Source organism: Streptomyces sp. NPDC002640, from assembly GCF_053592575.1.
Genome location: NZ_JBSFVZ010000010.1, coordinates 112,971 through 278,845, shown reverse-complemented (window position 1 = coordinate 278,845; position 165,875 = coordinate 112,971). Strand labels below are relative to the sequence as shown.

Genomic DNA, 165,875 nt, shown 5'->3' with positions numbered 1-165,875 from the left:
TTGCCGCGCCCGCGGGGGGGGGGGGGGGGGGGGCCGCCCCCCCCCCCCCGACGGCGTCAGGCCAGCTTGGCCGACAGGGTGATGGTGGTGCCGGTGAGCGCCTGGCTGACCGGGCAGTTCTTCTTGGCGTCCTCGGCGGCGGCGACGAACGTGTCGTTGTCGATGCCGGGGACCGTGCCCTCCACCGTCAGGTGGATGCCGGTGATGCCCTCGCCGGGCTGGAAGCTCACGTCCGCGGAGGTGGTGAGCCGCTGCGGCGGCGTGCCGGCGCCGGCCAGGCCGTGCGACAGCGCCATCGAGAAGCACGACGAGTGGGCCGCGGCGATCAGCTCCTCCGGGCTGGTCTTTCCGTTCGCCTTCTCGGCGCGGGAGGGCCAGGAGACCGGCTGCTCGCCGATGCCGGACGAGTCGAAGGTGACGACGCCGTTGCCCTCGAGCAGGTTGCCCTCCCAGACGGTGTGGGCGGATCGCGTGGTGGCCACGATTGATTCCTTCCTGACGGAACGTCCAGTACGTCCAGTACGGATCGCTCCCGATGCTACCGACCTCCCCACCCCCCACCCCCCTGGGGCACGCACCCCCCCCACCAGGCCTCGTCCCGTTCACCACCCCGCCCGCGGCCGTCCTCGTGCCGCACCCCCGCGCACCACGCCGGGACGGGCGCGGGGCGGGTGCCGTCGCGGCTTTGTCCTGCGACGGGAGAAAGTTGGTACGGAATCGTGCGCGACTTCTTCCCACCCCGCACCGCCGCTGCTACGTTCTCCGCGAAAGCAAGCCAGGGCACGGGACGTCGAACCGGGGAGGGGACTGTGAGACGCATGACCGCACGGCCCGCCACCGGTCATCAGGCCCGCATCCTGCGGCTGTTGAGGGACGAGGGCCCCAACTCCCGGGCGCAGCTCGGGGACCGGGTCGACCTGTCGAGGTCGAGGCTGGCCGTCGAGGTGGACCGGCTCCTGGAGACGGGACTGGTCGTCGCCGACGGACTCGCCGCCTCCCGCGGCGGCCGCCGCTCCCACAACGTCCGTCTGGCCCCCGGCCTCCGCTTCCTCGGCGTGGACATCGGCGCGACCTCGGTCGACGTCGCCGTCACCAACGCGGAGCTGGAGGTCCTCGGCCACCTGACCCAGCCGATGGACGTGCGCGAGGGCCCCGTCGCGGTCTTCGAGCAGGTCCTCGACATGGCCGCCAAGCTGCGGGCCTCGGGTCTCGCGGAAGGCTTCGACGGCGCCGGCATCGGCGTCCCGGGCCCCGTCCGCTTCCCCGAGGGCGTGCCGGTCGCGCCGCCGATCATGCCCGGCTGGGACGGGTTCCCGGTGCGCGAGGCGCTCAGCCAGGAACTCGGCTGCCCGGTCATGGTCGACAACGACGTGAACCTGATGGCGCTCGGCCAGATGCACGCCGGCGTCGCCCGGTCCGTGGACGACTACCTGTGCGTCAAGATCGGCACGGGCATCGGCTGCGGCATCGTCGTCGGGGGCACGGTCCACCGCGGTGTCACCGGCAGCGCCGGGGACATCGGCCACATCCAGGCCGTGCCCGACGGCCGCCCCTGCGCCTGCGGCAACCGCGGCTGTCTGGAGGCCCACTTCAGCGGCGCCGCGCTCGCCCAGGACGCGGTGGAGGCCGCCCAGCAGGGCCGTTCACCGCAACTCGCCGCCAGGCTGGCCGAGAACGGCCGGCTCACCGCGGCGGACGTCGGCGCCGCCGCGGCGGCCGGCGACGCCACCTGCCTCGACCTGATCCGCGACGGCGGGACCCGCGCGGGACAGGTCATCGCGGGACTCGTCAGCTTCTTCAACCCCGGCCTGGTGGTGATCGGCGGAGGGGTGACCGGTCTCGGGCACAACCTGCTCGCCGCCATCCGCACCCAGGTCTACCGCCAGTCACTGCCCCTGGCGACCGGCAACCTGCCGATCGTCCTGGACGAACTGGGCAACGCCGCCGGAGTCATCGGCGCCGCCCGCCTGATCAGCGACCACGTGTTCTCGCCCGCCTGACGGGCGGACCACCCGGTCACCGGACCGGACCGGACTGAACCGAACTGCACCGGACCACCGCACCGAGCCCCACCGCAGAGCCGCACCACGAGCCGCATCACAGAGCCGCACCACAGAGCCGCACCACCCGAGCCGCACCACCGCGACCGCGCGCGATCCCGTCTGCCCTGCCTACCGCCGGGAGATCCCGTCATGCCGTCCGAAGCCCCCGTACCGCTGCTCACCATGACCGCGATCACCAAGTCCTTCCCGGGCGTCCGCGCCCTCGACGGGGTGGACCTGGAGGTCCGGGCAGGCGAGGTCCACTGCCTGCTCGGGCAGAACGGCGCGGGCAAGTCCACCCTGATCAAGGTGCTGGCCGGCGCCCACCAGCCCGACAGCGGCACCATCACCTGGCAAGGAGAAACGGTTTCCCTGCGCTCGCCGAACGCGGCCACCAAGCTGGGCATCGCCACCATCTACCAGGAGCTCGACCTGGTGGAGCACCTCTCCGTGGCCGAGAACATCCACCTGGGCCACGAGCCGACCAGGGCCGGCTTCGTGGTGCGCCCCCGCGTCGCCCGCCAGGCCTCCGCCGAGCTGCTGCGCCGCCTCGGCCACCCGGAGATCGACCCCGCCCGGCCGGTCGGCGCGCTCTCCGCCGCGCAGCAGCAGATCGTCTCCATGGCCCGGGCGCTCTCCCACGAGGTGCGGCTGATCGTGATGGACGAGCCCTCGGCGGCCCTGGACCCCGACGAGGTCGACAACCTCTTCCGGATCGTCGACTCCCTCACCGACGCGGGCGTCGCGGTCGTGTACATCTCCCACCGGCTGGAGGAGATCCGCCGCATCGGCGACCGGGTCACCGTGCTCAAGGACGGCCGGGCGGTGGCCGGCGGGCTGCCGGCGCGCACCACGCCGACACGGGAGATCGTCTCCCTGATGACCGGCCGCAGCGTCGAGCACGCCTTCCCGCCCCGCCCCGCCGGGACGCCCGCCGCCGCCCCCGTGCTCACCGTCCGGGGCCTCGCGCTGGAGGGGAGGTTCCAGCCGTTCGACCTCGAACTGCGGCCCGGCGAGATCGTCGGCCTGGCCGGGCTGGTCGGTTCCGGCCGCTCCGAGATCCTGGAGACCGTCTACGGCGCCCGCCGCCCGACGGCCGGCCAGGTCCTGGTCGACGGACGGCCGCTGCGGCCCGGCAGCGTGCCCGCCGCGGTCCGCGCCGGTATCGGCCTGGCCCCCGAGGAGCGCAAGGCACAGGCGCTGCTGATGCTGGAGAGCGTCACCCGCAACGTCTCGGTGTCCACGCTCGCCCGGTTCGCCAAGGGCGGCTGGCTGGACCGCGCGGCCGAGCGCGCCGCCGCCCGCGCCGCCACCCGGGAGCTGTCGCTGCGGCCGGACAACCCGGACACCGCCGTGCGCACCCTCTCCGGGGGCAACCAGCAGAAGGCCGTACTGGCCCGCTGGCTGCTGCGCGGCTGCCGCGTCCTGCTGCTCGACGAACCCACCCGCGGCGTGGACATCGGCGCCCGGGCCGAGCTCTACGCGGTGATCCGGCGCCTCGCCGACGAAGGACTCGCCGTCCTTCTGGTCTCCAGCGAACTGCCGGAGGTGCTGGGCCTCGCCGACCGGGTGCTGGTCCTGCGCGAGGGCCGGGTGGTGCACACCGCGCCGGCCGAGGAGCTCGACGAGCACCGGGTCCTCGATCTCGTACTGCACGCCACCGACGCGGCTGCCGAAGGGAGCCAGGCATGACGCAACCCATGTCGCCACCGGCCGACGGGGTCCCGCCCGCCACCGGGGCGCGGAAGTCGGCGCCGCCCACGGAGGGCGGCCCCACCACCCCCCGGCCCGTGTTCGCACGACTGGACGTGCGGACCCTGTCACTGCTGGGGGTGCTGGCCGCGCTGATCGTGGTCGGCGGCATCACCCGGCCCGACCAGTTCCTCGACCTCCGCAACCTCCAACTGGTCCTCACCCAGGCCTCGGTCATCGGCGTGGTCACCGTCGGCATGACGTTCGTGATCACCGCCGGCGGCATCGACCTGTCGGTGGGCGCCATCGTCGCCCTGGCATCCGTGTGGGCGACCACCGTGGCCACCCAGGAGTTCGGGTTCGCGGGGGTGCTGTTCACCGCCGTGATCGTGGGACTCGGCTGCGGCCTGGTGAACGGGATGCTGATCGCCTACGGGGCGATGGTGCCGTTCATCGCCACCCTCGCCATGCTCGCCTCGGCGCGCGGCCTCGCCCTGCTGATCACCGAGGGGCGCACCCAGATCGTCACCGTCGACGGGGTGCTGGAACTCGGCAGCCGCGACGCCCACGTGCTCGGCATCCCCCCGCTGGTGCTGGTCTTCGCCGCGGTGACGGTCGTCGGCTGGCTGGTGCTCAACCGCACCACCTTCGGCCGCCGCACCGTCGCCGTCGGCGGCAACGCGGAGGCCGCCCGGCTGGCCGGCATCGACGTCCGCCGCCAGCGCCTCTACCTCTACCTGCTGTCCGGACTGTGCTGCGGCATCGCCGCGTTCATGCTGATCGTGCTCTCCGGCTCGGGCCAGAACACCAACGGCAACCTCTACGAACTCGACGCCATCGCCGCCGCGATCATCGGCGGGACCCTGCTCACCGGAGGCCGCGGCACCATCGTCGGCTCCGTCCTCGGCGTCCTGATCTTCACCACGATCACCAACATCTTCGCGCTGAACAACCTGCAGAGCGACGTCCAGCAGATCGCCAAGGGGGCGATCATCGTCGCCGCCGTCCTCATCCAGGGCCGCACCGCCAAGAACGAGCTGACCTGATCCCGAGCCGACAGAAGGGTCCACCGCCATGCCAGACCTCACGAGCCGCCGGGGACTGCTCCTCGGGACCGCCGCCGTATCGGCCGGCGCCTTCCTCACGGGCTGCACCAGCAACGAGAAGGACGACAAGAACACGGGCTCCTCCCAGCAGCCCGCCGCCGCCGACGACAAGCCGGGCAAGCAGGTCACCATCGGCTTCGCCGGCCCGCAGGCCGACCACGGCTGGCTCAACGCCATCAACGAGCAGGCCCGCTCCCGTGCCGAGAAGTACTCGGACGTCACCCTGGACATCACCGAGGGGTCCAACGACACGGCCACCCAGATCGGCCAGATCGAGACGCTGATCAACAAGAAGGTCGACGTCCTGGTCATCCTGCCCGCCGACGGCGCCGCCCTCACCCAGACCGGCCTCAAGGCCATGCGGGCCGGCATCCCGGTGGTCAACCTCGACCGCATCTTCAGCTCGCCCCAGGCCTTCCGCTGCTGGGTCGGCGGCGACAACTACGGCATGGGCCTCAACGCCGGGCACTACATCGGCGAGAAGCTCAAGGACAAGGCCGACGCCAAGGTCGTCGAGCTCGCCGGACTCGACAACCTGGAACTGACCCGGCAGCGCACCAAGGGCTTCGACGACGCGCTGAAGAACTACCCCAACATCCGCAAGGTGGCCCGCCAGGCCGCCGACTTCACGGTCGAGAGCGGGCAGGCCAAGATGGCCCAACTGCTGCAGGCCCAGTCGAAGTTCGACGCGCTGTGGAACCACGACGACGACCAGGGCGTGGGCGCGCTGCGCGCCATCGACCAGGCCGGCCGCGACGACTTCCTGATGGTCGGCGGCGCCGGAGCGCTCTCGGCGTTCGAGGCGATCAAGGCCGACGACGGCGTCCTCAAGGCGACGGTGCTGTACCCGCCGACGATGGCCGCCTCGGCGATCGACCTCGCCCGCGCCCTGGGCCAGGGCAAGGGGGTCTCCGGGCTCGCCGAGTTCGAGATCCCCTCGCAGGTCACCGCCTACTCCGCGGTGGTCGACAAGTCCAACGTCGACCAGTACATGCCGATCGGCTTCGACTGACCGACGCCGCCGGTGTGCCGCACACCCGGCGGTGAGGAAGCGACGAGGTGCGCCGGCGGGGCCGGGCCCCCCCGAAGGAGGGCCCGCCCCGGACCGCGCGTGTCGATGAGGAGGAGAAACGCATGGCACAGCCCCGCCCCCTAGGGGTCGGCATGGTCGGCTACGCCTTCATGGGCGCCGCCCACTCCCAGGCCTGGCGCACCGTCGGCCGCGTCTTCGACCTGCCCCTGCAACCCCGGCTCGCCGCGATCTGCGGCCGCGACCCCGAGGCGGTCCGCGCCGCGGCGGACCGCCACGGCTGGGCGGCGACCGAGACCGACTGGCGTGCCCTGATCGCCCGCGACGACGTCGACCTCGTCGACATCTGCACCCCCGGCGACAGCCACGCCGAGATCGCGATCGCCGCCCTCGAGGCAGGCAAGCACGTCCTGTGCGAGAAGCCGCTCGCCAACAGCGTCGCCGAGGCGGAGGCCATGGTGGAGGCGGCCCGCGCCGCGGCCGGCCGCGGCCGGACGGCCATGGTCGGCTTCAACTACCGGCGGGTGCCCGCCGCCTCGCTGGCCCACGAGATGGTCGCCGCCGGCCGGCTGGGCACGCTCCGCCACGTGCGCGTCGCCTACCTCCAGGACTGGCTGGTGGACCCCGCCTTCCCGCTCACCTGGCGGCTGCGCAAGGAGGCCGCCGGGTCCGGGGCGCTGGGCGACCTCGGCGCCCACATCGTCGACCTGGCCCAGCACCTGGCGGGCGACACCCTCGCCGGGGTGTCGGCGCTCACCGAGACCTTCGTGCGGGAACGCCCGCTGCCCGCCACCGCCTCGAGCGGGCTCGCCTCGGCCGGCGCCTCCCACGGCACCGGAGCGGTCACCGTCGACGACGCCGCCCTGTTCACCGGCCGGTTCACCGGCGGCGCCCTCGCCTCCTTCGAGGCGACCCGCTTCGCGACCGGCCGCAAGAACGCCCTGCGCATCGAACTCAACGGCTCCGACGGCTCGCTGGCCTTCGACCTGGAACGCCTGAACGAGCTGGAGTACCACGACCACCGGGAGCCCGCCGCGCAAGCGGGGTTCCGCCGGATCCTGGTCACCGAGCCGGAGCACCCCTACCTGGAGGCCTGGTGGCCGCCCGGGCACGGCCTGGGCTACGAGCACTCCTTCGTCCACCAGGCCCGCGACCTGGTGCACGCCGTGCACGCCGGCGAACCGGTCGCGCCGACCTTCGAGGACGGGCTGCGCGTCCAGAAGGTCCTCGCGGCGGTCGAGGAGAGCGCCGCCAAGGGCTCCGCCTACACCACCGTGGGATGAGCGCGGGCCCCGCCCGGCCCCGACGTCCGCACGCGACGTCCGGAAACGACCCCCTCACGCGACCCGACCGAGGAGACCGACCGTGCCCCGCAACTTCACCCTCTTCACCGGACAGTGGGCCGACCTGCCGCTCGAGGAGGTCTGCCGGCTGGCCCGCGACTTTGGCTACGACGGCCTCGAACTCGCCTGCTGGGGAGACCACTTCGAGGTCGACAAGGCGCTCGCCGACCCGTCCTACCTGGACGGCCGCCGGCAACTCCTCGACAAGTACGGCCTGAAGTGCTGGGCCGTCTCCAACCACCTGGTGGGGCAGGCGGTCTGCGACGCCATCATCGACGAGCGCCACCAGGCGATCCTGCCCGCCCGGATCTGGGGCGACGGCGAGCCGGAGGGCGTCCGCCGCCGGGCCGCCGCCGAGATCGCCGACACCGCCCGGGCCGCCGCCGCCTTCGGCGTGGACACCGTCATCGGCTTCACCGGCTCGGCCGTCTGGCACCTGGTCGCCATGTTCCCGCCCGCCCCGGAGTCGATGATCGAGCGCGGCTACCAGGACTTCGCCGACCGCTGGAACCCGATCCTGGACGTGTTCGACGCCGAGGGCGTCCGGTTCGCCCACGAGGTCCACCCCAGCGAGATCGCCTACGACTACTGGACGACCCAGAAGGCCCTGGAGGCCGTCGGCCACCGGCCCGCCTTCGGACTCAACTTCGACCCCTCGCACTTCGTGTGGCAGGACCTCGACCCGGTCGGCTTCCTGTGGGACTTCCGCGACCGGATCTACCACGTGGACTGCAAGGAGGCCCGCAAGCGCCTCGACGGACGCAACGGCCGGCTCGGCTCCCACCTGCCCTGGGGCGACCCGCGTCGCGGCTGGGACTTCGTCTCGGCCGGACACGGCGACGTGCCGTGGGAGGACGTCTTCCGGATGCTGCGCTCCATCGGGTACGCGGGCCCGGTCTCGGTCGAGTGGGAGGACGCCGGCATGGACCGGCTCCAGGGCGCGCCCGAGGCGCTCACGCGGCTCAAGGCGTTCGACTTCGACCCTCCCACGGCGTCCTTCGACGCCGCGTTCGGCGGCAACTGACCGCCCGGCCGGCTTCCGCCGCGCCACACCGGACCCACCGGGCTGCCGGCGCATCCCGGCGTACACCCGCACGTTCACCAGCCGACGGAGGATTTTCCGTGCGCTCGAACAGAAGGAACCGGCAGAAACGATTCAACAAGGCCGTGGCGCTGCTCGGCGGCGCACTGCTGGCCTGCACCTCCCTGACCCTGGCGACCGGCCCGGCCGGGGCCGCGCCGGCCGCTCCCGCGGCCGAGGAGGCGCAGTTCCAGCAGGTCACCCTCGCCAAGGGCGTCGAGATGATCGGCGAACCGATGTCGCTGGCGGTGCTGCCCGACCGGTCGGTGCTCACCACCTCCCGCGACGGTTCGCTCTACCTGACCGACGACGCCGGCAACACCAGCCTCTCCGGCCGCCTCGACGTGTACTCGCACGACGAGGAGGGGCTCCAGGGCATCGCCGTCGACCCGGACTTCGAGCAGAACCGGTACGTGTACCTGTACTACGCGCCCCGGCTGGACACCCCCGAGGGCGACGCGCCCGAGACCGGCACCGCCGCGGACTTCGAGCCCTTCGAGGGCGTGAACCGGCTCTCGAGGTTCACGCTGAACGAGGACGGCACCCTGAACCTCGACAGCGAGGCCAACGTCCTCGAGGTGGAGACCACCCGCGGCATCTGCTGCCACGTCGGCGGCGACATCGACTTCGACGCCCAGGGCAACCTGTACCTCTCCACGGGCGACGACTCCAACCCGTTCCAGTCGGACGGCTACTCCCCGCTGGACGACCGGGAGAACCGCAACCCGTCCTTCGACGCCCGCCGCACCTCCGGCAACACCAACGACCTGCGGGGCAAGATCCTGCGGATCAAGGTGAACGAGGACGGCTCGTACTCGATCCCCGAGGGCAACCTGTTCGCCCCCGGCACCGAGGGCACCCGTCCCGAGATCTACGCCATGGGCTTCCGCAACCCCTACCGGTTCAACGTGGACCGGGAGACCGGCATCCTCTACGTCGGCGACTACGGCCCCGACGCCGGCGCCGCGGACCCGGAGCGCGGTCCGGCCGGGCAGGTCGAGTTCGCCCGGGTCACCGGCCCCGGCAACTTCGGCTGGCCGTTCTGCACCGGTGACAACGACGCCTACCGCGACTACGACTTCGCCACCGGCACCTCGGGTGAGGCCTTCGACTGCGCCGCCCCGGTCAACGACTCGCGGCACAACACCGGTCTGCGCGAGCTGCCCCCGGCCCAGCCCGCCTGGATCGCCTACGACGGCGGCAGCGTCCCGGAGTTCGGGAGCGGCTCCGAGTCCCCGATGAGCGCCCCCGTCTACCACTACGACCCCGACCTGGACTCCCCGGTGAAGTTCCCCGAGGAGTTCGACGGCGACGTGTTCGTCTCCGAGTTCGGCCGGCAATGGATCAAGCGGGTGACCGCGGACGCCGACGGCACCGTCCAGGCCATCAACGACCTCCCGTGGGACGGCACCCAGATCACCGACATGGAGTTCGGCCCGGACGGCGCGCTCTACGTCCTCGACTACGGCCTCCAGTGGTTCGCCGGCGACGAGAACTCCGCCCTCTACCGCATCGAGAACGCCACCGGCGGCCGCTCCCCGCTCGCCGAGGCCACCGCGTCGGTCACCTCCGGCAAGGCGCCGCTGAAGGTGTCCTTCTCCTCCGAGGGCACCGCCGACCCCGACGGCGACCAGCTCACCTACCGGTGGGAGTTCGGCGACGGCGGGACGTCCACCGCCCCGAACCCGCGGTACACCTACAAGAAGAACGGCACCTGGACCGCCAAGCTGACCGTCACCGACCCGACCGGCCGCACCGCCAAGGCCACCGTGCGCGTGGTCGTCGGCAACACCGCCCCGAAGGTCGAGCTCGTCACGCCGGGCGACGGCGAGCTGTTCTCCTTCGGCGACGCCATCCCCTTCCAGGTGAAGGTCACCGACCGCGAGGACGGCCGGCGGATCGACTGCTCCAAGGTCACCGTCACCTTCGTCCTCGGCCACGACAGCCACGGTCACCCGCTGACCTCGGCGAACGGCTGCACCGGCACCCTGCAGACCACCGCCGACGGCGGCCACGACGCCAGCGCCAACGTGTTCGGCGTGGTCGACGCGCAGTACACCGACGGCGGCGGAGGCGGCCAGGCCCCGCTCACCGTCCACGACCAGGTCGTGCTCCAGCCGGAGAACCGCCAGGCCGAGCACTACGGCGACTCCTCGGGCGTCGGCCGCATGGAGAAGGAGACGGCGCACGGCGGCCGGACGGTCGGCGACATCAACGCCGGCGACTGGATCTCGTTCACCCCGTACGACCTCTCCGAGGCCACCTCGGTGACCGCCCGGGTCTCCTCCGGCGGCGCCGGCGGCACCCTGGAGTTCCGCGCCGGCTCGCCCACCGGAACCCTGCTGGGCACCGCGACCGTACCGGTGACCGGAGGCTGGGACACGTTCACCGACGTCACCGCGGACCTCTCCGGGGCCCCGGACGGCGCCACCGAGCTCTACCTGGTCTTCCAGGGCGAGGGCACCGGCGCGCTGTACGACGTGGACGACTTCACCTTCACCACCGGCTGACCGGGAGACGTGACAGCCATGCGCACCTCCGCACGCATCTCCGCGCGGGTCTGGACGGCGGTCGCCTCGGCCGCCCTCCTGGCCGGCGGACTGGCGGCCGGACCGGCCGCCTCGCAGGACGACGGCGCCACCGACGACGGCAGGCGCGTCCTGGTCTTCTCCAAGACCGCCGGCTTCCGCCACGACTCCATCCCCGACGGCGTCGCCGCCGTGCGGGACCTGGGCGCGGCGGACGGCTACGCCGTCGACGCCACCGAGGACGCCGGCGCGTTCACCCGGGCCAACCTGGCCCGCTACGACGCGGTCGTCTTCCTCTCCACCACCGGCGACGTCCTCGACGACACCCAGCAGGCCGCCTTCGAGGAGTACATCCGCTCCGGCGGCAACTACGTGGGCGTGCACGCGGCCACCGACACCGAGTACGACTGGGAGTTCTACGGCGGCCTGGCCGGCGCCTACTTCCGCTCGCACCCGGCGATCCAGCGGGCGGCGATCGACGTCGAGGACCGCGCCCACCCGTCCACCGCGCACCTGGACCCGCGCTGGGTGCGCACCGACGAGCTCTACGACTACCGGGAGAACCCCCGCGAGCACGTCCACGTGCTCGCCTCCCTCGACGAGTCCTCGTACTCCGGCGGCAGCATGAACGGCGACCACCCGATCGCCTGGTGCCAGGAGTACGAGGGCGGGCGGGCCTTCTCCACGGGGCTCGGCCACACCAAGGAGTCGTACGCCGAGCCCGCCTTCCGCGAGCACCTGGCGGGCGGCATCCGGTGGGCGATCGGCGACGCCCGGGCGGACTGCCGCCCGGAGAACGGCTACCGGCCGCTCTTCGACGGCACCGCCGCCTCGCTCGCCGACTGGCGGCAGGCCGGGCCCGGCTCGTTCGCCTTCTCCGAGGACGGCACCCTCACCTCGGTCGGCGGCATGGGCATGCTCTGGTACGCGGGCAAGGAACTCGGGTCGTACTCCCTCAAGCTGGACTGGAGGACGGAGGGCGACGACAACTCGGGCGTCTTCGTGGGCTTCCCCGCCTCCGACGACCCGTGGTCGGCCGTGAACAACGGTTACGAGATCCAGATCGACGCCACCGACAGCCCGGACCGCACCACCGGGTCCGTGTACAGCTTCCGCTCCGCCGACCTCGCCAAGCGGGACCGGGCGCTCAACCCGCCGGGGGAGTGGAACACGTACGAGATCCGCGTCCAGGGGGAGCGGATGAAGATCTGGCTCAACGGCGTCAAGATCAACGATTTCACCAACACCGACCCGGCCCGCAGCCTGCGGGACGGCCACATCGGCCTGCAGAACCACGGGGCCGGTGACCAGGTGTCCTTCCGGGACATCCGGATCAAGGAACTGCCTTCGCGGCCCTCCGCGTAGGCCTCGCGCCGGCGGCGGGCGGAGGACGCCGGACCTCCGCCCGTCGCCTCCCGGCGCACCATCCGTCCCGCGGGTGCCTTCTTGTTTCTCCGGCGCGGTTGGACCACCTTGATTTCCCGCACGGTCGGCGGCCCGCCACGGGCCGCCCGATTCCCGCTCCGTCCCCGTTCACCGTGCGTACCGAGGAGGCAGCTTCATGTCCGCGTTCGACTCACCGCCCCGGGTGGGCGTCTGGATGATCGGGGCCCGGGGCTCCGTCGGCACCACCGTCGTCGCGGGGTGCGCGGCCCTGACCGCCGGTCTGCGTCCGGCCACCGGCATGCTCACCGAGACGCCCCCCTTCGCCCGCAGCGGGCTGACCCCGCTGCCGTTACTGGTCTTCGGCGGCCACGACACCGCGGAGTGCCCGCTGCCCAAGCGGGCCGAGGCCCTGGCCGGGGCGGGCGTGCTGCCGCACGGGCTGCCCGACGCGGTCCGGGCCGAACTCGGCGCGGCCGACCGGGAGATCAGGCCGGGCGTGCGCGACGGCGGGTGGGACCGGGTCGACGGACCGGCCGACGACATACGGGACTTCGCGCGGCGGCACCGGCTCACCCGGGTGGTGGTGGTCAACGTCGCCTCCACCGAACCGCTCACCGCCGACCCGGGGCTCCCGGTCAGCGCGGTGTACGCCGCGGCGGCGCTGCGGGCCGGCTGCCCGTACGTCAACTTCACGCCCTCGATCGGCGTCCAGCACCCGGAGCTCGCCGCCCTGGTGGCGGAGAGCGGACTGCCCTACGCGGGGCGGGACGGCAAGACCGGGCAGACCCTGCTGCGGGCCGTGCTGGCGCCGATGTTCGCGCAGCGCGCCCTCGAGGTGCGGGCCTGGTCCGGCACCAACCTGCTCGGCGGCGGGGACGGCGCGGCGCTGGCCGACCCGGCCGCCGCCGCGGCCAAGAACGCGGGCAAGGCACGCGTCCTCGCCGACGCCCTCGGCACCGAGCCGGAGGGCCGGACCCACATCGACGACGTCCCCTCGCTCGGGGACTGGAAGACCGCCTGGGACCACATCGCCTTCGAGGGCTTCCTCGGCACCCGGATGGTCCTGCAGACCACCTGGCAGGGCTGCGACTCCGCGCTGGCCGCGCCGCTGGTCCTCGACCTGGCACGGCTCGCCGCCCGCGCGGCCGAACGCGGCCTGTCCGGCCCGCTCGCCGAGCTCGGCTTCTACTTCAAGGACCCGGTGGGGGAGGGGCCGGTCGCCCTCGGGGAGCAGTACGGGCGCCTGCTGGAGTTCGCGCGGCGGCTCGGGGAGGACGCATGACGGCGACCGCCCGGGACTGGGCCGAACTGCTGCGCGTCTCCGCCCTGTTCACGGTGCCGGGGGACGCCCTCGCCGGAGCGGCCGCGGGCGGCGGACGGCCCGGGGCGCGGACCCTCGGCGCGGCCGGCGCCTCGCTGTGCCTGTACGCGGCGGGGATGGCGCTCAACGACTGGGCGGACCGGGAGGAGGACGCCCGGGAACGCCCCGCGCGCCCCCTGCCGTCCGGCCGGGTGTCGCCCCGCGCCGCGCTGGCCGCCGCGGGGGCGCTCACGGCCGCGGGCCTCGGGTGCGCCGCACTGGCGGGCCGCCGCGCCCTGAACGTCGCGGCACCACTGGCGGGCACGGTCTGGGCCTACGACCTGTGGCTCAAGCGGACCGGGTACGGGCCCGCGGCCATGGGCGCGGCGCGCGCCCTGGACCTCCTCCTCGGTGCCGCCGCCACCGGCCCGGTGCGCGGCGCGGTGCCGTCCGCCCTGGCCCTCGGCGCGCACACGTACGCGGTGACCACGGTCTCCCGCCACGAGACCCGCGGCGGCACGCCCCTCACCTCCGCGACGGCGCTCGGGGTGACCGCCGCGATCGCCTCCGGCGTGGCCCGCCGGGCGGCGACCGCGGCGGCGGTGCCCGGGGCGGGCCGGACGGCGACGGCGGCGGCGGCGGCGGTGCCCGGGGCGGGCGGCCGGGGGAGGTGGCTGCCCGGCCGGCCGCACCGTTCCGCGCTTCGTTCCGCGCGCCCTTCCCCGGGGCGCCCCCGCACCGCCGGTGACGCGGTGACCGCCGTGCTCGCCGCCGCCTACGCCGCGACCGCGGCGCGGCCGCTGCTGCACGCCGTGCTCAACCCCTCGCCCCAGCTGACGCAGCGCGCCGTCGGGGGCGGGATCCGTGCCCTGATACCCCTGCAGGCCGCCCTCGCGGCCCGGGCGAACGCCCCGGTGACCGCCCTGCTGACCGCCGCGCTCGCCCCCGCCGCCCGCCGCCTCGGCCAGAAAGTGAGCCTGACGTGACCCGACCCGCACCGAAGCTCGGCTACGGCACCAACGGGCTCGCCGACCTCCGGCTCGGCGACGCCCTCGCCCTCCTCGCCGACCTGGGCTACGACGGCGTCGGGCTCACCCTCGACCACATGCACCTCGACCCGCTCGCCCCCGGCCTCGCCGCCCGCACCGCCGCCGTGGGCGCGCTGCTGGCCGAGCTGGGCCTGACGGTCACCGTCGAGACCGGCGCCCGCTACGTCCTCGACCCCCGCCGCAAGCACGGCCCGTCCCTCCTCGACCCCGACCCGGAGGACCGGGGCCGCCGCGTCGACCTCCTGCTCCGTGCCGTCCGCGTCGCCGCCGACCTCGGGGCGCACGCCGTCCACTGCTTCAGCGGCGTCCTGCCCCACGGCGTCGACCAGGAGACCGCGTGGAAGCGGCTGGCCGAGGCGCTCACCCCCGTCCTGGACGCGGCCGCCGCCTCCGGCGTGCCGCTGGCGATCGAGCCGGAGCCCGGCCACCTCCTCGCCGACCTGGCCGGCTTCCACCGGCTGCGCCATCTGCTCGGCGACCCGGAACCGCTCGGGCTCACCCTGGACATCGGCCACTGCCAGTGCCTGGAGCCCCTCCCGCCCGCCGAGTGCGTGCGCCGGGCCGCGCCCTGGCTGCGGCACGTGCAGATCGAGGACATGCGCCGCGGCGTCCACGAGCACCTGCCGTTCGGGGAGGGCGAGATCGACTTCCCGCCCGTCCTGGCCGCGCTCGCCGAGGCGGACTACCGCGGCCTCACCGTCGTCGAACTGCCCCGCCACTCGCACGCCGGGCCCCGGTACGCCGAGCACTCCCTGGCCTTCCTCCGCCGCGCCGCGGGCACCGCAGCCGAAGGGAGCACCCCGTGACCGACCCCGCCGCCCCCCGCCCCACCGCCGGCGACCCCGCCGCGCGGACGCCCGCCCCGGACGCCCTGGTTGCCCCGGCCGCCGCCCCGGCCGTCCCGCCCGCCCCGGCCGCCCTGCGCGCACGGCTCGCCGCGAGCCTCCCGCCGGACGCCCGTGACTGGCTGGAGAAGGCCCTCGCCGAGGCCGCGGACTCCGCCTGGGAACTCCGGTTCGCCGAGGCCGGCCGCCGCACCGGCCCCGACCACGCCGACGACGCCCGCGTCCTGCTGCTGCACGCCGCCGCGGCCGGCCCGGACACCCTGGCCCGCCTCTACCACCGCGGCACCGCCGCCGAACGCCGCGCCGTGCTGCTGGCCCTGCCCCACCTGGTCCCCGGCGACGAGGCCCTGGCCCTGGTGGAGGACGCCCTGCGCACCAACGACACCCGCCTGGTGGCCGCCGCCGTCGGCCCCTACGGCGCCCGCCACCTCCCCGGCCACGACTGGCGGCACGCCGTCCTCAAGTGCCTCTTCACCGGCGTCCCCCTCGACGCGGTCGACCGGCTCGCGGAACGCGCCCACGGCGACACCGAACTCGTCCGCATGCTGGGCGACTTCGCCGCCGAACGGGAAGCCGCCGGCCGTGCCGTCCCGCCGGACCTGTACCGCGTCCTGGCCCTCGCCGACCCCCACACGGAGGAGACCTGATGCGCATCTTCGACCCGCACATCCACATGACCTCGCGCACCACCGACGACTACGAGGCGATGCGCGCCGCCGGCGTCCGCGCGGTCGTCGAGCCCGCCTTCTGGCTCGGCCAGCCCCGCACCTCCCCGGCCACCTTCTTCGACTACTTCGACGGCCTCCTCGGCTGGGAGCCGTTCCGCGCCTCCCAGTACGGCATCGCCCACCACTGCACCATCGCCCTCAACCCCAAGGAGGCCAACGACCCGCGCTGCCTGCCCGTCCTGGAGGAGCTGCCCCGGTACCTGGTCAAGGACGGCGTGGTCGCCGTCGGCGAGATCGGCTACGACTCCCTGACCCCGGCCGAGGACCACGCGCTGGCCGCCCAGCTCGAACTGGCCGCCGACCACGGGCTGCCCGCCCTGGTCCACACCCCGCACCGCGACAAGCTCACCGGGCTGCGGCGCACCCTGGACGTGGTCCGCGAGTCCGCCCTGCCGGTGGACCGGGTCCTGCTCGACCACCTCAACGAGACCACCGTCAAGGAGGCCAAGGACAGCGGCGCCTGGCTCGGGTTCTCCGTCTACCCCGACACCAAGATGGACGAGGACCGCATGGTCGCCGTGCTGCGTGCCTACGGCCCCGAACGCGTCCTGGTCAACTCCGCGGCGGACTGGGGCAAGAGCGACCCGCTGAAGACCCGCAAGGTCGGCGACGCCATGCTCGCGGCCGGCTTCTCCGAGGACGACGTCGACCTCGTGCTGTGGCGCAACCCGGTCGCCTTCTACGGGAGCAGCGGCCGCCTGGACCTGAGCCCCGTCGAGGCCGCGGCCACCCACGAGGGCAACTCCATCCTGCGCGGGGGCGAATGACCATGCGCTTCCGGCACCCGGACGGCTCGGTCGTCCACCTCGCCTACTGCACCAACGTCCACCCCGCCGAGACTCTGGACGGCGTCCTCGCCCAGCTCCGGGACCACTGCGAACCCGTCCGCAGGCGTCTGGGCCGCGACCGGCTCGGCATCGGCCTCTGGCTCGCCCACGACGCCGCCCGCGCCCTCGCCGCCGACCCGGCCGCCCTGCGGCACCTGCGCGGCGAACTCGACCGCCGCGGCCTGGAGGTGGTCACCCTCAACGGCTTCCCCTACCAGGGCTTCGGTGCCCAGGAGGTCAAGTACCGCGTCTACACCCCGGACTGGGCCGACCCCGAACGCCTGGAGCACACCACGGCGCTGGCCCGCATCCTCACCCAGCTCCTCCCCGACGACGCCGCCGAGGGCACCATCTCCACCCTGCCCCTGGCCTGGCGCACCGCATACGACGAGGAACGCGCCGGCCGGGCCCTGGCCGCCCTGCGCACCCTGGGCGAACGGCTGGACGCGCTCCAGGAGCTCACCGGACGCTCCATCCGCGTCGGGCTGGAGCCGGAACCCGGCTGCGTGATCGAGACGACCGGCGACGCCGTCGTCCCCGTCACCGAGATCGCCCACCCCCGCATCGGCGTCTGCGTGGACACCTGCCACCTGGCCACCTCCTTCGAGGACCCGGAGACCGCCCTGGACGCCCTCGGGACGGCGGGCGTCCCCGTGGTCAAGTCCCAGCTCTCCGCCGCCCTGCACGCGCAGGACCCCGGACAGGACGCCGAACGCGAGGCGCTGGCAGCCTTCGCCGAGCCCCGCTTCCTCCACCAGACCCGCGCCCGCACCCCGGACGGCGCCCTGCGCGCCGTCGACGACCTGCCCGAGGCACTCGCCCCCGGCGGCCTGCCGCGCCACGTGCCCTGGCGTGCCCACTTCCACGTCCCGCTGCACGCCGCGCCCGTGCCGCCGCTCACCTCCACCCTGCCGGTCCTGCGGGCGGCGCTGGCCCGGCTCGTCGGCGGGCCCCGCCCCCGCACCCGCCACCTCGAGGTCGAGACCTACACCTGGCAGGCCCTGCCGCCCGAACTGCGTCCTCGCGACCGGGCCCGCCTCGCCGACGGCATCGCCGCCGAACTCACCCTGGCCGGCGACCTGCTGACCGACCTCGGCCTCAAGGAGCTGCCGTGACCCACCCGGTGAACCCGCTGCTGGTCCTCGACGTCGTCGGCCTCACCCCGCGCCTCCTGGACCACATGCCGCGCCTCAGGTCCCTCGCCGCCGAGGGCTCCAGCGCGCCGCTCGGCACCGTGCTGCCCGCCGTCACCTGCGCCGCCCAGTCCACCTTCCTCACCGGCGCGCTCCCCTCCGAGCACGGCATCATCGGCAACGGCTGGTACTTCCGCGAACTCGGCGACGTCCTGCTGTGGCGGCAGCACAACGGCCTGGTCTCCGGCGACAAGCTCTGGGACGCCGCCCGCCGCGTCAAGCCCGACTACACCGTCGCCAACATCTGCTGGTGGTACGCGATGGGCGCCGACACCGACATCACCGTCACCCCCCGCCCCGTCTACTACGCCGACGGCCGCAAGGAACCCGACTGCTACACCCGGCCGCCCGCCCTGCACGACGAACTCACCGCGGAACTCGGCACGTTCCCGCTGTTCAACTTCTGGGGACCGGGCGCCGACCTCGTCTCCAGCCGGTGGATCGTGGACGCCACCCGGCACATCCTGCGCACCCGCCGGCCCGACCTCGCCCTGTGCTACCTGCCCCACCTCGACTACGACCTGCAGCGCTACGGCCCCGACGACCCCCGCTCCCTGCGGGCCGCCGCCGACCTCGACGCCGCCGTCGCCCCCCTGCTGGACGACGCCCGCGCCGAGGGCCGCACCGTCGTCGCGCTCTCCGAGTACGGCATCACCCCGGTCTCCCGGCCGGTGGACGTCAACCGGGTGCTGCGCCGCGCCGGGCTGCTGGAGGTGCACACCCAGGACGGCATGGAGTACCTGGACCCGATGGCCTCCCGCGCCTTCGCCGTCGCCGACCACCAGACCGCCCACGTCTACGTCCGCCGCGGCGAGGACCTGGAGAGGGTCCGGGACCTGCTGGCGAAGGAGCCGGGCGTCGCCGAGGTCCTCGGCGACGAGGGCAAGAAGGCCCACGGCCTCGACCACCCGCGCGCCGGCGAACTGGTCCTGGTCGCCGAGCCGGACAGCTGGTTCACCTACTACTACTGGCTCGACGACGCCCGCGCCCCCGACTTCGCGCAGCTCGTGGAGATCCACCGCAAGCCCGGCTACGACCCCGCCGAGCTCTTCATGGACCCCCTCGACCCGTACGTGAAGCTGAAGGCGGCCGGAGCGCTGGCCCGCAAGAAGCTCGGCCTGCGCTACCGCATGGCCGTCGTCCCGCTGGACCCGTCACCCGTCCGCGGCAGCCACGGCCGGCTGCCCGAGCGCGACGAGGACGGTCCGCTCCTCCTGTGCTCCACCCCCCACGACCTCGGCGACCGCGTCGCGGCCACCGAGGTGAAGAACCTCCTGCTCGGCCTGGCAGGCCTCGCCTGACCGGGACTCTCGCCCGCACAGCCCACGTGAACCGCACGAGAGAACACACGAGAGAAGAGGCACCCGTGCAGCACAACCCCGAACACCCCGCGAACCCCGCGAACCCCGAGCACACCGCCGGCCCCGGCGAGGGCCTGCGCCGCGCCCTCGGCATCGGCCGCCGCGGCTTCCTGTCCACCTGCACCGCCGTCGCCGCCGGCGCCATAGCCGCCCCGGTCCTCGGCGCCGCCCCGGTGCACGCCGCCGACGGCCCGGTGGCGGGCGGCCGGGGCAAGGGCAGAGGACCCGTCCTGGTCCCCGCCGAGCGGCGCGGCATCATCCTCTACACGGTGCGCGACGCCATCGGCCGCGACCCGCTGACCACCGACCTCCCCTCCGGCTTCCGGGCCGTCTTCGAACAACTCGCCCGGTTCGGCTACCGGCAGGTGGAGTTCGCCGGCTACGGACAGCACGCCAACGCCCCCGGCGGCGCCAACCTGGAGTCCGTCGAGGGCGCCCGGCTGCTGCGCTCCTGGCTGGACGCGTACGGCCTGCGCGCCCAGGGCAACCACGGCTTCATCCCCGGCTCCTGGCCGCTCACCACCGCCGACGTGGACCGGTTCAAGCAGCACCTGGAGATCGCCGCCACCCTCGGCATGGACCACATGGGCACCGGCGGCGACCCCACCAACAGCTCGGTGAAGGCCGACTGGGACGTCGCCGCCGACAAGTGGAACGCGCTCGGCGAAATCGCCCGCGGCTTCGGGATCAAGCTCTACACCCACAACCACGACGCCGCCTACGGCTTCCTCCTCGACGGCGGCCCCCTGGACGCCCAGGGCCGCCCCACCCGCAGCTCCGGCGTCCGCAAGCTGGAGTACTTCCTGAAGGTCACCGACCCGCGCCTGGTGTGGCTGGAGATGGACGTCTTCTGGGCGCACGTCGCCCAGTACAAGTTCCGGTCCTTCACCGCCCACGACGGCTCCGTCCAGCAGGACGTCTTCGACCCCGCCGCCCTGGTGGCCGCCCACGACCGCCGCTACCCGCTGTTCCACGCCAAGGACGGCGTCCTCAACCCGGCGAGCGGCAACGGCTACGACATGGTGCCGTTCGGCACCGGCGTCATCGACTACACGGCCTTCTTCTCCCGCGTCGGCCACCGCACCACCCACCACCCGATGGTCGAGCAGGACAACGCCCCCAGCTCCACCGACCCCGGCCAGTCCCTGGAGCACGCCCGCATCGGCTACCGCAACATCGCCGCCCTGCGGCGCCGGCGGTAACCCCCCGACGACGCCGGGCGCGTGGCGGCGGAGCCCGCCACGCGCCCGGCCGGCCGGACCGCCCCCTCAGCCGCCCGGGCACCGGGGCAGCCGCGCGCAGGCCACGAAGTGGTCCGGCTCCACCTCGCACAGGTCGCCGTCGGCGCCCGCGTCGTGGAAGGCGCAGCTCTCCACGGGCTCCGCGTCGACCCAGTCCACGCCCAGGCGCGGCACCGCGGCCAGCAGATGACGGGTGTAGGGGTGCAGCGGATTGCCGAACACCTTCTCGGTCGCCCCCCGTTCCTCCACCCGCCCGTGGCGCAGCACCACCGTGCGCTCCGCCAGGTACGTGCCCAGCGACAGGTCGTGCGTGATGTACAGGACGCCCAGGCCCCGTTCCCGCAGGTCGCCCAGCAGGTTGAGCACGTCGATCCGGGTCGAGGCGTCCAGCATGCTGGTGATCTCGTCGGCGACCAGGAACTCCAGGCCGTCCAGGAGCAGCGCGCGGGCGATCAGCAGGCGCTGCAACTGGCCGCCGCTGAGCTGGTGCGGGTACTTGCCGAGGACCTGGGCCGGGTCCAGGCGCACGTCGCGCACCGCCGACTCCACCCGCTCCCGCCAGTCGGCCGCCGGGACCCGTGGATGGTAGGCCTCCTTCACCAGGGCGAAGACCCGGTCCGCCTTGAACACCGGGTTGAAGCAGCTGAACGGGTCCTGGAAGATCCCCTGCACCCGGCGGTAGTACTCCTTGCCGCCCCGCACCGGCTCGCCGTTCAGCGTCAGCGATCCCCCGTTCACCGGGGTCAGGCCGAGGATCATGCGCCCCAGGGTGGACTTGCCGCTGCCGCTCTCGCCCAGCAGGGTGACGACCTCCCCCCGCCCGACGGTGAAGGAGACCCGGTCCACGGCGGTCAGCGTGCTGCCGGAGAAGGTCCCGGTCCGGAACGTCTTGGTGACGCGGTCGAGTGTCAGCATCAGGCCTTCCAGCACGCTACGTGGTGATCGGGGGCGACCTCGACGACCGGCGGCTGCTCCGCGCACCCGTCGTCGGCCAGCGGGCACCGGTCGCGGAACCGGCATCCGGCGGGCGGGGAGAGCAGCGACGGCGGGCTGCCCTCGATGCCGGACAGCCGGCCCTGCGAGCGGCGCACGCCCGGCTCGGGCAGCGCGGCGAGCAGCCGGCGGGTGTACGGGTGGCGCGGGGCCGTGGTCAGCACCCCCGCCGGAGCCTTCTCGGCGAGCAGGCCCGCGTACATCACCATGATGGTGTCGGCGATGTGCGAGGTCAGCGCCAGGTCGTGGGTGATGAACACCATGCTGGTGACCAGGCCCTGGTCGCGCAGCCCCACCAGGGCGTGCGCGACGGCCTTCTGGTTGGAGACGTCCAGCGCGCTGGTCACCTCGTCCGCCACCAGCAGCGACGGGTCGAGCAGCGTGGAGATCACCATCACCGTGCGCTGCTTCATGCCGCCCGACAGCTCGATCGGGTAGCGCTCGAGGACCTCCGGCCCCAGCCCGACCAGCGCCAGCCGCCGGTGCAGCTCCGCGGTGTCCACGCTCACCCCGCGGGAGGCGAGCAGCTCGCGGATCATCCGGCCGATGCGCCGCGTCGGGTTCAGCGCGCTCATCGAGTACTGCGGCACCAGGGAGATGCGGCGGAAGCGGAAGGCGTTCATGGCGCGGTCGTCGCCCACCGGCACGTCGTCCCCGTCGAGGGTGACGGTGCCGCCGACGTGGCGCATCCGGCCGTCCATGCGGATGAGCGACTTGCCGAGCGTGGTCTTCCCGCAGCCCGACTCCCCGACCAGGCCCAGGATCTCGCCGTCGTCGACGGAGAAGCTGACGCCGTCCAGGGCGCGGACGTCGCCGCGCAGCGTGCGGTAGTGGACCCTCAGGTCGTCGACGGTCAGGGCCATGTCGTCACGACTCCCTCAGCTTGGGGTTGAACACCTCGTCCAGACCCACGTTGGCGACGTACAGCGCGCCGACGACGGCCGTGATGCCCACACCCGGCGGCACGAACCACCACCACAGGCCGAGCTGGAGCGCGCTCCACTGCTGGGCGCTCTGCAGCATCAGCCCCAGCGACACGCCGTCGGTCGGGCCGAGGCCGATGAAGTCGAGGGAGGAGGCGATGAGGATGGAGCCGCCGAAGAGCAGGATGAACGTCATGAAGAGGTAGCTGCTCATGTTCGGCGCGATCTCCCGGAAGATGATCTTCCAGGTGCGGCTGCCGCTCAGCCGGGCCAGGTCGACGAAGTCGCGGGTGCGGAGACTGAACGTCTGCGCGCGGATCGCCCGCGCCGCCCACGGCCACGAGGTCAGCCCGATGAACAGGCCCTGCACCGGCACGCTGCGCACGCCGAGGTAGGCGTTGACGATGAGCAGCACCGCCAGGGAGGGGATGACCAGCACGATGTTGGTGAACATGGTCAGCACCTCGTCCACCCAGCCGCCCCGGTAGCCGGCGAAGAACCCGACCAGCATGGCGATCACCGCGGCGATGCCGCCGCCGATCACGCCCACCAGGAAGGTGGCGCGCAGGCCGTGGACGAACTGGGCGAAGACGTCCTGCCCGAAGGAGGTCGTGCCGAACCAGTGCTCGCCGTCCGGCGGCGCCGCCTGCGGCCCGGAGTAGGCGTTGGGGTCCGCGTTGTCCAGCAGCAGCGGACCGACCAGCCCGGTCAGCAGGAGCACGGCGACCACCGCCAGCCCGATGAGCAGCTTGGGGTTGCGGATCGCGTAGTGCAGGGTCTCCCTGGTGGGGGTGAGCGGCGGCGACTGCTGCGCCGCCTCGGTGACGGCGGCCGGCTCGGTCGCCGGGTCGCCCGGTGGGGGCATCGCGTTCATGACTGGCCTCCCGCCATGCCGGTGCGCGTCCGGGGGTCGACGACCACGTACACGAGGTCGATGATGAAGTTGGCGATCAGTACGCCGATCACGATGAACAGGAAGGTGCCCTGGAGCAGGAAGAAGTCGCGGTTCTGGATCGCCGCGAGGATCAGGCTGCCCAGGCCCGGGTAGTTGAAGACGATCTCCGTCACCAGCGCGCCGGCCACCAGGACGCCCAACTGCAGCGCCAGACCGGTGATCTGGGGGAGGACGGCGTTGCGGAACGCGTATCTGCGGATCAGCCGCTGCGGCGCGCCCAGGGCGGACAGGTACGAGGAGTGGTCCGCCTCCAGCTCGTAGATGATCATGTTGCGCATGCCGATGGCCCAGCCGCCCAGCGCCACCAGGAACAGGGACAGGAAGGGCAGCACCCAGTGGTGCAGCGCGTCGGTGAGGAAGGCCCAGCTCCAGGTCGGCTGCAGGTGTTCCAGGCTGTACGCGCCCGAGACCGGGAACCAGCCGGCCTTGGCGCCCAGCACCCAGGCCAGCAGGACGGCGATCCACATGTACGGCATGGCCGTCAGCAGGTACCCGACCGGCAGCACCGTGTTGTCCAGCACCTTGCGGCGGGCGGCCAGGGCGCCGAGCCAGTTGCCGACGAACCAGCTGAGCAGGATGGCCGGGACCATCAGGGCGAGGGTGTACGGCAGGGCGCCCATGATGATCTCGCCGACCGGCTGGGGGAAGACCCAGATCGACAGGCCGAAATCGCCCTGCAGCAGCGACGACCAGAAGCTCAGGTACTGCTCCCAGACGGGCCGGTCGAAGCCGAAGAGCTCGTTGTAGTAGGTCCTCATGTGCTCCACGGCCTCGGGCTGCGAGACACGGGCGCGGGAGATCATCGAGGAGACGGGGTCGCCCGGCATGAAGCGCGGGATCATCCAGTTCACCGTGACGGCGAAGACGAACGTGAGGACGTAGACGAGGAGCTTGCGGGCGAAGTAGCGGCGCAAGGAAAACTCCAGGATCGCAGGCGGCGGGGGAGGGCGGCGCGCGGGGAGGCCGCCGGAGGCGGGCCCGTCCACCGCCTCCGGTGGCGCACGGGTGCCTGCGGCGGCCTCCCCGGCCGCGCGGGGCTTACTGCTTCGCGGGCTTGAGGCCGGTCAGCGCCTCGAAGCCGCCCAGTTCCAGCCAGTTGCGCCACAGCGTCGGCGCGTGGTGGTTGTCGCCCTTCTCGGAGGGCCAGTTGGTCCACACCCCGGTGGTCGACTGCGACCAGAGGCCGTTGTACCAGAGCGGGATGACCGGCATCTCCTCCAGCTGGATCTCCTGGATCCGCGAGATCGCCTCCTTCATGCCCGCCTCGTCGTCGGTCCTGACCCCGCCGAGCTCCTGGACGAGCTTCCAGGCCTCCTCGTTCTCGTAGCGGCCGAAGTTCACCGTGTTCTGCTGGTCGCGGACCGGCAGCTGGAACATGTACTCGTAGTACGTCCACGGGGTGTTGGAGAGCTGCCGCTCGTTGTTGATCAGCAGGTCGAAGTCACCCTTGGCACGCAGGTCGTTGAGCGCGTTCTGGTCCGGGAACTCGGTCGTCACGTCGATGCCCGCGGCCTTGGCGCCCTCCGCGATGACCTTCGCCGCCTCCATCCAGTCGGTCCAGCCGGACGGCACGATCAGCTTCAGCGCGACCTTGTCGCCGCTCCTGTCCTCCACCATCCCGTCGCCGTCGGTGTCCTTGTACCCGGCGTCCTGCAGAAGGCTCTTGGCCTTGGCGGTGTCGAACGAGAAACCGCTGCTCGCGGTCAGCGACTTGTCGACGAAGGCGTCCCACTGCGGCAGCAGGCCGGTCGGGTCGGCCGGCCGCACCAGGTCTCCGTACACGCCCTTGACGATCTTGCCGGTGTCGACGGAGAACGCCAGCGCCTTGCGGAAGGCGGCGTCGTCCATCGGCTTGCGGGTCGTGTTGGGCACCAACCACGCGGTGTTGGCGGACAGCATGTACGGCGGCTTGTCGTAGTACGAGACGGCCTTGCCGCTCTTGATCAGCGAGGCCGCGCCGGGGAGGAAGTTGTTGCTGAGGTCCAGCTGCCCCTGCCCGATCTGGCCGATGACCACCTCGTTGCTGGGGTTGGAGATGTCGACGATGTACTTCGGCGCGGGCTTCATGTCGAGCGCCTCGACGCCCCACCAGTCGTCGCGCCGCTCCCACACCACCCGGTCCTGGGTGTGGCTCTTGAGGTTGTACGCCCCCGTCACCACCGGCTTGTCGTTGACGCCGTTGAGGACCTCCTCGTCGGACAGCTCGCCCCACGCGTGCTCCGGGACGATCGGCTGACCGTAGAGGGTGTAGTCCCACTCCTGGTAGCGGGCCTCCTCGAAGGTGAAGCGCACGGTCCGCTCGTCGACGGCCTCCGCCTTGCCCAGCCAGTCCCACAGCGTGTGGAACGAGGCCGCCTCCAGCTTGCCGATCTCGTAGGAGAAGACGACGTCCTGGGCCTTCAGCGGCTTGCCGTCCGACCACGTCACGCCGGAACGCAGCGTGACCTCGTAGGTCTTGTCGTCGGTCCACGAACCGCTCTCCGCCAGCCAGGGGACCAGCTCGCCCTTCTGCGGGTCGAAGTGGAACAGCGTCTCGTAGGCCAGGCCCTTGGTGCCGGTGGCGTGGTCCCAGTTGCGCAGCGGGTTGTAGTTCGCGGGCGGGCCCCACTGGGTGCCGCTCGTGTACAGGGTCTCGTTCCTCGGAAGCCCCTTCTCCCCGACGGGGCCTGACTTGCCGTCCGGGGTCGTGGAGGACCCCCCGCCCGTGCACGCCGTGACGAGCATGCCGCCGGCGGCCAACAGAGCGATGAACCGCGCCCGGATACGCATCGGTCAACTCCCTCCCCGCCCCTCGTCGGGCGGAGCAACTGAACCGGGTAAGTGGCGGAAGTCTGGGCCCGTCCCGCAGTCGTGTCAAGGGGTCGCGGGAGCGCTCCCGTGGCTTCGTTACAAGGGAGTTGTTATGGCGGCGGCACTGCTGGGCAGACCTGGACGTGCGGCGGTGCCGCTACGATGACGGCCCACTCATGAAGCGGTTAAGCGAGGTCACATGTCCAGGCGTCGCCCCACCATGGAGGACATCGCGCGCCGCGCGGGCGTCTCCAAGGTCGCGGTCTCGTACGCGCTCAACGACCGGCCCGGCGTGTCGCCGGGGACCCGCGCCGAGATCAAGCGCATCGCCCGGGAGATCGGCTGGCGGCCCAACAGCGCCGCCCGCGCGCTGACCCGCGCCCGCGCCGACGCCGTCGGACTCGTCTCCTCCAGGCCCGCCCAACTCCTCGGGGCGGAACCGTTCTTCATGGGACTGATCAGCGGCATGCAGGACGAACTGGCCGCCCACGGGCGGGCGCTGACCCTGCAGTTCGTCCCCGACGAGACGCAGGAGATGGAGGTCCACCGCCGCTGGTGGGGCGAGGGCCGGGTCGACGGCGTCCTCCTCACCGACCTGCGCGCCGGCGACCCGCGCATCGAGCTGACGCGGGAACTTGGCCTGCCCGCGGTGGCCGTCGGCCACCCCGGCGCGGCGGGCGGGCTGCCGGCGGTCTGGTCCGACGACGCGGTGGCCCTCGGCCACACCCTGCGCTACCTCCACGCGCTCGGCCACCGCTCGGTCGCCCGGGTCGCCGGGCTGCGCGCCCTCGACCACACGGCGCGGCGGGACCGGGCGCACCGGGAGGTCTGCGCGGAACTGGGGATGGCACCGCCCGCCATCGTCCACACCGACTACTCGGGGGAGGAGGGCGCGCGGGCCGCCCGGTCGCTGCTGATCGGCCCCGGACGGCCGACGGCCATCGTCTTCGACAACGACATCATGGCGGTCGCCGGGCTCTCGGTCGCCGACGAACTGGGGCTGCGGGTCCCGGAGGAACTCTCCCTGGTCGCCTGGGACGACTCACAGCTCACCCGCGTGGTGCGGCCGGCGATCACGGCGCTGAACCGGGACATCCCGGCGTACGGTCGGCACGCGGTCCGCACGCTGCTCGCCCTGGTGGGGGAGGGGTGGGCGGAGGACCAGGAGGACGAACCGGCCCGCCTCCTCCCCCGAGCCAGCACCGCCCCCGCCCCCCTCGACCGCACCCCCTCCACCAGCCAGGCCTGACCGGGCGGGCGTCGGGCCCCACCTCACCGCCACCGCCCGGCCTGCGGCAACTCCTCACCCCCACCCCGGAGGCCGGGTCGTCAGGTCCGCTCCACCGCTGCCCCGCTCCCGCGGAACGACCTCACCGAGGCGTACCCGCACAGGCCCGCCGCGGCGAGCGGAACGACCGGGACGAGCACCATCGTCGCCCATCGCACCGCGCCGGTGTCGACCACGGTGTACGTCCCCCACGGGGACCGGGCGACGGGCACGGTCTCCCCGGGCACGCCGTCGTGGCGGACCCCCGCCCGGCCGCCCGAGGCGAGCCGGCCCTCGCACACGACGTGACGGCCGCTCCGCCCGCCCCCTTCCTGCCGGCACGCGGAGATCCGCAGCCGGTCCTCGGTTCCCAGCAGTCCCACGCCCACGAGTCCACCGGCCACGGTCCACAAGGCCGCCCCCGCGCACAGCACGGCCACCAGTCCCCACGCCGCGGACGCCACCCGCCCCGCCCCTCTCGTCACGGCGTCAGCCTAGGTATCCCTCCGGGTCCGTGCCCGTGGAACAGGCGCGGCCCCGTGCCGGGTACGCGCGGAAGGGCCCTGCCAGGGGTGGCAGGGCCCTTCCGTGATCGGCGGGCGGGTGAGGGGCGGCCCGTGTGCGGGGCGCCCGGGGTCACCGGATGCTGATGAGGCGGTGGCGTTCCCGTCCCGGCGGGGAGAGGAAGAGCGCCACCAGGCAGGCGAAGAACGAGATGCAGCCCGCCAGGGTGAAGGCGCCGTCCAGGCCCCAGGCGTCGACGACCACGAAGCCCATGCCCGCGCCCAGTCCGGAGACCAGCTTGGAGCTGTAGACCATGCCGTAGTTGGTGGCGTTGTTGTTCTCGCCGAAGTAGTCCGCGGTCATCGCGGCGAACATCGGGAAGATGGCGCCACCGCCGAAGCCGGAGATGGCCGAGAACGTCAGGAACAGCGGCAGGTTCCGGATGTCCGCGGACCAGATGATGCCGAACTGCGCGAGACCCAGGATGACGCAGACCGCGATCAGGCACTGCTTGCGCCCGTAGCGGTCGGAGAGCCAGCCGATCACACCCCGCCCGGTGCCGTTGACGATCGCCTTCAGGGACATGGCGGTGGCCACGATCCCGGCGGCGAAGCCGGCCTCCTGCCCGATGTCGACCTGGAAGGCGATGCCGAAGATGTTCACGCCCGACGTGCAGGCGAGACAGAACCACATCAGCGCCACCCGGCCGGTCTTCCACGCCTCCAGCGGGCTGTACTGCTTGACGGCCGGCGGGTTCTTCTCCAGCGAGCGGCGGGCCCGCGGGTCCTCAGGCGGGGAGAGCGGGTCGACCTCGGCGGGCCACCAGTTCTTCGGCGGGTCCTTGAAGAAGTACCCCGCGACGCCCACCACCGCGGAGAGGAAGAGCCCCACCGTGACCAGGACCCACTGGAAGTTACCGATGTCCATGAAGCCCGTGAAGATGAACACGAAGGGCACCGAGCCGTAGGCGAAACCGCCGTTGACGAAGCCGGTCTTGCCGCCCTTGCGCTCCGGATACCACTTGCCCACCATGTTGACGCAGGTGGCGTACACCATGCCCGCGCCCATCCCGCTGAACATGCCGAAGCCGATGAACGCCAGCATCACGTGCGGCGCGTAGGCGAGGGACACGTAACCCAGCAGCGTGCCGAGCGCGCCGAGCATCATCGCGGAGCGCGCCGGCAGCTTCCCGCTCTCCCGGAGCCGGCCGGCCGGGAAGGCCACCGCGGCCTGGAAGAAGACCCACACGGTCATCATCCAGTAGATGGCCCCGCTGTCCCAGTGGTGCGCCGCGTGCAGGGTGTCCTCCGCGGACGCGAACGCGTACTCCGCCGAGGAGATGCCCATCATGCCCACCCAGGGCAGGACGACCATCCAGATCCGCTTGCGGCCCGTGATGTCGATGTCGGACTCGCCCAGCCGGTACACCCGGCCGTTGCCGTCCGTGACCTCCCGGTAGGGAAGTGGTGTTGCGAGATCGTCGGTTGCTGTCATTGTGGGAAAGCACCCCTCGCGTTCGAAAGACCTGGCCAGCGCCCCCTGTCCCATTCCTTTCGTGTGCGCACGGGTCCCGGTGGCGGCCGACCGCACCGTCGGCCGCCCCGTCGCCTCACGCCCTCATCGACCACCACCCGTCCCGTCGCCCTCGTCGTGGATGCCGGACGTCACCGTCGCCGAAGGCTCACAGCAGCCGCGCGGCCCGCGCCCACCGGTACTTGGCGCCCAGCACCGCCACCGGCTTCTCCGTGGTGTACGGGTAGGCCACCACCCCGTGCTCGAAGAGGTACTGGCACGCCTCCTCGACCTCCACGTCACCGGCCAGGGAGGCCACCACCGGCTTCTCGATCCCGCGTTCGCGGTACTCGGCCACCACCCGCGCGGTCAGCTCCGCGAAGACCATCGGCGGGGTGACGATGGTGTGCCAGTAGCCGAGGACCAGCGCGTGGATCCGCTCGTCCTCCAGACCCAGCCGGATCGTCGCCTCGTACGTCGAGGGCGGCTCGCCGCCGGTGATGTCCACCGGGTTGCCGGCCGCGCCGAACGGCGGGATGAAGCGGCGGAACGCCTCGTCCAGGTCCGGCGGTATCTCCATCAGCGACAGCCCGTTGTCCGTCACCGCGTCCGACAGCAGCACGCCGCTGCCCCCGGCCCCGGTGATGATCACCACGTTGTCGCCCCGGGGCGTCGGCAGCACCGGCAGCGCCCGCGCGTACTCCAGCATGTCGTTGAGCCCCGGGGCCCGGATCACGCCCGCCTGGCGGAGGATGTCGTCGTACACGGCGTCGTCACCGGCCAGCGCGCCGGTGTGCGAGCCCGCCGCCTTGGCGCCCGCCGCGGTCCGGCCCGCCTTGAGGACCACCACCGGCTTCTTCGGCACGGTCGCCCTGGCGGCCTCGACGAACGCCCGGCCGTCCTTCAGGTCCTCCAGGTGCATGGCGATGCACTCGGTGTGCGGGTCCTCCGCGAACCAGGTCAGCAGGTCGTCCTCGTCGATGTCCGACTTGTTGCCGAGGCCGACGATCGCCGACACCCCGGTCCTGGTGGTGCGCGCGAAGCCCAGGATGGCCATGCCGATGCCGCCGGACTGCGAGGTCAGCGCCACCCCGCCCTTGACGTCGTACGGCGTGCAGAAGGTGGCGCAGAGGTCCTGCCAGGTGGAGTAGTAGCCGTAGATGTTCGGCCCGAGCAGCCGCACGCCGTGGCGCTCGGCTACGGCGACGATCTCCTCCTGGAGCGCGTGCTCACCGGTCTCCGCGAAGCCGGACGGGATGAGCACGGCGTTGGGGATCTTCTTCCGGCCCACCTCCTCCAGCGCCGCCGCGACGAACTTCGCCGGGATGGCGAAGACCGCCACGTCCACCTCGCCGGGAACGTCCAGGACGCTCTTGTACGCCTTGCGGCCCAGGATGTCGTCGGCCTTGGGGTTCACCGGATGGATCTCGCCGGAGAAGCCGCCGTCGACGAGGTTGCGCATCACCGAATTGCCGATCTTCCCCTGCTCGTTGGAGGCGCCGACGACCGCCACCGAGGACGGCTGCATCAGCCGGCGCATCGAGGTGAGGATCTCCTCCCGGCCGTACCTCCGGCGCGGGCGCGGTGTCGACCCGGCGAGGATGACGCGGATGTCCGCGGCCGTCGCGCCCTCCGGCGTGGCGATCACCGGGTTGAGGTCCACCTCGGCGATCTCCGGGAAGTCGGTGACCAGTTGGGAGACCCGGCGGATCTGCTCCGCGACGGCCCACCGGTCCACGGCGGGCGCCCCGCGCACCCCGCGCAGCACCTCGGCGGCCCGGATGGAGTCCAGCATGCCGAGGGCGTCGTCGGCGTCCACCGGCGCCAGCCGGAAGGTGACGTCCTTCAGGACCTCCACCAGCACGCCGCCCAGCCCGAAGGCCACCACCTTGCCGAAGGTCGGGTCGGTCACCGCCCCGACGATCACCTCCTGGCCGGACGGCAGCAGCTCCTGCACCTGCACGCCCTCGATCCGGGCCTCGCGGTCGTAGGCCCTGGCGTTCTCCACGATCCTCAGGAACGCCGCCCGCGCCGCCGCCGCGCCCTCCACGCCCACGATCACCCCGCCGGCGTCGGTCTTGTGGAGGATGTCCGGCGAGACGATCTTCATCACCACGGGCCCGCCGAAGCGCGCGGCCGCGCAGACCGCCTCCTCCACGTCCCGGGCGAGCGCCTCGCGCGGCACGGCGATCCCGTACGCGTCGGCGACCACCTTGCCCTCCGGCGCGGTCAGCGCCGTGCGGCCCTCGGCGCGCACCGCTTCCAGCAGTTCGCGTACCCGCCGCTGCCTGTCGTCGGCCATCACGCTCAGATCACTCCGTTCGACTTGAGAAGGCGCAACTCCTCGTCACCGAGACCGAGTTCGCCGACGTAGACCTCTTCGTTGTGTTCGCCCAGCAGCGGGGAGCTGCGTACCTCGACGGGCGAGTCGGAGAGCTTGATGGGGCTGCCGACGGTGACGAACTCGCCCCGCTCCTTGTGCGGGACGCGCACCACCATCCCGTTGGCCACCAGCGACTCGTCCTCGATGATCTCCCTGGTGGAGAGCACCGGCCCGCAGGGGATGTTGTACCGGTTCAGCTCCTCCAGCACCTGCCACTTGGGCAGCGAGGCGGACCACTCCTCGATGAGCTGGAACATCTTGCCGATCTTCGGCAGCCGCGCCTCCGGCGTCGCCCAGCCCGGGTCGTCGGCCAGCTCCGGCCGGCCGATCAGCTCGGTGATCGGCTTCCAGCCGACCGGCTGCACGATCACGTAGACGTAGTCGTTCGGGCCGCCGGGCGCGCACCGGACCGCCCACCCCGGCTGCCCGCCGCCCGAGGCGTTCCCGGAGCGCGGCACCTCGTCGCCGAAGTCCTCGTTGGGGTACTCGGCGAGGGGACCGTGCGCCAGGCGCTGCTGGTCCCGCAGCTTCACCCGGCACAGGTTCAGCACGGCGTGCTGCATGGCCACGTTGACCCGCTGGCCGCGCCCGGTCCGCTCCCGCTGGTACAGCGCGGCGAGGATGCCGGCCACGGTGTGCACCCCGGTGCCCGAGTCGCCGATCTGGGCCCCGGTGGCGGTCGGCGGGCCCTCCTCGAACCCGGTCGTGGACATCGAGCCGCCCATCGCCTGGGCGACCACCTCGTAGGCCTTGAAGCCGGTGTACGGGCCGTCGCCGAAGCCCTTGATGGAGGCGTAGACGATCCGCGGGTTGATCTCCTGGATGCGCTCCCAGGTGAAGCCCATCCGGTCGACGGCGCCGGGGCCGAAGTTCTCCACCATCACGTCGGACCGGCGGATCAGTTCGGTCAGAAGCTCCTTGCCGCGCTCGCTCTTGGTGTTGAGGGTGATGCTGCGCTTGTTGCAGTTGAGCATCGTGAAGTAGAGGGAGTCGACGTCCGGGAGGTCACGCAGCTGCTTGCGCGTGATGTCGCCTGACGGCGCCTCCAGCTTGACGACGTCCGCACCCATCCAGGCGAGCAACTGGGTGGCGGACGGGCCGGACTGGACATGCGTCATGTCCAGCACCCGGATGCCGTCGAGGGCCTTGTCTGTCGCAACGGTGGTCACCGTCGGGTCACCTCACTTGTCCATCGACCTTGTCCATCGACCGGTTCGGAGTGCCGCTGTGCGCGCTACCGTCGTACATTGCATACAGTCGACGAATACTGTATGAAGCTTGTTATCCCGCATCCGGTCGGTGGTGTCCAGGGGGCGTGCGGCACTTTCATCAGGAGCCGGAATGGACCTTTTCGAGTACCAGGCAAGGGAACTCCTCGACGAGTACGGCGTGCCGACGCCACGGGCGGAGGTGACGGACCAGGCCGGCCGGGCACGCGAGATCGCCCGCCGCCTCGGCGGCCGGGCCGTGGTCAAGGCGCAGGTGAAGACCGGCGGGCGCGGCAAGGCGGGCGGGGTCCGGCTCGCCGCCGATCCCGCCGAGGCGGAACGCGTCACCCGCCGCATCCTCGGCACGGACATCAAGGGCCACACCGTCCGCAGCGTGATGCTGGCCCAACCCGTGGACATCGCGCGCGAGTTCTACGTCTCCTACGTCCTCGACCGGACGTCCGGGCGGTTCCTCGCCATCGCCTCCGCGGAGGGCGGCATGGACATCGAGGAGGTCGCCGCCACCCGCCCGGAGGCCGTCGTCCGCATGCCCGTCGACCCGGCCGAGGGCGTCACCGCCGCGGTGGCCGGGCGGATCGCCGAGGCGGCCGCGCTGCCCCCGCGGTCGGTGGACGTCCTGATGCGGCTCTGGCGCGTCCTCACCGCAGAGGACGCCCTCCTCGTCGAGGTCAACCCGCTGGTCGAGACCGCCCAGGGCAGATCGTGGCCCTGGACGGGAAGGTGACCCTGGACGACAACGCCCGCTTCCGCCACCCCCTGAGGGACGACCACGGCGACACGGCCCAGGACCGCCTGGAGGCCGCGGCGGCCGAACGCGGCCTGCACTACGTCAAGCTGGACGGCGAGGTCGGCGTCATCGGCAACGGAGCCGGCCTGGTGATGTCCACCCTCGACGTGGTGGCCGGCTGCGGCGCCCGCCCGGCCAACTTCCTCGACATCGGCGGCGGCGCCTCCGCCCACGTCATGGCCGACGGCCTCTCCGTGGTCCTCTCCGACCCCGGCGTCAGGTCCGTCCTCGTCAACGTCTTCGGCGGCATCACCGCCTGCGACACCGTAGCCGACGGCATCGTCCGCGCCCTGGAGAGCGTCGACCTCACCCGGCCGCTGGTGGTGCGGCTCGACGGCAACAACGCCGCCCGCGGCCGGGCGATCCTGGCCGAGCGCGGCCATCCGCTCGTCGAGCAGGCCACCACCATGGACGGCGCCGCCCGACGCGCCGCCGAACTCGCCCACGCCGCCCACGCCGCCCACGGGCCCCGGACCTGAGGAGTACCGACATGGCCGTTTTCCTCACCCAGGAGAGCAGGATCCTCGTCCAGGGGATGACCGGCGGTGAAGGCATGAAGCACACCCGCCGCATGCTGGCCGCCGGCACCGACGTCGTCGGCGGCGTCAACCCGCTCAAGGCGGGCCGCACCGTCGGCTTCGACGACCGCAAGGTCCCGGTCTTCGGCAGCGTCGCCGAGGGCATCGAGGCCACCGGCGCCGACGTCAGCGTGGTCTTCGTGCCGCCCGCCCACGTCCGCGCGGCCGTCACCGAGGCCGCCGACGCCGGCATCGGCCTCGCCGTCGTCATCACCGAGGGCGTCCCCGTCCACGACACGGTGGCCTTCACCGACCACGCCCGCCGCAGCGGCACCCGGGTCGTCGGCCCCAACTGCCCCGGCCTGATCAGCCCCGGCCGGTCCAACGCGGGGATCATCCCCGCCGACATCACCCGGCCCGGCCCCGTCGGCCTGGTCTCCAAGTCCGGCACCCTCACCTACCAGCTGATGTACGAGCTGCGGGACTTCGGGTTCTCCACCTGTGTCGGCATCGGCGGCGACCCGGTCGTCGGCACCACCCACATCGACTGCCTGCGGGCCTTCGAGGACGACCCGGACACCCGGTTGATCGTCCTCATCGGCGAGATCGGCGGCGACGCCGAGGAACGCGCCGCCGCCCACATCCGCGACCACGTCAGCAAACCGGTCGTCGGCTACGTCGCCGGATTCACCGCCCCGGAGGGGAGGACCATGGGCCACGCCGGCGCCATCGTCTCCGGCTCCTCGGGCACCGCCGCCGCCAAGAAGGCCGCGCTCGAGGCCGCCGGCGTCCGGGTGGGCTCCACCCCCACCGAGACCGCCCGCCTCGCCGCGGCCCTCCTCCGCGGCTGACCGCCCCGCCCCCGGACCTCCGCGGCTGACCGCCCGCCCCCGGACCTCCGCGGCTGACCGCCGGTCCGCTGGACCTCCGCGGCTGACCGCCCGCCCCGGTCCGGGGGCGCGGCTGCTGCCCAGTGGTCGCCCCGCGCGGCCGACGGTTCCGGTCACTGCCCGCCCCCGCTTCCCGCCCCCGCACCCGCCCCCCGCCCCCGCCCACCGGACCTCACCGAGAGCGGAGACCCATGCCTCCCCTGGTACTGAAATCCGGCACCTCCTGGACCGACGCCTGGCAGCGCGCGCTCGCCGCCGCCCCCGAGGCGTTCCGGGACGACCGCGTCCTCAACCTCTGGAACGGCGCCTGGCACCCCGACGGCCACCCCCTGCCCGCCACCAGCCCCGTCGACGGCACCCCCGTCGCCGGGCCGCCCCGGCTGGACGCCGCCACCGCGCACGCCGCCGTCCGCGCCGCACTCGACCAGCACCGCGCCTGGCGCCACGTCCCCCTCCCCGAGCGCCGCGCCCGCGTCGCCGCCACCCTCGACTCCCTCGCCCGCCACCGCGACCTGCTCTCCCTCCTGCTGGTCCGGGAGATCGGCAAACCCTGGAGGTCGGCCACCGCGGACGTCGACCGCTGCGTCGACGGCGTGCGCTGGTACGTCGAGGGCATCGACCGGATGCTGGACGGCCGCACCCCGCTGGACGGACCCGTCTCCAACATCGCGAGCTGGAACTACCCGATGAGCGTCCTGGTCCACGCCCTCCTCGTCCAGGCCCTGGCCGGCAACGCGGTGATCGCCAAGACCCCCACCGACGGCGGCGTCGCCTGCCTCACCCTGGCCTGCGCGCTCGCCGCCCGCGAGGGCGTCCCGGTCACCGCTGGTCAGCGGCGGCGGCAGCGAGCTCTCCCGCGCGCTGGTCCGGGCCCCCGAGATCGGCTGCGTCTCCTTCGTCGGCGGCCGCGACACCGGCGCCGCCGTCGCCACCGCCGTCGCCGACCTCGGCAAACGGCACATCCTCGAACAGGAGGGCCTCAACACCTGGGGCGTGTGGCGGTACAGCGACTGGGACGCCCTGACCGCCGTGATCCCCAAACTCTTCGACTACGGCAAACAGCGCTGCACCGCCTACCCCCGCTTCGTCGTCCAGCGCACCCTCTTCGACGCCTTCCTGGCCGCCTACCTGCCCGCCGTCCGCACCCTGCGCATCGGCCACCCGCTCGCCGTCGAGCATCCCGACGACCCGTACCCCACCCTGGACTTCGGCCCCGTGATCAACGCCGCCAAGGCCAAGGACCTCCACGACCAGGTGGCCGAGGCGATCGACCGCGGCGCCGTCCCCCTGCACCGCGGCAGCGACCGGGACGCCCGCTTCCTCCCCGGCCAGGACACCTCCGCCTACGTCCGGCCCGTCACCCTCCTCAACCCGCCCCCGTCCTCGCCGCTCCACCACGCCGAACCCTTCGGCCCGGTCGACACCATCGTCCTGGTGGACACCGAGGCCGAACTCCTGGCCGCCATGAACGCCTCCAACGGCGCCCTTGTCGCCACCCTCTCCACCGACGACCCGGCCGTCCACGAACGCCTCGCCCCGCAGATCCGCGCCTTCAAGACCGGCCACAACCGCCCCCGTTCACGCGGCGACCGCGAGGAACTGTTCGGCGGCTTCGGCCACTCCTGGCACGGCGCCTTCGTCGGCGGCGACCTCCTGGTCCGCGCCGTCACCCACGGCCCGCCGGGGGAGCGGCTGCCGGGCAACTTCCCGGACCACCACCTGATGCCGTAGCCCGACCGCCGGCCAGCGTCTCCCCGCGGGGAGACTGAGCAGGCGCTGGCCGGTCGCATTCCCTTCACCAGAACCGTCTGTCCCGTGACGCGCATCCTGTCCTACGGCGCCCAGGCAGGCAAGGACAGCACTCGCCGAGCGCGCCGAGGGCGACCCGCCGGGCTGAGGCCCGACCCCCACCCACCCGCGGTGATGCCGCTCCACGTTGAGACGGAGACAGGGAAGACGCACGGATGCGCAAGACCCGACAGCGGGACCGGGACGTGCCCGGGCCCGAGGAGCCCTGGAACGAGATCGTCCCGGACCTGTGGATGGGCGGCCACCAGTGGACCGACCCCACCGGCGAACTGCGGGCCGCGGTGGTGGGCACCCAGTTCGACCTGGTGGTCAGCCTCTTCACGCGGCCCGGCCACGGACCCGGCACCACGGTCGAGCACCTGATCGCGGAGATCCCCGACGGTCCGCTTGGCCCCGACCAGATCCACACCGTCCAGCAGCTCGCCGGCCTCACCGCCCAGGCCGTCCGCCGCGGCGACAGGGTGCTGGTCCGCTGCCACTCCGGCTACAACCGCTCCGGCCTGGTCGTCGCCCAGGCCCTCACCGAACTCGGCCACCCCGTGGACGCCGCCGTCGCCCTCGTCCGCCGGCGGCGTTCCCCTGGGCCCTCCACAACGCCACCTTCGAGCAGTACCTCACCACGGGCCTCGACACCGCCCGCCTGCTCACCGGCCTGAAGACCCCCACCTGAGCCGATCACGCTCCGTGTACCCCTCGATGCGGGCCGCCCACCAGCGGATATGCGGGTGAAACCCACCCCGGAGTCTTGGTATGGTTATCCATGTCGCCGCGGGGATCACCCCAGAGCGACAACACACCTGGTCCGGGTGGCGGAATGGCAGACGCGCTAGCTTGAGGTGCTAGTGCCCTTTATCGGGCGTGGGGGTTCAAGTCCCCCCTCGGACACGCACTCCAACGATACGCATGCGAGGGCCTCGACCTGACGGTCGCGGTCCTCGTCGCGTTTTCGTAGCGGACAGTGATGCCCAGGGCTTCGTGTAGCGCTGCTTTGGCCTTGGCTTCGGCACTCAGTAGCCGTTGTGCGGTATCTCCGCTGTTCTTCGCAATCTCGATGGTGTCCTTTTCCGTCAGCGGTTGCTCGACCTGCAGCTTCTTTTTGGCCACGCCGACTGCGCTCGCCTGCGGCTCTCCGGCTTCTTCAGTCTCGCGAGGGCGGTGCGTTTGTCGCTCTGGGCGTCGTTGATCCATCGGGTGACGAAGGTGGGGTCGGCTCCGGCGGCGAGTGCAGCACGGTAGCGGGCGAGGCGCTTGTCGCACTCCTGCGGGGTTCGCCGTGCCTGGTTCTCTTCGGGGGTGCCGGCGGCAGCGGCTTTGGCTGCCGTGGCGGTGGCGTGGGTCAGCTCGGTGAAGGTGATGGTGAGCCGGTCGGGAGTGAAGGCGCGGGCGATCCACCGGTCGAGGTGCGGGGTGATGATGTCTTCGCGCAGGTACACGGTGCGGGGGTGGTCGAGGCCGGGGCGGAGGGCCTGGTCCGTCTCGCGGAACTCGCACCGTTAGTAGACGTTGTCGCGGATGACGGCGGGCTGCATCCTCCTCCCGCTAGCGCGCACCGGATCCTGCCGCGCAGGGTGTAGGGGCGGTTGCCGGTAGGTGGTGTCGAGTTCGGGGCGGCCGCCGTGCCGGAGGGAGCGTTCGCGGCGGGCCTTTTGCGCTTCTTCGATGAGGCGGGTGGTGATGATCGGTTCGTGGGCGGGCTCGTTGGACCACACCCACTTTCCTCCGGCTTGTGAGCCATCCGGGTCCGGTGGCCGAGGGTGACCTCTTCGACGTCGATGAGGTGCTCTTCCTTGCGCTGCTTGTTCCAGACCTCGTGGCCGGTGTAGCGGGGATTGTGCAGGATCGCGCCGCTCTGCCGGGCAGTTTTGGCCCGGTGGGGGTTGCGGGCCGCGTCGTGCGCGGAGGGGCAGGGGACCCCTTCACGGTTGAGGACGGCGGCGAGGGCGTTGGGCGAGGCGCCGTCGACGTAGCTCTGGAAGATCCGCAGTACGACCGTGCGGTCTCGGGGTCGGGCTCAAGGTGATGCAGCCGTGCGCCGGTCGCCGCTTTCGCGGGGTGGGGGTGAGGGCCGGCATCGGCCGTCCTGTACCCGTAGGGTGGCCGTCCGCCGAGGTGGCGGCCTTGGAGCTGGACCTGGGAACTCATCGCGGTCCGGACCCGGATCTTGATCCGGTTCCGCTCGCCCTTGCTCATGCCGCCGAAGACGGACATGACGAGGTCGTGCGCCTCGTTGTCCGGGTCGATGGGCCCGCCGACCTCCGGCACCCACAGCGGAACGCAGAAATGGACGAAGATGGGGAATGTGTTCCCGAACTGGTTGCCGTAGAAGGTGCGCTGCGGCTCCCCGATGACCACGGCATCGAAGCCCCGCTGGGGATTGCGGAGTGCCTGCAGGAGTTGGTTGGCACGAGGGCGTCGCTGCCATGACAGGGAGCGGCTGTGGCCGATGTCGGAGTACCCGGCGACGATTTCACCGCCGGCCGGCTCCACCAGCGCCTTGGCGCGGGTGAGCTGCCAGTTCCGGGACGCTTCGGGATCTTGAAGGTCCTCGGTGGAGCAGCGTCCGGCGAACGCGAAACGAATCACGAACTGGTCGTCCCTTCGGATGGGGTGTGGTCGGGGAGGGCAGGGCTGGCGGCCAGGTGCCGCAGCAGGGGCAGCAGAGCGGTGGCGACCGGGACGGTCACTTCGGGTGGGTCGTCTGGCAGAGCCACGTGGACGACGTGGTTCGGGCGGGGCCCGGCGGACTGCGAGGGCGATGGTTCCGACACACCTGGGATGGAGACCTTTCGCCCCCGGATAGACACGAGAGGAGCGCTGCCGGACCGGATCCATTGGCGAACCTGCCCGGCAGCGCTCTCGCGGCTCCGGTTATGCGGCCTCGTCCGGCAGCACGGCGCGGTAGGTACGCGGCCGCTCGGTGACCTGTTCGGCCCGGCCCTGCTTCGTCAGTGTGACCAGAGCGTTGGCGATGGCCCCCGAGGATCGGTCGAGCACGCGGCTGATCCGGGTGGCCGTGAACGCTTCACCTGGATGAGCGGTGAGGTGCTCGATGACAAGCTGCCGCAGCCCGCCGTGCGCCAGCCGCCCGCTCCCTCCCCGCTCCCCAGCCACCGCGGTCTCCGGTCCCAGAGCGACAGAACCGGCCGGTACGGCCCGCGGGCCGGGCAAGCCCTGCGCCGGGAGCACCGAAGCGGGCTCCGACACGGCTTTCTTCTACCGCGGGGGCACCTGCGCCGCGGTCTCGGCACTGCTGCCCGACCCGGTTGGCGACTTCGCGCAGGCGGGATCAACCGGCTCGGTCACCACCACGGGCTCTCCCGGTACCGATGCGGATGCCGGAGCGTCGTCGTGGACGGCACTCCAGATGTCGGGGCATCGCTTGGGACCGCGACGCCGAAGCGGGCGCCCGCCGCATCCTCGCCCTCGACCTGGCGGACGCACTCACCGGTACCAGCCAGCGTTTCGACCCTGTCCGATGGCTTCGGCAGTGCCGCGTCAAGGTGACCCCCAGGGAAATTGCCGGCTGGACCAGCCGTCTGGCTCTTCGCGTCAAGCACCTTGACGGGCTTCGGCGCGCATACGAACTGCGGACCGGAATCCAGCTCGAGCCATACGTCGTACCGGAGCAGGACCCGTACAAGGCAGGGCAGTAGCTCGGTGCGGCTTCAGCCGGCCGGGCGAAGGCTACGCCCCGCTGGACACCCACCGCACCACGGCCGCCGCACCGAGCAGCGCAGCCGGCAGCGCCCACGGCCACCGCATCACCTTCCGCACCGCGGGCACCAGCCACAGCGCCCCCACCGCACTCGCCGAGACGAGTGTGAGGGCGCAGCCCAGCTCGATTCCGCCGTACGCGGCCTCGTCCGAGTCGCCGTCCGGGTGGGTGATGACGGCCAGCCAGAGGAAGAACGCCGCCGCCAGAGTCAGGAGCACCACCGGGACGGCGAAGACGACCCGGAGCAGAGGCCGGTCGTCGTCGGGATGCCAGGGACGATCGTCCAGCGGGTGGTGGGCATGCCCGGCGGCGTGCTGTGCGTCACCGGTATTCGAGGGGTTCGAGGAGTCCATCAGCGGATCGCGTTCCTTGCGTCGTCCAGGTGCTTGGCGAAGTCGCGGCCATACCCCTGTGCCTTGTCGTTCTCCCAGTAGGGCCCGCCGTTGTACCGGGCGGCGAGCTCCTGCTGCTGCTCCAGCGTCATCTCCTCCGGGGGGACGTCGGCGAAGTCGCTCTCCGCCTTCAGCTGGGCCAGGTACTCAGAGGCGATGAAGATGTTCTGGCCCGGGTCCTGGAGAGCGTCCTCGATGATGGACCGTTGCTGGTCGGTGAGGTTCTCCGGGTCGTACCCGAGCACCTCGGCACCACGCCGTACCTGGATGGCGATCGGTCCGAACGACGTCTCGTCGGGGTCACCGCCGAGGCGCGACGGCAGGTTCTCAGGGGTGATAGGACTCAGTGGGGAGTCGGCCTGCTCCCGGATGGTGTCCGTGATGTCGTCGAGAGGACCAGGCTGGCCGGCGATCTCCTTCCAAGCGATGCCGGCGACCATCGACGGCGGCAGTCCTGAGTTGTGGGCCGCGGCTTTGATGATCTCCTTGTTGGCGCGGATCCACTCGGTCTTGTCCTGGTCGCTGGATGGCGGTATCCAGTAGCTGTCCGTCGCGCCCGGAAGTGAGGCGAGCTGCATCCGGATGTTCTCGAGCGTCGGCGAGACCAGCTTGTCTCCGGCTGCCGGGTAGTAGTCCTGCTTGGGCCCGCTGCCCGGCAAGCGGGTCGCCGGGTTGCTGCTCGCCTCGGCCGCCTCGCGCCGCAGATCGGGCATGGCGGCGGCGATGTCCACCCGCTCGGTGAGGAACACCCGGAAGTCCGGCAGCAGGTCGTACGCCTGCTTGAGCTCGTGGACGCAGAGATCACGGGCCTCCTTCTCGGTGGTCCGCGCCAGGTCGAAGTCGCCGCCGGCCGCGTCGTGGAGCCGGTTGGCCTCGTCACGGATGTCGTCGACGTCCATGGTCAGCTCCGCGAAGAAGTCCATGACGCCGGTGGTGGCGCGCATGTCCTCCCACTGCCGCATCGGCTCGGCCTCCTGAGCCGTGCGGGTGATCGCGGTGCCCTTGGTGTGGATGAGGTCGGCGAGCGCCTGCTCGTTCACCAGCCCGTTGGAGTAGTACGCCTTCGCCAACGCCAGTGCCTCCGCGTAGCGACGCAACGCGTTCGCGGTATGACCGTAGCCCTCGGCGAGCTCGTCGACCAGACGACGCCCCTCGGTGAGCCGGGCCGTGTAGTGCGCGCTGCCCTCGCTGCGCCACTCGGTGTGCTTCTCCGCCCGCTCCGCCGCGGGAGCGACGGCCACCAGGAGAGCCTTGAGGCGCTGGTACTCGTCCGCGTTGCGCTCCACCAGCGGCGGATTGCAGTTCTCCAGGAACTCGACATCCTTGCGGTAGCTCAGCCCGTCACTCATCGCGTCCCCGGAGAGACGTAATCGCCGCCGAGGACCGCCTCCAGGAACCGGCGGGCTGCCTCGTCCTCGATCGTCGCGAAATCCCCACCGACCGTCCTCAGGCGGGTCGACAGCGCCGCGAACAAGGCCATGGTGTCCAGGAACTGATCCTCCGCGAACCTGGCGAAACGTTCCACCTGACTCGCGACATCCTCAGGCACCCTCGGTAACCGCGCCAACGTCGCCGACTCGGCGTCCGGACGGCCCTCGTGCAGCAGTCCGGCGATCTCCACCAACACGTTGGCGTTCCCGTTGATCGAGTCCGCCTTCGCCACAAGGTCCTCGCCCGACGCGGCCGGCGCATCTCCGCCGGAATCCGCCGGCAGCTGGTTGAGCCGCATCCCGCCCTCGGCCCGCCTCGCCAGCGCATCAGCCTTCAGCTGCGCCCACTCCTCCTCGAAGGACACCCCGCCCCCTCCTCGTTCGCCGACTCTCGTCATGTTCATTCACGTTCCGAGAGCCCGCAACGGTTCTGGTTGTCCTTTGACTCGGTGGGCACGCGGGGGGTCGCGGCCCGCGGCGCGCACCTGGGCCCGCAGGGGCACGGAGACCCTGTTGAGGGTCTGCCGAGACCCAGGGCGTGTTCAGAGTGTGCAGCACGCCATTGGGGGTTAGCGGCGAACCGGCCGTCACCGTGGACCACGAAGCCCGGCCGACGGGGGACATTGCCCGTGGCTCGATGGTGTCGGATCACCTTGAGTGCGACCGCCGTCCCGCCTGGTGACCGGGGAGGTAGGGACGACGCCCATGCCGCCGGCGCCCAGCCTCTGCTCCTAGCGATTCCCGCCGACCTCCACCAGGTCCTCTTCGCGCAACGGCGACGACACTTCAGGCCCCCAGACGCTCCAGAGCCACGACTCCGCTTCTCCGCGTCCGTTCACGGCCGAGGCGGTCTGCGGTTCCACCACCGCCCGGCGAGAGCCGATCCCGGGGAGAGCTGACCAGCGGGTGCCAACTCAGTTGCCACTCACGATCGTTGCTTACCAGAAACCCAACCCGAGTCTTGTGGGTTCGTGAGCGCTTCCCCCAGGTCATCGGCGAGCAGACCGCCTTCCCCTTCGGAACTTGCGTATACAACCGGTCGGCGACCGTTCTGCTCGGTGCAGAGGAAGTAGGCCCCACCGGCGATCACCTCCATCGGTGCATCCGATGCAAGCCTCAAGCCCTCGCCATAGTGCTTCCGATGGATGTCGAAGCCGAACGACGACCTCAGCAGCAGATCGATCTCTGGGGTGTTCTGGATCAGGTCGAGCAGGTGATCACTTGAGGTCATGGCGCGGACGATAGCGACTGTCACTGACGTGTCGGCACCACGGTGAACAGCGTGCTGCTGTCTGTCCGTGGCCTGCCGCCGTTCGTTCTGAAACCACCAGCAAGCCGTCTGGCTGCCTGGAAGGCAACGGCAGTCATCAGGAGAACCGTGGGCAGGGTGAGCGCGGAGATGACCACCACCAGCACCACACGGGTACTGCGACGACTGCGGGCCGCCAGTTCACGGATCTGGCGGGCGTCGTTCGCCCGGGCCCCGCACCGGTCGCAGACGTTCGTGTTGTCCACGGATCCGCTGTTCATCGACAAGGTCCGTGACGTCGTCGGCCTCCATCTCGACCCGCCGGAGAAGGCGCTTGTGCTCTACGTGGACGAGACATCGCAGATCCAGGCCCTGGACCGGTCCCAGCCCCGTCCTGGCGACGACGCCTGGAGTCCCGAGCGCCGCAGCCCCGACTACGTCCGTGTCGGGGCCGGGCCTTACGGGTGGAATTCGTGCACGACCACCCAGTAGTCGTCGTCCTCGACCGTGGAGGCACACAGGTGACGGCCGTCGACGGAGACGGCGATGAACTCGGGCACACCCGTCGCCGCGGCGACGCGTGAAGGAAGGTCTGCTCCGACCCGGTCCCTCACCCGCACCCAGCCGACCTTGCTGCCCCCGGATCCGGGTGGCATGAGGAGGAAGTCGCCGCTCGACGAGTACAACTGCGCTGCCCCGGACAGCCGGTGCCACTCCCCGCTCAGCTCCTCGAGAGCGTGAGGGGCCGAGTCGGAGACCTTGACCGCAGGCTGGACATCGACCCCGTTCACCGCGTAGAGCGCGGCGTTGACGGGAGGTCCCTCGTGCGTCTGGTCCTCCACGACGTCCAAGCCGCAGCGTTCGAAGATCTCCAGCCAGTGTGGCGTCAGCCGGTCGTTCATACTGCTTGTCCTCCGTCGGTTCGCCGGGATCAGCCGCCTGAATAGAAAAGGTGATGATCGCCGCCCGGCTTGTTTATCTTGGCATACCTCTCCATGGACTCCGGATAGCCGACGGTGCCGTCGGGCCGCTGGATTTGGGTGTTGTCCCAGCCGAAGTTGACCAGACTCCTGGTGTCGTCGTTCTTCGGTTTGCCGGCATGGAAATGCGGGCCTGCCGGATCGTGGGTGTGCTCGACCACCACACGTGAGCCGCTGTCCGTCTCGAACTGGCGGAAGTGACCCCAATGAGCCGGGTCGGACGAGTAGATGTACCCAGGTGCGTGCTTGAGGTGCCGGTCCCCGGTCACGGTCCACTCGGCGATCGGTTCCTCGCCGTAGCGCACGCCGGCGAGTTCGTGGGCGGCCCGCTCCGCGTCGGCACGGTTGTCGAAGGGGTTGCCTCGCTCACCGCGTGGATAAGGACTGAGTCCGAGCGGATCGGACCAGGTGTGGGGGTTGCGTACGTAGGTGACGGGGTTGGGCGCCGGCGCCAGACCGAGGGGGTCGGGCGTGAGGTAGCGGGCGGTCTCGGGGTCGTAGTGACGGAACAGGTTGTAGTGGAGACCGGTTTCGGGGTCGTAGTACTGGCCGGGAAAACGCAGGGGCGTGTACGCCGTGCTCGACCTGGCCCAGGCAGTGGCGCCCCAGAGGGTGGCGCGTTTGCGCCACGCGACGGTGCCGTCCTCGCCGATCAGCTCGGTGGGCGTGCCGACCAGGTCGGTGGCGATGGCGAAGAACCGCCGGTCGACCTCTTCCTGGCGGGTGCCCGCACCGAGGACTCGCTCCGTCTGGGACAGCGGAACACCGGAGCGGTGGTCCCAGGTGAGGGCGACCGTGTTCCCGAGGTCCGCCTGGAGGATCGTCTCCTCGCAGAGCGTCATCCCGTCCCACGAGAACCGGATCTCCTCCGCCACGGTCTCGCCGTCGTCGGCCAGCCGCTGCTTGGCGGTTCGGCGGCCCAACGGGTCGTGGCGATAGCGCCAGCGGGTTCCGTCCGGGGTGACGACCGAGGTGAGGCGGTTCTCGGCGTCCCAGGTGTAGTGCCAGGTGTCCGGGCGCCGGGACGGACGCCGCTTCTGGCGGAGGGTCATACGGCCGAGCGCGTCGTGCTCGAAGCGTACGGCTCCGGCACGGAGGATCGCCGAGCCGGCGTAGGTGCGCGGTCCGACGGCCTCGCTTCCGGGATGTGAGAGGGGCCAACTGGCTTCCGCCTGGTTTCCGCTCGCGTCGTAGGCGTACCGTTCGGCCCAGCCTTCCGCCCTGACGCCGACGACCTGCCCTACAGCGTCCAGGTCGAAGGAACGGTTCCCGGCCAACAGGTCGTCCACCGCGGTGAGATACCCGTCCGGGCGGTACGTGTAGGCGCGTCGGTTGAGTGTCCGGCCACCGGCGCTCATGTGCTCGGAGGCCAGACGACCGGCCTCGTCCCAGGCAGAGGTGATGGTGAGCGCGCTCTCGACGTCGCCGAACGCCCGGGCCGTTTCCCGGCCCGCGACGTCATGGGTGAAGACGACCGAACTCCGTCCGGTGGTCAGACGTTCCGGGCGGCCACCCGTGTCGTATCCGTAGGTGGTGACATGCCCGGTGGGCGTGACGCGGCGGGTCCTGCGTCCCAGGGCGTCGTACGCGTAACTCATGGTGCGGCCGTCGACGACCTCGGCCTTGACGCGGCCACGACGGTCGTACATGCAGAGCAGTTCGCTGTCCGGCCCCGTCGCGCGCAGGAGACGTCCGGCCGGGTCGTACGCATAGGTGGTGACCTGCCCCGCGGCGTCCTTCCGCAGCACCCGCCCCAGTTGGTCCCGTTCGAAGGCGATGGTCTGTCCGAGAGCGTCCGTACGGGAGATCAGCAGCCCGGTGGGGTCGAACCGGTAGCGGAGCGTCCTGCCGTCGAAGTCGGTCTCGGCGGCCACACGGCCCGCCGCGTCGTACTCGTAGGTCCACCGGGCGCCCTGAGGATCGGTGACTTCCACGAGTCGCAGGTCGGCGTCGTACGCGAACGCGTACCGGGCACCGTCGGGTCCGCTTCGGGCGGCCAGCAGGTCGAAGTGCGTGTACTCGCAACGGGAGACACCACCGACCGGGTCGGTGTGGGTGAGTTGATTGCCTTCTCCGTCGTAGGTCCACGACTCGACGCTGCCGTCCGGTGCGACGCGGCGGACCAGATTCCTGTCGCTGTCCCACTCGAGGCACGTGATGCCGCCGGCAGGGTCGGTGACCCGGACCACGCTGCCCAGGGCGTCGCGTTCCAGCAGGGTCGTGCCACCGGCCGGGTCGGTGATCCGGACGGGCAGCCCCGCGCTGTCGCACCGCACAGTCGTGACGGCACCGAGCGCGTCCGCGACCGAGGTCAGGCGTCCACGGGTGTCGTGGACGAAACGCGTCGTCCCACCCCCGGGGTCGGTCACGGAGGTCCGGTTGCCGCGTTCGTCGAACTCCTGGGTCCACCGCGCCCCGTCGGGCCCGACCAGTTCCGTGTACCTCCCGAAGGGGCCCGGCGTCATGGTGTGCCCGCTGCCGTCGGGGCGGACCGTCGACAGGAGACGGCCGTCCTCGTCGTGGACGAAGGCGGTCGTTCGGCCCAGGGGATCGGTACGGCTCAGTACGTTGCCGTGGGAGTCGTAGGTCCACCGAGTGGTAATGCCGGCAGGGTCGGTGGTGGCGACGATCCGGCTGTGGCGGTCGACGAGGTGGCGGGTGACGCGGCTGTCCGCGGTGGTGAGGGTGGTGGTGCGGTGACCGGTCCCGGGGGCGGGTTCGGTGTAGGCCAGTGTGATCTTGACGTGCCCGGCTTCGCCGCCTTCGGCCACGACGCGGTCGTGGTCGTCGTAGGTGTAGTCGTAGCGGCTGTTGTTGGAGTCGATCCAGGCGGTGACGCGGTGGCGGTCGTCGTAGAGGAAGGTGGTGGTGGCGCCGGAGGGCTTGGTGACGGTGGTGAGGTTGCCCTGCTCGTCGTAGCCGTAGGACATCAGCGGCAGGTCGGTGCCTGATTCGCCGGCGCCGGTGAGGGTGAGGGCGGTGATGCGGCCGTCGGCGAGGGCCAGTTTCAGGTGGTAGCCGCCGGAGTGGACCAGTGCCAACGGGAGGCCGTCGTCGGTGCGGTCGACGGTGACGGTGTGGCCGTTGCGGTCGGTGAGGGAGGCGAGCCAGGCGGTGCCGTCCTCGCCGGGCTCGCTGCCGTAGGGGGCGGTGAAGCGGCGGATGAGGCCGGTGTCCGGGTCGGTGAGGGTGTAGTCGCCGTCGCCCTCGCGTTCCAGTAGCGTGCGGGCTGTGCCCGACTCGGGGCGGGTGGGGGAGCCGGGGACCGGGTGCGGGTAGGTGATGAGCAGGCCGTCCGGGGTGGCGTGGACGACGCCCACCGGGTCGATCGCCAGGCGTTCGTCGACGGTGCAGGTCCAGGCGGGGCCGAGGAAGCGGCCTGACGGGTTGCCGGACTCGGTGCGGCGGGTGAATCGCAGGGGCAGAATGCCGGGCAGTTCGACGTCGGTCTGCGGGAGGAACATGCGGCCCGAGGCGAGGTCGACGGGGTCGGTGCCGTCGGTGGTTCGCGAGTGGTCGGGGCGGTTGTGGGTGCCGTCGGGGGCGTCGTCGACCAGGTTGCGCAGCCGGGCCGCGTCCGCGGCGTCGGCGGCGATCCTGACGCCCTTGACCGCGACGCCCCCGCCGCCGGTGGCGACGGCCAGCGCGGCGTCCGGGATCAGACGCCCGAACCCCTCGTAGGGGTCCTTCATGAAGTCGCTGACCATCTGCTTGCCGGTGCCGACGGGGTCGTTGGCGGCGAGGACCAGGCCTGCGGCGAGGTTGTTGAGGTTGGTGGTGTATTCGGCGGGGTGGGTGATGTTGTACGGATCCAGCGGGTTGATGCCGCGGATGAAGTTCACCAGCCCGGCGGTGCCCTTGATGATGCCGCCGCCGACGTGGTCGCCCATGATCTGCATCTCCTGCAGACCGGACAACGCCTGTGCGGTGTAGGACGGCTTCTCCGGGGCCGTGTCCCTGGCGGCGCGCACCGCCGAACGGGCGGTCTCGGCGGCGGTGTTCCGCTGCTTGCGGGCGTCGGCGAGGATGTCCTGCGCGTCCTGCATCAGCTTCTTGCCCGGGTCCTCGAACGTCGGCGAGGGGCGCGGGGGCAGGCCGCCGGCCGGGTACTTGTCGGGGTCGGCGTTGTGGCGGTCTACGGCCGCGTTGAAGTCGTCGATCTTCTTGCGGTGCGCGTCCGCGGCCTCCTCGGAGGCCTTGACGCCTTCCTTCCACTTGTGGATCGCGGTCTGTGCCTGCCCCTGCGCCCAGGTGACGGTGCCGGCGAACGCCTCCAGCGCGGCGGCGGCCTTCTCGCAGGCGTCCGCGCCGGTGAACCACTTCGGCGGCTGCGTGCTCACGGCCTTGCGCAGCGCCTCGGCCGCCTCACCCTTCAGCTTCGAGGAGTCCAGGCCGCGCAGTCCCTCGCCGGCGTTGTCGAACGCCGCCTGGAAGGCGCGGAGCTTCTCGGCCGTGGAGCGGATCTTCTCCGCGCTGCCGTAGATGAGCTTGGTCTTGTCCTCACTCTGCCCGAGGTCCATCTCGTCGACCTCGGCGCCCATCCGGTTCGCCACCGAACGCGACTGCTCACGCACCCAGTCCGCGCCCGAGTCCCAGCCGACGTCCTCGAGACGGTCCGCGGTCCAGTTCCCGGCGCCCTCGACCTTGTTGCCGACCCACTCGACGCCGTCCTCGACCGCGTCCTCCACGGAGTCCGGAGTGATGTCGCTGATGAAGTCGCCGATGCCCATGCTCAGTTCCCCCCGTGCTCACCGCTCTGCTGCTGCTGTTGCTGCTGGGCGCGTTCCTCGGGCGACGGCCCGAACGTGTCGTCCAGAGCCTGGTTCCACCGGTCGTCCGAGATCCCGAGGGCGTCGTTGAGCATGTCCGCCTGGCGGCCGCCCTGCCCCTCGGTCATCAGCGTGCGGCCGGTGTCCTTCCAGGTCTGCTCCATCTCCTGACCCGCCCGCTCCCAGGACTCCCCGCTCCAATCGGGGTCCAGGTAGTCGGGCTTGAAGACCTCGCCCCAGCCCTGCTGGGCGATCTCCTCCTCGGTGGCGTGCGGATTGCCGCCCGCCAGCGCGTTCACGCCCACCTTGAGCGTGCCCTCGACGTACTGGTCGTGCTCCCACTGGGTGCCCGCGGCCAGGCCGAGGCGGTTGGCGATCGCGCTCGCGTCGCCCACCAGGGCCCGCACGCCCCACTCCCACCGCTCGCAGAAGTCCTCGAAGTCCACCGACAGGCCGTGGTGGCCGGCCTCCATGCCGGTCATCGCCAGGGAGGAGAAGCCCTTGCCCATCACCGAGCCGGTGGCCCCGCCCAGGTCCCCGAGCTGGTCGATCGTCGCGCCCACGCCCTGCGTGAACTTGGCCACCGACGCCTTGTCGAAGTTGAGGTCCATCCCGTCACCGCCCACGGCCGTCCCCCTCCACCTCGACGTCCACGGCAGCGGTCCCGGGGACGATCCCGGTCACCGGCGGGAAGAACATCGACCCGTCCTGCGTCGCGATGTCGACCGCCAGCCCGGCCGGCACACCCAAGGACGGCACGATCTCGTCCACGATCCGCGCACCCAGCAACGCCGCGTACTCCATCGGCCGGTCACCCGCACCTCGTTGCCGCGCGAACCGGGCGAGCGCCTCCTCGTCGGTGAACGCGCAGATCCACCGCACGCCGCCGGAGTGGGCGGACCACAGCCCACCGCCACCGTCGGACGGCACCAGAAGAACCGACCGGCGCATCTCACCGACCAGCGCCCGCGGGTCCCCGGCTCCCGCTCTGCGTTCCGCGATGCGCTCGGCGAGCGCCGTCCTGGCCTGCTCCACGGTCCCTGCCCTCCCGCGTCCTGGGTCACTTCCTGCACCGTAGAACAGGACGCACGTGCGGAAGAGACGGTTCGTTCGCACGGCGGCCTGAGTCGTCTCGATCGAGTTCGGGGACGAAACCCCCAGGAGGTACGAGAGGCGCGGGAGCAGGTACCGGTTCAACTGTCGCCCTGTGAGAGTCGGGAGATCCGGGATATCCGCTCGCCCAGGTCGGAGGCTGATGCCAGGATGCCCCGGTGAGCACCAGGCCGTTCCCGACTCCCGACAGCTACGGACGACTGGTCGCCTGCCTGCGCGGGCGAACCGTCGTCTCGGTCGACTACTTCGTACTCACGAGCGGCGAGGACGGCACCGATCCTGACGAGTGGGACCATGGCGCCTGGCACGAGCCCACCATGGGCGTGGAGCTGACCGTGGACGACGGCGACACCTACTCGGCGGTGTGGGGCAGTACGTTCGACCACTACGGACTTGAGCTCTACCCGGCGCCCATGCGTGACTTCCTTCGCCGAGTCGATGAGCCGGGCGGCCCGGCACGCGTCACGGTTACGGAGCACCCTCGGTGGGCCGGCATCGTCACCGCTCCGATCGAGTACAGCCGTGTCCAGTGGTGCGGCCAGGAACAGCGGGCTCGGGGGCCGGTGCCGGAAGCCCTCCACCTACGGACTGCCGCCGGCCAGGTGTGGATCGCCGCCGGCCGCTCGGCCACGTATACATCTGACGGCCCGTTCCACCTGGGTACCGACGATGTGCTCGTCATCTTCGACACCGAAGTCGCTGAGCGTGCCGGTTTGGACGCCTGCTAGCAAGGCGCTGGAGCGGGAGCGGGCGCGTGGGCTCCAGGTCGGACTGATGATCCGTGTGGCAGGGGCACCTCGCTTGGGGCGCCGAGGGTCAGCCGTCGAACTCGGTCCAGGGGATGACGATCCGACCCAGTGGGTGGAGAGCGCTGCGGTGCACGGCGCCCGCCCAGGCAGGGCACGCCTCGTCGCCGGGGACCGGCTCGGCACCGTCTGCCTGCACGCTTCCCCCACGCGGGTCCCTGATGCCTTGGACGATCTCGCAACCACACGGGGCCACCGGAGCCACAGGTGCCGCCCACCAATACCCCAATACCCTAGCTCGCGGCGCGACTTGCTCGCATCACCTCGCGCCTCCCCTTCCTCCGTGCCGCAAGGCCTGGCGGAAGCGGGAGCGGAAGCGGGACAACGGCCCCTGCGGACAGGCCGCGCTCCTCCGGGGCGGTGAGCGGTGAGGGAGGGGACCTCCGGAAGCCACCGGGCAGCGGCGGCCGGGACGTTGACCACCCGATCGCTGAGGTCGCGGACGAAGAATCGCCGCACGCGGCCGGTGGGGGTGACCCGCCGTACCCGACGGCCGGCGGCGTCGAGCTCTTAGGCGATGGTGCGGCCGTCGAAGTCCGCCGCGCACCGGCGCACCGCTTCGGCCGGGGGCGGCCGACGCGGTGCAGTGGCCGGCGGGCGGGTCCCGCGAACGGTCAGGCGCGCGGGTTGGGAGGGCGGACCCGGTACGCCTCGGAGGACACGTAGACGGTCACCCGGGGGGAACTGCCCTGCTGGTGGGCGACGCCGAGGTAGGCGATGAGGCCGACGCCGTCGCGCAGCCGGCGGGAGGTGACGGCGGAGAGGGCGTGGCGGAGAGGTGACGGGTCCATGCCGTGACGGGTGAGGACGGTGACGGCCCTCTTGAGTGCCTCGCCGTCGTGCCGGACGTAGTCGCGGACAGGGACGTAGAGGGTGAAGCCGGTGGGACGGCCGGCGGCGGTGTCGGTGAAGGCGTGGCAGGTCTGCACGGGGCGCCGGCCGGGGAGGAGGCATTCCCCGTCGTCTTCGGCGGGGCCGGTTCCGGCGGCGGCGTGGAAGAACGCCTGGAGGTCGGCGGGCCGAGGACCGCCGTCCATTCGGGACAGGGCTCCCGCCCCCGTGGCGGACAACTCGTGGTGGGCGAGGTAGACCTTGGCCCGGGGCTCCTCCCAGTCTCCGAGGTCGAGGGCGAAGAACAGGTGCCGGTCGCCCGGCGGCAGGACGTCGAAGGCGTCTTCGTGGCCGAGCCGGCGCAGCGCCTCCCGCACGGTGGCCGCGGCCCGTTCCGGCCCGGACGCGGCAGGATTCAGATACACCTTGACCTTGGGCACGCCGCCGGCACGCAGCTCCAGCGCGATCCACAGGGCGAATTCCCCCTGCGGGTCGGCGGGCAGGAAGAGGTCCGCGAGGTCGTCGAGGCGTTCGGTGGAGAAGTTCCACCGGCGGGCCATGTCCCGGACGGCGCGCAGCCCTGCCTGGCCGTTGCGTGCGAGGTCGGCGCGGCCGAAGCCCGGTTCCAGGAGGACGCGCAGGGAGGGGGTGCCCCGGGAGGAGAAGGAGAGCGAGAACTCCACCGGTGTGTGGTCGTCGGAGAGGTGGGACGAGGTGGGCGGCCGCAGGTGCAGGGGCCGGCGGGCGACCGGACCGAGAGCGGACAGCAGCGTCCGGGCGGAGGACCGTGCGTCGTCCTCGTCCATGCCGATGGCCCGGGCCAGCCGCAGCAGCTGGCCCCCCGTGTGCTCGCCGAGGGTGAGGGACGAGGGCGGACCCGCTGGGGTCCGTCGGGGCATCGGCCGGAAGGTGTCGCCGGAGGCCGGGCGGGCAAAAAGATACCCGCCCCGGGAGGCGGGTATCCGCGGTCGCGGCACGGAGGCCGACGGTATGGGATCGGCGACGACCGATCTCTGCTTCACGACATCTCCTCAGCTACGCGCGTTGTCTTCGCGAGCTGCCTACCCGAAGGGCAACAGGAGCATGCAGGGAAGTGATCATTTTCGTGCGGGGTCGGTCAGGGGCCGTCATTTGGAGAGCCAGTTGAGGAACTGGCTCCACACGCCGCCCCGCCGCTCCGGAGCGCGCTCCGCCGCGGCCGAGGGCTGCTCGGGGTGGGTCGACCCGCCGAGGTCCTGCTCGTCGGCCGGACGGGCCGCCTTGAGCGGTGTGAACCGGGCCGGCAGTGAGGTCAGGCCGCGGTTGAACGGGCCCGGCCGCCACACCAGGCTGTCCTCGGGGACCGCGAGTTCGACATCGGGGAGCTGGTTGAGCAGGTTCTCGACGGCGGCCATCGCGATCTGCCGGGCGGGATCCTTGGACGGGCAGGCGTGCGGACCCGCGCTCCACGCCAGGTGGGCCCGGCTGCCGCTGCCCCGGCGCGCGGACTCCAGCGCCGGGCTGCCGTTGGCGGCGGCGAAGCTGACCAGGACGAGATCGCCCTCGCGCAGCTTCCGGCCGGCGAACTCGACGTCGTGGGCCGGGTAGTGGGCTGCCAGGTTCTGCATGGGAGGGTTCTCCCACAGGGTGTCCTCGAGCGCCTCGTCGATCAGGCCGCCCTTCTGCGCGTACCCCTCGTGGGTGAGGACCCGGTGCAGCGTGTTGCCTATCAGGTTGCGCAGCGGTTCGTTGCCCGCGACGAGGAGCAGGGCGAGCTGGTGGACCATCTCCTCGTCGGTGAGCGCCGCCTCGTGCCGCATCAGCCAGGAGGTGACGTCGTCCCCCGGCCGGGACCGCTTGAGCGCCACCAGTTCGCCCACCGCGCCGAACAGCACTTCGACCGCCCGCTCCGCGTTGACGCCGTCGAACATGCCGGTGGCGCCGAACAGGACCCGGTCGCCGATGTCGGCGGGGCAGCCGAACAGCTCGTTGAACACGAACAGGGGCAGCGCCTTGGCGTAGTCGGCGAGCAGGTCGGCCGAGCCGCGGGAGCCGAACTGGGCGATCAGGTAGTCGGACACCTTCTCCGTGGTCTGCCGCAGCCGGCGCGGCTTCACCTGGGCCAGGCTCTCGGTGATCGTCTGCCGCAGCCGCAGGTGCTCCGCGCCGTCGCTGAACATGCAGTTGGGACGGTACGCCAGCACCGGTACGACCGGGCTGTCCGGGGGGATGTGGCCCTCGTTGAACTCCCGCCAGCGGCGGGCGTCCTTCCGGAAGGTGACGGAGTCCTGGAGGAGCTGCCGGGCCGAGGTGTGGTCGGTGACCAGGGTGGCCTCCACCCCCGGGGCGAGCTCGACCGGCGCGGCGGCACCGAAGTGCCGCAGGTAGGCGTAGTACGCGCCCGGATCGGACGCGAACTCCGGGCCGTACAGCGGGACCGGCGCGCCCGAACCGTGGGCCGGGCAGCCCGGCGGGGGCGTCGGGACACCGGTGTCGTGGATGGTCATATCAGTTCCTGATCTTGCGGTCCAGCAGGTGCTGGACGAGGGTGATCAACGCATCGGCCGACGACTTCTCGTCGCGTGCGTCGCAGGTGACGACCGGGGTGTCGTCCAGCAGGTCCAGGGCTTGCCTCAGGGCCGCCACCTCGTGTCCCGGCGTGCCGTCGAAGCGGTTGACGGCGATGGCGTAGTCGAGGCCGTAGTGCTCGATCAGGTCGATCACCGGGAAGGAGTCCGCCAGCCGCTCCGGGTCGACCAGGACCAGGGCGCCCAACGCGCCCCGGGCCATGTCCTCCCACAGTTGCACGAAGCGCTGCTGCCCAGGCGTGCCGAACAGGTACAGCACCACCCGGTCGCTGAGGGTGAGGCGGCCGAAGTCCATGGCCACCGTGGTGGTGGATTTGCCCCGGACGCCCTTGAGGTCGTCGATCGAGGCGGAGACCTGGGTCATCGTCTCTTCGGTGGACAGCGGCTCGATCTCCGAGATGGTGCCGATGAACGTGGTCTTGCCGACCGCGAAGTGACCGACGACCAGGATCTTGACCGGGGTCCGGGTCGCCCCGTCCCGGATGTACGCCGCGTCATCCAAACTTGGCGCGAAGGCCACTGAGCACCTCCTCGATGAGTTGCCTGTCGGCGGCTTCGGCCTGCCGCACCGGCGGACGGATGATCACGTGGCCGCCTTCCTTGAGGGAGGCCAGCAGGATGCGCACCACGCCCAGCGGGAGCCGGGTGTGGCCGGCGAGTTCCGCGACGGACAGGTAGCCGGCCGAGCAGATCTCGAGGAGGGCGCGCTCCTCGGGGGACAGGCGTGCCGCCTGCTGCCCCTGGTCGGGGGCCGCCGTGACCAAGGTGACCAGCGCGAAACGGCCCTCCTGCGGTAAGGCCCGCCCCTTGGTGATGACGTAGGACCGCACCAGTTCCGGGGTGTCCGGCTCCTGCCGGTCGTGGCCGGTCACGAGCTGCCGCCGACGTCCTGGCGGGCCGGCGAGGTCAGTTCCTTGCCGAGCCGGCCGACCAGTTGCTGCATGCGGAAGGTGATGTCCTGCATGTCGACGTCCGGCAGCGCCGAGACACCCAGATACGCGCCCTCACCGGCGGAGATCAGGAACACCCATCCGCCGCTGAACTCCACCACCGTCTGCCGCCACAGCTGGTCCGGTTCGTCGCAGAAGAAGCCCAGGGAACGGCTCAGGGACTGCATGCCGCTCATGGCGGCGGCCACCCGGTCCGCGTCGTCCCGCTGGAACTCGTTCGTCCGGGCCATCAGCAGGCCGTCGGCGGAGATCAGGACGGCGTGCAGGGCCCCGGGGATCTCCAGGGCGCTGTCCAGCATCCATGACAAGTTGTCGTTCACGATTCCTCGTGCCCTTCACTGCTCGTCGTGCGTGTGCCGCTCGTGTTCCCCTCCGGGGAGGGCTGGGTCGCTCGGCCGGACCGGGTTCCGCGCTGGAAGGCGCCCATGATCGCCGCCTTCTCGGTGTCCGTGCGCTCCGGTGCCCGTGGTGTGGTGCCGCCGTCGTCCCGGACGATCGTCATCGGCCGCTTCCGGCGTCGCTGGGGCAGGCCGTGCGCACCCACGACGACGGGATCGGCCGCGGGCGCCGACGCGCCCAGCTCCGCGGCCGGGACGGACGTGGACGCCGTCCTGGGGCCGGCCGCGGGGACGGGCTCGGCCGCCGGGACGGGCTCGGCCGCCGCAGGGGAGACCGGCCGGGCCGGCGTCTTCCTCTCCGGCATGCTGGTGAGCAGGTCGTGCGGCAGCAGGATCACCGCGCGGACGCCTCCGTAGGGGGAGGACGAGTCGACCGCCACCTCGAAGCCGAACTTCTCGGCCAGCACTCCGATCACGGCGAAGCCGAACTGGGGCGGATTGCCGAGCCCGGCCACACCGGTGGCCCGCTCCGTGGCCAGCAGCTTCTCGGCACGGGCGCGTTCCTCGTCGCTCATGCCGACACCGGCGTCGTCGACGACGATGCAGACGCCCTTCGGAACGGTCCTGATGTTGATCTCGACGACGGTGTCCGGACTGGAGTAGCTGGTCGCGTTGGCGAGCAGCTCGGACAGGGCCAGGGCGACCGGCTCGACCGCACGGCCGACCACGCGGTAGTCGACCTGGGAAAGGATCTCCACCCGGCGGAAGTGCCGGATCCGTCCCTGCGCGCTGCGCACCACGTCGTACACCGAGGCAGGATCGCGCCGGCCGCCCAGCCAGCCGTCGCACAGGACCGCGATGGACAGGGCGCGTCGGCCGAACTGGGCGTTGGTGTGGTCGACCTCGAGGAGGTCCTCGAAGATCGGCGAGTCCCCGTGCTTGGCCTGCAGCCGGGACAGCACCAGCTGCTGCTCCGCGGCCAGGCCCTGCAGGGTGCGCATGGCGGACTTCAGGACGGTCCTGGTGTCCTCCTCGGCCTGCTCGCGGGCTTCCTGCAGCGACTTCGCGTGGTCGTCCTCGAGCTCTGCGTTCCGGTGCTCGAGCCTGCGCGTCTCCTCGTGCAGCACCGCCAGACGAGCGCGCTGCCCGCGGATCACGGCGACCGTGGCCAGGGCGAGGGCGAGCACGACGAGAAAGGCCCAGAACCAGAGGCTCTGTATGGATTCCGTCATAGGACTTTCTTCGGGGGAGGGGGGCTGATGACCTGCCTGCGGAGTCCTGTGGACGCGGACCGGAACCGCCCTGGCCCGCGTGAGGGCATGGCGGTGGACCGGCCGGGTGAGGAGCCGTGCCTGGGGTCGGAGAAGCCGTGTCGCGTGCCTGCATCTGCCCCGCAAACGCGGTGATCTTAACAGCACGGTTCTGCGAACAATCCGTCAAAATCTTTACGTGACGGATCAGTTGCGTACGTGACGTGATCGCATCCGGGGTGGGGGCCTGTCGGCAGGAACGTCGCGGCTGCTCCCACCTCTACGGCTCCCCACCACGGAGCCGTGCCGGCGGTCAGCGGGTGGCCGGAAGGTGTTCCCCTGCCTCCGACGAGGGGAGGAGGCCGTTCAGGTCGCGGAGGTAGGAGCCGACGTCCACCTGTACCGAGGACCCCTCCGACAGTCCGTAACGTCCGTCGATGCCGGTCAGGTAGGCGGCGATCTCCTCCCGCATGCCCTCCTCCGACGGCAGCGCGGCATTCCCCGACACCACCTCCGCCAGCCAGCGGGACTGGGCCTCCACCAGGCGGGTGATGGAGCCCACCGGCCGGATCAGCCCGACGAAGTGGAGGCCGGGCCGGTCCGGCGAGACCACCCGCCGGTAGAGCTCGACCGCTCCCCGCGGGCCTCGGGGGCACCCCTCGGGCAGGAACGGGAAGCGCATCCGGTACCCGGTGCAGTAGACCACCGCGTCCGCCTCCTCCGCGGTGCCGTCGGCGAACACCACCCGGTCTCCGTCGAAGGACGCGATCGCCGGCCGGGGGACGACCATCCCGTGCCGGATCCGGCTGAGTATCTCGTCCGAGATCGTCACCGCCGAGGAGAAGACCGGATGATCGGGTTCGGGGAGCCCGTAGTCCGACATCCGCCCTCGCGCCACCCGCAACGCCGTCTCCACGAACTGCCGCTGTTCGGCGAAGGGCATCGCCGAGAACCACGGCGCGTCGGCGATCTCGTCCACCGGCAGCCCGAAGAGCTGCTTGGGGATCACGTGCAGTCCCCTGCGCACCGAGAGCAGGGTCCGCGACGCGTGCCGGGAGAGGTCCGCCGCGATGTCCACCGCCGACGCGCCCAGCCCCACCACCACGACGTTCCGGCCGGCGAACTCGGCACCCGTGCGGTAGTCCATCGAGTGGAGGATCCTCCCCCGGAAGTCCTCCGCCCCCGGCGGCAGCGGATCCGGCAGCACCGGCTGCGAGTGGTGCCCGGAGGCGACGATCACATGGTCGAACCTCCGGGTGACCAGGACGCCGTCCGCGTCACGGCTCACCACCGTCCAGCCGAGATCGGGGTCCTGCTCCACGGAGACCACCTCGGTCCGCAGCTCCACGTCGTCCAGCACCCCGGCCCACTCCGCGAAGGACCTCAGGTAGGCGGCCATGTCGCTGTGGCGTGGGTACAGAGGGTAGGACGCCGGCATCGGGAAGCCGCTGAACTCGGTCAGCCGTCTGGTGCTGTTGAGGTGGAGCGCCAGATACCCCGGCCCGCGCTCACCGGCCTGGGGCTGACGCCAGATCCCGCCGACGTCGGGCGCCTTCTCCACGCACACGAACCCGACTCCCCGGGCCTTCAGGGCATGCGCCACAGCGAGCCCCGACAGCCCCGCGCCGATCACACAGACACTCAACGTTTCTCCCTCGTCGATCATGAACACGCAGTCACTGCCCATCCGCGTCCCGCTGCACACCCGGATCGCTCCTCGGTCCGGGAAGGCCCGCGACCGTGGAGCCGGCGACCGGGCACGTGATCGGCCTGGCGAGCGGCGGGCGGTGAGGGTGCTGCCGCACGCGTGACGGCACCGGCTCGCGCGGGACGCTCGTCCGCGGCCGGTGTTCGCGCGGGGACGCTCGTGCGCGGCCGGTGCGCACGGCGGGCGCCGGGTCGGGACCGCGGCAGCGCCGACGCCGCGCGGTGGGCGAGACCGCCGGCCCGGGCGGCCGTCACGATGGGCCCACCCGCTGCCGATCTGCCGCACCTCAGGCGTGGACGACAGCGCATGCCGGAGCAGGGGCCCCGCCCCGCCCCGAGGGGCCCCTGCTCAGGGCTACTCCGTGCGCAGCCCCTCCGGCCGCATCAGCCGCAGCAGCGGGGGCAGGCTGAGGAGGGTCACCGTCAGGACGACCGCGGCGCCGATGCCGGTCATGGCGAGGACACCGGTCCAGTCGACGCGGACCGCGGTGGCCGTCATCTTCAGGAGCACCGTGCCCAGCGTCAGGCCCACGGCCGAGGCCAGCAGCAGGCCCAGGGCGACGGGGATCGCGGTCTGCCACAGCACCGACAGGCCCAGCGTGCGGCGCCGGGTGCCGAACGCCACCAGGGCCGACAGCAGCTTCTTCCGCTCCCGCAGCTGCTCCAGCTGCGAGACCAGCAGGCTCGCGCCGATCAACGCCAGCACGCACGCCGCCCCGACGAACAGGCCGGTGCGAATGGCGTCGAACCGGCCGGAGCGTTCCGTCTCCGCCCACGTCGCGGTGGTCGCCAGCGGCTCGACGGCCGCCGCGGTGTTCCGCACCCGGTCGTGGACGTCCGGTACCGACTCGTCCAGCCTGAGGTAGGCGTGCCCCTCAAGGGCCGGCGTCAGCGTGTCCGGCGCGGCCCTCGGCGTGATCAGGATGCCGCCCCGGTCGGTCCCGGCCAGCAGACCCTGACGCGGCTTCGCCGCCTTCAGGCCCCGCGGCACCGTCCAGGGGATCTCCGCACTCCTCGGGCTGCCCTCGTACGACGGGTCGAGGTACAGCGTCCGTCCCGGCGCGGCCAGCTCCGCCACGTCCACCCCCGTGTCCCACTCGGCGCCGTGGACGGCGAACACGTCCCCGTCGACGCACGAGGGCAGATCGGCGATCTCCCGCAGCGCGGTACAGCCGCCCACCGTCACGGTCGTGCTGACCTCCGGGTCGCGGGCGCGGTCACCGAGGTGGCCCTCGGAGTAGTCGTACACCTCGCTCACGCCCCTGGTGTCCCGCAACTCCTCGGCCACCGGGGCCACCGGCACGGCGTTCGGCAGGGACACCTCCATCTGCGCCCACGTCACGTCCTGCCCGGTCGACCTCGTGTAGTCGCCCTCGGCGCCCGCGAACAGCATCTGCAGCGCGATCGCCCCGGCGACGGCCACCGCGATGCCGTTGACCGTGCGGGCCGCCGTACCGCTGCTCATCTGCAGCCGCCGCACGGCCAGCTGCCAGGCGACGCCGCCGGCACCGAGCCGGGCGACGACCGTCTCCACGATCCACGGCAGCAGCGCGGTCACGCCGACCAGGAGCAACACCACACCACCGGTCACCAGGTACTGGTTGAAGTCCCCGTTGTCCCGTCCGTCGCCGATCATCGGGTAGAGCATGGCCAGCCCCGCGAGCGGCAGCAGCAGCCGCCACCACAGCCGCCGCCGGGGCGGCCGGCCCGCGCGCACCACACCGAGCGGCTCGATGGCGACCCCGCGCAGCGCCAACAGCGTCACCAGCACCGCTGACGCCGGCACGGCCACCGCGACCAGCAGGGCGAGCAGCGGCGAGGGGTTGAGGTAGCTCGGGAACACGCTGACGTGGAACACCTCGGCGGTACCCGCGAGGCGGCGCCCGGCCATGAAGAACCCGGCGCCGAAGACCAGCCCCAGCATCGCGCCCGCCAGCGCCTCACCGGCGGCGATCCGCCGGGTCATGCCGCTGTCGGAGCCCACCAGCCGCAGTGCCGCCAGCCGCCGGTCCCGCCGCTCCCCGCCGAACCGCACCGCCGCCGCGATGAAGACCACGACCGGCATCAGCAGCACCACGAAGACGACCAGGATCAGCAGGAGCAGCACCGGGTCGGACCGCTCGGAGGCCGGATTCGGGTCGCCGTATCCGTCGATGCGGACGATCCGGCCGCCGTCGATGTGCGGCGCGAGCCCTTCGGCGCCCTGGTAGAAGGCGAGTTCTGCCGAGCCGATCAGCCCGCTCTCCCCGATGGTGCCGACGATCCGGTCCGGCAGCCGCTCGCGCAGCAGCGTGCCGGAGTCCGACTCCAGCAGCTCCTTCAGCGCGGGGGAGACCACCATCTCTCCCTTCGCCGGGAACCGCGCCACCCCCGGAGGCAGCGGTGCCCGCGGCCCTTCGGGTTCCAGGGCCCGGCCCCGGACGGTGTCGTCGCGGAAGTCCGAACCGACGTTGGCGACCACGAGGGTGTCGTCGGCCTTCGGCAGGCGCTTGTCGACGTAGGTGATGTCGGTGCGGGCGGCCTCCCTCTCCTGGCGGACCGCGAGCGCGTTGGGCAACGCCGTCGTCAGCAGGAGCAGCGCCACGCCGAGCCCGACGCCGACCGCCGTCAGCACCGTCCGCGTCCACCCCTCGCGCCCGCCGGTGAAGGCGAAGCGGACGCCCATGGCCAGGTCCGCGGCCGCGCGCCGCGTCCTGCTCCGTCCGTCCGGTGCCGGTGCCGGTGCCGGTGCCGGACCCGTCGGTCGGGTCCGCGGCGGTTCTCCCGTGGACAGGCTCCGGCTCATACGGCGCGCTCCATGTCCCTGGACCTGCCGTCCCGCACCACGATCTCGCGGTCGGACCAGGCGGCCACCCGTGCCTCGTGGGTGACCAGCACGACGGCGGCGTCGGTGGAGCGGGCGGCGTCCGTGAGCAGTTCCATCACGCGCTCACCGTTGAGGGAGTCCAGGGCGCCGGTCGGCTCGTCGGCGAAGAGCACGCGCGGGTTCGTGACCAGCGACCGTGCCACCGCGACCCGCTGCCCCTGGCCGCCGGAGACCTCACCGGGCCGCTTCTTCCTCAGGTCGTCGACCTCCAGACGCTCCATCCAGGTCAGCGCGGCACGCTCGGCCTCCTTGCGAGGCCGGCCGTTCAGCCGCAGCGGCAGGGCGACGTTCTCGACGCACGTCAGCTCCGGCACCAGCTGCCCGAACTGGAACACGAAGCCGAACTCGGAGCGCCGGAGCGCACTGCGTTCGGCGTCGCTCATGGCGGACAGCTCCCGTCCGCCGTACATGATCGTCCCCGAGTCGGGTGTGACGATCCCGGCGAGGCAGTGCAGCAGCGTCGACTTGCCCGACCCGGAAGGTCCCATCACGGCGACGACCTCGCCCGGGTGGATCGAGAACTCCGCGCCGTCCAGGGCGAGGGTCGGACCGTAGGCCTTGCGGAGCCCCTCGGCCGAGAGCAGCGAACCCGCGGGAGGATTCATCGGGCCACCGCCTCACGGAGCTTGTCGAGACGCGCCGCGGTGAGCTCCAGCCAGCGCAGGTCGGCCTCCAGGTGGAACAGCGCGTGGTCGCAGATCAGCTGGTCGGCGAGGTCGCCCTTGCGCTTGCGCTCGGTGAGGACGCGCATGCTGCGCAGGTGTTCCGAACGCTGGGTGTCGAGGACGTCGGCGGCGTCGCGACGGGTGAGCAGCGCGAGGACGACCTTCGTGTACAGCGTCGACTGGAGGTACGGCTCGGGCTTCTCCGGCGTGGCGAGCCACCGCCGCACGTCGGTGACCCCGGCGTCGGTGATCGCGTACCGCTTCCGCTCGGGACCGCTGCCGGCCTCGACGCCGTCGACGACGACGAGGCCGTTCTTGAGCAGGCGGGACATCGTCGAATAGACCTGGCCGTAGTGCAGCGGCCGGTCGTGACCGAACTTCTCGTCGAAGGCGCGCTTGAGGTCGTAACCGTGGCGCGGCCCGGACTCAAGGAGCCCCAGGAGTGTGTGACCGATGGACATGCCGAGGACTCTACACGCTGTGTATACATGTCATGTATACGCATGGCGCATAGAGGGAGGAGCTCGTGCGGAAGCCCTGGTCGGAGGCGACTGTCACGGTTCCGCCCGGACAGTGCGTACCGCGAGCCGGATCAGGTCGGGCACGGTGAGGCCGGGCCGAGTGACTGATGCAGCGGGGCGACGGTTACGCCCCGCTGGTCACCCACCGGACCACCGCCGCCGCTGCCGGCAGCGCCCACGGCCACCGCATCACCCTGCGCACCGACGGAGCCGGCCACACCCCCCATCGCGCTCGCCGAGACCAGGGTGAGGGCGCCGCCCAGCTCGATTCCGCCGTACGCGGCCTCGTCCAGGTCGCCGTCCGGGTGGGTGTTGACGGCCGGCCAGAGGAAGAACGCCGTCCCCGCTCCGGCAATCCGGTCTGCGTCTCGTGCTGCTTCTTCTTCCCTATGGGCCCCGCCCCGCCGACGGCAGTCTGCTGGAAAACACGGCTTGGAGGCTCACAGTGACAGCAGGACCGGCCCCCGAGAGGGCCCTGGACGGCGTCGAGACCCGCACCGCATCCTTCGCCCAGCGCCGACTGTGGTTCATGGACCAGCTCGCCGGTTCCTCCAGCGGGTCGATGCTCCCGCTGGTGCTGAGGCTGAGCGGGGCCCTGGACGTGGAGCGGCTGCACGCCTCGCTGGCGGCGGTCGTGGACCGGCACGAGGTGCTGCGCTCGCGGTTCACCGCGGTCGACGGCGAGCCCGTGCAGGTGGTCGACGCCCCGGCCGGCGTCGCGCTGGAGCGGGTCGACGTCGCCGGTCCGCAGGAGCTGTACGACCGGTTCCTCGGGCGGCCCGTCGACCTCGCCGCGCAGCACCCGGTCCGCGCCGTCCTCGCCCGCGTCGCCCCCGACGAGCACCTGCTGCTCGTCGAGGTGCACCACATCGCCGTGGACGGCTGGTCCTGGGGCGTCCTGCTGGAGGAGCTCGCCGCCGGGTACCGGGGGGAAGCCGTCGCCGCGCCCGCCGTCTCCTACGGCGACCTCGCGCGAGCCCAGGCGGAGCGCCTGAGCGGGCCGCGGCTGGAGCGGATGCTCGCGCACTGGCGTGAGCGGCTGTCCGGGATCGCACCGCTGGACCTGCCGACCGACCGGCCGCGACCGCGCACCTGGGACGGATCCGGTGACGTCGTCCGGTTCGACCTGCCGGCCGACGTGGTCGCCGCCGTCGACGCCTACGCCCGCTCCCGCCGCGCCACCCGCTACATGTTCCTGCTCACCGCCTACCAGCTGCTGCTCGGACACTGGGCGGGCCACGACGACGTCGCCGTGTGCAGCACCCTCGCCGAACGGTCCCGGCCCGGCGCCGCCGGCCTCATCGGCCCCCTGGTGAACACCGTCGTCCTGCGCACCGACCTCGCCGGAGCGCCCAGCTTCGCCGGACTGCTCGACCGGGTGCGCGGCCGGGTCCCCGTCGACCTCGCGCACGCCGAGGCGCCCTTCGACCTCGTCGTCGGCGCCGTCGGCGGATCCCGTGACCTGTCCCGGCACCCCCTGGCGCAGGCATCGTTCACCCTTCTCAACGCGCCGATCCAGCCGGTGCGGATGCCCGGCCTGGACGTCGCCCTGGTCGAACCGCCGCTGTCCGAGACGCCGTTGGACGTCTTCCTCGACCTCACCCTGCGCGCCGACGGCAGCATCGCCGCCCTCCTCCAGTACGCCACCGCCCTCTTCGACGCCGCCACCATGCGGGCCTTCACCCAGGCGTACGCCGCCCTGGTGCGGGCGGCACTGGCCGCCCCCGACACTCCCGTGCGGGAGCTGCTCCGCGCGCTCCCCGCGCGTCCGGGAGCCCTCGCCCGGCCCCGCCCCGACTGGCACCGCGCCCCCGACCGCCCCGCCGGACCGGCGCCCGACCTCGCCTTCTCCGGCGCCCCCGGGGCGATCGCGCTGAGCTGCGGCGACCGGAGCGTCACCTACGCCGAACTCCAGGCCATGACCGGGGGACTGGCCGCCGCCCTGCGGGACGCGGGAGTCGAACCGGGCGGCACCGTGGGCGTGCTGCTGCGCCGGGGGCCGTGGTCGGTCGCCGCGATCGAGGGTATCTGGCGGGCCGGCTGCGCCTACGTGCCCCTCGACCCCGAACTCCCCGCCGAGCGCCTGCGGTACATGGCACGCCAGGCCCGCCTCGCCTGCGTCCTCACCGACGCGGCGACCGCGGCCGACGCCGACGGTCTCGCCCCCGTCCTCCTCGACACCGGCTCCGTCGTCCCCGACGCCGACGGCCCCCGGCACCGGCCCCACCCGAGGGAGCTGGCCCACGTCATCTTCACCTCCGGCTCCACCGGCCGCCCCAAGGCCGTCGGCGTCGAGCACGCCGCCCTCGCCTCCCACGTGGCCGCCGCCCGCGAACGCCTCGGCATCACCGCCGCCGACCGCGTCCTGGCCTTCGCCTCGTTCTCCTTCGACGCCTCCCTCGACCAGGTCCTGCCCGCCCTCACCACGGGCGCGCGCGTCGTCATGCGCCCCGACGAGCCGTGGCTGCCCACCCAGGTCCCCGAGATCGTCCAGCGGCACGGCCTGACCGTCGTCAACGTGCCGCCCACCTACTGGGCGGAGCTGACCCTCTCCCTCGACCGCCGGCTCGCCGCCGCGCTGAGCGGCCTGCGGCTGCTGGTCCTCGGCGGCGAGAGCGTCCCGCCCGACACCCTCGCCGCGTGGCGTGCCGCCGTCCCCCACGTCCGCGTCTGCAACGCCTACGGCCCCACGGAGACCACCGTCACCGCCACGACCTACGACGCCGACGACCCGCCCGCCCACACCGTGCCCATCGGCCGGCCGCTGGGGGAGCGGCGCGTGTACGTCGTCGACGGCGACGGCGAACCCGTGCCGGTCGGCGTCGGAGGCGAACTCCTCATCGGCGGGACCGAGGTGGCGCGCGGCTACCTCGGGATGCCCGCCCTGACCGCCGACCGCTTCGTGCCCGACCCGTACGGCCCGCCCGGCGGACGTCTCTACCGGACCGGCGACATCGTGCGCTGGACGGCGAGCGGGGAGCTGGAGTTCCTCGGGCGCCGCGACGACCAGGTCAAGATCCGCGGCTTCCGCATCGAACTCGGCGAGGTGGAGGCGGTGCTGCGGGCCTGCCCGCAGGTCGCCCAGGCCGCCGCCCGCCCCGACCGCGCCACCGGCCGCAGCCTGATCGGCTACGTCGTGCCGGCCGAGGACGGCGAACCGGCCCCCGACCGCGTCGCGCTGCGCGCCTGGTGCGCCCGCCACCTCCCGCAGCACGCCGTCCCCTCGGACTTCGTCGTCCTGGACGCGCTGCCCGTCGGCGTCTCCGGCAAGCTCGACCGCTCCGCGCTGCCCGACCCCGCGCACACCCGCGGCGCCTCCGGGCCCGCCTACGCCGCGCCGCGCGACGAGACCGAGCGGATCGTCGCCGAGGTCTGGGCCGACGTCCTGGGCCTGGACCGGGTCGGACTCGACGACAGCTTCTTCGACCTCGGCGGCCACTCCCTGCTCGCCACCATGGCCGTCTCCCGCATCGCCCAGCGCCTGGGGCGCGAGGTCGAGCTGCGCACCGTCTTCGAACACCCCACCGTCCGCGGCTTCGCGCCCGTCGTGGCCGGCGCCCGGGTCTCGGGGGCCGCCGACGTGGTGCCCGTCGACCGCGACCGGCCCCTGCCGCTCTCCTTCGCCCAGGAGCGGCTGTGGTTCCTGGACCGCACCTCCGACACCGGCGAGTCCTATCTCCTCTGGTACTGCTGGCGCGTGCGCGGCGGCCTGGACCGCACCGCCTGGCAACAGGCCCTCGACGATCTGGTCGCCCGCCACGAGGTGCTGCGCACCGCCCTCATCGAGCACGAGGGACGCCCCGTCCAGGAGGTGTGCCCGCCGGTCGGCGTGCCGCTGCACTGGGAGCGGGCGCCCGAGGCCGCCGAAGGACACGACCGGGTGGCCGAACTGCGCCCGCGCGCCGCGGCCTTCGCCACCCGCCGCTTCGACCTCGCCCGGCCGCCCCTGCTGCGCTCGGGCGTGTGGGAGCTCGCCGACGACGACCACGTCGTCCTGATCAGCCTGCACCACGCGGTGACCGACGGCTGGTCCAAGAACGTCCTGCTCGACGAACTCGCCCGGCACTACCACGCCCGCCTGCGGGGCCGCAGCGCCGCGCTGCCGCCGCTGCCCGTGCAGTACGGCGACTTCGCCGTCTGGCAGCGCGACCGCGCCGACAGCGGCGCCATGGAGCCCCAGCTCGCCTACTGGGAGACCGCACTCGACGGTGCGCCGGTGCTCGACCTGCCCACCGACCGGCCCCGCCCCGCCGCGTTCACCGGCAGGGGAGGCGCCGTCGAGATCGACCTGCCCCACGACCTCGTCGGCCGGGTCGACGACCTGGCCCGGGAGCACGGGGCCAGCCGCTTCATGGTGCTGCTCGCGGCGGCGCAGGCCGTGCTCGCCCGCTGGACCGGACAGGACGACATCTGCGTCGGCACCCCCGTCGCCGGCCGCGACCGGCTCGAACTGGAGCCGCTGGTGGGCTTCTTCGTCAACACGGTCGTCCTGCGCACCGACCTGTCCGGACGGCCGACCCTGGCCGGCCTCGTCGACCGGGTGCGGGACGTCGTCCTCGGCGCCTTCGGCCACCAGGAAGTGCCGTTCGAGAAGGTCGTGGAACGGCTGCGGCCCGAACGCGACCTGTCCCGCAACCCGCTCTTCCAGGTCATGGTCGACGTCCAGGACTCCGCGGGCGGCGGCTCCGCGCTGCCCGGCCTGGACGCCGACGACCTCGCCCTGCCGTGGAGTTCGGCCAAGTTCGACCTGACCGCGACCTTCGTGGTCCGGGACGCCGGGTTCGCCCTCAACGTGGAGTACGCGGCCGACCTGTTCGAACCGGCCACCGCCGTCCGCTTCGCCGAACACGTGGGACGCCTCCTGCGGACCCTCGTCGACTCCCCGGACACCCGGGTCGACGAGGCGCCCCTGCTCTCGCCGGAGGAGCGCCGCGACCTGCTCGCCGCCGCGGGCCACGACGCCCCGCCGGCGCCGGCCTTCGCGGTGGCGGGACGACCGGAGGCCACGGCCCTCGCCTGCGAGGGCACCACCCTCACCTACGCCGCGCTCGACGCCCGCAGCGGGGGGATCGCGGCAGCGCTCGTGGCCGCGGGCGTCTCCCCGGCGGATCCGGTCGGCGTGTGCGTCGGCCGGGGTGCCGGAGCCGTCGCGGCCATGCTCGCCGTCTGGCAGGCGGGCGGCGTGTACGTCCCGCTCGACCCCCACCTGCCGGCCCGGCGGCTGGAGCACATGCTCCGGGAGGCAGGGGTGCGGCACGTCCTGTGCGACGCGGCCACCCGCGCCACCGTGGACGGCCTCGACGCCCGCCGCGTCGACCTCGACGACGTGCCGCCCCGCACCGACGGCCCGCGCCACACCCCCCGGCCCGACGACCTCGCCTACGTCATCTTCACCTCGGGCTCCACCGGCCGCCCCAAGGCCGTCGGCGTCGCACACCACGCCCTGGACGCCCACGTCGCCGCCGCCCGCGAGCTGTTCGCGCTGACCGACCGGGACCGCGTCCTCACCTTCGCCTCCACCTCCTTCGACGCCTCGCTCGAACAGACGCTGCCCGCGCTGAGCGCCGGCGCGAGCGTGCACGTGCGGCCCGACGAGATCTGGGCCCCGGAGGAGTTGGCCGAGCGGGTCGCCGAGGCCCGGATCACCGTCATGGAACTCACCCCGTCGTACTGGGCCGAGGTCGTCGCCCGCCTCGACACCCTGGCGCCCCGCCTGGGCTCCCTGCGGCTGCTGGTGACCGGAGGGGAGGCGCTGCCCGCCGACCCGCTCGAGCGCTGGTTCGCCCACCTGCCCGGCGTCGCGGTCGTCAACACCTACGGGCCCACCGAGGCCGTCATCTCCGCCACCGCGCACACGCTGCGGGCCCGGCCGGACGGCCGGGTGCCCATCGGGCGGGCGCTGGGCAGCCGGCGCACCTACGTCGTCGACACGCGCGGCGACCTGGCCCCGCACGGCGTCCCCGGCGAACTCCTCGTCGGCGGCCCGGAGCTGGCGCGCGGCTACCTCGGCAGGCCCGCCCTGACGGCCGAGCGGTTCGTTCCCGACCCGCACGGCGGACCCGGTGCCCGGGCCTACCGCACCGGCGACGTGGTGCGGCGACTGCCCTCCGGGGAGCTGGAGTTCATCGGCCGCAACGACGACCAGGTCAAGATCCGGGGCTTCCGGGTCGAGCCGGGCGAGGCCGAGGCCGTCCTGCGCGCCCACCCCGGCGTGCGCGGCGCGGCCGTCGTCGTCCGCACCCTGCACGGCGAGCCCGCGCTGGTCGGCTACGTCGCCGGGGACGGCCTCCTGGAGGAGTCCCTGGCCACCCACTGCCGGGCCCACCTGCCCCACTACCTCGTCCCCTCGGCGTTCGTCCTGCTCGACGCCCTGCCGCTGACCGTCCAGGGCAAGCTGGACACCAAGGCGCTGCCCGAGCCCGAGCTCCGCGAGGCGCCCACCCTGGTGCCGCCGCGGACACCGGCCGAGACGGTCGTCGCCCAGATCTGGTGCGAGGTCCTCGACCTGCCGCGGGTCGGCGTCCACGACGACTTCTTCGCGCTGGGCGGCCACTCCCTGCGCGCGGTGTCGGTCGCCTCCCGGCTCCGGACCGCCTTCGACTGCCCCTTCCAGGTCCGCGACCTGTTCGAGCACCCCACGGTGGAGCGGCTCGCCGCCGAGGTGGAACGCCGTCTGCTGGAGCTGATCTCGCAGATGAGCGACGACGAGATCGACCTGTCCCTGACCGCCGAGCTCTGACCGCCTAACTCCGGCCGCCGAGCTCTGACCGCCCTGCTCTGACTGCCGGACTCCGGCCGCCGAACCCCGCCGCCGATCCCGGACGGCCGAACCCCGCCGTCGATCCGGGACGGCTGGACCCCGCCGCCGATCCCGGACGGCCGAACCCCGCCGTCGACCCCGGACGGCCGTGCGCCGACGGCCGTCCGGTTCACCCTCAGCCCGCAGCTCTGCCCCAGACCCTGAGATTCGGAGTGCCCTCATGACCACGTCCGACGTGCGCCCCGGCCCCCAGCCCGCCGGCGGTGGCCTCTCCCCGGCCGCCCGGCGACTGCTGGAGCAGCGGCTGCGCGGCCGCTCGGCCGCCCGCGACGACGGCCCCGTCCGCGTCCGGCCCCGCCCGGAGCGGACCCCACTGTCCCCGGCCCAGCAGCGCCTGTACTTCCTGGACCGCCTGGACCCCGGCGCCGCGACCTACCTGCTGCCCGCCGCCTGGCGGCTGCGCGGCCCCCTGGACCTGCCGGCCCTGCGCGCCGCCCTCGCCGACCTCGTCGTACGGCACGAGCAGCTGCGCGTCGTCTTCCCCGAGCACGAGGGCGTCCCGTACCAGCGCGTCCTGCCGGCCGGCGACGCGGTGCTCGACGTCGTCGACGCCGCCGCCCGGCAATTGGACGCCGCCGTCCACGCCGCCGCCCTGCGCCCCTTCGACCTCGCCCGCGAACCCGCCTTCCGGGCCACCCTGGTGCGCGCCGCCGACGACGACCACGTCCTCGTCCTCGCCATGCACCACATCGTCTCCGACGGCTGGTCCCTCGACGTCCTCGTGCGGGACCTCGCCGAGCTGTACCGGGCCCGGCGCGAGGGCCGCGACGCCGAACTGCCCAAACTGCCCCTGGACTACGCCGACTACGCCCTCTGGCAGCGCTCCGCCGACCAGGGCGAGGCCCTGGACCACTGGACCTCCCGGCTCGCCGGACTGACCCCGCTCGACCTGCCCACCGACCACCCGCGCCCCGACACGCCCGCCGGCCACGGCGCCGTCCACACCGTCACCCTGCCGGCCGCCCTGACCGACGGCCTCGCCGCCCTGGGCCGCACCGCGGGGACCACGCCCTACATGACCGTGCTCGCCGCCTTCCAGGCGGCGCTCGCCTTCCACAGCGGACAGCACGACATCGCCGTCGGCACCGTCGTCGCCAACCGCGAGCGGGCCGAGACGGAACAGCTCGTCGGGTTCTTCGTCAACACCCTGGTGATGCGTGGTGACTTCGCCGACGACCCGTCCCCGGCCACGCTCCTCGACCGCACCCGCGACCGCGTCCTGGAGGCGTTCTCGCACCAGTCGCTGCCCTTCGAGAAGGTCGTCGAGGCCCTCAGCCCCGAACGGGACCTCGCCCGCAACCCGCTGGTGCAGGTGCTCTACACGCACACCGAGACCGGCGCGGGCACGCTCGCCCTCGGGGAGGCCGAGGGCACGCCGTACCGCATCGGGCTCACCACCGCGAAGTTCGACCTCACCCTCGACCTGCGCGAGGGCGACGGGCGCACCCAACTCGCCTTCGTCTACCGCCCCGACCTGTTCGAGGAGGAGACCGTTGCCGCGCTGGCCCAGCACACCGTGGCCTTCCTGGAGGCGTTCCGCAGCCGCCCCGACGCGCCCCTGAGCACCGTCGACCCGCTCACCGCCGCCGAACGCGCCCGCCTGCTCGGTCCGGACGGCCCCGCCCGCAGGATCGAGACGCCCGCGGCGCCGCCGCGCACCGCCGCCGAGCGGCTCGCCGGACACATCGTCCGCGCACCCCACGCGCGAGCCGTCACCGGCTCGGGCCGGAGCCTGACCTACGCCCAACTCGACGCACGGGCGAGCGCGTTGGCGCGGCGGCTGCGCGCTGCCGGCGTCACCCCGGGCGCCCTGGTCGGTGTCTGTCTGGACCGCACCCCCGACCTCGCCGTCGCCCTCCTGGCCGTCTGGCGGGCCGGAGCCGCCTACCTGCCGCTGGACCCGACGCACCCCAGGGCGCGCCGTGAGTACACCGTCACCGACTCCGGCATCGAGCTGATCGTCACCGACGCGACCACCCGCGACGCGGTGGAGGGCCTGCCCGTCCGGCTGCTGGAACTGGGCTCCGCCGAGGGGGACTTCGCCGAGCGGGACTCCGTGGCGCAGGGCACCGCCGGGGAGGGCGTCCCCGCAGAGGGCGTGCCGTCCGCCGACGTCCTCCCCGCCCACGACGACCTCGCCTACGTCATCTACACGTCCGGCTCGACCGGCCGCCCCAAGGGCGTGGAGATCACCCACGGCAACCTGGCCTGGCTGCTGGGCGCCGCCGACCACCACTTCGACTTCGGTCCCGCCGACGTGTGGACCCTGATGCACTCGCCCGCCTTCGACTTCTCCGTCTGGGAGCTGTGGGCCCCGCTCGCCACCGGCGGACGCGTCGTCGTCCTCACCGGGGACGAGGTGCGCGACCCGGCCGCCGTGCACCGGGTGCTGCGCGAGGAGGGCGTCACCGTCCTCAACCAGACCCCGGCCGCCTTCAAGGGCCTGCGTGCCCACCTCGCCCGCGACGGCGCCGACTTCACCGACCTCGCCCTGCGGACGGTCGTCTTCGGCGGCGACGCCTTCGACGTGCGCGACTACCGCGACTGGTTCACCGCCCCCGGGCCGCGGCCGGAGCTGGTCAACATGTACGGCATCACCGAGACCACCGTCCACGTCACGATCCGCACGATCACCGAGGACGACGTCCACGGCGACGTCCGCTCACCCGTCGGCCACCCGCTCACCGCCGCCCACGGCTACGTCCTGGACGCCTGGGGACGCCTCGTCCCGCACGGCACCGTCGGCGAACTCCACGTGGCCGGCGGGGGAGTGGCCCGCGGCTACCGCAACCGGCCCGAGCTGACCGCGGAACGCTTCCTCGACGACCCCTTCGGCACCCCCGGCTCCCGCATGTACCGCACCGGCGACCTCGTGCGCGTCCTGCCCGACGGACAGCTCGCCTACGTCGGCCGCGCCGACCACCAGGTCAAGATCCGCGGCTACCGCATCGAGCCCGGCGAGATCGAGACCGCCCTGCGCGCCCTGCCCGGCGTCGCGGACACCGCCGTGGTGGCCCGGCGCGACGGCGGCGCCGCCCGCCTCGTCGCCCACGTCGTCACCCCCGAGGGCCGCCCCCTGGACGCGCCCGCCCTGCGCGAGGGACTGCGGCTGACGCTGCCCGAGTACATGGTCCCCGCCCTGTTCGTCCGCCACGAGCGCCTGCCGCTGACCGCCAACGGCAAGGTGGACCGCGCCGCCCTGACCGCCGTGCGCCCCACCACCACCCAGGCCTCCGCCGCGCACGTCGCCCCCCAGGGACCGACCGAGCAGGCCCTGGCGGAGGTGTTCGGGCAGGTCCTGAGCGTGGAACGGGTCGGCCGCACCGACAACTTCTTCGACCTCGGCGGCGACTCCATCCTCGCCCTGCGCCTGGTCGGCGTCGGCCGGCTCGCCGGACTCGGCTTCTCCGTCGCCGACGTCTTCCGCGCCCGCACCCTCGCCGACCTCGCCGAGCTGGTCACCGACGCCACCGACACCCCCGAACCGGTCGCCCCGTTCTCCCTCGTCGACCCCGCCGACCGGGACCGGCTGCCCGACGGCCTCGCCGACGCCTACCCGCTCACCATGCTCCAGGCCGGCATGCTCCACGAGATGCTCGCCGACCACCGGCGCGGCGCCTACCACAACGTCACCGACCTGAAGATCACCGTCCCCGAGGGCTTCGACGCCGCCGCGTTCCAGTCCGCCGTCGACGCCGTCGTCGCCGCCCACCCGATCCTGCGGACCTCCGTCGACCTCGTCGGCCACCGCGAACCCCTCCAGCTCGTCCACCGCACGGCGCACCTGCCCGTCGGCTACACCGATCTGCGCGGGCTGCCCCGCGAGGAGCAGCGCGAGCGGCTGCGCCGGTTCGTCGACGCCGAGTTCGACCGCCGCTTCGACCTCGCCACCGCCCCCCTCGTCCGCATCCACCTGCACCACGTCACCGACCACGACCTGCGCCTGGTCCTCACCGACTGCCACGTCGTCCTCGACGGCTGGAGCCTGACCTCCCTCGTCGCCGACCTGCTGGCCCTGCACCGCGAGGCGGTCACCCGGCGCACCACGCCCCGCCCCCCGAGCGTCCCGGCCTTCGCCGAGTACGTCGCCCTGGAGCGGGCCGCGCTCGCCGACGAGGACTCCCTGGCCTACTGGCGCGACCGGCTCGCCCTGCTGCGCCCGGTCACCCTGCGCCGGCGCACCGACGCGGCCGCCGTGGACGGACCGCCGGTGCACGAGGTGCGCCGCTCCTACGCCCACCTCGCGACACGCATCGGACGCCTCGCCAAGGAGGCGGGCGTGCCCCGCCGCACCGTGCTGCTGGCCGCCTTCCACCACACCATGAGCCTGTTCGCCGACCGCGACGACAGCGTCCGGGGCCACAGCATCGGCCTGGTCACCAACGGCCGCCCCGAGGTGCCCGGCGCCGACCGGATGCGCGGACTGTTCCTGAACACCGTGCCCTTCGGGGTGGAGCGCCCGCGCGGCGACTGGCTGACCTACCTGAGGGACGTGTTCGGCGCCGAACAGGAGATGCTGCCGCACCGCCGGGTCCCGCTCGTCCGTATCGCCCAACTGCGGCCCACCGAACCGAACCTGACCGACACCGTCTTCAACTACGTCAACTTCCACCGCCTGGCGCACGACTCCTGGGACGACTCCCTGGAGATCGCCCGCACCATGTTCCCGCTGCTGGTCAACGCCAGTGTCAACGCCTTCACCCTCGACGCCGACCCCGCGTACGTGGCCCCGGCCACCGCCGAACAGGTCGCCGACGTCTTCGTGGCCCAGCTCGAGGCCATGACCGCCGACCCGCACGCCCGGATCCGCCGGCCCGCCGCCACCGGCGCCGGCCGTGAGACGGTCCTCGGGTGGGCCGCGGGCCCGGACCTGCCCTCCTCGCCGCTGCTGTTCCACGAGCACGTCGCCGGATGGGCCGCCCGCACCCCGGACGCGGTCGCCGTCGAGCACCGCGGCCAGGTCGTGACCTACGCCGAGCTCCACGAGCAGGCCGAACAGATCGCCCGCCGCCTGCGGTTGCTCGGCATCGGACCCGAGAGCGTCGTCGGCATCTGCGTCGACCGGGGGCCGGACTGGGTCCGCGCCGCGCTCGGCGTGCTGCGCTCCGGCGGCGCCTTCGTCCCGCTGGACCCCCAGCACCCCACCGAGCGCCTCGCGTTCATGGCCGAGGACAGCGGTATGCGGGTGCTGCTGACCCAGCGCGCGCTGGACGGCGCCGTCCCCTTCGACGGCCCCACCCTCCACCTGGACGTGCCCGCCGAGCCGGTCGGACCGGTGCCCGGCCGTGAGCCCGACGCCGACACGTTCGCCTACCTGATCTACACCTCCGGCTCCACCGGCGTCCCCAAGGGCGTCGCCATCGCGCACGGCGGACTGTCCAACATGCTCGAAGGCCAGCGCGACCTGGTCGACCCCACCCCCGAGGACCGCGTCCTGCAGTTCGCCTCCTTCGGCTTCGACGCCTCCATCCTGGAACTGACCTGGTCCCTCGCCAACGGCGGCCGCCTGGTCACCGCCCCCAAGGAGGACCTGCGCCCCGGCCCCGACCTGGCCCGCACCCTGCGCGAGGCCCGTGTCACCGGCGGCATGCTCCCGCCCAGCGCCCTGGCCGTCCTCGGCGAGGACACCTTCCCCGACCTGCGCGTCCTCCAGGTCGCGGGCGAGGCCTGCCCCGCCGAACTCGCCGACCGCTGGTCACGGGGCCGCCGCTTCCAGAACGTCTACGGCCTCACCGAGACCACCGTGTGGTCCGTCGCCGCCGACCTCGCCCCCGGCCGGGGCCGGCCGCCCGTCGGCACCCCGATCCGCAACACCCGCGTCCACGTCCTCGACGACGACCTCCAGCCCGTCCCGGTCGGCGTCCCCGGCGAGATCCACCTCGGCGGACGGGCCGTCGGCCGCGGCTACCTCGGCCGGCCCGGCCTCACCGCCGCCACCTACGTCCCCGACCCCTACGGAGCACCCGGCGAGCGGCTGTGCCGCACCGGCGACCTCGGCGCCTACCGGCCGGACGGCACCGTCGAATGGCTCGGCCGCCGCGACGCCCAGGTGAAGCTGCGCGGTTTCCGCATCGAACTCGGCGAGATCGAGCACGCGCTGCGGCAACTGCCCGGCGTCCGCCAGGCCGTCGTCCTGCACCGCACCGACCTGCCCGGTGGCGAACCCGCCCTCGTCGCCTACCTGGTCACCGACGACAGCGGCCGGCACACCCCGGAGGACCTGCGCGGCGCCCTGCGCACCGGACTGCCCGGCTACATGGTGCCCTCGCGCTTCGTCCTCCTCGACGAGATGCCCGTCAACCGCAGCGGCAAGATCGACCGGCGGGCGCTGCCCCTGCCGCCGGCCGAACTCGACCAGGACGAGACCGCGTACGTCGCCCCCTCCACTCCCGCCGAGCGGATCCTCGCCGAGATCTGGCGCGAGGTGCTGGGCCTGTCCCGCATCGGCGTCCACGACGACTTCTTCCGGATCGGCGGCAGCTCCCTGTCCACCGTCCGGGTGTCCCTGATGGCGGCGGGACGCGGACTGCCCGTCACCGTCGGCGACCTGATCGAACACCCCACCCTCGCCCGTCTCGCCGCGCACGCCACCCGCGCGGTCGGCGCCGGACTGCCCCGGACCGTCACCTCCGAGGTGCGGCTGCGCGAGGGCGACGGCGAACCCCTGTGGTGCGTGCACCCCACCGGCGGCAGCGCCGCCTGGTTCGTGCCGCTCGCCCGCGCCCTGCCGCCCGGCCGGCCCGTCCACGCCTTCCAGGCCCGCGGACTGCTCGGCGGCGTCGACCCCAGCACCGTGACCGGCATCGCCGCGAACTACGCCGCCGAGATCACCGACCGGGCGGCGCCCGGCCCGCACGCCCTGCTCGGCTGGTCCATGGGCGCCAACATCGCCCTGGAGATGGCCACCCAGCTGCACCAGTCCGGCCACCCGGTCGCCCCGCTCGTCCTCATCGAGCCCTACCTGCCCAACCCCGCCGCCCGCGCCCGCCTCGAAGGCGTCACCCGCGACCTGCGCGAGGCCCAGCGCCAGCGCGACCGGCTGCGCGAGATGCCCGACTCCCCGCAGCGCGACCGCGCCGTCGCCGAACTCACCGCCACCCTCCTCGGCGCCGGCATGAGCCCGGCCGAGGCCGCCCTCGTCGAAGGCGCCCCCATCGAGGTCTGGCACTCCCTGCTCGCCGCACTCGCCGCCTACGAGGTCCGCCCCTACCCCGGCCACCTCCACCTCGTGGTCGGCAGCGAGGCCGCCGACCTGCCCCGCGGCGTCCCGATGCCCGGCCTCGACGTCGACTTCGACACCTACGTCGAACGCTGGCGGGCCACCGCGCGCGGCGGGCTCACCCTGCACATCAGCGAGGGCGACCACATGTCGATGATGGCCGAGCCCCAGGTCACCGGCATCGCCGACCTGCTCGCCGCCCTGGAGACCGGAGAGGCCCGATGACCACCTTCGCCCCCGCCCCCACCGAGCGCTACCTCCTCGCCCCCGACCTGGTCGCCGCCCCCTACGGCCACCTCGACGCCCTGCGCGACAGCGACCCCGTGCAGTGGAGCCCGCTCCACCACGCCTGGCTCGTCACCGGCTACGACGAGGTCATGCGCTGCCTGCGCGACCGTGCCGTCTCCGCCGACCGGGTCCGCCCCCTGATGGACGCCGTGCCGCAGGGAGCCCGCGAGGACGCCGAGCGCGCCTTCTCCATCCTGTCCCGCTGGATGGTCTTCAACGACCCGCCCCAGCACCGCCGGCTGCGCCAGGTCTTCCAGGAGGCCTTCGCCGCCCGCGCCGTCACCCGCTACAGCGCCTTCACCGAGAAGGTCACCCGGGCCGTCCTCACCCGCAAGGCCCCGCCCGGCCACAGCGGCGACCTCATGGCCGACGTCGCCAAACCGCTGCCCGCCCTCGTCTTCGCCCGCTGGCTCGGCATCCCGCCCACCGACGGCCCCTCCTTCTGGTACTGGAACGCCCGCGTCGCCGACCTCGTGCTCGGCACCGCCCAGGAGGAGAGCGAGTACCGGGCCTCCCTCCAGGCGCTGGTGAGCCTTGAGGACTACCTCGGCGCGCTCGTCGAACGGCGGCGCGCCGAGCCCGGCGACGACCTCATCAGCCAGGTCCTCGCCGAGGGCCGCGTCGGCGACACCGTCAGCGAGCAGGAGTTCGTCGGCATGCTCACCCAGATGGCGTTCGCCGGCGGGGAGACCACCAGCAACCTCATCGCCAACACCGTCCTGGCCCTGCACACCCGCCCCGACCAGCTCGCCGCCGTCCGCGCCGAACCGGACCTGGCCCAGGGCGCCGTGGAGGAGACGTTGCGCCTGGACGGGCCGTCGAAGATGTCCATCCGCACCGCCGCCCAGGACCTCGAGCTCGGCGGGCACACCCTGCGCGCGGGCGACCGGATCTTCCTCGTCACCGCCGCCGCCAACCGCGACCCCGCCCGCTTCCCCGACCCGGGCCGCTTCGACGTCACCCGCAGCGGCGCGACCCACCTCGGCTTCGGCTTCGGCGCCCACTTCTGCATCGGCGCCGCGCTCGCCCGCCTCGTCGCCGTGTGCGCCGTGCGCACGCTCGTGTGCGAGCGGCCCGGCCTCGCCCTCGCCGACCCCGCACGGCTCTCCTGGCAGCCGTCCCTGCTCAACCGCAGCCTCACCGCCCTGCCCGTCCACTACTGACCGGACCGCACACGTCCCCGAAGAGAGGCACCCCCATGGCCACGACCCTCGCCGCGGACCGCCCGCGGCTGTGGGCGCCCGCCCGGCACCGCTCGTTCCGCCTGCTGTGGACGGGGCAGGCGCTCTCCCTGCTCGGCGACGGATTCAGCGTCGTCGCCTTCTCCTGGATCACCCTGAGCCTGACCGGCTCCACCCTCACCCTGGGCTACGTCCTGGCCTTCCAGGCCGTGCCCCGCGCCCTGCTCACCCTGGTCGGCGGCACCCTCGGCGACACCTGGTCCACCCGCACCCTCATGGTGGCCTCCAGCTGGACCCGCTCCGCCCTGATGGCCGCCGTCGGCGTCGCCGGACTCACCGGACACCTCACCGTGTGGATGCTGTGCGCGGCGGCCGCCGCCTTCGGCGCCGTCGACGCCTTCTTCCAGCCCGCCCGCGTCTCCATCCTGCCGTCGGTCGTCGACGAGGAACTGCTCGCCCCGGCCAACGCCCTGCTCGGTGCCGGCGCGCGCACCGCCGCCGTCCTCGGCCCCGCCGTCGGCGGTGTCGTCATCGCCCTCACCGAGGCGCCGGTCGCCTTCCTCGTCGACGCCGTCTGCTTCGCCCTGTGCGGACTGTGCGTCGCCCGCATCCGCACCCGCCCGCGGCCCGACACGCCCAAGGCCGCGCCGGAGGCCGCGCCGCGGGAGAAGGGCCCCTCCCTCGGCGCGCGCATCCGCGAAGGGGTCACCTTCACCCTGCGCGACCCGCGTCTGCGCACCATCGTCGCCCTCGACACCGCGGTCAACTTCTGTTACGCGGGCCCCTTCACGGTCGGCTTCGCCACCCTCGCCGACCAGGTGCTGCGCGGCGGCTCGGCCACCCTCGGCGTCCTCAACGGCGCCCTGGCCGGTGGCGCGGTCCTCGGCACCCTCGTCGGCGGGGCGGTCGGCGGACGGCCCCGCGTCGGGCTCCTGGTCGCCGGCCTCGCCGGCTGGCTGGGCGCCGGGATGGCCGTCCTCGGGTTCGCCGACAGCACGCCGGTCGTCGTCGCGACCGTCCTCGCCATGGGCTTCGCCATCGGCTACCAGGGCGTGTTCGGACTGAGCTGGATCCAGCGCAACATCCCGCAGGACGTCCTCACCCGTGTCGTCTCCGTCGACATGGTCCTCGGCTACGCCGCCGCCCCCCTGTCGCTGATCCTGTGCGGCGCCCTGGCCGGGACGGGACACCTCGCCCTGTTCGGGGTGGTGGCCGCGGTCCTCGCGGTCACCGGGCTCGCGGTGCTCGGATCACGGGCGGTGCGGGAGATGCGCTGAGACCCGCCCCGGGCGGCTCAGCCCGAGCGCAGGGCGGCCGACCGCGCGCACAGGTCCGCGCGGTTGGCCGCCCCCGTCTTGGTGATCAGGCTGGCGATGTGCTTCTCCGCCGTCCGGGGCGAGATGAACAGCCGGTCCGCGATGTCCTTGTTGCTGAGCCGCTCCGCCAGCAGCCGGAACACGTCGAACTCCCGGACCGTCACCCCTTGCGTGCGCAGCTGCTCGGGAATGCCGCTGGTGCCGCTGCGGTGCTGGTGCACCGGGGCGCCCAGACGGCGCAGCCCCGCCCGGCAGGCGCCGGTGACGGCCGCCACGTCCCGCTCGTGGAACCAGTGTTCGGCGCGCCGCAGCCAGCCCACCGGGTCCCCCCAGCCGTCCTGGTGCGCGGCGTCCGCGATCAGCCGCAGCCCCAGGTGCTGGGCCAGCGGATACGGCTCGGCCACCGCCAGCGCCCGCTCCACGGCGGCCGCCGCGTCCGCGCCGGCCCCCTCCCGGCCCAGCAGGACGGCCTCGGCGAGGTGGACGAACTGCCGGTTCCAGCGCATGCGGGCCTTCGCCGTCGCCGTGATCTCCGCGTGGTGGGCCCGGCCGGCGCCGCCTTCGAGCACGTCCAGCAGGAGCCCCAGTCCATGGGTGCCGCCGAGGTGGTACGTGGAGGGGTTGTCCGCCTCCATGGCCTTGACCGCCACCAACTCCTGGCGGGCCAGCTCCCGGTTCTCCTCGAGCAGCGCGCAGAACGCGCCCGCCAGACCCCTGGTGAGCGGCTCCTCCTGCGAACCGGCGCCGTCCCACTCGGTGAACGCCGCCAGCGTCGCCTCCATCGCCTGCCGGTCGCCGCGGTGGGCCTCCAGCGTGGCCTGCGCCATCAGCACGTACCGCACGGCCGGGGCCAGCCGCAGCCGGCGTACGACGGCCAGGCACTCCGCGGCGGCCTCGCGCGCCGCGCCGTCCTGACCGCGCAGCACGGCGTCCAGGACGAGGATGCCGTCGACGGTGTGCACGATGTTCACCGAGCCCAGCCGCAACGCCTCCTCGCGGGCCGACACCAGCCCGCCGGTGTCTCCCTCGGCGAGCCAGGCGTTGCCGCCCATGCGGGTCGCCGCGTACATGCGCTGCAACGGCAGCCGGTGCCGCTCGGCGGCGGACATCGCCTGTCCGAGCATGGCCTCCGACTCCTGCGGGTCCCGTTCGCGGGCGACCGTGGCGAGCAGTTCCCACGCCTGGCAGGCGACGACCGGCAGCCCGTGGCGCTCGGCCGTGTCGGCGGCGGAACGCGCCAGCTTCTCCGCGTGCTGGGTCCGGTCGGGGCCGGGGGTGTCCAGGGCGAGGTAGGCGGCGGTGACGTCCACGGCCGCCGCGGCGGCCTCGTCGGGGGTGCCCGCCAGCACCTCGCGGGCGCGGGCGACCTGCCGGTTGCCGTCGCTCCACCGGCCCGCCGTGTGCGCCACCTTGGCCAGCCGGGCGTGCAGCGTCGCCAGCCGGACGGGGCTCAGCCCCTCTCCGCCGAGCGCGTGCAGGTCGTCGACCAGGTCGAAGGCGCGGGCGAAGTCACCGGCCTCGGCGAGCGCGGGGAGCAGGTTCTCCAGGGCGGCGGCCCGCGCCTGCGGATCGCCCCCCTCGGCGAGCAGCGACTCGGCCCGGCTGAGCAGGGTCACCGCCGAGCTCAGGGCGCCCGCCGCCAGGGCACGGCCACCGGCGTCGGCGTAGAGCAGCCCTGCCTCGACCCGGTCGCCGGCCTCGCAGCGCAGACCGGCCGCCAGCGCACACCAGTCGCCCTCCAGCGCCGGGTGCAGCTCTTCCACGGCCTGGGCGCCCCGCCGGGCCAGCTCCGCGCGCTGGCCCGGCGTCATCTGCGTGAACAGGGCCTCCAGCGTGGGGGAGTGGCGGAAGGAGTACCAGTCGGGCGCGGGTTCGTCGGGGACCACCAGGCGGGCTGCGACGCCGGCGTGGAGATGGCCGAGCAGGGTCCGGTCGTCGACCCCGGTGACGCGCTGGAGCACCGAGAGGGGGAAGCGGCGGCCCAGGACCGCGGCGGCCGACAGCAGCGTCAGCCCTTGCGCGCCGAGCCGGTCGATCCGGCGCAGGATGCCGCGCGCCAGCGTCGAGGAAACGTCACGGCGCAGGTCGCCGACGGCATGCCAGCCACCGGGACCCTGCACCAGGGCGCCGGAGCCGATCATGGACTGGAGCAGTTCCTCGACGAGGTAGGGGCTGCCCGCGCTGTCCTCCCACAGCCGGTCCAGGACCTCGGCGGGGACGTCGTCGGGGCCGTCCACGCCGAGCTGGGCGGCGATCACCTCGTGCACCTGCGGACGGGTCAGCGGCGGCAGTTCCACCACGGTGGCCGCCCCGCGACGGCGGGCGGACTGAGCGAGGTCCAGCGCGTCGCTGATGTCGGTGCGCACGGTCGCCACCAGGAGCACGGGCGTGTAGGCCAGGTTGTCGACCAGGTACTCCAGGACACCGAGCGTCTCGGGGTCGGCGTCGTGCAGGTCCTCCAGGAGCAGCAGCTGCCCCCGGCCGCGTCCGGCCGCGATGAGCAGCCGCAGCACGGCCTCGCCGAGGATGACCATGGAACTGCTGTCGCGTTCCCCGGTGTCCCAGTCCGGGATCAGCCGCCCCAGCACCGGACGGTAGGGGCCGAGCGCGAGGTCGTCCAGGGGATCGCCGCCGCGGAACAGCGACATCAGCGCCTCGGTGAGCGGCCGGAACGGCACGGCGGGACCGGTGGTGCTGCTCCGGCCGCGCAGCACCCGCATTCCGGAGCCCACGGCCTGGCCCACCGCCTCCGCCGCGAGCCGGGACTTGCCGACCCCGGCCTCGCCGACCAGGAAGACGACGCTGCCCATGCCCTGCCTGGCGACGACCAGGGAGCGCTCGAGCTGCGTGAGTTGGGGGTCTCGCCCGACCAGGGAAGGCGTAGGGGGACGCATGAACGCTGATGATAATCGGCCGAGTCGGCCGGGGGCAGGTCGCGCCGGGACCGGGAGCAACCGCGCGTGTGCCGAGGGGAGTCGGGCGGGCCCGGACGACAGCCGGCCGGCGCCCGCACGGTTACCGGGCAGCGCCCGCACGGTTTACCGGTCGGTGAGCGCCGCCGGCCGTCCGGCGATCGCTCGCCGGCCGTCCGGCGACGCACCGGCGCGGGCCCGCACCAGCGGGCCCGCGCCGTCACGCCTCGCGGCCGGTCGTCGCCGGTCAGGCGGGGCCGGAGACCGAGGTGTCCAGGCTGCTCAGCGTGATGACGATGCCGCTGGTGAGGACCATGCCGGCCAGCACACGGGCGCGGGCGCAGGCGCGGTTGCGACCGGAGAGGGCGATGCCGCCCGCGGCGTCCCGCTCGGTGTGCGCGGACTCGGCGGACTCGACGGCGGTGAACTCGGTGGAGTCGGCGGCGAGGTGCTGGTCCATGACGGTGGTCCCTTCTGGTGTCCCGTGCGGGGCGCGCGGGTTCGGATGCGGGGAGGTGCCGTGGTGCTGACGAGCGGGTGCGGGTGGTGCGGGCGGTGCGGGTGGTGCGGGTGGCGCCGAAGGTCCGGTGCGGATGGGTCGGTGGCCGGGGCGGGTCAGTGGTCCGGGTGGTGCAGGAGCAGGACCGACGGGACGGTCCCGGGGTGGGCCAGGCGGAGCAGTCCGTAGCCGATGCCGGCGAGGCCGGTCATCAGCCCGGGGGAGGGGACGTGGTCGGGGGTGGCGCAGCGGTGGCCCTGTGCCTCGACGAGGGCGAGGACGTGACCGGTGTGCCGTCGCAGCGCCGAACGGGCCGTGCCGTCGCCCTGTTCTGCCAGGACGGTCAGGGCCTCCAGCCGGCCGAGGACGCCCTGGGCGAGGCTGAGGTCGGGGCCGACGGGAGCGCCCGCGAGCCGGACGGAGGCTTCGGACGGGCGGGTGTCGTCCGGCCGTCCGGCCGGGTCCGGCAGCCCGGTGGCGGCCCGTCCGGCCAGCCCGTGCGACCAGGTCAGGTCCGCCGGATCGCCGTGGTGCGCACCGGAGTCGAGCAGGGCGTCGGCCGTGCGCCGGGCGCGGGCGGCACGCTCGGGACGGTGGTCCGCGTAGCGCCGCAGCGCCCAGGCGATGCCGGCGGCGCCGTCGGCGAGCCCTGCGGACGACGGGGCGTCGGAACCGGTCACGGCGGACGTGACCGGGCCCTCCGGCCGTGCCCCCGGCAGCAGATCCGCGATCCGGTCGGCCAGCCGCAGCGCCGCCGGGTCACCGGTGGCCTCGTACGCGGCGACCGCGGCGGCCAGGGCTCCCGCCCGCCCCTGGGCCAGACCGGGGTCGGCGCAGGCCGCCACCGCGTGCCCGAGGGCGGTGAGCGCGTCCGGCAGACACGCCCGCAGTCCCTCGTCGAGGAGCCCCGCCAGCCGGACCAGGGCGTACACGATCCCGCCGAGTCCGTCGTAGGCGCCGGGGCCGGCGGCCGCGCTCAGCTCGGGGTCCTCGGCGAGCGCCTTGAGCAGGGCCGGCAGCGGACGCACCGCCTCGCGGGCCGCCGCGCCGTAGCGTCCCGAGCCGGTGAGGGCCTCGGTGTGGGCCAGGAACAGGGCGACTCCGCAGTAGCCCTGGGCCAGGCCCGCCCCCATCGGCAGGACGGCCCAGTGGTCGCCCGACACCCGCTCCAGACCGATCCAGTTGGTGCGGTCGCCGCCGCGGACCGAGCGGGCCACGATCTCGTCGGCGATCCCGCAGGCGGCGGCCAGCAGCCGGGACGGTTCCGGCTCCACCGGCGGCACGGGGGCCGGCGCGAGCTCCGACCGGGGGCGGTCCAGCGGTGCACCCGCCCCGCGCACCGCGAGAGTGGCCGAGATGATCCATTCCTGGTCGAGGCAGTCGACCTCTTCCATGCGGCCGATCTTCTCGCGCACCGCGGCCACGGCGGCCACCGGCAGGAGACCGGGCAGCAGGGCCCCGTCGTCGGCGATCACCGCCGTGCCGGTGGGCCGGTGGGTGAAGAAGGGGACGTCACCGCGCCACAGCGCCGCCGTCTCGTGCTCGGCGAGCCGCTCGCGCGCCGGGTCCTGCGCGGACTCCGACCACAGCACCGCGAACACCCCTTCCCGGGCCAGGGCGTCGCCCAGCAGCGCGGGGTGGGTGGACTCCTCCAGCAGGGTGGCGTACAGCCGGGTCGCACGGGTGATGAGCCGGGCCGGACGGTCACCCCAGCGGGACAACGGGCCGTCCTCGCCGAGCAGTTCGCCGCGGTGGGCGGCGATCGCCGCGTAGGCGGCGCGGAACCCCTCCAGCAGGGCCGCCGTGTGGTCGGCGCCGGAGAGCGAAGTGCCCTGCGGCAGCGGGTGGTTCTGGGCGGCGGGGCTGGCCAGCAGCCCGCGCACCGCCCGCATCGTGTCCAGTCCGGAGTCCTCCCAGCGCAGACCCTCGCTGGGGAAGGTGCCGTCGGTGTCCCGGCCGAGCGCGGAGATGTCCAGCGCGCCGTGCTCGCCGATGAGCAGGTGCGGGAGCAGGCAGGTGCGGTGGACGGAGGCGGCCAGCGCGTCAGCCGCCGGGTCGGCGCCCGCCGTGAGGGCCTGGCCGAGGCCGGTGTGCAGCAGCGTCTCGGCGTCCACCAGGACCGGCTGGTCACCGTGGGCGATGACGTTCTCGTAGTGCATGTCGGCGCCGTCCACCGCGTACAGCAGGGCCAGCAGGGCGCCTTGGCGGCGGTAGAAGGCGTCGGTCTCGGTGACCGAGGAGCACCAGCGGTGCTCGACGAACTCCAGCCAGCCGTGGGACTCCCGGCGCAGCGTGCGCGGGGTGCGCAGCCCCAGGCCGGGGACCTTCGCGTTGAGCCAGGACACCAGGTCGTCGAGGAGGGCGTGCTGGTCGAGCGGACGGGGCTTGTGGACGAGGCGGCGGCCGTCCGCGAAGCGCAGGATCGCCACCGACCGGTTGCCCTGGTGGGCGTCGCCGCGGCCGAGGTCGACGCGGACCAGCGGGCCCGGCGTCCGGCCGTCGAGGAGGTCGGCGACCAGGTCGGCGCGGTCGGACCGGAAGCGGGCGACGAGTTCGGCGGCGGCCTCCGTCGCGTCCAGCGCGGTCCGGCTCAGCATCCGCGCCAGGACCGGGTAGGCGGTGAACAGGTTCGACAGTCCCCGCCGGGTGCCGGCCGTCGCGGCGAAGAAGGCGAACCGCTCGCGCGGGCCGGCCCCCGCCAGGCGTCCGGAGCGCCGGGCCCGGTGCAGCTCCTGGGCCAGCGTGCGGGCGGCGAGCCGGACCAGCTGGTGGGTCAGACGGCGGGTGAACGCGTCCCGCCACACGGTGGCCTCGGCGTCCGGGACGCCGGCCATCCGGTCCGCCAGACGGGCGGAGGCCACGGCGACCAGCGGGCGCACGGCCGGCGCGAAAGCGTCGGGACCCTCGCCGTCGGCCTGGACCTCGGCCTCGACCTCCGGGAGTCCCTCGGGGGCCGCGGCCAGCACCTCCTCCGCGTAGGACACCCAGTCGGGCTCGACGGCCCGCTCAGCCAGACGCCCGGCGGGCTCGGCGGCCAGGGCCGCCGCCGTGGCGTCGTCCACACCCAGCCGGTCCAGCCGGAGGGCGAAGCCCTCGGCGTCGCCCACCGCCCAGGGCAGCGGCCCGGCGGCGCCGGTCGCGGCGGCCGGCCCGGGGAGCCCGGGGGCGGCGAGCCGCTCCGTGAGGGTCAGCGCCGGGGCCCACCAGGTGGCGGGGAGTCCGGTGATCCGGGGAGTCGGGAGGCTGGCTGTGTCGGTCACGAGAAGAAGGTCGCAGACCTCCCCCGCCCCCCACATGGGTAACCGTCCCCCATATTCTCCCCGGCCGTTCCCCAGGGGTGGGGGCATGGGGGACGGCGGGAGAAAACCGCAGGTGGGAGGGCATCCCCCCATGGGTACGTATGACGCGCGGACCGCTGGTGCGCCGGGCCGTGCGGGCAGGGGACGGGCGCCCGGGTGGGGGCGCCTCCCCATGCCCGCCCGCAGGGGGACGGTCGCCCACCCCCAGAGGGGTGGTCGTCCACCCCCGATGGTCGGTCGCCCACCCCCAGAGGGACGGTTGCCCACCCCCCGATGGTCGGGCCCCTACCCCCAGACGGTCGGTCGCCCACCCCCGGGAGGGCCTGTCGGCGCCGCCGGCCGGGTCCGCACCGGGCCGTCGCCCCGCCCGAGCGACCGCCCCACCCCCACGACCCGGGCGCCCGGACGCGCCCGGCGCGCAAATCTGGGGGTCCGTCTACCGATGCCCCGGCGGTCATGGGGAAGGCACGGTGTCCCCAGTCCCCACGCCAGACCCGCCCGCTCAGTCGAAGGGGCGCACGAACCTCCAAGGAGCAGCAGATGGGAGCACCCGTACCCGTGAGTGTGGTCGCACTCGACCCGGTGCTGGAGGCGGGCATCCGCGCGACCCTGCTCGTCCGGCCCGAACTGACCGTGTGCGAGCCCGCCGACGCGCGGGTCGCCGTCCTCACCGTCGACCGCCTCGGCCCCGCCGAGCTGGACATGGTGCGCGCCACCCGCACCCAGCCCCACCGCCCCGCCGTCGTCCTGGTCGCGGGCGCACTCGCCTCCGGAGACGTCCTGCACGCGCTCGCCGCCGGAGCCCGGGGCCTGCTGCTGCGCCGCGAGGCCGACGCCTCCCGCCTCGCCCACGCGGTGCTGGCCGCCGCGCGCGACGACTGCACCCTGCCACCCGGCCTGCTGGAGGAACTGCTGGACCAACCGGAGGCTCCCGTGCGCGGCTCCGGCGGCGGCTGGAGCGAGGGCATGCTCTCCGAGCGGGAACGGTCGGTGCTGCGCCTGGTGGCCGACGGCCACGAGACGGCGGAGATCGCCCGGCGGCTCGCCTACTCGCCGCGCACCGTGACCACCGTCGTGCACGACATCACCCGGCGCTTCCGGCTGCGCAACCGCGCCCACGCGGTCGCCTACGCGCTCCGGGCGGGTCTGCTGTGACCGCCACCCTGACGGCGCCGCCCGTCATCGCCGCGTCCTCCGGCGCCACGGCCACGGCCGCCCCCGCCGTCGTGGTGCGCATCGTGCCGGCGCCGGGCGCGGAGCGGGTCCGCGCGCTCGCCGAACGCGCCGGACTCCGGTCCGCCGCCGACGAGCCGGCCTCCTGCGTCACGGTCACCGTGATCGTCGCCGCCGACGCGGACCAGGCCTTGCGCGCGCCGCGCCCGCACGGACCCCTCCTGTTCGTCTGCGACAGCGTCGCCCCCGAGGGGCGGCGGCGGATCCTGCGCGCGGGAGCGGTCGTGATCGGCGCGGCCGAACTGGCCGAGGAGAGCCTGCTCAGGGCCGTCCACCGGGCCGCGCACCCCCATCCGAGCATCCCCTACCCGGAGTTGTCCGGGGTGCTGAGCACCGGCGGTCGTACGTCCGACGGTCCGACGCGCCGGGGGATGCCGGCCCTGACCGCACGGCAGACGTCCGTCCTGCGGCTGATGGCCGAGGGCCACGGCAACGCGGACATCGCGCTGCTCCTCCACTGTTCCGAACACACCGTCAAGAACGTCATCTACGAGCTGATGACCCGGCTCCAGGCCCGCAACCGCGCCCACGCGGTCGCCCACGCGGTACGCCAGGGCCTGGTCTGAGCCCGTCCTGAGGCCGGTCCCGGTCCCGGTCCCGGTCCGGTCCGGCACGGTCCCGGTCGGGGGCGGGTGCGAGGGTGCGCGGCTGCGCGGGAGCGCGGGTGCGGCGACGCGGGGCACGGGAAGACGCGGACCCGGTGCGGGGGTGCCGGGGCGGACCGCCCGTCGCCCCGCGCGGTCGTGCGCGCCCCGCCACCGCCGGCACGGGGCCGGGGTCACGCCGACCGGAGCAGGCGCGGCTCGATCCGCTCCTCCACGGCCCGGCCGTCCTCCCGCCGCACCACGTACGCCGCCTTGCGCGGCAACTCCGCCACGGCCTCGACCAGTTCGGTGCCGCGGTAGACCAGGCCCACCCCGTCGTCGGTGCAGTGCGCCTCGGGGAACGTGCCGTCGGCGACCAGCCGGTGGATCAGCGGGCGGCGGCCCTCGTCGGAGTCGTAGTGCACGCCGTTGCCGTAGGGGAGCAGCGCCAGTCCGTCGGTGACGGCGCGCAGTCCGGGGCCGAAGGAGTCGGTGGCGCCGCCTTGGTACCAGCAGATGGAGCCGGCGCTCACCCCGGCGAGCACCACCCCCGACCGCCAGGCGCGCCGCATGATCGCGTCCAGGCCGTGGACCCGCCACACCGCGAGCAGGTTGGCCACCGAACCGCCCCCCACCCACACCACGTCCTGGTCGAGCACCGTGGCCTCGACGTCCTCGACGTTGGGCATGGGGAACAGCTGCAGCGGTGTGAGGTCGTAGCCCGCCACCCGGGCCGCCTCGGAGACCCGTGCCGCGACCATCTCGGAGTCCCCCGCCGCCGTCCCCACGTGGAGGACGCGCGGCCGTCGGCCGTGCGCGCCGGAGAGGTCGACCGCGTGGTGCACCAGGGCGTCGAAGAGCAGCCGCGTACGGCTGCCGGGGCGGGAGCCGCCCGAGGTGGCGACGATGGTGGGTCCGGGAGCTGTCACGGGCGCGATCGTATTCCGGGCCCCACGGTGGAAAGTGTGCGCGGTCCGTGAAGGCGGCGCGCGGGTCGGACCTCTCGGGACGCAACGTCCGGGCGCTCGCGCACGACCGTGACGAAACGCCGGCAGCGCGGCGGGGAACGGTGGTCGACCGTTCCCCGCCGCGCTGCCGCGCGGTCAGCAGGTGCGCAGTCCCACCGCGGCCGCGTAGCCGGAGGGGACCAGGACGTCGCGCACCGCCCACCCCCGCGCCGGGTCCGCGGGTACCGGGCCCGTGCCCAGGTAGTCGAGCGCGGGGTTGCGCACCAGACCCGTGCCCAGGCCCTTGAGGTAGGCCTCCTTGCGCACCCAGGCACGGGTGAACGCGGCCGGCCTGCCGTACGCGGGCAGTCGCGCCAGCTCGTCCGCCTCCGCCCGGTGCAGCGCGGACTGCGCGCTGAGCATGACCTTGACGGTGGCCAGCTCCTCCACGTCCACCCCGACCGGCGCCGGCGCGAGCGCCACCAGCACCAGACCGCCGCTGTGCGACAGGGAGAAGTGCACCCCCGACGCGGACAGCACCGGCCGCCCGTGCGGCCCGCCGCAGCCCGCGCAGGGCTCACGGGTCAGCGCCAGGGCGTCGGCCCGCACCCCCGTCACGACGCTCAGCACGTTCCGCAGCGCCGCGTGGGCGACCACGTAGGCGTCACGGTCCCGGTCGTGCCGGAAGGCGCGGGCACGGGCCCGCTCCTCCGCGTCGAGGACCTCGCGGGCGCGCCGCAGGGTCTGCGGGTCCTGCTCCGCGACCCGGGCCAGGTACAGCTCCAGCGGGGCACGCAGGGCACGCGGACCCGGCGCGGCGGATCCGTCCCGCAGCCCCGACAGGTCCAGCACCGCCGGACACAGCCGTTGCTGCAGAACCGGCGGCGCTGCGGGAGCGGACAGCGGAGCTCCCGGCGTCGGGCCTCGTGGTGGCGGGGCTCCCGGCATCGCGGTGCCTGACGTCAGCGCCCCTGGTGGCGGGTCGTGGGCCGAGTGTCCCGGGAGCCTGCCCGGGAGTCCCTCAGGCATGTGCCCCGGCCAGCCGTCGGCGCACGCTCAGCGGACGCATGTCCGTCCAGATCACCTCGATGTGGTCCAGGCACGCCTGCCGGCCGCCGCGCACCCCCTCCGGGTACCAGCCCGCGGGCAGCTCACGGTCCGCCCGCCAGATCGAGTACTGCTCCTCGTCGTTGCGCACCACGAGGTACTCCTCGTCGGTGTCCGGGCGGACCTCCTCGGCGTCCGTGCCGTTCGCGATGTCGGGTTGCGTCACGGTGAACCTCCCGCTGGTGATGGGGCCGGCCGCAGGTCACGGCCGACGCCGACAGCGTGCACCGGCCCCGCACACCGCGGTCAGGGACGAACACGCCGACCCCGCGGCACGTGTTGCTGCCGGATCTTCTCTGTCGGCGCGACCCCGCCGCGCGGGACCGTGCTGCCAGGCCGGAGAACCCGGCGAACCCGGGGCGGGCCACCGTCCGCCCCGGGGCCGGTCGCCTCCCCGCACCCCCTTTCCGGAAGGAGCACGCGATGTCGGACGAGCACGCACCTGTCCTGCTGCCGGGCGGAGGCTGGCGGCTGTGGGAACAGTTCGCGCTGCGCGGTCCGGGCTTCCCGGCCGACGGCGTGCTGCGCCTCGCCCCGCCCGGACTGGCCGAGGCGGCCGACAAGTTCGGGCCCGGCGCCCCCCTCGCCGGCCCCGAGTGGGCCGGCTTCACCGAGGAGGTGGCCGCCGCCGCCGTCGACACCGCCCGCCACCTCCAGGAGGTCGCCGCCCGGCCCCGCTTCCAGGCGGCCCTGGCCTGGCAGAACCCGGCCGTGCTGCGCACCGGCATCGCGCCGTTCCTGCGCTGGAACCCCGACACCGACAAGCGCAGCAGCATGCCCCGCCAGCGCGAGGAGCTGGTCGCGCACTACTGGCAGCGGTTCTGCGTGAAGAACGACACCATCGGCTTCTTCGGGCCCGTCGGCTGGGGCCGCTGGGACCTCGCCGCCACGGACGCCGTCTCCACCCGCGCCGGAGACACCTTCCTCGCCGCGAGCGCCGTGTACTTCTCCGGCTGGGCGATCGACGCCCTGGCCAAGGTGCTCGCCGAGGACCCCGCGCTGATGCGCTGGATCCCGCCGCGCCGCGTCTCCATCGTCCGCACCGCCGGCACCACCGTGCGGGTGCCCGGTCGGCCCGCGCAGCAGGTGACGGAGGACCAGGCGGCCGTCCTGGAGCTGTGCGACGGCACCCGCCCGGTGCCGGAGATCGCCGCCGCCCTCGACCTCACCGAGGACGAAACCACCTCCTACGTCCGGGAGTTGGTCCGCCGGCGCTGGGTCCACTGGCGCCTGGACGTGCCCGCGGACACCCACCCCGACCGCGCCCTGCGCGCCATCGTGGAACGGGTCCCCGACGAGGAGGCCCGCGACCGCGCCCTCGCCAAGCTCGCCGTCCTGGAGCGCGGCCGCGACGCCGTCGCCGACGCGGGCGACGACGCCGAGGCGCTGACCAGCGCCATCGGAGCCCTGGAAGCCGACTTCGCCACCCTCACCGACGCCGAGGCCCAGCGCGCCAAGGGCGCCCGGACCGCCCCCTGCCGCGGACTCGTCTACTCCGACACCCGCCGCGCCGCCACCGCCACCGCCGGACCGGGCCTGCTCGCCCACCTGGAACCCCTGCAGCTGTGCCTGACCGCCGCCCGCTGGATGACCAACCGCTTCGCCGACGGCATCCGCGCCCGCCTGCGCGCCGTCCACGACCGGCTCGCCGCCGACGGCCCCGTCGACCTCGCCACCCTGTGGCTGCACACCCTGCCCTCCCCGCACCCCGAGGCCGGCGCCCTCATCGACGCCGTCCAGGGCGAACTGCGCGCCAAGTGGGCCAGGTTGCTGGACATCCCGTCCGGGGCCCGCCGCGTCCGGCTGACCACCGCCGAACTCGCCGCCCGCGTCCGCGAGGAGTTCGAGGAGCCCGGCGACGGCTGGTCGCTGGCCCGCTACTTCAGCCCCGACGTCCTCGTCGTCGCCGAGGACGAGGCGGCGCTGGCCCGCGGGGACGTGGAACTGGTGCTGGGCGAGATGCACAGCGCCCTCAACACCATGGGCGCCTCCCTCTTCGTCCACCAGCACCCCGACCGCGACGAGCTGATCGCCGAGACCGGCCGCGACTTCCCCGGCCCCCGGCTGCTGCCCATGCTCGCCAAGGAACTGCCGCTCAAGTGGTCCACCCGCAGCCGCCCCTCCCTCGACCGCGACGAGGACCACTACGTGGCGCTGGTCGACCAGACCGGTGACCCGTACCGCCCGCGCACCGCGCTCGGCGCCGACGTCCTGGTGGAGGACGTCGACGGCAGGCTGACCGTCCTGCTGCCCGACGGCACCCGCTACGACCTCCTCGACGCCTACGCCAACACCCTCACCCAGCGCGTGATGGACCGCTTCACCCTGCGCCCCGAGGGCGACCACACCCCGCGCATCACCGTCGACCGCATGATCCTGGCCCGCGAGACCTGGCAACTGCCCGTCGCGGAAGTCGACTTCGCCGACGAGAAGACCGAGGCCGCGCGCTTCGTCCGCGCCCGCCACTGGCAGCGCCGCCACGACCTGCCCCGCTTCGTGTTCGTCGTCTCCCCGACCGAACCCCGCCCGTTCTACGTCGACTTCGACAGCCCCGTCTACACCACCATCCTCGCCAAGGCCGCCCGCCGCCTCGCCCGCACCGACCCGGACGCCCGGCTGAAGGTCAGCGAGATGCTCCCCACCCCCGAACAGGCCTGGCTCACCGACACCGACGGCCGGCGCTACACCTCCGAACTCCGCTTCGTCGCCGTCGACCGGACCGTCACCGCCGAGGGGGACCGGTGATGCGCACCCTCGCCGCCGACCTCGCCGAACACGCCGCACGACACCCGGACCGGATCGCCCTGGACACCCCGGACGGTCCCGTCACCTACCGGCAGCTCGACCGGCGGGCACAGGAACTGGCCCGGCTGCTGCGCGCACACGGGGCACGCCCGGAGACCGTCTGCGCCGTCGCCGTGGAACACGGCCTGGACGCGGTCGCGGCCATGACGGCCGTCCTGCGCTGCGGCGCCGCCTTCCTCACGCTGGACGTCACCCAGCCGCGGGACCGGCTGGCCTCCTTCGTCCGCAGCGCCGGCGCCCGCCTCCTGCTGACCACGACGGCCCACGCGGCCGCACTCGAACTCGGGCTACCGTGCGTCGAGTTGGGCGCTCCGGCCGTCGACCTCTCGGACGCGACGGGCATCGCCCCCTCGGACGTGACGGGCGTCGACGTCCCGGGCGAGACGGTCGCCGGCCCCTCGGGCGCGACGGTCGCGGACGCCCGGGGCGCGACGGTCGCCGACGCCTGGGGCGCCACGGTCGCCGACGCCTCCGCGTTCCCGTCCGTCGACCCCCACGCCCTCGCCTACGTCAGCCACACCTCCGGCAGCACCGGCGAACCGAGTCCCGTGTTCGTCGAGCACCAGGCCCTCGACACCTACCTCCGCGACACCGCCCGTGCCTTCGGACTCGGCCCGGACACCGTCGCCCTGCAGACCGCCCCGCTCGGCTACGACGCCTCGATCCGCGACACCTTCGCGCCCCTGCTGGCCGGGGCCCGCGTCGTCCTCGTGGAGCGCGCGCGGCTGCTTCGCCCCGCCGACTTCGTCCGCACCGTACGCGATCACGGCGTCACCGCGCTGCTCAGCGTCACCCCCTCCTTCCTCACCCACCTCGCCGGACAGCGCGACCTGCCCGACCCGCTGGCCGGCGTCACCCTCGTCGCGTCGAGCGGCGAGTCCCTGCGGCCCTTCCTCACCGCGGGCGGCCGGTCCCTCGTCCCGGGCCGGCTGGTCAACCAGTACGGGCCGACCGAGTGCACCATGACGACCACCCGCCACGACGTCCCGGCGGACCCCGACCCCGCCCACGACGTCGTCGGCCTGCCCCGGACCGGCGCCACCGTCCGCGTCCTCGGCCCCGACCTGAGCCCCGTCCCCGACGGAACCGTGGGCGAGGTCTACATCGGCGGCACGGGCCTCGCCCGCGGCTACGGAGGGCTCCCGGCCCGCACGGCGGCCGCCTTCCTGCCCGACCCCTACGGTCCGCCCGGTTCCCGCATGTACCGCACCGGCGACCTGGGCCGGTGGACCCCGCAGGGGCTGCGCTACGAAGGCCGCCGCGACCGCCAGATCAAGATCCGCGGCTACCGGGTGGACCCCGCCGAGGTGGAGGGCGCGCTGCTCACCCACCCCGCCGTGAGCGGAGCCGTCGTCACCCCGCACACCGACGACCGGGGCCGCGTGTACCTGGCCGCCCATGTCACCGGCGACCCCACGACGCCGGACGCCGCCCTGCGCGGCCACCTGGCCCGCACCCTGCCCCCGCACCTGATGCCGCGCCGCTTCCTGCGCCACACGGCCCTGCCCACCACCCGCGGGGGCAAGGCGGACCGTGGCCGCCTGGTCGCAGGGAGCACCGCATGAGCACACCGACCACGACGGGCCGCCCGACGACCATGAGCCACCCGCCGACCCCGGGCCGCCCGACGGCCACGAGCCACCCGACGACCCCGGGCCGCACGACCACGCTCGCCGCCGCCCCGCACCCCGCGCTGCGCGTCCACGGGCCCGCCGACCTCGCCGTCGCCGCCGCCCGCATCGCCCCGCACACCGTGCGCACGCCCCTGCTGCCCGGCCCGGCCACCACCGTCCGCGGGCCACGCCTGCTCCTGAAGGCCGAACACCTCCAGACCGGCGGCTCCTTCAAGGCACGCGGCGCCGCCAACGCCGTCCTCGCCCTCGGCGCCGACCGCGTCGTCACCGGTTCCTCCGGCAACCACGGCATCGCCCTCGCCCGCATCGCCCGCACCCTCGGACTGGAACTGACCGTCGTCCTGGCCGCCGGCGCGGCCCCCGCCAAGGCCGCCGCCATCCGCGCCCTGGGCGCACGGATCGTCCAGGTCGGCGGGGGAGTGGCCGAACGTGAGGAACGCGCCCGGACGCTCGCCGAGACGACCGGCGCCGCCCTCGTCCCCTCCTCCGACCACCCCCTGGTGATCGCGGGCCAGGGCACGGTCGGCGCGGAACTGCTCACCGACGCCCCCGACACCGAGACGGTTTACGTCCCGGTCGGCGGCGGCGGCCTCCTGGCCGGCGTCTGCCTCGCCGCCGCCGGACATCCCGTCCGCGTCGTCGGCGTCGAACCCGCGCTCACCCCGCGCTATGCCCGCTCCCTGGCCGCCGGACACCCGGTCCAGCTGCCGCCCACCCGGACCGTCGCCGACGGCCTGCGCGGCCAGCGGCCCGGCCACTTCACCTACCCGATCATCCGTGACCGGGTCGACGACCTCGTCGCCGTCGGCGAGGCCGAGATCCTCGCCGCGGCCGCCCTGCTGCGTCGCCACGGCGTCGACGCCGAACCCAGCGGCGCCGTCGCCCTCGCCGGAGCCCTGCGCGACGGCCGCCGCGAAGCCGCGGTGGTCGTCGTCTCCGGCGGCAACACCACCGCCCGACTCCACACCCTCACCGCAACCGCAACCCTCCGGAAGGACATGCCATGACCGAGAACACCGCCATCGCCGTCAGCACCCTCGACCTGCTCGTCGACATCTTCCGCGACGTCCTCGACCACCCCGAGCTCACCCCGGACACCGACTTCTACGAGGCCGGCGGCGACTCCCTGACCGCCTTCCAGATCACCGGCCGTCTCCAGGAGGCGCTGGGCTCCGACGACATCCCGGTCTCCCTGGTCTTCGCGTACCCGACGCCGCACGACCTCGCCGAGGTCGTCGACGCGGACTTCGGCCGCGGCTGACGGGAGAGCCGACGCGGCGGGCCCCGCGGTGCCTGCGCCGACCCGACACAGCCCGACAGGCGCACGCACCCGGGCCGCCCGCCGCTCCCACCGACCGCAGGCACCGACCGACACCGCAGAACCTCCCATCCCGGTGAAGCCGCCGCGTCACGCCGCGGCGCGGCCACCCACGACCACACCTCCCTCACCCCCTCATCCCGTGCACGCGTCAAAGGAGTGCCGTCATGTCCGAAGACCTCGTGCCGTTCCTCGGCCGCTGGCGCCTGTGGAACCAGTTCGCGCTGCGCGGGCCCGGGTTCCCGGCCGACGGCGTGCTCCGCCTCGCCCCGCCCGGACTCGCCGAGGCCGCCGACAAGTTCACCCCGGACACGCCGTTGTCCGGCCCCGACTGGGAGGCCTTCACCGCCGAACTGGGCACCGCCGCCGTGGAGACCGCGCACGTCCTCCAGGAGGTCGCCGCCCTGCCCCGCTTCCAGGCGGCCCTGGCCTGGCAGAACCGCCCCCTGCTCGGTTCCGGCATCGCGCCGTTCCTGCGCTGGAACCCCGACACCGACAAGCGCAGCAGCATGCCCCGCCAGCGCGAGGAACTCGTCGCGCACTACTGGCAGCGGTTCTGCGTGAAGAACGACACCATCGGCTTCTTCGGCCCCGTCGGCTGGGGCCGCTGGGACCGCACGGCGTCCGGCGCACACGTCGACCCGGGTACCGGGCTGATCGCCGACTCGACCGTCTACTGGGCGAGTTGGGGCATCGACGCGGTGGCGAAAATGCTGGACGCGGACCCGGCGCTGCGGGAGTGGATCGCTCCGAGGCCGGTCCCGTTCGTCGTGCTGCACGGGAACGAGGTACGCGTGCCCGGCCGCCGCCCGACGACGGTGTCCGACTCCGAGGCAGCGGTCCTCGCCCGCTGCGACGGTGTGCGCCCGGCCCGCGACATCGCCGCCGACCTCCCCGGCGCCGACGTGACGCAGACCTTGCACGACCTGGTGGCCCGCCGCTGGGTGACCTGGCGGCTCGAGGTGCCGGCCGGCACCCACCCCGAACGCGCCCTGCGCGACTGGCTGTCGACCGTCGGCGACCCGGACCCGAGGCGACGCGGTCTCGACGCCCTCGACCTCCTGGAGAAGGGCAGGGCGAAGGTGGCGGCGGCCACCGACGAGACCGAACTCCTCACCGCGCTCCAGGAGGTGGAGCGCGACTTCACCGAACTCACCGACACCGCCGCGACCCGTGAGAAGTCGGCCTCCACCGCCCCCTGCCGCGCCCTCGTCTACAGCGACACCCGGCGCTCGGCCACCGCGCGGCTCGGCCCGGCCGTCGTGGAGGCACTGTCCCCGCTGCGGCTCCTGATGGACAGCGCGGGCTGGCTCACCGCCCGGCTGGCCGCCGTCGTGGAGACCGAGATCCGCACGGTGCACCACCGCCTCGCCGCCGCCGGCGACCCGGTCGACCTGGCCTCCTTCTGGTTCGCGTGCCTGCCCGTGCTGCACGGCACCGCCCGTACGGCGGCGGGGGAGTTGCAGCGGGAGTTCGCCGAGCGCTGGCAGCGGATCCTCGCGGTCCCGGACGACGCGCGCAGGGTCACCCGGCGGGTCGCCGACCTCGAGGAGCCCGTACGGCGGGAGTTCGAGGGCGGCGGGGGCTGGACGGCGGCCCGCTACCTCAGCCCGGACGTCATGATGGCCGCCGACGGCCCCGAGGCCGCCGCGCGCGGTGACTTCACCCTGGTCCTCGGCGAACTCCACCTGGCCGCCAACACCTTGGGCGCCTCGCTCTTCACCCATCAGCACCCGGACGCCGACGAGCTGTTCGCCCTGACCGACCAGGACCACCCCGGCCCCCGTCTCATGCCGCTCATCCCCAAGGAGCACCGGTCCCGGCTCTCCGCCCGCGTCCGGCACACGCTGGTACGCCAGGAGGACTACCAGGTCGCCCTCACCGACTTCACGGCCGACCCGGCCCGCCCCCGCGCCGTGCGCAGCGCAGACGCGCTGGTCGAGGAACGGGACGGCGCCCTCGTGGTCCGGCTGCCCGACGGCGCGGTCTTCCCCGCGATCGACGTCTTCTCCCACGTCCTGACCACGCTGTCGATGGACCTCTTCCAGCCGCTGCCGCCGGCCGCCCACACACCCCGGGTCACCGTCGACCGCATGGTCGTCGCCCGCGAGACCTGGCAACTTCCCGTCGCCGAGGCCAGGTTCGCCGACGACAAGGACGAGGCCCGGCGCTTCGTGCGGGCCCGCCACTGGCGCACCCGCCTCGGCCTGCCCCGCTTCGTGTTCGTCGTCTCCCCGACGGAGTCCCGCCCGTTCTACGTCGACTTCGACAGCCCGGTCTACGTCACCATCCTGGCCAAGGCCCTGCGCCGACTGGCCCGCAAGGACCCGTCCGCCACGGCGACGTTCACGGAGATGCTCCCGACCCCGGAACAGACCTGGCTCACGGACGACGAGGGCCACCGCTACACGTCGGAGCTGCGGTTCGTCGCGTTCGACACCCAGGGGGAGTGAGGCGGAACCCGGTCGTGATCACCCGGCCGGCCGCGTGCTCGCGCGCACCTCCAGGCGATGCGGCACCACGATGTCCTGCGGAGGCACCTCCGCACCGGGGCTGTAGATGCGGTCCGCCAGGCACTGCAGGGCCCGCTCGGCGATCTGCCGCTTGTCGGGGACCACGGTCGTCAGGGCCGGGTTGGCGTAGCGGGCGTCCTCGATGCCGTCGAAGCCCGCCACCGCCAGGTCCTCGGGGACGCGCAGCCCGCGGTTGCGGGCCGCGTGCAGCGCGCCCAGGGCCAGTTCGTCGCTGAACGCGAACACGGCGTCCGCCCGCACCCCGTCGTCGAGGAGGGCGGTCATGGCCTCGGCCCCGTCCTCGCGGTGCAGGGCGCGCACCGTCCTCTCCAGGTCGGGCTCGGGTGCCAGACCGGCCCGGCGCAACGCCCGGCGGTAACCCTGGAGCCGCTGGAGGGCGGTGCCGTTGTGCAGGTGCGGCTGGAGACCGATCGCGGCCACGCGGCGGCGCCCCGTCTCCAGCAGATGGGTGGTCGCCTCGTCGGCCGCGGCGACGTTGTCCACGGCCACCCGGTCGGCGCGGCCGTCGGGATCGCGCTCCCCGAGCAGGACGACGGGCACCTCCGGGGCGCGGGCGGTGAGCTGCTCGGGGCTCAGGGACCACGGGCTGATGATCAGGCCGTCGACCATGCGGTCCCCCGCGCCCTCCAGCAGACGCCGCTCGGCGTCGGGGTCCCCGAAGGTCTGGTCGATGACCACGGTCCACGAGCGCTGCCGGGCGGCGGCCACGAGGAGGCCGGCCAGTTCGCCGAAGTACGGCGAGTGCAGCTCCGGGATGGCCAGGCCGACGAGCCCGGTGCGCCCGGCGCGCAGGTTGCGGGCGGCGACGTTCGGCCGGTAGCCCAGCTCGTCCAGGGCGGCCTGCACCTTGGCCCGGGTGGCCTCCGCGACGGAGCCGGAGCCACTGACGACGTTGGACACGGTTCTGATCGACACGCCCGCGCGGGCGGCGACGTCCTTCAGGCGGCTGCTCACCTGCTCATCCTTTCACGCCTCTCCCCACGCTCGGCAAAGAAAGCGCGACGCCTATTGCCACGTTGCATTCAACGTTGCACCATGAGGGCGTACCAACGCGCGAGGAGGCGCACACATGAGCACGCACCTGTTCCCCGGGACGAACGTCGACGAGCTGCCGCACGACGTGTCACCGGACGTCGAGGCCCTCTACCGGGACGGCATCACCGCCCGTAAGGGCGCCTTCACCCCCGAGTGGGCCGACAGGCTCCGCGAGGACATCGAGGCGGCGTTCGACGAGGCCATGTCCCGTCCGGGCGGGGCGGTCGGGCGCGGACCGAACCGCTACTACGTCGAGATCCATCCCGAGCAGCTCCGCGGCTTCGTGGATTTGGTCGACCACCCGTGGGTGCGCTCGGTGTGCACCGCCGTGCTCGGTCCCGACTACCGCATCGTGGAGCTGGGCTTCGACGTGCCGATGGAGGGCGCGGTCAACCAGCCCTGGCACCGTGACTTCCCCATGCCCGAGGAGACCCGCCGGGAACGGCGTCTGACCTCGCTCGCCTTCAACGTCACGGCCGTGGACACCGCCGAGGACATGGGCCCCTTCGAGATCGCGCCGGGCACCCACTGGGACGACAGCCCCGAGTTCGACCACGGCATGTTCCCGCCCCGGTCCGACTACCCCCGGTACGAGGAGCGGGCCGTGCGCAAGTACCCCCGGCGCGGCGACATCTCCGCCCGGACCGCGCTGACCATCCACCGCGGCACCACCAACCTGTCCAGCAGGACGCGCCCGGTCCTGGTGCTCGGCGTGGACGGCCCCGAGGCCACCAACGGCGACCGGCACGACACGGCCGTCACCCGCCGCTACTGGGACACGCTCCCCGAGCGGGTGCGCCGGCACCTGGACTGCCCCGTCGTGGACGAACTCACGCCGGTGACGCAGAAGCACACCATCGAGGGTCTGGTCATGGGTGATGCCTGAGCCGGCCACGCTGTCCGCGGACCGCGCCCGCACCCCGGCACGCCAGCCGGCCCAGCTCTACGCGGTGGCGGCGGTCGCCGCCCTCGGCGGACTGCTCTTCGGCTACGACACGGGCATCATCTCCGGCGCCCTGCTCCACCTCCGGGACGACCTCGCGTTGTCGTCCCGGCAGCAGGAGATCGTCGTCGGCGTCATCCTCGTCGGGGCGATGGTCGGGGCGCTGTGGTCCGGCCGTCTCGCGGTGCGCCACGGGCGGCGGCGCGTGGTGCTGTGGGTGGCGGTCGTCTTCGCGGCGGGCGCCCTCGCCTCGGCGGTGGCGCCGGGGGTCGGCACACTGATCGCGGCGCGCTTCGTCCTCGGCCTCGCCGTGGGCGGCGCCTCCAACATGGTCCCCGTGTATCTGGCCGAGGTGGCGCCCGCCGCCGTGCGCGGACGGCTGATGGTGCTGTTCCAGCTGATGGTCGCCATCGGGCAGCTCGTGTCGTACCTGTGCGGCTGGCTGCTCGCCGACCTCGGTGGCTGGCGCGTCATGTTCGCGCTGGCCGTGGTGCCGGCCGCGATCCTCGCGGCCGGCATGCTGCGGCTGCCGGAGAGCCCCCGCTGGCTCGTCGAGCACGGCCGGGCCGAGGAGGCGCGTGCGGTGCTCCGGCGGCTGCGGCCGGCCGGGACCGACGTCGACGCGGAGGTCGCCGGCATCGAGGAGGTCTCGGCGTCCGCCCCGCGCGCGGACCGGCGGGCACTGCTCCGGCCGTGGCTCCGGCCCGCCCTCGTGGTGGCGCTGGGCGTGGCCGCGTTCTCCCAGCTGACCGGCATCAACGCCGTGGTGTACTACGCGCCGACGATCCTGTCGGACGCGGGCTTCGGCGATGACGTCGCCCTCGTCACGGGCGTCGGCATCGGGGTCATGCTCGTCGTGGCCGGTGTCACCGGCGCGTTCGCCGTCGACGCGATCGGCCGCCGGCGCACCATGCTCCTCTTCGTTCCCCTGTCGGGGCTGGCGATGGCCGTGCTGGGCACCGCCTTCCTCGCGGGCGACTCACCCACGCAGCGGTGGGTGGTCGTCCTCTCCCTGTTCGCCTACATCCTCTTCAACGGGATCGGCATCCAGTCCGTGGTGTGGCTGATCGCCCCGGAGATCCTGCCCCTCGCCGTGCGCGGGCCGGCGACCAGTCTGGCCACGCTGGCCGTGTGGGGATTCGACCTGCTCATCGCCGTCACGGCACTCAGCGCGATCAACGCCGTCGGCCGCTCCGGCACCTTCTTCGTGTACGCGGCGATGAACGTCCTGTGCGTGCTGTTCGTGGTGTTCAAGGTGCCCGAGACGCGGGGCAGAAGTCTGGAGGACATCGAGAAGGCCCTGCGCGCCCCGGGCTCCTTCCGGCGGAACCTGACCGTGGAACGCTGAGTCGGGACACCGGTGGACGGTGCGGCCCCGGGCGGTGTGCGCCCGGGGCCGCACCGTGCCCGGCCGCGCGGTCATTCCTCGGGAAGCCCGGCGTAGGCGCGCATCTCCTCGCGCCGCTGGGGCAGCCGCCACGCGCGGACGATCGCCCAGAAGTTCGCCCACCTCCAGGTGTCCGGGCCCAGTGAGGCCAGGGCGCGGATCAACCGCTGCTGCCGCCCGGTCAGTTCGCCGAACGGGGGGAGGCCGTCCGGCGCGGGCTCACCGAAGGCCAGCCTCAGGGCCGCCTCGGCGACCGGGAAGCTGCCCGGACCCGAGGTCGCGGACAGGCCGTCGGTCACGGCGTCCAGGGCTTCGTCCGGGTACCGGCCGGCCAGCGAGGTGAGCGAGCTCGCGGAGTAACCCCGCAGGTCACCCTCGTGGAACGGGACCGCGGGCTCGGGCGGCTCCGCCTGGGCCGCGGCCAGTTCGGCGAGCACGCCGGCGCTCGCGGCGCACTCGGCGCCCGTGGCGATCAGCCGGGCGAGGGCGATCGCCGCGGCCCACCGCACGACGGGCTCGCCGGCCGTGAGGAACGGGGCCAGCCGGTCCACCAGCGAGGCGTCCCCCAGGAGCCCCGCGGCCACCAGCGCGGTGGCCAGCACCGCCGGTTCCGGCTCGGCGCCGAGCACGTCCAGCAGCCGCGGCAGCGCCTGCGGGGCCTCCTCGGGAAACCACGCGACCAGGTGGGCGGTCGCGGCGCGCACGGCCGGGTCGTCGTCGGCCAGCAGAGGCAACAGGGTGGGGAGCCGGCCCCGGACCGCGTCGTAGGCCGCCAGTTCGGCCTCCGCGGCCGCCAGGTCCCGCTCGTGGTCGAACAGGTCGCGCCGCAACTCGCGCATGCGGCGGTCGCCCTCGTCCGAGGCGGCCTCCACCCAGGCGTCCTGCTCGGCACGTATCTCCTCCGGGTCCCGCGCCCGGAACTCCGCGAGCTCCCGCCGCCACCCCGTGATGTCCAGGCCGGCGGGCAGGTGGCTCTCGTCGTAGCCGACGGCCAGCGCCGCCAGCATCGAGAGGAACGCGTGGCGGTCGGGCAGCGAGACGTCCGCCGCCATGCGGGCGATGAAGGGGACCGCCGCGGCGGTGGCCCGGTAGCGGCTGCCCTGATGGAAGATGTTGCCGTACAGGGCGTGCAGTGCCTTGCCGCGTGCCTCGGCGTCCTCGGAACACAGGTCGCGCAACTGCGCGGGAACGTCGTCGGCGGGTCCGTACGCGTGCTCCAGTGCCGACCAGTCCACGGCGTCCAGGCCGGCCAGAGGTGTGCTGCTCTCCGTCATGTGACGCAAGATCCCACACGGCACCGACAACCGTGGTCGCCGGGCCCGGACCCCGCTCCGGCGGAAACGGTTCATCAACTGCGGGGAAACGCAGGCGCAACAGTCGCGCCACAGGCTGTGGACGCACGTCAGCGACCAGCCCGGAGGTCACCCCCGGAACGGCTGGGGAACCGCGCGTCGACGTCGCCGCACCTGGAACGCGTGCGATCCACCGCTTCCACTCCTTCCATCGCTTCCGCAGGGTCTTCCGCTCGCTTCGCACCGCCCTCGGGGGCGGGCAAGGAGGTACGCATGTCCGGGTTCGACATCAGCAGGCGATCTCTCCTGACGGGTATATCCGTCCTCGGCGCCTCCGCCGCGCTCGGCGCGTGCGGCGCCAAGACCGGCGGCGACGCGGCTCCGGCCGCCGGCGCCAAGGCCGACACCTCGGGCGACACCGTCAAGGTGGGGCTGCTGAACTCGCTCTCCGGCACCATGGCCATCAGCGAGGTGACCGTCCACAACGCCCTGCTGCTCGCCTTGGAGGAGATCAACGCGGCCGGCGGCGTGCTCGGCAAGAAGCTCGAGCCGGTCAGCCAGGACGGCGCCTCCGACTGGCCCACCTTCGCCGAGAAGGCGCAGACCCTGATCACCGCGGACAAGGTCGTCGCCACCTTCGGCTGCTGGACCTCGGCCAGCCGCAAGGCCGTCAAGCCGGTCTTCGAGAGGAACAGGTCGCTGCTGTTCTACCCCGTGCAGTACGAGGGCCTGGAACAGTCCCCGTACATCTTCTACACCGGGGCCACCACCAACCAGCAGATCGTCCCCGCCCTCGACTACCTCAAGAAGCAGGGCCTGACCCGGCTCTACCTGGTCGGCAGCGACTACGTCTTCCCGCGCACCGCCAACAAGGAGATCAGGGCGTACGCGAAGGCCAACGGCATGGAGGTGCTCGGCGAGGACTACGCGCCGCTGGGTTCGACGGAGTTCAGCACCATCGTCAACAAGGTCAAGGACGCCGGCGCGGACGCCGTGTTCAACACCCTCAACGGTGACAGCAACGTGGCCTTCTTCAAGGAGTACAAGTCCGCCGGCCTGACCGCGAAGAGCCTGCCGGTGCTGTCGGTCTCCATCGCCGAGGAAGAGGTCAAGAGCATCGGCACCCAGTACCTGGAGGGCCAGTTGACGGCCTGGAACTACTACCAGACCACCCCGGGAGCGGCGAACGAGAAGTTCGTCAAGGCGTACCAGGCGGCATACGGCGAGGACAAGCCGACCAGCGACCCGATGGAAGCCGCCTACGTCTCGGTCCACCTGTGGAAGGCGATGGTGGAGAAGGCCGGTTCCTTCGACCCGGACAAGGTGCGGAAGGCGTCCGACGGCATCACCTTCGACGCGCCCGAGGGCAAGGTCACCGTCGACGGCGCGACCCAGCACGTCCACAAGACGGCCCGCATCGGCAAGGTCGGCGCGGACGGCCTCATCGAAGAGGTCTGGAACTCCGGGAAGCCGATCAAGCCCGACCCGTACCTGAAGGGCTACGACTGGGCGGCCGGCCTCTCCTGACCCCGGCTCCGCCGCGGCAGGAACCCGCGCACGGTCCGCACCCCCGCCCCCGACCCGGAGCCGCTCCATGACGGTCATCCTCAACCAGTCCTTCACCGGCGTCAGCATCGGCGCCGTCCTGCTGCTCATCGCCCTCGGCCTGACACTGACCTTCGGCCAGATGGGGGTGATCAACATGGCGCACGGCGAGTTCATCATGACCGGCGCCTACACCACCTACGTGCTGCAGCAGTCCGTCAGCGGCGCCGGGGTCTCCCTGCTGGTCGCGCTGCCGCTGGCCTTCCTGGTCGCCGGCGCCATGGGGGCACTCCTGGAGTGGCTCCTCGTCCGGCGCCTCTACACGCGGCCGCTGGACACCCTGCTGGTCACCTGGGGCGTCTCGCTGATGCTCCAGCAGCTCGCCCGCGACGTCTTCGGCGCCCCCAACGTACAGACCACCGCCCCGGACCTGCTGACCGGCAACGTGTCCGTCGCGGGCGTCACCCTCGCCACCAACCGGCTGTTCATCCTCGGCCTCGCCCTGCTGTGCGTCCTCGGCCTCACGCTGGTCCTGCGGCTGACCTCCCTCGGACGCCGCATTCGGGCGGTCGTCCAGAACCGCGACCTGGCCGAGGTGTCCGGCATCGCGACCGGGCGGGTGGACCGTACGACGTTCTTCGTCGGCTCGGGCCTGGCGGGGGTGGCCGGGGTGGCGCTCACCCTGGTGGGCCCGATCGGGCCGACGATGGGCACCAACTACATCATCGACGCCTTCCTGGTGGTGGTCGTCGGTGGCATCGGCAGGCTCAAGGGCAGCGTCATCACGGCGTTCGTGCTGGGCGTGCTGCAGTCGGTGCTGGAGTACTCGACCACGGTGAGCGTCGCGAAGGTCGTCGTCCTCGTGGCGATCGTCGCCTTCCTGCAGTGGCGTCCCCAAGGCCTGTACACCCTGCGCACCAGGAGCCTGGCATGACGACAGAGACGACACCGACACCGCCCGACGCCACGACACCGCCGCACGCCACGACGCCGCCGGCGGCCACCACGCCGGCGGCCACCACGCCGGCGGACTCCCCGCCCCAGGCCTCCACGGCGGCGCGTCCCGAGTCACCGCTCCGGCGCCTGCGCGTGCCCGGTGCCTTCCTCCTGGGAGCGGTGCTGCTCATGGGCGTCGCCCCCGTGCTCCTCTCCGACTCGGGGCTCAACCTCCTGGCCAAATACCTGTGTTACGCGATCGTGGCCGTCGGCGTCAGCCTCGCCTGGGGCCGCGGCGGACTCCTCGTCCTCGGCCAGGGCGTCTTCTTCGGACTCGGCGGCTACGCGATGGCCATGCACCTCAAGCTCGCCGACGCCGCCACCACCGGCCAGACCCTGCCCGACTTCATGCAGTTGTACGGCACCTCCACCGCGCTGCCGTGGTGGTGGAAGCCGTTCGCCGACCCGGTGTTCGCCCTGGCGGCGACGGTGCTGCTGCCCATGGCGGTCGCCGCGCTGCTCGGCTTCCTCGTCTTCCGCCGCCGGGTCAAGGGCGCGTACTTCGCGATCCTCAGCCAGGCCCTGGCCGCCGCCCTGTCCATCTGGCTGATCGGCCAGCAGGCCACCACCGGCGGCACCAACGGCCTGACCGACATCCAGGGCTTCTTCGGCTACGACCTCAACGACCCCGTCAACCGGCGGACCGTGTACTTCCTGATCGCCGCCGCCCTGCTCCTGCTGATGGCCGCCACCCGCCAGCTGTTCGTCAGCCGGTACGGCGAACTCCTCGTCGCCGTACGGGACTCCGAGGAGCGCGTCCGATTCCTCGGCTACAACCCGGCCAACGTCAAACTCGTCGCGTACGTCGCCGCGGCCGGCATGGCGGGCCTGGCGGGCGCGCTCTTCGTCCCGGCCGTGGGCATCATCTCCCCGGCCCTGATCGGGATCGTGCCGTCCATCGGCTTCGTCATCGGCGCCGCGGTCGGCGGCCGGGCCTCGCTGGTGGGAGCGGTGCTCGGCGCCGTCGCCGTGGCCTGGACGCAGAGCACCCTCTCCGACGCCCTGCCCGCGGCCTGGACCTATCTCCAGGGCCTGCTGTTCGTCCTCGCGGTCGGGTTCCTGCCCGGCGGTCTGGCCTCGCTGCCGGCCGTCCTGCGCGGGCGCCGCGGCCCGGCGGCCCGTACCCCTGCCCCTCCTGCCCCCACGGCCCCTACTGCCCCTGCGAAAGGAGGCACCGCGTGAGCGGCGAGGGACTGACCGTCCGCGATCTGCGGGTGACGTTCGACGGGTTCACGGCCGTCGACGGGGTGGACCTGGACGTCGGCCCCGGCGACCTGCGCTTCCTCATCGGCCCGAACGGCGCCGGCAAGACCACCCTGGTCGACGCCGTCACCGGTCTGGTGAAGGCGAGCGGCTCCGTGCGCTTCGGCGGTGAGGAACTCCTCTCCCGGCCCGTGCACCGCATCGCCCGCCTCGGGATCGGCCGCACCTTCCAGACGGCCACCGTCTTCGAAGGGCTGACCGTCCTGCAGAACCTGGACATCGCGGCGGGCGCCGGCCGGAGTCCGCTCACCCTGCTGCGACGCCGCAAGGGCGTCCCCGAGCGGGTGACCAGGGCGCTGGAAACCACGGGTCTCACCGCACTGCGCGACCGTCCGGCCGGCACGCTGGCCCACGGCCAGAAGCAGTGGCTGGAGATCGGCATGCTGCTGGTGCAGGACGTGAGGCTGCTGCTGCTCGACGAGCCCGTCGCGGGCATGAGCCACGAGGAACGCGAGGCCACCGGTGAGCTCCTGCTGCGGGTCGCGGGGGAGCGCACCGTCGTCGTCATCGAGCACGACATGGACTTCATGCGTGCCTTCGCCCGCAGCGTCAGCGTCCTGCACGCCGGCCGGGTCCTCAGCGAGGGCACGGTCGCCGAGGTGCAGGCCGACGCCCGGGTCCAGGAGGTCTACCTCGGCCGGGCCTCCGAGCCGACCGCGGCAGCCGGGCCCGAGCCGGCGGCCGCAGCCGGGCCCGAGCCGGCTCCGGAAGCCGCGCACCGCACCGTGACCGTCACCGAGGAGGCGTGAGACCCATGCTGGAGATCCGCACCGTTCGGGCGGGCTACGACCGCACCACCGTGCTGCACGGCGTGAGCGTCGCGGTGCCCAGGGACGGCGTCGCGGCCGTCCTCGGCCACAACGGCGCTGGGAAGAGCACCCTTCTGCGGGTGGCCATGGGGCTGATCGGGCCGACCGACGGCACCGTCGTGCTGGACGGCGAGGACGTCACCCGCCTCGCCCCGCACCAGCGCGTCGCCCGCGGCATGGCGTACGTCCCCCAGGGCCAGCAGTGCTTCCCCCACCTCACCACCGCCGAGAACCTCCGGCTCGTCGCCGACGGCCGCCCGGACGGAAAGGAGGCCGTCGCCGAGGCCCTGGACCTGTTCCCCGTGCTGCGCGAGCTGTCCGGCCGCCGCGCCGGGCTCCTCTCCGGCGGCCAACGCCAGCAACTGGCCATCGCCCGCGCCCTGGTGACCCGGCCCCGGCTGCTCCTGCTCGACGAGCCGACCGAGGGTATCCAGCCCTCGGTCGTCGCCGAGATCGAGGAGACGATCCTGGCGCTCTCCCGGCGCGGCGGACTGTCCGTGCTGCTGGTCGAGCAGCACGTCGGCTTCGCCATGCGAGCGGCCCGCGAGTACCACGTCCTGGAGGCGGGCCGGGTGACCTCCTCCGGCGGAGGCGGAACGGACGCGGAGCAGACGGTCCGGGCGGCCCTCAGCGTGTGAGACGGCCCTCACCGCCGGGATTTCCGTCCGGGTGGTGAGGGTGTATCAACTCCCGCCGTCGGCCCTCCACATGGTGCAGTCGTGAAGTTGGCGTGAAGTGGCTGTGGTGGAGCGGGGATCGGATTCGTCCAACTCTCTTGCCATATGCGGTCTTCGTCGTGACGATTGCGTGAAGAAGGTCTTCACGTCGCGCTCGTCCGTCTGTGCGACGTTGCTGAACCGCCGTGGCCGACCACCCGGCGGTGCTCCGGCGCGGGGGGACTCCGCCGTGCCCTGAAGCGGAGGAACCATGGGGGATTCGGGGGTCGGCGGCAGCATGCCCGCACTGCCGTCGCTGGACGTCGAGAAGCTGCCGCTGGTGCTGGCCGGGCCGATGGTGCGGCGCGTGGACGAGGCGGGCGTGACCGTCTTCCTCGCGCTCAAGGCCGCCCGGAAGGTGACGCTGGAGGTGTCCACCGGGAGCAGCGGACCGCTGGCGGAGCCGGTGGCCCGCGGCACCGCCGTGACCGCGCGGATCGGTGAACACCTGCACGTCGTGGCGGTCACCGCCCGCCCCGCGTCGGCCGGCGCGCTCCGGCCGGGGACCGTGCACCGGTACACCGTGCGGTTCTCCCCGGACACCGCCGCCCCGGACACGCCCGTTCCGGCCGGTGCGCCCGATCTGTTCAGCGACGGCGTCGTCCACGCCAAGGGCGACCAGGCGCGCGCACGCCTGCTCTACGGCGACGGCGCGCCCGACCGGCCGAGCTTCGTCACCCCGCCCGACCACCCGTCGAAGCTGCGCCTCTTCCACGCCTCCTGCCGCAAGCCGCACGGTCCCGGACTGGACGCCCTGGCCATCCTCAACCAGGTCCTCGCGGCCGACATCGGCAAGCCCGCCCACCGCCCGCAGCAGCTCTTCCTCACCGGCGACCAGATCTACGCCGACGACGTGGCCGAGGTGATGCTGCACATGTGCACGCAGTACGGGCGCGTCCTGCTGGGCCGCGACGAGACCTTCCCCACCCTGCCCCGCGAGCACCGGCTGCTGCTGATGAAGCCCGGCAAGCGGCAGCAGCTCACCGTCGAGGACTTCCACCTCACCGGCGACGTCAGCCACTCGCACCTGCTCACCCTCGGTGAGTTCTATGTCATGTACCTGCTGTGCTGGTCGGACACGCTGTGGCCCGAGGGGTTCGACCTGCGTCGGCTCTTCCCGCAGTTCTACGAGGACGACTACCGGACCATCGGCAGTCCGGACCCGGACCAGGCCGAGAAGCTCCGGTTCGCGTACTCCCACCGCAGGAGGTCGCTGGGCGTCTACAAGGAGTTCCTCGACCGCTGCGGCCACATCAAGAACTTCGCGGAGACGGTCCCCGACGTGCGGCGGGCGCTCGCCAACACCGCGACGTACATGATGTTCGACGACCACGAGATCACCGACGACTGGTACATCGCCTCGTCCTGGGTCGACGACGTCTGCTCCACCGACCACGGCCGGCGCTTCCTCGGCAACGGCCTGGCCGCCTACGCGGTCTTCCAGCACTGGGGCAACGCCCCGGCGGCCTTCGGGCCGGGACCCGAGGGCGAGGCCGGACGCGACCTGCTGACCGCCCTGGCCCAGCCCGACCACTCCGCGCCCGGCCCGGCCGCCGTGATCGCCCGCCGCACCGGGGTGCCCAGCGGCACCGCCTCCGGCCGCATGGTGCGGGAGGACGGCTCCATGGACTGGCACTACAGCGTCGACTGGCCCGCCCACCAGCTCGTCGCCGTGGACACCCGCACCCAACGCGTCTTCCGCGGCGGCCCGAAGGACTCGCCGGCGCTCTTCTGGTCCGACGCCTCCTACCGGGCGATGCTTGAATCGGCGCCCGACCGGGGGACCGAGAAGGTCACCGTGCTGCTGTCGCCCTGCCCGGTGCTCGGCCACCCGCAGATCGAGGAGATCGCCCAGCCCGCGATCAGGAAGTACATGGAGACGGGCTACCTCTGGCAGGACTGCGAGGCCTGGTGCCACGACGAGGACGCCTTCCAGAAGTTCCTCGCCCGCCTCTTCGGCCAGGCCGCACCCGGCCCCGACGGTGTCCGGCGGCGGCGGGTGATCTCGCTGGGCGGCGACGTCCACTACGGATTCGCCGTCCGCATGCGCTACGGCGCCGTCAATCCGTACAAGGCGCCGGCGGGCAAGGTGCGCGGCGTCCTGGCCCAGCTCACCGCCAGCGCCCTGAAGAACGAGTCGGGCGGCACCAGGACCCTGCAGACCCTCGGCTACGCCCTCACCGCCCCCTGGGCCACCCACCTGGGCTGGAACGTGCCACCGGGCGGCAGGATCGCCGTCGACGTGGAGGGGCTGCCCGGCGACCCGCCGCAACGCACGCTGCTCACCAGGTCGCCCGGGCTCGTCAAACCGCCGCGTGGACGGAAGGTGCTGAGCCCCACGCCCGACTGGGAGTGCCTGTACGAGTACGTCGAGCACGACGACCCCATGGCGACACCCCGCCCCAACGCGACGATCCCCGTCGCCTTCCCGCCCGACGACCCGCGCCAGGCCGTCGCCGACTACGCCGCCGCCTCCGGCAACCACTTCTCCTACCTGGTGAAGGGCACCGGGCGGGCGATCGTCGGACACAACAACATCGGCGAGGTCACCTTCGCCTGGGGCGCCGGCGACGACAAGGCCGTGCGCCAGACCCTGTGGTGGCGCTTCGACGGGCAGAGGACGGCCGCCCCGCTCACCCGCTTCGTCCTCCCACTGCCCCTCGGTCCCGACGCCGGGACGCCCGCCCCGGACCCCCACGCCCCCGGCACCCACGGCACCGCCCCCGGCCTCGGCGGGGACGCCCGCGAGGCCGCACCGTCCACCGGCCCGGCGGACCTCCCCGCGAACGAAGGGACCCAGGCATGACCACCCCGCAGGAGACCCCTTCCGCCTCCGAGGAACAGCCCGCGGCGCCCGCCGGGACCGCCGACGGCCAGGCGGCCCTGGTGGAGGAGGTGCTGCGGCTGATCGAGCCGCTCACCCACTCCGCCGCCAACCCGATGGCGCTCGCCCGCTTCCTCGCCGCGACCGGCTGGCGGCCCGAGGCCGCCGGGGACGGGGCCGGGGAACAGGTCGCCGCCTGGCTCGAGGACGTCGCCGGGGTGGTCGGCTCCCTGCGGCAGGCGGTGGAGCACCCGCCGCAGGACCTCGACGGTCTGAAGGACCTGCTCGAGACCGTGGGCGCGGCCGTCCAGGTCGTGCGCACCGTCCCGCCCGCTCTCGCCGACCTCGACCCCGGCCGGTTCGCCGAGGACGTCGTCCAGCACCTGGTCACCGACTGGCTGCGGCTCCACCACCCCCTGCTGCGTTCCGTCCTGCTGCTGCTCGGCGTGCTCGTCGAGGAGGACCCCGCCTCCGGCGGAGCGGCGGGGGAGACCGTGATCGGTGCCGAGGGCGCCGCCGTCCGTGTCCCGACGGCCCGGGACCGGCTGCGCCCCGAGCGGCTGGTGGAACTGGTCCGCGACCCCGTCGGAGCGCTCCGGGCCCTCTACCTGCCGGACGGGCTCGTCGACGAGGAGGCCGCCGACGCCTTCGCCGCGCTCCTGCTGCCCCGGCTCGCCGACCTGCTGCGCGCGCTCGGCGTCGAGGACGTGCTGGCCGGCCTCGGCGACACCGGCGGCACCGACCTGACGCCCGCCTCGGTGGCCCTCGGCCGCCGGATGCTCACCTTCCAGCTGCCGGTGCTCCCCTCCGCCGCGGCCACCGGGACGGCCGTCACCCTCGGGGCCACCCTCGGCATCGGCTCGCCCGGCACCGGCGACCTCGGTGTGGTCCTGGTGCCCCGTGGATCCGCCGCGTTCCAGCGGCAGTTCGGGGAGTGGGTGCTGCGCGCGGACCTCGCGGGAGCGGGCCCGGCCGTCGCGCTCGGCCCGGGCGGCGTCACCTTCTCCGGCGGCGCTCCCACCGGCGGCCGCGCCGAACTCGGCCTGGAACTGCGCAAGGGGGACCCCTCGGGCGGCGGCCATGAGCCGCCCGCCCTGCTGCTGGGCAGCGCCGACGGCACCCGGCTGGAGATCGGCTCGTTCCGCGCCTGGGTACGCGCCGTCCTCGAACAGGGGCGACCCGGGGAGCCCGACCCCTCCGACGTCGAGATCGGCCTGGCCGCCGACAAGGCCGCCGTGGTCGTCTCGGGCGGCGACGGCGACGGCTTCCTCGCCTCCGTCCTGCCCGCCGACGGACTGCGCACCGAGTTCGCCCTCGGCCTGCGCTGGTCCCGCCGCAGGGGTCTGACCTTCGCCGGCTCCGGCGGCCTGGACGCCGTCCTGCCGGTCAACGCCCGCCTCGGGCCCATCGAACTCGTCTCCGTGCGCCTGGAGTTGCTGGCCGACGCGGAGAGCGAGGAACTGACCGCGCGGGTCGGCGCCACCGCCCGGCTCACCCTCGGCCCCGTCACCGCCACCGTGGAAGGGATCGGGCTGGAGGCCGGTCTGTCCGCCCAGGACGGCAACCTCGGCCCGGTCGGCCTCGGCGCCGGCTTCGCGCCGCCCAAGGGCGCCGCGCTCGAGGTCGCCGCGGGCCCCGTCACCGGGGGCGGCTACCTCTTCTTCGACGAGGCCAAGGAGGAGTACGCGGGAGTCCTCGCCCTCCAGTTGGAGAGCATCGCGCTGACCGCCGTCGGCCTGCTCACCACCCGGATGCCCGACGGGGCGGACGGATTCTCGCTGCTCATCCTGGTGTGCGCCGAGTTCACCCCGATGCAGCTCGGGTTCGGCTTCACGCTCAACGGCGTCGGCGGCCTGATCGGCATCAACCGCTCCGTGTCGGTGGACACCCTGCGGGCCGGTATCCGCACCAAGGCGCTCGACTCCGTCCTCTTCCCCCGCGACCCGCTGGCCCGCGCCCCCGAGATCGCCGCCACCCTCGGCGCCGTCTTCCCGCCCACCCCGGGCCGGCACGTCGTCGGCCCGATGGCCCGGATCGGCTGGGGCACGCCCACCCTGCTCACCCTCGACCTCGCCCTGCTGCTCGAACTGCCCACACCGGTACGGCTGGTGCTGCTCGGCAGGCTGCGGATGGCGCTCCCCACCGAGGAGCGGGCCGTGGTGGTCGTCAACATGGACGTCTTCGGGGTGATCGACTTCGAGCGGGGCGAGGCGTCCGTCGACGCCACCCTGTACGACTCGCGGATCGCCGCGTTCGCGCTCACCGGCGACATGGCGATGCGGGCCCGCTGGAAGGGCGGGAGCAGCTTCGCGCTGTCGGCCGGCGGGTTCCATCCGCGCTTCCAGCGCCCGGAGGGGTTCCCGGAACTGCGCCGGCTGGCGATCTCCCTGCTGAACGGCGACAACCCCCGTCTGCGGCTGGAGGCGTACTTCGCGCTCACGTCCAACACCGTGCAGTTCGGCGCCCGTCTGGAGCTCTACGCGGCCGCGCTCGGCTTCAGCATCGACGGGATGCTGTCCTTCGACGCCCTGGTGCAGCTCGAACCGTTCGGCTTCCAGGTCGACATCGGCGGACGCCTCACCCTCAAGCGGGGCAGCCGCACCCTGATGGGCGTCGGCGTGGAGGTCGCGCTCTCCGGCCCCACCCCGTGGCACGTGCGCGGCAAGGCCCGCTTCGAGATCCTCTTCTTCAGCGGCGAGATCAGCTTCGACCGCACCTTCGGCGCCCGGACCACCCCCGCGGCACTGCCCGCGGCGGTCGACGTGGCCGCCAAGGTCGAGGAGGCGATGGCCGACCCGCGCAACTGGACGGCCCAGCTCACCGGGCCCGGCCGCACCGTCGTCAGCCTCCGGCAACTGCCGGACACCGACGGGCAGTTGGTCGTGCACCCGCTCGGCGGGCTGTCGTTCACCCAGCGGGTGGCCCCGCTCGGGCTCACCCTGCAGCGGTTCGGCGGGGCGCCCGTCACGGGCGCCCGCAGGCTCGACCTCGACCCCGAGCTCACCGTCGAGGACGCCGACCCCGCCACCGCCACCGCGCCGGTCCCGCTGCGGCTCACCCCCACCCGGGACCACTTCGCGCCCGCCCAGTTCCTCGACCTGACCGACGAGGAGAAGCTCTCCGCGCCCTCCTTCGAACGACTGGTGGCCGGCGGCACCGCCGAGGGAGCGCTCGCCGCCGACCGGGAGCTCGACGGTGTGCACGGCTCCGCGCTCGGCCATGAGGAGGTCGTGGTGGACGGCCCGCACCGCACCGTCACCGCCGCCACCACCGCGGCCGCCTCCGCCGGAGGGCCGGCCGAACCCCTGACCGCGGCCGCCCTGCGCACCGCGGCCTCCCCGGCCGCCCGTGCCGCCACCCGCCGCACCGGACGGCAGGGCTTCGCCGCCCGCCCGCGCACCCTCGGCGTCCGCGACACCGGCTGGACGGTCCTCGGCGCGGACGCCGCCCACCCGGCCTCCCGCACGGCCCGCGCCACCGCGGCGCCCACCCCGGTCCGCGCCACCGGGGCGGGCGCCACCGCGGCGCCCACCCCGGTCCGCGCCACCGGGGCGCCCACCCCGGTCCGCGCCGCCACCTGGGCGGAGGCCGCGGAACTGCGCCGCACCCTCCGCCGGTCCGGCGGCCAGGACCTGCGCCTGGTTCCCGACACGCCGGACCTCGCCGCCACGGAGTTCGCCGCCGCGTTCGCCGCCGCGGACCCCACGGCCCCGGGCTTCACGGCGGCCGACGACCGCGGCACCCCGACCGCCGCCGGGCCCGGGCCCGGAACCCCGCCGGACGCGAAGACCGCGGAGCCCCACCACACGACCGACGAGAACACCGCCGGAGGCACCCGTTGAGCGGCCTGACCTTTCTCTCCTGGGTCCGCGAAGGACTCGCCGCCGCCGGCGGGGCACCCGACCCCGGGGCCGGTGCCATGGACGCGCGCAACCACGTCGTCCTGCGGCCCCGGCTCACCGGCCGGGCCCCGGTGGACGTGCCCGCCCGCCTGCTCGGCCCCGGGGACGTCATCGGCGTCGACGCGGCACAGGTCCTGCGGACCTTCCCCGCGCCCGGCACCTCCGACGCGGAACCGCACCTGTTCCCCGCCGTCGAGTTCGACCGCCCCGACCTGCCCTGGATGTTCACCCCGGCCGGAGCGGGAGAGCAGGACCGGCTGCGGCCCTGGCTGGTGCTGGTCGTGGTGGAGGCGGACCGGGCCGCCCTGCTGCCCGCGGCCGCCGCCCTGCCCGTGCTGCGCTGCCCGGTGGACCGGCTGCCCGACCTCGCCCAGTCCTGGGCCTGGGCCCACGCCCAGGTCACCACGGAGGACGGCGACGGCCCGGCCGAGGTGGACCGGCTGCTCGCCGAGGAACCGGACCGCACCCTCTCGCGGCTGATCTGCCCCCGCCGGCTGCGCCCGCACACCCGGTACCTGGCCGCCGTGGTCCCCGCCTTCGAGGCCGGACGCCTCGCGGGCCTCGGCCTGCCCGTCCCGGACGGCCCGCTACTCCCGGCCTGGCCGGCCCCCGACGCGGCGGCGGCGGGCGAGCCGGCCGAGATCGACCTGCCCGTCCACCACCACTGGAGCTTCGGCACCGGCCAGGACGGGGACTTCGAGTCCCTGGTCCGCGCCCTGACCCCGCGCGCCCTCCCCGGCGACGTCGGCACCCGCCCCCTGGACGTCGGCGCCGCCGGACACGGCCTGCCCGCCCTCCCCGACGGACATCCCGGCCGCGTCCTCGACCTGGAGGGGGCGCTGCGCGGCGCCGGCACCGACGCCCGGCCCTGGGACAAGGACACCGCCGCCGCCTTCCGCTCCGCCTACACCGACGTCCTCGACACCGGCTCCGGCGGGGCGGAACTCACCCCACCCGTCTACGGCGCCGCCCAGGCCGGCCGCGACGCGCTGCCCTCCCCGCAGGCCGGCCCCACCTGGCTGCGTGAACTCAACCTCGACCCCCGGCACCGCGCCGCCGCCGCGCTCGGCGCCGAGGTGGTGCGCCGCCACCAGGAGGACCTGGTCGCCGCGGCCTGGGACCAGGCGGCCGAACTGCGGCGCGCCAACGAAACCCTGAGACAGGGCCAGCTGGCCCGCACCGTCAGCGACCGGCTGCACCGCCGGCTCCCCGGCGCCACACCGCTCGGCACCCCGGCCGCCGACGACGCGGCCGACGCGCGGCTCCTGCAGATGACCGCCGCCGCCCGCGCCGCCGTCCACTTCGGCACCGGAACCGCCGCCGGCGAACTGGCCCGCAACAAGGAAGCCGCCGCCGCCCTCGATCCCGCCCTGCGGCGCCTGCTGCGCCCCGGTGGCCCGGTCGCCCGCCGCGCCGCCGCCACCGGGACCCGCCCCACCGGCGCCGACACCGCCGTCACCGGCCTGGCCGCCGCGCTGGCCCGCCGCACCGAGCGGGCGGTGCCGGAACTGGCCACCCCGCCGGGACTCAGCGGAGTGGAGGACCTGCCCGGCGAGGAGGACTTCGACTCCCTCACCGAGGACCGGCTCACCACCCGCTGGTGGGAGCTGAACCCCACCACCCCCAGGGAAGGCGTCGACCCCGTCACCCCGGTGATCCGCTGGGTCGGGGCCGGCCTGAGCAACCGGGTCTTCGTGGTCACCACCGACGGCCGGCTGATGTCCCGGGTGACCCAGGGCAACATCCCCGGCTGGGTCGACCACGGCACACCGCCCGGCACCACCGCCACGTCGGCCCCCGTCGCCTGCCAGGACCTGCACATCTTCGTCACCGGCGCCGACGGCACCCTGCGCCAGCTCTTCTGGGACGGCGACCGCTGGGTGTGGCTCGACCACGGCAGGCGCGGCACCGCCCCGCTGAACGGCGGCGACGGCGCGCTCGCGGCCGTCGTCCGCCGCAGCCCTGCCGGCGGCCCGGGCAACAACCAGTACCTCAACCAGACGGTCTACTGCACGGACACCGACGGCTTCCTGCACGCCCTCAAGGGCAAGGGACCGAACTGGAACTGGGAGGCCGGCCGCATGCCCGAGGAACGCAGCATCCGCGGCGTCCGGGTGGTGGGCCCCTGGGCGCTCAACCTGCTCGACACCGACGGCAAACTGCTGCGGTGGGCGGACGAGGGATCCGGCTGGGTCGCCACCCCCGTCAACGGCTTTCCGCTGTCCCCCGTCTTCGACGTCTGGCGGGGCGTGCCCGACGGCACCGGCGCCGACAGGAACATGGGCTCGGGCGTGGACGGAGTCCTCAAGATCTGCGCCAAACACCCCCTCTTCGGGCTCCTCCTCTGGCAGCCCGTCCAGGGCGCGCCGAGCGTCGCCGGGATGCCCGGCCGTACCCGGGACGACCGGACCCTGGTCTGCACCACCGACGCGCGCATCCTGGCCGTGGCCTTCTCCGACACCCTCGACGCCGTCACCGTCGGCGGCGGCCGCATACCGGGCGTGCCCGACCAGGGCCTGATCGCCACCGTCTCGGGGAACGTCGTCCACGCCGTCGCCGGCGGCGAGCTGTGGCACGCCGACCTCGGCGGCGACAACACCTGGCGCAACCTCGGCCGCCCCGTCCTCGGCGGCAAGGGCGCCCTGGAGGCCGCCCCGCCGCAGGACATCCGCTGGCGGCCCCAGCTCGGCTTCTTCTCCAACCTCCTGGTCGGGCACGTCGACGCCCCGGCCGGCGCCAACACGCCCTACCTGCGGGTGGGCCGCGCCACCGACTTCGACGCCACGGTCCGCGGCGGCTGGTCCCTGAAGACGGGACTCGGCGGATGGATGACCCACGAGGTCACCCAGGGCTTCGGCATCGCCGCCGCCGACATGGACAAGCCGAGGAACGGCCGCCCCGACGTGGTGCTCTTCTGGATCGAGGAGACCCGCAACGGGACCACCGACGGCAACTTCGGCCGCTACGCCATCGGCCGCGACCTCGACGCCAACGGCGACCCCACCCGATGGGTCGGCCCGGTCGCCATGCCCAGCCCGATGTCCACCCCCACCGGCTCGGGCGGCGCGCTCACCGAGTACGTGCACGTCGGCGGCGGAAGCTGCACCCTCGCCGACCTCGACGGCGACGGCAACCAGGAACTGATCGTCGTCTACCTCGGCGGGTTCACCGGCAACCGCCGCCTCTTCCTGCGCATCGGATGGAACATCGACCCCGACACCGGCCTCGCCCGGGGCGGCTGGGAGGACTCCGTCGAGATCCCCTGGCCCGGCCGGCCCTCGGAGACCGCGCCGCGGGTGCGCGCCGTGGACGTCGCGGTCGCCGACCTCGACCACGACCTGCGCCCCGAGCTGATCGTGATGCTGATGGAGGAGAACGGGAGCCAGGTCACCGGCTCCTACCGCGTCGGCTGGAAGATCAACGCCCGTGGCAGGGTCACCGGCGGCTGGAGCAACGTCCGTGCCGTACCCGGCAGTTGGCCGGCCGTCGCCGGAGCCGGCATCGCCGTCGCCGACTTCTCGGGCAGCGAGAAGCCCGACCTGGCCGTCCTGGTCGTGGAGGACGGCCCCACCGCCAACTCCGCCACCTACCGCGTCGGCTGGGACGTCGAGGGCGCCGCCGGCCCCCGGGCCTGGTCCGACGCCATGCCCGCCCACCAGGGCGCCTGGTACGGCTGGCTCAACGAGGGCGCCGGCCTGGCCGTCGTCGACCTGCCCGGCTCCACCGCCCAGCGGCGCACCACCATCACCGCCCACTTCCGCACCGCCGCCAGGGCCCACCAGCGCGCCCTGCTCGCCGCCCAGGCCCGCGCCGTCCGCGGCGACGAGCCCGCCGTGCCGCTCAGCGGCGTCGCCGACGCGGTCCGCGCCGCCACCGACCCGGAGCGGGCCGTCACCGGCCGGGTCGCGGCCCGGATCGACGGGGCGGACCTCCTCGGCGGCGCCCTGCCCGACCCGCTCGGCCCGCTCCTCGCCCCGCCCTCGTTCGACCGGCCGATGGCCGAACTCCTCACCGAGCTCGGCGCCGACCACCTGCTGCCCGGAGCGGAGAACGTCCCGCCCGAGACGGTCACCCTGCTGCGCGCCAACGGACCGTTCATCGAGGCGTTCCTGGCCGGCGCCAACCACGAGCTCGGCCGGGAGCTGCTGTGGCGGGAGTTCCCCACCGACCGCACCGCCACCTCCTTCCGCCACTTCTGGGACGCCCGCGGCCTGCACGAGCCCGGGCAGGAGCCGCCGGACGTGCCGCCGATGCGGTCCTGGCAGCGGTTCGCCCGCCTCGGCGAGACCCTGCGGCGCCCGCCCGGCGGGGACGACGCCGTGGTGCTGCTGATCCGCGGCGAACTGGTGCGGCGCTTCCCGTCCCTCGGCGTGCACGCCCGCCGGGCGCTGGCGCCCCTCACTCCCGGCGGCGCGCGCCGCCTCGCCCCGGACCGCACCGACCCCGTCTTCCGGGGCACCGTCGGCGAGGACGTGCTGTTCCTGGGCTTCCCGTTCACCGCCGCCGACGCGCTGGGGGAGCACGACGGAAGCCACGGCTTCTTCCTCGTCTTCGAGGAGCACCCCGGGGCGCCCTCCTTCGGCCTGGACGTCCCGCCCGCCGACGCGGCCTGGGGAGTGCCCCCGGCCGCCTGGCAGGACACCGACTGGGCGGCGCTCACCGGTTCGCCGGAAGAACTCGACGCGCTCCGGCACGTCGACACCACCGCGCTGGACGCCACCCCCAGGCCGGTGCGCCCCGGTGAGAGCACGCCGCCGCAGGTCTGGGGACGCAACGCGGCCGCGATGGCCCGGATCACCCTGCAGCGGCCGGTCCGGGTCGCGTACCACGCCTCCGCCCTGCTGCCCGCCCACGGGCCCGGTCTGCGCGTCACCCACGTCCGCAAGCGGATCCCGGGCAGCGACCAGGTCTTCGTCCGCGAGATCGCCGGCCGGTACCCCGACGGCGGCTGGTGGACCCTCTCCGCGATCGAGGCACTGGACGCCCTCGACGCCCGGCAGTCCTTCTACGTCGAGACCGAACCCGGCCACCGGGTCGCGCTCGTCCCGGTCTCCGACGGCTCCGGCGGCCGCCACCTGCGCACCGCCGCCGACGAGGACCCCACCGACAACCTCCTCTCCCTGCCGCCCATCCCCGACGAGGCATACCGCCCCCGCCCCACCCTCCCGTCCCGCTGACCGCCGGGCGCGGGTCCCGCCCGGGCGCCGCGCCCGCCGACGGCCCGCACACCGACGACGCACCGGACCGCCGAACCGTCAGGCGCCCGCGCGTCGCGGCGCCTGTTCTTCTTTGGCCCGCTTCGCCCTGACACCCCGTCGGGGTGAAGGCACCCACCCGGGTGCCTCGCCCGGGCACCCGCCCGGCGCCGCTCCCGAGCACCAGCACCACACCACCGACCGATCCCGCCGACGCCCCGCCACCGACCGATTCCGCCGACGCCGCACCACCGACCGAACCGACAGACGCCCGGAAGCACACCAGCCGGAACCCCGTCACCGCTCGCCCCGCCCGCGCCCGCCAGGCGGGCGGGAGCGGGGGGACCAGCGGGCGACCCCGCGCCACCGCCGCGCCCACCGACTCGACCACCACCCACGCCACCTGGACGGACGCCGATGACCGCACCGACGCCCCCGGCCTGGACCCTCAGCACCGCGTTGCCCGTGGTGCTGCTCCCGGTCCGGCTGGAGACCCGCTTCACCGCCACCGAACTCCTCGTCCGTATCTATCCGGACGAGATCCACGTCGACACCCACGAGGCTCCGCTGACCGAGGACGAGGACCTCTACGGCCGCCGTCACTGGCGGACCGTCTGGGAGGCCCGCGGCGACGCGCCCACCGAGGAGGCGGCCTGGACGGAGCTCGCCGGGCGGTTCGGGGCCGAACGCGCCGGATGGATCGCCCGCGTCCTGGAGCCCGTCAACCCGCTCGAACGCCCGAAGCCCGGCGACAGCGCCGCCGCGGCCCCCCGGTTCCCCGACCCCGGCCCGCACCGTGAGGCCGCGTGGACCCGGCGGGCGGTGGCCCGCGCGCTGCCCACCCGCTGGTACGTCGTCGGACGGCCCCAGGAGGCCGGCGCGCCCGCCGTCACCCGGGTCACCCGCCCCGTCGCGGGCCCCTCCGGCGGCCCCCTGCCCGTCGGACCGGCGCCCACCGCCGACCTGGAGGACCTCGACCCCGCCGCGCCGCCCACCGACGAGGCCACCCGCTGGCTGGTCGACTTCGCCGCCGCCGAGGCCGTCGGCATGGCGGTCCGCCTGCCGCGCGGCACCGGGTACGCACAGGTCCTCGCCTACGGAGTGCACGAGGGCGGCGCGGAGACCGCCACCGCCGAACTGTCCGCCCTCCTCGAGGCCCAGTACCACACCCGCGGCCTGGGGTACGTCCCGCCCGGCGCCCCCTCCAACAACACCGGCACCGCGACCTCCCGCTACAGCCGCGACGACCAGGAGACGCGCGACGCCTACCGCGTCCGGATCGCCGACCAGGCGCCGGCCGACCCGGAGAGCAACGCCAGGGCGACCTGCCGGGCCCTCGGCCTGCAGCCCGTCACCGACCTCGACGGCGTCAAGGGCCCCGACGGCATGAACCGCCCCGCCCCGCTGTCCCGCGCCCGCGACGCCCGCCGCCGCGACCAGGCCGCCGCCCGCCACATGGCCACCGCCCTGTGGGAGGCGACCTGGGGGTACTACCTCGCCCAGTTCGGCGAGGGCCACTTCACCGACGCGCAGATCCGCGGCGCCCGCGAGCACGCCCGGCGCTTCCTGCGCCCCGGCGGCCCGCTGCCCGCCCTGCGCGTCGGCGCCCAGCCCTACGGCCTGCTGCCCGTGCTGGCGCTGGACCGCTGGACCGACCTGGAGGGCGACGGCCTCGGCGCGCCACCGCTGCCGCCGGCCGTCCCCGCCTTCCTGCGCACCCTGCGCGACCGGGTCTGGGCCCCGTCCGCCGCCGACCCGGCGGCCGTCCCCCGCATCACCCGCGGCGCGGCCGGCCGGCACACCGTGGCCGAGATCCTCGGCATGGCCCCCACCGCCCGGCGCGTCCACGCCCGCAGCGGCCTGGGAACCGACTACGTCACCGCCCTCTGGCGGTTCGGCCCGCTCGCCCTCAACGACCAATGGCGCACCGGCCTGGCCTCCCAGACCGCCTCGCTCTCCGCCCGGCTCGGGCTGCCGCGCTGGGAACTCGGCCCGGGACGCCTGCTGTTCGCCAAGGAGTCCTGGCCGCTCGACAACCCCTGGACCGACGCGCCCGCCGGCACCCCCGGAGGAACCCCCGCCGAATACCTCACCGCCCTCGCCACCCCGGTCCACCCGGCGCCCGCCTGGGCCCAGGTCCCGTCCGTGCAGGACCGCGGCAACCTGCCCTGGGCCCGCTGGTGGCACGACCTCGGCAGCGGCCCCGCCGCCGCCACGGGCACCCCGCTCCTCTACCGCCTGGTCCGGCACTCGCTGCTCGCCGAGTACGCCCGCGCCGTGGACATCGTGCTGGGCACCGGCACCGCCGGCCGACGCGAACCGGAGGTGGTGGACACCGACCCGGAGGCGCTCACCGTCACCGTCTGGAACCGGGCCCGGCGCGCCGTCCCCGGCACCGGGCTGAGCGCCGACACCTACCTGTGGACCGACGCCGCCCGGCAGCGGCCCGAACTCGCCCCTCTGTACCAGGCGCTGGAGTCCGCCCGCGCGCTCGCGGCACTGCCCTCCGGCGAACTCGAACTGCTGCTCGCCCAGACCCTGGACGCCACCTCCCACCGTCTGGACGCCTGGATCACCTCCCTGGCCACCCGCCGTCTGGAACACCTCCGCACCCGCGCCTCCTCCGGCAGCCACCTCGGCGGTTACGGCTGGCTGCTGGACGTGGTGCCCCGCTCCACCGCGCCGGCCCAGGTCCCCGCCGAGCGCCGGCCGGCGGGGGAGAGGACCGACCCGCTCGCGGCCCCCGGCGACAGCAGGCCGTGGACCCTGTTCGCCGCCGACAACACCGCGGGCCCCGTCCACGCGCCCTCCCTCGCCCAGGCCACCACCGCGGCCCTGCTGCGCGCCGCGCAGCGCGCCCACGGGGACCGGCCCGACACCCCCACCGCCGTCGACCTCACCTCCACCAGGGCCCGCACCGCCGCCTGGCTGATCGACGGCGTCCGCCAGGGTCGGCCGCTCGGCTCCCTGCTCGGCTACCGCTTCGAACGCGCCCTGCAGGACCACCCGTCGGGCACCCTCGCCTCCTGGACCGACCGCTTCCGCGAACTCGCCCCCACCACCGCCACCCATGTCGCGCACGACGGCACGGTGGAGGAGCGCGTGGTCGCCGAGGACGTCACCGACGGCCTGCGGCTGCACCGCCGCCGCGCCGCCGGCCGCCTCGACCTGGTCCGCACGGTCGGCGTCCCGGCCGGCTCCACCGCCGAGATCACCGCGCTCACCGAGGTGCTGGACGACCTGGACGACGCCGTGGACGCCGTCGCCGACACCCTGCTGGTCGAGGGCGTCCACCAGGCCGCCCAAGGCAACCCCGTGCGGGCCGGCGCCACCGTCGACGCCATGGGCAACGGCGAGGCGCCGCCGCCGGAACTCGAGTCCCTGCGCACCCCCCGCCCCGGCGACGCCGTCACCCACCGGGTGATCGTCCTGCTGCCCGACCCGGCCGCCACCCCGGCCGCCCAGGGACCGCGTGCCCTGGCCAAGGACCCCGGCGGCGGGGCGGGAGAGACCCCGCCGATCTACGCGCCGCGGCCGCCGGAGGACGACGGCCCGCTCCCCGGCGGCGGCATCGCGGTCCCGCCCCCGGAGGAGAACCCCGGCCCCGTCCCGCCCGGCGACCCCGTCCCGGTCCCGCTTCCGGACGACGGCCCCGGCGGCCCGCCGGGAGGCGGCGACGGCCCGGGCGGCCCCGGCGGCGGCTCCGGCGGCCAGGACCCGGTGCCCGTCGGATCCGTGTGGCCCGCCGACCCGGCCACCCAGAGCCGCGCCGTGGCCGAACCCGCCCTCGACGCATGGCTGGCCGCACTGCTGCCCGACCCGGCCGGCCTCACCCTCACCGTCCGGCTGACCGACGGCGCCACCCGTGCCGTTCCGCTCGCCGGGCTGCCGCTCTCCCCGCTCGACCTGCTCGCCCTCGGCCTCTCCCCGGACGCCCTCCCCGGCTCCGACCTCGAACGGCACCTGCTGCAGCACGCCGACACGCGGCTCGCCGCCGAAGGGACGGCCGCCCGCCCGGTCGCCGTGGTCGCCGACGAGGACGGACTCGGCCTGCTGCTGGAGACCGTCCGGGCCGCCCGTGAACTCCTGCGCACCGCACGGCCGTTGCGCCCCGCCGACCTGGCCGCCCCGGAGGCCGCGCCGACCGCGGCGGACGGCACCGGAGGGGACGGCACCGGAGGGGACGACAGCGGCCCGGCCGACCCGGCCCTGACCGCCCGCGCCCTGGCCGTCCGCGCCGTCGTCGACCAGGCCGCGGCCGACCTCGCCACCCCGGCCGGCGTCCCCGCCGCCCTCCGGATCGACGCCCACCACCGCGGCCTCACCACGGCGAGCCTGCTCGGCGTGCCCGCGGCGGCGCCCCCGCTCCGGCCCCGCCCCGGCACCCCGGCCGACCGGTCGGCCGAACACGCCGCCCTGCTGGGCTCCCTCGCCGCCACCGTCGCCCCGGAACTCGGGCGCCGCCGCGCCCGCGCGGACCAGCTGGCCGCCGCCCGCACCGCCGGCACCCTCACCGCCCGGCAGTGGGCCGAACAGACCCTCACCGCCCTCCTGGGCACCGACCTCGTCCTGCTGCCCTCCTTCGACGCCCCACCGCCCGGCGACCTGACCGACTCCCTCGCCCACGCCGACACCCTCCTCGACGGCGACCCGCACGCCCCCGTCGGCTGGCTCACCCGCCTCGGCCGGGTCCGCCGCGGTGTGGAACGCCTGGTCACCACCCTCGGCTACGCCGAGGCCCTGGAAACGGGCGACGCCCTCACCGCGGTCGTCGCCCAGACCCCGTACACGCCCCCCGGCCCGGACCCGGACCGCGTGGAACGCTGGGCCGCCCTGCCCTCCGCCACCGGCGGCAGCCCCGGCGCCCGGCTCTCCCTCGTCCTGCACACCCCCGGCGCGCCCGTGCCCGACGAACTGCTCACCGGCCGCCTGCGCGGGCTGGTCGTCGACGAATGGACCGAGGTGGTGCCCCGCACCGAGCAGACCACCGGCCTCGCCCTGCACGTCGACGCCCCGGACGCGGCCCCGCCGCAGGCCGTCCTGCTCGCCGTGCCGCCGGACGCCTCCCCGACCTGGACGCCCGAACTGCTGGGCGCCACCGTCGAGTCGGCCCTCCAACTCGCCAGACTGCGTGCCGTCGACCACGAGGCACTGCACCCCGACAGCCCCACCGCCGTCGCCGACATCGGGCAGCTCGCGCCCGCCGCCGTCCTCGCCGCCAACGTCGCCCACCGGGACGCCGTCGCCACCGACTTCACCCGAGGCCTTCCGCAGTAACCCCGGACAGCCGGGCGGTCCGCCGGCAACGGACCGCCCGGCCCGATCCGGGAGCACCCGGAGACAGGAGCGTCACCCCATGCCCTCCATCACCAGCTGGACCCGGCTCGAACCCCGCGCCCGCACCGGCGACCTGCGGCCCTCCCTGGAGGCCCAGGTCCACGACCCCGCCTGGATGCTCGCCCGCCAGTGGCAGCTCGGCGAGTTCCTCGGCGACGACGCGGGCAGCCCCGTCTGGGTGCGGGTCCGCGGCCACGCCGACCGTGTCACCCGCTACCGCCCCGGCCCCGCGACCGGCCCCGGCGTCCCCTACGACGGAGCCGCCCCGCTCGAGGCGCTCGCCGAGGCCGAACCCGGCGGCCCCCGCTCCACCGCCGCCGACCTGCGGGCCGGCGCCGAGAGCGGCCAGCACCTGCTGCGCCTGCTGCGTGCCGCCGACCTCCCGGCCGACGCCGTCGCCCACGCCGTCACCCTCCTGCTCGACGACTACCCGCTCGGCCTCACCGGCGAGGAGGGAGCCGCCGACGAGGCCACCGCGCGCTACCTGACCGTGCTGCGCGGCCGGGTCCCGGACGGCAACGCGGTCGCCTTCACCCTGCACGCCTCCCCGCCCACCCCCGCGGAACCGATGTGGGGACTGCCACCCGAGGCCGTCCCCGTCCTCGATGCCTGGCTCGCCTGGTACGACGAACGCCACCTGACCGGCCCTGTCACGGGCCCGGACACCTGGGACCCGCAGCGGCTGGAGTACCGCTTCTCGGTCGGCCTGGCCGAGGGGACCACCGAGACGACCCTGACCGCCGACGCGTACCAGGGCGGCACCCTCGACTGGACGGACTTCACCGCGGCCGGGGCGACCGGACTGGCCCCCGCGCCGGCCCGGACCCCCCTGCTGTCGACGACCTTCCCCGCCCCCGTCCGCTTCCCCGGCATGCCCGCCCGCCGCTTCTGGGAGTTCGAGGACGCCCGGGTCGCCCTCGGCCAGGTGGAGGCCGCGCCGTCCGACCTGGCCCGGATGCTGGTCGCCGAGTTCGCCACCGTCTACGGCAACGACTGGTACCTGGTGCCGCTCGACGTCCCCGCCGGCTCCCTCACCACCATCACCTCCGTGGTCGTGGGCGACACCTTCAGCTCCGAACTCGGCGGCCCCACCCTGCTGCCGCTGCCCGGGGCCGGAACCGGCGACGCCCACTGGTCCCTCTACAGCCTCGGCACCGCCACCGGCGGCCGCCGCCCCGGGCTGTTCGTCCCGCCGGTCACCGCCGGCTCCCTGGAGAGCGAACCGCTCGAGGAGGTGCTGCTGGTGCGCGACGAGGACGCCAACCTCGCCTGGGCCGTCGAACGCCGCGTCCCCACCCCGCACGGCGCCACCCTCGACCGCACCGCCGCCACCCCGCCCCCCGAGGCGCCCGCGCCCCCGCCCGCCGGGACCCTGGCCTACCGGCTGCGCACCGAGGTCCCGGCCAACTGGCTGCCCCTGGTCCCGGTCGAACCCCGCCCCGGCTCCTACCGCCTGCGCCTGTCCCACCTCGACGGCGCGACGCCCCTCGGCCGTCTCCTCGACCCCGAACTGCCCGGCGCCTACGAGCTGTTCGCCGAGGAGGTGCCCAGGGAGGGCCTCACCGTGACCCGGGCCCACCAGTACGCCCGCGGCTCCGACGGCCGCGGCGTCCTGTGGACCGCCCGCCGCACCCGCCCCGGCCGCGGGGGAGCGGCCTCGGGCCTCCGCTTCGACGTCGTGGAGGAGTGACGCCCGGGGGTGGCCTGCCCTGCGGTGGCCCGCGTCACCGGCCGACGACCGGGGACCGGGGGCCGACGACCGTGGACCCGCCAGGGGGCCGGCGCGAGGGTGTGCCGCTCGGCAGGCGCGGGCATACGCGGCCCATGACGCCATCGCCGAGCGGACCGTGCCGTTCCAGCCGGGTTCCGGGCCTCCGTCAGGGCCGCCGGAATCCCGGCCTCCGTCGCGGCGGCCGCGCTGCCTGGGCCGGATGCGCGCTGCTGGTGCTCTGCACCCTGACCGCGTGCGACCGCGACGGCGGCGGCGGGCCGGCGGCCGCGGCCGCGCGGGGAGACCTGTTCGGCGGAGCCTCCCTGGCGGACGGCAGCCGCCTCCTCGTCACCACCGAGGGCGGCGTGCGCATCGTCGGCACGGACGACGACCAGGTGAGCGTCGACGAGGCGACCCCCGCCCGCTGGGACGCGGACGCGGCCGTCCCCACGCTCGACCTGCTCTGCGATCGCGGTGACCGGCGGACCGAGGACACCTGCGGCGGCATGCCGCTCGTCCAGGTGCCCGCCGGCGTCACGCTCACCGTGCGGGCCCGCGACGCCGGCATCGAGGTCGACGGCGTGCGCGGCGGACTGACCCTGACCACCGTCAACGGCGACGTCACCGTGCACGACTCCGGCACGAGGGGCGCCCGCCAGCACCTGGAGACCCGCAACGGCTCCGTCCGCGCCGGCGGCCTCGCCGCCCGCGGTGTGAGCGCCGAGACGGTCAACGGCGACGTCGACCTGCGCTGCACGACCTCGCCCGGAACGCTCGACGGCGTGACCCGCAACGGCTCCGTGCGCGTGACCCTTCCGGCCGACGGCCCGCCCTACGACACCGACGCGAGCACCGTCAACGGGCGGACCGTCGTGGACGTCCCCGCCCCGGCCGGGGGCTCCGCGGACCACCGGCGCCGGCTGACCCTGCGCACCGTGAACGGCGACACCGAGGTACGCCGGGGCTGAGGGACCGGCCGTCGACCGGGGGCCACGCCCCCGTTCGTTAGGATCGGCCCCCTGATGACTGCCACCCTCGTCGCCAAGGAACTCGCCGCCGGACACGGCGACCGCACCCTCTTCAGCGGACTCGACCTCGTCGTCGCGCCCGGAGACGTGATCGGTCTCGTGGGCGCCAACGGCGCCGGCAAGTCCTCCCTGCTCCGCCTGCTCGCCGGGCTCGACCGGCCCGAGCAGGGCGAGCTCCGGCTCTCCCCGCCCACCGCCACCGTCGGCCACCTGCCGCAGGAACCCGAGCGCCGCGCGGGGGAGTCCGTGCGGCAGTTCCTCGCCCGCCGCACGGGGGTCGCCGACGCCCAGGCCACGATGGACGCCGCCACCCAGGCGCTGGTCGACGGAGCACCCGGCGCCGACGACGCCTACGCGGAGGCCCTGGAGCGCTGGCTCGCGCTCGGCGGCGCCGACCTGGACGAGCGGGCCGACGAGGTCGCCGCCGACCTCGGCCTGACCGTCGGCCTCGACCTGCCGATGACCGCCCTCTCCGGCGGGCAGGCCGCACGCGCGGGACTCGCCTCGCTGCTCCTCTCCCGGTACGACGTCTTCCTCCTCGACGAGCCCACCAACGACCTCGACCTCGACGGCCTGGAACGCCTCGAGCGCTTCGTCGCCGGGCTGCGGGCCGGCGCCGTGGTGGTCAGCCACGACCGCGAGTTCCTGATGCGCACGGTCACCAAGGTCCTGGAACTGGACCTCGCCCAGCAGCAGATCAACCTCTACGGCGGCGGGTACGCCTCCTACCTGGAGGAACGCGAACGCGCCCGCAGCCACGCCCGCGAGGAGTACGAGGAGTACGCCGACAGGCGCTCCGCGCTCGAGAGCCGTGCCCAGACGCAGCGGGCGTGGATGGACAAGGGCGTCAAGAACGCCCGGCGCAAGGCCACCGACAACGACAAGGCCGGCCGCAAGTTCCGCAGCGAGGCCAGCGAGAAGCAGGCGGCCAAGGCCAAGCAGACCCAGCGCATGATCGAGCGTCTCGACGTCGTCGAGGAGCCCCGCAAGGAGTGGGAGCTGCGGATGGAGATCGCCTCCGCGCCGCGCTCCGGCTCCGTGGTGGCCACCCTGCGCGACGCCGTCGTCGCCCGGGGGGACTTCTCCTTCGGACCGGCCACCCTGCAGGTCGACTGGGCCGACCGGGTCGCCATCACCGGCGCCAACGGCGCGGGCAAGTCCACGCTGCTCGCCGCGCTCCTCGGCAGGCTGCCGCTGGACTCGGGCCACGCCTCGCTCGGATCGGGCGTCGTGGTGGGCGAGGTGGACCAGGCGCGCAAGCTCTTCCACGGCACGGAGAGCCTGCTGGACGCCTTCTGCGCCGCCGTCCCCGAGACCGAACCCGCCGAGGTGCGCACGCTCCTCGCCAAGTTCGGCCTGCGCGCCGCCCATGTGCTGAGGCCCGCGACCACGCTCTCGCCCGGCGAGCGCACCCGCGCGGCCCTCGCCCTGCTCCAGGGCAAGGGGGTCAACCTGCTGGTCCTGGACGAACCGACCAACCACCTCGACCTCCCGGCCATCGAACAGCTGGAGTCGGCGCTGGAGGCGTACCCGGGGACGCTGCTGCTGGTGACCCACGACCGGCGGATGCTGGAGGCGGTGCGCACCACGCGCCGGATCGAGGTCGCCGACGGCAAGGTCACCGAGGCCGGCTGAACACGGAGGGGCCGCGCGCACGGGGGCGTCGGGAACGATTGACGCCCCGGCTGGTCCAGTCCAATCTGAGGGGCTGACACGCCGCGCTCCCGTCGATCCGGCCCCTGTGGTCGCAGCTCCGGAGGTCCCGCCATGTTCCGAGTGCCGCCCCGTAACCCCTCGCCCGCACGGCCGACGCACCGGAGCGGGAGGGCGGCGCTCGGCGCCGTCGCCGCCGCCGTGCTCACGGGAGCCGGCCTGCTGGGCCTGCCCGGTGCGGCCGTGGCGGACGACGCGACCCGCGCCGGGGCGACGACGGTACGGGTGTTGAACGGCAGCCAGCTCAAGGCGGCGCTGGCGGCCGCGGTGCCGGGACAGACGATCGAGCTGGCGGACGGCTCCTACTCGGGCAACTTCAAGATCACGACCGCTGGCACCGCGAGCGCGCCGATCACCTTGACGGGGTCCCGCGCGGCCGTTCTGACCACCCCCACGGGGGGCGGCAACGGCATCCACCTCACGAGGGCCCCGCACTGGGTGATCAAGGGGATCACCGTCACCGGCGGCCAGAAGGGCATCATGATCGACGCGTCCGACCACGTCGTCGTCGACTCGGTGGAGATCCACCGCACGACCATGGAAGGACTGCACTTCAGGACGTCGAGCAGCTACGGGGTGGTGAGGAACTCGTTCATCCACGACACCGGCACGTCCGGCAACGGGATGGGCGAAGGCGTGTACGTCGGAACGGCGAACACCCTCACCGACGCCAGTGACCACGTCCGCATCCTCGACAACCGCATCGGTCCCGACGTCCGCGGCGAGAACATCGACATCAAGGAAGGCACCACGGGGGGCCTCATCTCCGGGAACGTCTTCGACGGCAACGGACTCACCGGCGCCCACTACGACGACTCCTGGGTCGACATCAAGGGCAACGGCTACGTGGTGGAGAACAACCACGGCGTCAACACGACCAACGACGGGTTCCAGACGCACAGTCAGGACCCGGGCTGGGGCTGCGGCACGGTCTTCCGCAACAACACCGCGGACCTGACCGGTGCCACCGCGTCCGGTCGTTACGCCGTCGAGGTCACCCACTACGACCCGTCCGGCTGCCCCGCCACCGTCACCGCGGACAACCGCGTGATCGGCGGCGACGGACTGGTCAACCCCGGCGTTCCCGTCACGTGATCCCTGCGTGGGCGCTCGCGGAAGCCGCCCACGTGCACCGATGCGGTGTCCGGCGCCCGGCCGGCGGACCGGCGCGGTGATTCACTTTGTCTTGCTGCGGGAAAAAGTTCCGGCATCCCGTGCGCTTCGGGTTCCGGGGCAGGCGAAAGCCCGCTAGCTTCCTTTGTAATGCACCGGTCATAGAGAGCCGGACCGGTTGTTGAGGCGCGACGGCGCGCGCCTGTGCTCCTCGATCGAGGCAGTCCGTCCGGACCTGCCGTCATCCCACCTCCCTGGGGAGAACTCTGTGCGCACGAGACCGCTCAGACATGGACGGGGCCGCCTGCTGCTGACCGCGGCGGCCGGCGTCCTCGCACCTCTGCTGACCATGTCCCCGGCCACGGCCCAGCCCGAAGACCCGGCCGGGCGGGACCGCTCCCGCGCGGCCGGGGCCGCTGCCGCCGCTGTCGGGGACTTCCAGCAGGTCACGCTTGCCAAGGGCGTGGCCGAGACCGGCGAGCCCATGACGCTCGCGGTGCTGCCGGACCGCTCGGTCCTGCACACCTCGCGCGACGGCACGCTGCGGCTGACGAACGCCGCGGGCACGACCTCCGTCGCGGGCAAGCTGGACGTCTACAGCCACGACGAGGAGGGCCTGCAGGGCGTGGCCGTCGACCCGGGCTTCGCGTCCAACCGGCACGTCTTCCTCTACTACGCCCCCAAGCTCACCACCCCGGGCGGTGACGCGCCGTCCGACGGGGCGGCGGCGGACTTCACCCCGTTCGACGGCGTCAACCGGCTGTCCCGGTTCGTCCTGAGGACCGACGGGACGCTCGACCTCGGCAGCGAGAAGAAGATCCTCGACGTGCCCGCCTCCCGCGGCACCTGCTGCCACGTCGGCGGCGACATCGACTTCGACGCGCAGGGCAACCTGTACCTGTCGACCGGCGACGACACCAACCCCTTCGCCTCGGACGGCTTCACCCCGATCGACGAACGCGCCTCCCGCAACCCGGCGTTCGACGCGCAGCGCTCCTCCGGCAACACCAACGACCTGCGCGGCAAGGTCCTGCGCATCAAGGTCGCCGCGGACGGCTCGTACTCGATCCCGAGCGGCAACCTCTTCGCACCCGGCACGGCGAAGACCCGGCCGGAGATCTACGCGATGGGCTTCCGCAACCCGTTCCGGATGAGCGTCGACAAGGCGACCGGCGTCGTCCACCTCGGCGACTACGGGCCCGACTCCGGCACCGCGAACGCGGCGCGGGGGCCGGAGGGCCAGGTCGAGTTCAACCGCATCACCGAAGCGGGCAACTACGGCTGGCCGTACTGCACGGGCAGGAACGACGCCTACACGGACTACAACTTCGCCACCGGCGCCTCCGGAGCGAAGTTCGACTGCGCGGCGCCGAAGAACAACTCGCCCCGGAACACGGGGCTGACCGACCTGCCGCCGGCCAAGCCCGCCTGGATCCCCTACAACGGCACCTCCGTCCCGGAGTTCGGCGGAGGCTCCGAATCGCCCATGGGCGGACCCGTGTACCGGTACGACGCCGGCTCCACCTCCGAGGTGAAGTTCCCCGAGGAGTACGACGGGGACTACTTCGCCGGGGAGTTCGGCCGCCGCTGGATCAAACGCATCGAGACCGGCACCGGCGGCACCGTCCAGTCCATCAACTCCTTCCCCTGGACCGGCACCCAGGTGATGGACATGGCCTTCGGGCCGGACGGCGCCCTCTACGTCCTCGACTACGGCACCGGCTACTTCAGCGGCGACGCCAACTCCGCCCTGTACCGCATCGAGCACGTCACCGGCGGCCGCGCCCCGACCGCGCAGGCGCAGGCGAACGTCACCTCCGGGAAGGCGCCCCTGGCCGTCTCGTTCTCCTCGGCCGGCAGCTCCGACCCCGACGGCGACGCCCTGAGCTACGCCTGGACCTTCGGCGACGGCGGCACCTCCACGGCGGCCAACCCGTCCCACACCTACACCACCAACGGCCAGTACACCGCGACCCTGAAGGTCACGGACGCGACCGGCAAGTCGGCGACGGCGTCCGTGCAGGTCACGGTGGGCAACACGGCGCCCAAGGTCACGCTCGACCTGCCCCTGGACGGCAGCATCCACGACTTCGGCGACGCCATCCCCTTCAAGGTGACGGTGACCGATCCCGAGGACGGCACGATCGACTGCTCCAAGGTGAAGGTCACCTTCATCGTCGGGCACGACAGCCACGGCCACCCGCAGACCTCGACCACGGGCTGCGAAGGCAGGCTCCAGACCCTCGCCGACGGCGAACACGACCCCAACGCCAACATCTTCGGAGTCGTCGACGCCGAGTACACGGACAAGGGGGCCGGCGGCCAGCCCGCGCTGACCACCCACGACCAGCACATCACCCAGCCCTCCCACCGGCAGGCCGAGCACTACTCCGGCTCCGCGGGAGTCCAGGTCGTCACCCACACCCCCGCCCACGGGGGCAGGACCGTCGGCCACATCGAGAACGGCGACTGGATCTCGTTCAAGCCCTACGCCCTCGGCAACGCCACCCGGTTCACCGCACGCGTCTCCTCCGCGGGCGTCGGCGGCACCATCGAGGTGCGGGCCGGATCCCCGACGGGCACCCTGCTCGGCACCGCCACCGTGCCGGTGACCGGCGGCTGGGAGACCTTCCAGGACGTCACGGCCAACCTGAGCGGCCAGCCCGCCGGCTCGACCACGCTCCACCTCGTCTTCAAGGGCGGCAGCGGCTCCCTGTTCGACGTGGACGACTTCTCCTTCACCACCTCCGGGACCCCGTCCCGCTCGGGTGAGGTGAAGGGCGTCAACGGCAAGTGCCTGGACGTCGACGGCGCGCAGACGGCGGACGGCACGAAGGTGCAGATCTGGACGTGCAACGGCACGGCGGCGCAGCGGTGGACGGTGCCCGGTGACGGGACGCTGCGGGCGCTGGGCAAGTGCCTGGACGTCTCCGGCGGCGGCACCGCCGACGGCACGAAGATCCAGCTGTGGACCTGCAACGGCACCGGCGCGCAGGTGTGGAACGCGCAGGCCGACGGCACGGTCCGCAACCCGTCCTCGGGCAAGTGCCTCGACGCCTCCGGCGGCACCTGGAACGACGGCACGGCGGTCCACCTGTGGACCTGCCACGCCAACGCCAACCAGAAATGGACCCTGCCCTGAGCCCACGTCCTGCCCTCGAAGGGAGGAACCGATCATGCGTCACACCACCAAGGCGGTCCTCGGCCTGTTCACGGCCGCCGTGCTCTCCCTGATGCCCCAGGCCGCCGCACTGCCGGCGGAGGAGGACCGTTCCGCCGCGGTGCCGCGGTCCGACGCCCCGGTGCCGCGGTCCGGCGCCGCGCCCGCGCGCGCCGCCGCCGCCGACCCCGCGTACGAGGTCCTGGTCTTCTCCAGGACGGCGGGCTTCCGCCACTCCTCGATCGACGACGGCATCGCCGCCCTGCGGGCACTCGGCGCCGCCAACAACTTCACCGTGGACGCCACCGAGGACCCGCAGGCCTTCACCGCCGGCAACCTCGCCCAGTACAAGGCCGTCGTCTTCCTGTCGACCACGGGTGACGTGCTGAACGCCACCCAGCAGACGGCCTTCGAGCAGTACATCCGGGGCGGCGGCGGATACGTCGGTGTCCACGCCGCGGCCGACACCGAGTACGACTGGCCGTTCTACGAGGGCCTGGCCGGCGCGCTCTTCCACTCGCACCCGGCGATCCAGTCCGCCACCGTCGAGGTGGAGGACCGCGCCCACGACGCCACCGCCCATCTGGGCGGCACCTGGCAGCGCACCGACGAGTGGTACAACTACCGCACCAACCCGCGCACCACCGCCCGCGTCCTGGCCTCCCTCGACGAGTCCAGCTACTCGGGCGGCAACATGTCCGGCGACCACCCGATCGCCTGGTGCAAGGACTACCAGGGCGGCCGGGCCTTCTACACCGGTGGCGGCCACACCGACGAGTCCTACTCGGAGGCCTCGTTCCGCAGGCACGTCCTCGGAGGCATCCGCTGGGCCGCCGGGATGACCGACGCCGACTGCCGGCCGGAGACGGGCTACACGTCTCTGTTCGACGGCTCCTCCACCACCGGCTGGCGCCAGGCCGGACCCGGCGCGTTCACCCTCGCGGACGGCACGCTCACCTCCACCGGCGGGATGGGCCTCTACTGGTACTCCGCCCAGGAGTTCACCGGCGACTACTCCGTCAAGCTGGACTGGCGGATGGCCGGCGACGACAACTCCGGCGTCTTCCTGGGCTTCCCCGCCTCCGACGACCCCTGGACGGCGGTGAACAACGGGTATGAGATCCAGATCGACGCCACCGACGCCGCCGACCGCACCACCGGCTCCGTCTACGGCTTCCGCTCGGCGGACATCGCCGCACGGGACGCCGCGCTCAACCCGCCGGGGGAGTGGAACACCTACGAACTGCGGGTGACGGGCGAGCGCCTGGAGATCTTCCTCAACGGCCGGAAGATCAACGACTTCACCAACACCGACCCGGCGCGGAGCCTGCGGCAGGGGCACATCGGCATCCAGAACCACGGAGCCGGCGACGACGTGTCCTTCCGCAACATCCGCGTCAAGCACGGCGGCGGAGGCCAGCAGCCCGGCCCCCGCTCGGGTGAGGTGAAGGGCGTCAACGGCAAGTGCCTGGACGTCGACGGCGCGCAGACGGCGGACGGCACGAAGGTGCAGATCTGGACGTGCAACGGCACGGCGGCGCAGCGGTGGACGGTGCCCGGTGACGGGACGCTGCGGGCGCTGGGCAAGTGCCTGGACGTCTCCGGCGGCGGCAGCGCCGACGGGACGAGGATCCAGCTGTGGACCTGCAACGGCACGGCTGCGCAGGTGTGGAACGCGCAGGCCGACGGCACGGTCCGCAACCCGTCCTCGGGCAAGTGCCTCGACGCCTCCGGCGGCACCTGGAACGACGGCACGGCGGTCCACCTGTGGACCTGCCACGCCAACGCCAACCAGAAATGGACCCTGCCCTGAGCCCTCCCGGCTCACGGTGGAGAGAACGAAGGGCGGCGCCCCCTGGTGGGGGCGCCGCCCTGCGGTGTCCGGGTCCGCTCAGTACGCGCTGTTGACGTTGTCGATGGTGCCGTACTTGTCGGCCGCGTAGTTGGCGGCGGCGGTGATGTTGGAGACCGGGTTCCAGATGTCGTGGGGGGTGCCCTCGACGTGGTAGGCCTCGAACGTCGGCGGGATCACCTGCAGCAGGCCCTTGGACGGGATGCCGTTGATGGCGTTGATGTCCCAGTCGTTGATGGCCTTCGGGTTGCCGGAGGACTCACGGATGATGTTCTTGTGCAGCCCGTGGTAGGTGCCCGGGATGCCCTTCTCCGCCATGATGTCGAGCGACTCACGGATCCAGCCGTCCAGGTTGTTCGGGTAGACCTTCTTCACGGTCTTCTCGGCCTTAACCGGCTTCTCGGCCTTAACCGGCTTCTCGGCCTTCACCGGCTTCTCGGCCTTCACCGGCTTCTCGGCCTTCACGGGCGCCGCCGACTTCTTGAAGGCCACCTCCTGGACCGCGACCCGGTCGGCGGAGCGGCTCACGGCCTGGCCGGCCCGCTCGACGACGGCCTTGTCCGTGGCGGCGGACAGCGCGGTGGCGGTGGTGGCGACGGCCGTGGACGCGGGCTCGGCGGCCTGGGCCGGCTGCTGGCCCGCGGTCGTGGCGAGACCGAACGTGGTGGCCGCGGCGAACGCGGCGAAACCGCCGGCGACGCCCATCTTCTGGATCTTGGTGGTGCTGGGGGCGGTGAAGGTGAAGTTACGCATGGGGCACCTCTTCGACTTGGCGCGGGAGTCGCTCCTCGGTCGGTGTCCGCTCGCTGCGGACCAGGGGGGGTGCCCTCATTGGCACGGGGGTGCCGCGGTCGGAAGACGCGGCTTGCTGAGCGACGAGTGCAATTCTTAGCCACGGCGAAATCGCAAAGCAAAGGTGTGATCTACGAAGCCGCTTCGTAGATCACCGCCGTCGGTTCCCCGCAGAGGCGCATCACTGCTGTTCAGAGCGGTCGATCGCCCGCTGGCGCCCTCGAACCCGCCTCGTACGTGACGCACGCCCCGTGCCTGCCCTCACAGGCCCGGGGCGCCGTCGTCGCACGGAGTTGCCGAAGCAACGCCCTCCGTCAGGCCTCGTCCTCGCGGCCGGGATGGATCCCCGGACCGTGGTGGTCGCCCGCGAGCGGAGTGGGGGAGAGGTCGGCGGGTTCCTCGCCCGGCTCCAGCAGGGTGTCGGCCGGGCCGACGATCAGCAGGTCCGGCGTGCCCACGACCTCGTGGTCCTTGGTCGGGTAGTCACAGCGGTAGAGCAGGCTGCGCATCGCCTCCAGCCGGCCGCGCCGCTTGTCGTTGTTCTTCACCACCGTCCACGGGGCGTGCGGCGTGTCCGTGGCGCGGAACATCTCGACCTTCGCCGTCGTGTACTCGTCCCAGCGGTCCAGCGAGTCCAGGTCCGTCGGCGACAGCTTCCAGCGGCGGACCGGGTCGACCTGCCGGATGGCGAAACGGGTCCGCTGCTCGGCCCGGGAGACGGAGAACCAGAACTTCACCAGCAGGATGCCGTCGTCGGTGAGCATCTGCTCGAACAGCGGAGCCTGCCGCAGGAACCGCTCGTACTCCTCCTCCGTGCAGAAACCCATGACCCGCTCGACGCCCGCCCGGTTGTACCAGGAGCGGTCGAAGAAGACGATCTCGCCGCGGGCGGGCAGGTGGGACACGTACCGCTGGAAGTACCACTGGCCCGCCTCCCTCTCGGTGGGCTTCTCCAGGGCCACCACGCGGGCGCCACGCGGGTTCAGCCGCTCGGTGAACCGCTGGATGGTGCCACCCTTGCCGGCCGCGTCCCGGCCCTCGCAGACCACGACGATCCGCTGGCCGGTCTCCTTCACCCACCGCTGCATCTTCAGCAGCTCGATCTGCAGGGCCCGCTTCTGCCGCTCGTACTCGGCCCTGCGCACCTTCTTGTCGTAGGGGTGGTTCTCCTGCCAGGTCTTGATGGGGCTGCCGTCGGCGTTGAGCAGGATCGGCTTCTCCGGCCGTTGCTCGTTCACGGTCAGGCCGTCGAGAAGTTCGTCCTCGGGCTCGTCCACTTCGTGCTCTCCCGGTGGTCGGAACGGTCAGAACGGCAGGCGCCGGCGCGCCCGCCGCCCGGCGGAGCCGCTGCGTCCCACGGCACGCGAACTGGAGCTGAAGGGCTTGCTGAGCAGGCGCCCCAGCGGGCCGGGTGCCTTGGACCCGGTGCGCGAACCCGCTCCCAGCGCGCGCTGCGCGCCGTTCTGCGGGTGCCGGGACAGCCGGGGGAGCAGGAAGGCGAGCACGGCCAGGACGACACAGGTGGCTATCACGCCGACAATCATCACGCGGAACTCCTGAGGTAGGGACGGTAGTGCCGGAAACGCGCCGCGTGTCGCCTTCGACCCGCGTGCGTCACCCGCCTGCCCGCTCACGCCCCGACCAGTCGCCCCGGGCTTCACCCCGTCCCTCCGCGCAGGCCGGCCGCGCGGGGCGACCGCCCCGCCGCGCCCCGCCGACCAGGGGCGCCCGGCGCCTCAGCCGTCGTCGCGGAGAGCGGGGTGCACCGTGTGCAGCAGGTGCAGCACGGTGCGCGTCAGGATGACGTGGAGGTCGCCACGGCTCAGGGCGCCGCGGACCAGCCACTCGCGGGAGGCCGCCTTGAGCATGGCGCCGCTGGCGCGGATCATCGCGCGCAGCTTCTCCCGGCCCTCGGTGACGTCCGTCATCATCGCGGCCTCGAGGATGTAGTCGGTCGCGATCTCGTCCGCCTCCCGCCGGATCCGGTCGATCTCCGGATCGTTGCCGAGGGCTTCGAGCCCGATCGCGGAGAGCCACATCTCGCGGTTGCGCTCGACGACCTCCAGCCACCGGTCGACGCAGATCGACAGCCGCTCCTCCGCGGTGGTGGGCGGCAGGCGCTCGGCCACCGAGGGCGGCACCAGCAGCATCTGGCGCACCACCTCCAGGTACAGCCCCCGCTTGCTGCCGAAGTAGTGGTTGATCAGCGCGCGGGCGACGCCGGCCTCGGCCGCGATGTCCGAGGTGGACACCGAGGTGTAGCCGTGCGCCCCGAAGAGCCTGCGGGCCACGCCGAGGATCTCGGTCCGCCGGGCGTCCGGCTCCGATCAGATGACCGTGGCGGCCCTGCCCACCTCCGGCCTGATCACCGTCGAGGTCCAGCCGGACGGCACCGTCTCGTTCGCGCTGCCGCGGGCGGAGGTCGGGCAGGGCATCACCACCTCGACGGCCATGCTGATCGCCGAGGAGATGGACGTCCCGCTGGACCGGGTGCGGGTCACCCTGGCCGACGCCCGGCCCGAGTTGCTGTTCAACCAGCTCACCGGCGGCTCCAACACCACCATCTCCACCTACACCCCGATCCGGGTCGCGGCCGCCGTCGCGCGCACCCGGCTGCTGCGGGCCGCGGCGGCCGAGTTCGGCACCGACGTCGCCGCCCTCACCCTGAGGGAAGGCACCGTCACCGGACCCGGCGGCCGCCGTCTCGGCATCGGGGAACTCTCGGCGAAGGCCGCGAGCGTCACCCCGGAGCGGGTCTCCGTCCAGCTCAAGACGCCGGACGAGTTCACCGTCATCGGCCGGCCGCACCGCCGGGTCGACGCGGTCGCGGCGGTCACCGGCCGCAAGAAGTTCGCCATGGACCTCGACGTGCCGGGCGCCCTGCCGACCATGGTCTGCCGGCCGCCGACCATCAACGGCAAGGTCGGCTCGGTGGCCAACCGCGCCGAGGTCCGCGCCATGCCGGGCGTGACGGACGTCGTGGACATCTCCACCGGTGTGGCGGTCCGTGCCGAGACCTTCGGGCAGTGCATCGACGCCGTACGGGCCCTGCGCGTGACCTGGAGGCCCGGCACCGCGGAGGGCAAGACCGACCAGTCCGTGCTGCGCCAACTGCGGGCCCACGAGCCACCGCTCGGGCTCCCGCCGGTGACCCCGCACGTGGAGGGCTTCTTCACCTTCCACTTCCGCAGCAACAGCGCGCTGGAACCCAACTGCGCGGTGGCCGACGTACGCGACGGCCGGGCGGAGATCTGGGCGTCCCTGAAGTCGCCCATCGTGGCCCGGCAGACCATCGCCGCCAAGCTGGGTCTGCCGCTGCACGCCGTCGACGTGCACGTCACCGAGGGCGGCGGCTCCTTCGGGCGCAAGCTCTTCTTCGACGCCGCGCTGGAGGCCGCCGAGGTGTCCCAGCGGACCGGCAAGCCGGTCAAGCTGATGTGGCACCGCGCCGACGACTCCCGCCAGGGACGCACCCACCCCATGGCGACCTCCCGGGTCCGCGCCGCGTACCTCGGCGACACCGTGCTCAGCTACCGCCAGCGGCACACCAGCGTCTCCACCGACCTGGGCCACGGACTGGGGGAGATCATCACCTCCCTGGCCGCCCGCCTGCCGGTGGGCGACATCGGCTTCTCCGAGACGTTCTTCCAGCTCTCGCAGTCGATGCCGTACGAGTTCGGCGTGAACAGCCGGCTGCTCGCCGAGACCGACAAGAGCTTCAACACCGGCAGCATGCGCAACGTCTACTCACCGGACGTCACCTGCGCCCGGGAGCTGATCGTGGACCAGCTGGCCGACCGGATGGACAAGGACCCCTACGCCTTCCGGCGCGACTTCCTCGAGGACCGCCGCGCCCGGGCGGTCCTCGACAAGGTCGCCGAGGCCGGCGACTGGGGGCGGACCATGCCGCCCGGCACCGCCCAGGGCATCGCCTTCCACAACGAGTACCACGCGCACAGCGCGGTGCTGGTGGAGCTCGACTGCCGCCCCGAGACCGTGAACCGGCCGATCCGCGACGGCGTCGCGGGCCCCCGCGTCACCAAGGCCGTCCTCGCGGTGGACGTGGGGCTCACCGTCAACCCGCGCGGCCTGGAGGCCCAGATGATGGGCTGCGTCATGGACGGCATCGCCCTCACCCTGACCTCCAGCCTCCACCTGCGCGACGGCCACTTCCTCGAGGCCAGCTGGGACAACTACTTCTACACCCGGCAGTGGAACACCCCGCCCGAGCTGCAGATCATCGTCATGCCGTCCACCACCGACGAACCCGGCGGCGCCGGCGAACTCGGCGTGGCCGCCTCCATGGCCGCCGTCGCCTGCGCCTACGGCCGCACCACGGGCTCCATGCCGACCACCTTCCCGATCAACCACGGCACCCTGTCCTTCGAGCCCAAGCCGACCGTTCCGCCCGTCCCGGAATCGCCCACCGACGGCCTGCGGCACGTCCGTTGAGCCCGCTGCCCGACCAGCAGGCCGTGCGGCAGCGCAGTTGAGCCGCCAGTTGCCCCCGCCATGAACTCCCGGCACCCGGCCCCGGGACCGGACCGGCCGGAGAAGGAGACCGACACCCCGTGCCCGAGTACACGTTCCGCCTCAACGGCGAGCAGGTCACCGTCGACGTGGCCGGTGACGTACGGCTGTTGTGGGTCCTGCGCGACGTCCTGGGCGTCACCGGACCCAAGTACGGCTGCGGCATCAACGTCTGCAAGGCGTGCACCAGCCACCTCAACGGCCGGGCCGTCAACCCGTGCGCCGTCCCCGTGCGGGACCTCGCCCCGACCGACGAGGTCACCACCATCGAGGGCCTCGCGGACACGGTGGCCGCGGACCTCCACCCCATGCAGGAGGCCTGGCTGGACCACGACGTGGCCCAGTGCGGCTACTGCCAGCCCGGCCAGATCATGGCCGCCGTCGCCCTGGTCCGCCGGGTCGCGGAGGAGGGCCGCCAGGTCACCGACGCCGACCTCGACGGCATCCGCAACATCTGCCGCTGCGGCACCTACCCCCGCATCCGGGCGGCGATCAAGGACGGCGCCCGGCGCATGTGACGACCGGTCCGCACCGCGGACCGCCGTCGCGGCGGCGCCGGCATCCTCGGGACGTGATCTCCGAGGGAACGGTGGGCACGGGCGAGGGCGCTCCGACGACGGCACGCCTCCGCGAGGCACCGCGCCGCGGCGGACCGCCCCTCGGGCGGCGGAAGTTCAGCCGGCGGCGGAACGTTCCGGCAGGGCGAGCCAGTCACGCCAGGACAGGTCGCGGCCGATGAAGCGCGGCCGCTCGAACGGCCAGTCGGCGGCGATCCACCGCGGCACCAGCGCGTCGAGCTCCCGCTCCAGCTCGCCGCCCACCAGTTCGTCCACCACCCACCAGGAGATCTCGCCGTCCGCGCCCGCCTTCTCCGGCGGGTCGATGTAGACGCAGCCCAGCAGAGCGGTCTCCGCCGCGTCGAACAGCGCGTAGTTGAAGGACTGATGGGCGGCGATCTCCCGCTCGTGCCGCAGCAGGTCCGCCTGGTCGGCCTCGTAGGTCATGGTGGCCGCGGGCCAGCCCCAGGCCGGGCCGAAGATGGCCCACAGCCGCTCGCGCGAACCCATCACCGCCGGGTAGTCGAGCGGGGTGTCGGCCTCGCGGATCGGCCGCAGGTGATGCGCACCGCCCGGCAGCGGTACCAGGACGGGGTGGACGAAGTCGTCGGGGAGCCAGCTCATGGGGCCCGACCGTAGCAGCGCCCGGCCGCCCGCCTCCCGGCAATTTCCGGTGGGGCGCCGTGGGCGCGTGCAGGCTCATTGGAGTGGGGAGTACGGGCGCGGCGCCTCGGCCATACTGGCGGCACGGTGTTGTCTCCGTCCGCCCGGAGCGACGACAAGGGGGTGCCATGGGCCTGCTGTTGTACTACCCGAACGTCAATCCGCCCACGGAGATCGTGCATCAGGCGTTGCTCTACTGGGACGGCCTGGCCTCGGTCGTGCCGCGCGATCCGCGCGTCTACGGGGCGGTGGTCGGCCGCGAGTTGAGGCAGCTGGAGGACCGCGGCCTGTACGAGCCGCTGGCCTTCGCGGACACCACGCTGGACATGCTGCCCCGTCCCACCCAACCGGACGACGCCCCGCCCGGGGCGGACACCTCGGCGCTCCTGGCCCAGGAACTGCTGCGCATGGCGGACCGGCCGACGAGACCGCGCCCCGAGCAGTTCGACGCCGTCATCTACACGTCGAAGCTGTGCTACTGGCTCGAAGACCTGCTGCTGCGGCTGGGACTGGCGAGACGCGGCCGCATGCCCGCGATGGAGAGCCTGCTGGTCCCGCAGGAGGTGCAGACGCTGATCATCGGGGTGCTGGCGCGCGAGCTGGCCGACAACCCCGAGATCTCCTTGTTCCCGTACACGGACAGCCGGGACGCGTTCCGCGACAGCCTGCGGCCGACCTCTCACCGGACCTCCCTCGCGTGGGAGGCGGAGCTCGGACGGCTGCTGCCCGTGCCCGCGCCGGGAACCCCCACCTCCGACGTTCTCGCCTTCCGCGAGAGGCACGACGACGAACGCCGTCGGCTGATGCGGGCCCTGCACCGGCTGCTGGGCGAACTGCGCCAGGACTACGACCATCCCGCGGACGTCTTCGCCCAGGTACGCGCGGAGCTGTCCCGGGCGGTGGCCGACTACGAGGGCGCCTGCCGCGGCAGCCGCGTGGCGTGGGTGCAGCGCTCCGTGACCGTGTCGGTCGCCGTCGGTGCCGCGGCGGCCGGCGCCCTCCTGGTGCCGGACCTGGGCTGGCTCCTCGGCACCGTCGGCGGGTACGCCCTGAACGTCGCCACCCGGGAGATCCGCCCGCTCGTCCGGGCCCGCGACGAGCACCAGTTCAGCTATCTGCACCAGGTTCGCGGCGAGTTGACCTAGAGATCGTCGGAAGGCGCGCGGATGACCTTGATCATGAGGCGTTGGGGCAAGGCCTGGCTCGTCCCCGGGCGGCCCTGGACGCTCGACGTCAGGCTGGGACGGGGCGGCCGGAGGATGTGGATCCCCGTGCTCCCCGAGGGGGTGCCGTGGCCGCGTGACCACAAGGGACCGCCGCTCCCCCCGCCGGCCTGGGCCGACATCGACCGCTGTCTCGCCGAGATGGACTGCGAGCGCAGGGGCCCGGCCACGGACGCACCTCCCGAGGCGGGCACGGAGCTGGACGTCGTGGCCTTCGACGCGGGCCCGCCGAGGACCAGCGGCACCGGGCCCGATCCGGAGGAAGCCCGCCCCGTCACCAGGCCCTGGCAGCAGGTCCGCGACGCCGTGCACGGCGCGCTCCGCGAAGCGCTCTCCCGGCCCGGGCGTCAAGGACTCGCGGCACGCGACGAACTCCTCGACGTCCTGCGCACCTTCGCCGATGTCCACCGTGACGCCACGGCGGCGGACGACGAGGAGCAGCGTCGGCTCCAGGCCGCACGGCCGGAGGAGTGAGGGCGGTCCGGGACCGGGACCGGGGCCGGGACCGGGACCGGCCGAGGGCGGGCCGGGGGCCCGCCCTCACCGTCGTGGTGCCGCCGGTCGCGGGATCAGGCCGCGACGAGCTCCCGCTCGCGCTCGCGGTCCGGCGTGCCGGCCTTGGGCTTCTTGTTCGGCAGCGAGAGCCGGACGACCTTGCGCCAGGCGGAGAACACCTGCTTGGGCAGCGGCCCGGTGACGTACTCCAGTTCGTACTTCTCGAACAGCGCGCGCACCTGCACCGAGACCTCGGCGTACCGGTTGCTCGGCAGGTCCGGGAAGAGGTGGTGCTCGATCTGGTGCGACAGGTTGCCGGTCATGAAGTGCATGGCCTTGCTGCCGCTGATGTTCGCCGAGCCCATCATCTGGCGCAGGTACCACTGGCCGCGCGTCTCGCCCTTGATCGACCGGCGCTCGAAGACCTGCACGCCCTCCGGGAAGTGCCCGCACATGATCACCGAGTGGGACCAGAGGTTGCGGACGATGTTCGCGGTGAACGTGGCGGCGAGCGTGGTGAGGAACGACGGGCCCGACAGCAGCGGGTGGATCACGTAGTCCTTGAGCACCTGCTTGCGGATCTTGCGGCCCACCGCCCTGGCCCGCTCGCGGAACTCCGGGTCCTTGCGGCGGCGCTTGTGCAGGTTCTTGCCGAGCTCCAAGTCGTACGCCGCGATGCCGTACTCGAAGAAGCAGGCGTTGATGAAGTTCCACAGCGGCTGGCCGAGGTGGAACGGGTGCCACTTCTGGTCCTCGTCGACGCGCATGATGCCGTAGCCGAGGTCGTTGTCCTTGCCGATCACGTTGGTGTACCGGTGGTGCAGCTCGTTGTGCGAGTGCTTCCACTGATCGGCCGGCGAGACGTGGTCCCAGTCCCAGGTGGTGGAGTGGATCTTCGGGTCCCGCATCCAGTCCCACTGGCCGTGCAGGACGTTGTGGCCGATCTCCATGTTGTCCATGATCTTCGCCACGGACAGACCGGCGGTGCCGACGATCCACGCGGGCGGGAAGAACGAGAACAGCAGCACGCCCCGGCTGGCCAGCTCCAGCGTGCGCTGCGCCTTGATGACCTTGCGGATGTAGGCCGCGTCCTTCTCGCCGCGGTCGGCGATCACGGCGTCGCGGATCGCGTCCAGCTCGCGGCCGAGCTCCTCGATCTGCTCCGCGGTCAGGTGGGCGGTGGGGTCGATGGCGGTCAAAGCGCTCCTACCGTTCGATGTCACAGGGGCCCGCGGCGGCGGACACACAGGTCTGGATGAGGACGCCCGGCTCGGCCTCGGTGATCTCGCCGGTGCGCAGGTCGCGGACGGCGCCCGCCTTGAGGGGCGAGACGCAGCCGAAGCAGATGCCCATACGGCACCCGGCGGGCATGAGCACGCCCGCCTCCTCGCCGACGTCCAGCAGCGGCGTGGCGCCGTCCGCGTCGACGGTCGTGCCGGTGGTGCTGAAGGTGACCTCGCCGCCGTCGCCGGCGACGACGATGCTGGGCCGGAAGCGTTCGGTGTGCAGGCGCTCCTGGACGCCGTGCCCGCCCCAGTGCTCCTCGGCGGCGTCGAGCAGGCCGGCGGGCCCGCAGGCCCAGGTCTCGCGCTCGGCCCAGTCGGGCACGAGCTCGCCGAGGCGGGCGATGTCGAGCACGCCGTCCGTGGCGGTGTGCACCTCGGTGAGGCGCAGCTTCCCGTCCGCGGCCAGGCGGTGCAGCTCGTCGCGGAAGATCACGTCCTGCGGCCGGGGCGCGCAGTGGACCATGACGACGTCGTCGAACGCGGTGTCGCGCAGCATGCCCATCACGGGCGTGATGCCGCTGCCGGCCGTCAGGAACAGCACCTTGGCGGGCTTCGCCCGCGGCAGCACGAAGTCACCGGTCGCCTGGTCGAGCTGGATCAGCGTGCCCGGCTTCGCCCTGCGGACCAGGTGGTTGCTGACCTTGCCGTCGGCGATCGCCTTCACGGTGATGGTGATGCGGCCGTCCCGGCGGCTCGTCGGCGAGGTGACGGAGTAGGCACGCCACAGGCGCACCCCGTCGACGTCGACCCCGACCCGCACGTACTGCCCGGGGGTGTGGCCGCGCCAGCCGCGTCCCGGTCTGATCACGACGGTCGCGGCGTCGGCCGTCTCGGGGCGCACCGCCTCGATGCGCCCCCGCAGGTCCGTGCCCGCCCGCAGCGGGCTGACCAGGTCGAGATAGTCCGACGGCAGCACCGGCGTCGTGACCATTTCCAGCAGTTTCCTCGCCCTGCTGCGCAGGGCTGTACTCGTCATGTCTCCAGCTTGCTGCGCCGCAGGCGTAAAGTCCTGACCGTAGGACGTAAATTTGATCGACAGAATTGTTCGCAGGGAACAAAAGCGTGAGCCATGCAATCCGGAGGGCCGGCGAATTGGCCCTGGACGAGACGACGGTCGCCGCGCTGCGGGCCGCGCTGAAGACGACCGCCGACGAGGTCGTCCAGGCGATCATCGACGAGGTGCCCCCCTACGCCAACGCCCTCTCGGGCCACATGGGCGCCACCATCCGCCGGGCCGTCCGCACGGCCCTGGGACACTACCTGGACCTCGCGAGCGGCAACGCCACGGGCGGCCTCGGCGGGGACGCGGCTTACGAGCTGGGCCGCGGCGAGGTGCGCGACGGGCGGTCGATGGACGCCCTGCTCAGCGCCTACCGCGTCGGCGCCCGCGTGGCCTGGCGCTGCCTCGCGGCGGGCGCCGTGCCCGCGGGGCTGCCCGCCGCCGACGTCGCCAAGTTCGCCGAGCTGACGTTCGCCTACATCGACGAGCTCTCCGCCGCGAGCGCCGCGGGTCACGCCGACGAACTGGCCGCGCGGGGCAGGGAGCACGAGCGCCACCTGGAACACCTGGCGCGCGACCTCCTCGCCGGCGCCGGCCCGGACGTGCTGCTGACCTCCGCCCAACGGGCCGGATGGCAGCCTCCGGTGTCGCTGACCGCGGTCCTGCTGCCCGCCGGCCAGGCCCGCCCCGCCTACCGCGCGCTCGACCCGAGCACCCTCGTCCTCGACGACCTGCCGGACGCCACCGGCGTGCTGCTCGTCCCCGACGCGGACCGGCCCCACCTCCTGCGGCAGCTGACCGACCGCGCCGCCGTGGTCGGCCCGGCCCGGCCGTGGACCCGCGCGTCCGCCTCCTACGCGCGGGCCGTGCGCGCCCGCTCCCTCTCCTGCGACATCCGCGACACCGAGGACCACCTGCCCGAACTGGTGCTCAGCGCCGACGTGGACGCCTTCGGCGACCTGCGCGCCCGAGCCCTCGCACCGCTGCGGACCCTGCCCGACGCGACCGCGCGGAGGCTGGAGGAGACCCTGCGGGCGTGGTTGCTGCACCAGGGCCGGCGGGACGAGGTGGCGGCGGCGCTGTTCGTCCACCCCCAGACGGTCCGGTACCGGATGACGCAACTGCGGGAACTCTTCCCGGACCTGGCCTCGCCGCAGCGGGTCCTCGAACTGACGCTCGCGGTCGGCCTCCGGGCCGGCTGACACGCGCGTGCGGCGCCGGTGCCGGCCTCGGGGCAGCGAGAGCCGCGGTGCGCACGCCGAGGCGGGTGAGCGCCGGGCCGCCCGGACCCGCCACCGCGCCCTGGTCACCCCCCTGCGGACCCCCGCGGGTCCTCCCACCGCCCCCTGACCACGCCGTCCGCGTCCAGTACGACGGCGTACCAGGCGCCCGGCGCGGCCTCGGGCAGCACGAGGGAGAACCCGGCGCCCGTCACCTCGGAGAGCGCGTCGGCTCCACCGGGGTAGCTCCGGTGGGCCAGTTCGCCGCGCGGGGCGACGACCAGTTCCTTGGTCACCTCGTCGGGCACGGGGGTCCTCGCAGTGTTCCGTTCCGGTGACGCCGTCATTCGGCGCGTCCGCGGCGGCGTCGGGGTCGCCGCGGTGTGCGCCGGGCGGGCAGGTAGGAGGCGAGGGCGGACCTCGGCTGCCACTCCGGGCTGTCCGGCAGACTCCAGCCGCGCCGTACCGCCGTCATGCGGAAGATCAGTGCGAGCGCGACCCCGCCGACGATCCCGGCCCCGGGCTGTTCCACGACGGAGCAGAACGTCATCACCGCGGCGGAGGCCGCCGCCACCGTGGCGTACAGGCCGTTGCCGCCGAACACGGCCGGGATGCGGCCGAGGATGACGTCGCGCATGGCCCCGCCGCCCACCGCGCTGATGGTGCCGAGGAGGACGGCCGGCAGCCAGCCCAGCCCCGCGGCGAGGGTCTTCTGGGCCCCCGCGACCGCCCAGCAGCCGATGACCGCCGCGTCGAGCGCGATGAACAGCCGGTTCCACCCCTCCTCGCTGAACTTCACCAGGAAGGCGATGACGGCCCCCGCCGCGGCCGTCGGCACGTAGGCGTAGTCGGTCAGCGCGACGGGGGTGCCGTGCTGGAGCAGCACGTCCCGGATGATGCCTCCGCCCAGGCCCGAGACCGTGCCGACCACCAGGAAGCCGAAGGCGTCCAGGTTCAGCGCGCGGGACACGGCCCCGCCCAGCAGCGCGCAGGCCAGGACGCCCGCGAGATCCAGGTAGCGCGTCGCCGTGTCGACCCCGGTCGAGAACAGCGACTCCGACAAGGCGGCCATGAGGGACATGTACGGAGTGTAGGGACGCGGGAGGGCGTCGCAGGAGCGCCGGGCCCTTGGCGCGGGGCCGGAAGGGTGACGCGGCCGGTGCGGCACGACTCGTGCCCCGCGGGTGCCCCCGGGATTCTCCCGGTTCCCCGAAGCCCTCTTCGGGTTCCCGCGGGTCCCTCCGCGTGGTCCTTCCCCGCGGGCGGGACGGGCTGCCCGTTCCTAGAGTGGGCCGTACCGCCGTCCGACGGCCGCGAACGGAGCACGCCTTGGGTGAGACCGCGCTGCACACCGAGCTGGACCGGCGAGCCGCAGAGGTGGCCGACCGGGTGGTCGCCTGGCGCCACCACCTGCACCGGCACCCCGAACTGTCCAACCGGGAGGTCCGCACCGCCCGGTACGTCGCCGAGCACCTCCGCTCCCTGGGGCTCGACGAGGTCCGCACCGGGGTCGCCGGTCACGGGGTGGTCGGCGTCCTGCGCGGCGGCAGGCCGGGCGAGCGCGTCATCGCCCTGCGCGGGGACATCGACGCCCTGCCCGTGGAGGACCGGTCCGGGGTCGCCTTCGCCTCCGAGGCCGTCGACGAGGACTACCCGGGCGGCCCGTTCCCCGTCTCCCACGCCTGTGGCCACGACTGCCACACCGCGATGCTGATGGGCGCCGCCGACGTCCTGGCCGGTGTCCGCGACGACCTGCCCGGCACGGTGCTGTTCGTCTTCCAGCCCGCCGAGGAGGGGCCACCCGTCACCGAGAGGGGCGGCGCACGGGAGATGGTCGCGCAGGGCGCCCTCGCCGACCCCACGCCCACGATGGCCTTCGGCATGCACGTGACGCCCTACCCGAAGGGGTACGTCGGCTGCCGGACCGGCAACCAGTACGGCGCCTCGTGCCTGATCAAGGTCACCGTCACCGGCGAACAGGTCCACGGCTCCACGCCGTGGATGGGCATCGACCCGATGCCCGCCGCCGGGGCACTGATCACCGGCATCGGCCAGCTCTACCGGCAGTTGCCCGCCTTCGACCCGTTCACGGTCACCATCGGCCACGTCGAGGACGTCGGCCGCTTCAACATCATCGGTGAGAGGGTCGTCCTGTGGGGCACCATCCGGTGTGCGCGGGAGACGGACATGCGCGAGTTGCAGGGGCGGCTGACGACCCTGGCCGAGCACACCGCGGCCGCCTACGGCTGCACCGCCACCGTCGACCACCTCCAGGACGTCCCCGCGGTCCACCACCGGGCCGAGTGGGTGACGGCGGCACTGCCGACCTTCCGCCGTGTCGTCGGCGGCGACCGGGTCGTCGAGTCCTCACCGACCCTCGGCTACGACGACGTCTCCGAGTTCGTCAACCGCTACGGCGGCCTCTACGTCATGCTCGGCGTCCAGGACGCCACCCTCGACGAGCAGGGCAACCCCGTCCCCGTGCCCGGCGGCCGGGGCCTCGTGCCGAACCACAACCCGCGCTTCTACGCCGACGACGACACCCTCGTCACCGGCGTCCGCCTGCACGCCCACGTCGCACACGACCACCTCACCGGAACGCTGGTCCCGCGGGGGCGTTGAGGGCCGACGGGCCCGGGTCTGACAGGATCCGGGGGTGCTGATCACGGGATACGACGGCGGGCCGCTGGTGCCGGGCGAGGCGTTGGCGGGCCGCCCGGGGTTCTGGTCCACCTACCTCATGGCGCTGTGCGGCGACGGGCGGTGCGCCGAGCGGCCGGTTCCGGAGTGGTTCGGCGAGGACGGCGCCGATGCCGACGCCCTGTCCGAGGTGCTCTTCGACCCGGAGCGGTGGCCGGTGTTCAGGGTGCCGGCGTCGGTCGGCCCCGGTGCCGTGGTGATCTACCGCAACCTGCACGGCGACCACGGCACCGACTACCTCCTCACCCACCCCGGCAGGGGGCCCGCCGAGCAGATCGCGCGGTGGGAGGGCGACTTCTCGGGCACGGGGCTGACCTGGCGCGAGCTGACCCGGACGGCGGACAACCCGTCGCCCGCGGACGAAGGCGTCCAGGGCGCGGACGTCCAGGGCGCGGCCGTCCGTCTCCTGCTGCTGCTTCCGCTGCTGTCCGACCCGCTCCTCACCGACCCGGACGGGTGGGAGACGGCGTCGGCGAGGGTCGTCACCGCCCTGACCGCGGTCGGGGCGCCGCACGGTACCGTCCGCCTCGCGGCGGAGCACCTGCTGGACCACCTCGCGTGGAGGTCCCGGCACGACCCGGCGTGGAGCTCTCCACTGAGCGGCGGTTGAGGGACGGGGCCCGCCCTTGAGGTCCACGCCGGGGCCCGAACGCGAGCTGCCGTTCGTCCCACCGGATCGGCCCGCTCGGCGCAGCGGGCCGACCACATCCCCGGCCCCTGGCGGCGTCCGGCGGGGTGTCGCCGCCGACCACCACGTCGAAGGGCGCCGCGCGTTCCCACACAGCGGCCCGCGCCGACCCGGGCGGGTCCGGCCCGGCGCGGGCCGGGTGGTCAGGGGCGGCTGATGCGGCGGCGGACCACCGTGCTGAGGACGTCCACGGCGACGATCAGGACCAGGATCATCAGCACGTACGTCAGCATCTCGTCGAAGCGGAACAGCGCGATCGACTGGTTGATCAGGAAGCCGACACCGCCGGCCCCGACCAGGCCCAGCACGAGCGAGGAACGGACGTTGACGTCGAGGCGGTAGAGGAGGAGGCCGACGAACTGCGGGACCACCGAGGGCAGTACCGCGTGCGCGGCGATCTGCGGTCCGGTGGCGCCCGCGGTGCGCAGCGCCTCGACCGGCCCCAGGTCGGTCTCCTCCATCGCCTCCGACCACAGCTTCGCCATCACACCCGTGTTGTGGCAGACGATCGCGAGCACGCCGGCGAACGGGCCGAGGCCCACCGCGGTGACGAAGACCAGGGCGAAGACGATGTCCGGCACCGCCCGGAAGAACGACATGACCAGCCGGGCGCCCTGGTAGACGAACCCCACCCGGGAGGTGGGCCGCGCACCCAGCAGGGCGAGGGCGAGGGAGAACGGGACGGAGAGCGTGGTGCCCAGCAGCCCGATCGCCAGGGTGACCATGCTGGCCTCGAAGCCCTTGGCCAGCGTCGCGCCGCTCAGGTCCGGCGGGAACGCGTCGCCGACGAACTCCGCCATGCCGTGCCAGCCCGCGACCAGCTCGCCGAGGGAGAACTCGGTGGCCTCCCAGGCCGCGACATGGGCGGCCGCCAGGGGCACGCCGACGAGCAGGGCCAGCAGCAGCACGGTCACCCGCCGCCGGTCGGGAGGCACCGGCATCCGGCGCAGCCGGGCGTGCCCGGGACCGGGCGAGGGCGATTGGGAGGGCGAGGGGGAGGAAGAGGGCGAGGGGTGAGGCGTCTTCACCGGAGCGGCTCCGGGGGTCGGGGAGGTGCTCATCAGGAACTCCGGGCGTACTCGCGGTCGGGTGCGTACAGGGCGGCGATCTCGTCGTCGGAGACCTCGGCGGCCGGGCCGCCGAGGCGGATGCGGCCCTGGAGGAGGCCCACCACGCGGTCGGACCACCGCCGGGCGAGGTCCGGCTGGTGGAGGACCGCGGCGACGGCCATGGCGTCGTCGTCGGCGAGCGAGCGCAGCAGCGCCATCACCTGTTCCGCGGCGGCGGGGTCCAGCGCGGAGACCGGCTCGTCGGCGAGGAGCACCCGCGCCCCCTGGCAGAGGGCGCGGGCGATCGCCACCCGCTGCTGCTGGCCGCCGGAGAGCCGGCCGGCCCGCTCGTGCGGCCGGTCGGCGAGGCCGACGCGCTCCAGGCAGGCCATGGCCTGCTCGCGGACCTCGCGGGGGAAGGCACGGGGCGACCAGGAGCGGGAGAGCGGCAGCCTGCCCAGCGCGCCCGCCGCCACGTTGTCGAGCACGGTGCGGCGCGGCACGAGGTGGATCTTCTGGAAGACCATGGCGACGTCGGTGGAGGGGCGGCCGGCTCCGGCGTCACCGCCCGCGACCGTGATGCCGCCGGCGCTCGGCTCGACCAGCCCGGCCACGCAGCGCAGCGCCGTGGACTTGCCGGAGCCGTTGGCGCCCAGCAGCCCGACCAGTTCCCCGGCGGCGACGTCGAGGTCGAACCCGTCGAGGACGGTGTGCGTCCCGTACGCCTTGGCCAGGCCGCGTACCCGCAGCAGGCTCTCCGGGGCGGTGTCCGGGGTGGCGGTCACAGGTCCTCCTCCGACAGGTCCAGGGCCTCGGCGAGGTCGACGACCGGCTGGTAGTCCTTCTCCGTCACCTCGACGAGCGGGCGCTCGGGGGAGGTGAAGTCGAGGTACTCGCCGAGCGCGGCCACGTCCTCCTTGGGCAGGGCGAGCAGCGCCTTCCTGACGGCCTCCTGGAACTCGGGCGAGGTCTTGGGGCTCACCGTGATCGGGTCGTTGACGATGGGCTCCGACTCCCAGATCCGCACGTACGCGGCAGGGTCGAAGGTGCCCTCGGCGACGGCGGACTTGACGGTCTGGGAGTTGATCTCCGCGGCGTCGACCTTGCCGTTGGTCAGGGCCAGCAGCGCCTCGGTGTGGCCGCCGGCGTAGGTGATCTCGACGTCGCTCTCCACGCCCGCGTCGATCAGCGCCTTGCGGGGGACGGCGTCGCCGGAGGTGGAACCGGGCTCGGAGAGGGCGAGGGACTTCCCCGTGAGGTCCTCGACGGACTTCACGGCCGAGCCCTTCCGCACCCAGATGCCTCCCGTGTACGAGGACGGCTTACCGCTCTCGTCGGCGAAGGAGACGATGGGGACGGCGCCCGCCTGCTTCCGGGCGAAGACGTAGCCGAGCGGGCCGAACTGGCCGAGGTCGAGTTCGCCGTTCTTCATGGCGAGGATCTCGGCAACGTAGGTGTCGGCGATCTGGACCTGGACCGGGCAGTCCAGCTGCTTCTCCAGGGACGCGCCGATCTTCTCGTAGAGCGGGATCAGGATCTCGGGGTCCTCGTAGGGCTCGACGCCGAAGCGGATCTCGCCGTTCGGGCAGCGGGCGTCCGAGCCCGCGGCCTTCTCGGACGACGGGGAGCCGCCGCAGGCGGTCAGGGACAGGCCGACGACGGTGGCGGCCACCACGGCGGCGACGGTACGCGAGGGGAACATGGGTTCTCCTGGGGAGGGGAAAGGGCGTTGCGGGGCGTGGCGCGGGCTGCGCGGCCCCGGGCGGGTGGGCCGGGACTGTCAGAGCAGGCGGTCGAGCACGGCCGGGGCGAGGCCGAGGCCGATGGTCATGCCGATGCCGGAGGTCACCGTGACCACCCGGACGCCGGGGCACGGTTCGGCCTCCAGCACGTCGGTGGCGGCCGAGTCGGCGTACACGCCGCGCCACCGGCGGCGCACGACGAGGTCCTCGGGGCCGGCGGCCCCCAGGAGCCGTGCGCCCTCGCGGAGCAGGACCGCGGTGACGTCCTCCTCGTCGAAGGGCTGATGGGTGCGGGCGTAGTGGTGGGTGTCGCCCAGCACGATCGACCCGTCGGGGCGCTGGGTGAGCATCAGGTTCACCACGTGCTCCAGCAGTTCGGGGGAGTCCCGTTCGATGCGGGTGCGGACGTCCTTGGCCGAGGGCATGGCGGCCAGGCCGCCGTAGCGGAGCATCGAGGTGCCGGTGAGCACGGCGGGTTCGACGCGCGCGCCCCCGGGCGGCGCGATCTCCAGCATGTGCAGCCGGCAGCGGCGCACCCCCGCCTCCTCGGCGAGGGCGGGGAAGAGGCGGTCGACGTCGTGGCCCGTGGCGTGCACGATCCGTTCGGCGCGCAGGTCGCCCCGGGCGGTGTGGACCAGCCCCGTCCGGACACCGCCGACATGGGTGCCGAAGCGGAGGTCCACGCCGGCCTCGGCGAGCCAGGCCGCCAGGGCGGGCACCGCGGCACGCGGGTCGACGCGCAGGTCCTGCGGCAGGTGGGCGCCGCCCACGACCTCGTCGGTGGCGAGCGGAAAGCGGTCCCGCACCTCGGCCGGGGTCAGCAGCCGGACCTGCTCGGCCCCGCGGGCGGCGGCGAACTCCTCGAGCACGGCCAGTTCGGCCTCGTCGCGGGCGACGACCACGGTTCCGGTCCGCAGGACCTCGAAGCCGGCCCGCTCGCCCAGCCGCAGCCAGGACTCGCGCGCCGCCAGGGCGTGTTCGAGGACGACGCCCTCCTGCGCCGTGACGCAGACGTGCCCGAAGTTGCGGACCGAGGCGCCGACGGCCCGCTCGTCGCGTTCGAGCACGGCCACGCGCAGTCCGCGGGCGTGCGCCTCGACGGCGTGGGCGAGGCCGACGATGCCCGCGCCGACGACGGCGAGGTCGTACGGGCCGCCGGAAGCGGAAGGGCCAGGGGGGAGAGTTGAGTGATGCACAAGCGGGACTCTCACCGCGCGGCGTCCACCCGGTCAAGCCGTCACAGCGACTTGTCTGAACAAGTTAACCCAGTGTTTTCCCTGGTGCCGAGGTGTTCAGCCGGTGCTTTCCTGTCTCACCCCTGGGTCGGTGCGGTGAGTTGTACAGTCAGCTCGTGACCATCCCACTCCATGTCCGGGTGGCCGACGAGCTGCGCCGGCAGATCATCGGCGGCCAGTGGCCCCCCGGCACCTCGTTGCCCTCGGAGGCCCGCCTGTGCGAGCGCTTCGGCGCGTCGCGCGGCACCATCCGCAGCGCCCTGTCCGCCCTGCGCCGTGAAGGGCTGATCGTCGGAGGGCAGGGGCGGCCGCCCGTCGTCCGGGACACCACGGTGGGGCAGTCGTTCGAGACGCTGCTCTCCTTCACCGCCTGGGCCCGGCAGATCGGCCGCGTCCCCGGCCAGCGCACCGTGGAGATCACCCGGCGCGGGGCGTCCGCCGCCGCGGCGGCCGCGCTGGACATCCCGGAGGGCGCCCCGGCCATCGACGTGCTGCGGGTCCGGACGCTGGACGGCGAGCCCGTGATGCTGGAACGCGCCACCTTCGTCCTGGAGGTGGGGCGCCTGCTCTTCGCCGTCGACCCGGACGCGAACTCGATCTACGCCTCCCTCGCCGACCAGGGCGTGGACCTCCACTCGGCCCGGCACACCGTGGACGCGATCGCCGCCGACGAGACCGACGCCGAACTGCTCGGCGTGCCGCGGGGCGCGCCCCTGCTGCGCGAACGGCGCCGGGCGACGGACGCGGCCGGCCGGCCGCTCGAGTACGGCGACGACCGTTACCGCCCCGACCGGATCACCTTCACCATCGACAACGTCCGCCCCGGCACCACCGGCGCCTCCCCCGACGTGCAGATCATCAAGAAGACGAAAGCGGAGAACTCATGACGCCCCCCGGCTCCACGCCCGCGCCCGCACCGGCTTCCGCCGCCGGCGCCCGCCCGCCCTTCGCCCTGGCCGCGCTCGACATGGCCGGTACGACGGTCGACGAACAGGGGCTCGTCTACCGGGTTCTCGGGTCCACCGTCGGCGACGCCGTGGGCGGCCACGTGCCCGCGGAACTGCTGGCCCGCTGGAAGGGCACCTCCAAGCGGGAGGCGATCCGGGGCATGCTCGAAGGGCTGGGCGCGGACGCCTCGCCGGCCTCGGTGGACCGCGCGTTCGCCGGGTTCCAGGAGCGGTTGGTCGCCGCCTACCGGGCCACCCCGCCCAGGCCGCTGCCGGGCGTGACCGCCATGTTCGAGGAGTTGCGCTCCCAGGGCGTCAAGGTGGCGCTCCAGACCGGCTACTCGGCCGAGATCGCCGCCTCGATCCTGGACGGCCTCGGCTGGCGGGCCGGTGACGGTCCCTCCCGCACCGTCGACGCCGTCGTCACCTCGGACCGGGTGCCCGCCAGCCGCCCCGCGCCCTACCTGGTCTTCCGGTGCATGGAGGCCACCGGCGTCACCGACGTCCGCCGCACGCTGGTCGCCGGGGACACCCCCAACGACCTGGGGGCGGGCACCAACGCCGGGGCCGGCTTCGTGGTCGGCGTCGCCACCGGGTCGTTCACGCTGGAGCAGCTGTCCGCCGTCCCGCACACCCATCTGCTCGACTCCGTGGCCGAGTTGACCACCCTCCGGTAGCCGCCACCCGCCCCGCGACGGCCGGGAGACGGCCGGGAGGCGACCGGGGACGGCCGGGAGACGACCGTCCCCGGCCGTCTTCGCGCCGCGCAACGTCGTTCTCACGCCAAAAACGCTTCGCGCGGGCCGTGGTGGACAGGGAGGCGTTTGTGGGCCCGGGGGAGGGGCACCTGGGCGCCCGGCCTCGAAGGGTGCGGAGTGTTACGGCGGTGTGCCGCAGGGTTAACGGCCGGTACGACCAATCTGTAAATATGAAGGAATGAATGCAATTGCGCCACATCGTCGATCCGCCTGCGAATGCGCGGGATGTGTGCGTAGGCTCTGTCCGTGTTCGGAAGTACTGACCACAGACCGTTCACGTTTCGGCTGGTTCGTACACGGCGGCCCGACCGGCCCCGCGTCGGCACCGGGCGGGATTCCTCTGGGGGAGTGATGATGGCGGCCTGCTCCGCGCGGCGGTCCAGCCGGCCCGGCACCGGGACGACATGTCCCCCGGCGTCGCGAGGCGTTCGCCCGCCCGGGCAGCCGGCGGGCGGGCCCGGTCGGACGGCGCGACATTCGGGCCCCCCGACCGCCGCACCGCACCGGTGACGCCCGGCCGACGCCGGCGGAAGCGCCTCCGCCGGCCGTCGCGCTCGCGTCAAGCCTGTCCGCCCCCGGTCCCGCCGCACACACCGGCCGCCGCCACCCGTGGCCACGCCATGGCCGTGTGCCCACAGAGGGAGAAGAAGTGACCAGCAGCAGTCGCCCGTCCGACGCGCCCTTACCGTCCGGCACATCGCCGTCCGGCGTGGCCGGGACGGTGGAGCCCCCGCTGTTCGACACGCTGTCCGCGCGGTGGAACGCCCTGCACGAGAAGGGGCCGGTGCTGCGCGACGAGGCGCAGGGCGTGTGGCAGGTCGTGGACCACCAGGGGGTGGGGGCGGTGCTCGCCGACCACGCCACGTACTCCTCGGACATGTCCCCGATCGCCCCCGCACAGGAGGACTTCGACGCCTTCCGGCAGGGCAACTTCGTCGGCATGGACCCGCCGCGCCACCGCCAGCTTCGGACGCTCGTGAGCCAGGCCTTCACCCCGAGGGTCGTCCAGGGGCTCGCGCCGCGGATCGAGGAGGTCACCACCCGGCTGCTGGACGCCGTGGCCGACCGGGACCGCTTCGACCTGGTCGACGCCCTCGCCCACCCGCTGCCCGTCGTCGTCATCGCCGAACTGCTCGGTGTCCCGGCCGAGGACCACCCGCTGTTCCACGAGTGGGCGAGCGTCATGTTCGACGGTGAACTGATCGGCGAGGCACCGGACATGGCCGACCTGGAACAGGCGCTGGAGGCCGTCGCCCCCACGGTGCGGGAGATGAACGGTTACGTCCTGGACCACATACGACGTCGGCGCGCCGCCCCCGGCGACGACCTCACCAGCCGCCTGCTGCACGCCGAGGTCGACGGCGACCGCCTGGCCGACCAGGAGATCGTCGGCTTCGTCGCCCTGCTGCTGATCGCCGGCCACATCACCACCACGGCGCTGCTCGGCAACGCCGTCCTGACCTTCGACCGGCGTCCCGGCCTGCTGGACGCGCTGCGCGCCGACCCCGAGCTGCTTCCGCCCGCGCTCGAGGAAGTGCTCCGCCTGCTCCCGCCGTTCCCGGAGGTGGGGCGGCGCACCACCCGCCCGGTGGTGCTCGGCGGTCACGAGATCCCGGCCGACGCCCTGGTCATGGCCCATCTGGGGGCCGCCAACCGGGACCCCGCCCGGTTCGCCGACCCGGAGGGTTTCGACATCTCCCGCACCCCCAACCCCCACCTGTCCTTCGGGCACGGCATCCATTTCTGTCTCGGCGCACACCTCGCCAGACTCGAGGCGCGCATCGCCGCCCGGTCGCTGCTCGAACGGTTCCGCACGGTGGCGGTCGCGTCCCACGACGAGGTCGCCTACCGGAATCCGGCCGTCATCGTCGGCGTCCGCCACCTGCCGGTGGAGGTCACCCACAGGTAGCCGTACCACGGCGTCACGCGCTGCCCGCGCAGCGCGTGCGCCCCCGCGTCCCGCGTTCCCCGTGCCGACCGGACCGTCCCCCTGAGCCGGCCGGCACGTCCCCGCGCGAGCGCGGTCCCCGACCGCGGAGCCCGGCCGACACCCCCGGCCGTGCTCCCCGAGCCGCCGTACCACCTGAGCCGCAGTTCCACCCGAGCCGCAGTCCCCAGGAAGGTCCCGCTCCATGCAGTCCATACCCCCCACCCGGATCGTCGTCGAGAGGCGGCCGTCCCCGGACCGCCGCACGCTCCAGAGCCGCCTCGACGACCTCGCCCGCACCCACCGGGTGCCCGGCGCCCAACTCGCCGTCCACACCGGCGGCCGCACGATCACCGTGCACACCGGCACCGCCGACGCCGGCACGGGCGCGCCCTTCACCTCCGACACGGCCGTCCCGGTCGGTTCCGTCACCAAGCTCTTCACGGCCGCCGCCGTCCTGCTGCTCGCCGACGACGGCGACCTGGACCTCGACGAGAGCGCGGCCGCCACGCTGCCGGAGCTGCGCCGCCTACCGGAGGTGACCGTCCGTCACCTGCTCAGCCACACGGCGGGCCTGCCGTCCGGGCCCGGCTCCGACGCCGTCGCCGGCCGCACCGCCGCCCGCGTCCTCGCCGAGATATGCACCCCGGGCGACCTGCTGTTCGCCCCCGGCACCGGCTTCTCGTACTCCAACGCCGGGTACCTGGCCGCCGGCCGGCTGATCGAAGAGGTCACCGGCATGACCTGGCGGGAGGCCCTGCAGACGCTGCTGCTCGACCCGCTCGGCATCCGGCCCGCCTTCCTCGGCGGTCCCGCGCCGGACCGGCCCGTCGCCTCCGGCCACGCCCGCAACACCGCCTCCGGCCGGTTGCTGCCCGTGCCGCAGAACCTCGCCCCCGCCGAGGCACCGGCCGGGGCCCTGCTCGCCGGCGCCCTCGACCTGCTCGCGCTCGGCAGGGCGCTGAACGGTGACACCGCCGTCCTCCCGGACGCGGTCACCGCGTCGATGCGCCGGCCCGCCCCCGGCAGCGACGCCGGCTCCCTCGCCGACGCCTGGGGACTCGGCGCCGCCCTCTTCCACGGCGACGAGGGCTGGTGGTGCGGCCACGACGGCAACGCCCAGGGCACCTCCTGCCACCTGCGCGCCGACGCCCGCACCGGCACCGTCGTCGCCCTCACCGGCAACGCCTCCTCCGCCACCGCCCTGTGGCGGGACCTCGCCGCCGACCTCGGCGGACTCACCGGCCTCACGGTGCCCGCCGGACCGGCCCCCTCCGCCCCCACCGGCCACCCCCTGGTGCTCCCGGAGGCCGTGGGCGCCTACCGCAACGGCGCCACCGAGTACCGGATAGGGATGGACGACTTCGGCCGCCCCGTCCTCTCCGTCGACGGCGACGCGCCGCTTCCGCTGGTGTGCTACGCCGACCTCCGGTTCGACCTCGTCGACCCCGCCACCGGCCGCCGCGAGCCCGGCGGGCGCTTCCACCGCGACGCCGTGACCGGCGACGTCGACCGGGTGCAGATCTCCGGCCGCACGGCCCGCCGGGCACGCGACGGGTCGGGGGACCTCCGCGCGCCGTACGCCCGCGCCCACCACGCCGCCCGGACCGGCCACCCGGTCCGGGCGGACCGGTGACCGCGGCTCCGGCCGCCGACCACGGACCGGTGCGGGCCCGCTCCCCGAGGAGCGGGCCCGGCACCGCGGCGCCCGCGGTCCCCGCGCCGCGCGTTCCGGCCCGCCCGTGCCGAACCCCGCCCACCGCCTGACGCCGTCCCCGGCCACCGCCCCGCCACCGCCCCGACGCTCTTCGCGGCCCCCGCAGGCCACGCCGCCCCCGGTTCCGACCACCGGGGCCGGCACCGCCGTCCCCGTAGCACCGCCGTTCCCGCAGCACCACCGCCTCCCCGCAGCACCTCCTCCCCGTGCGGACCCGCCGCACCGCCGAGGCGTGCCCGACCCTGCCCGGGTCCGGCCCGCCCGCGCGGTGAGCCGCGCCCCCGAGCTTCTGAAGGACTGCCCCCATGACGGACCCGCAGGACACCCCCGCTCCGGCGTCCCCCCTCCCGCAGCCCGGCCGCACCCCTGTGCCGCAGGGTGCCCCGTACCCGCCGCTCGGCGAGCTGTTCACCGCGTGGGCGGCGCGCACCCCCGACGCGCCCGCGCTGACCGACGGCCGGCGCACCTGGTGCTACCGGGACCTGGCGGAGCGGGCCGCACGCCTCGCCGAGGACCTCCGGCGGCGTGGCGCCCGACCCGAGGCCGTGGTCGCCGTGGTCCTGCCCCGCTCACCGGAACTGATCGCCGCGGAGCTGGCCACCGCCCTCGCGGGCGCCGCCTTCCTGCCCGTGGACCCCGACTACCCGGCCGAGCGGCGGGCCCTGATGCTCGCCGACGCCCGGCCCGCCGTCGTCCTCGACGACCTGGCGGAGGTCCGCCGGGTGATGGACGCGCCGGCCGGGGCCGCCACCCCGGCCCCGCCCGCCCCCGCCCGGGTGGGACCGGACCACGCCGCCTACGTCATCCACACCTCCGGCTCCACCGGCCGCCCCAAGGGCGTGACGGTCACCCACCGGGGGATCGGCGCCTTCGCCGCGGCCGCCGCCGAGCGGTACGCCGTGGGGCCGGGCGACCGGGTCCTGCAGTTCTCCTCGCCCAGCTTCGACGCCTCCGTGCTGGAGCTGTTCATCTCGCTGCTCTGCGGGGCGACGCTGGTCGTCCCCCCGGGCGGACCCTGGCTGGGCGACGAACTCGCCGCCGTCCTCGACGAGTTCCGCATCAGCCACACGCTGATACCGCCCGCCGCGCTCGCCACCCTGCCCGACCCCGGGCCGGGCGGCCTGCCGCACCTGCGGACACTGATCGTCGGCGCGGAGGCATGCCCGGCCGCCCTGGTCGACCGCTGGGCGCCCGGCCGGAGGATGATCAACTCCTACGGGCCCACCGAGGCGACCATCGTCTCCACCTGGACGGGCCCGCTCACCGCCGGCTCCGGCGCTCCGCCCATCGGCGCGCCCCTGCCCGGCGTCCGCGCGCACGTGCTGGACGGGGCGATGCGCGAGGTGGCGCCCGGCGCGGACGGCGAGCTGTACGTCGGCGGGGACGGGGTGGCCCGCGGCTACCTGGGCCGCCCCGGACCGACCGCCGCCCGCTTCGTCGCCGACCCGTTCGGGCCGCCGGGCTCCCGCCTCTACCGCACCGGCGACCGCGCCCGGTGGCGCGCCGAGGGCGACCTGGAGTTCCTCGGCCGCGCCGACCGGCAGGTCAAGATCCGGGGCTTCCGCATCGAACCAGGCGAGGTCGAGGCGGCGCTGCTGCGGGACACCGCCGTGCGCGAGGCCGTGGTGGTGGCCCGCGAGGACGAGCCGGGCCGGCGGCGGCTGGTCGGGTACGTCACCCCCGCCGACCCGCAACGGCCGCCGCAGCCCGACGCGTTGCGCGCGGCGCTCGGCGCCTCGCTGCCCGCCCACCTGGTGCCCTCCGCCCTCGTCGTCCTGGACGCCCTGCCGCTCACCCCGCAGAACAAGGTCGACCACCGGGCCCTGCCCGCCCCCGCCGCCCCCGCCGCCGCGGGCCACGTGCCGCCCCGCACGCCCGCCGAGCGCGCGCTGGCCGCCGTCTGGGCCGAGGTGCTCACCCTGGACACCGTCGGCGTCGAGGACGACTTCTTCGACCTGGGCGGCGACTCGGTCCTCGCCGCGCGCACCCTCTCGCGCATCCGCGAGGAGCTCGGCATGAAGCTCTCCGTGCGGGACGTGTTCACCGCCCGTACCGTCGCCCGGCTCGCCCCGCTGCTCGACGCCCCGTCGGCCACCGCACCGCCCGAGCCCATCGCGCGGGCCCCGCGCGACCGGCCGCTGCCGGTGTCCAGCGCCCAGCGCCGCCTGTGGTTCCTCCACGAGCTCGACACGGACGGCGCCGAGTACAACACCGGTGTCGCCCTGCGGCTGCGCGGCCCGCTGGACACGGGTGCGCTGCACCGTGCCCTGCGGCACCTCACGGCACGCCACGACTCCCTGCGGACCACCTTCACGACCATCGACGGCCACGGCGCCCAGCGCGTCGCGCCCGAGGCCGAACTGCCCCTGCGCACCGCCGACATCGGCACCCTGCCCGCCGAGCGGCACGAGGCGGAGACCGAGCGCCTGCTCACCGAGGAACTGCGCCGGCCGTTCGACCTGACGGCGGGCCCGCTCACCCGGGTCCTGCTGGTGCGCCGCCACGACACCGACCACGTGCTGCTGCTCGCCCAGCACCACATCGTCACCGACGGCTGGTCGGTCGGCGTGCTGGTCCGCGAACTGACCGCGCTGTACCGGGCGCAGGCGGACGGCGGGCCCGACGGGCTCCCCGAACCCGGGGTCCAGTACCCGGACTACGCGGTGTGGGAGCACGAACGGGAGGCGGCCGAGGCACCCTCCGGCGACCTCGCGCACGACCTGGCCCACTGGAGGCGCGCACTGGCCGGGGTCCAGAACCTGGACCTGCCGACGGACCGGCCCCGCCCGGCCGTCCGCACCACCGAGGGCGCCGCGCACCGCCACCGCCTCCCCGCCGACCTGGTCGACCGCGTCCGGCGGTCGGCCGGACACCGGGGAGCCACCCTGTTCACGATGCTCGCCGGGGCGGCCGCCGTGCTGTTCTCCCGCTACTCCGGGCAGCGTGACGTCGCGTTCGGGACCGTCACCGACGGGCGCGGCCGGCGGGACGTGGAGGAGACCACCGGCTTCTTCGCCAACACCGTCGTCCTGCGCACCCAGGTGGACGACACCCTCACCGTCAACCGGTTCCTGGAGTCCGTGCGGTCGACGGTGCTGGACGCCTTCGCGCACGCCGGGGCGCCCTTCGACCGGGTGGTCGAGGAGATCGCCCCGCCCCGCGACCCCGGCCGGACGCCCCTCGTCCAGGTCCTCGTCGTCCAGCAGACCCCGCTCGCGTTCCCGCCGCGGGTCGCCGGCCTGCGCGTCGAGGAGCACCCGCTGCCCCGGCCCGCCGCCCGCTTCGACCTGGTGCTGGAGTTCACCCCCACCGCCGACGGCGGCTGCGAGCTGACCGTCGAGTACAACACCGGCCTGTTCGACGCGGCCACCGCCGCCCGGTTCGGCCGCCACCTGCACCGCCTCCTCGAAGGCATGGCCGACGCGCCCCACCGGACGCTGGCCCAGCTGCCGCTGCTCACCGAGGACGAGCACGCCGCCCTGCTGCGGGACGGCACCGGACCCGACGCCGGCGCCGAGGAGGAGGGGGAGGACGACGGCGCGACGCTGCCCGCGCTCTTCGCAGCGCAGGCCGCCCGCACCCCCGACCGCACCGCCGTCGTCTGCGGCGACGTCGGCCTGGACTACGCCGAGACCGACCGCCGCGCCCGCCTGCTCGCCCGGCGGCTCACCGCCCTCGGCGCCGGCCCGGAGCGGCTGGTGGCCCTGTGCCTGCCCCGCACCGCGGATCTCGTGCCCGCGCTGTGGGCGGTCCTGAGGACCGGCGCCGCGTACCTGCCGGTCGACCCCGGCTACCCGGCCGAACGCGTCCGCCTCATGCTCGCGGACGCCGCCCCGGCGCTCGTCCTGGCGAGCCGCGACACCGTGCACGCGCTGCCGCCGGGCTGCGAGCCGCTGATCATCGAGGACTGCCTGGCCGGCGGCACGGAGACCGGACCGCACGGCGCTCCCGCCGACGCCGACGCCGTCGCCGCCGTCGCCGCCGTGGCCGACGAAGCCGACGCTCCCGGAACCGGTGGCCTCGACCACCCGCTGGACCCCGAGAGCCCCGCCTACGTCATCTACACCTCCGGCTCCACCGGCCGCCCCAAGGGCGTCGTCGTCACCCACCGCGGCGTCGCCCGCCTGGCCACCTGGGCCGCACGGCGGTTCGCCGGCCGGCTGGACCACGTGATCGCCTCCACCTCGCTCAACTTCGACGTCTCGGTGTTCGAGCTGCTGTGCCCCCTGGTCGCCGGCGGCACCGTCGAGATCGTCCCCGACCTGCCCGCCCTCGCCGACGCCCCCGGGCCGCGGCACGCCGGGCTGATCAGCGGCGTGCCGTCGGTGATGTCACGGATGCTCACCGGGACGGGCACCGCCACCGGCA

The 165,875-nt window shown here is 73.7% G+C and carries 112 protein-coding genes, 1 tRNA gene and 5 pseudogenes (1 of these 118 only partly in view); 64 read left to right on the top strand and 54 right to left on the bottom strand.

The window, feature by feature from the left end:
• Nucleotides 1–56: 56 nt before the first annotated feature.
• Nucleotides 57–482, bottom strand: coding sequence for an OsmC family protein (locus ACWD3O_RS16155; RefSeq protein WP_451408991.1), 426 nt, complete (start codon nucleotides 480–482; stop codon nucleotides 57–59).
• A gap of 336 nt (nucleotides 483–818) precedes the next feature.
• On the opposite strand from ACWD3O_RS16155, the gene ACWD3O_RS16150 reads away from it, so the two are divergent.
• From ACWD3O_RS16150 to ACWD3O_RS16075, 16 genes are all read left to right on the top strand, one after another.
• Complete coding sequence (locus ACWD3O_RS16150) at nucleotides 819–2,000, top strand: ROK family transcriptional regulator (protein ID WP_451408990.1); 1,182 nt, start codon at nucleotides 819–821, stop codon at nucleotides 1,998–2,000.
• Between the two features lie 225 nt (nucleotides 2,001–2,225).
• Nucleotides 2,226–3,734, top strand: a complete 1,509-nt coding sequence (locus tag ACWD3O_RS16145) for a sugar ABC transporter ATP-binding protein (protein WP_451416298.1) — start codon at nucleotides 2,226–2,228, stop codon at nucleotides 3,732–3,734.
• On the top strand, nucleotides 3,731–4,780 hold the full coding sequence (locus ACWD3O_RS16140) for an ABC transporter permease (RefSeq protein WP_451416287.1): 1,050 nt from the start codon (nucleotides 3,731–3,733) through the stop codon (nucleotides 4,778–4,780). Before ACWD3O_RS16145 ends, ACWD3O_RS16140 begins: the two co-directional genes overlap by 4 nt.
• 28 nt (nucleotides 4,781–4,808) lie before the next feature.
• The gene (locus ACWD3O_RS16135; protein ID WP_451416286.1) at nucleotides 4,809–5,852 is read left to right on the top strand and encodes a substrate-binding domain-containing protein; all 1,044 of its coding nucleotides are present in this window, start codon (nucleotides 4,809–4,811) and stop codon (nucleotides 5,850–5,852) included.
• 122 nt (nucleotides 5,853–5,974) lie between these two features.
• Nucleotides 5,975–7,153: a Gfo/Idh/MocA family protein gene (locus tag ACWD3O_RS16130; RefSeq protein WP_451416285.1), complete on the top strand. Its 1,179-nt coding sequence runs from the start codon at nucleotides 5,975–5,977 to the stop codon at nucleotides 7,151–7,153.
• Between the two features lie 82 nt (nucleotides 7,154–7,235).
• A complete protein-coding gene (locus tag ACWD3O_RS16125) occupies nucleotides 7,236–8,237 on the top strand; it encodes a sugar phosphate isomerase/epimerase family protein (protein WP_451416284.1) in 1,002 nt (333 codons plus the stop codon).
• A 98-nt stretch (nucleotides 8,238–8,335) separates the two neighbouring features.
• A complete protein-coding gene (locus tag ACWD3O_RS16120; protein WP_451416283.1) occupies nucleotides 8,336–10,804 on the top strand; it encodes a PQQ-dependent sugar dehydrogenase in 2,469 nt (822 codons plus the stop codon).
• An 18-nt stretch (nucleotides 10,805–10,822) separates the two neighbouring features.
• Nucleotides 10,823–12,187 carry a ThuA domain-containing protein gene (locus ACWD3O_RS16115; RefSeq protein ID WP_451416282.1) on the top strand — a complete coding sequence of 455 codons (1,365 nt, stop codon included), beginning with the start codon at nucleotides 10,823–10,825 and terminating at the stop codon, nucleotides 12,185–12,187.
• Between the two features lie 196 nt (nucleotides 12,188–12,383).
• Complete coding sequence (locus tag ACWD3O_RS16110) at nucleotides 12,384–13,490, top strand: inositol-3-phosphate synthase (protein WP_451416281.1); 1,107 nt, start codon at nucleotides 12,384–12,386, stop codon at nucleotides 13,488–13,490.
• Nucleotides 13,487–14,494, top strand: coding sequence for an SCO3242 family prenyltransferase (locus tag ACWD3O_RS16105; protein ID WP_451416280.1), 1,008 nt, complete (start codon nucleotides 13,487–13,489; stop codon nucleotides 14,492–14,494). Before ACWD3O_RS16110 ends, ACWD3O_RS16105 begins: the two co-directional genes overlap by 4 nt.
• On the top strand, nucleotides 14,491–15,363 hold the full coding sequence (locus ACWD3O_RS16100) for a sugar phosphate isomerase/epimerase family protein (protein ID WP_451408982.1): 873 nt from the start codon (nucleotides 14,491–14,493) through the stop codon (nucleotides 15,361–15,363). The genes ACWD3O_RS16105 and ACWD3O_RS16100 overlap by 4 nt, the downstream gene beginning before the upstream one ends.
• Nucleotides 15,360–16,049: an EboA domain-containing protein gene (locus ACWD3O_RS16095; RefSeq protein WP_451416279.1), complete on the top strand. Its 690-nt coding sequence runs from the start codon at nucleotides 15,360–15,362 to the stop codon at nucleotides 16,047–16,049. The genes ACWD3O_RS16100 and ACWD3O_RS16095 overlap by 4 nt, the downstream gene beginning before the upstream one ends.
• Nucleotides 16,049–16,897 (top strand): TatD family hydrolase, encoded by an 849-nt coding sequence (locus ACWD3O_RS16090; protein ID WP_451416278.1) that lies wholly within the window; start codon nucleotides 16,049–16,051, stop codon nucleotides 16,895–16,897. The genes ACWD3O_RS16095 and ACWD3O_RS16090 overlap by 1 nt, the downstream gene beginning before the upstream one ends.
• Nucleotides 16,898–16,899: 2 nt before the next feature.
• Entirely contained in the window at nucleotides 16,900–18,072 is a 1,173-nt protein-coding gene (gene eboE, locus ACWD3O_RS16085; RefSeq protein WP_451416297.1) for a metabolite traffic protein EboE, read from the top strand.
• Entirely contained in the window at nucleotides 18,069–19,451 is a 1,383-nt protein-coding gene (locus tag ACWD3O_RS16080; protein WP_451416277.1) for an alkaline phosphatase family protein, read from the top strand. Before eboE ends, ACWD3O_RS16080 begins: the two co-directional genes overlap by 4 nt.
• 65 nt (nucleotides 19,452–19,516) lie before the next feature.
• Nucleotides 19,517–20,713 (top strand): sugar phosphate isomerase/epimerase family protein, encoded by a 1,197-nt coding sequence (locus tag ACWD3O_RS16075; RefSeq protein ID WP_451416276.1) that lies wholly within the window; start codon nucleotides 19,517–19,519, stop codon nucleotides 20,711–20,713.
• Between the two features lie 66 nt (nucleotides 20,714–20,779).
• On the opposite strand, the gene ACWD3O_RS16070 is transcribed toward ACWD3O_RS16075, so the two are convergent.
• From ACWD3O_RS16070 to ACWD3O_RS16050, 5 genes are all read right to left on the bottom strand, one after another.
• Nucleotides 20,780–21,667, bottom strand: coding sequence for an ATP-binding cassette domain-containing protein (locus ACWD3O_RS16070; RefSeq protein ID WP_451408978.1), 888 nt, complete (start codon nucleotides 21,665–21,667; stop codon nucleotides 20,780–20,782).
• Nucleotides 21,667–22,608, bottom strand: a complete 942-nt coding sequence (locus ACWD3O_RS16065) for an ABC transporter ATP-binding protein (protein ID WP_451408977.1) — start codon at nucleotides 22,606–22,608, stop codon at nucleotides 21,667–21,669. The genes ACWD3O_RS16070 and ACWD3O_RS16065 overlap by 1 nt, the downstream gene beginning before the upstream one ends.
• Nucleotides 22,609–22,612: 4 nt before the next feature.
• Complete coding sequence (locus tag ACWD3O_RS16060) at nucleotides 22,613–23,542, bottom strand: ABC transporter permease (protein WP_451416275.1); 930 nt, start codon at nucleotides 23,540–23,542, stop codon at nucleotides 22,613–22,615.
• On the bottom strand, nucleotides 23,539–24,537 hold the full coding sequence (locus ACWD3O_RS16055; protein WP_451416274.1) for an ABC transporter permease: 999 nt from the start codon (nucleotides 24,535–24,537) through the stop codon (nucleotides 23,539–23,541). The genes ACWD3O_RS16060 and ACWD3O_RS16055 overlap by 4 nt, the downstream gene beginning before the upstream one ends.
• Nucleotides 24,538–24,661: 124 nt before the next feature.
• A complete protein-coding gene (locus ACWD3O_RS16050) occupies nucleotides 24,662–26,392 on the bottom strand; it encodes an ABC transporter substrate-binding protein (protein ID WP_451408974.1) in 1,731 nt (576 codons plus the stop codon).
• Between the two features lie 220 nt (nucleotides 26,393–26,612).
• Between ACWD3O_RS16050 and ACWD3O_RS16045 the strand changes: the two genes are divergently transcribed.
• Nucleotides 26,613–27,662: a LacI family DNA-binding transcriptional regulator gene (locus ACWD3O_RS16045; RefSeq protein WP_451416273.1), complete on the top strand. Its 1,050-nt coding sequence runs from the start codon at nucleotides 26,613–26,615 to the stop codon at nucleotides 27,660–27,662.
• 80 nt (nucleotides 27,663–27,742) lie between these two features.
• Here ACWD3O_RS16045 and ACWD3O_RS16040 read toward each other — a convergent pair whose 3' ends face one another.
• From ACWD3O_RS16040 to frc, 4 genes are all read right to left on the bottom strand, one after another.
• Nucleotides 27,743–28,165 (bottom strand): hypothetical protein, encoded by a 423-nt coding sequence (locus ACWD3O_RS16040; RefSeq protein WP_451416272.1) that lies wholly within the window; start codon nucleotides 28,163–28,165, stop codon nucleotides 27,743–27,745.
• Nucleotides 28,166–28,316: 151 nt separating this feature from the next.
• Entirely contained in the window at nucleotides 28,317–29,678 is a 1,362-nt protein-coding gene (locus ACWD3O_RS16035; protein ID WP_451416271.1) for an OFA family MFS transporter, read from the bottom strand.
• 187 nt (nucleotides 29,679–29,865) lie between these two features.
• Entirely contained in the window at nucleotides 29,866–31,998 is a 2,133-nt protein-coding gene (locus ACWD3O_RS16030; RefSeq protein WP_451416270.1) for an acetate--CoA ligase family protein, read from the bottom strand.
• Between the two features lie 5 nt (nucleotides 31,999–32,003).
• Entirely contained in the window at nucleotides 32,004–33,248 is a 1,245-nt protein-coding gene (frc, locus tag ACWD3O_RS16025; protein WP_451416269.1) for a formyl-CoA transferase, read from the bottom strand.
• A gap of 172 nt (nucleotides 33,249–33,420) precedes the next feature.
• Between frc and sucC the strand changes: the two are divergent.
• From sucC to ACWD3O_RS16000, 5 genes and pseudogenes are all read left to right on the top strand, one after another.
• Nucleotides 33,421–34,574 (top strand): annotated as a pseudogene (gene sucC, locus ACWD3O_RS16020) (ADP-forming succinate--CoA ligase subunit beta).
• Nucleotides 34,575–34,585: 11 nt separating this feature from the next.
• Nucleotides 34,586–35,464, top strand: coding sequence for a succinate--CoA ligase subunit alpha (gene sucD, locus ACWD3O_RS16015; RefSeq protein ID WP_451416268.1), 879 nt, complete (start codon nucleotides 34,586–34,588; stop codon nucleotides 35,462–35,464).
• 230 nt (nucleotides 35,465–35,694) lie between these two features.
• Nucleotides 35,695–37,234, top strand: a pseudogene (locus tag ACWD3O_RS16010) (aldehyde dehydrogenase family protein).
• A gap of 233 nt (nucleotides 37,235–37,467) precedes the next feature.
• Nucleotides 37,468–37,968 (top strand): protein-tyrosine phosphatase family protein, encoded by a 501-nt coding sequence (locus ACWD3O_RS16005; RefSeq protein WP_451416267.1) that lies wholly within the window; start codon nucleotides 37,468–37,470, stop codon nucleotides 37,966–37,968.
• A 144-nt stretch (nucleotides 37,969–38,112) separates the two neighbouring features.
• Nucleotides 38,113–38,197 (top strand) — tRNA-Leu (locus tag ACWD3O_RS16000).
• 182 nt (nucleotides 38,198–38,379) lie between these two features.
• Here ACWD3O_RS16000 and ACWD3O_RS15995 read toward each other — a convergent pair.
• The 9 genes and pseudogenes from ACWD3O_RS15995 to ACWD3O_RS15955 form a co-directional block, all read right to left on the bottom strand.
• Nucleotides 38,380–38,745 (bottom strand): hypothetical protein, encoded by a 366-nt coding sequence (locus ACWD3O_RS15995; protein WP_451416266.1) that lies wholly within the window; start codon nucleotides 38,743–38,745, stop codon nucleotides 38,380–38,382.
• Between the two features lie 60 nt (nucleotides 38,746–38,805).
• On the bottom strand, nucleotides 38,806–39,021 hold the full coding sequence (locus ACWD3O_RS15990; RefSeq protein ID WP_451416299.1) for a hypothetical protein: 216 nt from the start codon (nucleotides 39,019–39,021) through the stop codon (nucleotides 38,806–38,808).
• A gap of 128 nt (nucleotides 39,022–39,149) precedes the next feature.
• Nucleotides 39,150–39,290 (bottom strand): annotated as a pseudogene (locus ACWD3O_RS15985) (hypothetical protein); the annotation flags it as partial.
• Nucleotides 39,291–39,505: 215 nt separating this feature from the next.
• Nucleotides 39,506–40,144, bottom strand: a pseudogene (locus tag ACWD3O_RS15980) (hypothetical protein); the annotation flags it as partial.
• Nucleotides 40,145–40,180: 36 nt separating this feature from the next.
• A complete protein-coding gene (locus ACWD3O_RS15975) occupies nucleotides 40,181–40,306 on the bottom strand; it encodes a hypothetical protein (protein WP_451416265.1) in 126 nt (41 codons plus the stop codon).
• Nucleotides 40,307–40,996: 690 nt separating this feature from the next.
• Nucleotides 40,997–41,380, bottom strand: coding sequence for a hypothetical protein (locus ACWD3O_RS15970; RefSeq protein ID WP_451408963.1), 384 nt, complete (start codon nucleotides 41,378–41,380; stop codon nucleotides 40,997–40,999).
• Nucleotides 41,380–42,768, bottom strand: coding sequence for a hypothetical protein (locus tag ACWD3O_RS15965; RefSeq protein WP_451416264.1), 1,389 nt, complete (start codon nucleotides 42,766–42,768; stop codon nucleotides 41,380–41,382). Before ACWD3O_RS15965 ends, ACWD3O_RS15970 begins: the two co-directional genes overlap by 1 nt.
• A complete protein-coding gene (locus tag ACWD3O_RS15960) occupies nucleotides 42,765–43,214 on the bottom strand; it encodes a hypothetical protein (protein WP_451416263.1) in 450 nt (149 codons plus the stop codon). The genes ACWD3O_RS15965 and ACWD3O_RS15960 overlap by 4 nt, the downstream gene beginning before the upstream one ends.
• 560 nt (nucleotides 43,215–43,774) lie before the next feature.
• On the bottom strand, nucleotides 43,775–44,080 hold the full coding sequence (locus ACWD3O_RS15955; protein WP_451416262.1) for a hypothetical protein: 306 nt from the start codon (nucleotides 44,078–44,080) through the stop codon (nucleotides 43,775–43,777).
• A gap of 222 nt (nucleotides 44,081–44,302) precedes the next feature.
• On the opposite strand from ACWD3O_RS15955, the pseudogene ACWD3O_RS15950 reads away from it, so the two are divergent.
• Nucleotides 44,303–44,548 (top strand): annotated as a pseudogene (locus ACWD3O_RS15950) (IS630 family transposase); the annotation flags it as partial.
• 8 nt (nucleotides 44,549–44,556) lie between these two features.
• Here the strand turns inward: ACWD3O_RS15950 and ACWD3O_RS15945 are convergent.
• The 4 genes from ACWD3O_RS15945 to ACWD3O_RS15930 are packed head-to-tail and all read right to left on the bottom strand — an operon-like array spanning nucleotide 44,557 to nucleotide 50,882.
• Nucleotides 44,557–45,000 (bottom strand): hypothetical protein, encoded by a 444-nt coding sequence (locus tag ACWD3O_RS15945; protein WP_451416261.1) that lies wholly within the window; start codon nucleotides 44,998–45,000, stop codon nucleotides 44,557–44,559.
• 29 nt (nucleotides 45,001–45,029) lie between these two features.
• Nucleotides 45,030–49,808 (bottom strand): putative T7SS-secreted protein, encoded by a 4,779-nt coding sequence (locus ACWD3O_RS15940; protein ID WP_451416260.1) that lies wholly within the window; start codon nucleotides 49,806–49,808, stop codon nucleotides 45,030–45,032.
• Nucleotides 49,809–49,810: 2 nt separating this feature from the next.
• Nucleotides 49,811–50,473, bottom strand: coding sequence for a hypothetical protein (locus tag ACWD3O_RS15935; RefSeq protein ID WP_451416259.1), 663 nt, complete (start codon nucleotides 50,471–50,473; stop codon nucleotides 49,811–49,813).
• Complete coding sequence (locus ACWD3O_RS15930; RefSeq protein ID WP_451416258.1) at nucleotides 50,463–50,882, bottom strand: hypothetical protein; 420 nt, start codon at nucleotides 50,880–50,882, stop codon at nucleotides 50,463–50,465. Before ACWD3O_RS15930 ends, ACWD3O_RS15935 begins: the two co-directional genes overlap by 11 nt.
• A gap of 236 nt (nucleotides 50,883–51,118) precedes the next feature.
• Here ACWD3O_RS15930 and ACWD3O_RS15925 point away from each other — a divergent pair, with 236 nt between their 5' ends.
• Nucleotides 51,119–51,688 carry a hypothetical protein gene (locus ACWD3O_RS15925; protein WP_451416257.1) on the top strand — a complete coding sequence of 190 codons (570 nt, stop codon included), beginning with the start codon at nucleotides 51,119–51,121 and terminating at the stop codon, nucleotides 51,686–51,688.
• A gap of 692 nt (nucleotides 51,689–52,380) precedes the next feature.
• Here ACWD3O_RS15925 and ACWD3O_RS15920 read toward each other — a convergent pair.
• From ACWD3O_RS15920 to ACWD3O_RS15875, 10 genes are all read right to left on the bottom strand, one after another.
• The gene (locus ACWD3O_RS15920; RefSeq protein WP_451416256.1) at nucleotides 52,381–53,496 is read right to left on the bottom strand and encodes a tryptophan dimethylallyltransferase family protein; all 1,116 of its coding nucleotides are present in this window, start codon (nucleotides 53,494–53,496) and stop codon (nucleotides 52,381–52,383) included.
• A gap of 228 nt (nucleotides 53,497–53,724) precedes the next feature.
• Nucleotides 53,725–55,083, bottom strand: coding sequence for a cytochrome P450 (locus ACWD3O_RS15915; protein ID WP_451416255.1), 1,359 nt, complete (start codon nucleotides 55,081–55,083; stop codon nucleotides 53,725–53,727).
• 1 nt (nucleotide 55,084) lies between these two features.
• Entirely contained in the window at nucleotides 55,085–55,684 is a 600-nt protein-coding gene (locus ACWD3O_RS15910) for a GTP-binding protein (protein WP_451416254.1), read from the bottom strand.
• Entirely contained in the window at nucleotides 55,659–56,036 is a 378-nt protein-coding gene (locus ACWD3O_RS15905) for a DUF742 domain-containing protein (protein WP_451416253.1), read from the bottom strand. Before ACWD3O_RS15905 ends, ACWD3O_RS15910 begins: the two co-directional genes overlap by 26 nt.
• Nucleotides 56,033–56,434: a roadblock/LC7 domain-containing protein gene (locus ACWD3O_RS15900; protein WP_356136107.1), complete on the bottom strand. Its 402-nt coding sequence runs from the start codon at nucleotides 56,432–56,434 to the stop codon at nucleotides 56,033–56,035. The genes ACWD3O_RS15905 and ACWD3O_RS15900 overlap by 4 nt, the downstream gene beginning before the upstream one ends.
• Nucleotides 56,431–57,684: an ATP-binding protein gene (locus tag ACWD3O_RS15895; protein WP_451416252.1), complete on the bottom strand. Its 1,254-nt coding sequence runs from the start codon at nucleotides 57,682–57,684 to the stop codon at nucleotides 56,431–56,433. Before ACWD3O_RS15895 ends, ACWD3O_RS15900 begins: the two co-directional genes overlap by 4 nt.
• A gap of 331 nt (nucleotides 57,685–58,015) precedes the next feature.
• The gene (locus ACWD3O_RS15890) at nucleotides 58,016–59,347 is read right to left on the bottom strand and encodes a flavin-containing monooxygenase (protein WP_451409047.1); all 1,332 of its coding nucleotides are present in this window, start codon (nucleotides 59,345–59,347) and stop codon (nucleotides 58,016–58,018) included.
• Nucleotides 59,348–59,764: 417 nt separating this feature from the next.
• Nucleotides 59,765–62,074, bottom strand: coding sequence for an ABC transporter permease (locus ACWD3O_RS15885; RefSeq protein ID WP_451416251.1), 2,310 nt, complete (start codon nucleotides 62,072–62,074; stop codon nucleotides 59,765–59,767).
• Nucleotides 62,075–62,190: 116 nt separating this feature from the next.
• Nucleotides 62,191–62,880: an ABC transporter ATP-binding protein gene (locus ACWD3O_RS15880; RefSeq protein ID WP_451416250.1), complete on the bottom strand. Its 690-nt coding sequence runs from the start codon at nucleotides 62,878–62,880 to the stop codon at nucleotides 62,191–62,193.
• A complete protein-coding gene (locus ACWD3O_RS15875) occupies nucleotides 62,877–63,401 on the bottom strand; it encodes a PadR family transcriptional regulator (RefSeq protein WP_451416249.1) in 525 nt (174 codons plus the stop codon). Before ACWD3O_RS15875 ends, ACWD3O_RS15880 begins: the two co-directional genes overlap by 4 nt.
• Nucleotides 63,402–63,906: 505 nt before the next feature.
• On the opposite strand from ACWD3O_RS15875, the gene ACWD3O_RS15870 reads away from it, so the two are divergent.
• The 4 genes from ACWD3O_RS15870 to ACWD3O_RS15855 all read left to right on the top strand — a co-directional run bounded on the left by ACWD3O_RS15870 (nucleotide 63,907) and on the right by ACWD3O_RS15855 (nucleotide 80,246).
• On the top strand, nucleotides 63,907–70,200 hold the full coding sequence (locus tag ACWD3O_RS15870; protein ID WP_451416248.1) for an amino acid adenylation domain-containing protein: 6,294 nt from the start codon (nucleotides 63,907–63,909) through the stop codon (nucleotides 70,198–70,200).
• Nucleotides 70,201–70,441: 241 nt separating this feature from the next.
• On the top strand, nucleotides 70,442–77,725 hold the full coding sequence (locus ACWD3O_RS15865) for an amino acid adenylation domain-containing protein (protein ID WP_451416247.1): 7,284 nt from the start codon (nucleotides 70,442–70,444) through the stop codon (nucleotides 77,723–77,725).
• The gene (locus ACWD3O_RS15860; protein ID WP_451416246.1) at nucleotides 77,722–78,951 is read left to right on the top strand and encodes a cytochrome P450; all 1,230 of its coding nucleotides are present in this window, start codon (nucleotides 77,722–77,724) and stop codon (nucleotides 78,949–78,951) included. Before ACWD3O_RS15865 ends, ACWD3O_RS15860 begins: the two co-directional genes overlap by 4 nt.
• A gap of 35 nt (nucleotides 78,952–78,986) precedes the next feature.
• The gene (locus tag ACWD3O_RS15855; RefSeq protein WP_451408942.1) at nucleotides 78,987–80,246 is read left to right on the top strand and encodes an MFS transporter; all 1,260 of its coding nucleotides are present in this window, start codon (nucleotides 78,987–78,989) and stop codon (nucleotides 80,244–80,246) included.
• Nucleotides 80,247–80,263: 17 nt separating this feature from the next.
• Here ACWD3O_RS15855 and ACWD3O_RS15850 read toward each other — a convergent pair whose 3' ends face one another.
• The 3 genes from ACWD3O_RS15850 to ACWD3O_RS15840 all read right to left on the bottom strand — a co-directional run bounded on the left by ACWD3O_RS15850 (nucleotide 80,264) and on the right by ACWD3O_RS15840 (nucleotide 86,956).
• Nucleotides 80,264–83,179 carry an AAA family ATPase gene (locus ACWD3O_RS15850; protein ID WP_451416245.1) on the bottom strand — a complete coding sequence of 972 codons (2,916 nt, stop codon included), beginning with the start codon at nucleotides 83,177–83,179 and terminating at the stop codon, nucleotides 80,264–80,266.
• Nucleotides 83,180–83,444: 265 nt separating this feature from the next.
• The gene (locus tag ACWD3O_RS15845; protein WP_451416244.1) at nucleotides 83,445–83,657 is read right to left on the bottom strand and encodes a hypothetical protein; all 213 of its coding nucleotides are present in this window, start codon (nucleotides 83,655–83,657) and stop codon (nucleotides 83,445–83,447) included.
• Between the two features lie 155 nt (nucleotides 83,658–83,812).
• Nucleotides 83,813–86,956: a type 2 lanthipeptide synthetase LanM family protein gene (locus tag ACWD3O_RS15840; RefSeq protein WP_451416243.1), complete on the bottom strand. Its 3,144-nt coding sequence runs from the start codon at nucleotides 86,954–86,956 to the stop codon at nucleotides 83,813–83,815.
• 579 nt (nucleotides 86,957–87,535) lie between these two features.
• On the opposite strand from ACWD3O_RS15840, the gene ACWD3O_RS15835 reads away from it, so the two are divergent.
• Complete coding sequence (locus tag ACWD3O_RS15835; RefSeq protein WP_451408938.1) at nucleotides 87,536–88,150, top strand: LuxR C-terminal-related transcriptional regulator; 615 nt, start codon at nucleotides 87,536–87,538, stop codon at nucleotides 88,148–88,150.
• Complete coding sequence (locus tag ACWD3O_RS15830) at nucleotides 88,147–88,794, top strand: response regulator transcription factor (RefSeq protein WP_451408937.1); 648 nt, start codon at nucleotides 88,147–88,149, stop codon at nucleotides 88,792–88,794. The genes ACWD3O_RS15835 and ACWD3O_RS15830 overlap by 4 nt, the downstream gene beginning before the upstream one ends.
• 212 nt (nucleotides 88,795–89,006) lie before the next feature.
• Here ACWD3O_RS15830 and ACWD3O_RS15825 read toward each other — a convergent pair whose 3' ends face one another.
• From ACWD3O_RS15825 to ACWD3O_RS15815, 3 genes are all read right to left on the bottom strand, one after another.
• Entirely contained in the window at nucleotides 89,007–89,741 is a 735-nt protein-coding gene (locus ACWD3O_RS15825; RefSeq protein ID WP_451408936.1) for a Type 1 glutamine amidotransferase-like domain-containing protein, read from the bottom strand.
• A gap of 174 nt (nucleotides 89,742–89,915) precedes the next feature.
• Nucleotides 89,916–90,611, bottom strand: coding sequence for a 4'-phosphopantetheinyl transferase family protein (locus ACWD3O_RS15820; protein WP_451408935.1), 696 nt, complete (start codon nucleotides 90,609–90,611; stop codon nucleotides 89,916–89,918).
• Between the two features lie 169 nt (nucleotides 90,612–90,780).
• Nucleotides 90,781–91,032, bottom strand: coding sequence for an MbtH family protein (locus ACWD3O_RS15815; protein ID WP_451408934.1), 252 nt, complete (start codon nucleotides 91,030–91,032; stop codon nucleotides 90,781–90,783).
• Between the two features lie 257 nt (nucleotides 91,033–91,289).
• Here ACWD3O_RS15815 and ACWD3O_RS15810 point away from each other — a divergent pair, with 257 nt between their 5' ends.
• The 5 genes from ACWD3O_RS15810 (at nucleotide 91,290) to ACWD3O_RS15790 (ending at nucleotide 99,076) form a co-directional block, all read left to right on the top strand.
• Nucleotides 91,290–93,611 carry a lantibiotic dehydratase gene (locus ACWD3O_RS15810; protein WP_451416242.1) on the top strand — a complete coding sequence of 774 codons (2,322 nt, stop codon included), beginning with the start codon at nucleotides 91,290–91,292 and terminating at the stop codon, nucleotides 93,609–93,611.
• Complete coding sequence (locus ACWD3O_RS15805) at nucleotides 93,611–95,236, top strand: amino acid adenylation domain-containing protein (RefSeq protein WP_451416241.1); 1,626 nt, start codon at nucleotides 93,611–93,613, stop codon at nucleotides 95,234–95,236. Before ACWD3O_RS15810 ends, ACWD3O_RS15805 begins: the two co-directional genes overlap by 1 nt.
• Complete coding sequence (locus ACWD3O_RS15800) at nucleotides 95,233–96,312, top strand: threonine ammonia-lyase (RefSeq protein WP_451416240.1); 1,080 nt, start codon at nucleotides 95,233–95,235, stop codon at nucleotides 96,310–96,312. The genes ACWD3O_RS15805 and ACWD3O_RS15800 overlap by 4 nt, the downstream gene beginning before the upstream one ends.
• Nucleotides 96,309–96,566, top strand: coding sequence for an acyl carrier protein (locus tag ACWD3O_RS15795; RefSeq protein ID WP_451416239.1), 258 nt, complete (start codon nucleotides 96,309–96,311; stop codon nucleotides 96,564–96,566). The genes ACWD3O_RS15800 and ACWD3O_RS15795 overlap by 4 nt, the downstream gene beginning before the upstream one ends.
• A gap of 224 nt (nucleotides 96,567–96,790) precedes the next feature.
• Nucleotides 96,791–99,076 (top strand): lantibiotic dehydratase, encoded by a 2,286-nt coding sequence (locus tag ACWD3O_RS15790; RefSeq protein ID WP_451416238.1) that lies wholly within the window; start codon nucleotides 96,791–96,793, stop codon nucleotides 99,074–99,076.
• Nucleotides 99,077–99,094: 18 nt separating this feature from the next.
• Here the strand turns inward: ACWD3O_RS15790 and ACWD3O_RS15785 are convergent, their stop codons facing one another.
• Nucleotides 99,095–100,111, bottom strand: a complete 1,017-nt coding sequence (locus ACWD3O_RS15785; protein ID WP_451408928.1) for a LacI family DNA-binding transcriptional regulator — start codon at nucleotides 100,109–100,111, stop codon at nucleotides 99,095–99,097.
• A gap of 115 nt (nucleotides 100,112–100,226) precedes the next feature.
• Here ACWD3O_RS15785 and ACWD3O_RS15780 point away from each other — a divergent pair, with 115 nt between their 5' ends.
• Together ACWD3O_RS15780 and ACWD3O_RS15775 are read left to right on the top strand one after the other, a co-directional pair.
• The gene (locus ACWD3O_RS15780) at nucleotides 100,227–101,078 is read left to right on the top strand and encodes a phytanoyl-CoA dioxygenase family protein (RefSeq protein WP_451416237.1); all 852 of its coding nucleotides are present in this window, start codon (nucleotides 100,227–100,229) and stop codon (nucleotides 101,076–101,078) included.
• Nucleotides 101,071–102,483, top strand: coding sequence for a sugar porter family MFS transporter (locus tag ACWD3O_RS15775; protein WP_451416236.1), 1,413 nt, complete (start codon nucleotides 101,071–101,073; stop codon nucleotides 102,481–102,483). Before ACWD3O_RS15780 ends, ACWD3O_RS15775 begins: the two co-directional genes overlap by 8 nt.
• Nucleotides 102,484–102,554: 71 nt before the next feature.
• Here the strand turns inward: ACWD3O_RS15775 and ACWD3O_RS15770 are convergent, their stop codons facing one another.
• Nucleotides 102,555–103,796 (bottom strand): HEAT repeat domain-containing protein, encoded by a 1,242-nt coding sequence (locus ACWD3O_RS15770; RefSeq protein ID WP_451408925.1) that lies wholly within the window; start codon nucleotides 103,794–103,796, stop codon nucleotides 102,555–102,557.
• A 291-nt stretch (nucleotides 103,797–104,087) separates the two neighbouring features.
• On the opposite strand from ACWD3O_RS15770, the gene urtA reads away from it, so the two are divergent.
• From urtA to ACWD3O_RS15695, 15 genes are all read left to right on the top strand, one after another.
• On the top strand, nucleotides 104,088–105,341 hold the full coding sequence (gene urtA / locus ACWD3O_RS15765; RefSeq protein ID WP_451416235.1) for an urea ABC transporter substrate-binding protein: 1,254 nt from the start codon (nucleotides 104,088–104,090) through the stop codon (nucleotides 105,339–105,341).
• Nucleotides 105,342–105,408: 67 nt separating this feature from the next.
• A complete protein-coding gene (urtB, locus tag ACWD3O_RS15760; protein ID WP_451416234.1) occupies nucleotides 105,409–106,293 on the top strand; it encodes an urea ABC transporter permease subunit UrtB in 885 nt (294 codons plus the stop codon).
• A gap of 191 nt (nucleotides 106,294–106,484) precedes the next feature.
• On the top strand, nucleotides 106,485–107,537 hold the full coding sequence (urtC, locus tag ACWD3O_RS15755) for an urea ABC transporter permease subunit UrtC (RefSeq protein ID WP_451416296.1): 1,053 nt from the start codon (nucleotides 106,485–106,487) through the stop codon (nucleotides 107,535–107,537).
• Nucleotides 107,534–108,367, top strand: a complete 834-nt coding sequence (gene urtD, locus ACWD3O_RS15750; protein WP_451408922.1) for an urea ABC transporter ATP-binding protein UrtD — start codon at nucleotides 107,534–107,536, stop codon at nucleotides 108,365–108,367. Before urtC ends, urtD begins: the two co-directional genes overlap by 4 nt.
• Nucleotides 108,368–108,372: 5 nt before the next feature.
• Nucleotides 108,373–109,065, top strand: coding sequence for an urea ABC transporter ATP-binding subunit UrtE (gene urtE / locus ACWD3O_RS15745; RefSeq protein ID WP_451408921.1), 693 nt, complete (start codon nucleotides 108,373–108,375; stop codon nucleotides 109,063–109,065).
• Between the two features lie 289 nt (nucleotides 109,066–109,354).
• A complete protein-coding gene (locus ACWD3O_RS15740) occupies nucleotides 109,355–111,949 on the top strand; it encodes a hypothetical protein (RefSeq protein WP_451416233.1) in 2,595 nt (864 codons plus the stop codon).
• Entirely contained in the window at nucleotides 111,946–115,809 is a 3,864-nt protein-coding gene (locus tag ACWD3O_RS15735) for a DUF6603 domain-containing protein (protein ID WP_451416232.1), read from the top strand. Before ACWD3O_RS15740 ends, ACWD3O_RS15735 begins: the two co-directional genes overlap by 4 nt.
• Nucleotides 115,806–121,046 carry a hypothetical protein gene (locus ACWD3O_RS15730; protein WP_451416231.1) on the top strand — a complete coding sequence of 1,747 codons (5,241 nt, stop codon included), beginning with the start codon at nucleotides 115,806–115,808 and terminating at the stop codon, nucleotides 121,044–121,046. Before ACWD3O_RS15735 ends, ACWD3O_RS15730 begins: the two co-directional genes overlap by 4 nt.
• Before the next feature lie 435 nt (nucleotides 121,047–121,481).
• Nucleotides 121,482–126,341, top strand: coding sequence for a hypothetical protein (locus tag ACWD3O_RS15725; RefSeq protein ID WP_451416230.1), 4,860 nt, complete (start codon nucleotides 121,482–121,484; stop codon nucleotides 126,339–126,341).
• A gap of 79 nt (nucleotides 126,342–126,420) precedes the next feature.
• Nucleotides 126,421–128,091, top strand: coding sequence for a hypothetical protein (locus ACWD3O_RS15720; RefSeq protein WP_451416229.1), 1,671 nt, complete (start codon nucleotides 126,421–126,423; stop codon nucleotides 128,089–128,091).
• A 254-nt stretch (nucleotides 128,092–128,345) separates the two neighbouring features.
• The gene (locus ACWD3O_RS15715; protein ID WP_451416228.1) at nucleotides 128,346–129,080 is read left to right on the top strand and encodes a DUF4097 family beta strand repeat-containing protein; all 735 of its coding nucleotides are present in this window, start codon (nucleotides 128,346–128,348) and stop codon (nucleotides 129,078–129,080) included.
• Between the two features lie 54 nt (nucleotides 129,081–129,134).
• Nucleotides 129,135–130,775 carry an ABC-F family ATP-binding cassette domain-containing protein gene (locus tag ACWD3O_RS15710; RefSeq protein WP_451408914.1) on the top strand — a complete coding sequence of 547 codons (1,641 nt, stop codon included), beginning with the start codon at nucleotides 129,135–129,137 and terminating at the stop codon, nucleotides 130,773–130,775.
• A gap of 132 nt (nucleotides 130,776–130,907) precedes the next feature.
• Entirely contained in the window at nucleotides 130,908–131,948 is a 1,041-nt protein-coding gene (locus tag ACWD3O_RS15705) for a right-handed parallel beta-helix repeat-containing protein (RefSeq protein WP_451416227.1), read from the top strand.
• Nucleotides 131,949–132,234: 286 nt separating this feature from the next.
• Nucleotides 132,235–135,108, top strand: a complete 2,874-nt coding sequence (locus ACWD3O_RS15700) for a lectin (RefSeq protein ID WP_451416226.1) — start codon at nucleotides 132,235–132,237, stop codon at nucleotides 135,106–135,108.
• A gap of 34 nt (nucleotides 135,109–135,142) precedes the next feature.
• Entirely contained in the window at nucleotides 135,143–136,939 is a 1,797-nt protein-coding gene (locus ACWD3O_RS15695; protein ID WP_451416225.1) for a lectin, read from the top strand.
• A 78-nt stretch (nucleotides 136,940–137,017) separates the two neighbouring features.
• Here the strand turns inward: ACWD3O_RS15695 and ACWD3O_RS15690 are convergent, their stop codons facing one another.
• From ACWD3O_RS15690 to ACWD3O_RS15675, 4 genes are all read right to left on the bottom strand, one after another.
• The gene (locus tag ACWD3O_RS15690; RefSeq protein WP_451416224.1) at nucleotides 137,018–137,731 is read right to left on the bottom strand and encodes a transglycosylase SLT domain-containing protein; all 714 of its coding nucleotides are present in this window, start codon (nucleotides 137,729–137,731) and stop codon (nucleotides 137,018–137,020) included.
• A gap of 353 nt (nucleotides 137,732–138,084) precedes the next feature.
• Entirely contained in the window at nucleotides 138,085–139,047 is a 963-nt protein-coding gene (gene ppk2 / locus ACWD3O_RS15685) for a polyphosphate kinase 2 (RefSeq protein ID WP_451416223.1), read from the bottom strand.
• Nucleotides 139,048–139,074: 27 nt separating this feature from the next.
• Nucleotides 139,075–139,317: a DUF6411 family protein gene (locus tag ACWD3O_RS15680; RefSeq protein ID WP_451416222.1), complete on the bottom strand. Its 243-nt coding sequence runs from the start codon at nucleotides 139,315–139,317 to the stop codon at nucleotides 139,075–139,077.
• Nucleotides 139,318–139,506: 189 nt separating this feature from the next.
• Nucleotides 139,507–140,061: a TetR/AcrR family transcriptional regulator gene (locus ACWD3O_RS15675; RefSeq protein WP_451416221.1), complete on the bottom strand. Its 555-nt coding sequence runs from the start codon at nucleotides 140,059–140,061 to the stop codon at nucleotides 139,507–139,509.
• 40 nt (nucleotides 140,062–140,101) lie between these two features.
• Here ACWD3O_RS15675 and ACWD3O_RS15670 point away from each other — a divergent pair, with 40 nt between their 5' ends.
• Both ACWD3O_RS15670 and ACWD3O_RS15665 read left to right on the top strand, forming a co-directional pair.
• Nucleotides 140,102–142,222: a molybdopterin cofactor-binding domain-containing protein gene (locus ACWD3O_RS15670; RefSeq protein ID WP_451416220.1), complete on the top strand. Its 2,121-nt coding sequence runs from the start codon at nucleotides 140,102–140,104 to the stop codon at nucleotides 142,220–142,222.
• A gap of 119 nt (nucleotides 142,223–142,341) precedes the next feature.
• Nucleotides 142,342–142,818 (top strand): (2Fe-2S)-binding protein, encoded by a 477-nt coding sequence (locus ACWD3O_RS15665; protein ID WP_451416219.1) that lies wholly within the window; start codon nucleotides 142,342–142,344, stop codon nucleotides 142,816–142,818.
• A gap of 156 nt (nucleotides 142,819–142,974) precedes the next feature.
• Here the strand turns inward: ACWD3O_RS15665 and ACWD3O_RS15660 are convergent, their stop codons facing one another.
• Complete coding sequence (locus ACWD3O_RS15660; RefSeq protein WP_451416218.1) at nucleotides 142,975–143,481, bottom strand: N-acetyltransferase; 507 nt, start codon at nucleotides 143,479–143,481, stop codon at nucleotides 142,975–142,977.
• A 167-nt stretch (nucleotides 143,482–143,648) separates the two neighbouring features.
• Between ACWD3O_RS15660 and ACWD3O_RS15655 the strand changes: the two genes are divergently transcribed.
• Together ACWD3O_RS15655 and ACWD3O_RS15650 are read left to right on the top strand one after the other, a co-directional pair.
• On the top strand, nucleotides 143,649–144,665 hold the full coding sequence (locus ACWD3O_RS15655; RefSeq protein WP_451408899.1) for a hypothetical protein: 1,017 nt from the start codon (nucleotides 143,649–143,651) through the stop codon (nucleotides 144,663–144,665).
• Between the two features lie 21 nt (nucleotides 144,666–144,686).
• Nucleotides 144,687–145,217 (top strand): hypothetical protein, encoded by a 531-nt coding sequence (locus ACWD3O_RS15650; protein WP_451416217.1) that lies wholly within the window; start codon nucleotides 144,687–144,689, stop codon nucleotides 145,215–145,217.
• Between the two features lie 95 nt (nucleotides 145,218–145,312).
• On the opposite strand, the gene ACWD3O_RS15645 is transcribed toward ACWD3O_RS15650, so the two are convergent.
• Nucleotides 145,313–146,437, bottom strand: coding sequence for a fatty acid desaturase family protein (locus tag ACWD3O_RS15645; protein ID WP_451408897.1), 1,125 nt, complete (start codon nucleotides 146,435–146,437; stop codon nucleotides 145,313–145,315).
• A 7-nt stretch (nucleotides 146,438–146,444) separates the two neighbouring features.
• A complete protein-coding gene (locus ACWD3O_RS15640; protein ID WP_451416216.1) occupies nucleotides 146,445–147,500 on the bottom strand; it encodes a ferredoxin reductase in 1,056 nt (351 codons plus the stop codon).
• A gap of 86 nt (nucleotides 147,501–147,586) precedes the next feature.
• Between ACWD3O_RS15640 and ACWD3O_RS15635 the strand changes: the two genes are divergently transcribed.
• Nucleotides 147,587–148,726 (top strand): PucR family transcriptional regulator, encoded by a 1,140-nt coding sequence (locus ACWD3O_RS15635; protein WP_451416215.1) that lies wholly within the window; start codon nucleotides 147,587–147,589, stop codon nucleotides 148,724–148,726.
• 104 nt (nucleotides 148,727–148,830) lie between these two features.
• On the opposite strand, the gene ACWD3O_RS15630 is transcribed toward ACWD3O_RS15635, so the two are convergent.
• Together ACWD3O_RS15630 and ACWD3O_RS15625 are read right to left on the bottom strand one after the other, a co-directional pair.
• Nucleotides 148,831–149,052, bottom strand: a complete 222-nt coding sequence (locus ACWD3O_RS15630) for a hypothetical protein (RefSeq protein WP_451416214.1) — start codon at nucleotides 149,050–149,052, stop codon at nucleotides 148,831–148,833.
• A 35-nt stretch (nucleotides 149,053–149,087) separates the two neighbouring features.
• A complete protein-coding gene (locus tag ACWD3O_RS15625; RefSeq protein ID WP_451408893.1) occupies nucleotides 149,088–149,825 on the bottom strand; it encodes a trimeric intracellular cation channel family protein in 738 nt (245 codons plus the stop codon).
• Between the two features lie 248 nt (nucleotides 149,826–150,073).
• On the opposite strand from ACWD3O_RS15625, the gene ACWD3O_RS15620 reads away from it, so the two are divergent.
• Both ACWD3O_RS15620 and ACWD3O_RS15615 read left to right on the top strand, forming a co-directional pair.
• Nucleotides 150,074–151,366, top strand: a complete 1,293-nt coding sequence (locus tag ACWD3O_RS15620; RefSeq protein ID WP_451416213.1) for a M20 metallopeptidase family protein — start codon at nucleotides 150,074–150,076, stop codon at nucleotides 151,364–151,366.
• A gap of 34 nt (nucleotides 151,367–151,400) precedes the next feature.
• The gene (locus tag ACWD3O_RS15615) at nucleotides 151,401–152,054 is read left to right on the top strand and encodes a hypothetical protein (protein WP_451416212.1); all 654 of its coding nucleotides are present in this window, start codon (nucleotides 151,401–151,403) and stop codon (nucleotides 152,052–152,054) included.
• 221 nt (nucleotides 152,055–152,275) lie between these two features.
• Here the strand turns inward: ACWD3O_RS15615 and phnE are convergent, their stop codons facing one another.
• The 4 genes from phnE to ACWD3O_RS15595 form a co-directional block, all read right to left on the bottom strand.
• Nucleotides 152,276–153,193, bottom strand: coding sequence for a phosphonate ABC transporter, permease protein PhnE (gene phnE, locus ACWD3O_RS15610; RefSeq protein ID WP_451416211.1), 918 nt, complete (start codon nucleotides 153,191–153,193; stop codon nucleotides 152,276–152,278).
• Nucleotides 153,193–153,966: a phosphonate ABC transporter ATP-binding protein gene (locus ACWD3O_RS15605; RefSeq protein ID WP_451416210.1), complete on the bottom strand. Its 774-nt coding sequence runs from the start codon at nucleotides 153,964–153,966 to the stop codon at nucleotides 153,193–153,195. The genes phnE and ACWD3O_RS15605 overlap by 1 nt, the downstream gene beginning before the upstream one ends.
• The gene (locus tag ACWD3O_RS15600) at nucleotides 153,963–154,883 is read right to left on the bottom strand and encodes a phosphate/phosphite/phosphonate ABC transporter substrate-binding protein (RefSeq protein WP_451416209.1); all 921 of its coding nucleotides are present in this window, start codon (nucleotides 154,881–154,883) and stop codon (nucleotides 153,963–153,965) included. The genes ACWD3O_RS15605 and ACWD3O_RS15600 overlap by 4 nt, the downstream gene beginning before the upstream one ends.
• A gap of 78 nt (nucleotides 154,884–154,961) precedes the next feature.
• Nucleotides 154,962–156,119, bottom strand: coding sequence for a TIGR03364 family FAD-dependent oxidoreductase (locus tag ACWD3O_RS15595; RefSeq protein ID WP_451408887.1), 1,158 nt, complete (start codon nucleotides 156,117–156,119; stop codon nucleotides 154,962–154,964).
• Nucleotides 156,120–156,274: 155 nt separating this feature from the next.
• On the opposite strand from ACWD3O_RS15595, the gene ACWD3O_RS15590 reads away from it, so the two are divergent.
• The 5 genes from ACWD3O_RS15590 to ACWD3O_RS15570 all read left to right on the top strand — a co-directional run.
• The gene (locus ACWD3O_RS15590; protein ID WP_451408886.1) at nucleotides 156,275–157,045 is read left to right on the top strand and encodes a GntR family transcriptional regulator; all 771 of its coding nucleotides are present in this window, start codon (nucleotides 156,275–156,277) and stop codon (nucleotides 157,043–157,045) included.
• Nucleotides 157,042–157,782 carry a phosphonatase-like hydrolase gene (locus ACWD3O_RS15585; protein ID WP_451416208.1) on the top strand — a complete coding sequence of 247 codons (741 nt, stop codon included), beginning with the start codon at nucleotides 157,042–157,044 and terminating at the stop codon, nucleotides 157,780–157,782. Before ACWD3O_RS15590 ends, ACWD3O_RS15585 begins: the two co-directional genes overlap by 4 nt.
• An 847-nt stretch (nucleotides 157,783–158,629) precedes the next feature.
• Complete coding sequence (locus tag ACWD3O_RS15580) at nucleotides 158,630–159,772, top strand: cytochrome P450 (protein ID WP_451416295.1); 1,143 nt, start codon at nucleotides 158,630–158,632, stop codon at nucleotides 159,770–159,772.
• A gap of 223 nt (nucleotides 159,773–159,995) precedes the next feature.
• Nucleotides 159,996–161,426: a serine hydrolase domain-containing protein gene (locus tag ACWD3O_RS15575; RefSeq protein WP_451416207.1), complete on the top strand. Its 1,431-nt coding sequence runs from the start codon at nucleotides 159,996–159,998 to the stop codon at nucleotides 161,424–161,426.
• Between the two features lie 386 nt (nucleotides 161,427–161,812).
• Nucleotides 161,813–165,875 carry the beginning of a non-ribosomal peptide synthase/polyketide synthase gene (locus ACWD3O_RS15570; RefSeq protein ID WP_451416206.1) on the top strand. Its footprint extends 14,702 nt past the window's final position, so 4,063 of the gene's 18,765 nt are visible here — the first part of the coding sequence; its start codon is at nucleotides 161,813–161,815; the stop codon falls past the right edge of the window.

What these genes read in the sequence shown, in the direction of transcription:
- ACWD3O_RS16150 (WP_451408990.1), top strand. Translation starts at nt 819, where the DNA reads ATGACCGCACGGCCCGCCACCGGTCATCAGGCCCGCATCCTGCGGCTG.
- ACWD3O_RS16145 (WP_451416298.1), top strand. Translation starts at nt 2,226, where the DNA reads ATGACCGCGATCACCAAGTCCTTCCCGGGCGTCCGCGCCCTCGACGGG.
- ACWD3O_RS16140 (WP_451416287.1), top strand. Translation starts at nt 3,731, where the DNA reads ATGACGCAACCCATGTCGCCACCGGCCGACGGGGTCCCGCCCGCCACC.
- ACWD3O_RS16135 (WP_451416286.1), top strand. Translation starts at nt 4,809, where the DNA reads ATGCCAGACCTCACGAGCCGCCGGGGACTGCTCCTCGGGACCGCCGCC.
- ACWD3O_RS16130 (WP_451416285.1), top strand. Translation starts at nt 5,975, where the DNA reads ATGGCACAGCCCCGCCCCCTAGGGGTCGGCATGGTCGGCTACGCCTTC.
- ACWD3O_RS16115 (WP_451416282.1), top strand. Translation starts at nt 10,823, where the DNA reads ATGCGCACCTCCGCACGCATCTCCGCGCGGGTCTGGACGGCGGTCGCC.
- ACWD3O_RS16110 (WP_451416281.1), top strand. Translation starts at nt 12,384, where the DNA reads ATGTCCGCGTTCGACTCACCGCCCCGGGTGGGCGTCTGGATGATCGGG.
- ACWD3O_RS16105 (WP_451416280.1), top strand. Translation starts at nt 13,487, where the DNA reads ATGACGGCGACCGCCCGGGACTGGGCCGAACTGCTGCGCGTCTCCGCC.
- ACWD3O_RS16090 (WP_451416278.1), top strand. Translation starts at nt 16,049, where the DNA reads ATGCGCATCTTCGACCCGCACATCCACATGACCTCGCGCACCACCGAC.
- eboE (WP_451416297.1), top strand. Translation starts at nt 16,900, where the DNA reads ATGCGCTTCCGGCACCCGGACGGCTCGGTCGTCCACCTCGCCTACTGC.
- ACWD3O_RS16070 (WP_451408978.1), bottom strand. Translation starts at nt 21,667, where the DNA reads ATGCTGACACTCGACCGCGTCACCAAGACGTTCCGGACCGGGACCTTC.
- ACWD3O_RS16065 (WP_451408977.1), bottom strand. Translation starts at nt 22,608, where the DNA reads ATGGCCCTGACCGTCGACGACCTGAGGGTCCACTACCGCACGCTGCGC.
- ACWD3O_RS16060 (WP_451416275.1), bottom strand. Translation starts at nt 23,542, where the DNA reads ATGAACGCGATGCCCCCACCGGGCGACCCGGCGACCGAGCCGGCCGCC.
- ACWD3O_RS16050 (WP_451408974.1), bottom strand. Translation starts at nt 26,392, where the DNA reads ATGCGTATCCGGGCGCGGTTCATCGCTCTGTTGGCCGCCGGCGGCATG.
- ACWD3O_RS16045 (WP_451416273.1), top strand. Translation starts at nt 26,613, where the DNA reads ATGTCCAGGCGTCGCCCCACCATGGAGGACATCGCGCGCCGCGCGGGC.
- ACWD3O_RS16035 (WP_451416271.1), bottom strand. Translation starts at nt 29,678, where the DNA reads ATGACAGCAACCGACGATCTCGCAACACCACTTCCCTACCGGGAGGTC.
- ACWD3O_RS16030 (WP_451416270.1), bottom strand. Translation starts at nt 31,998, where the DNA reads ATGGCCGACGACAGGCAGCGGCGGGTACGCGAACTGCTGGAAGCGGTG.
- sucD (WP_451416268.1), top strand. Translation starts at nt 34,586, where the DNA reads ATGGCCGTTTTCCTCACCCAGGAGAGCAGGATCCTCGTCCAGGGGATG.
- ACWD3O_RS16005 (WP_451416267.1), top strand. Translation starts at nt 37,468, where the DNA reads ATGCGCAAGACCCGACAGCGGGACCGGGACGTGCCCGGGCCCGAGGAG.
- ACWD3O_RS15970 (WP_451408963.1), bottom strand. Translation starts at nt 41,380, where the DNA reads ATGGACTCCTCGAACCCCTCGAATACCGGTGACGCACAGCACGCCGCC.
- ACWD3O_RS15965 (WP_451416264.1), bottom strand. Translation starts at nt 42,768, where the DNA reads ATGAGTGACGGGCTGAGCTACCGCAAGGATGTCGAGTTCCTGGAGAAC.
- ACWD3O_RS15955 (WP_451416262.1), bottom strand. Translation starts at nt 44,080, where the DNA reads ATGACCTCAAGTGATCACCTGCTCGACCTGATCCAGAACACCCCAGAG.
- ACWD3O_RS15945 (WP_451416261.1), bottom strand. Translation starts at nt 45,000, where the DNA reads ATGAACGACCGGCTGACGCCACACTGGCTGGAGATCTTCGAACGCTGC.
- ACWD3O_RS15940 (WP_451416260.1), bottom strand. Translation starts at nt 49,808, where the DNA reads ATGGGCATCGGCGACTTCATCAGCGACATCACTCCGGACTCCGTGGAG.
- ACWD3O_RS15920 (WP_451416256.1), bottom strand. Translation starts at nt 53,496, where the DNA reads ATGCCCCGACGGACCCCAGCGGGTCCGCCCTCGTCCCTCACCCTCGGC.
- ACWD3O_RS15915 (WP_451416255.1), bottom strand. Translation starts at nt 55,083, where the DNA reads ATGACCATCCACGACACCGGTGTCCCGACGCCCCCGCCGGGCTGCCCG.
- ACWD3O_RS15895 (WP_451416252.1), bottom strand. Translation starts at nt 57,684, where the DNA reads ATGACGGAATCCATACAGAGCCTCTGGTTCTGGGCCTTTCTCGTCGTG.
- ACWD3O_RS15885 (WP_451416251.1), bottom strand. Translation starts at nt 62,074, where the DNA reads ATGGGCGTCCGCTTCGCCTTCACCGGCGGGCGCGAGGGGTGGACGCGG.
- ACWD3O_RS15880 (WP_451416250.1), bottom strand. Translation starts at nt 62,880, where the DNA reads ATGAATCCTCCCGCGGGTTCGCTGCTCTCGGCCGAGGGGCTCCGCAAG.
- ACWD3O_RS15875 (WP_451416249.1), bottom strand. Translation starts at nt 63,401, where the DNA reads ATGTCCATCGGTCACACACTCCTGGGGCTCCTTGAGTCCGGGCCGCGC.
- ACWD3O_RS15865 (WP_451416247.1), top strand. Translation starts at nt 70,442, where the DNA reads ATGACCACGTCCGACGTGCGCCCCGGCCCCCAGCCCGCCGGCGGTGGC.
- ACWD3O_RS15860 (WP_451416246.1), top strand. Translation starts at nt 77,722, where the DNA reads ATGACCACCTTCGCCCCCGCCCCCACCGAGCGCTACCTCCTCGCCCCC.
- ACWD3O_RS15855 (WP_451408942.1), top strand. Translation starts at nt 78,987, where the DNA reads ATGGCCACGACCCTCGCCGCGGACCGCCCGCGGCTGTGGGCGCCCGCC.
- ACWD3O_RS15850 (WP_451416245.1), bottom strand. Translation starts at nt 83,179, where the DNA reads ATGCGTCCCCCTACGCCTTCCCTGGTCGGGCGAGACCCCCAACTCACG.
- ACWD3O_RS15845 (WP_451416244.1), bottom strand. Translation starts at nt 83,657, where the DNA reads ATGGACCAGCACCTCGCCGCCGACTCCACCGAGTTCACCGCCGTCGAG.
- ACWD3O_RS15835 (WP_451408938.1), top strand. Translation starts at nt 87,536, where the DNA reads ATGGGAGCACCCGTACCCGTGAGTGTGGTCGCACTCGACCCGGTGCTG.
- ACWD3O_RS15810 (WP_451416242.1), top strand. Translation starts at nt 91,290, where the DNA reads ATGTCGGACGAGCACGCACCTGTCCTGCTGCCGGGCGGAGGCTGGCGG.
- ACWD3O_RS15805 (WP_451416241.1), top strand. Translation starts at nt 93,611, where the DNA reads ATGCGCACCCTCGCCGCCGACCTCGCCGAACACGCCGCACGACACCCG.
- ACWD3O_RS15800 (WP_451416240.1), top strand. Translation starts at nt 95,233, where the DNA reads ATGAGCACACCGACCACGACGGGCCGCCCGACGACCATGAGCCACCCG.
- ACWD3O_RS15795 (WP_451416239.1), top strand. Translation starts at nt 96,309, where the DNA reads ATGACCGAGAACACCGCCATCGCCGTCAGCACCCTCGACCTGCTCGTC.
- ACWD3O_RS15790 (WP_451416238.1), top strand. Translation starts at nt 96,791, where the DNA reads ATGTCCGAAGACCTCGTGCCGTTCCTCGGCCGCTGGCGCCTGTGGAAC.
- ACWD3O_RS15780 (WP_451416237.1), top strand. Translation starts at nt 100,227, where the DNA reads ATGAGCACGCACCTGTTCCCCGGGACGAACGTCGACGAGCTGCCGCAC.
- ACWD3O_RS15775 (WP_451416236.1), top strand. Translation starts at nt 101,071, where the DNA reads ATGCCTGAGCCGGCCACGCTGTCCGCGGACCGCGCCCGCACCCCGGCA.
- ACWD3O_RS15770 (WP_451408925.1), bottom strand. Translation starts at nt 103,796, where the DNA reads ATGACGGAGAGCAGCACACCTCTGGCCGGCCTGGACGCCGTGGACTGG.
- urtA (WP_451416235.1), top strand. Translation starts at nt 104,088, where the DNA reads ATGTCCGGGTTCGACATCAGCAGGCGATCTCTCCTGACGGGTATATCC.
- urtB (WP_451416234.1), top strand. Translation starts at nt 105,409, where the DNA reads ATGACGGTCATCCTCAACCAGTCCTTCACCGGCGTCAGCATCGGCGCC.
- urtC (WP_451416296.1), top strand. Translation starts at nt 106,485, where the DNA reads ATGGGCGTCGCCCCCGTGCTCCTCTCCGACTCGGGGCTCAACCTCCTG.
- urtE (WP_451408921.1), top strand. Translation starts at nt 108,373, where the DNA reads ATGCTGGAGATCCGCACCGTTCGGGCGGGCTACGACCGCACCACCGTG.
- ACWD3O_RS15740 (WP_451416233.1), top strand. Translation starts at nt 109,355, where the DNA reads ATGGGGGATTCGGGGGTCGGCGGCAGCATGCCCGCACTGCCGTCGCTG.
- ACWD3O_RS15735 (WP_451416232.1), top strand. Translation starts at nt 111,946, where the DNA reads ATGACCACCCCGCAGGAGACCCCTTCCGCCTCCGAGGAACAGCCCGCG.
- ACWD3O_RS15725 (WP_451416230.1), top strand. Translation starts at nt 121,482, where the DNA reads ATGACCGCACCGACGCCCCCGGCCTGGACCCTCAGCACCGCGTTGCCC.
- ACWD3O_RS15720 (WP_451416229.1), top strand. Translation starts at nt 126,421, where the DNA reads ATGCCCTCCATCACCAGCTGGACCCGGCTCGAACCCCGCGCCCGCACC.
- ACWD3O_RS15710 (WP_451408914.1), top strand. Translation starts at nt 129,135, where the DNA reads ATGACTGCCACCCTCGTCGCCAAGGAACTCGCCGCCGGACACGGCGAC.
- ACWD3O_RS15705 (WP_451416227.1), top strand. Translation starts at nt 130,908, where the DNA reads ATGTTCCGAGTGCCGCCCCGTAACCCCTCGCCCGCACGGCCGACGCAC.
- ACWD3O_RS15695 (WP_451416225.1), top strand. Translation starts at nt 135,143, where the DNA reads ATGCGTCACACCACCAAGGCGGTCCTCGGCCTGTTCACGGCCGCCGTG.
- ACWD3O_RS15690 (WP_451416224.1), bottom strand. Translation starts at nt 137,731, where the DNA reads ATGCGTAACTTCACCTTCACCGCCCCCAGCACCACCAAGATCCAGAAG.
- ACWD3O_RS15670 (WP_451416220.1), top strand. Translation starts at nt 140,102, where the DNA reads ATGACCGTGGCGGCCCTGCCCACCTCCGGCCTGATCACCGTCGAGGTC.
- ACWD3O_RS15660 (WP_451416218.1), bottom strand. Translation starts at nt 143,481, where the DNA reads ATGAGCTGGCTCCCCGACGACTTCGTCCACCCCGTCCTGGTACCGCTG.
- ACWD3O_RS15655 (WP_451408899.1), top strand. Translation starts at nt 143,649, where the DNA reads ATGGGCCTGCTGTTGTACTACCCGAACGTCAATCCGCCCACGGAGATC.
- ACWD3O_RS15650 (WP_451416217.1), top strand. Translation starts at nt 144,687, where the DNA reads ATGACCTTGATCATGAGGCGTTGGGGCAAGGCCTGGCTCGTCCCCGGG.
- ACWD3O_RS15640 (WP_451416216.1), bottom strand. Translation starts at nt 147,500, where the DNA reads ATGACGAGTACAGCCCTGCGCAGCAGGGCGAGGAAACTGCTGGAAATG.
- ACWD3O_RS15625 (WP_451408893.1), bottom strand. Translation starts at nt 149,825, where the DNA reads ATGTCCCTCATGGCCGCCTTGTCGGAGTCGCTGTTCTCGACCGGGGTC.
- phnE (WP_451416211.1), bottom strand. Translation starts at nt 153,193, where the DNA reads ATGAGCACCTCCCCGACCCCCGGAGCCGCTCCGGTGAAGACGCCTCAC.
- ACWD3O_RS15600 (WP_451416209.1), bottom strand. Translation starts at nt 154,883, where the DNA reads ATGTTCCCCTCGCGTACCGTCGCCGCCGTGGTGGCCGCCACCGTCGTC.
- ACWD3O_RS15585 (WP_451416208.1), top strand. Translation starts at nt 157,042, where the DNA reads ATGACGCCCCCCGGCTCCACGCCCGCGCCCGCACCGGCTTCCGCCGCC.
- ACWD3O_RS15575 (WP_451416207.1), top strand. Translation starts at nt 159,996, where the DNA reads ATGCAGTCCATACCCCCCACCCGGATCGTCGTCGAGAGGCGGCCGTCC.